The 230,686-nt window shown below is 69.0% G+C and carries 193 protein-coding genes, 1 tRNA gene, 1 pseudogene and 1 riboswitch (2 of these 196 only partly in view); of the genes and pseudogenes, 105 read left to right on the top strand and 90 right to left on the bottom strand.

The genetic code is table 11. The features are described from left to right. The 3 genes from J7I44_RS11760 to J7I44_RS11750 all read left to right on the top strand — a co-directional run. Nucleotides 1–283, top strand: the 3' end of a protein-coding gene (locus J7I44_RS11760) for an efflux RND transporter permease subunit (protein WP_209620824.1). Its footprint begins 2,906 nt before the window's first position; the window shows 283 of its 3,189 coding nt (coding positions 2,907–3,189); the start codon falls outside the window, past its left edge; it ends in the stop codon at nt 281–283. Between the two features lie 208 nt (nt 284–491). Next, nucleotides 492–1,892 (top strand): efflux transporter outer membrane subunit, encoded by a 1,401-nt coding sequence (locus tag J7I44_RS11755; RefSeq protein ID WP_209620820.1) that lies wholly within the window; start codon nt 492–494, stop codon nt 1,890–1,892. Between the two features lie 218 nt (nt 1,893–2,110). Further along, the gene (locus J7I44_RS11750; RefSeq protein WP_209620816.1) at nt 2,111–3,082 is read left to right on the top strand and encodes a TolB-like translocation protein; all 972 of its coding nucleotides are present in this window, start codon (nt 2,111–2,113) and stop codon (nt 3,080–3,082) included. A 93-nt stretch (nt 3,083–3,175) separates the two neighbouring features. On the opposite strand, the gene J7I44_RS11745 is transcribed toward J7I44_RS11750, so the two are convergent. From J7I44_RS11745 to J7I44_RS11715, 7 genes are all read right to left on the bottom strand, one after another. Further along, complete coding sequence (locus J7I44_RS11745) at nt 3,176–4,315, bottom strand: AI-2E family transporter (RefSeq protein WP_209620811.1); 1,140 nt, start codon at nt 4,313–4,315, stop codon at nt 3,176–3,178. After that, nucleotides 4,312–4,608 (bottom strand): hypothetical protein, encoded by a 297-nt coding sequence (locus J7I44_RS11740; protein WP_209620809.1) that lies wholly within the window; start codon nt 4,606–4,608, stop codon nt 4,312–4,314. Before J7I44_RS11740 ends, J7I44_RS11745 begins: the two co-directional genes overlap by 4 nt. Further along, nucleotides 4,605–5,057: a hypothetical protein gene (locus J7I44_RS11735; RefSeq protein WP_209620806.1), complete on the bottom strand. Its 453-nt coding sequence runs from the start codon at nt 5,055–5,057 to the stop codon at nt 4,605–4,607. Before J7I44_RS11735 ends, J7I44_RS11740 begins: the two co-directional genes overlap by 4 nt. A 24-nt stretch (nt 5,058–5,081) precedes the next feature. After that, a complete protein-coding gene (locus tag J7I44_RS11730) occupies nt 5,082–5,462 on the bottom strand; it encodes an ElaB/YgaM/YqjD family protein (RefSeq protein ID WP_245188135.1) in 381 nt (126 codons plus the stop codon). Nucleotides 5,463–5,565: 103 nt separating this feature from the next. Next, entirely contained in the window at nt 5,566–5,721 is a 156-nt protein-coding gene (locus J7I44_RS11725; RefSeq protein ID WP_091335435.1) for a DUF1328 domain-containing protein, read from the bottom strand. Between the two features lie 126 nt (nt 5,722–5,847). Next, a complete protein-coding gene (locus tag J7I44_RS11720) occupies nt 5,848–6,468 on the bottom strand; it encodes a YbhB/YbcL family Raf kinase inhibitor-like protein (protein ID WP_209620799.1) in 621 nt (206 codons plus the stop codon). Nucleotides 6,469–6,668: 200 nt separating this feature from the next. After that, nucleotides 6,669–7,757: a PQQ-dependent sugar dehydrogenase gene (locus tag J7I44_RS11715; protein WP_209620795.1), complete on the bottom strand. Its 1,089-nt coding sequence runs from the start codon at nt 7,755–7,757 to the stop codon at nt 6,669–6,671. Nucleotides 7,758–7,882: 125 nt separating this feature from the next. On the opposite strand from J7I44_RS11715, the gene J7I44_RS11710 reads away from it, so the two are divergent. Further along, on the top strand, nt 7,883–9,358 hold the full coding sequence (locus J7I44_RS11710) for an AAA family ATPase (RefSeq protein ID WP_209620794.1): 1,476 nt from the start codon (nt 7,883–7,885) through the stop codon (nt 9,356–9,358). A gap of 243 nt (nt 9,359–9,601) precedes the next feature. Beyond that, nucleotides 9,602–10,498, top strand: coding sequence for a manganese catalase family protein (locus J7I44_RS11705; protein WP_209620792.1), 897 nt, complete (start codon nt 9,602–9,604; stop codon nt 10,496–10,498). A gap of 166 nt (nt 10,499–10,664) precedes the next feature. Here J7I44_RS11705 and J7I44_RS11700 read toward each other — a convergent pair whose 3' ends face one another. Further along, on the bottom strand, nt 10,665–11,441 hold the full coding sequence (locus J7I44_RS11700; RefSeq protein ID WP_209620791.1) for a ZIP family metal transporter: 777 nt from the start codon (nt 11,439–11,441) through the stop codon (nt 10,665–10,667). 163 nt (nt 11,442–11,604) lie between these two features. Here J7I44_RS11700 and J7I44_RS11695 point away from each other — a divergent pair, with 163 nt between their 5' ends. Then, on the top strand, nt 11,605–12,027 hold the full coding sequence (locus J7I44_RS11695) for a VOC family protein (protein WP_209620789.1): 423 nt from the start codon (nt 11,605–11,607) through the stop codon (nt 12,025–12,027). Nucleotides 12,028–12,043: 16 nt separating this feature from the next. Here the strand turns inward: J7I44_RS11695 and J7I44_RS11690 are convergent, their stop codons facing one another. From J7I44_RS11690 to J7I44_RS11680, 3 genes are all read right to left on the bottom strand, one after another. Beyond that, entirely contained in the window at nt 12,044–13,057 is a 1,014-nt protein-coding gene (locus tag J7I44_RS11690; RefSeq protein WP_209620787.1) for a YheT family hydrolase, read from the bottom strand. After that, nucleotides 13,054–13,848 (bottom strand): lysophospholipid acyltransferase family protein, encoded by a 795-nt coding sequence (locus tag J7I44_RS11685; protein WP_209620785.1) that lies wholly within the window; start codon nt 13,846–13,848, stop codon nt 13,054–13,056. The genes J7I44_RS11690 and J7I44_RS11685 overlap by 4 nt, the downstream gene beginning before the upstream one ends. Nucleotides 13,849–14,095: 247 nt before the next feature. After that, nucleotides 14,096–14,572, bottom strand: coding sequence for an Lrp/AsnC family transcriptional regulator (locus tag J7I44_RS11680; RefSeq protein ID WP_209620783.1), 477 nt, complete (start codon nt 14,570–14,572; stop codon nt 14,096–14,098). A 147-nt stretch (nt 14,573–14,719) separates the two neighbouring features. On the opposite strand from J7I44_RS11680, the gene phhA reads away from it, so the two are divergent. After that, entirely contained in the window at nt 14,720–15,616 is an 897-nt protein-coding gene (gene phhA, locus J7I44_RS11675) for a phenylalanine 4-monooxygenase (protein WP_209620780.1), read from the top strand. 72 nt (nt 15,617–15,688) lie between these two features. On the opposite strand, the gene J7I44_RS11670 is transcribed toward phhA, so the two are convergent. The 12 genes and pseudogenes from J7I44_RS11670 to J7I44_RS11620 all read right to left on the bottom strand — a co-directional run bounded on the left by J7I44_RS11670 (nt 15,689) and on the right by J7I44_RS11620 (nt 23,721). Then, on the bottom strand, nt 15,689–16,333 hold the full coding sequence (locus J7I44_RS11670) for a GDSL-type esterase/lipase family protein (RefSeq protein WP_209620777.1): 645 nt from the start codon (nt 16,331–16,333) through the stop codon (nt 15,689–15,691). Between the two features lie 78 nt (nt 16,334–16,411). Next, nucleotides 16,412–17,098 (bottom strand): RES family NAD+ phosphorylase, encoded by a 687-nt coding sequence (locus J7I44_RS11665; protein ID WP_209620774.1) that lies wholly within the window; start codon nt 17,096–17,098, stop codon nt 16,412–16,414. A gap of 363 nt (nt 17,099–17,461) precedes the next feature. Further along, nucleotides 17,462–17,854, bottom strand: coding sequence for an MbcA/ParS/Xre antitoxin family protein (locus J7I44_RS11660; RefSeq protein ID WP_209620771.1), 393 nt, complete (start codon nt 17,852–17,854; stop codon nt 17,462–17,464). Between the two features lie 146 nt (nt 17,855–18,000). Next, on the bottom strand, nt 18,001–19,758 hold the full coding sequence (locus J7I44_RS11655) for a DUF885 domain-containing protein (RefSeq protein WP_209620769.1): 1,758 nt from the start codon (nt 19,756–19,758) through the stop codon (nt 18,001–18,003). A gap of 80 nt (nt 19,759–19,838) precedes the next feature. After that, the gene (locus tag J7I44_RS11650; protein WP_209620766.1) at nt 19,839–20,540 is read right to left on the bottom strand and encodes a helix-turn-helix transcriptional regulator; all 702 of its coding nucleotides are present in this window, start codon (nt 20,538–20,540) and stop codon (nt 19,839–19,841) included. Nucleotides 20,541–20,747: 207 nt separating this feature from the next. Next, nucleotides 20,748–21,374: a glutathione S-transferase family protein gene (locus J7I44_RS11645; RefSeq protein WP_209620763.1), complete on the bottom strand. Its 627-nt coding sequence runs from the start codon at nt 21,372–21,374 to the stop codon at nt 20,748–20,750. Beyond that, nucleotides 21,371–21,760, bottom strand: coding sequence for a VOC family protein (locus J7I44_RS11640; RefSeq protein ID WP_209620760.1), 390 nt, complete (start codon nt 21,758–21,760; stop codon nt 21,371–21,373). Before J7I44_RS11640 ends, J7I44_RS11645 begins: the two co-directional genes overlap by 4 nt. Nucleotides 21,761–21,772: 12 nt before the next feature. Further along, the gene (locus J7I44_RS11635) at nt 21,773–22,177 is read right to left on the bottom strand and encodes a GFA family protein (RefSeq protein ID WP_245188114.1); all 405 of its coding nucleotides are present in this window, start codon (nt 22,175–22,177) and stop codon (nt 21,773–21,775) included. After that, the gene (locus J7I44_RS11630; protein WP_209620946.1) at nt 22,174–22,467 is read right to left on the bottom strand and encodes a hypothetical protein; all 294 of its coding nucleotides are present in this window, start codon (nt 22,465–22,467) and stop codon (nt 22,174–22,176) included. Before J7I44_RS11630 ends, J7I44_RS11635 begins: the two co-directional genes overlap by 4 nt. A gap of 176 nt (nt 22,468–22,643) precedes the next feature. Next, nucleotides 22,644–22,940: pseudogene (locus J7I44_RS17035) on the bottom strand (NIPSNAP family protein); the annotation flags it as partial. Next, nucleotides 22,937–23,101 carry a hypothetical protein gene (locus tag J7I44_RS11625; protein ID WP_209620754.1) on the bottom strand — a complete coding sequence of 55 codons (165 nt, stop codon included), beginning with the start codon at nt 23,099–23,101 and terminating at the stop codon, nt 22,937–22,939. The pseudogene J7I44_RS17035 and the gene J7I44_RS11625, both read right to left, overlap by 4 nt. Before the next feature lie 11 nt (nt 23,102–23,112). Beyond that, on the bottom strand, nt 23,113–23,721 hold the full coding sequence (locus J7I44_RS11620) for a DJ-1/PfpI family protein (RefSeq protein ID WP_209620750.1): 609 nt from the start codon (nt 23,719–23,721) through the stop codon (nt 23,113–23,115). Between the two features lie 198 nt (nt 23,722–23,919). Here J7I44_RS11620 and J7I44_RS11615 point away from each other — a divergent pair, with 198 nt between their 5' ends. From J7I44_RS11615 to J7I44_RS11605, 3 genes are all read left to right on the top strand, one after another. Then, entirely contained in the window at nt 23,920–24,936 is a 1,017-nt protein-coding gene (locus J7I44_RS11615) for a class 1 fructose-bisphosphatase (RefSeq protein WP_209620747.1), read from the top strand. A 98-nt stretch (nt 24,937–25,034) separates the two neighbouring features. After that, a complete protein-coding gene (locus J7I44_RS11610; protein ID WP_209620744.1) occupies nt 25,035–25,931 on the top strand; it encodes a patatin-like phospholipase family protein in 897 nt (298 codons plus the stop codon). 173 nt (nt 25,932–26,104) lie between these two features. Next, nucleotides 26,105–28,141, top strand: a complete 2,037-nt coding sequence (locus J7I44_RS11605; RefSeq protein WP_209620741.1) for a S9 family peptidase — start codon at nt 26,105–26,107, stop codon at nt 28,139–28,141. A 34-nt stretch (nt 28,142–28,175) separates the two neighbouring features. On the opposite strand, the gene J7I44_RS11600 is transcribed toward J7I44_RS11605, so the two are convergent. Then, on the bottom strand, nt 28,176–28,352 hold the full coding sequence (locus J7I44_RS11600; protein WP_209620738.1) for a hypothetical protein: 177 nt from the start codon (nt 28,350–28,352) through the stop codon (nt 28,176–28,178). 428 nt (nt 28,353–28,780) lie between these two features. Between J7I44_RS11600 and J7I44_RS11595 the strand changes: the two genes are divergently transcribed. The 5 genes from J7I44_RS11595 (at nt 28,781) to J7I44_RS11575 (ending at nt 34,125) form a co-directional block, all read left to right on the top strand. Next, complete coding sequence (locus J7I44_RS11595; protein ID WP_209620735.1) at nt 28,781–29,167, top strand: GntR family transcriptional regulator; 387 nt, start codon at nt 28,781–28,783, stop codon at nt 29,165–29,167. Further along, entirely contained in the window at nt 29,167–29,940 is a 774-nt protein-coding gene (locus tag J7I44_RS11590) for a CPBP family intramembrane glutamic endopeptidase (RefSeq protein ID WP_209620732.1), read from the top strand. Before J7I44_RS11595 ends, J7I44_RS11590 begins: the two co-directional genes overlap by 1 nt. Continuing rightward, nucleotides 29,937–30,833: an ABC transporter ATP-binding protein gene (locus tag J7I44_RS11585; protein ID WP_209620729.1), complete on the top strand. Its 897-nt coding sequence runs from the start codon at nt 29,937–29,939 to the stop codon at nt 30,831–30,833. The genes J7I44_RS11590 and J7I44_RS11585 overlap by 4 nt, the downstream gene beginning before the upstream one ends. Further along, entirely contained in the window at nt 30,830–32,314 is a 1,485-nt protein-coding gene (locus J7I44_RS11580; RefSeq protein ID WP_209620727.1) for a hypothetical protein, read from the top strand. Before J7I44_RS11585 ends, J7I44_RS11580 begins: the two co-directional genes overlap by 4 nt. Before the next feature lie 122 nt (nt 32,315–32,436). Next, complete coding sequence (locus J7I44_RS11575) at nt 32,437–34,125, top strand: ABC1 kinase family protein (protein WP_209620724.1); 1,689 nt, start codon at nt 32,437–32,439, stop codon at nt 34,123–34,125. Between the two features lie 157 nt (nt 34,126–34,282). Here J7I44_RS11575 and J7I44_RS11570 read toward each other — a convergent pair whose 3' ends face one another. Next, a complete protein-coding gene (locus J7I44_RS11570) occupies nt 34,283–35,368 on the bottom strand; it encodes a PA0069 family radical SAM protein (RefSeq protein ID WP_209620721.1) in 1,086 nt (361 codons plus the stop codon). Between the two features lie 109 nt (nt 35,369–35,477). On the opposite strand from J7I44_RS11570, the gene acs reads away from it, so the two are divergent. The 3 genes from acs to J7I44_RS11555 all read left to right on the top strand — a co-directional run bounded on the left by acs (nt 35,478) and on the right by J7I44_RS11555 (nt 39,027). Further along, on the top strand, nt 35,478–37,418 hold the full coding sequence (gene acs / locus J7I44_RS11565) for an acetate--CoA ligase (protein ID WP_209620716.1): 1,941 nt from the start codon (nt 35,478–35,480) through the stop codon (nt 37,416–37,418). A gap of 189 nt (nt 37,419–37,607) precedes the next feature. Next, nucleotides 37,608–38,240: a 4'-phosphopantetheinyl transferase family protein gene (locus J7I44_RS11560; RefSeq protein ID WP_209620712.1), complete on the top strand. Its 633-nt coding sequence runs from the start codon at nt 37,608–37,610 to the stop codon at nt 38,238–38,240. A 43-nt stretch (nt 38,241–38,283) separates the two neighbouring features. Then, nucleotides 38,284–39,027, top strand: a complete 744-nt coding sequence (locus tag J7I44_RS11555) for a pyridoxine 5'-phosphate synthase (protein ID WP_209620708.1) — start codon at nt 38,284–38,286, stop codon at nt 39,025–39,027. Nucleotides 39,028–39,195: 168 nt separating this feature from the next. Here the strand turns inward: J7I44_RS11555 and J7I44_RS11550 are convergent, their stop codons facing one another. The 9 genes from J7I44_RS11550 to dnaA form a co-directional block, all read right to left on the bottom strand. Beyond that, a complete protein-coding gene (locus tag J7I44_RS11550; protein WP_209620705.1) occupies nt 39,196–39,603 on the bottom strand; it encodes an ExbD/TolR family protein in 408 nt (135 codons plus the stop codon). 4 nt (nt 39,604–39,607) lie between these two features. Continuing rightward, nucleotides 39,608–40,021: an ExbD/TolR family protein gene (locus J7I44_RS11545; protein ID WP_209620702.1), complete on the bottom strand. Its 414-nt coding sequence runs from the start codon at nt 40,019–40,021 to the stop codon at nt 39,608–39,610. Nucleotides 40,022–40,032: 11 nt separating this feature from the next. After that, nucleotides 40,033–40,791, bottom strand: coding sequence for a MotA/TolQ/ExbB proton channel family protein (locus J7I44_RS11540; protein ID WP_245188133.1), 759 nt, complete (start codon nt 40,789–40,791; stop codon nt 40,033–40,035). Between the two features lie 54 nt (nt 40,792–40,845). Beyond that, nucleotides 40,846–41,502 carry an energy transducer TonB gene (locus J7I44_RS11535; RefSeq protein WP_209620697.1) on the bottom strand — a complete coding sequence of 219 codons (657 nt, stop codon included), beginning with the start codon at nt 41,500–41,502 and terminating at the stop codon, nt 40,846–40,848. Between the two features lie 206 nt (nt 41,503–41,708). After that, complete coding sequence (locus tag J7I44_RS11530; RefSeq protein WP_209620694.1) at nt 41,709–43,010, bottom strand: tetratricopeptide repeat protein; 1,302 nt, start codon at nt 43,008–43,010, stop codon at nt 41,709–41,711. Between the two features lie 290 nt (nt 43,011–43,300). Then, a complete protein-coding gene (gene gyrB, locus J7I44_RS11525; protein ID WP_209620691.1) occupies nt 43,301–45,715 on the bottom strand; it encodes a DNA topoisomerase (ATP-hydrolyzing) subunit B in 2,415 nt (804 codons plus the stop codon). 65 nt (nt 45,716–45,780) lie between these two features. Continuing rightward, nucleotides 45,781–46,860: a DNA replication/repair protein RecF gene (gene recF, locus J7I44_RS11520; RefSeq protein WP_209620687.1), complete on the bottom strand. Its 1,080-nt coding sequence runs from the start codon at nt 46,858–46,860 to the stop codon at nt 45,781–45,783. A gap of 87 nt (nt 46,861–46,947) precedes the next feature. After that, entirely contained in the window at nt 46,948–48,048 is a 1,101-nt protein-coding gene (dnaN, locus tag J7I44_RS11515; protein WP_209620683.1) for a DNA polymerase III subunit beta, read from the bottom strand. Nucleotides 48,049–48,276: 228 nt separating this feature from the next. Next, nucleotides 48,277–49,608: a chromosomal replication initiator protein DnaA gene (gene dnaA, locus J7I44_RS11510; protein ID WP_209620680.1), complete on the bottom strand. Its 1,332-nt coding sequence runs from the start codon at nt 49,606–49,608 to the stop codon at nt 48,277–48,279. A gap of 181 nt (nt 49,609–49,789) precedes the next feature. Between dnaA and rpmH the strand changes: the two genes are divergently transcribed. From rpmH to J7I44_RS11485, 5 genes are all read left to right on the top strand, one after another. Next, nucleotides 49,790–49,924 carry a 50S ribosomal protein L34 gene (rpmH, locus tag J7I44_RS11505; protein ID WP_008211413.1) on the top strand — a complete coding sequence of 45 codons (135 nt, stop codon included), beginning with the start codon at nt 49,790–49,792 and terminating at the stop codon, nt 49,922–49,924. 14 nt (nt 49,925–49,938) lie between these two features. Then, nucleotides 49,939–50,319, top strand: coding sequence for a ribonuclease P protein component (rnpA, locus tag J7I44_RS11500; protein WP_209620677.1), 381 nt, complete (start codon nt 49,939–49,941; stop codon nt 50,317–50,319). A 61-nt stretch (nt 50,320–50,380) separates the two neighbouring features. Beyond that, nucleotides 50,381–52,072 (top strand): membrane protein insertase YidC, encoded by a 1,692-nt coding sequence (gene yidC / locus J7I44_RS11495; protein ID WP_209620674.1) that lies wholly within the window; start codon nt 50,381–50,383, stop codon nt 52,070–52,072. A 94-nt stretch (nt 52,073–52,166) separates the two neighbouring features. Continuing rightward, on the top strand, nt 52,167–53,507 hold the full coding sequence (mnmE, locus tag J7I44_RS11490; protein WP_209620671.1) for a tRNA uridine-5-carboxymethylaminomethyl(34) synthesis GTPase MnmE: 1,341 nt from the start codon (nt 52,167–52,169) through the stop codon (nt 53,505–53,507). Between the two features lie 150 nt (nt 53,508–53,657). Then, a complete protein-coding gene (locus tag J7I44_RS11485) occupies nt 53,658–54,194 on the top strand; it encodes a YciE/YciF ferroxidase family protein (RefSeq protein WP_209620668.1) in 537 nt (178 codons plus the stop codon). Nucleotides 54,195–54,419: 225 nt separating this feature from the next. Here J7I44_RS11485 and rbsK read toward each other — a convergent pair whose 3' ends face one another. Then, nucleotides 54,420–55,313, bottom strand: a complete 894-nt coding sequence (gene rbsK / locus J7I44_RS11480) for a ribokinase (RefSeq protein ID WP_209620665.1) — start codon at nt 55,311–55,313, stop codon at nt 54,420–54,422. Nucleotides 55,314–55,453: 140 nt separating this feature from the next. Here rbsK and J7I44_RS11475 point away from each other — a divergent pair, with 140 nt between their 5' ends. Beyond that, nucleotides 55,454–56,065 (top strand): cation efflux transmembrane domain-containing protein, encoded by a 612-nt coding sequence (locus J7I44_RS11475; RefSeq protein ID WP_209620662.1) that lies wholly within the window; start codon nt 55,454–55,456, stop codon nt 56,063–56,065. A gap of 233 nt (nt 56,066–56,298) precedes the next feature. On the opposite strand, the gene J7I44_RS11470 is transcribed toward J7I44_RS11475, so the two are convergent. From J7I44_RS11470 to lptM, 7 genes are all read right to left on the bottom strand, one after another. Then, nucleotides 56,299–56,913, bottom strand: coding sequence for a hypothetical protein (locus J7I44_RS11470; protein ID WP_209620659.1), 615 nt, complete (start codon nt 56,911–56,913; stop codon nt 56,299–56,301). A 36-nt stretch (nt 56,914–56,949) separates the two neighbouring features. Beyond that, nucleotides 56,950–58,287: an ATP-dependent protease ATPase subunit HslU gene (hslU, locus tag J7I44_RS11465; RefSeq protein ID WP_209620656.1), complete on the bottom strand. Its 1,338-nt coding sequence runs from the start codon at nt 58,285–58,287 to the stop codon at nt 56,950–56,952. A 70-nt stretch (nt 58,288–58,357) separates the two neighbouring features. After that, nucleotides 58,358–58,909, bottom strand: a complete 552-nt coding sequence (gene hslV / locus J7I44_RS11460) for an ATP-dependent protease subunit HslV (RefSeq protein WP_209620653.1) — start codon at nt 58,907–58,909, stop codon at nt 58,358–58,360. A 157-nt stretch (nt 58,910–59,066) separates the two neighbouring features. Next, the gene (xerC, locus tag J7I44_RS11455; protein WP_209620937.1) at nt 59,067–59,960 is read right to left on the bottom strand and encodes a tyrosine recombinase XerC; all 894 of its coding nucleotides are present in this window, start codon (nt 59,958–59,960) and stop codon (nt 59,067–59,069) included. Further along, nucleotides 59,957–60,643 carry a DUF484 family protein gene (locus tag J7I44_RS11450; RefSeq protein WP_209620650.1) on the bottom strand — a complete coding sequence of 229 codons (687 nt, stop codon included), beginning with the start codon at nt 60,641–60,643 and terminating at the stop codon, nt 59,957–59,959. The genes xerC and J7I44_RS11450 overlap by 4 nt, the downstream gene beginning before the upstream one ends. Before the next feature lie 204 nt (nt 60,644–60,847). Then, nucleotides 60,848–61,699: a diaminopimelate epimerase gene (dapF, locus tag J7I44_RS11445; protein WP_209620647.1), complete on the bottom strand. Its 852-nt coding sequence runs from the start codon at nt 61,697–61,699 to the stop codon at nt 60,848–60,850. 5 nt (nt 61,700–61,704) lie between these two features. Then, nucleotides 61,705–61,890 carry an LPS translocon maturation chaperone LptM gene (gene lptM, locus J7I44_RS11440; RefSeq protein WP_209620644.1) on the bottom strand — a complete coding sequence of 62 codons (186 nt, stop codon included), beginning with the start codon at nt 61,888–61,890 and terminating at the stop codon, nt 61,705–61,707. Between the two features lie 62 nt (nt 61,891–61,952). On the opposite strand from lptM, the gene J7I44_RS11435 reads away from it, so the two are divergent. Continuing rightward, nucleotides 61,953–62,636, top strand: a complete 684-nt coding sequence (locus J7I44_RS11435) for a hypothetical protein (RefSeq protein WP_209620641.1) — start codon at nt 61,953–61,955, stop codon at nt 62,634–62,636. A gap of 125 nt (nt 62,637–62,761) precedes the next feature. Here the strand turns inward: J7I44_RS11435 and J7I44_RS11430 are convergent, their stop codons facing one another. Next, the gene (locus J7I44_RS11430) at nt 62,762–63,244 is read right to left on the bottom strand and encodes a GNAT family N-acetyltransferase (RefSeq protein ID WP_209620638.1); all 483 of its coding nucleotides are present in this window, start codon (nt 63,242–63,244) and stop codon (nt 62,762–62,764) included. A gap of 206 nt (nt 63,245–63,450) precedes the next feature. Here J7I44_RS11430 and J7I44_RS11425 point away from each other — a divergent pair, with 206 nt between their 5' ends. Continuing rightward, nucleotides 63,451–64,935 (top strand): RimK family protein, encoded by a 1,485-nt coding sequence (locus tag J7I44_RS11425; RefSeq protein ID WP_209620634.1) that lies wholly within the window; start codon nt 63,451–63,453, stop codon nt 64,933–64,935. 91 nt (nt 64,936–65,026) lie between these two features. On the opposite strand, the gene J7I44_RS11420 is transcribed toward J7I44_RS11425, so the two are convergent. Both J7I44_RS11420 and J7I44_RS11415 read right to left on the bottom strand, forming a co-directional pair. Next, nucleotides 65,027–67,117 carry a putative bifunctional diguanylate cyclase/phosphodiesterase gene (locus J7I44_RS11420; protein ID WP_209620631.1) on the bottom strand — a complete coding sequence of 697 codons (2,091 nt, stop codon included), beginning with the start codon at nt 67,115–67,117 and terminating at the stop codon, nt 65,027–65,029. Nucleotides 67,118–67,227: 110 nt separating this feature from the next. After that, nucleotides 67,228–67,443, bottom strand: a complete 216-nt coding sequence (locus J7I44_RS11415) for a hypothetical protein (protein WP_209620628.1) — start codon at nt 67,441–67,443, stop codon at nt 67,228–67,230. Between the two features lie 117 nt (nt 67,444–67,560). Between J7I44_RS11415 and aroE the strand changes: the two genes are divergently transcribed. Together aroE and J7I44_RS11405 are read left to right on the top strand one after the other, a co-directional pair. Then, the gene (aroE, locus tag J7I44_RS11410; RefSeq protein ID WP_209620624.1) at nt 67,561–68,400 is read left to right on the top strand and encodes a shikimate dehydrogenase; all 840 of its coding nucleotides are present in this window, start codon (nt 67,561–67,563) and stop codon (nt 68,398–68,400) included. Between the two features lie 230 nt (nt 68,401–68,630). Then, nucleotides 68,631–69,131 (top strand): hypothetical protein, encoded by a 501-nt coding sequence (locus J7I44_RS11405; protein ID WP_209620620.1) that lies wholly within the window; start codon nt 68,631–68,633, stop codon nt 69,129–69,131. Here the strand turns inward: J7I44_RS11405 and J7I44_RS11400 are convergent. Then, nucleotides 69,116–69,646 carry a gamma carbonic anhydrase family protein gene (locus tag J7I44_RS11400; RefSeq protein ID WP_209620617.1) on the bottom strand — a complete coding sequence of 177 codons (531 nt, stop codon included), beginning with the start codon at nt 69,644–69,646 and terminating at the stop codon, nt 69,116–69,118. The genes J7I44_RS11405 and J7I44_RS11400 overlap by 16 nt on opposite strands. 96 nt (nt 69,647–69,742) lie before the next feature. Between J7I44_RS11400 and J7I44_RS11395 the strand changes: the two genes are divergently transcribed. The 6 genes from J7I44_RS11395 (at nt 69,743) to J7I44_RS11370 (ending at nt 76,489) form a co-directional block, all read left to right on the top strand. Next, on the top strand, nt 69,743–71,800 hold the full coding sequence (locus J7I44_RS11395; RefSeq protein ID WP_209620614.1) for a M3 family metallopeptidase: 2,058 nt from the start codon (nt 69,743–69,745) through the stop codon (nt 71,798–71,800). A gap of 84 nt (nt 71,801–71,884) precedes the next feature. Next, on the top strand, nt 71,885–73,246 hold the full coding sequence (locus tag J7I44_RS11390) for a cation:proton antiporter domain-containing protein (protein ID WP_209620613.1): 1,362 nt from the start codon (nt 71,885–71,887) through the stop codon (nt 73,244–73,246). 31 nt (nt 73,247–73,277) lie between these two features. Beyond that, nucleotides 73,278–74,048, top strand: a complete 771-nt coding sequence (xth, locus tag J7I44_RS11385; protein ID WP_209620612.1) for an exodeoxyribonuclease III — start codon at nt 73,278–73,280, stop codon at nt 74,046–74,048. A gap of 6 nt (nt 74,049–74,054) precedes the next feature. Continuing rightward, nucleotides 74,055–74,738: a YecA/YgfB family protein gene (locus tag J7I44_RS11380; RefSeq protein ID WP_209620611.1), complete on the top strand. Its 684-nt coding sequence runs from the start codon at nt 74,055–74,057 to the stop codon at nt 74,736–74,738. Nucleotides 74,739–74,743: 5 nt separating this feature from the next. After that, nucleotides 74,744–75,499 (top strand): DUF4336 domain-containing protein, encoded by a 756-nt coding sequence (locus J7I44_RS11375; protein WP_209620610.1) that lies wholly within the window; start codon nt 74,744–74,746, stop codon nt 75,497–75,499. A 156-nt stretch (nt 75,500–75,655) separates the two neighbouring features. Beyond that, complete coding sequence (locus J7I44_RS11370) at nt 75,656–76,489, top strand: pirin family protein (protein WP_209620609.1); 834 nt, start codon at nt 75,656–75,658, stop codon at nt 76,487–76,489. A 43-nt stretch (nt 76,490–76,532) separates the two neighbouring features. Here J7I44_RS11370 and J7I44_RS11365 read toward each other — a convergent pair whose 3' ends face one another. Then, nucleotides 76,533–77,099: a gluconokinase gene (locus J7I44_RS11365; protein ID WP_245188113.1), complete on the bottom strand. Its 567-nt coding sequence runs from the start codon at nt 77,097–77,099 to the stop codon at nt 76,533–76,535. 143 nt (nt 77,100–77,242) lie between these two features. On the opposite strand from J7I44_RS11365, the gene J7I44_RS11360 reads away from it, so the two are divergent. From J7I44_RS11360 to J7I44_RS11335, 6 genes are all read left to right on the top strand, one after another. Then, nucleotides 77,243–77,689 carry an SPFH domain-containing protein gene (locus tag J7I44_RS11360; protein WP_209620607.1) on the top strand — a complete coding sequence of 149 codons (447 nt, stop codon included), beginning with the start codon at nt 77,243–77,245 and terminating at the stop codon, nt 77,687–77,689. A gap of 64 nt (nt 77,690–77,753) precedes the next feature. Further along, nucleotides 77,754–78,413, top strand: a complete 660-nt coding sequence (rsmG, locus tag J7I44_RS11355; RefSeq protein WP_209620604.1) for a 16S rRNA (guanine(527)-N(7))-methyltransferase RsmG — start codon at nt 77,754–77,756, stop codon at nt 78,411–78,413. A gap of 33 nt (nt 78,414–78,446) precedes the next feature. Next, nucleotides 78,447–79,292: a ParA family protein gene (locus tag J7I44_RS11350; protein WP_209620602.1), complete on the top strand. Its 846-nt coding sequence runs from the start codon at nt 78,447–78,449 to the stop codon at nt 79,290–79,292. 2 nt (nt 79,293–79,294) lie between these two features. Further along, entirely contained in the window at nt 79,295–80,164 is an 870-nt protein-coding gene (locus J7I44_RS11345; RefSeq protein WP_209620600.1) for a ParB/RepB/Spo0J family partition protein, read from the top strand. Nucleotides 80,165–80,327: 163 nt separating this feature from the next. Beyond that, nucleotides 80,328–81,044 (top strand): glycosyltransferase family 2 protein, encoded by a 717-nt coding sequence (locus J7I44_RS11340; RefSeq protein ID WP_209620596.1) that lies wholly within the window; start codon nt 80,328–80,330, stop codon nt 81,042–81,044. Nucleotides 81,045–81,201: 157 nt separating this feature from the next. Beyond that, complete coding sequence (locus tag J7I44_RS11335; protein WP_209620593.1) at nt 81,202–81,570, top strand: DUF488 domain-containing protein; 369 nt, start codon at nt 81,202–81,204, stop codon at nt 81,568–81,570. Between the two features lie 9 nt (nt 81,571–81,579). Here the strand turns inward: J7I44_RS11335 and J7I44_RS11330 are convergent, their stop codons facing one another. Next, complete coding sequence (locus J7I44_RS11330; RefSeq protein ID WP_209620590.1) at nt 81,580–82,482, bottom strand: patatin-like phospholipase family protein; 903 nt, start codon at nt 82,480–82,482, stop codon at nt 81,580–81,582. 221 nt (nt 82,483–82,703) lie between these two features. On the opposite strand from J7I44_RS11330, the gene J7I44_RS11325 reads away from it, so the two are divergent. Further along, entirely contained in the window at nt 82,704–84,470 is a 1,767-nt protein-coding gene (locus J7I44_RS11325) for an SLC13 family permease (protein ID WP_209620586.1), read from the top strand. 341 nt (nt 84,471–84,811) lie between these two features. Here the strand turns inward: J7I44_RS11325 and J7I44_RS11320 are convergent, their stop codons facing one another. Next, nucleotides 84,812–85,798 carry a helix-turn-helix transcriptional regulator gene (locus J7I44_RS11320; protein WP_209620580.1) on the bottom strand — a complete coding sequence of 329 codons (987 nt, stop codon included), beginning with the start codon at nt 85,796–85,798 and terminating at the stop codon, nt 84,812–84,814. Between the two features lie 125 nt (nt 85,799–85,923). On the opposite strand from J7I44_RS11320, the gene J7I44_RS11315 reads away from it, so the two are divergent. Beyond that, nucleotides 85,924–86,838, top strand: coding sequence for a hypothetical protein (locus J7I44_RS11315; protein WP_209620576.1), 915 nt, complete (start codon nt 85,924–85,926; stop codon nt 86,836–86,838). Between the two features lie 85 nt (nt 86,839–86,923). After that, a complete protein-coding gene (locus tag J7I44_RS11310) occupies nt 86,924–87,730 on the top strand; it encodes a DUF481 domain-containing protein (RefSeq protein ID WP_209620573.1) in 807 nt (268 codons plus the stop codon). Nucleotides 87,731–88,062: 332 nt separating this feature from the next. Here the strand turns inward: J7I44_RS11310 and hemC are convergent, their stop codons facing one another. From hemC to J7I44_RS11290, 4 genes are all read right to left on the bottom strand, one after another. After that, entirely contained in the window at nt 88,063–88,977 is a 915-nt protein-coding gene (gene hemC / locus J7I44_RS11305) for a hydroxymethylbilane synthase (protein WP_209620570.1), read from the bottom strand. A gap of 372 nt (nt 88,978–89,349) precedes the next feature. Then, nucleotides 89,350–90,054, bottom strand: a complete 705-nt coding sequence (locus J7I44_RS11300; RefSeq protein ID WP_209620566.1) for a LytR/AlgR family response regulator transcription factor — start codon at nt 90,052–90,054, stop codon at nt 89,350–89,352. Beyond that, nucleotides 90,054–91,103, bottom strand: a complete 1,050-nt coding sequence (locus J7I44_RS11295; RefSeq protein ID WP_209620563.1) for a sensor histidine kinase — start codon at nt 91,101–91,103, stop codon at nt 90,054–90,056. Before J7I44_RS11295 ends, J7I44_RS11300 begins: the two co-directional genes overlap by 1 nt. Before the next feature lie 367 nt (nt 91,104–91,470). Further along, the gene (locus J7I44_RS11290; RefSeq protein WP_209620560.1) at nt 91,471–92,136 is read right to left on the bottom strand and encodes an alpha/beta hydrolase; all 666 of its coding nucleotides are present in this window, start codon (nt 92,134–92,136) and stop codon (nt 91,471–91,473) included. A 149-nt stretch (nt 92,137–92,285) separates the two neighbouring features. Here J7I44_RS11290 and J7I44_RS11285 point away from each other — a divergent pair, with 149 nt between their 5' ends. Next, entirely contained in the window at nt 92,286–94,706 is a 2,421-nt protein-coding gene (locus J7I44_RS11285) for a S9 family peptidase (RefSeq protein ID WP_209620558.1), read from the top strand. A gap of 96 nt (nt 94,707–94,802) precedes the next feature. Here the strand turns inward: J7I44_RS11285 and J7I44_RS11280 are convergent, their stop codons facing one another. Together J7I44_RS11280 and J7I44_RS11275 are read right to left on the bottom strand one after the other, a co-directional pair. Then, nucleotides 94,803–95,165 carry a hypothetical protein gene (locus J7I44_RS11280; RefSeq protein ID WP_209620556.1) on the bottom strand — a complete coding sequence of 121 codons (363 nt, stop codon included), beginning with the start codon at nt 95,163–95,165 and terminating at the stop codon, nt 94,803–94,805. 68 nt (nt 95,166–95,233) lie between these two features. After that, nucleotides 95,234–96,088 carry a helix-turn-helix transcriptional regulator gene (locus J7I44_RS11275; RefSeq protein ID WP_209620554.1) on the bottom strand — a complete coding sequence of 285 codons (855 nt, stop codon included), beginning with the start codon at nt 96,086–96,088 and terminating at the stop codon, nt 95,234–95,236. 262 nt (nt 96,089–96,350) lie between these two features. Here J7I44_RS11275 and J7I44_RS11270 point away from each other — a divergent pair, with 262 nt between their 5' ends. From J7I44_RS11270 to J7I44_RS11250, 5 genes are all read left to right on the top strand, one after another. Next, on the top strand, nt 96,351–96,599 hold the full coding sequence (locus J7I44_RS11270; protein ID WP_209620551.1) for a hypothetical protein: 249 nt from the start codon (nt 96,351–96,353) through the stop codon (nt 96,597–96,599). A gap of 74 nt (nt 96,600–96,673) precedes the next feature. Continuing rightward, entirely contained in the window at nt 96,674–97,132 is a 459-nt protein-coding gene (locus tag J7I44_RS11265; protein ID WP_209620548.1) for a MarR family winged helix-turn-helix transcriptional regulator, read from the top strand. 23 nt (nt 97,133–97,155) lie between these two features. Next, nucleotides 97,156–98,619: an efflux transporter outer membrane subunit gene (locus J7I44_RS11260; RefSeq protein ID WP_209620545.1), complete on the top strand. Its 1,464-nt coding sequence runs from the start codon at nt 97,156–97,158 to the stop codon at nt 98,617–98,619. Nucleotides 98,620–98,628: 9 nt separating this feature from the next. Next, nucleotides 98,629–99,822 (top strand): HlyD/EmrA/EmrK family protein, encoded by a 1,194-nt coding sequence (locus J7I44_RS11255; RefSeq protein WP_209620540.1) that lies wholly within the window; start codon nt 98,629–98,631, stop codon nt 99,820–99,822. 105 nt (nt 99,823–99,927) lie between these two features. After that, nucleotides 99,928–101,451 (top strand): DHA2 family efflux MFS transporter permease subunit, encoded by a 1,524-nt coding sequence (locus J7I44_RS11250; RefSeq protein ID WP_209620536.1) that lies wholly within the window; start codon nt 99,928–99,930, stop codon nt 101,449–101,451. 68 nt (nt 101,452–101,519) lie between these two features. Here the strand turns inward: J7I44_RS11250 and J7I44_RS11245 are convergent, their stop codons facing one another. The 3 genes from J7I44_RS11245 to J7I44_RS11235 all read right to left on the bottom strand — a co-directional run bounded on the left by J7I44_RS11245 (nt 101,520) and on the right by J7I44_RS11235 (nt 105,073). Then, nucleotides 101,520–102,047, bottom strand: a complete 528-nt coding sequence (locus tag J7I44_RS11245; RefSeq protein ID WP_209620533.1) for an acyloxyacyl hydrolase — start codon at nt 102,045–102,047, stop codon at nt 101,520–101,522. A 171-nt stretch (nt 102,048–102,218) separates the two neighbouring features. Then, nucleotides 102,219–103,700 carry a M16 family metallopeptidase gene (locus J7I44_RS11240; protein WP_209620530.1) on the bottom strand — a complete coding sequence of 494 codons (1,482 nt, stop codon included), beginning with the start codon at nt 103,698–103,700 and terminating at the stop codon, nt 102,219–102,221. Then, nucleotides 103,697–105,073, bottom strand: coding sequence for a M16 family metallopeptidase (locus J7I44_RS11235; protein WP_209620527.1), 1,377 nt, complete (start codon nt 105,071–105,073; stop codon nt 103,697–103,699). Before J7I44_RS11235 ends, J7I44_RS11240 begins: the two co-directional genes overlap by 4 nt. Before the next feature lie 141 nt (nt 105,074–105,214). Here J7I44_RS11235 and J7I44_RS11230 point away from each other — a divergent pair, with 141 nt between their 5' ends. Further along, nucleotides 105,215–105,817 carry a DUF2239 family protein gene (locus tag J7I44_RS11230; protein WP_209620524.1) on the top strand — a complete coding sequence of 201 codons (603 nt, stop codon included), beginning with the start codon at nt 105,215–105,217 and terminating at the stop codon, nt 105,815–105,817. Between the two features lie 35 nt (nt 105,818–105,852). Then, complete coding sequence (locus tag J7I44_RS11225) at nt 105,853–107,142, top strand: MFS transporter (RefSeq protein WP_209620520.1); 1,290 nt, start codon at nt 105,853–105,855, stop codon at nt 107,140–107,142. A gap of 3 nt (nt 107,143–107,145) precedes the next feature. Here the strand turns inward: J7I44_RS11225 and J7I44_RS11220 are convergent, their stop codons facing one another. Then, the gene (locus J7I44_RS11220; protein WP_209620516.1) at nt 107,146–110,328 is read right to left on the bottom strand and encodes an efflux RND transporter permease subunit; all 3,183 of its coding nucleotides are present in this window, start codon (nt 110,326–110,328) and stop codon (nt 107,146–107,148) included. Between the two features lie 414 nt (nt 110,329–110,742). After that, complete coding sequence (gene btuB / locus J7I44_RS11215; RefSeq protein WP_209620513.1) at nt 110,743–112,593, bottom strand: TonB-dependent vitamin B12 receptor; 1,851 nt, start codon at nt 112,591–112,593, stop codon at nt 110,743–110,745. A gap of 134 nt (nt 112,594–112,727) precedes the next feature. Further along, nucleotides 112,728–112,949, bottom strand: a riboswitch (cobalamin riboswitch). Between the two features lie 272 nt (nt 112,950–113,221). On the opposite strand from btuB, the gene J7I44_RS11210 reads away from it, so the two are divergent. The 4 genes from J7I44_RS11210 (at nt 113,222) to J7I44_RS11195 (ending at nt 123,619) form a co-directional block, all read left to right on the top strand. Continuing rightward, complete coding sequence (locus J7I44_RS11210) at nt 113,222–116,293, top strand: TonB-dependent receptor (RefSeq protein ID WP_209620510.1); 3,072 nt, start codon at nt 113,222–113,224, stop codon at nt 116,291–116,293. Nucleotides 116,294–116,548: 255 nt separating this feature from the next. Beyond that, a complete protein-coding gene (locus tag J7I44_RS11205) occupies nt 116,549–118,189 on the top strand; it encodes a tetratricopeptide repeat-containing sulfotransferase family protein (protein WP_209620508.1) in 1,641 nt (546 codons plus the stop codon). A 175-nt stretch (nt 118,190–118,364) separates the two neighbouring features. Continuing rightward, complete coding sequence (locus tag J7I44_RS11200) at nt 118,365–119,951, top strand: tetratricopeptide repeat-containing sulfotransferase family protein (protein ID WP_209620505.1); 1,587 nt, start codon at nt 118,365–118,367, stop codon at nt 119,949–119,951. 608 nt (nt 119,952–120,559) lie between these two features. After that, nucleotides 120,560–123,619 carry a TonB-dependent receptor gene (locus J7I44_RS11195; protein WP_209620502.1) on the top strand — a complete coding sequence of 1,020 codons (3,060 nt, stop codon included), beginning with the start codon at nt 120,560–120,562 and terminating at the stop codon, nt 123,617–123,619. A 352-nt stretch (nt 123,620–123,971) separates the two neighbouring features. On the opposite strand, the gene J7I44_RS11190 is transcribed toward J7I44_RS11195, so the two are convergent. Then, a complete protein-coding gene (locus J7I44_RS11190) occupies nt 123,972–125,573 on the bottom strand; it encodes a tetratricopeptide repeat-containing sulfotransferase family protein (RefSeq protein WP_209620498.1) in 1,602 nt (533 codons plus the stop codon). A gap of 48 nt (nt 125,574–125,621) precedes the next feature. Continuing rightward, nucleotides 125,622–126,374, bottom strand: a complete 753-nt coding sequence (locus tag J7I44_RS11185) for a GntR family transcriptional regulator (protein WP_209620495.1) — start codon at nt 126,372–126,374, stop codon at nt 125,622–125,624. Nucleotides 126,375–126,536: 162 nt separating this feature from the next. Here J7I44_RS11185 and zwf point away from each other — a divergent pair, with 162 nt between their 5' ends. From zwf to eda, 4 genes are all read left to right on the top strand, one after another. Next, nucleotides 126,537–128,003, top strand: a complete 1,467-nt coding sequence (gene zwf, locus J7I44_RS11180) for a glucose-6-phosphate dehydrogenase (protein ID WP_209620492.1) — start codon at nt 126,537–126,539, stop codon at nt 128,001–128,003. 69 nt (nt 128,004–128,072) lie between these two features. Next, nucleotides 128,073–128,786: a 6-phosphogluconolactonase gene (gene pgl / locus J7I44_RS11175; protein ID WP_209620489.1), complete on the top strand. Its 714-nt coding sequence runs from the start codon at nt 128,073–128,075 to the stop codon at nt 128,784–128,786. A 43-nt stretch (nt 128,787–128,829) separates the two neighbouring features. Then, nucleotides 128,830–130,647, top strand: a complete 1,818-nt coding sequence (edd, locus tag J7I44_RS11170; protein ID WP_209620486.1) for a phosphogluconate dehydratase — start codon at nt 128,830–128,832, stop codon at nt 130,645–130,647. Next, on the top strand, nt 130,647–131,291 hold the full coding sequence (gene eda / locus J7I44_RS11165; RefSeq protein WP_209620482.1) for a bifunctional 4-hydroxy-2-oxoglutarate aldolase/2-dehydro-3-deoxy-phosphogluconate aldolase: 645 nt from the start codon (nt 130,647–130,649) through the stop codon (nt 131,289–131,291). The genes edd and eda overlap by 1 nt, the downstream gene beginning before the upstream one ends. Nucleotides 131,292–131,407: 116 nt before the next feature. On the opposite strand, the gene J7I44_RS11160 is transcribed toward eda, so the two are convergent. Beyond that, nucleotides 131,408–131,716 carry a DUF1272 domain-containing protein gene (locus J7I44_RS11160; RefSeq protein ID WP_209620479.1) on the bottom strand — a complete coding sequence of 103 codons (309 nt, stop codon included), beginning with the start codon at nt 131,714–131,716 and terminating at the stop codon, nt 131,408–131,410. A gap of 101 nt (nt 131,717–131,817) precedes the next feature. On the opposite strand from J7I44_RS11160, the gene J7I44_RS11155 reads away from it, so the two are divergent. The 3 genes from J7I44_RS11155 to J7I44_RS11145 all read left to right on the top strand — a co-directional run bounded on the left by J7I44_RS11155 (nt 131,818) and on the right by J7I44_RS11145 (nt 134,866). Continuing rightward, on the top strand, nt 131,818–132,675 hold the full coding sequence (locus J7I44_RS11155; protein WP_209620476.1) for a hypothetical protein: 858 nt from the start codon (nt 131,818–131,820) through the stop codon (nt 132,673–132,675). A gap of 77 nt (nt 132,676–132,752) precedes the next feature. Further along, a complete protein-coding gene (locus J7I44_RS11150) occupies nt 132,753–134,348 on the top strand; it encodes a S10 family peptidase (RefSeq protein WP_209620473.1) in 1,596 nt (531 codons plus the stop codon). Nucleotides 134,349–134,494: 146 nt separating this feature from the next. Beyond that, a complete protein-coding gene (locus J7I44_RS11145; protein WP_209620470.1) occupies nt 134,495–134,866 on the top strand; it encodes a nuclear transport factor 2 family protein in 372 nt (123 codons plus the stop codon). 77 nt (nt 134,867–134,943) lie between these two features. Here J7I44_RS11145 and J7I44_RS11140 read toward each other — a convergent pair whose 3' ends face one another. Continuing rightward, the gene (locus tag J7I44_RS11140) at nt 134,944–139,707 is read right to left on the bottom strand and encodes a DEAD/DEAH box helicase (protein WP_209620467.1); all 4,764 of its coding nucleotides are present in this window, start codon (nt 139,705–139,707) and stop codon (nt 134,944–134,946) included. 117 nt (nt 139,708–139,824) lie between these two features. Between J7I44_RS11140 and J7I44_RS11135 the strand changes: the two genes are divergently transcribed. Beyond that, nucleotides 139,825–140,673, top strand: coding sequence for an alpha/beta hydrolase (locus tag J7I44_RS11135; RefSeq protein ID WP_209620462.1), 849 nt, complete (start codon nt 139,825–139,827; stop codon nt 140,671–140,673). Between the two features lie 18 nt (nt 140,674–140,691). Here the strand turns inward: J7I44_RS11135 and J7I44_RS11130 are convergent, their stop codons facing one another. From J7I44_RS11130 to J7I44_RS11090, 9 genes are all read right to left on the bottom strand, one after another. Beyond that, the gene (locus tag J7I44_RS11130; RefSeq protein ID WP_209620460.1) at nt 140,692–140,874 is read right to left on the bottom strand and encodes a hypothetical protein; all 183 of its coding nucleotides are present in this window, start codon (nt 140,872–140,874) and stop codon (nt 140,692–140,694) included. A gap of 4 nt (nt 140,875–140,878) precedes the next feature. Next, nucleotides 140,879–141,529, bottom strand: coding sequence for a DUF4142 domain-containing protein (locus J7I44_RS11125; protein ID WP_209620457.1), 651 nt, complete (start codon nt 141,527–141,529; stop codon nt 140,879–140,881). 51 nt (nt 141,530–141,580) lie between these two features. Continuing rightward, complete coding sequence (locus J7I44_RS11120; RefSeq protein ID WP_209620455.1) at nt 141,581–141,874, bottom strand: KGG domain-containing protein; 294 nt, start codon at nt 141,872–141,874, stop codon at nt 141,581–141,583. 386 nt (nt 141,875–142,260) lie between these two features. Beyond that, a complete protein-coding gene (locus tag J7I44_RS11115; RefSeq protein WP_209620452.1) occupies nt 142,261–142,977 on the bottom strand; it encodes a hypothetical protein in 717 nt (238 codons plus the stop codon). 1 nt (nt 142,978) lies between these two features. Continuing rightward, on the bottom strand, nt 142,979–144,319 hold the full coding sequence (locus J7I44_RS11110) for a sigma-54-dependent transcriptional regulator (protein WP_209620449.1): 1,341 nt from the start codon (nt 144,317–144,319) through the stop codon (nt 142,979–142,981). A 276-nt stretch (nt 144,320–144,595) separates the two neighbouring features. Beyond that, entirely contained in the window at nt 144,596–145,645 is a 1,050-nt protein-coding gene (locus tag J7I44_RS11105) for a BON domain-containing protein (RefSeq protein ID WP_209620447.1), read from the bottom strand. A gap of 61 nt (nt 145,646–145,706) precedes the next feature. Beyond that, a complete protein-coding gene (locus J7I44_RS11100; RefSeq protein WP_209620443.1) occupies nt 145,707–145,979 on the bottom strand; it encodes a hypothetical protein in 273 nt (90 codons plus the stop codon). 259 nt (nt 145,980–146,238) lie between these two features. Further along, on the bottom strand, nt 146,239–148,182 hold the full coding sequence (locus tag J7I44_RS11095) for a hybrid sensor histidine kinase/response regulator (protein ID WP_209620440.1): 1,944 nt from the start codon (nt 148,180–148,182) through the stop codon (nt 146,239–146,241). A 141-nt stretch (nt 148,183–148,323) separates the two neighbouring features. After that, nucleotides 148,324–148,749 carry a response regulator gene (locus tag J7I44_RS11090; protein WP_209620438.1) on the bottom strand — a complete coding sequence of 142 codons (426 nt, stop codon included), beginning with the start codon at nt 148,747–148,749 and terminating at the stop codon, nt 148,324–148,326. 358 nt (nt 148,750–149,107) lie between these two features. Between J7I44_RS11090 and J7I44_RS11085 the strand changes: the two genes are divergently transcribed. From J7I44_RS11085 to J7I44_RS11010, 16 genes are all read left to right on the top strand, one after another. Further along, nucleotides 149,108–149,824, top strand: a complete 717-nt coding sequence (locus J7I44_RS11085) for a gluconate 2-dehydrogenase subunit 3 family protein (RefSeq protein WP_209620435.1) — start codon at nt 149,108–149,110, stop codon at nt 149,822–149,824. An 11-nt stretch (nt 149,825–149,835) separates the two neighbouring features. Then, on the top strand, nt 149,836–151,584 hold the full coding sequence (locus J7I44_RS11080) for a GMC family oxidoreductase (protein ID WP_245188112.1): 1,749 nt from the start codon (nt 149,836–149,838) through the stop codon (nt 151,582–151,584). A gap of 149 nt (nt 151,585–151,733) precedes the next feature. Then, nucleotides 151,734–153,005, top strand: coding sequence for a c-type cytochrome (locus tag J7I44_RS11075; RefSeq protein WP_209620429.1), 1,272 nt, complete (start codon nt 151,734–151,736; stop codon nt 153,003–153,005). A 517-nt stretch (nt 153,006–153,522) separates the two neighbouring features. Further along, nucleotides 153,523–154,170: a cytochrome c3 family protein gene (locus J7I44_RS11070; RefSeq protein ID WP_209620424.1), complete on the top strand. Its 648-nt coding sequence runs from the start codon at nt 153,523–153,525 to the stop codon at nt 154,168–154,170. Between the two features lie 31 nt (nt 154,171–154,201). Further along, nucleotides 154,202–157,123, top strand: coding sequence for a TAT-variant-translocated molybdopterin oxidoreductase (locus J7I44_RS11065; protein WP_209620421.1), 2,922 nt, complete (start codon nt 154,202–154,204; stop codon nt 157,121–157,123). 664 nt (nt 157,124–157,787) lie between these two features. Further along, nucleotides 157,788–159,149 (top strand): NrfD/PsrC family molybdoenzyme membrane anchor subunit, encoded by a 1,362-nt coding sequence (gene nrfD, locus J7I44_RS11060; protein WP_209620418.1) that lies wholly within the window; start codon nt 157,788–157,790, stop codon nt 159,147–159,149. Beyond that, nucleotides 159,146–159,682 carry a DUF3341 domain-containing protein gene (locus J7I44_RS11055; protein ID WP_209620415.1) on the top strand — a complete coding sequence of 179 codons (537 nt, stop codon included), beginning with the start codon at nt 159,146–159,148 and terminating at the stop codon, nt 159,680–159,682. Before nrfD ends, J7I44_RS11055 begins: the two co-directional genes overlap by 4 nt. Before the next feature lie 104 nt (nt 159,683–159,786). Continuing rightward, a complete protein-coding gene (locus J7I44_RS11050) occupies nt 159,787–160,425 on the top strand; it encodes a c-type cytochrome (protein ID WP_209620413.1) in 639 nt (212 codons plus the stop codon). Beyond that, nucleotides 160,422–161,501: a hypothetical protein gene (locus tag J7I44_RS11045; RefSeq protein ID WP_209620411.1), complete on the top strand. Its 1,080-nt coding sequence runs from the start codon at nt 160,422–160,424 to the stop codon at nt 161,499–161,501. The genes J7I44_RS11050 and J7I44_RS11045 overlap by 4 nt, the downstream gene beginning before the upstream one ends. Beyond that, the gene (locus J7I44_RS11040) at nt 161,498–161,860 is read left to right on the top strand and encodes a hypothetical protein (RefSeq protein WP_209620409.1); all 363 of its coding nucleotides are present in this window, start codon (nt 161,498–161,500) and stop codon (nt 161,858–161,860) included. Before J7I44_RS11045 ends, J7I44_RS11040 begins: the two co-directional genes overlap by 4 nt. Before the next feature lie 86 nt (nt 161,861–161,946). Next, the gene (locus J7I44_RS11035) at nt 161,947–162,732 is read left to right on the top strand and encodes an SCO family protein (RefSeq protein WP_209620407.1); all 786 of its coding nucleotides are present in this window, start codon (nt 161,947–161,949) and stop codon (nt 162,730–162,732) included. Continuing rightward, nucleotides 162,729–163,661 carry a cytochrome c oxidase subunit II gene (coxB, locus tag J7I44_RS11030; protein ID WP_209620405.1) on the top strand — a complete coding sequence of 311 codons (933 nt, stop codon included), beginning with the start codon at nt 162,729–162,731 and terminating at the stop codon, nt 163,659–163,661. The genes J7I44_RS11035 and coxB overlap by 4 nt, the downstream gene beginning before the upstream one ends. Continuing rightward, entirely contained in the window at nt 163,648–165,246 is a 1,599-nt protein-coding gene (gene ctaD / locus J7I44_RS11025) for a cytochrome c oxidase subunit I (protein ID WP_209620402.1), read from the top strand. Before coxB ends, ctaD begins: the two co-directional genes overlap by 14 nt. Continuing rightward, entirely contained in the window at nt 165,243–165,890 is a 648-nt protein-coding gene (locus J7I44_RS11020) for a cytochrome c oxidase subunit 3 family protein (RefSeq protein WP_209620400.1), read from the top strand. Before ctaD ends, J7I44_RS11020 begins: the two co-directional genes overlap by 4 nt. After that, on the top strand, nt 165,887–166,213 hold the full coding sequence (locus J7I44_RS11015) for a cytochrome C oxidase subunit IV family protein (RefSeq protein WP_209620397.1): 327 nt from the start codon (nt 165,887–165,889) through the stop codon (nt 166,211–166,213). Before J7I44_RS11020 ends, J7I44_RS11015 begins: the two co-directional genes overlap by 4 nt. 117 nt (nt 166,214–166,330) lie before the next feature. Continuing rightward, nucleotides 166,331–167,293 carry a GGDEF domain-containing protein gene (locus J7I44_RS11010; protein WP_209620393.1) on the top strand — a complete coding sequence of 321 codons (963 nt, stop codon included), beginning with the start codon at nt 166,331–166,333 and terminating at the stop codon, nt 167,291–167,293. A gap of 74 nt (nt 167,294–167,367) precedes the next feature. Here J7I44_RS11010 and J7I44_RS11005 read toward each other — a convergent pair whose 3' ends face one another. Both J7I44_RS11005 and J7I44_RS11000 read right to left on the bottom strand, forming a co-directional pair. Beyond that, on the bottom strand, nt 167,368–167,931 hold the full coding sequence (locus J7I44_RS11005) for a cytochrome b (protein WP_209620389.1): 564 nt from the start codon (nt 167,929–167,931) through the stop codon (nt 167,368–167,370). Next, a complete protein-coding gene (locus J7I44_RS11000) occupies nt 167,928–168,986 on the bottom strand; it encodes a catalase family peroxidase (protein WP_209620386.1) in 1,059 nt (352 codons plus the stop codon). Before J7I44_RS11000 ends, J7I44_RS11005 begins: the two co-directional genes overlap by 4 nt. Before the next feature lie 130 nt (nt 168,987–169,116). Between J7I44_RS11000 and J7I44_RS10995 the strand changes: the two genes are divergently transcribed. The 10 genes from J7I44_RS10995 (at nt 169,117) to J7I44_RS10950 (ending at nt 185,137) form a co-directional block, all read left to right on the top strand. Then, a complete protein-coding gene (locus tag J7I44_RS10995) occupies nt 169,117–169,632 on the top strand; it encodes an RNA polymerase sigma factor (RefSeq protein WP_209620384.1) in 516 nt (171 codons plus the stop codon). After that, complete coding sequence (locus tag J7I44_RS10990) at nt 169,629–170,381, top strand: anti-sigma factor family protein (RefSeq protein WP_209620381.1); 753 nt, start codon at nt 169,629–169,631, stop codon at nt 170,379–170,381. Before J7I44_RS10995 ends, J7I44_RS10990 begins: the two co-directional genes overlap by 4 nt. A 285-nt stretch (nt 170,382–170,666) precedes the next feature. Beyond that, nucleotides 170,667–175,649 carry an alpha-2-macroglobulin family protein gene (locus tag J7I44_RS10985; protein ID WP_209620378.1) on the top strand — a complete coding sequence of 1,661 codons (4,983 nt, stop codon included), beginning with the start codon at nt 170,667–170,669 and terminating at the stop codon, nt 175,647–175,649. Nucleotides 175,650–175,868: 219 nt separating this feature from the next. Beyond that, complete coding sequence (gene pbpC, locus J7I44_RS10980) at nt 175,869–178,271, top strand: penicillin-binding protein 1C (protein ID WP_209620375.1); 2,403 nt, start codon at nt 175,869–175,871, stop codon at nt 178,269–178,271. Nucleotides 178,272–178,872: 601 nt separating this feature from the next. Beyond that, nucleotides 178,873–179,280: a GntR family transcriptional regulator gene (locus tag J7I44_RS10975; protein WP_209620371.1), complete on the top strand. Its 408-nt coding sequence runs from the start codon at nt 178,873–178,875 to the stop codon at nt 179,278–179,280. Between the two features lie 21 nt (nt 179,281–179,301). Further along, entirely contained in the window at nt 179,302–180,207 is a 906-nt protein-coding gene (locus J7I44_RS10970; RefSeq protein ID WP_209620368.1) for an ABC transporter ATP-binding protein, read from the top strand. An 11-nt stretch (nt 180,208–180,218) separates the two neighbouring features. Continuing rightward, complete coding sequence (locus tag J7I44_RS10965) at nt 180,219–182,060, top strand: hypothetical protein (protein WP_209620365.1); 1,842 nt, start codon at nt 180,219–180,221, stop codon at nt 182,058–182,060. 155 nt (nt 182,061–182,215) lie between these two features. Beyond that, nucleotides 182,216–184,306: a S9 family peptidase gene (locus J7I44_RS10960; protein WP_209620362.1), complete on the top strand. Its 2,091-nt coding sequence runs from the start codon at nt 182,216–182,218 to the stop codon at nt 184,304–184,306. A 153-nt stretch (nt 184,307–184,459) separates the two neighbouring features. Beyond that, nucleotides 184,460–184,708: a hypothetical protein gene (locus tag J7I44_RS10955; protein ID WP_209620359.1), complete on the top strand. Its 249-nt coding sequence runs from the start codon at nt 184,460–184,462 to the stop codon at nt 184,706–184,708. 183 nt (nt 184,709–184,891) lie between these two features. Next, nucleotides 184,892–185,137, top strand: a complete 246-nt coding sequence (locus J7I44_RS10950; protein ID WP_209620356.1) for a hypothetical protein — start codon at nt 184,892–184,894, stop codon at nt 185,135–185,137. Between the two features lie 45 nt (nt 185,138–185,182). Here the strand turns inward: J7I44_RS10950 and nagA are convergent, their stop codons facing one another. The 4 genes from nagA to J7I44_RS10930 form a co-directional block, all read right to left on the bottom strand. Next, nucleotides 185,183–186,337 carry an N-acetylglucosamine-6-phosphate deacetylase gene (gene nagA, locus J7I44_RS10945; protein WP_209620353.1) on the bottom strand — a complete coding sequence of 385 codons (1,155 nt, stop codon included), beginning with the start codon at nt 186,335–186,337 and terminating at the stop codon, nt 185,183–185,185. Beyond that, nucleotides 186,337–187,371, bottom strand: coding sequence for an SIS domain-containing protein (locus J7I44_RS10940; protein WP_209620351.1), 1,035 nt, complete (start codon nt 187,369–187,371; stop codon nt 186,337–186,339). The genes nagA and J7I44_RS10940 overlap by 1 nt, the downstream gene beginning before the upstream one ends. A 318-nt stretch (nt 187,372–187,689) precedes the next feature. Beyond that, a complete protein-coding gene (locus J7I44_RS10935; protein ID WP_209620348.1) occupies nt 187,690–188,721 on the bottom strand; it encodes a LacI family DNA-binding transcriptional regulator in 1,032 nt (343 codons plus the stop codon). 65 nt (nt 188,722–188,786) lie between these two features. Continuing rightward, nucleotides 188,787–190,034: a sugar MFS transporter gene (locus J7I44_RS10930; RefSeq protein ID WP_425599756.1), complete on the bottom strand. Its 1,248-nt coding sequence runs from the start codon at nt 190,032–190,034 to the stop codon at nt 188,787–188,789. Between the two features lie 459 nt (nt 190,035–190,493). Between J7I44_RS10930 and glk the strand changes: the two genes are divergently transcribed. The 11 genes from glk (at nt 190,494) to J7I44_RS10875 (ending at nt 213,360) form a co-directional block, all read left to right on the top strand. Next, on the top strand, nt 190,494–191,525 hold the full coding sequence (gene glk / locus J7I44_RS10925; RefSeq protein ID WP_209620343.1) for a glucokinase: 1,032 nt from the start codon (nt 190,494–190,496) through the stop codon (nt 191,523–191,525). Nucleotides 191,526–191,620: 95 nt separating this feature from the next. Beyond that, a complete protein-coding gene (locus J7I44_RS10920) occupies nt 191,621–194,338 on the top strand; it encodes a TonB-dependent receptor (protein ID WP_209620340.1) in 2,718 nt (905 codons plus the stop codon). 125 nt (nt 194,339–194,463) lie between these two features. Beyond that, nucleotides 194,464–196,782 (top strand): beta-N-acetylhexosaminidase, encoded by a 2,319-nt coding sequence (locus tag J7I44_RS10915; protein ID WP_209620337.1) that lies wholly within the window; start codon nt 194,464–194,466, stop codon nt 196,780–196,782. A gap of 58 nt (nt 196,783–196,840) precedes the next feature. After that, nucleotides 196,841–197,914: an acyltransferase family protein gene (locus J7I44_RS10910; RefSeq protein ID WP_209620334.1), complete on the top strand. Its 1,074-nt coding sequence runs from the start codon at nt 196,841–196,843 to the stop codon at nt 197,912–197,914. Between the two features lie 716 nt (nt 197,915–198,630). Beyond that, the gene (locus J7I44_RS10905; RefSeq protein ID WP_209620331.1) at nt 198,631–201,693 is read left to right on the top strand and encodes a TonB-dependent receptor; all 3,063 of its coding nucleotides are present in this window, start codon (nt 198,631–198,633) and stop codon (nt 201,691–201,693) included. A 363-nt stretch (nt 201,694–202,056) separates the two neighbouring features. After that, entirely contained in the window at nt 202,057–203,349 is a 1,293-nt protein-coding gene (locus J7I44_RS10900; protein WP_209620328.1) for a sterol desaturase family protein, read from the top strand. A gap of 229 nt (nt 203,350–203,578) precedes the next feature. After that, on the top strand, nt 203,579–205,132 hold the full coding sequence (locus tag J7I44_RS10895) for an amino acid permease (protein ID WP_209620325.1): 1,554 nt from the start codon (nt 203,579–203,581) through the stop codon (nt 205,130–205,132). A gap of 212 nt (nt 205,133–205,344) precedes the next feature. Next, nucleotides 205,345–207,243 carry a M61 family metallopeptidase gene (locus J7I44_RS10890; RefSeq protein WP_209620322.1) on the top strand — a complete coding sequence of 633 codons (1,899 nt, stop codon included), beginning with the start codon at nt 205,345–205,347 and terminating at the stop codon, nt 207,241–207,243. Nucleotides 207,244–207,395: 152 nt separating this feature from the next. Beyond that, entirely contained in the window at nt 207,396–209,294 is a 1,899-nt protein-coding gene (locus J7I44_RS10885) for a M61 family metallopeptidase (RefSeq protein WP_209620320.1), read from the top strand. A 285-nt stretch (nt 209,295–209,579) separates the two neighbouring features. Further along, nucleotides 209,580–209,656: transfer RNA gene (locus tag J7I44_RS10880), tRNA-Arg, on the top strand. 413 nt (nt 209,657–210,069) lie between these two features. Continuing rightward, nucleotides 210,070–213,360, top strand: coding sequence for a PAS domain S-box protein (locus J7I44_RS10875; protein ID WP_209620317.1), 3,291 nt, complete (start codon nt 210,070–210,072; stop codon nt 213,358–213,360). Nucleotides 213,361–213,417: 57 nt separating this feature from the next. Here J7I44_RS10875 and J7I44_RS10870 read toward each other — a convergent pair whose 3' ends face one another. From J7I44_RS10870 to ompR, 3 genes are all read right to left on the bottom strand, one after another. Then, entirely contained in the window at nt 213,418–215,616 is a 2,199-nt protein-coding gene (locus J7I44_RS10870; RefSeq protein ID WP_209620314.1) for an ATP-binding protein, read from the bottom strand. Between the two features lie 352 nt (nt 215,617–215,968). Next, nucleotides 215,969–217,258, bottom strand: a complete 1,290-nt coding sequence (locus tag J7I44_RS10865) for an ATP-binding protein (protein ID WP_209620311.1) — start codon at nt 217,256–217,258, stop codon at nt 215,969–215,971. After that, nucleotides 217,255–217,971 carry an osmolarity response regulator transcription factor OmpR gene (ompR, locus tag J7I44_RS10860; protein ID WP_209620308.1) on the bottom strand — a complete coding sequence of 239 codons (717 nt, stop codon included), beginning with the start codon at nt 217,969–217,971 and terminating at the stop codon, nt 217,255–217,257. The genes J7I44_RS10865 and ompR overlap by 4 nt, the downstream gene beginning before the upstream one ends. A 193-nt stretch (nt 217,972–218,164) precedes the next feature. Here ompR and J7I44_RS10855 point away from each other — a divergent pair, with 193 nt between their 5' ends. Both J7I44_RS10855 and J7I44_RS10850 read left to right on the top strand, forming a co-directional pair. Beyond that, nucleotides 218,165–218,839, top strand: coding sequence for a hypothetical protein (locus J7I44_RS10855; RefSeq protein WP_209620305.1), 675 nt, complete (start codon nt 218,165–218,167; stop codon nt 218,837–218,839). Nucleotides 218,840–218,857: 18 nt separating this feature from the next. After that, nucleotides 218,858–219,811: an alpha/beta hydrolase gene (locus J7I44_RS10850; RefSeq protein WP_209620302.1), complete on the top strand. Its 954-nt coding sequence runs from the start codon at nt 218,858–218,860 to the stop codon at nt 219,809–219,811. Here the strand turns inward: J7I44_RS10850 and J7I44_RS10845 are convergent. Next, nucleotides 219,808–220,356, bottom strand: a complete 549-nt coding sequence (locus J7I44_RS10845) for a DUF488 domain-containing protein (RefSeq protein ID WP_209620298.1) — start codon at nt 220,354–220,356, stop codon at nt 219,808–219,810. The genes J7I44_RS10850 and J7I44_RS10845 overlap by 4 nt on opposite strands. 147 nt (nt 220,357–220,503) lie before the next feature. Here J7I44_RS10845 and J7I44_RS10840 point away from each other — a divergent pair, with 147 nt between their 5' ends. Further along, nucleotides 220,504–220,950, top strand: coding sequence for a PA2169 family four-helix-bundle protein (locus J7I44_RS10840; RefSeq protein WP_209620294.1), 447 nt, complete (start codon nt 220,504–220,506; stop codon nt 220,948–220,950). A gap of 133 nt (nt 220,951–221,083) precedes the next feature. Here J7I44_RS10840 and J7I44_RS10835 read toward each other — a convergent pair whose 3' ends face one another. The 3 genes from J7I44_RS10835 to J7I44_RS10825 all read right to left on the bottom strand — a co-directional run bounded on the left by J7I44_RS10835 (nt 221,084) and on the right by J7I44_RS10825 (nt 223,770). After that, a complete protein-coding gene (locus J7I44_RS10835) occupies nt 221,084–221,677 on the bottom strand; it encodes a hypothetical protein (protein WP_209620291.1) in 594 nt (197 codons plus the stop codon). 100 nt (nt 221,678–221,777) lie between these two features. After that, on the bottom strand, nt 221,778–222,602 hold the full coding sequence (queF, locus tag J7I44_RS10830; RefSeq protein ID WP_209620288.1) for an NADPH-dependent 7-cyano-7-deazaguanine reductase QueF: 825 nt from the start codon (nt 222,600–222,602) through the stop codon (nt 221,778–221,780). Between the two features lie 175 nt (nt 222,603–222,777). Further along, complete coding sequence (locus J7I44_RS10825; protein ID WP_209620285.1) at nt 222,778–223,770, bottom strand: aldo/keto reductase; 993 nt, start codon at nt 223,768–223,770, stop codon at nt 222,778–222,780. A gap of 117 nt (nt 223,771–223,887) precedes the next feature. Here J7I44_RS10825 and J7I44_RS10820 point away from each other — a divergent pair, with 117 nt between their 5' ends. Beyond that, the gene (locus J7I44_RS10820; RefSeq protein ID WP_209620282.1) at nt 223,888–224,814 is read left to right on the top strand and encodes a LysR family transcriptional regulator; all 927 of its coding nucleotides are present in this window, start codon (nt 223,888–223,890) and stop codon (nt 224,812–224,814) included. 18 nt (nt 224,815–224,832) lie between these two features. On the opposite strand, the gene J7I44_RS10815 is transcribed toward J7I44_RS10820, so the two are convergent. Further along, entirely contained in the window at nt 224,833–225,576 is a 744-nt protein-coding gene (locus J7I44_RS10815) for a glutathione S-transferase family protein (protein ID WP_209620280.1), read from the bottom strand. A gap of 142 nt (nt 225,577–225,718) precedes the next feature. Here J7I44_RS10815 and J7I44_RS10810 point away from each other — a divergent pair, with 142 nt between their 5' ends. After that, the gene (locus tag J7I44_RS10810; RefSeq protein ID WP_209620278.1) at nt 225,719–228,043 is read left to right on the top strand and encodes a S9 family peptidase; all 2,325 of its coding nucleotides are present in this window, start codon (nt 225,719–225,721) and stop codon (nt 228,041–228,043) included. Between the two features lie 133 nt (nt 228,044–228,176). Here J7I44_RS10810 and J7I44_RS10805 read toward each other — a convergent pair whose 3' ends face one another. The 3 genes from J7I44_RS10805 to J7I44_RS10795 all read right to left on the bottom strand — a co-directional run. Next, nucleotides 228,177–229,793, bottom strand: a complete 1,617-nt coding sequence (locus J7I44_RS10805) for an NAD(P)/FAD-dependent oxidoreductase (protein WP_209620276.1) — start codon at nt 229,791–229,793, stop codon at nt 228,177–228,179. An 87-nt stretch (nt 229,794–229,880) separates the two neighbouring features. Further along, on the bottom strand, nt 229,881–230,678 hold the full coding sequence (locus J7I44_RS10800; RefSeq protein ID WP_209620275.1) for a glycosyltransferase family 2 protein: 798 nt from the start codon (nt 230,676–230,678) through the stop codon (nt 229,881–229,883). Then, nucleotides 230,675–230,686 carry the 3' portion of a beta-ketoacyl synthase chain length factor gene (locus J7I44_RS10795; RefSeq protein ID WP_209620274.1) on the bottom strand. The gene runs 786 nt beyond the window's last position, so only the last 12 of its 798 coding nucleotides appear in the window; its start codon lies off the right edge, out of view; it ends in the stop codon at nt 230,675–230,677. The genes J7I44_RS10800 and J7I44_RS10795 overlap by 4 nt, the downstream gene beginning before the upstream one ends.

Here is a 230,686-nt window from a genome sequence, read left to right as displayed (position 1 = left end):
GCAGGCGGTGCTGGAAGCGGCACGACTGCGACTGCGCCCGATCCTGATGACCAGCTTCGCTTTCATCATGGGCGTGGTGCCGCTGGTGACCTCGCACGGGGCCGGCGCGGAGATGCGCCACGCGATGGGCGTGGCGGTGTTCTCCGGCATGTTGGGCGTGACCTTCTTCGGCCTGCTGTTCACCCCCCTGTTCTACGTGATCGTGCGCGGCTGGAGCGAGCGTGCGGCGGCAAGGCGTGCCGCGCGCCATGCGGCGTTGCCGGTTGCTATCGAGGAGCATTGAGATGTCACAAGTTACGAAAAGTCTGCTCCCTCTCCCCCGGCTCTTATCGAGGATGGGGGAGAGGGCTGGGGTGAGGGGCCGCTCTAGCGGCGGCCTTACATCAGAGCCTGCTCTTATGAGCTTCCCCGCGAGCCCCGCGCCCTCACCCCAACCCTCTCCCCGGAGGGGAGAGGGAGCCAGGAGCGCGCTCCGCATCCTGGCTGTGGCGATGGCCGCTTTGCTGGCCGGTTGCATCAACGTCGGCCCGGACTACCGCCAGCCGTCCGAAAAGCCGGTGACACTGCAGGGCGTGGACACCACGCGCCAGTCGAACGCCGACTTCCAGGTCGACTGGTGGAAGCAGTTCAACGACCCGACCCTCGACACCCTGATCAGCCGCGCCGCAAAGAACGCCCCGGACCTGAAGATCGCCATCGCCCATCTGAGGGAAGCCCGCGCCCTGCTCGGCACCGCGCGCTCCGAGCAATGGCCGGACATCGAAACCGCCGCCAGCTACACGCGCCGCCGCGGCCAGACGCCCGGTGTCAGCGAGCAGCGCACCACCACGACCACCTACCAGGCCGGCTTTGACGCCAGCTGGGAGCTGGACCTGTTCGGCGGCGTGCGTCGCCAGGTCGAAGCCGCGCGTGCTGACAGCGAGGCCGCGGCCGCCTCACTGCAGGACGCCCAGGTCACGCTGTTCGCCGAAGTCGCGCGCAACTACTTCGACCTGCGTGGTACCCAGCTGCGCGTGGAAGTGGCGCAGCGCGACATCGCCAACCAGCGCGAGGCGCTGGAGCTGATCGAAAGCCGCGCCGCGCTCGGCACCGGTTCCGAGCAGGACGTGGCCAGCGCCCGCGCACGCCTGGCCGGCGTCGAGGCGACGCTGCCGGTGCTCACCTCGCGGGCGCAGGCGGACCGCTTCCGGCTGGCCGTGCTGCTGGGCGAGCGTCCCGGCGGCCTGGACATCGACCTCTCGAGCGCGCACTTCACGCCGATCGACACCACCCTGCCGATTGGCAACGCGGACGACGTGCTCAGGCGCCGCCCGGACATCCGCATGGCCGAACGCGAGTTGGCCGCCGCCAACGCCCGCATCGGCGTGGCCAAGGCGGACTGGTTTCCGCACATCCGGCTGGGCGGGTTCCTCGGCTTCCTGGCGGGCCGCAGCAACGACTTCGGCAGCCCATCGACGCGCGCCTGGTCGATCGCGCCCAGCCTCAGCTGGTCCGGCCTCAACGTGCAGCGCGTGCGTTCCGGCGTGAAGGCCAGCGAGGCGCGTGCGGACGCGGCGCTGGCCACCTACCAGCGCACCGTGTTGCGCGCACTGGAAGACGTGGACAACGCACTGGTCGGCTACAACCAGCAGCGCGTGCGCGTGCAACACCTGTTCGAGCAGGCCGACCAGAGCGCGCGTGCCGCGAAGCTGGCAAAGATCCGCTACGACGCCGGCGCCATCGACTACCTCGAACTGCTCGACGCCCAGCGCACCCAGCTTGCCGCCGAGGACCAGCTCGCCGAGGCGGAGGCCGGCATCAACCTCCAGGCCATTGCGTTGTACAAGGCGCTCGGCGGCGGCTGGCAGGCGTGCGCCGACGCGCGTTGCACGGCGCTGGCCGCCACGCCCTGACGCAGCCCCATGACGGCGCACGCCATCAGAGGGCGTGCCGACCGATGCGCCCTTCGAGACCGCCCGCAACTTCACCGCGCGCGCCGTCCGAAACAGGTCTTCAGGCACTGTTGCGCGCCCCGGCGCGCTCGGCACACTGCCGCTTCCTGGCGCCGCACCACGCGATGCGCGAGCTTCCGTGGCACCCCTGCGGCGCCTTCCCCCACAAGGAAGGCTCGATGAACCCGCATCGCTTCGCCTGCGCCATGGCGCTCGCCCTGGCCTGCACCACCGCCACCGCCGCCGAACTGCTCGCTCCCGGCGTGATTTCCACCGGCCTGCAGGAGACCTCGGCGACGTTCTCGCCCGACGGCGGCACGGTCTACTTCATGCGCTCGGACTTCGGCGAGAAGGACGACACCATTCTGGTCTCGCATCGCCAGCACGGGCACTGGTCGACGCCCGAGGTGACCAGCTTCTCCGGCCAGTGGCACGACTCCGAACCGAGCGTCTCGCCCGATGGCAAACGCCTGTACTTCGTGTCCAACCGCCCGCCGCGGCCGGGCGCTGCGCCAGTGATGGCGCAGATGGCCGGGCACCCGTTCCCTGGGAAGAATCTGTGGTACGTCGAGCGCCAGGCCGATGGTCGCTGGGGTGAACCGGTGCACGTCGACGGCGCGCTCAACGACGGTGCGATGATCTACAACCCCTCCGTCGCGGCCAATGGCGACGTGTATTTTTCCGCGCATCGCCCCGATTCCGGCCGCGCGTACCAGATCTACGTCGCGCGCCAGACCGCGCATGGCCTGGCCCCGCCCGAGCGCGTCGAGCTGGGCGACCCCGCGCACAACCGCATGGACCCGGCCATCGATCCGGACCAACGCTTCATCCTGTTCGCCGGCGACGAGGGCGACGCACTGGGTCGCGCCGACATCTACATCGCCTTCCGCCAGCCGGATGGGCGCTGGGGCAAGCCCGAGCACCTGGCCGGCGAGGTCAACAGCGACAGCCTGGAAAATGCGCCGTCGCTGGGCCGCCGCTTCGGCGAGCTGTACGTGTCGAGCAACCGCGGGGAGGAAGTGCACTTTCCCAAGGCCCGCGACGACGCGCATTCGCTGCAGCAACGGCTGGAAAGTCCGCTCAACGGCTCGCGCAACGTGTGGCGTTTCGACATCGGCGCGGTGCTGAAGGCGCACGGCATCGCCCGCTGACGCTCCTTCACCGTGGCAGCCCGCTTGCGATGCACCTGGTTCCTTGCAGAAGAGCATCGCCCGCAAGCGGGTCCCGCAGAGGGCCGTTCGGCGCTAGCGCTGCACCATGACCGCGAACCAGCCCCAGCCACGTACGCGCTCGGTGATCAGCTTGGCGCTGGTGAGCATCGGCACCGCCAGCAGCGCGCCGGGTATACCCCACAACCAGCCCCACACCAGCAGCCAGATCAGGATCGCGATCGGCGACAGCCGCATGCGGTGGCCCTGGATCATCGGCGTGATCAGGTTGCCTTCGATCGCGGTGATGCCGGCGAAGGTGAGTGCCGGCAGCAGGGCCGGCCCGATGTCGTGGGCGTGGATCATGCCGACCAGACCCAGCACGATGGTGGTGGTGATCGCGCCGACGTAGGGGATGAAGTTGGCGGTCATCGCCACCACGCCCCACAGCAAAGGGTCGGGCATGTCGTACAGCCACAGCATCAGCGTGGTCAGCGCACCGAGGGTGGCGTTGATCGCCAGCGCGGTGAGCAGGTAGCGCGAGACCTCGATCTGGATACTGCGCACGATTTCGACCGCGTGCCGTTTGTAGGCGAAGCCGGGCGATATCTCCACCAGCCTTCGCAGCAGTGAGTCGCCGTAGACCAGGAAGAAGAACACCAGCAGCACCACGGTAAGCACCGCCGCCAGCACCTTGGGTGCGGTGGAGACCACATCCCAGGCCGATATCGCCATGGTCGAGGAGGGTGCCGGGGCGGTGCGCAGCGGGCCGCCGACCAGCGTCTGGGTCGCCCGGTTGGCCGCTTCCAGCGGCTTGGTGACGCTGCGCAGTTTGGGCACGAAGCTGCGGATCGCCGCCGGGGCGCCGTGGAACCAGCCCAGTGCCGGCTGCGCCAGCGCGCCGACACCGGCACCCAGCCCGGTCAGCAGCGCGATCACCAGCACGCTGGCGGTCAGCCAGCGTGGCAGGCGATGGCGGGCGCCGGCGGCCACGATCGGGTTGAGCGCCAGTCCGATGAAGGCGGCCAGCACCAGCGGGATCAGCAGCACGCGGGCGACCGTGACGGTGTACAGCAGCGCCAGCACCAGCAGCGCATTGAGCACCACCCGCACCGCCAGCAGGTGCCGGCGCAGGCTGCGCGCGAAGCGCAGCTGCGGGGAGCCGGCGACCGGCGGCGGCACGGTCGCCGCCGCGTCGACCGCAGCCGGCGCGACCACCGGATCGGGGGCGTTCATGCGTCCTCGGTGGCGCTCTGCGCGGCGGTGTGCGCGGCGAGGAAGCTGGCGCCGATGGTCGTCGCCTCGCTCAGCAGCGCACCGAACAGGTGGTTCATGCCAGGCAGGTGCAACGGCTTGGCGTGGGAGTGCCCGAGCAGGAAGCCTCCCGCCGCCGCGGTGCCCAGGATGACGAACGGATGGCGTTCGCCCCGCGCCAGCAGCGCCGAGGCAGGAAGCGTGACCGCGTGGCGCGCCTCGCGCACCCGTCGTTGCGCGGCGCGTACCCGCGCGCGTTCGCCGAAGATGCTCATGCCGCGTCCTCCCCTTCCACCCGGCGGCGGGCCCTGGCCCGCGTGTCGCGCATCATCGCACCCCATTCGGTGCGCGTGGCGGGAAGACTCATCCAGTGCATGCACCGGCGGAAGAAAACGATCGCCGCGAGCATGAACACCAGTTGCAGCACGGCCAGCGCCACCAGCGCCCAGAGCCAGGACGCGAACCACTTGGCCAGCAGCAGGCCGACCAGCGCCAGCAGGGTAAGGCCCAGCCCGACGCCGGCGACGGTGGCGGCCAGCCCGGCCAGCAACATCCACGAGAGCGCGCTGCGCGCGAGGCCGACTTCGGCCGAGAGCAGTTCCAGCTGGGCGCCGAACAGTTCCTTGATCGCGCGGCCCAGGCCGGTCAGTTCCGCGAGCACGCCCGGGGACGGCGCCGCGTCAGCGGCGCCGTCCCCGGTGGTGACATGTTCGGCCTCTGGCATCCCTGGCACTCGTCAGTGAAGGTGTCAGCGGCGCAGGATGCGGCCGAGCAGCCAGCCGGCGCCGACGGCCATGGCGAGTGACTGCATCGGCTTCTCGCGCACGTACTCGCGCGCCTGCTCCATCCACAGTTCGGCCTTGTCCATCGTCTCGTCGCGCATCTGGCGACCGCGCTCGCTTAGGTCCGCCGCCTTGTCGCTGGCCCGGTGAGCGGCACCGGCGGTCTTGTCGGCGGCACGGTGCACGCCCGCCTCGACCTTGTCGGCGGTGTGGTTGACCGCCTGCTTGGTGCGCTCGACCGCATCGGAGGTAGCTTGCTTGACGCGCTCGGCGCCCTGGTCGATGCGGGTGTGCGTCTTCGAGATTCCCGCGTCTGCCAGCGCACCATCGCTGGCGTCGGCGGCCATCGAGGGATTCGGCACGGCCGGATTGTGACCGGGGTCGCGCGGGGTGGACGAGCTCTGGATCGGGTTCATGGCGTTCTCCCGGAGGGTGGTGATGGCCGCCGCTTTAGCTGGCGCGGCGGAAGAAGGCGATGATCGCCAGGATCAGGAAGATGACGAACAGGATTTTAGCGATGCCTGCGGCCGCGCCGGCGATGCCGCCGAAACCGAGGATCGCAGCGATGATCGCGATGACCAGAAAGACGATGGCGTAATGCAGCATGACGGCTTCCTCATGGGTTGAGAGACGATCCCCTTCCTGGGCCGGCCTGCAAGGCCCGATGGGTCTCATTCATCCACAGGGGTCGCCATCTGCACGTGAAGAGGCGCGTGCCAGTGCGTCCTCCGTTCACTTCGCGTCCGGGTTGATGGCGTAAGTGCCGGTCAGGGCGGCGCTGGCCAGCACGTGGCCTTTCATCGCCTGCTGCAGTTGCTCGCGGTTGAATCCAGGGGACAGCCCCAGGCTGGAAACGTCCAGCGCGTGCAGTTCGAAACGGTAGCGGTGCACGCGCGCGTCGTTCCAGGGCGGGCACGGGCCGTCGTAGCCGAGGTAGGTGCCAGCCATGTCGGGGTCGGCGGCGAACCATCCGCTGTAGTCGTTCTCGCCCTGGTGGCTGCCGGCCGGCCCGGTCGGCGCGCGCTTGCCGTGGGCTGTGACGCCGTCGCTGCACGAACCGTTGCCGAATTCGCCGCATTCGGCCGGAATGTCGGCGATCAGCCAGTGCACGAAGTCGGTGCGGGGCAGGTCGGCGCTGACCGTGCGGCCTTGCTTGTTGACGTCGTCGCCGCGGCTGGGCGCGTCGCCATCGACGCAGGTCAGCACGAACGAGCGCGTGCGCGGCGGGGCATCGCGCCAGGCCAGGTGCGGGTTGCGGTTGTCGGACAGCGCGATCGGATCGCCCGGCTTGCCGAAGGCGCACTCGCGCGGGATCGGCTGGCCGTCCTGGAAGTCGTTGCTGCGTAGTTGCATCGGGTGGTCCTCCTCAGGTTGCGGGAAGTCGGCTCCCTCTCCCCTCCGGGGAAAGGGTTGGAGTGAGGGGAGCCCTAGCGGCCAAGTCCCGCACAGGCGACTCCAACTGCCTGACACGAGGAGGCTTCCCCCGCGAGCCCCGGGCCCTCACCCCGCCCCTCTCCGGTCATCTATCAAACGGGGGGAGAGGGAGAAAAGCTTCAGCGCTTGTACGTCACGCGATACACCGCGCCGGCCGTGTCATCGCTCACCAGCAGGCTGCCATCGGGCAACGGCTGCACGTCCACCGGTCGGCCCCAGGCCTGCTCGTCCTGCTCGAAGCCGGTGATGAAGGGCTCGTAGGAGGCGACTTTGGCCCCGTCCAGCCGCACCACCATCACGCGGTAGCCGGACTTCGTCGTGCGGTTCCACGAGCCGTGTTCGGCGATGAAGAGCGCGCCCCGGTAGCGCGCCGGGAACTGCTTGCCGGTATAGAAGCGCAGCCCCAGCGAGGCGACGTGGGGCCCCAGCTTGAGCACCGGCGGCGCGTAGTCCTTGCACGGGTGGCCCTTGCCGAACTCCGGATCGGCGATGTCGCCCTGGTGGCAGTACGGGTAGCCGAAATGCTGGCCGACGTGGTCGAGCCGATTGAGCTCGTCGCTGGGCACGTCGTCGCCGAGCATGTCGCGGCCGTTGTCGGTGAACCACAGCTTGCCGGTCGAGGGCCGCCAGTCGAAGCCGACCGTGTTGCGGATGCCGTAGGCGACGTCGGTCAGGTCGGTGCCGTCGGGGTTCATGCGTGTCAGCTTGGCGTAAGCCTTGTCCTTGTCGCACAGGTTGCACGGCGCGCCGATCGGCACGTACAGCTTGCCGTCGGGGCCGAAGGCGATGAACTTCCAGCCGTGGTGCGTCTCGGTGGGGAACTTGCCGTAGACCAGCTCGGGTTTAGGCGGATCGTCCAGGTGGTTCTCGATGTCGCGCAGCACCAGGATGCGGCTGACCGCCGAGACGTACAGGTCGCCCTGGTGGAAGGCCACGCCAACCGGCAGCTGCAGCCCGCTGGCGACCACGCGCACCTTCTCCGCACGGCCGTCGTGGTCGGCGTCGGTCAGCGCGTAGACCTTGCCGGCATCCATCGAACCGACGAACACGGTGCCCCTGGCGCCCACCGCCAGTTCGCGCGCCTGCGGGACCTGGTCGGAGTAGACGGCGACATGGAAGCCCTTGGGCAGGACCAGCCGGTCGAGCGCGGGAGCCGCCCAGGCGGGTGCGACGGACAGGGCCAGCAGCAGCACGAGCAGCAGACGCATGACGGCTCTCCTTGGCAGCGGAAGAGCCAGCGTAACGCCGGTGCCGTGAAGCGGGAAAGGATGGGCTGGCCGGGTGGGTGCCGGCCGTCGCCCCTGCTACCGTAGCGGCCTCACAAGGGGGATGCATGAGCGAACTGGACGACCTGGCCACCCTGGTCCGCGCGGCCACGCCGTTGCTGGTGATCGAGACGGTGGACGAGCAACGCGTGATCGAGTGCTTTCGCCACGTCATCGCGCAGTCGTTGCGGCCGCTGTGGCGCTGGACGCTCACCGACGGACTGCGCCGGCTGGACTTCGCCCAGCCGGCCGGCCAGGAGATCGCGTCGGATGCCGATGCGACGCTGGCTGCGATCCGCGCCGCCGAGGAGCGTGGCGTCTACCTGCTGTTCGATTTCCATCCGCTGCTGGGCTATGCGATGAGCCTGCGCCAGTTGCGCGAGATCGTGCAGCGCCAGCGCAGCGCCGCGCATACCCTCGTGCTGGTCGGCGCCCGGATCGAACTGCCGCCGGCGCTGGAAGCGCTGGCCCTGCGCGTGCCGCTGGCACTGCCGGACATCAAGGAGCTGGCCGGGATCCTGCGTGGCGAAGCGGCGGCGTGGCAGCGCGAACAGGGCCGCCGGCTGGAGGTCGACAGCGATGCCGCACGCACGCTGGTACGCAACCTGGTCGGCCTGTCCGGACCGGACGCGCGACGGATCGTGCGCAAGCTGATCTACAACGACGGCGCGCTGGGCGCCGCCGACCTGCCCGACCTGATGCGCTCGAAGTTCGACCTGCTCAACCGCTCCGGCCTGCTGCACTACGAGTACGCCACCGCGAGCTTCGCTGACGTCGCCGGCGTGGCGCGGCTCAACGCCTGGATCGAGCGCCGCCGCGCGGTGTTCCTCGATCCGCAGCCGGCGCTCGATCCGCCCAGGGGCGTGCTGTTGTTGGGCGTGCAGGGCTGCGGCAAGAGCCTGGCAGCCAAGGCCACCGCCGGCGGCTTCGGCGTGCCGCTGGTGCGGCTGGATTTCGGCACGCTGTACGACAAGTACCAGGGCGAAACGGAGAAGAACCTGCGCGAGGCGCTGGCCAGCGTGGAACTGCTCGCGCCCTGCGTGCTGTGGATCGACGAGATCGAGAAAGGTCTGGCCAGCGGCGGCGGCGAGGACGGCGGCGTGTCGCGCCGCGTGCTCGGCTACCTGCTCACCTGGATGGCCGAGCGCAAGGCCAAGGTGTTCGTGGTCGCCACCGCCAACGCGGTCGACCAGTTGCCGGCGGAGTTGCTGCGCAAGGGCCGCTTCGACGAGATCTTCTTCGTCGACCTGCCCTCGCCCGCGGCACGCGCGGCGGTATTCGGGCTGCACCTGAAGCGGCGCAAGCTGGACCCGGCGGCGTTCGACCTGCCGGCCCTCGCCACCGCGAGCGAAGGCTTCTCCGGCGCCGAGATCGAGCAGGCCATCGTCAGTGCGCTGTACGACACCGCCGGCAGCGGCGTGCCGCCGGACCAGGCCGCACTGTGCCGCGCGCTGGAGCAGACGCGGCCGTTGTCGGTGCTGATGCGCGAGCAGGTGCAGACCTTGCGCGAGTGGGCGCGCACACGCTGCGTATCGGCCGACTGAGCGGCTGCGCCCACGCTCGCCTTCCCGCGCACTCAAGCCCTCACACCCCCCGCTCCTCGGCGGGGAGAAGCGCAAGGCCGCGCTGCAAATGTTGCAGCCGAGCGCAAATCTTGCGCCGTACCGATCCGGCAAACAGCCACAACCCGTGCCGCTGCCAAGGGCACGGTTCTTGCCGCTCTCGGAGACCCTCGCGGCCGGTGCTCCGTGCCGGTCGTCTCCCTCCGCAGACGACAAGGACCCCTCATGTTCGCTCACAACAAACGCCTGCAGTACACGGTGCGGGTTTCCGAATGCAATCCGGCACTCGCCAACCTCATGCTCGAACAATTCGGCGGCCCGCAGGGCGAGCTGGCCGCGGCGATGCGCTACTTCACCCAGGCGCTGGCCGAGGACGACCCCGGTCGCAAGGACATGCTGCTGGACATCGCCACCGAGGAACTGAGCCACCTGGAGGTCATCGGCACCATCGTGGGCATGCTCAACAAGGGTGGCAAGGGCAAGCTCGCCGAAGGCGCCGAGGAACAGGCGCAGATGTTCCGCGAGCTGCAGGGCGCCGGCAACGACTCGCACGTGACCCAGGTGCTCTACGGCGGCGGGCCGGCGCTGACCAACTCCGGCGGCCAGTTGTGGACGGCCGGGTACATCGATTCGATCGGTGAGCCCACCGCCGACCTGCGCTCGAACATCGCCGCCGAGGCGCGCGCCAAGATCATCTACGAGCGGCTGATCAACGTCACCGCCGATGCCGGCGTGCGCGAGGCGCTGGGTTTCCTGATGACCCGCGAGATCGCCCACCAGCAATCGTTCGAGAAGGCGCTCTACGCGATCGAGCCGAACTTCCCGCCGGGCAAGCTGCCGGGCAAGCCGGAGTTCGCCAACATGTACGTCAACACCTCGCAGGGGGAGGGCGACATGCGCGGGCCGTGGAACAGCGACGACAACTTCCAGTTCGTCAGCGACCGCGAAAAGATGCTGGCGATGGACGGCGGCAGCGGCCTGCCGGAGGTGGGCATGACCGACCAGCAGCGCTCGGTGCTGACGCAGATGGCCCAGCGCACGCGCTCCAATCCGTCGATCAACCCGGAGACCGGCGCCGACCTGGGCCGCAGTGGTGGCCAGCCGCAGGGCACCCGCCACTAACGCGCATCTCCGCAGGGCTTCCCCCATCCGCCCTTCGGGCACCTTCCCCCGCGCGCGGGGGAAGGCTCGTGGGTGAGCGTCCAGGCGCCTGCCTTGCCGCTTGACCGCTCTTGCATGAGCGTCGCGACCTGAACTGCAGGGCGGAGGGGCGCCCTGGCGCGGTGCTTCAACCGAACGCGGTATCGAGCAGCATCATCAGCACGAAGCCCACCATCAACCCGCCGGTGGCGAAATGCTCGTGTCCCTGCCGGTGCGATTCGGGAATGATCTCGTGGCTGACCACGAACAGCATCGCGCCGGCCGCGAAGCCCAGCCCCACCGGCAGCAGCATCGGGTAATCGATCACCACGCCGGCGCCGACCAGCGCGCCGACCGGCTCGATCAGGCCCGAGGCCATCCCTACCGACACCGCCCAGCGCCGCCCGTAGCCGGCGGCCATCAGCGCCATCGCCACCACCAGCCCCTCGGGCAGGTCCTGGATGGCGATGCCGGTGGCCAGCGCCACGCCGTGGGCCACGCCCGGCCCGAAGCCGACGCCGATCGCCAGGCCCTCGGGCAGGTTGTGCAGGCAGATGGCGAACACGAACAGCCAGGCACGCTTGAGCCGCAGTGACGGATGCCCCTCGGGTCCCTTGATGAAGTGCTCGTGCGGCAGCACGCGCTCGAGCAGCACCAGCGCGGCCGCCCCGATCAGGATCGCCACGCCGACCAGCGCGCCGGCCGTCCACGGCCCCTGCCCCTGCCGCTGGGCTTCGTGGATGCCCGGCAGCGCCAGCGAGAAGGCGCTGGCCGCCAGCATGACCCCCGCGCCGAAGCCGAACATGGTGTCCTGGGTCCGCTGGTCGATGTTCCTGGCGAACAGCGCCGGCACCGTGCCCAGTGCCGTGGCGAGGGCACCGGCGGCACCGCCCAGGGTGGCGGCGAGGATCGGCGTCATGCCCATGCGGGGCTCCTGCGCGTGGGCGGGTGCATCACGGGCATGCGGTCATCGGGCGGCGTGTCGGGTGGCCAGCATGACGCCGGACCGACCCTGGCGGCGTGAACGGTGGGCGTTGATCCTTCGCCCGGCGCCGCTCATGCTGATGTCCCCGCCCCGCGAGATAGACATGCGCACGCTGCCGCCCTTCCACCTCGCCTTCCCGGTCAGCTCGCTGGCGAACGCACGCGCCTTCTACGGCGGCCTGCTCGGCTGCCCGGAAGGGCGTTCCAGCGACGACTGGGTCGACTTCGACTTCCACGGCCACCAGATCGTCGCGCACCTGGCCCCGGACGAAGCGCGCGACGTGGCCGCGCACGACGTCGACGGCGACGCCGTGCCGGTGCGCCATTTCGGCCTGGTGCTGCCGATGGACGCCTGGCAGGCGTTGGCCGATCGCCTGCGCGCGGCCGACACCCGCTTCGTCGTCGAGCCGCACATCCGCTTCCGCGGCCAGCCGGGCGAACAGGCCACCATGTTCCTGCTCGATCCGTGCGGCAACGCGCTGGAGTTCAAGGCGTTCGCCGATCCCGCGCGGCTGTTCGCGCGCTAGCCTCGCGCCCGCTCTTCTACGGGGAGCGCGTCGTGATGGCGTTGAAGCGTGCGGCGATGTATTCGTCGGTGAAACTGACCATGTCGGCGCCGCGGATGAACCCGCAGTGGCCGCCATGGTCGGCGATGTCCAGTTCGATGTTCGACGGCAGCTCAAGCTGCTCGAACGCACCCACGGGGATGACCGGATCGTCGCGCGCGGTGAGGATGGTGGCCGGGATGTCCAGGCCGGCCAGCGCATCGCGCGCTACCGAATAGCCGTCCAGGTACGCCTCGAGCGATTCGAAGTCGGTGTGCCGCAGCACCAGCGACTCGGTCAGCCCGCGCAGGCTCTGCTTGAGCTCGGCGAGCTCGAAGTACTGCCGCTGCGGGAAGGCCTGTTGCTTGGCCTTCAGCGACTGCCGCCACTTGCGCATGAAGTACGCCTGGTAGAACCAGGGCGCGCTCTTCTCCAGCGAGAACAGGCCTTCGCCAGGGTCGATGATCGGGCACACGGCCAGCGCGTAGTCCAGCCCGATGCCCGCGTGCGGTGCACGCAACGCCGCGCGCAAGGCAAAGTTGCCGCCCAGCGAGAAACCGGCCAGCGCGGTGACCGGCCGTGGCCACCGGCGCACGATGTCGCGCAGCGAGTGCACCACCTCATCGATGCGGCAGGAGTGGAACAGCGCCTCGTTGAGGTGATGGCTAGCGCCGTGGTCGCGGAAGTTGAGCCGGAACACGTCCCAGCCGTCACGCAGCAGGCGGCTGCCAGTCTGCAGCACATAGGTGGAATCGACGCTGCCTTCCCAGCCGTGGAACAGCACCGCCAGCCCCCGCGAGGCGCCACCGGTGCGCTGCGCGGTGAACGCGCCGGTCAGGCGTACGCCCTCGCCGCCGTCGACCAGCACCGGTTCGGCGCCCTCGAGCACTTCGCGCGCGCTCGCGGGCAGCAGCAGCCGGCGCACGCCGCTGGAGGAGAGCATGGTCTGGAGATGGCCGCTGGTCAGCGGCCAGGGGGGACGGAAATCCTTTCCGCGCGGCAGCTCGCTCATGCGTGGGCATCTTCCAGTGCGACGCCTATGCGCTCGCGCGACAGCTCGGCCATGCGCCGGCGCGCATCGGGCATGGCCGGCACGGGGGCGAGAAAATGCACCTCGGCGTCCAGCGGCGCTTCGCCCAGCATGCGCAGCAGGTTGCCCATGAAGTTCTCCCCTTCGCGGAAGCCGGCATCGACCACCCGCTTGCCGTCGCGCGCGAAGCGCAGCGCCACCGGCTGCACCGGCACCTGCGCATCCAGCGCGGCCTGGAAGATGCGCGCGTGGAACACCTTCAGCACGCCGTTGTGGCCGGTGCCACCCTCGGGGAACACCGCTACCGAACGGCCGCCGCGCAGCCGCTCGACCATCGCCTGCATCACTGCCGCCAGCGAATGGTTGCTGCCGCGGCGGTGGAAGATCGTGCCGCCGGTCGCCGCCATCCAGCCAACCAGCGGCCAGCGCGCGATCTCGGCCTTGGCCACGAAGCAGGCGGCCCGCTGGCTGTGCAGCAGCTCGATGTCGATCCACGAGGTGTGGTTGGCGACGAACAGGACCGGATCGGGCAGCGGCTTGCCCACGCGCACCGAGCGCAGCCCGAAGATGCGCATCAGCATGGTCGACCACCAGCGGATCATGCGATGGGCGAACGGCTCGCGTCCGTCGACCATCACGCGGTGCCTGTTCCAGCTCAGGATCAGCGCGCACAACAGGATGCCCAGCAGCACGTGCAGCACCAGCAGCGGCACCCGCCACAGGTAGCGCACGGGACGCCAGGGATCGCGGGCGGGAGTCGGATCGGTATCCATGAGCCGGCTAGTTTAGCGTCAGTCGCCACTGGCCTGGCACACCCTGACGGTGTCCGCGCGCCGCCCGCAGCAGGGTGGGCTCGTCGCCGGCCCGGAACGGCGGAACAGGCGAGCTGATAAGGCCGCGCCAACGGGGACGTGCGCGAGATGGCTGCCGCCTGCGAACGGCCAGCGCGACGACGCCCTTGGGCTTCGGCCCGCTCTGCCGGTGGCGCGCGGTGGGCTGGCGCCCACCCTTACCCCGGGGTCAGCCTTCCAGATGGCCCAGCGGCAGGGAGGGCGAGCGCTTGACCGTGCGCAACACAAAGCTTGAATTGGCGTCGGCGACACCAGCGTCGTTGAGCAACCGGTCGAGCAGGAAGCGCGAGAAGTGGGGCAGATCCGCCACGTACACGTGCAGCAGGTAGTCCATGTCGCCGGTCAGCGCGTGACAGGCGACCACCTCTTCCCAGCCTTCGACCTTTTCCACGAAACGCTCGATCGCGCCGGCTTCGTGTCGCGCCAGTTGCACGCGCACGAACGCCTGCAGGCCCAGTCCGACCGCCTGGGGTTCGACCTGGGCGGCATAGCCGGTGATCACGCCGTCGGTCTCCAGCCGCTGCAGCCGGCGCAGGCAGGCCGAGGAGGACAGGCTTACGCGCTCGGCCAGTTCGGCGTTGGTGATGCGCCCTTCGCCCTGCAGCACGGCAAGCAGGCGCAGGTCGGTGCGATCGAGCTTGGGCATGGCCGGTTTCTCCGCGATTGTCGCTCTCTTCGCAAGGATATTGCGCGCTGTCACGGTCGATTCACAACAAACGCAACCTTCGTGCGGATCACGCAGCGTATTCTTGAGGGACGCAGGCGCATTGCGCCAGAAACTGCCGGAGTCGCCATGGAAACCGCCACGCCCCGCAAAGTCGAACACCAGCAGACCGATCGCGGCTACGTGCCGGTCTACGCCACCGGGGTGGTCGAGCAGCCCTGGTCGGGCTACAGCCGCACCGATCACGAGGTGTGGGACACGCTTTTCAAGCGCCAGTGCGAAATGCTGCCGGGGCGCGCCTGCCAGGAATTCCTCGACGGCGTGAAGAAGTTCGGCCTTGGCGCCGGCGGCATTCCGAAGTTTGCCGACATCAACACGGTGCTGGCCAAGGCCACCGGCTGGGAGCTGGTCGCCGTCGAAGGGCTGCTGCCGGACGAGGTGTTCTTCGACCACCTGGCCAACCGCCGCTTCCCGGTGAGCTGGTGGATCCGCAAGCCCGAGCAGCTGGATTACCTGTCCGAGCCGGACCTGTTCCATGACCTGTTCGGCCACGTGCCGCTGCTGCTCAACCCGGTGTTCGCCGACTATATGCAGGCCTACGGCCGCGGCGGCATGAAGGCGCACGCGATCGGCCCCGAGGCGCTGATGAACCTTACGCGCCTGTACTGGTACACGGTGGAGTTCGGCCTGATCGACACGCGCGACGGCATGCGCATCTACGGTGCCGGTATCGTCAGCTCCAAGGGCGAATCGATCTACAGCCTGGACGCGGACGCGCCCAACCGGATCGGTTTCGACCTCGCGCGCGTGATGAACACGCGCTACCGCATCGACACCTACCAGCAGACCTACTTCGTGATCGACAGCTTCGAGCAGTTGTTCGAGGCGACCACGCCGGACTTCACCCCGATCTACGCGCGCCTGCGTGACAAGACCCCGCACGCGGCCGCCGACGTGCTGGAGGAGACCGACCGCGTGTTCCACTACGGCAGCCACGAAGGTTTTGCCACCAACGCCGATACCTGACACCCTCGCGCGCCACCGCCATCCTTGCCCGCGGCGCAACGCCGGGCATCGCGGTCGCGCCCAAGGGCGCTCCTACAACAGGCCCCGCCTGGCCAGCCAGTCGCGCACGACGCCGGTCCACAACGCGTAACCGTCGGCGTTGAGGTGCAGTCCGTCGTCGTCGAACCAGCGCGGGTCGGCCTCGCCGTCGGCGCCGAGCATCGGCGCATGGATGTCCAGGTAGTCCACCGCGCGCGCCTGCGCGCAGGCGCGGATCAGCGCGTTGGCCTGGCGGATCTGCGGCAACTGCCGGCGCCGCGAGAGATTGGGCTTGATCGAGAGATAGGCGAACGGGGCCTCGACCGCCCAGCGCCTTGCCTGGGTGACGAACGCGGCGAAGGCGTCGCGCACCTGCGTGGGCGACTTGCCGTCGGCCAGGTCGTTGCCGCCGGCGTACATCACGATGGCGCGTGGCCGGTAAGGCCGGATCAGCTGCTCGGCGAAATACACGCTGTCGGCGATTTCCGAGCCACCGAAGCCACGGTTGATCGTGGGTACGTCCGGCAAGTCTGCTGCCAGCGTATGCCACAGGCGGATCGAGGAGCTGCCTACGAACAGCACCGCGTCGGCCGGCGCCGGATCGAGCCGGTCGATGGCGGCGAATGCAGCAATCTCGCTCTGCCATTCGACGAACTCGGCCGCTTCGCCGCCGGACGGAGAATTACGGGAATCGAACATGCCATTTCCGCGTGCGAACCACCTCCCGACCCTAAGCCGGCGGCGATCAACATCGCGTTGGCGGACTGGGCTTGCGCGCTAGGGGCGCTTGAGCTCGCTCACTTCAAGCACCTGCGCGATGCGCGTGCCGTCCCAGCGGTAGATGAAGTGCTGCGCCTGCACGCAGGGCGCCACCACGTCCGGGAAGAACGCCGCCACGCACTCGCCGCCCGCGTGCCGGGCGCTGTCATAGACGATACCGTCGGAGCCGGCCGCGCGTAATGTGCGCGCCAGCGCCACGCTGGCCGCGTAGTCGTCCGGATCGTGCACCGCCGGCCAGCCGCCGCGCAGGTCGTGCAGCTTGCAGTCGATGCTGGTGCGGTAGCAGCGCATCTCCACCTCGCACGCCGGCTCGTTGGTGGCGGCCAGGAAGCGCTCGCGGTGGTAGACGGTCTCCTCCACCGCCGTGGCCACGCTGTGCGCGGCATAGAACACGCCCCAGCTGCCGTCGGAAAAGCGGCTGCCCTCCGGATTGAGGTGGGTGAAGGCCGCCATTACCGGCGTGCTGCCCGGGCCGCTGATGCGCCGGTCGGCCGGCACCAGCTTCAGCGCGCCCGCTTCCTCGCGCAGGCGCGGGTTGGTCATCGCCTCGATCGCGAACAGCGCGTCCAGGTCGGCGGGGTCGGCGATGCGGTCGAACACGCCCACCGGCGGGAAGCGGCTGGGCACGATGCGGTACGCATGGCTCCAGCGGATGCGCTTGAGAGGCGCCAGGTCGGTAGACATCGTCGGCTCCGGATCGCTCCCGCCGGCGGCGGGTTGGAGAGGTTGTTCATGGGCTGCATCGGGCGCGTGGGCGGTCCCCTCCCAGGCTCCCCCCTGCCCGCTGGGGGAGGAGCCAAAGCATGGCAGCTTGAGGTCTCGCCGGGCGCGACCGAGGTCTCCGCATCGGTTCCCTTCCTGCGGGCCGGGTTCGCATCGCGTCTGGACCAATGCACCTGGCTTCCTGGAGGCTTCCGGGCACGGCAGGGTGGTGGGCTGAAGCCCACCCTACGGGGTAAACGGTGCACGGCAAGCCTCGCCACCGAGACGCGATACTTGCCAGGCCCTGCGCGCAGGCGGCGGTTGGGGGAAGGGTGTTCCCGGGCCTCAGCCGCGCTGGGCGTCCAGGTACTGGCGCACCACGTAAAGATCGCCCACGTTGCCCGAAAGCATCCGTTCGAGCGCCGAATGCCCGCCGAACAGCGCCGCCTGGTTCGGCTTGCGCAGCCAGGCGTCGGCCTGGGCCGGGTCGGGAAACAGGATCTGCAGCGATTTCCAGATGCCGAGCAGGTAGCTGATCCGTTCGATCACGTCGCGACCCGGGTTGCCGTCCTGGTCGCGCTTCCACTTGAAGAAGGTCGATTCGGCCGGTTCGCCGAGCAGGCGGCGCTGTTCGGCGATGCGCAGCTTCCACTGTTCGGCCAGGCGGAAGAAGGAACGCAGCGCGGGGCCGCCAAGCTCACCGGACGGAGCCTGTTCGGGGCGGGGATGGGCCAGCATGCGAAACTCTCCTTTTGGAGTTCGCGTTCAATTTACTCCCATTATGCAGTAGCCGCAAATCCTCAGCCCTCTGCGGGAGCGACACGTGTGGCGGGTTTCAGCCACCGCTCCGATACCGGGGAGAGCGGTGGCCGCCCACCCAACGGCTACTTGCAGTCGCAGCCGTAATCGGGCTCCGGGCCGCCCTCGGCGATGAACCGGTCGATCCGCTCTTCCAGCACCGGCAGCGGCACCGACCCCAGTTCCAGCACGGTGTCGTGGAAATGGCGCAAGTCGAACTTCGCACCCAGCGCGTGCTCAGCCTTGCCGCGCAACTGACGGATCTTCAGGTAACCCAGCTCGTAGGACAGCGCCTGCCCCGGCCAGCTGATGTAGCGATCCACCTCGTTGGCGATCTCGCGCGTGGACAGTGCGGTGTTCCGGGTCAGGTAGTCGATCGCCTGGCTCCGCGTCCAGCCCAGGTGATGGATGCCGGTGTCGACCACCAGCCGGCAGGCGCGCCACATCTGGTAGGTGAGGTAGCCGAAGCGCTGGTAGGGCGTCTTGTAGATGCCCATTTCGTTGCCCAGGTATTCCGAGTACAGGCCCCACCCCTCGCCGTAGGCGGAGATGTAGCCCTGCCGGCGGAACTCCGGCTGGCCCTTCTGCTCGGCAGCCAGTTCCAGCTGCAGCGCGTGGCCAGGGTAGGACTCGTGCAGGGTCAGCGCCGGCATGTTGAACAGCGGGCGCGAGGGCAGGTCGTAGGTGTTGACCAGGTAGGCATCCGCACCGCCGCGGCCGGAGGTGTAGTACGGCGCGATGTCGGCCGGCACCGGCACGATGGCGAAGCGCGCGCGCGGCAGGTGGCCGAAGAAGCGGCTCATCTGGCCGTCCACTTCCTTGGTCACCCAGGCGGTGCGCTGCAGCAGCTCCTCGGGCGTCCGGGCGTAGAACTGCGGATCGGTGCGCAGGAAATGCAGGAAGGCGGGGAAGTCGCCCTTGAAGCCGCTTTCCGTCATGGTCTGGAGCATCTGCGCGTGGATCTTCGCCACCTGCTCCAGGCCGATCTGGTGGATCGCATCGGGATCCAGGTCCAGCGTCGTGTATTCGCGGATCTGCTGGCGGTAGAACGCCTTGCCGTCCGGCAACGCCTCGGCCGCGAGCGTGGTGCGCGCCTGCGGCACGTAGGTCTGCCGGAAGAAGGTCAGCAGCGTGGCATAGGCCGGGACCACCTCATCGCGGATGCGCCGCAGCGCCTCGCCCTGCAGCGCCTGCGCCTGGTCGACCGGGATCGCGTCGGGCATCTGCTTGAACGGCGCGTAGAAGCTGCTCGCGGTGGGATCCTTCAGCTCCGCCACGGCGGCGATCGACGCGTCGCGGCCGTCCAGCACCGCGCGTGGCACCGAGAAGCCGCGCTTGAGGCCCAGCCGCATGTTGGCGATCTGCTGGTCGAAGTAGGCGGGAATCTGTGCCAGGCGGTCGAGGTAGCGACGGTAGTCGTCGGCGCTGCGCAAGTGGTCGGCGTCCAGCTCGTAGCCGATGTCGCTCCAGAAGGCCGAGTCGCTGTTGAACGGCATCTGCCAGGTCTTGAACCGCTGGTCGGCCAGGAGGTTGGCGATCTGCGCGTGGTAAATGGCGTAGTTGACCTGGTTGGCGGGCGAGAGCTGGCTTGCGTCGAGCGCATCGAGCTTCGCCAGCACCTGCTGCCATTGCTCCAGCCGCTGTTGCTGGCTGGCCGCGTCGACGTTGTCCAGCCGGCCGTTGTTCGGCTGCGGCTCGCCCGATGCGCTGATGTCGCCCTGCCCGGTGCGCCAGGCCCATTCGTGGGTGTAGATCGCCTGGAAGCGATCGTCGGCATCGTTGGCGTGCACGACCGGGGCGAGCAACAGGCCCGCGGCCAGCAGGCCGCCCAGCAGGTGGTTCATCGACAGGCTCCGTGTGTGGGGATGCGGGGATGATCGCAAAGAAGCGCGCCTGGTTGGCCCCCTGTAGGAGCGAACCTGACTTACACCCCGGCGTAGTAGCCGCGCATGGCATCGAGGTAGGCGTCGAGGTTGCGCCCCTCGCCCATGGCGAAACGCTCGCCGGTTTCATCGAACCGGTCGATCCGGTCGGGACGGAAGTTGCGGAACGCGCCGCGCAGCCGGCACCAGGTGCCGAGCGTCCACTTGCCGCCCCAGAACGCCAGGCACAGCGGCTCGACGTCGCGCGTGCTGGCCTGGCCGGCTTCGTCGCGGTAGACCAGCGTCAGCACCTGCTGCCCCTCGATCGCCGCGTGCAGGCGATCGATGCGCGCGGCGAAAGCCGTGCTGTATTCGTCACGCCACACCGGCGCGAAGATGCGCGTGCGCGCGGCCCGCTCGCGCAGTTCCGGCGGCAGCACCGCCTCGATCTTCATCAGCGCCGCCTGCGCGCCCTCGGCCAGGCGCTCGCCGGCGAAGGCGCGCACGAAGCGGGTGCCGACCACCAGCGATTCGAGCTCTTCGGCGGTGAACATCAGCGGCGGGATATCGGCGCCCTTGCGCAGCACGTAGCCCACGCCGGCCTCGCCTTCGATTGGCACGCCCGAGAGCTGCAGGTCGGCGACATCCCGGTAGACGGTGCGCAGCGACACGCCCAGCGTCTCGGCCAGCGAGCGCGCCTGCAGCGCGGTGCGCCGGCCGCGCAGGGCATGGATGATGAGGAAAAGGCGGTCGGCGCGGCGCATGCGCGCATGATCGCCGAGGCGTCGTGTGCCGGCCAGTGTGTCGCGCCTGAAGTGCTCTCCCCCGGCTCTACCGGAAGAGAGGATGGCGAGAGGGGAAGGCCTTTCGCTGCTGGCCTGACGGACCACCGAAGCAGAAACACTCCCTCTCCCCAACCCTCTCTCCCGGCGGGACCCGGAGAGAGGGAGCAAGCGCGGCGACGTACGGAGTCAGGCCTGGCTGGCGAGAAACGCGTCATCCCTGGCCTCGGCCCGCTGCATCGCCGGGCGCGCACGCACGCGGTCGATATATGCGCGCACCGCCGGCAACTCAGGCACCAGCTTGAACATCGTGGTCCAGTGCAATGCGGTACCCCACAGCACGTCGGCGGCACTGAAGCGCTCGCCGAGCAGCCAGGGCCCGGGCGTGAGCTGGGTGACGATCGCGTCCAGCACCTCCTGCCAGGTGCCGTAGGGCGAGGTGGCGTGCGGCGCCGGGTCGCGCTGCAGGGACCGATCGACCAGCGCCGGCTCGAAGCACGAACCGTAGAACACCATCCAGCGCAGGTACGGGCCGCGCAGCGGATCGCCGATGGCCGGCGCCAATCCCTTCTCCGGGTAGAGGTCGGCCAGGTACATCATCACCGCCGGCTGCTCGGTCACCATCGTACCGTCGTGGCGGATCGCCGGCACCTTGCCCAGCGGATTGAGCGCCAGATACGCAGGATCGCGCTGCGTGCCGGCCTTGAGGTCGAGCAGGTTCAGGTCGTAGTCCACCCCCAGCTCCTCGAACAGGGCCAGCGTGCCGCCCGAGCGCGATTGGGGCGCGTGGAAGAAGGTGACTTTCGGGACGTTCATGGCGTGTTCTCCGGTGGCAGATGGCAGACCGCTTCCAGGTTGTGCCCGTCCGGGCCGATCACGAAGGCGCCGTAGTAACCGTCGTGGTATTGGGGACGCAGTCCGGGGGCGCCGTTGTCGCGGCCACCGGCCGCCAGCGCGGCACGATGGAAGGCATCGACCTGCGCCCGGGTGGTGGCCGCGAAGGCGATGTGCAGCGGCGACGGCGCATGCCCGGTGCGGGTCAGCCAGAGTTCCTGCTCGCCCTTGCGACCCTGGCCGGCGGCCAGGCCCACGGCATCGGGAAAACCCTTGACCACCGCGATGCCTAGCGGCTGCAGTGCCTGTTCGTAGAATCGGCGCGCGTGTTCCAGGTCGGTCACGGGCAGGCCCAGGTGATCGAACATCGCAGTGTGCTCCTAGAGGTAGCTCGTGACGGCCGGCGGGCTCATCCAGTTGTCGTGGCGCCCGTCGAAATAGCGCACTGGCGCTTCCGCCAGTTCCTGCGGGCTGGCGTCGTCCAGGCAGGCCGGGTTGATGCTGACGAAGTCACCGCCCAGTTCTTCCAGGCGACCCGTCCCGAAGGGCTGCACGCCGCAGTGGCGACAGAAGCGGTAGTGAATGCTGTGGGTGCCGAACTGGTAGTCGGCGAGCGCCGCTTCGCCCTTCAGCAGACGGAAGGCGTCTGGTCGGACGATCGCGCCCCAGCGACGCGTCTTGCTGCACATGGAACAGTTGCAGCGGCCGGTGCCGGCCGAGAGATCGATGTCGGCGGCGAAACGAACCGCGCCGCAGTGGCAACTGCCGTGGTGAGTCCGGTTCATGCGTGCTCCCGCGTTGAGGTGGTAGGCGATGAGGTGGTAGGCGAGGTGATGGACGATGATGCGCCACGCAGCAGCGAACCCGGCGTGGGCGCCAGGCGCAGGGTTTCCGGCAAAGCATCCAGGCGTCGGGTCCAGGCGACGATGACCGGGTCCGCTGCGGCGGCCGCTTCGTACCAGGCCTGCGCGTGGGCGTCGGCGAAAGCGGCAAACCAGACGAACACACTCTCGCCCTCGCGTACCGGCAGCCGCGGAAAGGTATTGAGCGCCGGCTCGGTGACGAACTGCCCCATTCCCTCGCGCCCAGGCGCTCCAGCACCGGGCGTACCTGCTCGTTGAAGGTGCGGGCCAGCGCCTCCAGGCCGGCCGGCGACGCCGGGCAGATCGTGGCGGTGAGTCGGCCGGCTGGCCGGCGTTCGCCAGGCTTCGGGCGCGACATCCCTTCCAGCACGAAGGCCTGGGTAGGGCGCAGCAACAGGACGTCGTCCGAATCGAGCATGGTGGCGTTGGCCGCCTCGCGATGCGCGCGCCAGACCGGGCCATCGTAGAACGCCGCCAGCGCGGCAGCGCGCGTGGTCATGTCCGGGAAGCTGCGTAACCAGACGAAGCGGTCCGGGTCGTCGAGGTCGCGGAACTGCCCCGGCAGGCCCATGCCAAGCGCCTCCTGCGGTTCGACGAACTCGCGCTCGAACAGCTCCACCAGGCGGTCGCGCTGGCCGGGGCGCAGTGTGTACTGGCGCAGCTCGACGACCGCAGGCGAGCTCACGGCCGCCGTCCCAACATCGTCGCGACAAGCGCCCACAGGGCCATCCGCCGCCTCGGCGGTGCGGCGGGCGACGACGGCAGCGGATGCGGCCCTTCGACCAGGCGGTTGCGTCCGGCCAGGGGGCGGTAGGCGTCGGCGGCGCGTTCGAGGATCGGATGCATGGGGGTCCGCCTCAGGCAGCCGCCGCTTCACCGACGCACCACGGCGGCAGCTGGGCGTGCTTGAACAGGCGGTACCAGTGGTCGCGGTCGCCGGGTCCGTAGAGGTCCAGCGCCTGGATCACCTCGCGGGCGAATTCCACGCTGCCCAGGTGGCTGGCGGTGATCGTGCCGCCGTCGCTTACGGCGAGCACCGAGCCGTCGTAATGCGCGCCGCCCGCGTAACCCGGCACCTGCGCGTCGACGTGCCCGGCCCAGTTGCCGGTATGGCGGCAGCGGTCGAGCAGGCCGGCGCGCGCCAGGGCCAGCACGCCACTGTCGATGCCGGCGACCACCGCGCCGGCGCCGTGCAGCTGGCGCAGCGCAGCCACCGCCGAGGCGCCCTCGCCGCGCTGCCACAGATGCCCGCCGGGCACGATCGCAAGCGCGGCGCGCGCGAAGTCCAGCTCGGCCAGGCTCCGTTCCGGCTGCACCATCAGGCCGCCCATCGAGCGCACCGGCGCACGGGTGAAGCCGACCGTCGCGACGTGCCAGTCGCCCGGTCGGCGCACCTCGCACAGCGCCAGCGCCGCCTGCCAATCCGCAAAACCGTCGAACACCAGGAAATAGACCGTGTCGCGCATCGCGTTGCCTCCTCTGCAAGATGGGCAGGATGCGCCGGGGCTGCTGCCAACGTGATGTCAGCAGGGCCATGACCCCACGCTGCGCCCCCCTGGCCAGGCGGGCGCAGCTGTATGACCGCGCAATGCCTTTCGAGCGCTCACCGGCCGGGTACGGTCCTTGCCCGTAGAATGTCCGTTCCTTCCCGCCACGGACCCGACATGAAGCCTGTCTCGCTGATCCAGTTCCTGATCGAGGAACGCCGCGCCGGCCACATCAACGCCGAGCTCTCGCTGCTGATCGAAGTGGTCACGCGCGCCTGCAAGCGCATCGCCGTGGCGACCAGCAAGGGCGCGCTGGGCGGCGTGCTGGGCAATGCCGGCAGCGACAACGTGCAGGGCGAGGCGCAGAAGAAGCTGGACGTGATCTCCAACGAGATCCTGCTCGAAGCCAACGCCTGGGGCGGCCACCTGGCGGCCTGCGCCTCGGAGGAAATGGAAGACCCGCAGCCGATCCCGGACATGTACCCGAAGGGCAACCACCTGCTCTTGTTCGATCCGCTGGACGGCTCGTCCAACATCGACGTGAACATCTCCGTCGGCACCATCTTCTCGGTGCTGCGCTGCCCCGAGGACGTGGTCGAACCGAGGGTAGAGGACTTCCTGCAGCCGGGCACGCAGCAGCTGGCCGCCGGCTACGTGGTGTACGGGCCGGCCACGCTGCTGGTGCTGACCTTCGGCCACGGTACGCACGAGTTCACGCTCGACCGCGAGGTGGGCAGCTTCATGCTCAGCCGCCGCGACATCCGCATCCCGGAACAGACCGCCGAGTTCGCCATCAACATGTCCAACCAGCGCCACTGGGAGGCGCCGATGCAGCGTTACGTCGGCGAGCTGCTGGCCGGCAAGGATGGCCCGCGCGGCAAGGATTTCAACATGCGCTGGGTCGCCTCGATGGTGGCCGACGTGCATCGCATCATCACCCGCGGCGGCGTGTTCTTCTATCCGCTGGACGCCAAGATCAAGGCCAAGGGCGGCAAGCTGCGGCTGATGTACGAGGCCAACCCGATGGCCTTCATCGTGGAGCAGGCCGGCGGTGCCGCCACCACCGGCCGCGAGCGCATCCTTCAGATCCAGCCCGGCGGCCTGCACCAGCGCGTGCCGGTGTTCCTGGGCTCGAAGGGTGAGGTCGAGGTGGCCACCCGCTACCACCGCGAGGCCGACGTCGCCTACGCCTGAGGGTGGCGGGCAGGCGCCCGTGCGCCTGCCCGGCCCTGCCCCGGTTTCGCCATCGTCCTGCCGCACGCTGTCCGCTGATCCTTCCTTTCGTCCCGACGATGGCCCGACACCTGCGCCTCCTGCTGCTGCTCACCATCGCCCTGGCCGGCTGCGCGCCCGTGCGCCAGCCGCCGCCGGTCACCCCGCCGCCGCCGCGCAAGCTGGTGGTCGGCCTCGCGCTGGGTGGCGGCGCGGCCAAGGGGTTCGCGCACATCGGCGTGATCAAGATGCTGGAAGCCAGCGGCATCCACGTGGACGTCGTCGCCGGCACCAGCGCCGGCAGCGTGGTCGGCGCGCTGTATGCCAGCGGCATGGACGCCTTCGCGATGCAGCAGGCGGCCATCTCGCTGGACGAAGCCTCGATCCGCGACGTGCGACTGTTCAGCGGCGGCCTGGTGCAAGGGAAGAAGCTGCAGGACTACGTCGACGGCCTGGTCCGCCAGCGCCCGCTCGAACGCCTGAAGCTGCCCTTCGCGGCGGTCGCCACCGAACTGGAGACCGGCCAGCGCCGGGTGTTCCGCCACGGCGACACCGGCCAGGCGGTGCGCGCCTCGTGCAGCGTGCCCGGCGTGTTCGAGCCGGTGGCGATCGGCGGCCGCCACTACGTCGACGGCGGCGTGGTCAGCCCGGTGCCGGTCGATGCCGCGCGCGAGCTGGGCGCCGACTTCGTGATCGCGGTGGACATTTCCGCACGCAGCGACGGCACGCTGCCGCAGGACATGGTCGGCATCGTCGGCCGTTCGGTGGTGATCATGGGCCAGCATCTGGGCGCGCAGGAGCTGGCGCGCGCCGACGTGGTCATCCGGCCGACGGTGAACGACATCGGCGCGGCCGACTTCGCGCAGAAGGAGCGGGCAATCATGGAAGGCGAGAAGGCCGCGCTGGCGGCGATGCCGCTGATCCGCGCCCGGCTGGCCGCGGCGCGGCAAGCGCCAGCCGCCATCGCCCAGCACTGAGCGCAACCTGGCAGGAGCGCCCTTGGGCGCGAGCGCGATGATCGCCGTGCCAGGAAGCCGGCGACTGCGGTCGCGCCCAAGGGCGCTCCTGCAGGCGTGCGTGTGAACTGCCCCACTGGAGCGGGTGCCGGTGCACTGCTAGCGTGGAGCCTTTCCCCTCGTGAGAGCGGCCCATGCCCCCTTCCCTGCGCCTCCTGCCCCTGCTCACTCTGCCCCTACTCACCCTGGCCCTTGCCCCGCTGGCGTCCGCCGCGGCAGGCAAGGTCGACCCACGCATCGACCAGCTGCTCGACCAGCTCGGCAAGGTGCGCGCGATCCACGCCGTACAGCTCTCGCCGGACGGCCAGCGGCTGGCCTGGGTGGTGCAAAGCCACGGCAAGCCGGTGATCCGGATCGCCGACGCCGACGGCCGCGATGCCCGGCCGCTGGCGATGGGCGGCTCGCCGTGCAGGCAGGAGGAGATCGCCTGGGCGCCCGACTCGCGCCACCTGGCCTTCCTCTCCGACTGCGGCGGCAGGGCCGGCGACATGGACGTCTATACGGCCGACGTCACGCGCCACGACGCGACGCGCCGGCTGGCCGACCTGGACGGCTACGCGCATGACCTGGCCTGGTCGGCCGACGGCCGCACGCTGGGCTTCCTCTACGTCCAGGGCGCGACCCGCCGCGCCAGCGCGGTGGCGGCGGCCAAGCCCCAGGTGGGCGAGATCGGCGTGGAAGGGCTGGAGATCCAGCGCGTGGCGACCCTGCCCGCCGACGGCGGCACGCCGACGCTGGTGACGCCGGCGGACAAGTACGTCTACGAGTTCAGCTGGTCGCCGGACGCAAGGCAGCTGGCCTACGTCGCCGCACCGGCGCCGGGCGACAACAACTGGTGGATCGCCCGGCTGTACGCCCAGGACGCCCGCGCCGGGGCCACGCCGCGCGTGCTGGTCGACCCGAAGACGGACACCGGTTCGCTGCATGGCCTGCAGCTGGCGCTGCCGCGCTGGTCGCCGGACGGCAGGCGGCTGGTCTTCGTCGGTGGCCTGATGAGCGACCAGGGCGCGACCGGTGGCGACCTCTACGCGGTGCCGGCCGCGGGCGGGGCCACCGTGAACCTCACGCCCGGCATCCGCGTCACGCCGTCGTGGTTCGCCTGGACCTCGCCGCGCACGCTGCTGGTCAGCCAGGTCAGCAACGGCCAGAGCGAGCTGGCCGATTACGCGATCGACGCGCGCCACGCCACGCCGCAGCGCGTGCACTTCAACCTGCCGGCCAGCATCGGCGACGGCAGCGCCGCGATGGCGATGTCGCTGTCGGCCGACCACCAGCGCATCGCCTTCGTGCAGAGCTCCTACACCGCCGCGCCGGAGGTCCACGCCGGAGCGCTCGGCCACGCCGCGCCACCGGCGGTCACCGCGATCAACGCCGCGCTCGCGCCCAGCTGGGGCAAGGCCGAGTCGGTCGAATGGGAACACGACGGCCGCCACGTGCAGGGCTGGTTGCTTTACCCGGCCCAGTACGACCCGGCGAAGACGTATCCGATGATCGTCAGCGTGCACGGCGGCCCGGCCAGCGCCGTGATCCCGCGCTGGCCGGGCGTGGGCTACGGCAGCGTGCCGTTCTCGAACCTGGGCTACTTCGTCTTCATGCCCAACCCGCGCGGCAGCTTCGGCCAGGGCGAGGCCTATGTGCAGGCCAACCGCAAGGACTTCGGCTACGGCGACCTGTCGGACATCCTGGCCGGCATCGACGCGATCGAGAAGAAGCTGCCGGTCGACGACAAGCGACTGGGCCTGACCGGCTGGAGCTACGGCGGTTTCATGAGCATGTTCGTGCCCACACAGACCGACCGTTTCCACGCGGTGGTCGCCGGCGCGGGCATTTCGAACTGGCAGAGCTACTACGGCCAGAACCTGATCGACCAGTGGATGATCCCGTTCTTCGGCGCCTCCGTTTACGACGATCCGGCCGTCTACGCCCGGAGCTCGGCGATCAACTTCATCAAGCGGGTAAAGACGCCGACGCTGGTGGTGGTCGGCGATCGCGATGCCGAGTGCCCGGCGCCGCAATCGTTCGAGTACTGGCACGCGCTGCGCGCGCAGGGCGTGCCGACCTCGCTGGTGGTGTACCCGGACGAGGGCCACCACTTCGTCGACCCGGCGCACCAGCGCGACGTGCTGCAGCGCGCACTGGCGTGGTTCACGCACTACCTGCCGGCCCGCTGAGCCGGCAGCCGCCGGGCCGGCGACACCGGCCCGGCTATTTCGGCCGATCGCGCCGCTGGGTGTGCTTGACCGCGCCCAGGATGCCCAGCCCGAACACCACGATCACGCCCGCGCCGATCCATTGCAGCGGCACGTGCATCAGCCAGGCGACGTAGGCCAGGCCCGCGACCAGTACCAGGATGCCGAGCAGGTAGAGCGAAAACGAGGACATCGAGCGGCCTCCGCCGGGGATTGCCGCCAAGCAGAACGGCTGGGCGATCACTGGCACGTGAAGCGGCGAGGCCGGCCAATGGCCCGGACGCCCAGAGCGGCCGGCATCCCCCCCGCGCTCCCTCACAAGCAGAGGAGCCCAGCGAGCACTGGCATCAGGCGGCGAGCGTGCCCATCCATCCGGCCGCCTCGAGTGCCAGGGCCTCCTCGCACCCGCCTATCTCGAGATGACATTCCCGCGCAAGCGGGAATCGACTTCGACCTTGGCTGCAGAGCAGATGGATTCGCAGGATTCGCAGTGCCTCCCGCTGTCGCGAAGGATGACGCCCCGGAAGGCCGAGCAGCCCAGCGCGACGCGATAGGTCGCCAACGGCACGACGCCACAAGTCACGCTTGACGGCCGCCGTGTGTATTGATGTACTGATACACATGGATGCTTCGCTGTTCGTCATTCAACCCGCCTCGGCCGAGCCGATCTATCGGCAGATCGTCGAGCAACTGCGTCGGCTGATTGCCAGCGGCCAGCTGGCGGTGGGCGAGCTGCTGCCGTCGGTGCGCGATGTGGCCGGCTTCCACGCGGTGAACCCGATGACCGTGTCGCGCGCCTACAGCCTGGCCGAGAACGAGGGGCTGCTCGAACGGTTGCGCGGCAAGGGCATGGCGGTGGCTGCCGGCCAGCGCACCGCGCACAGCCAGGCTGCGCGGCTGGCCTTGCTGGAACCGCAGCTGCTGGCGCTGGCGCGCCATGCGCAGGAACTGGAACTGCCCGCCGATCCGGTGCTGCGCCGGCTCGGCAAACTGCTGGGGGAACGCTGATGGACACCGCGGCACTTGCCAGCCTCGTACTGATCGCCTGGTTGCTGCTGGGCGAACCGTTGCTCGGCCGCTGGTCGCATCGCCGCCTGCTGGCCGCGCTCGATGCCGGCCAACCCGGCGCGCGCCTGCGCTTCTACCGCAGCTGGACGTCGATGGCGTGGGTGCTTGCCGCGGTCACCGCGCTGGTGGTGCTGGCCCATGGCTGGTCAGCGGCCGAAGTAGGCCTGTGCTGGCCGCGGGCGATGGGCCGTGTCGGCCTGGGCTTCCTCGGCGGGATGGCCGGTGCATTGATCGCCGGCGCCGTCGTGGGCATCGGACTGTCCCGACGCAAGCGCAGGTCGGCCGTGGCCACCGCGCCGCGCGTGGTCGGCGGTGACAAGCTGCTGCGCATGCTCCCGCACGGTCGCGCCGAGCGCTGGGGCTTTGCGGCGCTGGCCGTGACCGCCGGGCTGACCGAGGAGTGGATCTGGCGCGGCTTCGCCGCCGCTGCCCTGCACGCAGCCTGGCCACAGCTGCCCATGCTGCCGAGCGTGGTCGTGCTCGCGCTGGCGTTCGGCTGGGCGCATGTCTACCAGGGCCTCGGCGGCATGTTCGCCACCGCCATCCTGGGCGGGCTGTTCGCCTGGCTGTACCTCTCCAGCGGCAGCCTGCTGCTGCCGATGCTGCTGCACGTGCTGGTCGACCTGCGCGCGCTGCTCGTGCCGGTGGGGACCGGTGCTTCCAATCCACAGACGGACGTCCAGACGTCCACGCGCTTTCGGGGGAATCCATGAACGCCCAGCTCCGCGACATCACCCAGGCCAACGACTCGCCATTGGCCGTCCACGGACTCGTCCACGGCTACGAGGGCACACGCGTGCTCGATGGCGTGGATCTCGCCCTGGCGCCGGGCAGCGTGCTCGGCCTGATCGGCCGCAACGGCGCGGGCAAATCCACCCTGATCCGCGCGATGCTTGGCCTGCTCGAACCGCAGGCGGGGCAAGCGCAGGTGTTCGGCGAGCCAGCGCTTGGGCTTTCCGATGCCACCAAGGGCCGGCTGGCCTACGTGCCGCAGCAGCCCGAGGCGCTGGCCTGGCTGAGCGCGACGCAGATGCTCGACTACGTCGGCCGCTTCTATCCGAACTGGGACAGCGGCTTCGTCAAGGGCACGCTGGCGCGTTGGGACATTCCGGCCAGCAAACTGCTGGCCAAGCTGTCGCCGGGCGAACGCCAGCGCGTGGATCTGATCCGCGCGCTCGCCTCGCGTCCGGATCTGCTGGTGCTGGACGAGCCGGCTGCCGCGCTGGATCCGGTCGCCCGCCGCGAACTGCTGCGCGAGGTGGCGCTGCGCGCGGGCGAAGCCGGCACCACGGTGCTGTTCTCCACCCATATCGTCTCCGACCTCGAACGCGTCGCCTCGGAAGTGGCCTTCCTGCATCAGGGCCGGCTGCTGATCCACTGCGGCGTGGACGAGACCAAGGAGCGCTACGCACGCCTGTGGTTGCCGGCACGCCTGGCCGCAGCCGCGCCGTCGGGCACGCTCAGCCGTCGTCACCACGGCGATGGAAGCCTGTGCCTGGTGGTGGAACGCGACGCGGGCGGGCTCTGGCCTGAAGCGGCCCAGCTCGGCGGCGCGCGGCTGGACGCGTTGGGGCTGGAGGACCTGTTCGTGGAGATCGCCGAATGAACGCTGCCATCCTGCAGGCTCCGTGGCGTGCGTCGCCGCGGTGGACGCGCTGGTATATGGGTCTGATCCTGACGGCAGCCACCGTCGCCGCGGTAGCGATCGGGTTCTTTGCCCACCGCGCGAGCTGGCCCCTGCTCGCCGGCAGCGCGCTCGCCTTCGGCGAATTCTTCGCCGGGATGTTCCTGCTCGCGCCTGGCGTTCTGCTGGCGGTCGATGGCCGCCAGTTGCGCATTCCCGTACTTCAGCGTGCCGCCGTGGCGGGCATGGCGCTGCCGGCGCTGGTCATGATCGGGGTGCCGACGGCCGCCCTCGGGGTGGCGGGCGGGCCGGTGGTGGATATCGCCTGCGTGTTGGCGATGGCGGTCTCCAGCGGATTGCTGATGGGGCTGATGCCACGCGTGCTGTGCGCCTTCATCGGCCTGCTACCGATGATGATCCGCACGATAGGTATGCAGCTGCACCTGCCCGAACCGGGCGAGCCCGGCTTCGTGGCGCTGGCGTTGGGTTCGGTGGTCGGCACGCTGGTGCTCAGCGCACTTTGCTGGTGGCGCCAGTTGCGCGATCCGGAGCCGTACCGGCAGGGCTGGTGGCAACCGATGGTGCTGCAGTTCCGGCGCGCCAACCGGGCCAGCGGCTGGGCCGGCCTGGCTGCCGGATTGCCCGACAGCGTGCAGCAGATCCGCCGGCAACCGGACTGGCTGCGGCCGATGGTGGACCTGCGTCCGGCCGGCCCGCGGCGACCGCGCTACAGCTTGCGCGTGGCGCTCGGCGGCATGTTCATGCCGATGACGGTCGCCGGCCGTGCACGCCAGCTGGCGGTGGCTGTGCTTCCCGGCACGCTGGTGATGGCCATGCTGCTGTTGCAGGCAGCCCGGCATCGCGGCGGCGGCATCAGCTGGGCGCTGGTGACCGACTGGGCGGGGATGTTCGCCTGGCTGGGGAGCTTCATCGGTCTGCTCGTCACGTTGCTGGCGGTCATGCAATTGCACCAGCACTGGCAGAAGCACAACGCCGAGTTGCCGCTGCTGGCGTTGCTGCCCGGGCTGGGCACGCCGCGCCAGGTCCGGCGTGAGCTGCTTGCGGCGAGTCTGCTGCCGGGCCTGGGTATCCAGTCCGGGGTACTGATCCTGCTGTTGGCGCTTGCCCTGCGCATTCATCTGGGCTGGATGGCCGAGGCCGCGGTGCTGCTCACGCAGGTGGCAAGCATGGGTGTGCTGGTCGCCTTCACCCTATCGGTGGTGGGCGGGCGTCCGCTGCGAGGCTGGGGTGCCGGTGTGTGTTGCACGGTGTGCATCGTGCTGGTGAGCCTGAGCCTGTCCTTGTCGCTGATGGATCGGACCGCTGCCGCCAGCCATGCGCCATGGGTCGCGGCGCTCGCCGGGGCGTGGGCCTTGTTCCTGCTGGTGCTCGGCTGGATTGGTCGGCGCGGCTGGCACGGGCTGGTGCAACGCCGGCATCCGTTCCTGGCCAACCCGGGCTGATGCGCCGGTGCGTCGCGCCTGCGCAGTGCGCGGGCGTCAGGCGCGCGTTCAACCTGCTCGACCGTTGACGCCCCGTTGCCGCGGCCCGCTCCACGCTCCATGGAGACCATGGAGCCGAAGGCGTGAACGAAACCACTGCCCGTCTGTCCCGCTACGCCCGCATCGGCGCGTTCCTGCTGCGCTATCGCAAGGCCGGCCTGTTCAGCGGGCTGGAGCTGGACATCCAGGAGGCGGCGCTGGCCGACGAGGAAGAGGCGGTCCGGCCGGGCCAGCCCAAACAGTTCGTCGACGACCTGGAGGCGCTGGGCCCCACCTTCATCAAGGTGGGCCAGGCGCTCTCCACCCGCCCGGACATGGTGCCGGCGCCGTACATCGCCGAGCTGGAACGGATGCAGGACGACGTGGTGCCGGTGCCGGTGGCCGAGATCCGCCAGACCATCGAGGCCGAACTGGGCGTACGCATCGGCACGCTGTTCGCCCGCTTCGACGACGAGCCGCTGGCCGCCGGCTCGGTGGCGCAAGTGCACGCGGCCACGTTGCATGACGGCCGCCAGGTCGTGCTCAAGGTGCAGCGGCCGAACATCGCGCAGACGCTGCGCGAGGACCTGGCGATCCTTGAAAAGCTGGCCGGCGCGGCCGACCGCATGACCGACGTCGGCCGCCGCTACGGCTTTGCCGGTCTGGTGAACGAGCTTCGCCACAGCCTGGCCAACGAGATCAACTTCGAGCTGGAGGCGGAGAACCTGCGCCGCTTCGCCGAGAACCTGCGCGGCTATGACGCGCTCTACGTGCCGCTGCCGCTGGCCGACTTCACCACCACCCGGGTGCTCACCATGCAGCGCGTGCGCGGCATCAAGGTGACCCACATCCCGGCCCTGCGGCGCATCGAGCATCCGCTGCACGAGCAGGCACGCGAGCTGCTGCACGCCTACCTGGACCAGGTGTTCATCCACGGCCTGGTGCATGCTGACCCGCATCCGGGCAACGTGCTACTGATGGAAGACCACCGGCTGGCGCTGTTCGACCTGGGCATGGTGGTGCGGCTGGTGCCGCGCACGCGCCACCAGTTGCTCAAGCTGATGCTCGGGGCGATCTCCGGCAACGGCGACCAGGTCGCCGACATCAGCGAAACGATGGGCATGGCGCTGGAGGATTTCCGCCGCAACCTCTACCGGCGGCAGGTCGAGCAGCTGGTCGCCAGCTATGTCGGCCTGCACAACTCCAGCCGGCAGTTTTCCGAAGGCCGGCTGGTGCTGGAGCTGGCTCGCGTGGGCGCTTCCTGCGGCCTGCGCCCGCCGGCGGAGCTGTCGATCCTGGGCAAGACCCTGCTCAACCTCGAGGCGGTGACCGCCGCGCTTGATCCCACCCTCGACACGCGCCGCGTGGTCGAGCAGCACCTGCAACAGGTGTTGCGCCGGCAGGCCCTGGGCACGCTCTCCCCGGCCAACATGGCCAGCGAATGGCTGGACCTGCAGGACCTGGCCCGGCACACGCCGCAGCACGTCGCGGCGATTCTGCGCACGCTCGCGCAGAACCGGCTGCGCGTACGCGTGGACGGGCTGGAAGAGTCGCACATGATGGAAAGCCTGCAGAAGATCGCCAACCGCATCAGCACGGGCGTGATCGTGGCGGCGCTGGTGATCGGCGGCGCGCTGACCTCGCGCATGCACAGCGGCCCGATGCTGTTCGGATTGCCGATCCTGGCGGTGCTGTTCATCGCCGTGGCGGCGGTGTTGGGGTTGAGCCTGGTGATCAGCGCGCTGCGTCGCGACGGCAAGGTGGAGCGGGCGGCCAACCGGCCGCCGGATTGAGTCGAGGCAAGGCTTGCCCCATCCGCCCTTCGGGCACCTTCCCCCGCAAGCGGGGGAAGGATCGTGGTGGTGCGGGATTGCGCCTGCGTAGCGGTAGCGAGCGAGCCTTTCCCCGTTGACGGGGGAAGGGGCGACCGGCAGATGGGGGACGGCTTGCCTAGAACAACACGCCCTGCGGCGACGCCGTCCGCGGCGGCACGAAGCAGGACGTGTCCAGCTCCAGCTCGCGCGCACGTCCGAACCCGTGCTTGCGGCACGCCACCTCGAAACGCCGCTTGAGCAGCTGCGCGAACACGCCCTGCCCGCGCATGCGCGTGCGGAAGTCGCTGTCGTAGTCGCGACCGCCGTTCATCTGCTGGATCAGGCTCATCACGTGTGCCGCACGTTGCGGCGCGTGCAGCGCCAGCCATTCGCGAAACAGCGTCTTCAACTCGTACGGCAGGCGCACCACGGTGTAGCCGGCGCAGCGCGCGCCGGCGGCGTGGGCGCGTTCGAGCACCGCTTCCAGGTCGCGGTCGTTGAGCGCGGGAATGATCGGCGCAACCAGCACACCGACCGGCACGCCGGCACCGGCCAGCGCCTCGATCGCCTGGATGCGCCGGTGCGGTGCGCTGGCGCGCGGCTCGAGCTTGGCCGCCAGGTGGTTGTCCAGCGAGTTGACCGAGATGAACACCTGCACCAGACGCTCGCGCGCCATGCCGGCGAGCAGGTCCAGGTCACGCTCGATCAGCGCGTTCTTGGTGACGATCGTGCAGGGATGGTGACACTCGGCCAGCAGCTCCAGCGCGGCGCGGGTCAGGCGCCAGCGCTTCTCGACCGGCTGGTAGGGGTCGGTGTTGCTGCCGATGTTGATCGGCGAGGGTACGTAGCCGCGCTTGCCCAGCTCCGCGCGCAGTACCTCGGCCAGGTTGCCCTTGGCGCGCAGGCGGGTCTCGAAGTCGAGCCCGGGCGAAAGGTTGAGATAGCTGTGTGAGGGCCGCGCGTAGCAGTAGATGCACCCGTGTTCACAACCTCGGTAAGGGTTGATCGCCTGTTCGAAGGCGATGTCCGGCGAGTCGTTGCGGCTGATCACGCTGCGCGCACGTTCCTCGGTCACTTCGGTGCGCGGGCGCGGCGCGTCGGCATCCAGCAGCAGGCTCTGCCAGCCGTCGTCCTCGGCGTGGTGGCGCAAGCTCTCGAAGCGGCCCTCCGGGTTGGAAGCGGCGCCCCGTCCCTTGATGGCATGCGATGGTGGCTCGGACATCGCGTCAATCTAGCGCGCCAGCGTCTCAGCCGCCGCGACCCCACACAGCTCAGCGCGCGCGACGCTACACTCGGACGTCCAAACCTTACCTCCACCGAGGAGATGCCCCATGTCCACGCTCCATCCGGTCCAGGCAGCCTTTGCCGAAAAGGCCCGCATCGGCAAAGCCGCCTACGAGCGGCTGTACGCCGAGTCGGTACGCGATCCGGAGGGCTTCTGGGCGAGGGTGGGCCAGCGGCTGGACTGGATCAACACACCGACACAGGTGAAGGACGTCTCGTTCGATCCAGCCGATCTGCACATCCGCTGGTACGGCGACGGCACGCTCAATGTGGCGGCCAATTGCCTGGATCGGCACCTGGCCGAGCGCGGCGACAAGACCGCGATCATCTTCGAAGGCGACGATCCCAGCGAGTCGCGCCGGCTGACCTATCGCGAGCTGCATGCAGAAGTGTGCAAGTTCGCCAACACCCTCAAGCATCTTGGCGTGGCCAAGGGCGATCGCGTGGCGATCTACCTGCCGATGATCCCGGAAGCGGCAGTGGCGATGCTCGCCTGCGCGCGTATCGGCGCGATCCACTCGGTGGTGTTCGGGGGTTTCTCGCCCGACTCGCTGGCCGGGCGCATCGCCGATTCGCAATGCAGGCTGGTGATCACGGCCGACGAGGGTGTACGCGGCGGCAAGAAAATCGCGCTCAAGGCGAACGTGGACGAGGCATTGGAGCGTCCCGGTACCAGCAGCGTCGAAACCGTGGTGGTGGTACGCCGCACCGGTGCCGGCGTGGCGATGCAGTCGCCCCGCGATCGCTACTGGCACGTGCTGATGGACGGCCAGAGTGCCAATTGCCCGGCCGAGCCGATGGAAGCCGAGCACCCGCTGTTCGTCCTCTACACCTCCGGTTCCACCGGCAAGCCCAAGGGCGTGCTGCATACCTCCGGCGGTTACCTGGTGTACGTCAGCTATACCCACGAATGCGTGTTCGACCTGCGCGAGGACGACGTCTACTGGTGCACCGCCGACGTGGGCTGGGTCACCGGGCACAGCTACGTGGTGTATGGGCCGCTCGCCAACGGGGCGACCACGGTGATGTTCGACGGCGTGCCGAGCTATCCCGATTGCAGCCGCTTCTGGGACGTCGTCGACAAGCACAAAGTCACGCTGTTTTACACCGCTCCCACTGCCATCCGCGCACTGATGCGCGAGGGCGAGGCGCCGGTGAAGAAGGCCTCGCGCGCGAGCTTGCGCCTGCTGGGCACGGTCGGCGAGCCGATCAACCCGGAGGCCTGGGAGTGGTACTGGCGCGTGGTCGGCGACGAGCGCTGCCCGGTGGTGGACACCTGGTGGCAGACCGAGACCGGCGGCATCCTGATCACGCCCCTGCCGGGTGCGATCGACGCCAAGCCGGGTTCGGCGACGCTGCCGTTCTTCGGCATCCGGCCGGCGATCGTGGACGCCATGGGCCAGGTCCTTGAAGGCGCGGCCGAGGGGAACCTGTTGATCACCGATTCGTGGCCGGGCCAGATGCGCACGGTGTACGGCGACCACCAGCGCTTCATCGACACCTACTTCAGCGCCTACCCCGGCAATTACTTCACCGGCGATGGCGCGCGCCGCGACGAGGACGGCTACTACTGGATCACCGGTCGCGTGGACGACGTGATCAACGTGTCCGGCCACCGCATCGGCACTGCGGAGGTCGAGAGCGCGCTGGTGGCGCATCCGGAGGTGGCCGAGGCCGCGGTAGTCGGCTGTCCGCACGACATCAAGGGCCAGGGCATCTATGCCTACGTCACCCTGATCGCCGGCGTGGAAGGCAGCGAGGAACTGCGCAAGGAGCTGGTGGCGTGGGTGCGCAAGGAGATCGGGCCGATCGCCACGCCCGATTACCTGCAATGGGCGCCGTCACTGCCCAAGACCCGCTCCGGCAAGATCATGCGGCGCATTCTGCGCAAGATCGGCGAGAACCAGCCTGGGCAACTGGGCGATATTTCCACGCTGGCTGATCCGAGCGTGGTGCAGAAACTCGTGGATGAGCGCCTGATCAAGTAATCGGCCGGGAGCGGGACCGTGGTCACCACGATTGTGCTGTCCTGCGGTCACGCACGGCGCGCTCCCGTCCCAGCTCGCCTTGATCGCCAGGACGACCTCGGGACGAATCGCGAGCACAGTTCCGGGGCGCGCGGAGCGCCGATGGCTTCGCGTGCGCCCGGTGGGTGCTACCGTCCGCGGATGCCGACCTTGCCAACCGACGTTCCTGCCATCGCGGCCCAGCTCGATGACGAGACGCTGCACGTCTGGCAGCTGGCCTACGATCCCGGCCGCGGCCGGGCCCCACTGATCGCTTTGCTCGCCGGCTACCTGGGTGTGTCTGCCGGCGCCGTGCAGCTGACCGAAGGCCCCCATGGGCGACCGCAGCTTGGGCCGGCACACGGCGACATCCTGGACCTCAACTGGTCGCACAGCGGAGGCTGCGCCCTCGTTGCCATCGGCCACGGCGTGGCACCCGGGATCGACGTGGAGCGCCGCCGCCCGCGCCCACGCGCGCTGGAACTGGCGCAGCGCTATTTTCATCCGGCCGAGACCGCGTGGCTGGCCGCGCAGCCGATCGATCGACGCGAAGAAGCCTTCCTTGCGCTGTGGACCGCCAAGGAGGCGGTGCTGAAGGCGCTGGGTCGTGGCCTGGCGTTTGGACTGCATCGCCTGGAAATCGGGCTCGAGACGGCCGTGCCGCAACTGCGGCAATTGGCCGGTGACGACGCCGCAACCTGGCAGCTGCACGCGCTCGACGCAGGTCCGGCACATGTGGCGGCGCTCGCATGGCGGGGCCCGCCGCGGAATATCCGGTACCGGATACTTGCCGACGCCGGTTGATCGGCGCACTGTTGCCGGTCCTTACCTCCGCTCACCGGCGCCCATGACCCTGCTCAGCGTCAATCTCAACAAGATCGCCGTGCTGCGCAATTCCCGCGGCGGCACCGAACCGGACATCCTGCGCGCCGCCCACACCTGCATCGAAGCGGGCTGTGGCGGCATCACCGTGCACCCGCGGCCCGACATGCGCCACGTGCGTCCCGACGACGTGCGCGCGCTGACCGCCATGTTGCGAGGCAAGGTGGAATACAACATCGAAGGCAACCCGTTCGCGCCCGCACGCGGAGCCTATCCCGGGCTGATCGAACTGGCCCGCGACGTGCGGCCCACGCAGGTGACGCTGGTGCCCGATAGCGATGGGCAGATCACGTCCGATCACGGCTTCGATCTGGCCACCGACAGCGAGCGGCTGCGTCCGTTGGTCGCCGAGCTGCGCCGGATCGGCTGCCGCGTCAGCCTGTTCGTGGATGCCGGGGCGACCGGCTTCGATCAGGCCGTGGCGATCGGTGCCGAACGGATCGAGATCTACACCGGACCGTATGCCGAAGCCTTCGCTGAAGGCGACGCGCGCGACGCGCTGGCGGCCTGCGCGGACACCGCACGGCGAGCCCAGCAGGCCGGCCTGGCGGTCAACGCCGGACACGATCTCAACCAGGCCAACCTGGGGGGCTTCAAGGCAGCCATTCCAGGCCTGGCCGAGGTGTCGATCGGCCACGCGCTGATCGGCGAGGCGCTGTACGACGGGCTGGCGCCGACGGTGCGGCGTTACGTGCAGATCCTGCGCTGAGCGCTCGCGCGATACAGGCGGGCTTCAGCCCACCAGCGCTTCGCGGGTCGGGCCTGTGGGCTCAAGCCCACCCTCGTTTTCCTGTTGGCGTGCATCGCGACCGGCCGGCCACAAAGCAAAACCCCCGCTTGCGCGGGGGTTTGCCGGTAGCGTCTGATCCGCCTGAGATCATTGCCCTTCGGTAAAGCCGATCTTGGTCAAACCGTAGCTTTTGGCGTCAGCCAGCACCCGGGCGACCGACTCGTAAGCCACAGCGTCATCCGCGTTGATCTGGATTTCCGGCTGATTGGTCTGCTGGGCGATGACTGCCATCTGTGCCTTCAGGCCCAACTCGTCGACCGGCGTATCGTTCCAGTACAGCGCGCCGGCGCGATCGATCTTGAGCCGAATGGGCTCAAGCGGGTTTTCCGGCTGGACGATGTTCGGGTTCGGCTGCGGCAGGTCGATCTTCACCTTGTGGGTGAGCATCGGCGCCGTGATCATGAAGATGATCAGCAGCACCAGCATCACGTCGACCAGCGGCGTGACGTTGATGTCGGCCATCGGGCCGCTAGTGTTTCCGGAACTGAAAGCCATCGTCTTACTCCTTGCCGGTCGTCATGAAACCGACATGGACCATGCCTGCCGCCTTCGCGTCGGTGAGGATCTTGCGGACGTACTTGTACTCCGTGTCCTTGTCCGCGCGAAGCTGGATTTCCGGCTGCGGCGTCTTGGACGCCGCCACCGCGAACTGTGCCTTCAATTCCGCCTCGGTCACCTCGGCGTCATTGAGGTACATCGATCCATCCTGCTTCAGGGCCACATCCATGGGCTCGACGTAACCGGTATCGGGCGCCTTGGGATTGGCGTTCGGCAACGGCACGATGACCCGGTGCGACATCAGCGGCGCGGTGATCATGAAGATGATCAGCAGCACCAGCATCACGTCGACCAGCGGCGTGACGTTGATCTCCGACATCGGGCCGCCGGAATTGCCTCCGGTACTCATTGCCATGGGTCAAGCCCTCACTTCTGGGTCGGCGCCACGCCTTCGACACGCGAACCGGTGGCGAAGAAGTCGTGCAGGTCGTGCGCGAACTCGTCGAACTGCGCGTAGGTCATGCGGTTCGAGCGGCTGAAGAAGTTGTAGGCAAGCACGGCCGGGATGGCGACGAACAGACCGAACGCGGTCATGATCAGGGCCTCGCCCACCGGACCGGCCACCGCTTCCATCGAAGCGTTGCCCGACGCGGAGATCTTGATCAGCGCGTGGTAGATGCCCCACACGGTACCGAGCAGACCGATGAACGGTGCGGCGGAGCCGGTGGTCGCCAGCAGGGTCATGCCACCTTCCAGACGCAGGCTCTCGCGGGCCACGGCCTGGCGCAGGGCGCGATCGATGAACTCCGAGCGGCTCAGCGATTCGGCCAGGCGACCACCGGCGGCCGTCGCCTGCTGGTGGTGGGCCACCGCCGAGGCGGCGTCCAGCGCGATCTTCGAGAAGGGCTCGCCCTTGGGCTGGGCTTCCAGCTCACGGATGGCTTCCTGGGTGGAAGCGGTGCTCCAGAAGTTCGCGATGACCTTCTCGGCGCGCGAGCGGACCATCGCATTGCGGATCGCGTTGGCGATGATGAAATACCAGGAGGCAAAGGACATCACCACCAGCGTGATGAACACGATCCAGCCGAGCGCATCGAAGTTGTGGATGAGGTCCCCGAAACCCATGTGCTTCATGGCTTCGGCATTGGAGGTGCTGCCCTGGGCGGGTGCAGTTTGTAGGAACATCATGACGCTACCTTTAGAGATGTCAGGCGTGAACTGGTGGACTGTAACCTTCGATTACAGCTGATTGAGATTCCAGGCAACGGGAACGCGGACGTAACCTTCGGTCTTCTGACCATTCTTGATGGCCGGATTGAAACGCCATTTACGGGCCGCTTCAATCGCCGCGCGATCCAGCTCGCGATAGCCACTGGAGGTTTCGACCTTGATGTCCTTCGGCGTACCGTCCGCGGCCACCAGGATCAACAGGGTCGTCGTGCCCTCATGGCGCTGGCGAATCGCCTGCGGCGGATAGCGGGGCTGGATGCGGCTGTTGTAGCTGATGTCCTGGCTGGCCGTGATGTCCGAAGGCGGCGCAGGCGGTGCCGGCGGCGCCGGCGGGGGCGCGGGAATCGGGTTGGTCGTCGCTTCTTCCACGGCCGGCGGCGGTGCCGGCGGCGGCGGGGTTGGCGGCGGCGTCACCTGCTGGATGATTTTCGGCGGCGGCTGCTTGGGCGGTTCCGGCGGCGGCGGCGGCGGCGGGGGCGGCGGCGGCGGCGGCTCGATGAAGTTCACCTGGACGATGCGCTCCTTCTTCGCCTGTTCCTGCTTCGGCGGCGCCGGCGGCGCGATCAGCAGCAGGAATGCAAACGAATGCAGCGCGATGGCAACAGCCAACGCCCAGGTGCGCCTCCAACTGAACGCGCGGCCGGATTCTTCGTTACTCGAGGCCATCTGTCACTTTCTGGAGCTAGTCAATCGGGAAAGGCGGGGTCGCAGCATCGAACGGCAAATCTCGACCCGATCGGGTGACATCTGCCACTGGACATTGCGCGGGAAAAGGGTTCTCAACGGTACAACAGGCCATGGCGTTTGTATAGCACCCGTGAGGCCGCCAAATGGACGTCCATCCGGCCTCACGGAGGCGTACGCCGCAGGCCTTACTTGCCGGCTCCTGCCTGCTTCAACCAGGCCTTCGCCTTGGCCGCGGTATCCGGGTCCTGCGCCGCCTGCTTCATGGCGGCGATCGCGCCCGGCTTGTTCTTGAGACCGCGCTCGGCATCGGCCAGCAGCATGTAGGCCGTGCCCTTGTGCTGCACGCCCTTGGCGATGGCCTGCTTGATCAGTGTCCGGGCGTCGCTGTACTTCTGCTGGCCCAGCAGCAGCTGGCCGGCGCGCAGCGCAGCCTCGCCATCCTTTGCCATCGGCATGGCCTTCTTGTAGGCGGCGATGGCCTTGCTTTCGTCGCCGGCAATATAGGCGGCGTCGCCAAGCAGTTTCTGGTTGTCATAGCTGGAAGCCACCACGCCCTTGGCCATGCCGTCCTCGAGCACCGCTTCGGCCTTCTTGGCGTTCGGCTTGGGGTCATCGCTGTTCTGGCCGGTGATCAGGTAGAGCTTGGCCAGGTTCACGTACTGCTTCTCGTCCTTCAGGCTGCCGCTGGCGCGGGCCTTCTCCATCAGGTCGATGGCTTCGGGATATTTCTGTGCCTGCATCAGGACCGCCACCGCATTGTTCATCGCGGTCGCGTCGTTGGGGTTGGAAGCCAACTGCTGCTGGGCGAGCTGTGCGGCCTGGTCGGCCTGACCGGACTCCGAGTAGGAGGCCATCAGGACCTGCGTCCACGAGGTTTCCGGCTTGTCGGTCATCGACATCGCCTTCTTCAGCGCGGTGATCGCCTCGGGATATTTCTCCAAGCGGTAATAGGCGTTGCCTTCCAGCGCGTAGGACTCGGGGGTCTCGCGCTTGCCTTCGGCGCGCCACTTCTCGACAGTGTCGATCGCCGGCTGGTACTGCTCGTCGGCCAGGTAGAACTGGGCCAGTTCGTACTCGAGCTGGAAGAAGGTGTCGTTCGGCAGCACGCCGATATCCAGCGCCTGCTTCAGCGAAGCGATGGCACCCTTCAGGTCGCCGTCGTTGTACTTGAGGTTGGCGATGCCCTGCAGCGCGAGCGACTGGGCGTACTTGCTGTCCGCGTCCTGGGCAAGCGGCTGCAGCAACTGCATCGCCTTGTCCTTGTCCCCCGCGTTGACCGCTTCGAGACCCTCGTTGAGCTTCTTCTGCTCCTTCTCGCTCTTGAGGTCGAGCTTGGGTTCCTTGCGGGTGGCATTCGGGTAGAGCGCCTGCTTGGTTTCCTTGGAACCCTGGTCGCCGTGGCGGTCACGGGCGATCGCCGGGCTGCCGATGAGCGCGAGCGCGAGCGCCGTGCCGCTCAACAGCTTGAGGAAGGGAACATGCTTCATGGCAGTCCTCATGTAAGGTTTTTCGCACAAGCAGTGCGGGGGATCGTTGAGCGTACCGCGAGCAGGCAGGCGATAACAAGTCGCACTGCCGCATGTAAGGCTTTTGCAAATCAAAGGCTTGCGGTCACGTTGCCATGTCGCATGAAAATTTTCCGGCAATTTGGTGTCATGACGGGGAACGCGCCGGGGCGGAACGAACGCGGCTTCCCGTGAATGTGGTGCCGTATTAATGTGTTATTACAGATCGACAAAGAAAAACGCTGCCGCGCGGTACGCGGCAACGTCGGCTTCTAGATATCCAGATTGGCGACCTTCAGTGCGTTCGCCTCGATGAAGTCGCGGCGCGGTTCGACCGCTTCGCCCATCAGCATCGAGAACATCTGGTCGGCGGCGATCGCATCCTCGATCCCCACCTGCAGCATGCGCCGGGTTTCCGGGTTGACCGTGGTTTCCCACAGCTGCTCCGGGTTCATTTCACCCAGACCCTTGAAGCGCTGGATGCTGCGACCCTTCTTGGCCTCGTCCAGCAGCCAGATGCGAGCTTCGGCGAACGAGACGATGCCGCGCGAGGCATTGCCCCGGCGTACCACCGCCTCCGGCTGGACCAGGCCGGCCAACTGCTGGCTGACAGTCAGGATCGGGCGGAACTCCGCGCTGCCAAAAAACGGCTGCGGCAGCAGCCATGTGTGCGAAAGGCCGTGCTGCTCGCGCACCACTTCGATCGCGGCCGGCTGCTGCTCGTTGGCCGGGCGCAGGGCCAGCCGGTAGCGTGGCTTGCCCAGGCCGCTGGCCGCCAGGCGTCCGAACAGCGCGTCCAGCCAGCCCTGCATCGCCGACTCGTCGGTCCAGAGCGCCGGGCCGATCGGCGGATGCTCGAGCATGGCCGTAAGCACGTTCGCGTCGAAACGATGGCCCAGCCGCTCGATCTGGTCCAGCGCGGTCTGGTAATCGCGCAGCAGCTTTTCGAGCCGTTCGCCGGTGATCCCCGGCGCATGCGGATCGGCCACCAGCTCGGCGCCGTCGACCGCGCTGGAGATCAGGTAGGCGTTGAGCGCCGCGTCATCCTTCAGGTAAAGCTCCTGCTTGCCCTGCTTGAGCTTGTACAGCGGCGGCAGGCCGATATACACGTGGCCGCGCTCGATGAGCTCGGGCATCTGGCGGTAGAAGAAGGTCAGCAGCAGCGTGCGGATGTGCGAGCCGTCCACGTCCGCATCGGTCATGATGATGATGTGGTGGTAGCGCAGCTTGTCCGGGTTGTACTCCTCCTTGCCGATGCCGGTGCCCAGCGCGGTAATCAGGGTGCCGACCTCCGCCGAGGACAGCATCTTGTCGAAGCGCGCCTTCTCGACGTTGAGGATCTTGCCCTTCAGCGGCAGCACGGCCTGGGTCTTGCGGTTGCGGCCCTGCTTGGCCGAGCCGCCGGCCGAATCACCCTCGACCAGGAACAGTTCGCACAACGCCGGGTCCTTCTCCTGGCAATCGGCGAGCTTGCCCGGCAGGCCGGCGATATCCAGCGCGCCCTTGCGGCGGGTCATCTCGCGCGCCTTGCGCGCAGCCTCGCGGGCGCGGGCGGCGTCGACCACCTTGGAGGCGATCGACTTGGCCTCGTTGGGGTGCTCCAGCAGGAACTCGCCCAGCTTCTCGTTGACCGCCTGCTCGACGGCCGTCTTGACCTCGGACGAAACCAGCTTGTCCTTGGTCTGCGAGGAGAACTTCGGATCGGGCACCTTCACCGACAGCACCGCGATGAGGCCTTCGCGCATGTCGTCGCCCGACAAGGCGACCTTGGCATTCTTGGCCAGGCCTTCCTTCTCGATGTAGTTCTGCAGCGAGCGGGTCAGCGCGGCGCGGAAACCGGTCAGGTGGGTGCCGCCGTCACGCTGCGGGATGTTGTTGGTGAAGCAGAACATCGTCTCCTGGTAGGAGTCGGTCCACTGCATCGCCAGTTCCACCGTGATGCCGTCCTGCTCGGCGGACAGGCTGATCACGTTCGGGTGCAGCGCGGTCTTTAGCTGCGCCAGGTGCTGCACGAAGGAACGGATGCCGCCCTCGTAGGCGTAGGTGTCGTGGCGACCCTCACCGCGCTCATCGACCAGGTCGATGGTGACGCCGGAGTTGAGGAAGGCCAGCTCGCGCAGGCGCTTGGCCAGCACGTCGTAATGGAATTCGATGTTGGAGAACGTTTCCGTGCTCGGCAGGAAGCGCACGGTGGTGCCGCGGCGCGTGGACTCGCCCACTTCCTTCAGCGGGTACAGCGGCTCGCCCAGTGAGTATTCCTGCTGGTATTCCTTGCCATCGCGGTAGATGGTCAGCCACAGGTGCGAGGACAGCGCGTTGACCACCGAGACGCCCACGCCGTGCAGGCCGCCGGACACCTTGTAGGAGTTCGCATCGAACTTGCCGCCGGCGTGCAGCACGGTCATCACCACCTCGGCAGTGGAGCGCCCCTCTTCCGGGTGAATGTCGACCGGGATACCGCGGCCGTTATCGCTGACGCTGACCGAACCGTCGTCGAGAATGGTGACCGTCACGTGGTCGCAGTAGCCGGCCAGGGCTTCGTCGATCGCGTTGTCGACGACCTCGAACACCATGTGGTGCAGGCCGGTGCCGTCATCCGTGTCGCCGATGTACATGCCCGGGCGCTTGCGCACCGCTTCCAGGCCTTTGAGTACCTTGATGTTGCTCGAATCGTAGGATGCGTTCATGCCCTGCCCGTTGCCGCGCTACCCCACTTTCCGACGGCGTCGGCGCGGGAAAAGCCATCCGGTCATTATAGCAGAGGGCGGATTTGCCCCTGTTCCACGTGGAACATGCGGTGCGGACGGGCCAGCAGCGGCTGGGGGCATTCGGTCCCCGTGACCAACACCTGGGCGCCCACCTGGGCGAGGCGCTCGACAACCGCAGCCTGGTGCGCCAGATCCAGCTCCGAGGCCAGGTCATCCAGGCAGACGACAGGCCACTCGCCCCGACAGGTTGCGTGAAGGCCAGCCTGGGCCAGCAGGCAGGAAAGGGCCGTCAGCTTCTCCTGACCACGTGAGAGATGCTCACGCTGGGGAGCGTGTTCGAATGCCAGCGACCAGTCCGCCCGGTGGGGGCCTGCCGTTGTATGACCACGCGCCAGATCCCTGCCCCGCTGGTCAGCGAGAACGCTCGCGAGGTCCGAATCCTCGTTCCATCCGCGCCGGTACCGCAGCGCCATCACTCCGAGCTCCGGCAGCAGCGAGCCAGCGCTTGTCGCGAGTTCTGGAACAAGGCGGTCGAGATAGTCCCGCCGGTAACTATCGATGGCGGTCGCCATGTCCCCCAGCTCCCTCTCCCATGGCGCATAAAGCGCATCGGGACCGGGTGCACCCGTCCGCAGCAGCGCATTGCGTTGCTTCAGCGCGCGCTGGTAGCGCCGCCAGGCTTCCAGGAAGCCGTGTTCCACGTGGAACACACCCCAATCGAGAAAGCGACGTCGTTCCTCGGCCGCACCGGCAATCAGCGCGTGGGATCCCGGTTCGAAACACACCACGGCACAGGCCCGGACAAGTAGGCCCAGTGGCACGTCTTCCCCATCCAGGCGCGCCTCCCACCGCTGACCTTCGCGTCCAAGCCCCAAGCGGCGCCCGATCCCTCCGGGTCCGCTGGCCTCGGCGAAGACCGCCAACGAAGCGCTGCCCCGCTGCAACAGCGCCTCGCGTGCACCGCTCCGGAACGAACGCCCATGCGACAGCAGATAGGCCGCCTCCAGCACACTGGTCTTGCCAGCGCCATTGGGGCCAACAAAGACGTGGATGCCCTCGGCCAGTTCGACCGAGACGTCCGTCAGGCAGCGCAGCCCCTGGATACGCAGGCGCTCGAACCTCATTCGCTCCTCTCCAACGAACAACGCCGGAGCGTCTCGCGACGACTCCGGCGTTTCAGGGCGACGTTACGTCGACCGACCCTCATGCGGTCACAGGCGCAACGGCATGATCACGTGGCGCGACTGGTCGTTGTCGTCCTCCTGCACGAGACAGCTGGACTGCGCATCGCGCAGGTTAAGCCGCGCTCGCTCGCCCTTCAGCGCAGCCAGCGCATCGAGCAGGTAGCCCACATTGAAACCCACGGCGAGATCCGAAACGACCGTGTCGGCCTCGACCTCCTCGACGGCTTCTTCCTGTTCCGGGTTGTGCGCCACGATGCGCAACTTGCCGGGCGACAGCTCCAGTTTCACGCCACGATACTTCTCGTTCGAAAGGATCGCCGCGCGCTGAAGCGCCCCGCGCAACACCTCGCGGTCCAGCGTCGCGCGCTTGTCGGCACCCAGCGGGATCACCGCTTCATAGTCCGGAAAACGGCCATCGATGAGCTTGGACGTGAACACCACACCGCCGCGGCGTACGCGCAAGTGGTTGCGACCAAATTCCAGTTCCACCTGGCCGTCACCGGTTTCGAACAGCCCAACCAGCTCGTTCACGCCCTTGCGCGGGATGATGATCTGGCGACGTGCGGCCACCTTGCTATCGAGCTGAGTCTCCTTGAGCGCCAGCCGGTGGCCATCGGTCGCGACACAGCGCAGGGTATGTTCCTGCAGATCAAGCAACATGCCGTTCAGGTAGTAACGCACGTCCTGGTTGGCCATCGCGAAAGCAGTGCGCTCCATCAGGTCGCGCAGCACCTCCTCGGGCAGGCTCACGCGCTCGACCAGCTCGATCTCGTCGATCGTCGGGAACTCGCTCGCCGGCAACGTGGCCAGCGTGAAACGGCTGCGTCCGGCATTCAACGCCACGCGGTCACCGTTGAGCTTGAGGTCGATCCGCACCCCGTCGGGCAACGCTCGAACGATGTCGAACAACTTGCGCGCCGGGATCGTGATTTCGCCGTCGCCGAGCTGATCCGCGGGGGTGGTGGCGACCATCTCCACTTCCAGATCGGTGCCGGTCAACGACACCCGGCCGTCGCCGACCTTCACCAGCAGATTGGCCAGAACCGGCAGCGTTTGTCGCCGTTCGACCACGCCCACGACCTGCTGCAGCGGCTTGAGCAAGGCTTCTCGTTGGATGCTGAATTGCATGTGTGGGCTTCCCCTAACTGCTGTTCTGTTTTTTTAAAAGAAGTACGGTAGTTGTTGTTGGCGCGGTGGATATCTCGTTTTCGCCAACTTCCCCTTGCAAATCAGAGGCTTAATCAGCTTCTTGCCTGTGTCCAATCGTACCGGCCGGCTGTGGGTCGATTGTGGATAAAGTCAGGCACGGAGTCATCCACCTATTATCCACAGCTTGGACCCCCCCTTTTCAAGCGGTTAGCCCGTCAGTACGCGGATCAGCTGCTCCCAGTCCTGCCGCATGCGCGCATCGGTCTCACACAGCTTCCTGATGGTGCGGCAGGCATGCAGCACGGTCGTGTGGTCGCGACCACCGAACGCCTCGCCGATCTCGGGCAGGCTGTGCTCGGTCAGTTCCTTGGACAACGCCATCGCCATCTGCCGCGGCCGCGCCAGCGAGCGCACGCGCCGCTTGGACAGCAGATCCTGCAGCCGCACGTTGAAGTACTCGGCAGTGATCTTCTGGATGTTGGGTACTGTCACCGCCTGCGCGTGGGTCGCCAGCAGGTCGCGCAGGGTCTCCTCGGCGAAATCGGTGGTGATCGGCTTGCCGTAGAAATTGGCCCGCGCCGCGAGCGTGTTGAGCGCCCCTTCCAGATCGCGCACGTTCGAGCGGATGCGCTTGGCCAGCAGCATCGCCACGTTCTCGCTCACCGCCACGCCCTTGTCCTGCGCCTTCGAAAGCAGGATCGCCGCGCGCGTCTCGAAGTCCGGCGGCTCGATCGCCACCGACAGTCCCCAGCCCAGGCGCGACTTCAGGCGCGGCTCGAGCTTGTCCACTTCCTTGGGGTAGCGGTCGCAGGTCAGGATGATCTGCTGCTTCGATTCGAACAGCGCGTTGAAGGTATGGAAGAACTCTTCCTGGGTGGTGTCCTTGCCGGCGAAGAACTGGATGTCGTCGATCAGCAGCGCGTCGACCGAACGGAAGCGCTGCTTGAACTGATCCATGTTCTTGGTGCGCAACGCCTCGATCATGGCGCCGACGAACTGCTCCGAACGCAGATACATCACTTTGCAACTGGCGTTGCGCTCGCGCATCAGGTTGCCGGCCGCATGCATCAGGTGGGTCTTGCCCAGGCCGGTGCCGCCATAGAGCAGCAACGGGTTGTAGGCGCGGCCGGGATTCATCGCCACCTGCATGGCCGCCGCCTTGCCCAACTGGTTGGACTTGCCCTCGACGAAGGTTTCGAAGGTGTAGTGCGGATCGAGGTTGTGCGGAAAGACCTGCGCGGGTGCTACCGGTTCCGCGGCGGCGGCCTTGGCCGTGGCAGCCGGCCGGGCCGGGCGGGGCGCGCTGGAACCGACTTCCAGCCGGACCGGGCAATCGCGCCCGGCCAGCTGCCCTAGAACCACCTCGATCCGCGGCAGGTACCGCTCACGCACCGTGTCCAGCGTGTACGGGTTGGGCGCGAACAGGTGCACGCCGGCGTCGTCCTCGCGCGCCTGCAGCGGCATGAGCCAGGTGTGCAGCTCTTCCGTGCTCAGCTCGCTTTCCAGACGCTCAAGGCAGCGCCGCCACAGATCACTCATGGATAGTTCTTGACCAACGATGGGGCGCCGAAGCGCAGGGTGGACCGGCAAGTCTAGCAGCCAACCCCCAGCATATCCCCAGCGATGTCCACAGGCCGCACCAGGGCAGGTTTGACAGCTCCTCCACGCTGGCTCCATAATTTCCAACCTTTTTGTCGACTTATCTTCTGGAGCTCAAGCCATGAAGCGGACTTTCCAGCCGAGCAAGCTCAAGCGCGCCCGCACCCACGGCTTCCGTGCCCGCATGGCGACCGCCGACGGCCGCAAGATCCTCAACGCCCGTCGTGCCAAGGGTCGCAAGCGCCTGATCCCGTAAGCGGCACAGCAGTCATGCCTGCCGCCGGCCTGCCGCGCGACGCGCGGGTCCGCCGCGCCGGCGACTTCGCCGCCCTGCGTCAAGCCAGCGGCCGCCTCGGCGGCCGCTGTTTTTCTGTGCGCTGGCGTCCGAACGGACTGGACCACGCCCGCCTGGGGCTGGCCGTGTCCAAACGCGTCTCCAAGCGCGCGGTCGACCGCAACCGGATCAAGCGCCTGGTGCGCGAATCGTTCCGCCGTGCCCGCCACGGATTGCCGCCGATCGACCTGGTCGTGATGGCGCGCGAAGCCGCCGCGGTCACGTCCGGCACCGCCCTGCTGGCCGAGCTCGACGCGCTCTGGCGCCGGCTGCCGCCGTTGAAGCCCACCGAAGGCACCGGCACAATCGCGTGTTGACCTCCCTTTTCTCCTGTCCCTCCGCGGCTCCTGCTCGCGGTGCCACCGGAATTGCCCCGCGATGAACCAGACGCGTACGTTTCTCCTGTTTGCCCTGCTGGCCGTGGCCTATCTGCTGTGGATGGCCTGGGAGAAGGACTACGCACCGGCGCCGGCGCACAACGCCCCGGTCGCGGCGGCCAGCGCGAACGCGCCGGCGGACAACACCGTGCCGGGCGCCAGCGGCGCCGCGACGCCAGCGATCGCCAGCGGCGGCCCGGCAAGCACGGCCGCCGGGCAACTGATCACCATCAGCAACGACGTGCTGCGCCTGACCGTGGACACCCGCGGCGGCAGCGTGGTGCGCGCCGACCTGCTGGCCTACCCGGCCGAGCCAATCACCCGCAAGCATCCGGAGCAACCGCCGGTGCGCCTGCTGGCCGACACGCCGGACAAGTATTTCGTCGCACAGAGCGGCCTGGTCAGCGCAAGCAGCCCTGCACCGGACCATCGCGCCTTGTTCCAGTCGGCGCAGACGCACTACGAGCTGGCCAACGGCCTGCCCGAGCTCAAGGTCGACCTGACCTGGCAGCAGGACGGCATCAAGGTCACCAAGAGCTACACGCTCAAGCGCGGCCAGTACGTGGTCGGGCTCGACCAGCGCATCGACAACACCGGCACCACGCCCTGGCAGGGCAGCGCCTACGAGCAGCTGCAGCGCGCACCGCGCCAGGAACACGGTGGCTGGCTGCAGAACATGACCGACCCGTCGGCCGCCAGCTTCTTCGGCGCCGGCTGGTATAGCCCTGAAGATCACTTCCAGTCGCTCAAGTTCGACAAGTTCCAGGAAGACGCGCTGCAGCAGTCGTTCGCCGGCGGCTGGGCTGCGATGCTGCAGCACTACTTCTTCGCCGCGTGGATCCCGCCGGCGCAGCAGAAAGCCAGCTACAGCACCGACGTGGTCAACCCCGACAGCGACCATCCGACCTACCTGATCCGCGCGGTCAGCCCGGCACTGACCGTGGCGCCGGGCCAGAGCCAGTCCACCGGCGCACGCCTGTACATCGGCCCGAAGCTGGTGGGCACGCTCGACTCGGTGGCGCCGGGCCTGGCGCTGGCGACCAACTACGGCGTGTTCACCGTGATCGCCCAGCCGATGCACGCGCTGCTGTCGTGGCTGGAGAAGGTCAGCGGCAACTGGGGCGTGGCAATCATCCTGCTGGTGCTGATCATCAAGGGCCTGACCTGGAAGCTCACCGCCGCGCAGTACCGCTCCAGCGCCAAGATGCGCAAGCTGCAGCCGCGCGTGACCGCGCTGAAGGAGCGCTACGGCGACGACAAGCAGAAGATGCAGATGGCGATGATGGAGCTGTACAAGAAGGAGAAGGTCAACCCGATGACCGGCTGCCTTCCGGTGCTGATCACCATCCCGATCTTCTACGGCCTGTACGAGGTGCTGCGCGAGAGCGTGGAGCTGCGCCAGGCGCCGTTCGTGGGCTGGATCCACGACCTGTCGGCACCCGATCCGTTCTTCGTGCTGCCGGCGGTGTACACGCTGGTGATGCTGGGCCAGCAGTACCTCATGCCGGCTACCGGGATGGATCCGACCCAGGCGAAGATGATGAAGTTCATGCCGCTGATCTTCGCGGTGCTGTTCGCCTTCTTCCCCGCCGGCCTGTGTCTGTACTACGTGGTCAACGGCCTGGTGAGCCTGGGCCAGCAGTGGTACATCACGCACAAGGTGGAACACGGCGAGGCGAAGGCGAAAGCCTGAGTCCGATTACGGCACAGGTGGGGCGTTACGCCCCATCCACTCCCACCCTCCCCGCGGCTTGCGGTGGGCTGAAGCCCACCCTACGGTTTCCCCCATGGCCGACACCGACACCATCGCCGCGATCGCCAGCGCGCCCGGGGCCGCCGGCATCGGCGTGGTGCGTGTATCGGGGGCGCGCGTGCCGGCCATCGCGCAGGCACTGCTCGGTCGTGCGCCGCAGCCGCGCCATGCGCACCTGGCCTCTTTCCTTGACGACGGCGGCGCGCTGATCGACCGCGGCCTGCTGCTGCACTTTCCCGCGCCGCACTCCTACACCGGCGAACACGTGCTCGAACTGCAGGGTCATGGCAGCACCGTGCTGCTGGACCTGCTGTTGAAGCGCGTGTGCGCGCTCGGCGCGCGGCTGGCGCGGCCGGGCGAGTTCACCGAGCGGGCCTTCCTCAACGGCAAGCTGGACCTCGCCCAGGCCGAGGCGGTGGCCGACCTCATCGCCGCGCGTTCGGAAGCCGGCGCACGCGCCGCGTTGCGTTCGCTCGACGGGGTGTTCTCGCAGCGCGTGCATGCATTGCTCGACGCGATGATCGCGTTGCGCGTACACGTGGAGGCCGCGATCGATTTTCCGGAAGAGGAAATCGACTTCCTGGCAGACCCGGCCATTGCGCATGAGCTCGACGCGCTGCGCACGCAGCTGGCCGCATTGCTGGCCGAAACCCGCCGCGGCGTGCGTCTCACCGACGGCCTCAAGGTCGCGATCGTGGGCCGACCCAATGCGGGCAAGTCCAGCCTGCTCAACGCGTTGGCGCAAAGCGAGCGCGCCATCGTGACCGCGATCGCCGGCACCACCCGCGACGTGCTCAGAGAAACGGTGAGCCTCGACGGTGCGGTGCTGGAGCTCGCCGACACCGCGGGGTTGCGGGAGACACACGACGAGGTCGAGCGCGAAGGCGTGCGTCGCGCCCGCGCGGAACTGGCGCGCGCCGACCTCGTGCTGCTGGTCACCGACGTGGCGCATGCCGATGTCGACCCCGACCTGCTCGACGAACTGCCGACGCACGTCGCGCGGCTGGTCATCGTCAACAAGATCGACCTGGAGACACAGCCGCCGCGCGCGGAAATGCACGCGGGCCTGCCTCACCTCTGGTTGTCGGCGCGCACTGGCGAAGGCCTCGACCTGCTGCGCGCGGAACTGAAGACCCGCGCCGGCCTGGGCAGCGGCGAAGGCGCCTTCAGTGCCCGCCGCCGCCACGTCGCCGCGCTCGAACGCGTGCAAACCCATCTCGACCACGCCGCCGCCGCCCTCGCCGCCACCCGCGCGGGAGAACTGGCCGCGGAAGACCTGCGCCACGCCCAGCATGCGCTGGGCGAAATCACCGGCAGCTACAGCAGCGACGACCTGCTCGGCGCGATCTTCGGCAGCTTCTGCATCGGCAAGTAGCGCGGTCGCCGGCATGAATCGCAGGCAGCCCGGGCCGTGGCCTTGCGCTGGCTTTCCCCTCCGTTGCACCCGCGCGTGACGGCCGCGTTCCTACGGTGGGCGGGCGCCGTACGAACCATCCGGCGCATGCCTTCATCCCCGGAGGAGCCCATGACCATCAAGACCATGCAGGACTTTTTCATTCACGAGCTTTCGGACATCTACAGCGCCGAAAAGCAACTGGCCAAAGCCTTGCCGCGCCTGTCGCGCGCCGCCGAAAGCCAGGACCTGTCCAAGGCGTTCGACCAGCACCTGCACGAGACGCGCGGCCAGATCGAGCGGATCGACGGGATCGTCGAGGACCTGGACATCCGGCTCAAGCGCATCAAGTGCCAGGGCATGGAGGGGCTGGTCGACGAGGCGCGCGAGATCATTGAAACCGTGCCCCGGGGCGCGCTGTGCGATGCCGCCCTGATCGCCGGCGCGCAGAAGGCCGAGCACTATGAGATCGCCTCCTACGGCACGCTCTGTGTGCTGGCCAGGCAGATCGGTCACGAGGATGCGGCCAAGCGGCTCGACCAGACCTTGCAGGAAGAAAAGGCGACCGACCAGAAACTGACCCAGCTGGCCGAGCAGGGCGGCGTCAACCAGCAGGCGTCACAGCAGGGCGGACAGAAGCACGCCCCGTCGTCGGAGGTGCGTCACTAGCAGGCCGATGCCTGTAGGGAACCGCCGAAAAACCACCAGGCGGGCGTCCCCGCGAAGGCGGGAATCCGTGTCGCCCTTGGTGCAACAGCACCCTGGATTCCCGCTTTCGCGGCAATGACGCCAGTTGAACCGGACGACGGTTCCTGCCAGTGCGCGACCACGCGCACCGGACAGGGCGTACGGGTCCGCACACCGGCTGCCCTCCCACAAAACGACGGGAGCCTTCTATCGGACCAGGAAGGCGTCCAGTTCCTGCCGATGCGGCATGCCCGGCTGCGCGCCCAGCCGGGTGACGGCCAGCGCTGCCGCTGCGCAGGCCTTGCGTACGGCCTGCGGCAACCCTTCGTGCAGGAACGCCGCCAGTGCGGCATTGAAGGTGTCGCCGGCACCGGTGCTGTCGACCACTGCGACATCGAAGCTGGGCTGGTGCGCCGGTTCATTCCCCTGTTCGCGATACCAGGCACCCTCGCCGCCGCGGGTCAGCACCACCGCGCCCGGCGCGCGGCGCATCAGCGCGCGGAAGTCCTCGGTCGGATCGGCCCCCAGCAGCACCGCAAGCTCATGCTGGTTGGGCGTGACGTAGCGGGCCAGCGCGAGCCATTCGGCCGGCAGCGGCCGGGCCGGCGCCGGGTTGAGGATGACCGGCACGCCCACGCGCTTGCCCAGGCGCAGGGTCGCTTCGATGGCTTCCAGTGGGATCTCCATCTGCACCAGCACGACGTCCGCGCGCGCGACGACCTCGCGCGCGGCCTCGATGTGTGTCGGCATGACGCCGGCATTGGCAGCCGGCACTACCACGATCTGGTTCTCGCCGCCGGCCACGGTGATCGAGGCGGTGCCGCTGGCCTGGTCGTCCAGCCGATGTACGTGGGCCAGATCCACGCCTTCCTCGCGCAGGCCGGCATGCAGCTGCTCACCGAAGGCGTCGCGACCGAGCGCACCGACCAGCGCCACTTCGGCGCCGAGCCGCGCCGCCGCCACCGCCTGGTTGGCGCCCTTGCCGCCGGGCACCGTGATGAAGCCGTCGCCCAGCAGCGTTTCGCCCGGTTGCGGGAAGCGTGGCGCCTGCGTGACCAGGTCCATGTTGATGCTGCCGACGACGACGATACGGCGGGCCATGCGGGATCCTTGGGAAACCAGGCCCGAAGCATAGCGGGCGTTGCGCCGGGAAAGGCGGCCCGCGCAGATCGCCGAACGCGCTGTCTAAGCACGATCAGGCGTTGACGGCCCGCCCGGTGCCGGCATGCAAGCATGCGCGCATGCCTTCACCCGACCCGGCCACCGACGGATCACGAACCGCCCTGCACCGTGCCGTGCGCCTGGTCGCCCTGCTCAATCTCGCCTACTTCGGCGTGGAGTTCGCGGTGGCGTTGTCGATCGGCTCGGTCTCGCTGTTCGCCGACAGCATCGACTTCCTCGAGGACGCCTCGGTCAACCTGCTGATCTTCCTGGCGCTCGGCTGGTCACCCGCAGCGCGGGCGCGTGTGGGCATGGCCCTGGCCGCGATCCTGCTGGTGCCGGCGCTGGCGCTGCTGTGGGCGCTGTGGCGCAAGTTCCAGCTGCCGGTGCCGCCGGCCCCGCTGCCGTTGTCGGTCACCGGCCTGGGCGCGCTGGGGGTGAACCTGGCCTGCGCGCTGGTGCTGGCGCGCTTCCGCCATCACGCCGGCAGCCTCACCCGGGCGGCGTTCCTGTCGGCGCGCAACGACGCGTTCGCCAATGTGGCCATCGTGCTGGCCGGCGGGGTGATCGCCTGGACCGGCTCGGTCTGGCCGGATGTGGTCGTCGGTCTGGGGATCGCCGCGATGAACGCCGACGCCGCGTGCGAAGTGTGGGAGGCGGCACGAGGCGAACACCGCCAGGCGAACGCATGAACACCCGTAGGGTGGGCTTCTGCCCACCCGCTGTCTTGCGGGAAAGCCCGGTGGGTTGAAGCCCACCCTACGCTCCGCGACGGATACTGCGGCGATCGCCGCGCGCGAAGCGTACGACGCCGCACGTGGCGAGCATCTCGAGGCAAGGCGTGAACGCTCGTAGGGTGGGCTTCAGCCCACCCGCTGTCTTGCGGGGAAGCCCGGTGGGCTGAAGCCCACCCTACGCCAGCGCGTCAGTGCGCGTGGCCGATGCCCGAATCGCCCTGCTCCAGCGGCGGCGGCGTGCCGGCCACGGCGAGCAGCGACTGCGCGTAGCCGTCTTCCATGCTGATCGTGGACACCTCGTCCCAGGCGAAGAACGAGGCCTCGCGCAGCCACTCGGCGTCGGGGCTGATCTCCTGCAGGGTGAAGCCGTCCTCTTCCACGCCGACCAGCCGGCCGATGTAGCAGACCTCGGCCTCGTCCTCGCTGTCCACGTGCACGCCGATCACCGGCGCCACGCGGCCGGCCGCCTGCACCACCTCGCGGATCGAATCGAGCGGGAACCCGCGCGGCGTGCGCGGCAGCAGCTGCTTGAGCTGGAGCGCCTTCTCCATGAACGTGTGGTGCTTGTCCGGCGCCTCCAGTTCGGAGACGTCGCGGTGGCGCATCACGTACATGCCGTCGTAGGTGATGCCGTCGCCGACCACCCACAACAGGAAGAACTCGCGGCCGACGCCGCCCACGTAGCCGCAGAAGCTGCCGTGCTCCAGCTCGGCGCGCCACAGCCGGATCAGGTGCTGGTTCTGCTGCGCCTCGCGCAGCTGTGCACGCTGGCCGGTGGTTTTGAGTTCGATGACCTTGCCCATGACAGGAATTTTACCAGACGGGTCTCTGCAGCTTGTTTAGAGGATGTAACGGCTCAGGTCCTGATCCTTCACGAGCGATCCCAGGCTCTTGTCCACCTGTTCGGCGTCGATCAGGTATTTTTCGCCGGACTTGTCCGCCGCCTCGAACGAAATTTTCTCCAGCAGGCGCTCCATCACGGTGTGCAGGCGGCGGGCGCCGATGTTCTCGGTGCGCTCGTTCACCTGGCAGGCGACCTCGGCCAGGCGGTCCACGCCTTCGTCGGTGAACTCGATCGCCACGCCCTCGGTCGCCAGCAGGGCGACGTACTGCTTGGTCAGTGCGTTGTGCGGCTCGCGCAGGATGCGCTTGAAGTCGTCGATCGACAGCGCCGACAGCTCCACGCGGATCGGCAGGCGGCCCTGCAGTTCGGGGATCAGGTCCGAGGGCTTGGACAGCGAGAACGCACCCGAGGCGATGAACAGCATGTGGTCGGTCTTGATCGGGCCGTACTTGGTCGACACGGTCGAGCCTTCCACCAGCGGCAGCAGGTCGCGCTGCACGCCCTCGCGCGAAACGCCGGCGCCGCCCCATTCGGAGCGCTGTGCCACCTTGTCGATCTCGTCGATGAAGACGATGCCGTTCTGCTCGGCGGCCTCGACCGCCTGCGCACGGATCTCCTCCTCGTTGACCAGCTTGCCGGCCTCTTCCTCGATCAGCAGCGGGCGGGCGGTCCGGATCGGCAGCTTGCGCGACTGCGTGCGCGCGCCGCCGATGTTCTGGAACATCTGGCGCAACTGCTGGCCCATTTCCTCCATGCCCGGCGGCGACATGATCTCCACGCCCACGTTCATGGCGAAATCCAGCTCGATCTCGCGGTCGTCCAGCGCACCTTCGCGCAACTGCTTGCGCAGCTTCTGGCGGGTGTCGCTGTCGGCGGAGGACACGGTGAGGTCGTGCGACCAGTCGCTGGCGGTCTGCCGGCGCGGCAGCAGCGCGTCGAGGATGCGGTCCTCGGCGCGGTCCTCCGCCTGCGAGCGCACGCGCTTGGTCGCCTGCTCGCGGGTGAGCTTGTAGGCCACGTCGGCCAGGTCGCGCACGATCGACTCGACGTCCTTGCCCACGTAGCCGACCTCGGTGAACTTGGTTGCCTCGACCTTCACGAACGGCGCGTTGGCCAGCGTCGCCAGGCGCCGCGCGATCTCGGTCTTGCCCACGCCGGTGGGGCCGATCATCAGGATGTTCTTGGGCGTGACCTCGTTGCGCATCTCCGGGTCCAGCTGCATGCGCCGCCAGCGGTTGCGCAGCGCGATGGCGACGGCGCGCTTGGCGTCGTTCTGGCCGATGATGAAGCGGTCGAGTTCGTTGACGATTTCGCGGGGGGTGAGTTCGGACATGGGAATGGGGAATCGTGAATAGGGAATGGTGAGGAGCGGCGTGATGGAGCGTGGGAGCTTTTACGATTCCCTATTCGCCATTGACGATTTCCAGCTCTTCGATGGTCGTGCTGTGATTGGTATAGATGCAGATGTCGCCGGCGATCTTCAGCGCCTTCTCGACGATCTGGCGAGCGTCCATGTCGGTGTTTTCCAGCAGCGACAGCGCCGCCGCCTGCGCGTAGGGGCCGCCCGAGCCGATCGCGATCAGGCCGTGCTCGGGCTCGAGCACGTCGCCGTTGCCGGAGATCAGCAGCGAGGCGTCCTTGTCGGCCACCGCCAGCATGGCTTCGAGCTTGCCGAAGCGCCGGTCGGTGCGCCATTCCTTGGCCATCTCGACGGCGGCGCGGACCAGGTTGTTGCCATGCTTGTCGAGCTTCTGCTCGAACAGCTCGAACAGGGTGAAAGCATCCGCGGTGGCGCCGGCGAAACCGGCCAGCACGTCGCCCTTGCCGAGGCGGCGGATCTTGCGCGCGTTCGACTTCATCACGGTGTTGCCCAGGGTGACCTGCCCGTCGCCGCCCAGCACGACGCGTCCGCCGCGGCGGACCGAGAGGATGGTGGTGGCGTGGAACGATTCCATGGGGGCTCCGCGAAAGGCTTGAGCCGGCATACATGGGGTCGCTGGGGTGGCCTTCAACGTGGGTACCCAGTTGGAGGGCGGGCCAGAATGAAATGTCCCGCGAGCCCCGGCCCCTCACCCCAACCCTCTCCCCGGAGGGGAGAGGGAGCAGGAGTCGTCAGCCTTTCCGGCGCGCGCGCGGGTGGGCGGCGTCGTAGACCTTGGCCAGGTGCTGGAAATCCAGGTGTGTATAGATCTGCGTGGTGGCGATGTCGGCGTGCCCGAGCAGCTCCTGCACGGCGCGCAGGTCGCCGGAGGATTCCAGCATGTGGCTGGCGAAGGTGTGGCGCAGCAGGTGCGGATGCACGCGCTTGGCAAAGCCCTGCGCCAGCGCCAGCTGTTTCAGGCGCGCCTGCACCGTGCGCGGGCTGATCGGCGCGCCCGCACGGCCGCGGAACACCGGCGCGGTCGGCGCCATGCCCTCGGCCCTGGCCAGTGCGCGCAGTGCGGTCACGGCGTGACTGCCGACCGGCACGATCCGCGTCTTGGCGCCCTTGCCGAGCACGCGCACTTCGCCTTCGTCCAGGCTCAGGTCGCCCCAGCGCAGCCCGCACAGTTCCGACAGGCGCAGGCCGGAGGAATAGAACAGCTCCAGCATCGCCCGGTCGCGCAGCGCCAGCGCGCCCTCGCCGGGGTGTTCCACCAGTGCGCCGGCTTCGTCCACGTCCAGCACCTGCGGCAGCTTGCGGTGGACCTTCGGACCGCGCACGCCGGCGGCGGGGTCGTGCGCCAGCAGGCCCTCGCGGCTGAGCTGGCGGAACAGGCTGCGGCAGGAGGAAAGCAGCCGCTGCAGGCTCTTGGGCGCCAGGCCCGCGCGGTGTTGCGTGGCCACGAACGCACGCATGCGGTGCGCGTCCAGGGCGGTGAAATCGCCGATGCCCTGGGTTTCCATCCAGCCCAGCAATTTCTCCAGGTCGCGTTGGTAGGCCGCGACCGTGTTCGCGGAGGCCTGGCGCTCGCCGGCGAGTCGGCCCAGCCAGGCCTCGACCTGCGCGCGCGGGTGGGTGCTCAGGCGAGCTCCTGCGAGCGGGTCAGCGCGGCGCCCACGGTGGCGGCGAGCATCTTCAGGAACAGCGTGCCCATGCCCGGCTGGAAATGGTTCGGATCGGCGCTGCCCAGCGCCAGCAGGCCCAGTTCGCCCAGCGGCATCACCGCCGCCGAATGCACCTCCGGCGCGTGGTCGCCGAACAGCCGGTACAGGCGTTCGGCCGACAGCCGCCCGACCAGCGGCTCGTGGTTGGCCTGGAAGCCGGCGAACTCGGTCAGCGCGGCACGGCCGCCCGGCTCGACCACCAGCCACTCGGCCTGCGGCAGGCCGTAGGCCTGCCCGAACAGCAGCAGCCGCACCTGCTCGATGCGGAAGTCGCTGGCCAGCCGGCTGATCACGCTGCGTGCCGCCAGCGCGGGGGTGGCCGCGCGCAGCATGGTCACATTGAGGTCGTGCACCCGCTGCATCAGGCGCTCGTTCTCCGCGGCGATCGCGATCAGCTCGGCCAGCCGGCGCTCCAGCTCGGCGTTCTTCTCGCGCAACTGCTGCAGCTGGTACATCGCCAGCGACGCGACCGGCCCCTCGCTGCGCGGCAGCGTCAGCTGCGCGGCGAGGTCCGGGTAATCGGCCAGGAAGTGCGGATGGCGCTTGAGGTACGCAGCCACCGCGGTGGCGCCGGGAATCTCGTCGAGCAGGGTGTCGGGCATGGAACGACCTAAAGGGAACGTCAGGCAGCGGATCGGCCAGGCCCGAGTGTGCGACGCGCGCGCCCGCGCATCAATGGTGGGTAGCGCCGGGAGGGCATGCCTTTGCGTTAATGGGGAAACGTTAGTGGAGGAATCGCAAAAAGCAGGCGCCTTACGAGGTCGCTGGAGCGCGCGCCGCTTTTGCTCCAAACGATTCCCGATTCCCTATTGACGATTCCCGAGCCCGGAGGGCTTCAGCCATTCGCCCTCGAAGGCGAAGGCGGCCGGACCGCTCATCCACAGCGTTTGGCCCGGACCGGGCCAGTCGATCTGCAGGCGTCCGCCGGGCAGGTCGACCTGCACGCTTTCGTCCACCTGGCCGCGCGCGCGCAGCACCGCCATGGCCGCGCAGGCGCCGGTGCCGCAGGCGCGGGTCCAGCCGCTGCCGCGCTCGTGCACGCGCAGGCGCAGGTGGCCGCGGTTCAAGATCTGCACGAACCCGGCATTGGCGCCTTCAGGAAACCGCGCATGCGCGGTGAGTTGCGGCCCGAGGCGCGCGAGGACGGGGTCGGCCAGGTCCGCCACCGCCACCACCGCGTGAGGATTGCCCATCGAGACCGCGCCGATCTGCACCGTCCCCTCGGCGAGGTCGAGGGGATACGACGCGGCCTGCGTGTCCGCGGCAAACGGAATGCGCGGCGGCTCGAACACCGGCTCGCCCATGTCGACGGTCACGCGGTGCGCGTCGAGCAGGCGCACGCGCACCGGCCCGGAGGGACTTTCGATGCGCACGGGCGTGTCCAGGGCCAACGCGCCGGCGCGATGCAGCCAGGCCGCCACGCAGCGCACACCGTTGCCGCACTGGCCCGACGCGGTGCCGTCGGCGTTCCAGATGCCGTAGTAGAAGGCGCAGGTCGGATCCCGCGGCGCTTCGACGCTGAGCAGCTGGTCGCAGCCGATCCCGGTGTGGCGGTCGGCCAGCGCGCGGATCTGTGCGGCCGGCAGCGCAAGCGGTGCCTGGCGTGCGTCGACCACGACGAAGTCGTTGCCGATGCCGTGCATCTTGGAAAAGCGCATCAGGGTCAGTCGGGCAGCGACGCGCTCGTGGCCGGTGCCGGCGCGGTCGTGGCCGGTGCCGGCGCGGTCGCGGCCGGCGCCACCGCGTTGCCCGACGATCCGGGCGGCAGCACCAGCGGGCCCTTGTTGCCGCAACCGGCGAGCAGGCCCGCGGCCAGCAGCAGGACGGTGCAGAGGATGGATCGGCGCATCGGGTTCCTCGACGAAGGCGGCGGCTATGATGCGCGCATCATAACGTCGCGGGTCGTCTTCGATGGATTGGGCCACGCTGTTGCAGCTGCCGAGTACCCTGCTGTGGATCCTCGCCGCGCTGGCGCTGCTGTTCGCGCTGGTGCAACTGGCGGCGCTCGGCCGCCGCCTGCGGGCGCGGCGTCCGTTCGCGGCGATCCTGCGCACGCTGTTCCTGCTGATCGGGCTGGGCCTGGCGCTGCTGCTCGCCGGCGCCGGCTGGACCCTGCGCGGCTACCGCCTGCTCGGCGAGGAAGCCCCAGTGGTGACCGTCGACGCGCGCATCCTCTCGCCGCAGCGCTGGGCGCTCACGCTGACCTGGCCCGACGGCCAGCGCCGCGACGTGGCGCTGGCCGGCGATGCCTGGCGCATCGAGGCACTGGTGCTGAAGTGGAAGCTGCCCGCCGTGCTCGCCGGCCTGCCGCCGCTGTATCGGCTGGACCGCCTGTCCGGCCGCTACGACGATCCGGCCGACGAGATGAGCGCGATGCGCACGGTGGTCGACTTCCGCGAGGCCGGCGACCACGACCTGGTCACGCTCGCCCGCGCCCATCCGGACTGGTTGCCGATGGTCGACACCGTCTACGGCAGCGGCGCCTACCTGCCGCTGGTCGACGGCGGCCACTACACGGTAAGCCTGATGCGCACCGGTGCGCTGGTGGCGCGGCCGGACGAGGAAACCGCGGACCGGATCGCGCATCCGCTCTGAGCGCCACGCTTCGGCTCCGGCCTGCGGCCTGCCCTCGGCCCGAACGGTCTGAAACCATTGGCCCGGATCGTTCGTTCCGGGCACAGGCGCGATGCGCGAAGGCGGGAGGATCGCCGCGACCAGCCTCAGCAAGCGGCGAGGCCCTTCTCGTACCGCCAGGCGTCGGCGCCATCCTCGTAATAGCCGGCGTAGCGGCCGATGCGCCGATAGCCGGCGCGCTCGTACAGCGCCATCGCGGCGGTGTTGTCCATCCGCACTTCCAGCCGCATGCCGCGGCAACCGCGCGCCCGTGCGGCATCTTCGGCGGCGGCCAGCAGCGTCCCGCCGAGCCCGCGGCCGCGCGCGGCCGGGGCAGTGGCGATCGAGTACAGCCGCGCCAGCGTGCTGCCGGCACGGAAGAACACCAGCGCGCTACCCAGCAGGCCTTCATCCGGCGTGTCGGCGACGAGCACGGCGGCGCGTGGGCTGGCGAGGTGGCGACGGTACTGCGCCCGGCTCATGCGATCGCCACTGAAGGCGCACCGTTCGAGCGCGACCAGGGCGTCGAGGTCCGCCGGCGCGGCACGGCGCACGGGAATCGTCGGGGCGTGGGCTGGCGCATGCGTCATCGGCGCAGTCTACGCAGACGCAGGTCGACGTGGAGCACCCATCCCGGCGGCCGTCGAACCCACCCGCGCTGCGACGCGCAGCTCGCTGAACGATACGCCGGTGGCGCCATTGCGCACGCTCGCGCCTATGCCAAACTTCCCCACTTGCGCCCTGCCGCCTCGTTCCGCCACGCGACGGCTTTCCCTTTTGCGTGTAGCGAGGTGCCATGACCCGCCTGGTGATCGTCGTCGAGAAAGCCTCCGACTGGAGCGCCTACTACCCCTCCGTGGACGTCATGAGCGCAATGGACTACCTGCGCGAACCGGTCGGCGGCGACGACGAACGCACCCACGTGATCAACCTGTGCCGCAGCTACAAGTACCTGGGCACGGGCTACTACGTCTCGTTGCTGGCCGAGGCGCGCGGGCACAAGGTGCTGCCCTCGGTGCGCACCATCAACGACCTGCGCCGCCGTTCGCTGTACGGCCTGGACATCGACGATCTCAACAGCAAGCTCACCCATTTCCTGCCGGCCGGCGGGCGCGACACCACCGACTTCGGCATCCTCGTGTACTTCGGCGAGACCGCCTACCCGGCGTTGCAGGACCTGGCCCGGCAGCTGTTCGAAATGTTCCCCTGCCCGCTGTTGCGCATCGAGTTCGAGCGCGAGCGCGTGTGGCAGGTCGCCTCGATCAAGCCGGTCGGCCTGCACACGCTGGACGATGCGCAGGAAGACGCCTTCGCCGCGGAGCTGGACCGCTTCTCGCGCAAGCTCTGGCGCAAGCCCCGCACGCGCAAGCTCTACCGCTACGACATCGCGATGCTGGTCGATCCGAACGAGGCGATGCCGCCGTCGAACAAGAAGGCGCTCAAGACGTTCATCGCGGCCGGCAAGGAGCTGGGCATCGAGGTCGACCCGATCGGCAAGATCGACTACCCGCGCCTGGCCGAGTACGACGGCCTGTTCATCCGCGAAACCACCGCCAGCGACAACCACACCTACCGCTTCGCGCACCGCGCCGAGAAGGAAGGCATGGTGGTGATCGACGATCCGACCTCGATCCTGCGCTGCACCAACAAGATCTTCCTCAACGACCTGATGGTCTCGCGCAAGCTCGCCGTGCCGCGTACCGAGATCCTCTACCGCGACAACGCCAAGGCGTGGAAGGAGACCGCCGCCAAGCTCGGCTTCCCGCTGGTGCTCAAGATCCCCGACGGCTCGTTCTCGCGCGGCGTGGTCAAGGTGGAGAACGCCGACGCGCTGGAGAAGGCGGCCGGCGAGCTGTTCTCGCACAGCGCGCTGCTGCTGGCGCAGGAGTTCGTCTATACCGACTTCGACTGGCGCATCGGCGTGCTCAACCGCGAGCCGCTGTACGCCTGCAAGTACTACATGTCGCGCGGGCACTGGCAGATCTACAACCACGGCGCCAAGGGCACCGCCAAGTCCGGCGGCTTCGAGACGGTGCCGGTGCGCGACGCGCCGGCCGAAGTGGTCAAGCTGGCGCTCAAGGCCACCCAGGCGGTGGGTGATGGCCTGTATGGCGTGGATCTGAAGCAGGTCGGCAGCAAGCCGGTGGTGATCGAGGTCAACGACAACCCGTCGATCGATGCCGGCGTGGAGGATGCCTACCTGGGCGTGGACCTCTACCGGCGCATCATGCAGGAGTTCCTGCGCCGCATGGAGCACAAGCGCCTGGGCATCGGTCGGTAATTGCTCGATCCCTGTAGGAGCGCCCTTGGGCGCGACCGCGGGGTCGACACTCGCCGCACGATCGGTATGGCGGTCGCGCCCGAGGGCGCGCCTACGGGATGCTGGAGGCCGGCGTACGCTCCGCCAGCAGCAGCGCCGGCACCTGCGAGGCCGGCAGCGGTGGCACGAACAGGAAGCCCTGCCCGGTCCCGCAACCGGCCTCGCGCAGCCACGCCGCCTGCGCCTCGGTCTCGATGCCCTCGGCCACGGTGCCCAGGCGCAGCTTGCGTGCCAGCGCGATGATCGCCTCGGTGATGTCGCGGTCGGCCGGGTTGCGCTCCGCGCCCTGCACGAAGCTCTGGTCGATCTTGATCGTCTGCGTGGGCAACTGGCGCAGCTGGCTGAGGCTGGAAAAGCCGGTGCCGAAATCGTCGATCGCCATGCGGAACCCCTGCGCCTCCAGCTGGCGCAACTGGCGCAGCGTGTGCTCGGCGTTCTTCATCGCCGCCGATTCGGTGATCTCGAACTCGATCAGGCTCGGGTGCAACCCGAACTCGCGCAACGTGCCGAGCAGGCCGGTGACGAACTGGCCGTCCTGGATCTCCTGCAGGGACACGTTGATCGCCACCGGCACCAGCGGAAGTCCGCGCGCGCGCCACAGCGCCAGCTGGCGCGCCACCTGGCGCAGCACCACGCGGCCGAGCTGGGCGATCAGGCCGCTGCTTTCGGCCAGCGGCACGAAATGCGTCGGCAGCAGCAGTCCGCGCTCGGCATGTGGCCAGCGCACCAGCGCTTCGAGCCCGACCACGCGCCGCGTGTCCAGCGCCACCTTCGGCTGGTAATGGACCACCAGCTCCTCGCGCTGCAGCGCCTCGCGCAGTTCGGCCGAGAGCAGCAGCCGGTCGCGCGCCTGCTCGCTCATGCGCGGCTGGTAGAAGCAGTAGCCGGCCTTGCCGTGCTCCTTGGCGCTGTACATCGCCAGGTCCGCGTGGCGCAGCAGGCTGGCGGCATCCGCGCCGTCGCGCGGGAACATTGCCACGCCGATGCTGGGCGTGGCGCTCACGCTGTGCCCGGCGACCGTTACCGGGTGGCTGACCAGGCTCAGGATCTTCTGGCAGATCGCGCTCAGGTTCTGCTCGCTGCGAAAGCGCTCCAGCACCACCACGAATTCGTCGCCGCCGAAGCGCGCGACGGTGTCGCGGCTGCGCACGCTGGCGCGCAGTGCGTCGGCCACCGAACGCAGGAACTCATCGCCCACCTCGTGGCCGAGCGTGTCGTTGATCGACTTGAAGCCGTCCAGGTCGACAAACAACACCGCCACTTCGAAGCGCTCTTCGCTGGCCAGCGGCAGCAGGCGGTCGAGCAGGTCGAGCACATTGGCGCGGTTGGGCAGCGCGGTCAGTTCGTCGTGATAGGCCAGCCAGGAGAGTGCATCACGTGCCTGACCCAGTTCGCGCGAGATCGCCTCGGTGTGCCGTTGCAGCTGCCGGTGCGCCAGGCTCACCCCCAGCGTCAGCAGCAGCAGCAAGCCCGAGACCAGGCTGACCGCCAGCCCCAGACCCAGCCCGTGCAGGCCGGCGCGGGCCTGCAGGCTCACCGCGCCGGGCGCGAACTGCATCGCGATCATGCCCAGGTAGTGGACCCCGGTGGCGGTGCCGCCCAGCATCAGCGCGGCCAGCACGCGCAGCCACCAGCGGCGACGCCGGTCGCTGCGCCAGATGACGCTGTGCAGGGCGATCGCGGCAATCGAGCCGGCCAGCGCAAGCAGCACGGAGGCGGCCGTCCAGGGTGCACGCCAGGCGATCGCCGGCTGCATGTCGAGCGCGGCCACGCCCAGGTAGTGCATCGCGGTCATGCCCAGGCCCAGCACGCCACCGGCAAGCACCGCGCCGGTGCGGGTCGGGTGCCGGGCGAGCAGCCACAGCGTGGCGCCGGTGGCCAGCACCACCGGCACGGCCGACAACGTGGTCTGCCGGCTGTCGTAACCGAGCGGGATCGGCACCTGCAGCGCCAGCATGCCGATGAAGTGCATGGCCCACACGCCCGAGCCCATCGCCAGCGCGCCGAACGCCGTCCACAGCACGGCGACCGGTCCGCGCGAGCGGGCGATGCGGCCAACCACGCTGAACGCGACATAGGCGTCCAGCGCGGCGAGCGCGAGCGAAAGCAACACCAGCCACGGGTTGTAACTGACCGCCATCATGCCCGTGTTGCCGGCCCCCAGCCGGACGCCAGCGCGTCGCGAAATCGATCGCGCGTTGTAGCACAACGGGCCGGTCCGGAGCGGGCGCGGCCCTGCCCCTGGCTGAATGTTCAGCCGACGGGCAGGGCCAGTCCCAGTCGCCGCAGGCGCAGGCCGGCGAGTACGCACAGCGGCGCGAGCAGCAACCAGAACAGCGGCGCCCAGCCCAGCGCCTCGGTATGCGCCGGCACCGGCGTCAGCGCGAGCACGAAGGCGCCGAGCAGCGCCCAGAGGCCGGCGCCGGCGGCCAGCTGGAAGGTAAACGCCTGGGAACGGGTGACGGGCATGGCGAAAGACTCCGAAGGACGGTGGAAGGCCATGCTCCGGGCCGCCCATCTCAGCAGCTGCGACGGACCGCGCGCGTGCCTAGAATGCGCGCACCAACCGCCCCCTACGGACCGCCCATGCCGCCCGGCATCGACCCTCCCGCACGCTATGCGGTGTTCGGCCACCCGATCAGCCACTCGCTGTCGCCGGCGATCCACCGGCTGTTCGGCGAGCAATGCGGCATCGCGCTCGAGTACACCGCGTTCGATGTGGCGCCCGACGCTTTCGCCGATGCGGTGCGCCGGTTCCTGGCGCGCGCCCACGGCGCCAACATCACCCTGCCGCACAAGGCCGCCGCCTTCGCGCTGGCCGACGAGCGCACGCCGGCCGCCAGCCGCGCCGGCAGTGCCAACGTGCTGACCCGCCTGGCGGACGGGCGCCTGGCCGCACACAACACCGACGGCGCCGGGCTGGTGCGCGACCTTGCCGGTCGCCAGCAGTGCGCGCTGCAGGGCCGCCGCGTGCTGCTGCTCGGCGCCGGCGGCGCGGCGCGGGGCGTGGCATGGGAGCTGCTGGACGCGGGCGTGGAGGAGTTGACCATCGTCAACCGCACCGCCGACGCCGCCGCCGCGCTCGCCGGCGCCCTGGGCGTGACGAGGGCACGTGCGCGTTACTGGCAGGACCTGGCCGATCTGGGCAGCTTCGACCTGATCGTGCACGCCACCTCGGCCGGCGTGCTCGGCCAGCCACTGGCGCTGCCGCCCGGCCTGGCCAACCCGCAGACGGTCGGTTACGACCTGTCCTATGGCCGCAGCGCCCAGAGCTTCCTGGCGTGGGCCAGGAGCGCCGGCGCCAGGTCCGCCTGCGACGGCTTGGGCATGCTGGTGGAGCAGGCTGCCGACGCTTTTGCCCTATGGCACGGCCGCCGGCCGGACACCGACCCGGTGTACGCGCAATTGCGCGCAACGCTGGCCTGATATTCCCGCGGACGGCAGCACGCCAAGGCCTCCTGCAGGGGCGTCCCGCGCGTGGCCGCCAGGCGGACCGCTGCCGGGCGCGCGAATGCCGCTCGCCTCGCGTGCACTCGCGCATGCGTGAACACGGCCGCCCCTGGCGCGTCGACCGGCCGCGCGAGTCATGCCACTGCAACGCGCCCTCGCTACCGTGCGCCCGCCGCGACCCTGCGCGGGCCACTGGCGACCCCTGCATGTCCGTTTCTCCCGCCCCCACTCGCCACCCCTGGCTGGCCGTCGGCGCCTTGCTCCTGCTCGTGGCCGTGCTGGGCCTGCTGCGGCGACCACCCGTCGCTCACGTCTCCGACGACGAGGCGGGCGGGCGCGCCATCCTGCTGGCACTGGCGCAGAGCGCCGAACGCGAGCACCGCCTGCTGGCCCCGGCCGGCAGCAACGCCTACGAGTTCTACCTCAGCGTGCTCGGCCTGGAGCCGGACGACGCGGCCACCCGCGAGGCGCTGCAGCGGCTGTTCCCCGCGGCCACGAAGGTCGTCGAGCAGACGATCGACCATGGCGAGCTGGACGAAGCCGAACGCGAACTGCGCCTGTTGCGCGACTTCGATGCGGACAACTACCTGCTGGCGCTGCTGGCCGGCAAGCTCGCCGCGCAGCGCCACCTGGAAGTGCGCCGGCACGAGGCACGCGCGGCGATCCTGCAGGCACGGGCGCGCCGGGCCGTTCAGCCGGCCAGGTAGGCGTCCTTCAGGCGGATGTAGTGTTCGGCCGAGTAATGCAGCTGCTCGACCTGGCTGTCGGTCAGCACGCGCACGCACCTGGCCGGATTGCCCAGCCACAGCTCGCGCTCGCCCACCACCTTGCCCGGCGGGATCACCGCGCCGGCGCCGACGAAGCCGTGCTTCTTCACCACCGCGCCATCGAGCACGGTCGCGTGCATGCCGATCAGGCAATAGTCCTCCAGCGTGCAGGCGTGCACCACCGCGGCGTGGCCGATCGTCACGCCCTCGCCGATCAGGCAGGGAAAGCCCGGCCCGTACGGCCCCTCGTGGCTGACGTGCACGATGGTGCCGTCCTGGATATTGGTGCGCGCACCGACCCGGATGAAGTGCACGTCGCCGCGCAGCACCACGCCGGGCCAGACCGACACGTCGTCGCCCAGCACCACGTCGCCGATCACGCTGGCAGCCGGATCGACATACACGCGCTGGCCGAGGGTGGGCGCGATGCCCTTGTACATGCGCAGATTGTTCATCCGCCCGATTGTAAGTGAGCACACACCGGCGGTGGCGGCGCGGCTTGAATTCGCCCAGCCCGGTCGCCACGCTGGAACGATCCCAAGGAGTTCTTCATGGACCAACACAACCCGCTGCTCGCCGACCAGCCGCTTCCCGCCTTCTCGAAAATCACGCCCGAGCACGTGGAACCCGCGATCGACGCCATCCTGGCCGACTACCGCGCCGGCATCGACGCGCTGACCGCGCCGGACGCGCCGAAGGATTTCGCCACGGTGATGCTCACCCAGGAGCGACTGGAACAGCGCCTGGCGCATGCCTGGGCGCCGGTCGGCCACCTGCACGCGGTGGCCGACAGCGAGGCGCTGCGCGCGGTGTACGGGCCGGCCGAGGAGAAACTCACCGAGCATGCCATCGAGCTGGGCCAGAACCGCGCGCTGTATGCGGCAGTGCAGGCGCTGGCCGACGCGCCGTCCTTCGCCACGCTGCCGCGGCCCGAGCGCGCGCTGGTCGAACACGCGCTGCGCGATTTCAGGCTCTCCGGCGTCGCGCTGGAGGAACCGGCGCGCGCGCGCTACCGCGAGATCGGCGTGACGCTCTCGCGCCTGTCCACCGAGTTCGCCAATGCCGTGCTGGACGCGACCGAGGCCTGGCATGAGCACGTCACCGACGAACGCGACCTCGAAGGCTTGCCCGAGTCCTCGCGCGCGGTGCTGCGTCGCTACGCCGCCGAGCAGGACCTGGAAGGCTTCCTGGTCACGCTCAAGCAGCCCAGCGTGCAGGCGGTGCTCACCCATGCCGACAATCGCAGCCTGCGCGAGCGCGTCTACTGGGCCTACCAGACCCGCGCCTCCGACCAGGGCCCGGACGCGGGCAAGTTCGACAACAGCGCGCGCATCGAGGACATCATGAAGCTGCGCCACGAGGCCGCGCGGCTGCTCGGCTTCGCCAACGCCGCGGAGGAATCGCTGGCCACCAAGATGGCCGCCTCGCCGACCGAGGTGCTGGAGTTCCTGCACGACCTGGCCGCCCGCGCCCGACCGGTGGCGCAGCAGGAGCTGGACGAACTGCGCGCCTGGGCGCAGGCCGAACTGGGCCTGGACAACCTCGAGCCGTGGGACGTCGCCTACGTCTCGGAGAAACTGCGCCAGCAGCGCTACGCGCTGGACGAGGAGCAACTGAAGCCGTACTTCCCGCTGCCGGCGGTGCTCGACGGCCTGTTCGCGCTCACCGGCAGGCTCTACGGCATCACGCTCAGCCCGCGCGAGGACGTCGACGTGTGGCATCCGGACGTGCGCTACTACGACGTGCGCGACGCCGACGGGCGCGTGTTCGCCGGCGCCTACGTCGATCTCTACGCGCGCAACGGCAAGCGCGGCGGCGCCTGGATGGACGTCTGCCGCGCGCGCTTCGACGATGCCGCCGGACACCAGCTGCCGATCGCCTTCCTCACCTGCAACTTCGCTCCGCCCACCGATGGCAAGCCGGCGCTGCTCAAGCACGACGATGTACTCACCCTCTTCCACGAATTCGGCCACGGCCTGCACCACCTGCTGACCGAGATCGCATTGCCCTCGATCGGCGGCATCGATGGCGTGGAATGGGACGCGGTGGAACTGCCCAGCCAGTTCATGGAGAACTTCGGCTGGAACCGCGAGGCACTGGATCTGTTCGCACGCCACTGGCAGACCGGCGAGGCGCTGCCCGAGGAGCTTTACCAGCGCATGCTCGCCGCGCGGCACTACCACGCCGGGCTGTTCCTGGTGCGCCAGCTCGAGTTCGCGCTGTTCGATTTCCTGATGCACCTGGAATACGACGCCGAGCGCGGCGCGCGCACGATGGAAGTGCTCGAGCAGGTGCGCCACCAGGTCGCGGTGCTGCACCCGCCGGCGTGGCAGCGGTTCCCGCATGCCTTCACGCACATCTTCTCCGGCGGCTACGCGGCCGGCTATTACAGCTACCTGTGGGCCGAGCTGCTCAGCGCCGATGCCTTCGGCGCCTTCGAGGAGCTGACCGAGCACGGCGGCAGCGTGATCGACCAGGCCACCGGCGAGCGCTTCCGCCGCGAGATCCTTGCCGTCGGCGCGAGCCGTCCCGCATTGGAAAGCTTCATTGCCTTCCGCGGCCGCAAGCCCGAGCCGGAGGCGCTGTTGCGCAGCCACGGGCTGACCTGACCGGCCGGCGCGGCCGGCGCTGTTCATCCGCTGTCGATGCCGCCCCGGCGAGGCTAGGGGCCGGTTCGGTCGACGGAAACCGAGATGGGTTTTCTGGGATGGATGGCGGCCAGCGGCGCCCTGCTGATGGTCATGTCGCTGGCGGCCGGCTGGATCCGGCCGTTGCCGCTGACGCAGTTTGCGTTGTACCTGGTGGTCGGCGTCGCGATCGGGCCGTGGGGCCTGTACCTGCTCGACGTCAACTTCCTGGCCGACGCGCGCTGGCTGGAACGGCTGACCGAGGTGGCACTGATCATCTCGCTGTTCGTCGGCGGCCTGAAGCTGCGCATGCCCTGGCGCGCGCGGCCGTGGCGGGTGGCGCGGCGGCTGGCGTTCCCGGCGATGGCGCTGTCGATCGCCGGCACCGCGCTGGCGGCGCACCTGCTGCTGGATCTGGACTGGCCGCTCGCGCTGCTGCTGGCCGCCATGCTGGCGCCGACCGACCCGGTGCTGGCCAGCACCATCGCGGTGGACAACGCGGCCGACCACGACGGCCTGCGCGTGGCGCTCTCCGGCGAGGCCGGGATGAACGACGGCAGTGCGATGCCATTCCTGCTGCTGGCGCTTGCCTGGCTGCATGGCGGGCTCTCATGGGGCGCCGTCGGCGAGTGGGCGCTGCTCAATCTCGTGTGGGGAATCGGCGCCGGGCTCGCGCTCGGCTTCGGGCTGGGCTGGCTGGTCGGCCGCCTCGGCACGCAGTTGATGCGGATCGGGCGCGACCCCGGACCGGGTGCACTGCTCATCACCGGCCTGGTCGCGGTGACCTACGCGGTGGCCGAAGGCATCGGCGCGCTCGGCTATCTGGCCGCGTTCGCCGCGGGCGTGGGCATGCGCGCGGTCGAGGTCGGCGTGATGCGCGAGCACCCGCATCCGCGCCTGCCGCACGAGCGCGACATCACCCGCACGCCGCCGGCCGAGTTCGTGGTGCGCCCGGTGCTGGACGGCGGCGTCGACCGCGACCAGCCGGTGGAGATCGTCGGTCACCTGGTGACCGAGGCGCTGACCTTCGGCAACGTCATGGAGCACCTGCTCGGCCCGCTGCTGGTGCTGCTGCTGGGCATCGCGCTGGCGCGCCACTGGGAGCCGCAGGCGCTGCTGCTGGCCGGCGTGCTGTTCCTCCTCGTGCGGCCGCTCGCCACCTGGATCACCACCATCGGCATGCAGCTGCACTGGCGCCGCCGCCTGCTGCTGGGCTGGCTCGGCATCCGCGGCATCGGCGGGCTGAACTACCTGGCCTATGCGCTGCTGCACGGGCTGGACGGCAAGCCGGCGCGGCTGGTCGCCGGCGTGGTGGTCACCACCATCACCCTGAGCGTGGTGGTGCACGGCTTCAGCGCGCAGCCGCTGCTGAGCTGGCGGCGCCGACGCATGGCACGCCAGCAGCGCAAGGCGGCCGCGCGCCGATAGCCGCGCCCGGCGCATCCCCTACAATGGGCCGATGAAGATCGCCTCCTGGAACGTGAACTCGCTGAAGGTGCGGCTGCCGCAACTGACCCAGTGGATGGCCGAGGCGCAACCGGACATCGTGGCGCTGCAGGAAACCAAGCTGGAGGACGCGAAGTTCCCGGTCGACGAGCTGGCCGCGGCCGGCTACCGCGCGGTGTTCTCCGGCCAGAAGACCTACAACGGCGTGGCGATCCTGACGCGCGGACAGGCGCCCACCGACGTGGTCACCGACATCCCCGGGCTGGACGATCCGCAGCGGCGCATCCTTGCCGCCACCGTCGGCGACCTGCGCGTGGTCGACCTGTACGTGGTCAACGGCAAGGCCGTGGGCGATCCGAAATACGACTACAAGCTGGACTGGCTGGCCAAGGTGCGCGAATTTCTGGCGCGCGAGCACGAGCGCCATCCCAACCTGGTGGTGCTGGGGGACTTCAACATCGCGCCGGACGATCGCGACGTGCACGACCCGGTCGCCTGGCGCGACTCGGTGCTGTGTTCGGTGCCCGAGCGCGCGGCGCTCAACGCGATCACCGGGCTGGGCCTGCACGACAGCTTCCGCCTGTTCGAACAGGACGCCGGCCACCACAGCTGGTGGGATTACCGGCAGGCCGCCTTCCGCCGCAACCTGGGTTTGCGCATCGACCTGATCCTGCTTGGCGAGGCGCTCAAGGGCGCCGCGCGGGCGGCCGCGATCGACCGTGTGCCGCGCCAGTGGGAACGGCCGTCCGATCACACCCCGGTGACGCTCGATCTGGATATCTGAGGAACGATGAACAGTACTCCGCCTGAAGAATGGCCCAGCTCCCTCACCGACGAGGAACTGGACGAGCTTGACCGTTATCTGCGCGGCCACGCGGACGAGGGGCGCCTGCTGCTCGATGGCGTGCACGGCATGCTCTCGGCGATCGCCGTCGGCCCGCTCGAGGTGCTGCCCGACGAGTGGCTGCCCGAGGTGCTGCACGATCCCTTCGTCGACGAGGCCGAAGGCAACCGCGTGCTGGAATTGCTGGCCAAGTTGAATGACTCGATCCGCGTCGAGCTGGACGTCGAGGCGTACGAGCCGATCCTGGGCGAAGTCGATACCGACACCGGCCCGGCGCTATCGGCGGCCGGCTGGTGCGAAGGCTTCAGCCGCGGCATCGATCTACGTGCCGCGTTGTGGGAGAAGCGCCTGGCCGAGGACCCGCAGCTGATGGAGATGCTCGGTCCGGTGATGGCGCTGGCGGTGGACGAGGGCATCCTCTCGGCCGAGGCCGAGTTCGAGAAACTCACCGACGAGGAATACGACGAGTGCCTGGCGCAGGTCGCGCCGGTGCTGGGCGCGGTCGACCACTACTGGCAGGAGCACCCGGCCACCGAAGCGGAGCTGGCCGCGCTCGCCCGCACGCCCCCGCCGCCGGGCGAGGAAGCGCCGCCGCCGCCGCGCCAGCGCAGCGGCCACTGGGTGCACTGACCGGCGTGAGCGGTCCGGCGCTCTACGCACCGATCAACACGCTCAAGCCGGTTGCGCCAGACCTCTGGATCGCCGATGGCCCGATCGTGCGCATGGCCGCGCCGCTGGGCATGAGCGCGCCGTTCCCGACCCGCATGACGGTGGTGCGCCTGCCCGATGGCGGGCTGTGGTGCCACTCGCCGATCGCGCCGGATGCGTCCCTGTTCGAGGCTGTCGACGCGCTCGGCCCGGTGCGTCACCTGGTCTCGCCGAACAAGATCCATTACACGCACATCGCCGCCTGGAAGCGGCGTTACCCGCAGGCCGTCGCCTGGGCTTCGCCGGGCGTGCGCGAGCGTGCCGCAAGCCAGCGCATCGAGGTGCACTTCGACGCCGACCTGGAGGACACCGCGCCGGCGGCCTGGGCCGGCACGCTCGACCAGCTGCGATTCAAGGGCAGCCGCGCCATCGAGGAAGTGGTGTTCCTGCACCGCCCGAGCGCCACGCTGATCCTGGCCGACCTGATCGAGAACTTCGACGCCGACCGCCTCGATACACCGATGCGCTGGCTCGCGCGCGTCGGCGGCGTGCTCGCGCCCGAAGGCAAAATGCCGCTGGACATGCGCCTGACCTACCTGGGCCACAAGGCCGAGGCGCGTGCCTGCCTCGAACGCATGCTCGCCTGGCATCCGCAGCGGATCCTGCTGGCGCATGGCCGGTGCTTCCTGGACCACGGCGAAGCCGAGCTGCGTCGCGCCTTCGCCTGGCTGGGCCCCTTGTAGGAGCACCCCCGGGCGCGACCGCCCTGCACCCGGTCGCCCGGAGTGCGCTCCCGCAGAAAGGCTCTCGGCGAACGATCCGTTCACGCCGCCACGCTTGGCGCCATCCGCCACCGGCCCCATGCTGATGGACATCCATTCGCGCCGGAGGCCTGTTCCATGAGCCAACGCACCATCACCCGCCGCGTGCGCGGCATCGACACCAACGACGGCGCCGGCGTGAAGCTCAAGCGCATCATCGGCCAGCCCAACCTGGACATGCTCGATCCGTTCCTGCTGCTGGACGAATTCCGCTCCGACCAGGCCGGCGACTACCTCGCCGGCTTCCCCGAACACCCGCACCGCGGCTTCGAGACAGTCACCTACATGCTCGCCGGGCACATGCGCCATGGCGACAACCACGGCAACCAGGGCGACCTGGGTCCTGGCAGCGTGCAGTGGATGACCGCCGGGCGCGGCATCCTGCATTCGGAGATGCCGCAGCAGGAAAACGGCCTGATGTGGGGCTTCCAGCTCTGGGTGAACCTGCCGGCCGCGGACAAGATGACCGCGCCGCGCTACCAGGACATCGCGCCGGAGCGCATCCCGCAGGTGGAACCGTCGCCCGGCGTGCGGGCGCGGGTGATCGCCGGGCGGCTGGGCGAGGCGATCGGGCCGGTGCAGGGCGTCGCCACCGAGCCGCTGTACCTGGACATCACGCTGGCCGCCGGCGCGCGCTTCGAACTGGACCTGCCGGCGGAACACCACGCCTTCGCCTACGTGTTCGAAGGCGAGGCGGCCGAGGTCGGCGGCGAACCGCTGCCGCGCGGCGAGCTGGCGGTGCTGTCCGGAGGCGACCGCCTGACCCTGGGCGCCGGCGCGAGCGCCGCGCGGCTGCTGGTGGTGGCCGGCCGGCCGCTCAACGAGACCGTCGCGCGCTACGGCCCGTTCGTGATGAACACGCCCGCGCAGATCCACGAGGCGATCGCCGATTTCCGCGCCGGACGGTTCTGAGCCACCGCCTTGCGTGCAGCCGGGCCGGTTGGGCGGAAGCCCACTAGGCGCGCGGCTCGCGCGCCAGGCCCTGCTGCGCGAGGCCGTCGAGCGCCCGTGCCACGGTCGCCTCGATGCTGCCATTGGCATCGACCTGCAGCGCCGGCTCGTCGCGGTCCGGCTCCTCCAGCGTCGCCAGCTGGCTGCCCAGCAACCGCGGCGGCATGAAGTGCTCGCGCCCGCGCATGCGCCGGGCCAGCTCGTCGTGGTCAACCTCCAGATAGACGAAGCGCACGCCCGGGCCAGCCTCCCGCAGGCGCTCGCGGTACGCCCGCCTGAGCGCCGAACAGGCGACCACGGCGCTGCGTCCGGCCGCCAGCTCCTGCTGCATCCAGGCGGCGATCGCGTCCAGCCAGGGCGCGCGGTCGGCGTCCTCCAGCGGCACGCCCGCGCTCATCTTCGCGATATTGGCGGGCGGGTGCAGGTCGTCGCCGTCGAGGAACGCGTAGCCCAGCGCCTCGGCGAGCCGCCGCGCGATGGTGCTCTTGCCGGAGCCGGACACCCCCATCACCACCAGCATCACCGGGTTGCTCATCGGCACCGGGCGGCGGGAAGCGGGCGAAGTGTGCATGCGGTCACGTCGTGGCACTCAAGGGAGGAAGCGGGCGGCCGATGTGCTTGGCAAGGGAGTTAAAAAGCCATTAATCCTGCCTGGCACGGGCCGCCCTAGCATCGGACCCCTGCCACGTCGTCTGCAACCCACCGGCCTCCGCCATGATCGCGCTCCTGGTCTCCATCGCCCTCGTCTGCCTGGTTCCGGCTGTGCTGCGCCGCGTGCCGCCCGGCCACGTGCAGGTCGTCCACCGCCGCGGCCGGTCGCGCCTGCTCGAGCCGGGCCTGCACCTGCTGTGGCCGGGGCTGGACCGCGCCGGGCACCGGATCGACCTGACCGGCCAGATCCTGCAGTTCCAGGACGCGCTGGGCGACGCGCGCGGCGTCCGCGGCCGGGTCTACTGGCAGGTGCTGGAGCCGGAGCGGGTCGATCCGGTGATCGAGCAGGCGGCACAGCTGATCCGCACCAGCGCGCTGGAGGCCCTGCACGGCGAACCGGCGCCCGAACCCGACCAGCGCGCGCTGGGCAGCCGGCTCAAGCGCGTGTTGAACGGCATGCTGCGCGAGCGCGGCCTGATGGTCACCCGGGTCGAGCTGGAGCTGGCCTGAGGGCGCTGGCTTCGCCGCGCCGGCGCGCGGATACTGGGCGGTCCTGCCAGCCCCCGGACCGCCCATGAGCTCCCGTCCCGTCCTGCATCACCAGCTCGAACAGGGCCTGGCCGCGATGGGCCTGGCGCTGCCACCCGGCGCGGTCGAGCGCCTGCTCGACTACCAGTCCCTGCTCGAGCGCTGGAACGGCACCTACAACCTCACCGCCGTGCGCGACCCCGCCGAGATGGTCACCCGCCACCTGCTCGACTCGCTGGCGATCCTGCCCTACGTCGAAGGCGACCGCCTGGCCGACCTCGGCACCGGCCCGGGCCTGCCCGGCATCCCGCTGGCGATCGCCGCGCCCGGGCGCGAGGTGCTGCTGGTCGATTCCAACGGCAAGAAGGTGCGCTTCCTGCGCGAGGCGATCCGCGCGCTGAAGCTCGAAGGCGTGCGCGCGGTGCAGTCGCGGGTGGAGGAGGTCGAGGGCCGGTTCGACTGCGTCACCGCCCGCGCCTTCGCCAGCCTGGCCGACATGCTGGCCTGGGGCGGCCACCTGCTCGCCCCGGCCGGCCGCTGGCTGGCCATGAAGGGCAAGCCGCCGGCCGAGGAGATCGCCGCCCTGCCGTCCGGTTTCGTGGTCCAAGCCGTCCACGCGCTGGATGTGCCCGGGCTGGGCGCCGAGCGCAGCCTGGTCGTCATTGGCCGCGGGGCGGGTGAATCCGGTGCTGCCGCGCCCTGCTAATCTAGCTGTCCTTTGTTGCACGACCGGATGACCATGGCCCGCATCATCGCTGTCGCCAACCAGAAAGGCGGCGTCGGCAAGACCACCACGGCGGTCAACCTCGCGGCGGCGCTCGCGGCCGCCAAGCGCAAGGTGCTGCTGGTCGACCTGGACCCGCAGGGCAACGCCACCATGGCCTCGGGCGTGGACAAGCGCGAGGCCAAGCCCAACGGCTGCGAGGTGCTGCTGGACGAAGCGCCGATCGAGCGCGCCATCGTCGCCACCGAGGCGCATTACGACCTGCTGCCCGGCAACGGCGACCTGACCGCCGCCGAGCTCAAGCTGATGGACGCGATCGCGCGCGAGAGCCGGCTCAAGGAACAGCTGGCCAAGATCTCGGACAAATACCAGACCATCCTGATCGACTGCCCGCCCTCGCTGCACCTGCTCACGCTCAACGCGCTGGCCGCCGCCGACGGCGTGCTGGTCCCGGTGCAGTGCGAATACTTCGCGCTGGAAGGGCTCTCCAGCCTGCTCGACACGGTCAAGGCGGTGCGCCAGCGGCTGAACCCCAAGCTGGAGATCGAGGGCCTGCTGCGCACCATGTACGACGTGCGCAACAACCTGGGCAACGAAGTCTCCGCGCAGCTGACCCAGCATTTCGGCGACAAGGTGCTGCGCTCGATCATCCCGCGCAACGTGCGCCTGGCCGAGGCACCCAGCCACGGCCAGCCGATCCATCTGTACGACCGCAGCTCGCGCGGCGCGATCGCCTACATCGGCCTGGCCGGCGAGATCATCCGTCGCGAACGCGGCGCGCAGGCGGCCGTGGCCGCACTCAACGACATGCACGACACCGGCGCGACGCTCGACGCGGCCGCCGACATCCACCAGGAGTAACCATGGCCGCCGCGAAGAAACGGGGACTCGGCCGCGGGCTGGACGCGCTGCTCGGCGGCGACGGCGCCGGCACCGCATCGCCGCTGGAGCAGGAAGGCGAACTGCGCACCCTGCCGATCCAGCAGATCCAGCCGGGCAAGTACCAGCCGCGCCGGCACTGGAACGAAGAGGCGCTGGACGAACTGGCCGCCTCGATCAAGGCGCAGGGGCTGATCCAGCCGGTGGTGGTGCGCGCCATCGGCAGCAACCGCTACGAGCTGATCGCCGGCGAACGCCGCTGGCGCGCGGCCCAGCGCGCGCAGATGAGCGAGATCCCGGCGCTGGTCAAGACCGTCGACGAGGCCGCCGTGCCGGCGATGGCGCTGATCGAGAACATCCAGCGTCAGGACCTCACGCCGCTGGAAGAAGCCGACGCGCTCAAGCGCCTGATCGACGACTTCGACCTGACCCACCAGCAGGCCGCCGACGCGGTCGGCCGCTCGCGTGCGGCGGTGTCGAACCTGCTGCGCCTGATCGACCTGCCCGCGCCGATCAAGAAACTGCTCGACGAGGGCAAGCTGGAGATGGGCCACGCCCGCTGCCTGCTCACCCTGGACGAAGGCATCGCCTTGCCGCTGGCGCGCCAGGCCTCGACCCTGGGCTGGAGCGTGCGCGAACTGGAGGACGCCGCGCGCCGTGCGCAGGCCGCGCCCAAGGGCAAGGCCAGGGCCGGCGGCTCGCGCGACCCCAACGTCGACGCGCTGGAGCGCGAGCTGGGCGAGCGCTTCGGTGCGCGGGTGGAACTGGCGCAAGGCCGCGGTGGGCGCGGCAAGCTGGTGATCCACTACCACAGCAACGACGAGCTGGACGGCATCCTCGGCAAGCTGCGCTAACGCAGCGCATTGTAGGAGCGCACCCTGTGCGCGACCCGGATGCATGGCGGTCGCGCACAGGGTGCGCTCCTACAGCAGGCTGCCAGGCGCTCGTTCCGTAACCTGCGCCATCGGCCCGCATCGGCGATAATCGCCGCCCGTATCGTTCCTCCGGACTGGCCCCATGCCCGAGCTTTCCGTCGTCGTGCCCGTGTTCAACGAGCGCGACAACATCCCGCCGCTGCTCGCCGAAATCGCCACTGCCCTGCGCGGCAAGGCCGACTTCGAGATCGTCTACGTGGACGACGATTCCACCGACGACAGCCGCGCCGTGCTGGCCGCGCAGAAGGCCCAGTACCCGGAGCTGCGCGTGCTGCACCACGTCACCCGCAGCGGCCAGAGCACCGCGGTATCCAACGGCGTGCGCGCCGCGCGCGGCAGCTGGATCGCCACCCTGGACGGCGACGGCCAGAACGATCCGGCCGACATCCCGCGCCTGCTCGACGCACGCCGCAACGCGCCGCCCGAAGTGAAGCTGTTCGCCGGCTGGCGCACCACGCGCCGCGACAGCTTCAACAAGCGCATTTCCTCCAAGGTCGCCAACGCGGTGCGCTCGCGCATGCTCAAGGACGCCACGCCCGACACCGGCTGCGGCCTGAAGCTGTTCGAGCGCGAGACCTTCCTGCGCCTGCCCTACTTCGACCACATGCACCGCTACCTGCCGGCGCTGGTGCGCCGCGCCGGCTTCGAGAGCCGCAGCGTGCCGGTCGGCCATCGCCCGCGCACCGCCGGCACCTCCAAGTACGGCATGCTCGACCGCCTGTGGGTCGGCCTGGCCGACCTGCGCGGCGTGGCCTGGCTGATGCGCCGCGCCAAGGTCACCCGGGTCGAGGAACTCTGAGCCTCACTGCCGGGGGTGGGAGCCCGCGAGGCTCTTTCTCGAAAGCCGGACAGAGGAGCATCGCCCGCAGGCGGGCTCCCACAAGGGCGTGTCGCTTCGCGTACCGCTCACCCGGCGGGGGTAAGCTTGGCGCAGGTTTCCTTCCAAGGGGGACGCCATGAGCCTGACTGTCAAACGCGTCTATGACCCGCCCTCGCCCGGCGATGGCTACCGGGTGCTGGTCGATCGCCTGTGGCCGCGTGGGCTGAAAAAAGACAACGCCGCGCTCGACCTGTGGATGAAGGACGTCGGTCCCTCGCGCGAACTGCGCCAGTGGTTCGGCCACGAGCCCAATCGCTGGGAAGGGTTTCGCCATCGCTACGCGGGCGAGCTCGATAACGTTCCGGAAACCTGGCAGACGCTGGCCGAAAAGGCCCGCCACCACCATGTGACCCTGCTGTTCGGCGCGCGCGACGAGGAGCACAACAACGCGGTGGCGCTGAAGGCCTACCTGGAAAACTACCTCAGCGCGCACGGCCCGCACTGACGGCGGCGACTAGCCCCTGCGAGCGGCCTCGAACCGCTCCAGCGCCTCGCGCGTGCGCGTGCGGCCCAGTTCGATCAGTTCAGTGGCGCGGTAGAACTCGTAGGTTGCTGCGGCGTCACGCGGGATCTCGATCAGCAGGTCCGGCTCGTAGGCGGCCAGCCGCAGCCGCGAAAGGTTGGATTGCATCAGGTCCATCGCCTGGTTGAGCAGGGACAGCGCGCCCGGCTCCGTCGCGCGCGCGGGCTTGTCCTCGCCGCGCGCGAGCAGGCGGTCGAGCCAGCTGGGCTCGACATCGGGATCGGCCCTGGCATCCCGCTCGGGGGCTGCGAGGACGCCCGAGGGGCCGTCCAGGCTGATCGCGAACACGATTTCGGCGCGCTCGCGGATCAGCGGGGTCACCGGCACCGGGTTGAGCAGGGCGCCGTCGACCAGACGGCGGCCCTCGATGGTGTGCGGGCGGAAGATGGTGGGGATGGCAATCGAGGCGCGGATGGCGTCGAAAAGCTGGCCGTGGGTCAACCACACCTCACGCTCGCGGTCGATGTCGGTGGCCACCGCGGTATAGGCCAGCGGCAGGTCTTCGATGCGCGCGTCGCCGATCAGCTCGCGCAGGGTCTCGATGATCTTCTCGCCCTTGATCAGGCCGCCGCGGAACGTCCAGTCGACCAGCCGCAGCACGTCGAAGCGCGCCAGCTTGCAAACCCAGTCGCGATAGACGTCGAGCTTGCCCATGGCGTAGATGCCGCCGATCAGCGCGCCCATGGAGGAACCGGCGATGGCGCCGATCACATAGCCCTGGCGCTCGATCTCCTCGATGACGCCGATGTGGGCCAGTCCTTTCGCGCCGCCGGCGCCCAATGCGAGGGCGACGGTCGTGGGGCGCGGCTCATCCGCGGGTGCGGGCTGGCTCATGCGATAGCCTGTGAAGGGCGAGTCCTCACGATACGTTAGCGTGGGGCTGTGGTGAAGTCTGCGTCCGGGCGTCCAGCGGCCACGACCGTTATGATGTTCCGTCGGCGTCCGCGCCATTGACCAGGCAGCCCAAAAGGAACCATGCCAGCCGATACCCGCCCGAACGCCCCGCGCCGCCCGCCCGACCCGGGCAGCCTCTCACCCCGCTGGGAGGCGCGCGCATGAGCTGGCAGGCCTGGGCCACGGTGGCGATCATCGTCGGCGCGATGGCGCTGTTCGCCAGCGAGAAGGTGCGCATCGACCTGGTCGCGCTGCTGGCGCTGGCAGCGCTGGTGGTGCTGCACATCGTCACGCCCGAGGAGGCACTGTCCGGCTTCAGCAACGAGGCGACGGTGACGGTGGCGGCGATGTTCGCGCTGAGCCTGGGCATCGAGCGTTCCGGCGCGCTGGAGCCGCTGACGCGCCTGCTGATGCGCATCCGCAAGCCGTGGCTGCTGACCCTGGCGATGATGCTGGCGATCGCGCCGCTGGGCGCGTTCGTGAAGAACATCGCGCTGGTCGCCACCTTCCTGCCGCTGGCGCTGCGCGTGTGCCAGCGCACCGGCACCTCGCCGGCGCGCGTGCTGATGCCGATGGCCTATGCCGCGCAGATGGGCGGCGTGTGCACGCTGATCGGCACCTCCTCCAACCTGCTCACCGACAGCCTGGCGCAGAAGCACGGCCTGCCGCCGTTCGGCGTGTTCGAGTTCACCAAGCTTGGCGCGCTGCTCGCGGTGGCCGGCATGGCCTACCTGATGCTCATCGGCCGCAAGTTGCTGCCCAAGCACATTGACGCCGCGCTGCCGGAAGGCGGCGAGGTCGGCAAGTACGTGACCGAGCTGATCGTGGGCGAGGATTCGCCCCTGCTTGGCACGCGCATTGCCGACGCCCAGCTGGGCGACAAGTACGGCGTCTACCCGCTGGAACTGCTGCGCGGCGAGCGCCGCATGTGGTCGCCACGCGAGCAGCAGCTGGCCGCCGGCGACGTCCTGCTGGTGCGCGGCGACTGGGAGAAGATCGAGGAGTTCCAGCGTCGCGCGCGGCTGCGCAACGCGCCAGAGCAGCACTACGAACGCGACGGCGACCGCCCGCGGGTGCTGGCCGAGCTGATGGTCGCCCCGGGCAGTCCCGCCGAGGGCCGGCGCATGGCCGAGCTGGGACTGGACTGGCGCTACCGCGCCACCGTGCTGGCCGTGCACCGCCGCGGCCAAGTGCTGCGCGACAAGCTGAGCAACACCGACCTGGCGGTCGGCGACGTGCTGCTGGCGCTGGTCGACGAAGGCGGCATGCCCAAGCTGCGCACGGACGATGCGTTCATCGTGCTGTCCGAGCGCGACGACGCGCGCGGCAGCATGCGCAAGGCGTGGATCGCCGCCGCCATCATGGTCTCGGTGGTGGTCGCCTCGGGCATGCACTGGCTGCCGATCCCGATCGCCGCCTTGTGCGGCGCCACCGCGATGGCGCTGACCGGCTGCTTCGGTCGCAAGGACATCTACGAGGGGATGGACTGGAAGATCATCATCCTGCTCGGCGCGATCCTGCCGCTGGGCCTGGCGATCGAGAAGACCGGCCTGTCCACCGTGGTGGTGCAGGGCGCGATGGGGCTGGTCGGCAGCCACGGCCCGCTGGCCGCGCTGCTGATGGTCTACCTGCTGACCGCCCTGCTCACCGAGCTGATGGGGCACAACCCGTCGGTGGTGCTGATGGTGAGCATCGCGGTGACGGTGGCGCATGCAGCGCATGCCGACCCGCGTCCGTTCGTGGTGGCGGTGGCCTTTGCCGCGGCCACCTCGTTTGCCACGCCGGTGGGCTATCCGACCAACACCATGGTGTATTACGCCGGCGGCTACCGCTTTACCGACTTCATGAAAGTCGGCATCCCACTGATCGCGTTGTTCTGCACACTCTCGATGTGGCTGATCCCGCAATTCTGGCCGTTTCATCCTTGAGGGCGACTATCCGCCCTGCTCCCTTCCCCTCCGGGGAGAAAGCTGGGGTGAGGGGTCGCTCTAGCGCGGGACTTTCAAAACGGTGCGAACGCACCGGACACCTCCCCCGCGAGCCCCGGCCCCTCACCCAAACCCTCTCCCCGGAGGGGAGAGGGCTTCAGGTCACGGGGCGTCCTTGAGGGCGGCTATCTGCTCTGCCCCCTCTCCCCTCCGGGGAGAGGGCTGGGGTGAGGGGTCGCTCTAGCGAGGGACTTTCCAAACGGTACGAACGCAGTGGACATCTTCCCGCGAGCCCCGGCCCCTCACCCAAACCCTCTCCCCGGAGGGGAGAGGGCTTCAGGTCACGGACGTGCCGCCTGCCCGTAGGCCCCCAGCGCCATGTGCAACAGGCTCTTCATCTCCTCGCGCAGTGGCAGCGGCGCCACCACTTCGGCATCGGGGCCGTACTTGAGCACGTCCATCAGCAGCTCGCGCGATTTGGAGTAGGGCACTTTCAGCTCGTAGCGGCCGTCCGGCAGCCACTCGCCCTTCTGCTGCGAGTGCCAGTGTTCGTCGGCGACCCAGCGGGCCGCATGCGCGGAAAAGCGGATCGTGGCCCACGCCTTGGGCTTGCCGGCGAAGATGCCGTAGCTGGAGGCGAGCAGTTCGTTCAGATCGGTTTCCGGCACGTCGATCGCCGGCTCGTCCAGTGCGTGCGCGTCGCGGATGCGGTCCACGGCGAAGCTGCGCAGCGCCTCGCGGTCGTGGTCCCACACGTCCAGGTACCAGTTGTCGCGGTAGTGGGTCAGCCGCTGCGGCGACACCGTGCGCTTGCTGTCCGAGTCGGTGGTGCGCGCGCGGTAGGAAAACCGCAGGCGGCTGCGTTCGAGCACCGCACCGGCGGTGACGCGGAACACCTGCTGGTCGAGCTTGCGCTCGCCCCAGGGGATCACGCGGATGCGCTCGATCGGCAGCGCCTTGTCCTTCTCCTGCCCGGTCAGCAGGCGCTCGATGCGCGCCTTGAACGGCGCCAGCGCACCGGCCAGGACGCCGGGGCCGGAGCGGCCGATCAGTTCGTTGAGTGCCAGCAGCGCGGCCAGCTCGTCGGAAGTCAGCCACAAACCCGGCAGCTCGAAGCGCTCGCCCTCGCCCACCTCGTAGCGGAACGCGGCCTGGTCGGTGCCGGCGCTCTCGATCGGTGCGCCCAGACCGTCGCGCAGGAAGGCGATGTCGCGATAGAGCGTGGCCCGCGAGCATTCCAGCTCGTCCATCAGCCGCGCCAGCGGTACCGGGTAATGCGCCGATTTGAGAACCCGGTGCAGGGTCAGAATGCGTTCGTAGCGATCCATGGCATACCGCTGGGGTGGGAGCTTTGTGTAGCATGGGTACGGCCCGCGGCGGCCGCAAGTCCGTCGCACGGCCCGGCACGAGAGCCGGGTCGCGGTTTTCCCCCAGCCGCCGAGCCTTCGATGTGATGCACCCATCCAGCGACATGCAGGCCTGTATCTCCGGCGCGATGCGCGAGCATCCGCTGCCGCCGGCCTATCCGTCCTCGCTGCTGCGCACGCTGGCGCTGTCCGGCTACGGACTGTGGATGCTGCTGGGCCTGGCACTGGCGCTGGGTATTTACCGTGGCGGTCGCAGCGAGGCCCTGCTGCCGCTGGCGCTGGGCGCGGCGTTCGTCAGCGCCGGGCTGGTGGTCGCCTGTCTGCACCTGCGCGGGTTGTCCGAATGGCACGGCTGGTTCCCGGCACGCCGCAGCCGGCCCACGCGCGAGGCGCTGCTGGCGCTGGCGGCCTACCTGCCGATGCTGGCGGTCGCCGGCCTGGTTCGTGGCGACAACGGCTTCTGGGCCACCCGCGCGGCCGGTGCGGCCCTGGCACTGTGCAGCGCGGCCAGCCTGGTGTACACGGTGCACAACTATCGACGCCGGTTGTCGGCCGGCGTATCCCGCTGTTCGGCGCAGCTGCCGCTGAGCCGGTTGGTGGCATCCCTGTACACGGGCGGGCTGTGGCTGTGGTTGTGCCTGGCCGCGCAGGACGGCGCCGCGCACGCAGCGGGCACGCGTCCGTGGATCATGGTGTTGCTGGTGCTCGCGCTGCTGCTGGGCCTGATCGAGGGCCTGCGCTGGCAGGCCCTCAGTCCGCCGGAAGGGCGCCCGTCGACGCAGCGCATGCGCGGGCGCACGGCGCGCTTCGTCGCGGCCCTGTTCACCTACGCGGTGCCGAGCCTGGCCTTGCTGGTGGTGGACCTGTCGGACGCGGGCGTGGGGCTGGTGGCGCTGGCGGCAACCAGCTGCCTGCTGGGTCGCACCATCGAGCAACGTGCCTACGAGGCGGCGCTGGCGCGGCTGTGCCGCGCGGATCACGCACCCACCCGGGGCCTGTAACCGGCGTGCGTGTTCACTGCTAGTTCAATCCGCCGCATTAAGGTGGCGGCCTCTCCGTTTTGACCCCCATTCACTGGATCGCCCGATGAAGAAGACCTTGATCGTTGCCGCGTGCCTGTTCGCCTTCGCCGGCGTGGCGCAGGCGCAGGACGCCGATACCGCTACCGACAACGGCGGCTGGACCGGCTCGGGCGAGTTCGGCTTCGCCTCGGCGCGCGGCAACTCGCGCACCGAGAACGTCAACGCCAAGCTCGGCCTGAACCAGGAAAACGAGTACTGGAAGAACAACTTCTTCCTCAACGGCATGCGCTCGAAGGGCGAAGTCAGCGTGGTGGACGCCCAGACCGGACAGACCGTGGACCGCTTCAGCACCACCGCCAACCGCTATGACGCCGGCGCCTCGGTCGGCTACAAGCTCGACCCGCGCAGCTACATCGTCGGTGCGGGCCGTTACGAGCACGACGACTTCGGCGCCAACCTCTGGCAGGGCATCGTTTCGCTGGGCTATGGCTACATCGCGCTGAAGAACGAGCGCACGGAGCTCTCCTTCGAAATCGGTCCCGGTTACAAGCGCTACCGTCCGGCCAACACCACCATGGTGGTCGACGGCGAAACCGTCGAGGTACGCCAGCCGACCGAGAGCGAGGTGGTCGGTCGCGGCCTGGTCAACTTCAAGTACCGCCTGACCGACAACACCGCCTTCGAGGACACGCTGCTGGTCGAAGCGGGCTCCAAGAACAAGTACTACCAGAATGACGCGGGCCTGTCGGTCAGCATGACCAAGAAGCTGGCGCTGAAGCTCGGCTTCCAGGTGCGCTACAACTCCGACACGCAGCCGGGCACGCAGAGCACCGACACGCTGACCACGACCAACCTGGTCTATAACTTCTGAGAGCCGGGAATGGTCAATCGGGAAAGGTGAATCGGGAATGGTGAATCGGTAGAGCCTGCGCTTTCCCTCTCCGGATGGGACAGGGACGAGGATGGCGACGCGCTCACGTCGTTGGTGTGTGCGCACGGCTCCGGGCTTTCGTTCCCGCGGGTTCCGGTCCTTTCTCCAACGTGGCGAAGGACCAACACAGGTGCGGCCGTGTATCCCGCCGCGCGGCCCGGCGGTGCGCCTGCTGGCCGGGAAGCCAGCCCGCGCAGATGCAGCCGTAGGGTGGGCTTCAGCCCACCATCGATGCGACCGCAGTGGGCTGAAGCCCGCGCTGCGAAAACCCGCTAGCCGAGCAGCTCGGCCGCGCCCTGTGACAGCAAGGCGTCGGCCACGGCGCGGCCGAGCACTTCCGGCTGTTCCACCGGACCGCCGGCTTCGGCACGCACCAGCCGTCCGCTGGCGGCGTCGCCGACCAGCCCGCGCAGGTGCAGGTTGCGCTCGCCCAGCACGCACCAGGCCGCTACCGGCACGGTGCAGCTGCCGCCGAGCGCGTGGTTCATCGCACGCTCGGCGTTGACCGTCACACGCGTGTCGGCGTCGTCCAGCGCCGCCAGCAGTGCCAGCACGGCCGGCTGGTCGGCGCGCGCCTCGATCGCGATGGCGGCCTGACCCGGCGCCGGCAGCCAGTCCGGCGCGGCCAGCCGCTGGCGGATGCGCGCGGCCAGGCCCAGCCGCTCCAGGCCCGCGCAGGCGAGCACGATCGCGTCGTAGTCGCCGGCGTCGAGCTTGGCCAGGCGCGTGTTGACGTTGCCGCGCAGGTCCAGCAGTTGGAGGTCCGGGCGCGCCGCACGCAATTGCGCCTGCCGGCGCAGCGACGACGTGCCGACGCGGGCGCCTTGCGGCAGCGCATCGAGCGTGGCGTGCTCATTGCTGACGAACGCATCGGCCGCGTCCGCGCGCGGCAGCATCGCCGGCAGCACGAAGCCGGGCTCCAGTTCGGCCGGCACGTCCTTGAGCGAGTGCACCGCCAGGTCCGCGCGGCCTTCCAGCATGGCCACCTCCAGCTCCTTCAGGAACAGGCCCTTGCCGCCGATGGTGGCGAGCGGGCGGTCGGCGATCTCGTCGCCGCGGGTGGTCATCGGCACCAGCTCGACGGCCAGGCCTGGATGCACGGCGCGCAGGCGCGCGGCGACGTGCTCGGCCTGCCACAGCGCGAGCGCGCTCTTGCGGGTGGCGATGCGCAGGGTGGAAGGCTGCATGGGGACTCCGGGATAAAGCGAGCGCCTATTGTCGCCGCATTCGCCGGATCGCGCGTGCGGCGCGGCGCCTCAGGGCTGCGGCGTGCGTTGCCGCGGCCTCTTCATGGAGTGCAGAAAGGCCTCCCCTCTCTTCCCGGCTGCTTCGCCAGGAGGGCGCCTGTCTTGCGAGCATGCAGACGTCCCCGCGAGCTCGCTCCTGCTCCCTCTCCCCACCGGGGAGAGGGTGGGGGTGAGGGGCCGGGGCTCGCGGGGAACACGGCAAAGGCCGCGCCGCCACGGCCCTTTGCATCGATGCCGGAAAGCCATGGGAGCGCGCTGCACGAGCGCCCGCACGGCGAGCTCTCCTCAGGAACGCGTCGACGGCCAATCCCCCTAGCCCGCGCGCAGCAGCTTGCGCACCGCCGGCAGGTTGCGCCGGCTCACCTCGGGACTGAACTCGGTGCCGGCCAGCCGCGCCAGCACGCGGCCGTCGGCCAGGGTCTTCAGGCCCAGCAGGCGCGGCGCCGGCACCAGGCAATTGCGGTGCAGGCGCACCAGCTGGGTGGGATAGGCCTCCTCCAGCTGGCGCAGCGATTCCTCGATCAACAGCTCGCCACCGGCGTGGCGCACGACCACGTACTTCTCTTCGGCAAGCAGGCACACCACCTCGGTCAGCGCGATGCGGACCTGCTCGCCGCGCAACCGGCCACGCAGGTAGCCGACCGGTTCGGGCGGCGCGGCGGCCAGGCGCTGGCGCGCGCGCTGCAGGGCCTCGCGCAGTCGCTCCAGCCGTACCGGCTTGAGCAGGTAGTCGACCGCGCCCAGCTCGAACGCGGTCAGCGCGTGGTTCTCGTAGGCGGTGCAGAACACCACCTGCGGACGCGCCTGCCCGGCCAGCCGCGCGGCGAGCGCCGCGCCGTCCAGCCCAGGCATGTTGATGTCCAGCAGCAGCAGGTCCGGCTGCGTCTCGCCGCTCGCCGCCAATGCCGCTTCGCCGTCCGCCACGGCGCCGACGACCACCACGCCGTCGCATTCGCCCAGCAGCGCGGCCAGGCGCGCGCGCGCCAGCGGTTCGTCGTCGACGATCAGCACGCGCATCAGTTCGGCTCCGCGGGCGGAGGTTGGAGTGGCAGGCGCAGGCGCACCATGAAGCGATCCTCGTGCGGCCCCGCTTCGACCGCCGCGCGCGCGCCGTAGCGATAGGCCACCCGCTGGCGCACGTTGGTGAGCCCGTGGCCGTGGCCCGGCGTGCTCGGCGCGGCGGGCAGCGGGTTGCTGACCTCGATCAGCAAGGCTTGGCCCTCCCGTGCGCCGCGCAGGAGGATTTCGCCGCCCTCGCGGCGCGGCTGGATGCCATGGCGCACGGCGTTCTCCACCAGCGGCTGCAGCAGCAGGCGTGGCAGTGGGTAGTCCATCGGCAGGCTGTCGAGTTCTCGGCGTATGCGCAGGCGTTCGCCCAGGCGCAACTGTTCGATGGCGAGGTAGCGTTCGACCAGGGCCAGTTCCTCGCCCAGCGTGCCATCGCGGCTGCCCGACTGGCCCAGCGCCGCGCGGAACAGCTCGCACAGGTCTTCGATGGTGCGCTCGGCGGCGGCCGGGTCGACCCGCACCAGCGCAGCCACGGTGTTCATGCTGTTGAACAGGAAGTGCGGACGGATGCGCGCCTGCAGTGCATCGACCTGCGCGTGCGCCACCGCGGCCAGGCGCGCCTGCCACTGCGCCAGCACGTAGAAGTAGCGCAGCATCGCCGCGCCCAGCAGCGCTGCGATCAGCAGGTTGTCGCGCACGAACGCCGACGGCGCGATGTGCACCAGGTCCAGTTGCAGGGCGACGTCCATCCAGCGGGCCACCGCGCTGGCCAGCGCCACCACCAGTTCGATCAGCAGCCACACGCCGGCATAGGGCATCCAGCCCCCGAGCCGCTGCAGCCAGGGCCGCGCGTAGCAAAGCGCCAGCGCGATCAGCATCGACAGCCAGGTCACGAACAGCATGCCAATGCTGTAGCCGCGCCAGCCGCGCGTGTTGTCTGGCGCCAGCCACATCAGCGTGACGGTGAGCGCGCCCACCGCGAACAGCGCGGCAACCGCCGGCAGGCGGCAGAAGTCCGGCAAGGGATTGGGCGCGCGGGCCGGGCGGGGATCGCTCATGCGCGCCAGTATGCCGTAGGCATTCGGGCCCGGGCTCCGGTCCTTCCCCCGCGTTCGCGGGGGAAGGTGCCAGAAGGGCGGATGGGGGAGGTCTTGCGAAAGGCCACCGGGGCATCGCGCCCAAAAGCGCCCCCATCCGCCTGTCGACACCTTCCCCCGTGTTCGCGGGGGAAGGCTCGGCATGGAGACGCGGCAGAAGCCGGTAAGTGCCGACCTCGATCCTTCCCTCGTTTACGGGGGAAGGTGCCCGGAGGGCGGATGGGGGGAGGTCTTGCGAAAGGCCACCCGGGCATCGCCCCCGAGAGTGCCCCCATCCGCCTGTCGGCAGCTGCCCCCGCGTTCGCGAAGGTAAGGTCCGGCAGGGCGATCAGGCGAGGCGTGCGCCAAGCCACCGGCGCAGGTCGTCGATCTCCTCGGCGCAGACCGAGTGCGGCATCGGGTAGGTGTGCCAGTCGACGGTGTAACCCAGGCCTTCTAGCAACACCCGCGAGTCGAGCCCGCGCTGCAGCACCACGATGGGGTCGGCGCTGCCATGGCCCCAGAAGATCGGCACCTGCGCGTTGGCGGCGCTGCGCTCGGGTGCCAGCGTGGCGCTGATCGGCAGATACGTCGACAGCGCCACGATGCCGGCTAGCGGCTGCGCATGGCGCAGGCCGGCGGACAGCGCGATGGCGCCGCCCTGCGAAAACCCGGCCAGCACGATCCGCTCGCTGGGCACGCCGCGCTCGTGCTCGCGCGCGATCAGCGCCTCCACCGCCTCGATCGCGCGGCGGATGCCCGCCTCGTCCTGCGGCGCGCGTGCGTCGAAGCCGTGGATGTCGTACCAGGCGCGCATCGGCACGCCGCCGTTGATGCTCACCGGCTGCACCGGCGCATGCGGGAACACGAAGCGCAGCGCCGGCCAGGACGCATCCACCAGCTCCGGCACGATCGGCGCGAAATCGTTGCCGTCGGCGCCCAGCCCGTGCAGCCAGATGATGCTGTGGCGGGGAGCGGCGCCGGTTTCGCGTTCGACGGTCGGAAGCAGGTTCATGCGAACTCCAGCGGCAAGGACGAAACGGTCAGTCTCGCCCATGCCTGCGGCCATCGCCAGCCCGCCGCACCGTCGCCGGGACTTGTGGCGCTTGCGACCCGGGCAGGCTTGGCTATGCTCGGGTGCTTTGCCATACGCGGAGCGCTTGCATGCGTCGACTTCTCCTGGCGGGTCTGGCCGCCTTCACCGCGCTGCCGGCGCTGGCGGCAGCACCCGCCGCCCCGCTGGATCTGGAAACCATCATGGCCAACCCCGACTGGATCGGGCAGGCGGTGGAGTCGCCGTACTGGAGCGCCGACGGGCAGTCGATCTACTACCAGCTCAAGCGTGACGGAAGCCCGGTGCGCGACCTGTACCGTGTCGATCCGGCCACCGGCCGCAGCGAGAAGCTCGACCCTGCCGCGGTGGCCGGTGCGGACGGCCCGTCGGTGTACGACCGCACGCATCGCTACGCAGCGTTCGTGCGCCACGGCGACGTGTTCCTGCGCACGCTGGCCGACGGCCGCACCGTGCAGGTGACCCAAACGGTCGAGGACGAATCGGCGCCGCAGTTCTCCGCCGACAGCCGCGCGCTGCAGTACCGCGCCGGCGACGACTGGTACAGCTACGACCTCAGCCGCGGCGTGAGCGCGCCGGTGGCGGTGCTGAAGTTCGCCGACGACCCGGACCAGAAGAAGACCGACGCACTGGAAGACGAGCAGCTCGAACTGTTCTCCACGCTGCGCCAGCTCAAGGCCGATAAGGACGCCGAAAAGGCCAACGCCCGGGCGCTGGCAACCGCGGACCCGGGCCGCGCGCCGCAGCCGTTCTGGCTGGGCGACAAGATCGTGGCGGTCGACACCGAGCTCTCGCCCGACGGGCGCTGGCTGCTGGTGGTCACGCGGCCGAAGAGCTACGAGCCGGGGCGCCTGCCCAAGCTCACCCACTACGTGACCGACTCGGGCTACGCCGAAGACGAGGACACCCGCGTCTACGTCGGCCACAACGCGCCCGCGGCGCAGTCGCTTTTGCTTCTGGACCTGCGCGAGCACCGCCACTACACGTTGTCGACCGACAGCCTGCCCGGCATCAAGGACGACCCGCTCGCGGCGATCCGCACGCAGACCGTCGCGGCGTTGAAGAAGGCCGGCAAGGACGACGAGGCCGAGGCGCTGAAGGCACCCGACGTGCGCCCGGTGCGCATCGTCTCCAGCGCCGAGGACGGCGGTGGCGGCGGCATCGCGTGGAGCGCGGATGGCAGCAACCTCGCCATCCAGCTGCGCGCGATCGACAACAAGGACCGCTGGATCGCCAGCGTCGACTTCACCCGCCACGCCCTGGTCAGCCAGCAGCGCCTGCACGACGAGGCCTGGATCAACTGGAACTTCAACGATTTCGGCTGGCTCAGGGACAACCGCACGCTGTGGTACCTGTCCGAGGAAACCGGCTGGTCGCAGCTCTACGTCAAGCCGCTGGACGGCAAGGCCAAGGCGCTGACCTCCGGCAAGTTCGAGGTAAGCCACCCGCAGCTGTCCGGGGATGGCCAGTGGTTCTACCTGCGCACCAACCGGGTCGCGCCCTACAGCTACGACGTCTACCGGGTGCCGAGCGCGGGCGGCGAGCTGGCCCGCGTCACGCAGTACCAGGGCATGGACGGCTTCGCGCTGTCGCCGGACGGCAGCCGCCTGGCCGTGCTGCATTCGGCGCCGTACATGTTCGATCAGCTGGCGGTGCAGCCGGCCGCCGGCGGCACGCCGCGCGAATTGACGAACACGATGAAGAGCGCCTTCACCGCGCACGACTGGATCGCGCCGAAGATCGTCCAGGTGCCCTCCAGCCATGGCGTCGGCACCATCTACGCGAAGTTCTACGGACCGGCGGACGAGAATGCCGCATCCAGGCCCGCGGTGATCTTCGTGCACGGCGCCGGCTACACGCAGAACGTCACCCTGTCCTCGCCCTACTACTTCCGCGAGCAGATGTTCCACAACATGCTCGTGCAGAAGGGCTACGTGGTGCTGGACATGGACTACCGCGCCTCGGAGGGCTACGGACGGGCCTGGCGCGACGCGATCTACCGCCAGATGGGCCATCCGGAACTGGAGGACCTGCTCGACGGCAAGGCGTGGCTGGTGAAGCACCACCATGTGGATCCGAAGCGCGTGGGCATCTACGGCGGCAGCTATGGCGGCTTCATGACCGAGATGGCGCTGCTGCGCGCGCCGGGCGAGTTCGCCGCCGGGGCGGCCTTGCGCCCGGTCAGCGACTGGCGGCTGTACAACCACGAGTACACCGCCAACATCCTCAACACGCCCGAACTCGACCCGCATGCCTACGCGATCAGCTCGCCGATCAATTTCGCCGACCAGCTGGCCGACCCGCTGCTGATCGAGCACGGCCTGATCGACGACAACGTGCTGGCGGCCGATTCGATCCGCCTGTACCAGCGCTTCATCGAGCTGCACAAGAAGAACTTCTGGATGTCGCTCTACCCGATGGAGCGGCACGGCTTCGTGCACGCGGACTCGTGGTACGACGAATACCGGCGCATCGACGAGCTGTTCGACACCTACGTCAAGCAGCAGCACTGACGCCCTTGCAGGAGCCCCTTGTGGGCGATGCCTTTGGCCGGCACCAAAGCAGAGCATCGCCCACCCGTGGGCTCCTTGCAGGATCGACGCGGGCGGCTACGGCCAGACCGCGATCAACAGCAGCAGGAAGCCGATCGCGGCGATCAGGGCGTGCACCACCACCAGCCACTTGGGCAGCGGCAGCTGCTTCCAGTGGTAACCCAGGTTCATCACGATGCCGCCGGCGGCCGCCAGCAGGAACAGCAGCAGGCCGAGCTGCGCCATGCCGGGCAGGCCGACAGTGAAGTAGTCGTAGACCAGCAACGTGACGGCAGCGCCGGCGATGAATCCGTGCCCCATCGCCAGCCAGGTCGGTGGGTGCGGCTTGCCGGCGAAGCGGATGCCGGCCATCAGCAGGCCACCCAGGGCGGTGAGCGCCAGCAGCACGGCCGCAGTACGCATGCTCAACATCGGTTCCATGATCACGCTCCTGTGCGGGGGATCGCGCTGAATCGTCGATCCGCGTGCGTGACGCCGGTGTCAGCCGTTCAGGCCGGCAGCGCCGCTGCGTCGACCTGCTCGACCATGCGCGTGAAGCAGGCGTCCGAGGCCGCGTCGGCCGGCACGAAGCAGAACACCGTGGCGCCGTCGGCCTGGCCGTCGCGGATCGGCAGGCGCGTCGAATGCACGCAGAAGTGGCCCAGCCGCGCGTCGTAGAGCGGCAGTTCCAGTGCCGATAGCGGCGCGGTTTCCTGTTGCTCCCACAGACCGGCGAACTCCGCGCTGGTCTGCACCAGGGCCTCCACCAGTGCGTCGAAGCGCGGGTCGTCCGGATGCGCGGCGTGGCTCATGCGGAAGATCGCCACCAGATTCGCCGCGCTGCGCATGAAGTGCGGCTGGTAAAGCACCCGCCGCGGCGGATGCATGAAAGCGTTCCACACGTGGTTGCGCGCGAACGGCCCGCGCACTGCCTCGAAGTCGAACAGGAAGTCGGCATAGCGGTTGTAGGCGAGCAAGTCGAACAGCGGATCGAGCACGAACGCCGGACCCTGGTAGCGCTCGAGCATGCCCAGGATGGGCGCCGGCACCCGGATCCGCGCGGGCGCCGGTTCCGGCCGCGCCAGGCCGGCCAGCGCGAACAGGTAGGCCTCGTCGCTGGGCGACAGCGCCAGCGCACGCGCGATGCGCGCCAATGCGGCGGCCGACACATTGATCTGCCGGCCCTGCTCCAGCCACGTGTACCAGGTGAGCCCGACGTCGGCCAGCGCGGCCACTTCTTCGCGGCGCAGGCCGGGCGTCAGCCGGCGCTGCCCGCGCGGCAGACCGACCGCCTCCGGCGCCAGCGCCGCGCGGCGCGCGCGCAGGAAGGCCTTCAACTCGATGCGTTGCATGCGCGTGCTCATCGTGAGCCCCGGGAGAGGAAACGGGTGGTAGTGGGGGTACCAGCAGTATCGACTGCCTGCCCATGGTAACCGTCGCCGGCTAACGTTGCGTGCCGGCGCACGAGCCTCGTGCGCGGCCCGTCGCGGACTCCCCCACCCGCCGACCGCACCGGACGCTGTCACGTCGCCGCCTGTTGCCGCGTCCTGCGCATGAGGGTCAGCCCTTCGGTTCAAGCGCTCGACCAAGACCGTCCCGACAATGCCCCACCCAGAGGAGACCGGCATGTCGCTCATCACTCCGCCACCCGCCGCGCCCGACACCGACGCGCTCGTCGATTTCGTGGTGCATGCCCAACTCATGCTCGACCCGGCCACGCCCGAACCGGTGCGCTGCCAAGCCGAGCCCCGACTGCTCTCCCTGCTGCCGACGCTGCAGGCGCTGGGCGTGTTCGAGCTGTTCACCATCCGCGATCCGGCGCTGGCCACGCTGGTACGCGACGAGCTGACGGCACGCCAGGCACGCGCAGCCTGACCCTTGCCCGAACAAAAGCCGCCGCCACGATATTTGCCTTGACAAATATACTTCGGGCAATAGAATGCGCGGCCATGGTTAATGAATCACTCGTCCATCCCGCCCCCGAAGAAAGCCTCGGCGTCCTGCTCGGCCTGGTGCGTTCGGAGATCGTGCGCGCCATGGAGGCCGAACTGGCGGCGCTGGGCGTGGAGCTGCGCTTCACCCAGTTCCTGATCCTCAAGCGGCTGGCCCGGCTGGGTCCGATGACGGCCTCGGAACTGGCCCGCGCGGTCGAGCTCGATGGGGGCGCCATGACCCGGCAGCTCGACCAGCTCGAAGGCAAGGGCTACCTGCGCCGCTGCCCGCACGAGCAGGACCGGCGCGCCCTGCGCATCGAGCTGACGAACGAAGGCAACGCGCTCTGGCAGCAGCTGACCGACTGCAACGAGCGCGTGCTCGAGGCGGCCCAGCGCTCGCTCAGCGAAACGGAACGCAAGCACCTGCACGACTACCTGACGCGCGTGTTGCACGCACTGCGCGACAAAGACTGACTCTCACCCGGAATCCCCACACCATGCGTCTGCATCTCCTTGCGGCGGCCACCGCACTGACCCTCGTTCTGGCCGGTTGCGCCAGCAGCGGCGGCCTGCACCCGGACGGCAAGCTGCTCGACCCGTCCGCGCTGCAGGCCCAGCGCAGCCTGGGCGACGCCACGCTCTCGCCGGCCGCCTGGCCGGACCAGGCGTGGTGGAGCGGGCTGGGCGACCCGCAGCTGGATGCCCTGATCAGCGAGGCGCTGGCTGGCAACCCGGGCCTCGCCGCGGCCGACGCGCGCGCCCGCGCCGCGCAGGCCGCCGCCGGCATCGCCGATGCCGCGCGCAAGCCCCAACTGGGCCTGGGTGCGAGCGTGGCCGGCGCCAGGCCGCCGTCGGGCCTGCTCGGCGACGACGCGCGTTTCTCGGTCGCCAAGTACGGCTACCTGAGTTTCAACTGGGGCCTGGATCTGTGGGGCGGCCAGCGCGCCGCGTGGGAGGCCGCGCTGGGCCAGGCCCGCGCGACAGAAGTCGAGGCGCGCGCGGCGCGCATCGAACTGTCCGGCAACGTCGCCCGCGCCTACGCGCAGCTGGGCTATGCGTTTGCCCAGCACGACCTGGCGCAGGCCGAACTCGAGCGCGCCTCCAAGGCGCGCGAACTGACCGCGCAGCGCGTCCACGCCGGCCTGGACAGCCAGTTGCAGCTCAAGCAGGGCGACGCCGAAGTGGCCACCGCCGAGCAGCAGCGTGCGGTCGCCCAGCGCGCGATCGACGCCGCCCGCTCGGCGCTGTCGGTGCTGCTCGGCAAGGGCCCGGACCGCGGCCTGGACATCGCCCGCCCGCAGCCGCTGACGCCCGCCGCGCTGGCGGTGCCGGTCGACCTGCCCGTGGAGTTGATCGGCCATCGCGCCGATCTGGTCGCCGCGCGATGGCGCGTGGAAGCGGCCGGGCACGACATCGCCGCGGCCAGGACCGGGTTCCTGCCCAACGTGAAGCTCGGCGCCATGGCGGGCCTGCTGGCCATGGGCGGCAACCCGCTGCTGCGCGCCTCCTCGCTGTTCTACCAGGTCGGCCCCTCGCTCAGCCTGCCGATCTTCGACGGCGGCCGGCTGCGCGCCAACCTGGCCGGGAAGGACGCCCAGTACGACCTGGCCGTGGCGCAGTACAACCAGACCCTGGTCGGTGCGCTCAACGAGGTCGCCGACGACTACGCCGCACAGCAGTCGCTCAGCGACCAGGTCGCTGCGCAGCAGCGCGCGCTGGATGCCGCCAACGATGCCTGGCGCCTGGCCGAACAGCGTTACCGCGCCGGCGTCGGCAGCTACCTCGAAGCGCTCAGCGTGCGCCAGCAGCTGCTGCTGGCCGAACAGCGCATGGCGGCGCTCAAGGCGCAGCAGGTCGACCTTTCGGTGCAGCTGATCCAGGCCCTCGGTGGCGGCTATCGCCCGGACCCGGCCGCTGGCCAGACCACCGCTTCCACCCCTTCCACCCCCGCTCATTCCTAAGGCTTCTCCATGTCCAGCCAGCCTGCTTCCCAACCCAACGGCGCCGCTCCCGCGCCGGCCGCGAAGAACAAGCGCGGTTTCCTGCTGCGCGCGCTCGGCGTGGTGGTGCTGCTCGCCCTGATCGGCTGGGGCCTGTGGTACTACTTCGACGGCCGCTGGTACGAAGGCACCGACGATGCCTACGTCAGTGGCAACATCGTGCAGATCACCCCGCAGATCCCCGGCACCGTGGTGTCGATCGGCGCGGACGACGGCGACCGCGTCAAGGCCGGCCAGACACTGATCAAGCTCGATCCGAGCAACGCGCAGGTCGCGCTCGCCGAAGCGAAGGCCAACCTCGCCAGCACCGTGCGCAAGGTGCGCGGCCTGTACAGCACCGTCAGCGGTGCGCAGGCGGACGTGGCCGCGCGCAAGGTGGCGGTGGCCAAGGCCCAGGCCGACTACAACCGCCGCCGCGACCTGGCCAAGTCCGGCGCGATCTCGGCCGAGGAGCTGGCGCACGCCCGCGACGAGCTGACCGCCGCGCAGAGCGCGCTGACCGCCGCCACGCAGCAGTACCAGACCAGCAAGGTGCTGGTGGACGACACCGTGGTCGCCTCGCATCCGGACGTCCAGACGGCCGCGGCCAGGCTGCGCGCTGCCTATCTCGATGCCATGCGCACGACGATTGTTGCTCCGGTCGATGGTTACGTGGCGAAGCGTTCGGTGCAGCTGGGCCAGCGCGTCGCGCCGGGCACGCCGCTGATGGCGGTGGTGCCGCTGAACGGGGTCTGGATCGACGCCAACTTCAAGGAAACCCAGCTCACCGACATGCGCATCGGCCAGCCGGTGGAGATCCACGCCGACGTCTACGGCGGCGACGTGACCTACAAGGGTATGGTGCAGAGCCTGGGCGTGGGCACCGGCAGCGCGTTCTCGCTGCTGCCGGCGCAGAACGCCACCGGCAACTGGATCAAGATCGTGCAGCGCGTGCCGGTGCGGGTGGTGTTCGCCGATCCGGGCCAGTTGGACAAGCACCCGCTGCGCATCGGCCTGTCCACCGACGTGACGGTGAACCTGCACAACCAGCAGGGCCCCATGCTGTCCCAGCAGCCCCCGTCCAAGCCGGCCTTCAGCACGGACGTCTACGAGCAGCAGCTGCACCGGGCCGACGACCTGATCGCGACCATCATCCACGCGAACATGGCCGGCAGCGGCAAGTAATCCTTTCCCCGGTAGGAGCCCGCTTGCGGGCGATGCCTTGGCCCCGGTGCGGATCGAAAAGCATCGCGCGCAAGCGGGCTCCTACATCAAAGCGAATCTTCCGCGATGACGACCCAATACCGTCCACCCAGCATGGCGCTCACCACGGTGGGCATCTCGCTGGCTACCTTCATGCAGGTGCTGGACACCACCATCGCCAACGTGTCGTTGCCGACCATCGCCGGCAACCTCGGCGTGAGCGTGAACCAGAGCACCTGGGTGATCACCTCGTTCGCCGTGAGCATGGCGATCTCGCTGCCGTTGACCGGCTTCCTCACCCGCCGTTTCGGCGAGATCAAGCTGTTCATCTGGTGCACGCTGCTGTTCGCGCTCACCTCGTTCCTCTGCGGCGTGTCGCAGAACATGGAGATGCTGATCCTGTTCCGCGCCATCCAGGGCGCGGTGGCCGGTCCGATGTACCCGATCACGCAGAGCCTGCTGATCTCGATCTATCCACCGGCCAAGCGCGGCATGGCACTGGCGCTGCTGGCGATGGTCACCGTGGTGGCGCCGATCGCCGGTCCGATCCTGGGTGGCTGGATCACCGACAACTATTCGTGGCCGTGGATCTTCTTCATCAACGTGCCGATCGGCATCTTCGCCAGCGTGGTGGTGGGCAACCAGATGCGCGGGCGGACCGACAAGACCGAGCGGCCGAAGATCGACTACGTCGGCCTGGTCACGCTGATCATTGGCGTCGGCGCACTGCAGGTGGTGCTGGACAAGGGCAACGACGAGGACTGGTTCAACTCCACCTTCATCATCGTCACCAGCATCGTCTCGGCGATCAGCATCGCGATCTTCCTGATCTGGGAATTGACGGACAAGGATCCGATCGTCGACCTGAAGCTGTTCCGCCACCGCAACTTCACCTACGGCACCATCGCACTGATCCTGGCCTACGCCGCGTTCTTCGCGATGAGCCTGCTGATGCCGCTGTGGCTGCAGCGCAACCTCGGCTACACCGCGACCTGGGCCGGCTATGCCACCGCGCCGATCGGCGTGCTGCCGGTGCTGCTGACCTTCTTCGTGGGCAAGTTCGCGCCCAAGTTCGACCTGCGCATGGTCGCCTCGATCGCCTTCGTGGTGCTGGGCGTGACCTGCTTCATGCGCTCGGACTTCTACATCGGCGTGGACTTCTACCACGTGGCGCTGGTGCAGCTGATCCAGGGCCTGGGCGTGGCGCTGTTCTTCATGCCGATCCTGACCATCCTGCTGTCGGACCTGCAGCAGAACGAGATCGCGTCGGGCTCGGGCTTGGCGACCTTCCTGCGCACGCTGGGCGGCAGTTTCTCCGCCTCGATCACCACGCTGTTCTGGGAGCGCCGCGCGGTGGCCCATCACGAACACCTGGTCGACCACATCACCGCCTACGACCCCGGCACGCGTGCGGCGATGGAATCGATGGGCGATCCGCAGACCGCTGCCGCCCTGATCAACCAGATGGCAACCCAGCAGGGCTACCAGATCTCCTTCAACGAGATCTTCCATGTGCTGGGCTGGGTCTTCATCAGCCTGGTGCTGGTGATCTGGCTGACCCGGCCGCCGTTCCTGGCCAAGGCGGGGCCCGCGGCCAGCGGCGGGCACTGACGAAAAAGGCGCCCGCGGGCGCCTTTTTCATTCCGCGGGCGGGCTGAAGCCCAACCACGCCGGTGCGTTCAAAGATCGAACCCGACCCCCACCAGCGCCATCGTCTCGCCGCGATTGGGCCCGTTGAGGCCGCCATTGGATACATGGCGCAACTGGAAACTCAGGTACCTGCCCTGCCAGCCCAGCGTGCTGACGAACTGGTAGTGGCTCGACAGCGCCTGGGTGGTGTGATTGATGCCGGCCAGCTGGAAACTGAAGAACAGCGGGCGATACCAGGCGTTCGGTGCGCCGTAGTGGAAGCGGGCGCCGGCGGCCAGCAATGCCACTGACGGGCGGGTGCCGAACTCGGCCGTGCGATAGCGGCGCACGTCGCGACCGTCGATCCAGCCGGCGGAGACGTCCGGCGACCAGTCCAGCCGGCTGTTGCCGACTGCGTGCGCCGCGAACGTGGCTTCCACGAACGCCGCATGGGCGCCATGGTCGTCCATGTAGCTGCGCCCGCCCTGCACTTCCAGGTGGGCGGCGGCGGCCGGCAGGGCGGCGGTCCCCAGGAACAGTGCCAGTGCACCGCGCAGACGCGAAGAAGCAGGGAACATGGGGGACCTTTCTTGGGTGGGAAGGTTTGTGTACCCGATAGTTTATTTTATCGCGTGGCGACCGGGTGAAGTACGCCGTGCATGCTGGCGAACACTGTGTCGCGCGCACGACAAAAAGAACCCGGCCGTGGAGGCCGGGTTCGCGCAGACAGCAACCGGTGTGCCGGATGCCTAGTCGCTGTGCGACCGGGTCGCCCTGGTACCCAGCGCAGGCCGGTCCAGGTCCAGCGCCGCGGCCTCCAGTTGCACCGCCTGCGGGTGGGCCTTGTGGACCGCTTCAGCGAACTGCGCTCCGTCGCCCACCACCACCACGTGGGCGGACGCCGGGTCCAGGTGCGCTGCGGCATAAGCTTGCACCTGGGTCGGTGTCACCGCCTGCACGCGGTCGACATAGCGGCCGATCTCGGCCAGGTCGACGCCGTACGTGGCCAGTTCCTCCAGCTGCCCGGCCAGGCCGGCGGTGGTCTCCAGGCTGCGGCCATAGCTGCCGATCAGGGTCGCCTTGCGCGCGGCCAGTTCGTCGGCGGCTACCAGCGCCTGGCCGAGCCGGCCGAACTGGCCGAGCATCAGGTCGACCACCTTCGGCGCGGATGGGTTCTTGGTCTGCGCCGAGGCGATCCACAACCCGCTGCCGTGCCGTCCGTCCAGGCTGCTGAAGGCGCCGTAGGAAAGCCCGCGCTTGATGCGGATTTCCTCATTGAGCCGGGCCGAGTAGGAGCCGCCCAGCACCGCATTGGCCACCGTGCCGACGTAATAATCGGCGTCGTCGCGCGGCGGCGCGACGTGGGCGGCCACCACGCCGGCCTGCCCGGCGCCGGGCTGGTCGATCACCAGCACCGGCGGCAGCGTGCGCTTGCCCATGCCGGCCGGCACGGCCGCGAGCGACGTGGCCGGACGCGACCAGTCGCCGAAGCCCTGCTGGGCCAGCTTGTGCGCCTGCGCCGGGGTGACATCCCCGGTGAGGATCAGCACCGCATCGTCGGGCCGGTAGATCGCCGCGTGCATGGCCTGCACGTCCGCGCGCGTGATCGCCTTGAGCGAGCCGGGCGTGCCCATCGAAACGTGGCCGTAGGCGCCGTCGCCGAACACCGCGCGGCCGGCGGCCAGCGCCGCCAGGCGGGTCGGCTGGCTGAGGATCAGGTGCAGATCGTCCAGCGCCTGGCTGCGCGCGCGCTCCAGTTCGGTCGCCGCGAAGTCGGGCTGGCGCGCGACCTGCGCCAGCAGCGCCAGCGCCGCCGGCAGCCGGGGCGTGGTCACGGTGATGGCGACGCTGCTGTGGTCCCAGCCGGCGCCGGCATCCAGTGAACCGCCCAGCGCCTCGGCCGCGGCGGCGATCTGCGGCGCGCTGCGTCCGGCCGCGCCGCGCGTCAGCAGCGTGGCGGTGAGCTGGGCCAGGCCAGCCTTGCCGCCCGGATCCAGCGCGCTGCCCCGGCGCAGCAGCAGTTCGGCGGTAACCAGTGGCAGGCCGTCGCGGTGGATGCTGATCACTTCCAGCCCATTGGACAGGACCTGGCTGGACGGCGTAGGCAGCGACAGCGTGGGCGCCGGGCCCGGCGCCGGCGGCGTGGTCGGAAAGTCCACCGCCGCAGCGGCCGTGGTGCACAGCAGGACGGCCGTAAAGACGGCCAGACGCGTACGGGTCAAGCGGATCATCGGGCACCTCCCTGGTGCTTGCCGGCAGCCTTGGCCTGCGGCAGGTAATCGATGGTGACGCTGTGTGCGCCGGTCACGTACTGCTTGAGCACGCGCTGCACATCGGTGGCAGTGACCTTCTGCAACGCCGCCAGATCCGTGTTGATGCGTGCCGGGTCGCCCTCGATCAACGCGGCCTGGCCGAGCCCGAAGGCTTTGCCTTGCGCGGTTTGGCGTCCCTTGATTTCGGCGGTGAGCAGCTGCGTCTTGACCTTGTCCAGCTCAGCCGCGGCGATCGGCTGCGTGGCCAGCTTTTCGATTTCCGCGCGCAGCAGCTTTTCCGCGTCGGCCGGCGAGTGGCCGCTGGCGAGGATGGCGTAGACCACGAACAACCCCGGCCCCACCCGCGCATCGACCTCGGCACCGGCCTGCTGCGCCACCTGGGTGCGATACACCAGTGACTGGTAGAGACGCGAGGACTCGCCTTGCGAGAGCAGCGCCGCAGCCACCTGCAGCGGGATGGTGTCGGCATGGCGTGCCGGCGGGGCCAGCCAGCTGATCGCCAGTGCCGGCAGCGGCGCGGTGGCGCTGGTTTCGGTATAGCGCTTGTCCTGCGTGCGCGCCGGCTCCTGCACGGTCACCTGTGGGATCGGTGTGGCCGGCTTGGGAATCCAGCCGAAGTAGCGGTCGACCCAGGCATCGAGTTGCTGGGGGTCGAAGTCGCCGACCACGATGAGCGTGGCGTTGTCCGGGCGGTAGAACGTGCGGTGGAAGTCGATCACGTTCTGCAGCGAGGCCGCTTCCAGGTCCTCGATGCTGCCAATGGTCGGGCGCTTGTAGGGATGCACGGTGAACGAGTGCGGGTCGATCGCGTTGAACAGCTTGCCGTAGGGATTGGCCAGCACGCTCTGGCGGTATTCCTCTTCCACCACCGCGCGCTCGGATGTGAAGTTCTCCTCGTCCACGTTGAGGTTGGACAGCCGCTCCGCTTCGGCCCACAGCAGCGTCTGCAGGTAATTGGCGGGAATCACCTCGAAGTAGTTGGTGACGTCGTCGCCGGTGGAGGCATTGTTGGCACCGCCAACGTCCTCGGTGAGCCGGTCCATCTGCTCGGCATGCATGTGCGCGGTGCTCTTGAACATCAGGTGTTCGAACAGGTGCGCGAAGCCGGAGCGGCCCTGCGGATCGTCCTTGGAGCCGACGTGGTACCAGACCTGCACCGCCACGGTGGGGCTGGCGTGGTCCTCGATGCTGAGCACTTCCAGCCCGTTGGCCAGCGTGCGCTGGTGGTACGGGATCGGCGGCACCGACAGCTCGGCCGCCGCCAGTGGCGTGCCCGCCATCGCGGCGAGCAGGGAAATGGAGGCCAGCCAGCTGGCCCGGCGCTTGCGCATGATCGATCCCTCCGTTGGAAAGCCCGCACCTTAGCAAGCGGGCGAGGCTGCGGATGCAGGACGGATGCGACGGCCCGGTGGCCGCTTGACGTGATATTTAATCCGGGTAAAACTTCGCGCCCTTCCTGAGGGCTCTCATCCATGTCACCCCACGCGCGTACGACCTGTACCGCCTTCGAGGGTCACCGCCTGCTGGCCAGCGGCCCGTACGCGGAGGTCGCGCTGGCGGTCAAGCGCGCCGCCGATGCCGGCGCGTCCGATCCCCTGCTGGTGTTCGACGACCGCAACGGCCGCGCGGTCGAATTCGACCTGCGCGGCAGCGAAGCGGACGTGCTGGCGCGGCTGCAGCCGGCGCCGGCGCCGCCGCGCGGGCCGGGCCGCCCGCGTCTGGGCGTCACCGCCCGCGAGGTCACCTTGCTGCCCCGCCACTGGGATTGGCTGGCCTCCCAGCCGGGCGGCGCCTCGGCGGTGCTGCGGCGGCTGGTGGAGCAGACCATCCGCGAGGGCGACGGTCGCCAGCGGGCGCGCGAGTCGGCCGAATCGGTCGATCGCTTCATGCTCGCCATGACCGGCAACCTGCCTGGTCACGAGGAAGCCAGCCGCGCGTTCTGGCGTGGCGAACGCGACCACTTCACCCAGCTCACGCAGCCCTGGCCGCGCGACGTACGCGACCACCTGCGGCGCCTGGCCGCCATCGCCTGGGACGAAGCCGATACGGCCAGTCCGGGCACATCCGGCCACTGAGACACCGGCGCCACGCCACCCGCCAAGGAGCCCCCATGGACGATCACCCGACGGAAAGCCGCCGGTCCCCGCTGTTGGCCAATCGCGACTTTCGCCTGCTGCTCGGCGGCAGCGCGGTGTCGGCGCTGGGCGACCAGTTCACCTTGGTCGCGCTGCCATGGCTGGTCCTGCGCCTGACCGGCAGCCCGGCGGCGCTCGGTCTGGTCCTGGCCGCGATGGCGCTGCCGCGGGCGATCTTCATGTTGCTCGGCGGCGCCATGGTCGATCGGCTCTCCGCCCGGCGCATCCTGCTCCTGGCGCGCAGCGTCAACGCGTTGCTGGTGGCACTGCTGGCCGCCCTCGTGCTGACCGGCGCGGTCGGCATGTCGACGATCTACGCGATCGCGCTGGGCATCGGCGTGGCGACGGCGTTCGCCTACCCCGCCGGCTCGGCCTTGCTGCCGCAGCTGGTGGCGCCGGCGCAGCTGGCCTCGGCCAACGCCTTGCTCATGGGGATGCGGCAGTTGAGCCTGTTCGTCGGCCCCGCGCTGGCCGGCGTGGTGATCGGCGTGCATGCCGGCCATGGCGCCGCCGAGGCACGCGGCCTCGGCCTCGCGTTTGTCATCGACGCGGCGAGCTTCCTCGCCTCGCTCGCCTCGCTGTGGTTGATCCGTACGGCCATCGAGCGCGCGCCGAAGCCGGCCGGCAAGGGCGTGCTGGCCGACATCGCCGTTGGCGTACGCCACGTCTGGGGCGACTTGCCGCTGCGCGCCTTCATGCTTTACGCGGCGGTGGTCACCGTCTTCGTCGGCGGGCCGATCCAGGTGGGCCTGCCGGTGCTGGCCAATAGCCGGATGGACCTCGGCGCCGCATCGCTGGGCATCCTGATGACCGCCAACGGCGGTGGCATGCTGGTGGGCGGCTTCCTGGCACGGACGGTGGCGCGAGCGGTGGGCGGTCGCCTGGGCATGCTGGTGCTGGGGATGGACACGCTGGCTGGCCTCGCGCTTGCCGCGCTCGCGCGGGTGCACGACACCGTGCATGGCGCGGTGCTGCTGGCCGGAGTAGGTGTGCTGGCGGGCGTCGCGCAGATCGCGATCGTGAGCTGGATCCAGCAGCGCGTGCCGCCGGCCCTGATGGGCCGCACCATGAGCCTGCTGATGTTCACCTTCATGGGCATCGGGCCGGTGTCCGCCGCGCTGGCAGGCAGCCTGCTCAAGCTGGTCTCGCTTGGTGCGCTCTTCGCGGGGGCCGGTCTTGCGCTCAGCGTGATCGCGCTCGGTTGCATGACCAGTCCGGCGCTGCGCGGGATCGGCTCGGCGCGCCCGGAGGGCGCACCGGCCTGAAGCTCAGCTGGCGGCCTGCTGCCGGCCCAGCGCCTTGAGCCGCTTCTTCTCCTCGCGGCGCTGGCGTCGGGCGGCCTTGCGAATCTTGCGGTCGTAACCCCAAAGGTAGATCGCCGGCGTGCTCAGCAGCGTCAGCAGCTGCGAGACCAGCAGGCCGCCGACGATCGCGATGCCCAGCGGCTGGCGCATTTCCGAGCCGATGCCGAAGCCGATCGCCAGCGGCAGCGCCGCGCCCATCGCCACCAGCGTGGTCATGGTGATCGGGCGGAAGCGCACCAGCGCGGCCTCACGGATCGCGTCCGGCGGCGACAGGCTGCGCTCGCGCTGGGCGACCAGCGCGAAGTCGACCATCAGGATCGCGTTCTTCTTGACGATGCCGATTAGCATCAGGATCGCGATGATCGCCATCAGCGACAGCTGCGTCTGCGTCACCAGCATGGCCAGGAATGCGCCCATGCCCGCGGCCGGCAGCGTGGAAAGGATGGTCAGCGGATGGCCCAGGCTCTCGTAGAGGATGCCCAGTACGATGTACATCGCCAGGATCGAGGCCAGCAACAGGATCAGGCCGTTGGACTTGGCCTGCTGCAGGCGTTGGTTGGCGCCAGTGAAGTCGACACGGATGCCGTCGGGCAGGTGCACCGCAAAAGCCGCCTGCTCGACCAGCTTGACGCCCCGCTGCTGGTCCACGCCCTTGTCCAGGTTGTAGGTGACCGTCGCGGCTTCGAGCTGGTTGTGGTGGCGGATGCGCATCGGCGCGATGTTGGGCTCGATGCGTGCCAGCGCCGAGAGCGGGATCATCTCGCCGCGGCTGTTGCGCACGTGGATGTTGAGCAGTGCCTGCGGGCTGACCGACTCGGCCTTGGCCGAGGTCAGCACCACGCGATACTGGTTGATGTCCGAATAGATCACCGATACCGGGTTTTGTCCGAACGAGTTGTACAGCGCCGAATCGATGTCGCCCATGCTTACGTGCAGGCGGCCGGCGGTTTCGCGGTCGACCTTGAGCATCTGCTGCTTGCCGGCCTGGTCGAAGTCACTGCCGACGTCGCGGAACTCCTTGGTGTCGCGCAGGCGGCGGACCATCTTCAGCGTCCACGGCTGCAGGTCGCCGCCGTTGTCGCTGACCAGCTGGAACTCGTACTGGCCGCCCTTGTCGCCGCTGCCGCCGCCGCCCAGGAACTGCGCGATGCTGATCTCGACCTCGACGCCGGCAAGCTTGTCCAGCCGCTTGGACAGGCGCTCGACCACCTCCTTGGCGCCGACCTGGCGGTCGCCCGGGGCGTCGCCGCGCGGCTTGAGGTCCATGAACATCTGCGCCGAGTTGCCGACCGCGCCGTTACCGCCGCCGTTGCCGCCGAGCATGGTGAGCATGTCCGCGACCGCCGGGTCTTCCTTGATGAGCCTGGCCACCTGCTGCACCCGTTCGGTCAGCAGCTCCGGCGACACGTTGGCGTCGGCGGTGATCTGCGCCTGCAGCTGGCCGGTGTCCTCGTCGGGCATGAAGGTTCCGCCGGCGGTCTTGCCCACCGCGATGCCCAGCACGACGGTCAGCACCAGCAGGATCAGCGGCTGCCAGCGCATCAGACGGCGATGGTGCATCGCCCAGTCCAGCGAACGTTCGTAAAGCCGGAGCAGCGCGCGGTCGAAGTTCTCCACGGCGCGTTCGATGCGACCGGGCGGGCGCGGGTTGGCCGGCTCGGCAGTGAGTAGGCGCCCGCACAGCGCGGGCGTGAGCGTCAGCGAGACGATCGCCGAGATCACCACCGCCGCGGTCAGCGTCACGGAGAACTCGCGCAGCAGCATCACCAGCATGTTGTTGCCGAACAGCAGCGGCGCGAACACCGCCACCAGCGAGAGCGTGATCGACACCACCGTGAAGCCGATCTCGCGCACGCCGGTCAGCGCCGCCTGCAGCGGCGGCATGCCGTGTTCCATGTGGCGCACGATGTTCTCGATCACCACGATCGCATCGTCCACCACGAAGCCGATGCACAGCACCAGCGCCACCAGCGACAGCGTGTTGAGCGTGTAGCCCAGCGCCCACATCGCCACGAACGCGCCGGCCAGCGACAGCGGCACGCTCAGCGTGGCGATCAGCGTGGGCCTGAGCCGGCGCAGGAACACCAGCATCACCAGCACCACCATCACGATCGAGATCATCAGCGCGACCTCGACCTCGTGCAGCGCCGACTTGGTGGTCTGGGTCAGGTCGAACACGGCGTGCATCTGGATGCTGGCCGGCAACGAGGCGCGCAGTTGCGGCAGCTTGGCGCGAATCGCCTCCACCGTGGCCACCGCGTTCGCTTCGGGACGCTTGGCGATCTGCAGCCCGACCGTGCGCGCGCTGCCGCTGGCGTCGGCGAACCAGGCCGCCTGGTACCTGTCTTCCTGGCCGCCGTAGACGCGGGCGACGTCTGACAGGCGCACCGGTACGCCATGCTTCATGGCGATCAGCAGATGGGCGAACTCGTCCGGTGTCTGCAGGCCGTCGCTGGCGGTGACGGTCATCTGCGTGCGGCCGTCGCTCAACGTGCCCTGCGGCGAAGTGACGTTGGCCGCGCGCAACGCGTTGGCCACGTCGTTGGCGGTCAGGCCCTTGGCGGCCAGCGCGTCGGTATCCAGCTCGATGCGCACCGCGTGCGGCGTGCCGCCGAATACCTGCACCTGCGCCACGCCCTGGATCTGCGAGACCGCCGGCTTGAGCAGGGTGTCGGCAAGATCGAACAGCTGGTCCTGCGGCATCCCCGAGGAGGTCAGGGTGATGAACAGGATCGGGATCTGCGCGGTGTCGAACTTGAAGTATTGCGGCGGCCCGGGCATGCCCGAGGGCAGGTCGGGCGCCGCGGCGTTGATCGCCGCCTGCACGTCGCGCGCGGCGCTGTCGGCGGTGCGGTCGAAGGTGAAGCGCACCATCACCGAGGCCTGGCCTTCGGTGGCGTTGCCGTACATCTCGTCCACGCCGGGAATGCGCCCCAGGTGGCGTTCGAGCGGCGCCAGGATGGTGCTGGCCATGGTCTGCGCGCTCGCGCCCGGCTGGTTGGCGATCACGTAGACGCCGGGAAAGTCGAGCGACGGCAACGCGGCCACGCCCAGCAGCAGGTAGGCCCACAGGCCGGCGAGGGTCAGGCCCAAGGCCAGCAGCGAGGTGCCGATCGGGCGGCGAATCAGGGGGGCGAAGATGTTCACGGGGTGTCCGTACCGCGGGGAAGACGCGTCACTGACGCCGCGCCGGGATGGCTAGCGTAGCGCGAGGCCGCCGTGTGGTTCGTGGGCCAGAGGATGGGCAAGGTCATGTCGCACGTTATGCCTTCGTGGCCGGCGAGGGAGGATGTGCCTGAAGTCCAGCCCCTGCCGAAAGGCAGGGCCTGGTGTGTTCCGTCACGGCATGCTCCATCCGCCCGCCGGCACCTGCCTCCGCAGGTGCCTGATCCGCGTCGAATCCCGGCAAGCGAACACGGACCCAACCGCTTCGAGCGTCACTCCCGCTTTCGCGGGAATGACGCCTGGTTGAGGCGGCCCGAGGCTTGTGAGGCCCGATGTTCCGCGTCGCCGACGGGGCAAAGTGCCCCAAGCGTGGGTTGGGCAACCTTGGGGGAACGCTCAACCCCCGGGCGTGTACCGCAGCGTCAGGTACCAGCTCCGCCCCGGCTGGTTGAAGTAGTACACCGTCTCGTAACGCCGGTCGAACGCGTTCGCCAGCCGCGCCTCCAGTTGCCAGCCGCGCGCGAAGGCGACGCTGGCGCGCAGGTCGGTGGTGGTATAGCCGCCCAGCCGGTGCAGGTTGGCCAGATCGTCATAGCGGTCGCCGGCAGCCAATACGGTGGCGCCCACGCCGAACGCGCCGAAACGGCGGTCGAGCTCCACCCGCGCGGTGCGTTCCGGGCGGCGCGGCAGCAGGTGGCCATCGTTGGCGCCGCCGTCGCGATTTTCCGGACGCTGCAACGTCAGGTAGCCCTCCACCCGCCAGCCCGCCAGCTCGGTGCCCGCCTGGGCCTCCAGCCCACGGATGCGCGCGCGGCTGACGTTGCGCGGGAAGTAGTTGGCGTCCAGCGAGATCAGCTGATCGATGGTGGTCTGGTAGGCGTTCAGTGCCCAATGCCAGGCGGCCTGCTGCTGCGCCAGCCCCAGTTCGGCGCTGCGCGAAGCCTCCGGCTGCAGGTCGGGGTTGCCGCTGCCGTAGGGGTAGTACAGGTCGTTGAAGGTCGGCGCGTGGAACGCACTGCCCCAGCTGGCCGACAATTTCAGCCCGTGGTCGAAGGCATAGCCCCACGCCGCTGCCCCGGTGGTGTGGCCGCCGAACTGCTGGTTGTCGTCCCGGCGCACGGACAGCTGGATTTCGTGGCGACCGAAACTGCCCTGGTACTGCGCGTAGCCGCCGGTGTCGCTGCGGCTGTCGTCCAGATAACCGGTGTCGCTGGAGAGGTGCTCGCGCTGCCAGTCGATGCCGAGCGTCAGCAACTGGTTGTCCGCCAGGCTCAGGTCGTTCTGCCAGGAGGCCTGGCTGCGGCGCGAATCGCCGTAGCGCACGAACACGCCGTCGTTGTCGGTACGTTGCTCATCCAGGCTCTGCCCGGCAGCCAGCGTGACTTTCCAGGCCGCCAGCGGAGCGAAGCCCAGCTGCGCGCCGGCGACCTGCTGGCGGTTGTGATGCTGGTTGCCGTAGGGCGCGCCGTCGAACTCCACGCGGCTGTCGCTGCGCAGCCATGTCGCGCTCAGCTCGGTGCCGTTGCCCCAGCGGTAACCGGCGTTGGCCAGTGCGTTGCGGTTGCGGTAGGCGTCGGCATCCGGCTCGTCGGTGAAGCAGCCGGCGAAGACGGTGCCCGCGCCGACGCGGCAGGCATTGATGCCGCGGGTGTACTGGCCGCCGATGCTCAGGTTGTACCAGGCGTGCGTGTCGCCCCCGGCCAGGCCGAACTGCCCGTCCGCGTAGCCGCGACTGCCGGTGCCCAGGCGCATGGACGGCGCCAGGCTGCCGTTGCGCGGTCCGTGCCGGGTGAAGATCTGGATCACACCGCCGATGGCATCGGCGCCATAAAGGCTCGAGCGTGGTCCGCGCACCACTTCAATGCGTTCGATCTGGTCCAGCGGCAGCTGGTCGAAGGCGGGGATGCCGGCGCTCACGGTGCCGACGCGCACGCCGTCGATCAGCAGCAGCGTGTGCGAGGAATTGGTGCCGCGCAGGAACAGCGAGCTTTGCTGGCCCAGCCCGCCGGCCTGGGCGAAGGTCACGCCGGGCAGGCCCTGGAGCAGGTCGATCAGCGAGACCGGCTGCAGCCGGTCGATGTCTTCGCGAGTGATCACGCTGACCGACGACAGCGCGTCGTCCACGGTGATCGCCGTGCGCGTGGCGGTGACGATCACCGGCGACAGCGCGGCCGGGTCCGTGGCGTCGGCCGCCAGTGCGGCGAACGAGCTGCCGCACAACGCGGCGGCGAGCAGGGTCTTCTTCATGGTGTGGTGTGTGTCCTTGGCCGCGCGCCCACGCACGGCCTCAAGCGTGGATGAGCTGGTCGGCCGGCGGCAGGGGGAGGAACGACGGGCAGGCACAGGGCCACGCACGAGGTCCGGCCCGCCCACCGCAGGTCCACCAGGCAACGCTTCGGGCCGGTCTCCGGGCTCGCGGGCGCAGGCCAGAGGCCTGCCGGGCGGCGCCTTCCCATGCTTCAAGCACAGTGGCGTGGGCCGTCCGTTCGACTCGCTTACCGTTGCGGGGGCAGCGCCGGCCTTGTTGTGGATTGCACAACGCACCGGCTTCCCGTTTCATCCCGTGGCATGACCCAAGGGACACCCAAAACGGGCGGAATGTTAACGCGGAAAGCCAAGGCTCCCCAACCGCAATGGTCATTGCCGAAAAGTGCTAACAAAAGGTTGACATTCCGTTAGTAGCGACGCTACGTTCGGCAAGCGAATCGTCGCGGTACTGTGATTTGCAGGTAAACGAAGAAGCGCTGGGGCGTGTCCGATCAGTGGTATGTCGGGACAGGAAGCGTTTGTCGTTGGTGTCGGTACGCTGGCCTCGAAAGCTCGCGCCCGGCTTTTTACAAGACTCGTCTATGGGTCGATCTGGGGAGATTTTTGAATGAACAAGGGTTACATGCTGCGTGGGGCTCAGCCCCGTCGCACTGCCCTGACGCTGGCTTTGGCCATGGGTCTGGGCTTCACTGGTGTGGCCTTCGGCCAGGCCACAACCGGCAGCATCTTCGGCACGGCTCCGGCCGCTGCCGGCGAGACTGTCATGGTGCAGAGCACGAACGGCACCACCCGCGAAGTCGCGGTTGACGCGGACGGCCGCTTCGTCGTCAACGGCCTCCCGGTCGGCCGCTACACGGTCACCCTGCGCAAGGACGGTGAGGTCCTCGCGACCCAGGACAACGTCGGCATCGCCGTGGGCGGTGGTACGTCCGTCTCCTTCAGCACTGCCAATGCAGAAAACGCGCAGAACCTGGGCGCGGTCCAGGTGGTCGCCAGCGCGCTGCCCGCCATCGACGTCACCAGCGTCAACTCCAGCACCATCATCACTGCCGCCGACCTGCAGAAGCTGCCGGTGGGCCGTAGCGCCGAATCGATCGCGCTGCTTGCTCCTGGCGCGGTCAAGGGCAGTGGCTTCTTTGGCAATGCCGTGTCGTTCGGTGGCGCTGGCGTTACCGAGAACGCGTACTACGTCAACGGCTACAACACCGGTGAGCCTTACCGCAACACGGGCGGCTTCTCCCTGCCGTACGGTTCGATCGACCAGCAGCAGACCTTCACCGGCGGCTACGACGCCAAGTACGGTCGCTCCGATGGCGGCGTGATCAACCAGATCGGTAAGCGTGGCACCAACGAATGGCACTTCGGTGGCCAGATCGCCTGGGCGCCGCGTTTCCTTGCCGAAGGTGGCAAGAACGTCTATTACCCGACCTTCGGCGAGCTTCCGGCGGGCTATGCGGTTGAGAACCCCGAGCTGGAAGGCACGCTGTACCGCTACAAGCAGAAGAACAAGAGCTGGGAAACGATCTACTCCGCTTACGTCGGCGGTCCGCTGATCAAGGACAAGCTGTACTTGTTCGTGTCGGCCGAGACCAACAAGACGAAGGGACGCAATATCCAGTCCATCGGTGGTAACGACGTTTACTACAGCAACCACGAGACGCACTTCTACGGCAAGTTGGACTGGAACATCGACGAGAACAACGTCTTCGAGCTGACCGGTCTGAAGAGCGAGGAGAGCACGGGCAGCGGTGCGGCGTACGATTTCGACTACGACACGCTGACCTCCGGGCCCTTCTCCTACGTCAACGACGTGAACAAGGACGAGGCCCAGTTCCTGATCGGCAAGTACACCAGCTACATCGGTGACAACGCCACGCTGAGCGTCACCTACGGTAAGGGCGACTTCAAGAACCCGGTCGTCTACGGAAACAAGAGCGAACTTCCGGCGATTTCGGGCTCGGCCAACCAGAACCCGGCGTACGGTGGCCCGTTCGTCACCAACGACCAGAGCGGCTTCTACGTGTATTCGCCGGATGCGGCCAATCACACCGACGGCCTGCGCGTCGACTTCGATTACCGCCTGGGTGACCACGACCTGTCCGTCGGTATCGACAACATGCAGTACACGGCCAAGAACCAGGGCCAGACCATGTCCGGCCCGGGCTACGCCTGGATCTACTCGCATGCGGCCAATCCCTCCAGGAACATCAGCACGACGCTGAACGTCGGCGCCCCGGGTGGTGAGGGTTACTACGTCGCCAGGTACATCTTCAGCGTCCAGACCAGCATGACGATGGACCAGAAGGCGTACTACCTGCAGGACGTGTGGAACGTCACCGACAACCTGCAGCTGAACATCGGCGTCCGTAACGACCACTTCACCAACTACAACGACCTCGGCATTGCCTTCGTCGACGAAAAGAACCAGTGGGAGCCGCGTCTGGGCGCCAGCTGGGACGTCAACGGCGACTCGAGCTTCAAGGTCTACGGCAACGCCGGCCGCTACTACCTCGCGCTGCCGAACAACGTCGCCGAGCGCGCGGCCAACCGCTCGACCTTCACCCGCCAGTACTACACCTATGGCGGTATGGATTCGAACGGTATCCCGCTGAACCTCACGCCGGTTCCCTCGGCTGACGGCAATCCGGCCGGCCCGGGCCCCGTGTCCTCGAACTTCGAGACCGGCGATCCCAAGGACGCCCGTCAGGTTTCGGCACTCGACCTGAAGGCTCAGTACCAGGATGAATACATCCTGGGCTTCGACAAGACGCTGGGTGCGGACTGGGTCTACGGCGCGAAGGTGACCTACCGCGAACTGAAGACCGCGATCGACGACGAGTGCGATCCGTTCGGCAGCCTCGTGCCCAAGCTCGAGTCGATGGGCCTGAACCCGGACGACTATTACGGTGCGCTGGTCAACCCGTACTGCCGTCTGTTCAACCCGGGTGGCACCAACACGTTCGCGCTCAAGAGCGACGTCGATGGCACCTACACCAATGTGACCATGACGGGCGCCGATTGGGGCTACGACTACAAGGCCAAGCGCACCTACAAGGGCGTGAACCTGTACCTCGAGCATCCGTTCGATGGCAAGTGGCAGGGTCGCATCGACTACACCTGGTCGAAGAACGAAGGCAACACGGAAGGCCAGGTGCGTTCGGACTTTGGCCAGGGCGACGTCTCCAAGACCGAGAACTGGGATTCGTGGCAGCTGATGCAGTACGGCAACGGCTACCTGTCGAACGACCGTCGCCATCAGATCCGCATCCGCGGTGCGTACCAGTTCACGCCTGAGTGGCTGGTGTCGGGCGTCCTGCTGGCGCAGTCGGGTACGCCGAAGGAGTGCCTTGGCTTCTACGGCCCGAACGAAGAGGATCCGACCGGTTACGGTTCGGACTACCACTTCTGCTTCGGCCAGCCGTCCAGGCTCGGCGACACGGGCTTCACGCCGTGGACCAAGAAGCTGAACCTCAGTGTGCGCTACACCCCCTCGTTCGCAGACGGCAAGCTCGCTCTGCAGCTGGAGGTGTACAACGTGCTGAACGAGCAGAAGCCGTTGCAGCTTGACCCGCGCTCGGAGAGCCGCTCGTCCGTCTTCACGGTGTCCAACACCTACGGTCAGGGCCTCTACTTCGATCCGCCGCGGTACATGCGTCTGTCGGTGTCTTACGACTTCTGATCAGGCCAGTAAGCGAATCCGCAGTTAGATTCGCCAAGGCGCCACCTGAAAAGGTGGCGCCTTTTTTTTCCTTTCGCGTTCGGCAACGCGATGCGGTCGGCACCGACAGAAGCTTTCGACGGCAGGCCCTGCCGCGGGTGATATTCGCCCAAAGACCCATCCTTTTTTGGACGGGCAATACTGCCCGGAGCCGCCAGCCCGGCCGGCGCGCGCTCAACGGAACGGCTCCGGAGCCGGACGCAGGCGCCTTCGATAATGGACAATCCCGCTTCGATGAACACACCCAATCTTTCGATGGCACAGGATCGGCGACGCCGTCGTGCCCAGCAGTACATGGACGCGCAGCAATGGGCTGCCGCGCAGGCGACGCTGGAGTCACTCGTACAGTTGGCACCGCATGATGCGTGGGCGCGCATGGGGCTGGCCAACGTCATGTTCAGGCAGGGGCAGCTGCGTGCCCCGACCGAGCAGCTGATGCATGTCGCCAAGACACCACCGGATGATGTCGGCACGATGATCGAGCTCGTGCGTGGCTTGTTCACCGGCGGAGCGACGCTGGCCGCCCGCGCCTGCCTTTCACGCTTCACTGCGATTGGCGAACAACCCGCCCAGGTGCTCGCGGAGCAATCGAGGCTCTGGTGGATGCTTGGCGAAATCGACCCGGCGAGGAGCCTGATCGAGCGCGCCATCGCCGAGGGCGCGGACGAGCCGGACGCCCATCTTCAGCACGCCATGATGCTGCAGTACAGCGGCGAGCTGGTTGCCGCCAGGGAGGTGCTGGAGGCTTGCCTGCGCCGATGGCCGCTGTTCGGAGGCGCTGCCATGGCGCTGGCGAATGTGCAGAAGCAGACGCCCGAAACGCAACATCTCGATTTCCTGCACGCGCAGTTGGCTCGCATCCCCGTCGGTAGCCGTCATCGTGGCGACAATCTTGTCAGGGCGGAATTCGAGGCTGCGCTCTTCAAGGAGCTGGACGATCTGGGACGTTACGACGAGGCGTGGCCCGCCCTGGCGCGCAGCAATGGGTTGATGCAGGCGCTCAATCCCTACGATGCCGCCGCGGAAGAGGCGCTTACCCAGGCGCTCATCAGCGCACCCGCCGCTGTTGCGCCGGCCGCGAGCGCCGTGGGGCACGCAGAGGGCCCAATGCCGGTTTTTATCGTCGGCCTACCGCGATCGGGCACGACGTTGCTGGAACGCATGCTCTCAAATCATTCTCGCGTGGCTTCAGCGGGCGAGATCAATGATTTCCAACGTCAGTTTCTCTGGGCCGCCGATGTCGCGCCGGGAGGTGCACGGGCGCTTGCAAAGGCGGTCGAGCGCGTGGGCAGGATCGATTTCGCGGACCTGGGCGCGCGCTACCTCAAGCAGACCCAATGGCGAGCGGAGGGACGCCCGTATTACGCCGACAAGTTGCCGTCCAACATACAGATGGTGCCCTTCATCCGGCGCGCGCTTCCGCATGCGCGCATCCTGCACATCGTGCGTGAGCCGATGGATGTTTGCTTCTCCAATCTCAAGGCCATGTTCGGCAGCGTCTCGGCCTATAGCTACGATATCGACGCCATGGCCCACTACTACGCCCAGTATGCGCGCCAGGCAGACCGGTGGCGGACGGCCTTGCCCGAAGCCATGCTGGATGTTTCGTATGCCGCGCTGGTGCAGCAGCCGGAGGTTATCCTTCGCCAGGTTCTTGACTATTGCGGCCTCGAACTCGAACCGGGCTGCTTGTCTCCGGAACGGAACGCGACGCCTGTTGCAACGCCCAGCAGCGTGCAGGTGCGCGAACCGGTCCACACTCGCGCGGTTGGCCAATGGCGCAACTACGCCACCCAGCTTTCCGGTCTGCAGAGTGCGCTTGACCGCCATTTGCACGCCATGCGGTTTCGCAAGTAACCATCAGCCGAAACGAGCCCATGCGGCGCGCCTCCCATGGCATGCACGCGCTTCGTGCATGCCACGACGTCGAAAGAGCGCATACCGCGTATCGCAGCCGGCGGCACGCCGCCATGCTGGGATAAGGCGGCAGACACATTTGTCGAACCCCATGGCGTTGAGTAGCCTTCTCCTCATGACAGAAAACAGCACGGCGGCAATCACGGAACTCAGGCGCCAGGCCCAATTCCACATGGACGCCGAGCAATGGGACGCGGCAAGAGCGGCATTGGAATCCTTGCTGCAGCGCACCCCGGGCGACGTGCCCACACGTATCCAGATGGCCAGCGTTCTGCTTCGGCAGGGCCGGTTGCAGGCGGCAAGCCGACAACTGCTGGATGCCGTGCCCTTGCTGCCCAACCATGTTCCCCTCATCGCGCAATTGACGGTTCGCCTGCTGATGCTTGGCGAAGTGGAGGCGGCGCGCGCCTGCCTGGATCACCTGGCCCGCGCCCCCCATCCGCCGGCGTCGGTTCTCGCCGAGCAGGCGCACCTGCACTGGATGATCGGGGACGTATCGAGCGCAACCTCCCTGATGGGAAGAGCGGTCGCCGCAGGGGTGGACCGGGCTGACGACCGGTATCTCCATGCCATGCTGTTGCGTTGCTCGGGAAAGTTGGTCGACGCGGAGGGGATTCTGGCCAGTTGCCTCCAGCGCTGGCCCGACCTGGGCGACGCCGCCGTCATGCTGGTGAACCTGCGCAAGCAGACGTCCGCAGCCAATCACCTGGATCTGTTGCGTGGTTGCCTCGACCGGCTTCCAGCGCCCGATGGGGCGCGCGCGAGTTACGTTCGCGCGCAATTCGAATCAGCCGTATTCAAGGTGCTTGACGATCTGGGGTCTCACGACGAGGCGTGGGCTGCGCTGGAGCGCAGCAATGCGCTCATGCACAAACTCAATCCCTACAATGAGTCGGGCGAAGTGGCGGCGATCGATGCGCTCATCAAGGCTTCGCGCGAACTGACGAATCGCCCAGCGGCGCTGCGGCCACCGGCCGGTCCCACACCCATTTTCATCGTAGGGATGCCGCGATCGGGAACGACGCTGCTCAACCAGATGCTCGCGGCCCATTCGCAGGTGACCTCCGCGGGTGAGATCAACGATTTCCCGAGCCAGCTCCGGTGGATGACCGATGCTCCTCCGGCAGGCGTGCAGGGTCTCCTGCGGATGATCGAAGGAGCGGTCGATATCGACTTTGCGGAACTTGGTGCGCGCTATATCCGCCAGACAGCCTGGCGCGCGCGCGGCCGCCAGTTCTACATCGACAAGCTGCCCATCAACGTGCGCATGGTGCCGTTCATCCGCCGCGCGTTGCCGCACGCGCCCATCCTGCACATGGTGCGTGACCCCATGGATGTGTGTTTCTCCAACCTCAAGGTCATGTTTGGCAATGCGTCGGCCTATTGCTACGAGCAGCAAGCGCTGGCGCATTACTACAAACAGTACTCGCGGCTTACCGATCATTGGCGCGCTGCATTGCCGGGCGTCATGCTCGATGTGTCCTACGCCGCACTCGTCACTGAACCTCGAAAGACGCTTGACCGGGTGCTGGTCCATTGTGGTCTGGATCCGGAGGAAGGATGCCTTCATCCGGAGCGCAATACGGACCCGGTAGCCACGCAGAGCAGCGCGCAGGTACGCGAGCCCATTCACTCCCGTTCCATGGGAGAGTGGCAGCACTACGCAAAATATCTGGGGCCTTTGCAGCGGGCGCTTGCTTAAGTACGCAGGCAACGGCGGCATCGACAATGGCTTTGGCGTCGGGGGTTGAAAGCGTGCCAGTGGGGGCGATGGCGGTTGCGCATGCGGGGTCGACGGATAGACCGCGGACGCAGCCGGAGCCGGGCGCCAAGAACGGAAAGAAAGTCCCGCGTTGCGCAGCCAATCGATTTTCAGCGCGGCCAATCTCACGCCACCGTTGGCCGCCCTTGTACACGGAGAAAAAACCGCTGCCGCATGCGGTCAGATCTTCGTTCGTTAAAAATGACAGGCGATCACGTCCGGCCAGAACGGTTGGGCTACGCATCGCTTAACTCATTTATAAAATGCGATTGCCCTTCCGAATCAAAAAATCCCCTAGCAACGGGGACTTACTTCACGATCTCTCCACAAATATAACCATCTCATGAACAGTGAGATGATTAAAAAAAAGTTGACACTCCATCTCGGGCAGAGCTAGCTTCAGGCCGCAGCCGAATGTTGGCTGCGGCCTAAAACCCGCTGGGGTGCCGACACCTGTCGCAGCGATGTCGGTTTGGAGCATGGGTTTGGCCTTTCTTCTGCCAGGACTTTCATGGCCCGGCTGACTGCCGCTTTGGGGAGATTGCTAAATGAACAAGCTTCATAAACTGCATGGGGCATTGCCACGCCCGACCGCGTTGACCGTGGCCCTGGCCCTGGGATTGGGTCTGACCGGCCTCGCGCACGGCCAGTCCACTACCGGCACCATCTTCGGTACCGCTCCGGTCGCCGCCGGCGAGACCGTCGTCGTCCAAGGCGCCGGAGGCGCTACCCGTGAAGTAGCGGTGGATGCGAGCGGGCGCTATTCGGTCACCGTGCCGGTGGGTCGCTACACGGTCACCCTGCGCAAGGATGGCCAGGTACTCGCTACGCAGGAAAACGTGGGCGTTTCGCCAGGCGCCGGCACCCAGGTGCCGTTTGCGGCCGCGACCGCGGACAATGCGCAGAACCTCGGCACCGTGCAGGTGGTCGCCAGCGCGTTGCCCGCCATCGACGTCACCAGCGTCAACTCCAGCACGATCATCACCGCAGCCGACCTGCAGAAGCTGCCGGTGACCCGTAGCGCCGAGGCCATCGCGCTGCTCGCTCCGGGAACCGTGAAGGGCAGCAGCTACTTTGCCAACGCCGTGGCCTTCGGTGGTTCGAGCGTCTCCGAAAACGCTTACTACGTGAACGGCTACAACACCGGCGAGCCATACCGCAACATCGGCGGCTTCCAGCTCCCCTATGGCGCGATCGACCAGCAGGAAACCCTCACCGGCGGCTACGACGCCAAGTACGGTCGTTCCGACGGCGGCGTGATCAACCAGATCGGCAAGCGAGGCACCAACGAATGGCACTTTGGTGGCCAGGTCGTGTGGGAACCGAAGTACCTGCAGGCCAGCCCGCGCAACCGTTACTACGCCAGTGGCGCGCTGCCGCCGCCGACGGGCGCCCTCGAGTACCAGTGGGCGGATCCGGACCTGGTGGGTGCGCTGCATCAGTACCGCAGTGACAACAAACAATGGGAAACGGTCTATTCGGCCTACTTGGGCGGTCCGCTGATCAAGGACAAGCTGTTCATGTTCCTGGCCGCCGAAACCACCAAGACCGGTTACACCACGGTCGGTACCGACACCACCGAGCGCGTCTCCTACAACCGCGACAAGAACACCAAGTTCTACGGCAAGCTGGACTGGAACATTACCGACAACAATGTTCTTGAGCTGACCGCGCTGAAGAACAACCAGACCACCGGCACCGGCTCGACCTACTACTTCGACTACGCCACGCTAAGCCCGGGTGCGTTCGCCGCGCCCAACGACATCACCAAGGACAATGCCGACTTCTACATCGGCCACTTCACCAGCTACATCACCGACAATGCGACGCTGAGCATCGTCTACGGCAAGGCCGACTTCAAGAATCCGAACATCTACGGCAACCGCAGCGAACTGCCGTTCATCTCCAACCCGCAGTACCAGGACCCGACCAAGGTTCCCGCGGGTACCCCGGCGACCGGCATCAGCAACAGCCAGACCAACAGCAGTTGGCTTTCCAGTGACGCCACCAACGGTACCCATGGTCTGCGCGTCGACTTCGATTACCGCCTGGGTGACCACGACCTGGCCGTCGGTATCGACAACATGCATTACGAGGCCACGAACCAGGGCCAGTCGCAGATCAACCCGTTCAATCCGGCGATCGACTACTTCTGGTCCTACCGCTCCAATGGCACGGTGCGCCAGTACAAGATCGGCTGGCAGACCAGCATGTCGATGGATCAGAAGGCGTGGTACATCCAGGATACCTGGCAGGTCTCGCCCAACGTCCTGCTGAAGGTCGGTCTGCGCAACGACCACTTCACCAATTACAACGATCGCGGCGATGCCTTCGTCGACATGAAGAACCAGTGGGAGCCGCGCATCGGCGTCAGCTGGGACGTCAACGGCGACTCCTCGTTCAAGGTCTACGGCAACGTGGGCCGCTACTATCTCGCGCTGCCGGACAACGCCGCCGAACGTGCGGCCAACATATCGACGTACACCTGGCAGACCTACGACTACACCAGTGTGGATGCCAACGGCATTCCGCAGGGCCTGACCCCCGTCGGCGGCCTGGTCTCCCCCGATGGCGAGTTCGGCCTGCCGAAGGATCCGGAGCAGGTCACTGCGCGCAACCTCAAGCCCGAGTACCTGGACGAGTTCATCGTCGGCTTTGACAAGCAGCTCAACGACAACTGGAACTACGGCGCGAAGGCCATGTGGCGTGATCTGAAGACCGCCATCGACGACGAGTGCAGCCCGTACCGCATTGCCGGAAAGATGGGCATCGCGCCGGGCGGCGAGTACACCTACGACAACTATCTCGCCATCGTGAACAGCGGCTACTACAACTCGCTGCTCGGTCCTGCGTACTGCCGCCTGATCAACCCGGGCCAGACCAACACCATGTTGATCCGGGCGGACGAAGGCAGCGGCCTGCCCGACCAGCTGGTGTCGATGACCCAGGAGGACTGGGGCTTCACCCAGGGTGTCAAGCGCAAGACCGGTTCGTTGAACCTGTACCTGGAGCATCCGTTCGACGGCAAGTGGCAGGCTCGCGTCGACTACACCTACTCGCGTGGCTTCGGCAACACCGAAGGCCAGGTGCGTTCGGACTTCGGTCAGGGCGACGTGTCCAAGACCGAGGACTGGGATGCCTGGCAGTTGATGGATGGCCAGAACGGCGAGCTGTTCAACGTGCGCAAGCATCAGCTCCGCATCCGTGGCGCCTACTCGTTCACGCCGGAATGGCTGGTCTCCGGAACCGCCCTGATCCAGTCGGGCGTGGCCGAGTCGTGCCTGGGCTACTACGGCCCGACCGCCGACCAGGACCCGACAGCCTACGGTCCGGATTACCACTGGTGCGGTGGCCGCAAGTCGCCGCCGGGTGAAACGCACACGCCGTGGACCAAGCAGATCAACGTCGGCATGCAGTACATGCCCGCCTTCGCCGATCACAAGCTTGCCTTCAAACTGGACGTCTTCAACCTGCTCAACGAGCAGCGCGCGACGCAGACCTACCCGACCCGGGATACGGATCCGGGCTTCATCGACAACCAGTTCCACACGCCGGTGACGTTCGAGCCGCCCCGCTACGTGCGCCTGTCGGTGAGCTACGACTATTGATAGATAGCGGTTGATCCAACCCCAGAGCCACCGGTCGCAAGACCGGTGGCATTTTTTTTTCACCCCGAGCCGCGTTGCCGTGCCATTGGCAGCGATGTGCTTGCGCTTCGTCCAAGGCCCGGGCGGCTTCGGTGCCTGGCCAGCGCAGGTGAAGAGGGGTGCCTTTGCGGACGGATGTCCGCCGTACATGCCTGGCGCAACTCAAGGCAGGCGCGGCATCCGCAGCCATGCCGGCTCTATCAGTGGCGTGCCTCTCGCTGCGTCGGAGAACGACCAAACGTAGACGGCCGGTGGTAGGCAACCGCAAGGGCACACGCTCGGCGCGCCAGGGCCGGCGAGCCGGAGCCTACGGTCAGCGCGGCCCGGCAAGCGCCTCGCGCAGCGGCTCCAGCTGGCTTTCATAGTGACGCCAGGCGCCCAGCCCCCGCGTATGGATGGACTCGCGGACCTGAGGTGTGCTTCGCGTGGCCACTGGCGCGGCGTTGCTTTCCGGACGCAGGCAGGCTTCTTCGACCTCAAGCCCGCAATGGGCGAGCACGCGTGGAATGGTCGCGGCCGAATCAAGCACCAGTTGGTCGTAATGGACATCCAGCATGGCGCCGGGCAAGGCCTTGTGCCAATGGCTGACCAGCCGGGCGTATTGCCCGTAGTAGTGCGCCATCGCGCCAAGCTCATACGTGTGCGGCGAAATGTTGCCGAACATGGCCTTGAAGTTGGAGAAGCAGGTGTCCATCGGATCGCGGACCATGTGCAGGATCGGCGCATGCGGCAACGCGCGGCGGATGAACGCTATCAACTGGATGTTGCCGGGCAGCTTGTCGACATAATACGGTCGGCCTTCCGCTCGCCACTGCGTCTGCCGCAGGTAGCGCAGCCCCAACTGGTGGAAGTCGATCTGGCGGACTCGGCCGGTGACGCGGAGCAACCCGTCGGCCTGGTCCGGAATGACATCGGCCATCCAGTGCAATTGCCGCCAGAAGTCGCCGATCTCGCCTGCCGACGCCACCCTGGAATGGCTCGACAGGATGCGGTCGAGCAGCGTGGTGCCTGAACGCGGCATGCCGACGATGAAGATAGGGATGGGCCCCTCGAAAGCCGGGGCTTGAGCGGCTGCCGTGTCCGGTTCCACCGGCAGGTCGACGAGTGCGTCCGTCAAGGCTTCCTGCACCGAAGGACGATAGGGATTCAGGTGGGACATCAGCGTGTTGCAGCGCGACAGCGCCAGCCACGCCTCGTCGTAACGGCCCAGATCGTCCAGCGTCTTGAAGAGGGCATATTCGAACTCGGCCCGCGCGAACGCCTGGTCCGGGTCCGCGGGCTGTTCCGGCAGGCGCTCGAGTTGCTCGCGCAGCCGGGGCAGGTGATTGGCCTCGGGAGTCTGCTTGCGCATATCGACCAGGGCGGGCGCCGCATCGCCGAAATCAGGCCAGCGCTCCAGCGCTTGTTCCAGGATGTCGCAGGCCTCGGCCATGCGCCCGTTGAATTGCAGCAACATGCCATACAGACGCGCCGCTTCGGGTGTTTCCACGCCTGCGCTTACTGCTTTTTCGGCCAGCTGGAGTGCCTCCCGGAACTCGCCGATCATGAACCGCATCTTCGCTTGCGCCAACACGACGTGGGCGGGCGGATCGGGGGCCTGCGTCAGCAGATCCAGGCAGGCGCGGGCCGCCACGATCTCTCCCCGGCCGACCAGTCGCTGGATCAGGGCGACGATCAAGGGTGCATCTTTCGGCAGGCGATTCAGCGCTCGTAGCAGGGGCAAGGTCGAGGCCTGCAGATGACCTTGCTGATAGAGCAGGTCCGCCAGCTGGAGACTGCATGCCAGATCATTCGGGGCGTGCCCGAGGATCGTCTCCAGCGTCGCCTGCGCGGCAGGCCACTGCTCCTGCTCCAGGTAGGTTCGGACGCGCTCGCGCAACGTGTCGAGCGATACGGAATGGCCAGTGGTCGTCATGGCTCGATCGTACCCTTTGGAGCGGCTGCGCGTACCGCCCAGATGCCGCTAGTCCGTATGCAGCTCGGCCACGAAGTCGTAGATGTCGCCGCGATACCACGAGCTTGTGAATTCCACCACGCGCCCGTCGTCGAGGAAGCTGCGCCGCTCGATGCTCAGCCCGGCACTGCCGGTGGCCACGTGCAGCAGGCGGGCGTGCTGGGCGCTCAGCGACACCGCGCGCAGGCGCTGCAGTGCGCGGCGCGGGCGGGCGTTGCGTTGTTCCAGCGCCTCGTAGAGCGAATCGCGCACGGCCATCGGATCGGGCAGCACACTGGCGGGCACCACGCTGCGCTCGATCGCCAGCGGCTCGTCGCCGGCGTAGCGCACGCGGTGCAGGCGTACCACGGCCGCGCCGGGCGAGAGGTTCATCGCCATCGCCTCTTCCGGCGTCACCTCGCCGATGCCGCGCTCGAAGAATTCCGAGCGGGGGTTCAGGCCGCGCGCGCGCAGGTCCTCGGTGAAGCTGGTCAGCCGCGACATCGGCTTGACGATGCGTTCGGCGACGAACGTGCCGGCGCCGTGGCGCTGGGTCAGCAGGCCTTCCTCGACCAGGCCCGCGATGGCCTTGCGCACGGTCACGCGCGAAAGGCCCAGCGCGTGCGACAGGTCGCGCTCACTGGGCAGTGCCTGGCCCGGTTCGATGTCGCGGTGTTCGACCACGGTGCGGATCGCCCGGCGCAGCCGCAGGTAAGCCAGCGGCTGGCGCGTATCGGGGCTTTCGCAGAGGCGGCGGTATTCGGCGGCGAGCGCGGTCTCCATGGCGGAACCATACCAATCTCACACCATTTGCGGCAAGCCGCCATGAAAACGTATGCATGACCTGCACGCCTGGCTGCGTAATCTGGTATTTCACTGGTACCATCCTCGGCGCCCAGGCGGGATGGCCCATTCCGTCTGCCCAACACGCAATCGAGGTGAACCGTGACGGTTTCTCCCCCGCACGTCGACCCGTTCGACCTGGTGATTTTCGGCGGCACCGGCGACCTGGCCCTGCGCAAACTGCTGCCGGCGCTGTTCCACCGTTTCGTCGACGGCCAGGTGCCCGCGGCCAGCCGGATCATCGGCGTGGCGCGCGAAGGCCTGGACGATGCCGGCTACCGCGGCCTGGTACGCGACGTGCTCGCCGATGGCGGCGGCGCGAGCGAGCAGATCGACGCGTTCCTGCCACAGCTTTATTACCTGCCGCTGGATGCACGCAAGGACGAGGGCTGGGACACGTTCGCTGCGCTGGTGAACGAGCAGCCCGAGCACATCCGCGTGTTCTACCTCTCCACCTCGCCGGAGCTGTTCGTCGACATCTGCAACCGGCTCGGCGCCAACGGCCTCAACGGGCCGAACTCGCGCGTGGTGCTGGAGAAGCCGATCGGCCGCGACCTGGCCAGCGCGATGGGCATCATCGAGGCGGTCGGGCGCGTGTTCTCCGAGGCGCAGACCTTCCGCATCGACCACTACCTGGGCAAGGAAACGGTGCAGAACCTGCTGGCGCTGCGCTTCGGCAACGCCCTGTTCGAGCCTTTGTGGAACGCCGGCCACATCGACCACGTGCAGATCACCGTGGCCGAGACGCTCGGCTTGGGCCGCCGCGCCGGCTACTACGACCGCGCCGGCGCGCTGCGCGACATGGTGCAGAACCACATGCTGCAACTGCTGTGCATGGTGGCGATGGAGCCGCCGGCCTCGCTCTCGCCCGATGCCGTGCGCGACGAGAAGCTCAAGGTGCTGCATGCGCTCAAACCGATCGACATGCGCAACAGCGCACAGCTGACCGTGCGCGGCCAGTACAAGGCCGGCGCCATCGACGGCGAGCGCGTACCCGGTTACCTGGAGGAACTGGACGACGGCCAGTCCAGCACCGAAACCTTCGTCGCGCTGAAGGCGGAAATCGCCAACTGGCGCTGGGCCGGCGTGCCGTTCTACCTGCGCACCGGCAAGCGGCTGTCCGCGCGGTTGTCGGAGATCGTGGTCGCGTTCAAGTCGGTGCCGCACTCGATCTTCGATGCCACCGCCGGCCCGCTGGCGCAGAACCGGCTGGTGCTGCGGCTGCAGCCGGACGAGGGCGTCAAGCTGTGGCTGACCATCAAGCACCCGGGCCCGGGCGGCCTGCGCCTGCGCCACGTGCCGCTGGACATGAGCTTTGCGGAGGCCTTCGGCGTGCAGCAGCCCGATGCCTACGAGCGCCTGTTGCTGGACGTGGTGCGCGGCAATCCCACGCTGTTCATGCGCCGCGACGAAGTCGAGGCCGCCTGGCGCTGGATCGACCCGATCCTGGCCGCCTGGGGAGGCGCCGGCGAGCTGCCGCGGCCCTATGCGGCCGGCAGCTGGGGGCCGAGCGCGGCGGTCGCGCTGATCGAGCGCGACGGTCGTACCTGGAACGAGGACAGCGAGTAGCGCGGTGCTTCACCGGATGCCCGCAACCGGCTGCCGACACTGTCGGACCCCTTCCACGCCCGTGCGCCCATGACGACCTCGATCAACGTCACCACCCACAGCTTCGCCGACGGCCACGCGCTCGCCCTGGCCCTGGCCGAGCGCGTCGCCGACCGCCTGCGCGCGGGCCTGCTCGAGCGCGACTTCGCCCTGCTGGCCGTCTCCGGTGGACGCACGCCGCTGCGCTTCTTCGAGCTGCTGTCGCAGGCGACGCTGGACTGGTCGCGGGTGCAGGTCACCCTGGTCGACGAGCGCTGGGTGGACGAAAGCCATCCGCGCTCCAACGCGCGCCTGGTGCGTGGGCACCTGCTGCAGAACCAGGCGGCCGCGGCGTCGTTCGTGCCGTTGTACACGGGCGCGGCCACACCGGAGGAAGGCCAGGCCGAAGCCGGCCGGCGCATCCACGCGCTGCCGCTGCCGTTCGACGCGGTGGTGCTCGGCATGGGTCCGGATGGCCACACGGCCTCGTTCTTCCCCGGGGGCGACCAGCTTGCCGCCGCGCTCGATCCGAACCAGCCCAGCGGCGTGTTGCCGATGCGCGCGCCCGGCGCCGGCGAACCGCGCATCACCCTGACCCTGCCCACCCTGCTCCAGACCCGCCACCTGTTCCTGCACATCGAAGGCGAGGACAAGCGCGACGTGCTGGCGCAGGCGCGGCTCGGCCTGGGCGAGGCCGCGCACTATCCGGTCCGCGTCGTGCTGGCGCGCTCGCCCGTGCCGGCCGACGTGTACTGGTGTCCCTGACCCTTGACTGCCGGAGCGAATCGACCGGCATGGAGTACCTGCAATGAGTTCGCAGCATCCTGTCGTCGCCGAAGTCACCGCGCGCCTCATCGAGCGCAGCCGCGACAGTCGCGCGGCCTACCTCGCGCGCATCGACGCGGCGGCCGGGGGTGACGGCCCGCACCGTGCGCAGTTGTCCTGCGGCAACCTCGCGCATGGCTTCGCCGGCTGCACCGGCACCGACAAGGCCGCGCTGCGCGAAGGGCGGGGCCCGAACCTCGGCATCGTCACCGCCTACAACGACATGCTCTCGGCGCACCGGCCCTACGAGCGCTACCCGGCGCTGATCCGCGAGCTGGCCCACCAGTTCGGCGCCACCGCGCAGGTGGCCGGCGGCGTGCCGGCGATGTGCGACGGCGTCACCCAGGGCCGTGCCGGCATGGAGCTGTCGCTGTTCTCGCGCGACGTGATCGCGATGGCCACCGCGGTGGCGTTGTCGCACGACATGTTCGACGGCGCGCTGTACCTGGGCATCTGCGACAAGATCGTGCCCGGCCTGCTGATCGGCGCGCTCAGCTTCGGCCACCTGCCGGGCGCGTTCGTGCCATCGGGACCGATGCCCAGCGGCATCCCCAACGAGCAGAAATCCAAGGTGCGCCAGGCCTATGCCGAGGGCAAGGCCACGCGCGAGGAGCTGCTGGAAGCCGAAGCGGCGTCCTACCACAGCCCCGGCACCTGCACCTTCTACGGCACCGCCAACTCCAACCAGATGCTGATGGAGATCATGGGCCTGCAGTTGCCGGGCTCGAGCTTCGTCGCCCCCGACACGCCGCTGCGCGATGCGCTCACCCGCGCCGCGGTGCAGGCGGTGGCCACGCACGCGGCGCCGGCCACGCGCCTGCCGCTGGGCCACATCGTCGACGAGCGGGCGATCGTCAACGGCGTGGTCGGCCTGCACGCCACCGGCGGCTCGACCAACCACCTGATGCACCTGGTGGCGATGGCGCGCGCGGCCGGCGTCATGCTGAGTTGGGACGACTTCGACGCGCTTTCTTCGGTGGTGCCGTTGCTGGCGCGCGTGTACCCCAACGGCTACGCTGACGTGAACCAGTTCCACGAGGCCGGCGGCATGGCCTTCCTGATCGACCAGCTGCTCGACGCCGGGCTGCTCAACCCCGACGTGAAGACGCTGGCCGGCAAGGGCCTGGCCGCCTACACCGTCGTGCCGGAGCTCGACGCGGCCGGCCAGTTGGCGTGGAAGCCGGTCGGCAAGCAGAGCGGCAACCGCGGCGTGCTGCGCAGTGCGGGCGAGCCGTTCCGCCCCGACGGCGGCCTGCGCCTGCTCGACGGCAACCTGGGACGGGCGGTGATCAAGGTCTCGGCCGTCCCCGACGATCGCCTGCTGATCGAAGCCCCGGCCGTGGTGTTCGACGACCAGGACGCGGTGCGCGCCGCCTTCGAACGCGGCGAACTCAATCGGGATTTCGTCGCGGTGGTGCGCTTCCAGGGCCCGCAGGCGATCGGCATGCCGGAACTGCACAAGCTCACGCCCACGCTGGCCGTGCTGCAGGATCGCGGCCACCGCATCGCGCTGGTCACCGACGGGCGCATGTCCGGCGCCTCCGGGCGCGTGCCGGCGGCGATCCACGTCACGCCGGAGGCCGCCGCCGGTGGGCCACTGGCGCGCGTGCGCGAGGGCGACATGATCCGGCTGGACTGTGCGAATGGACGTCTGGACGTCCTCGTCGATGCGAGCGAGTTCGCCACCCGCGCGCCCGACGCGGGCAGCCAGGCGGCGCACCAGGCCGGAACCGGCCGCGAACTCTTCGCCCTGTTCCGCGACCACGCCATGAACGCCGACCTCGGCGCCGGAGTGCTCTGATGAACCATGCCGACAGGCAGCAGGAAATCGAACGCACGATGCGCCGGGCGCCGGTGATCCCGGTGGTGGTGATCGAGGATGCGCGCGCCGCCGTGCCGATGGCGCGCGCGCTGGTCGCCGGTGGCGTGCCGGCGATCGAGGTGACCCTGCGCACTGCGGCGGCACTGGAGGCGGTCCGTGCGATCGCCGCGGAAGTCGAGGGCGCGGTGGTCGGCGTGGGCACGGTGCTGAGCGAAGCGGACCTGCGCGCGGCGTACGAGGCCGGTGCGCGCTTCGCCGTCTCGCCCGGCGCGACCTCGCGGTTGCTCGATGCCGCCTCGGACATCCCGCTGCCGCTGCTGCCCGGCGCGGCCACCGCCAGCGAGGCGATGGCGCTGCTGGAGCGCGGCTACCGGTACCTGAAGTTCTTCCCCGCCGTGCCCGCTGGCGGCGCCAAGCTGCTGGCGGCCTGGGCTGGACCGCTGCCGCAGCTGCGCTTCTGTCCAACCGGCGGCATCAGCGCCGCCACCGCCGGCGACTTCCTCGCCCTGCCCAACGTGCTGTGCGTGGGTGGGTCCTGGCTCACCCCCGCCGACAAGCTCGCGGCTGGTGACTGGGCCGGCATCGAAGCGCTGGCGCGCGCCGCGGCACGTCTGGGAGCCTGAAGGCCTACCGGCCATGCGTAGGGTGGGCTTCAGCCCACCACCCTCTGAGGCCAATCCGTGGACGGTGGGCTGAAGCCCACCCTACCCAGGTCACGCGACGTCGGCGCGCCATCGGCTCACCGCGCCTGTGCCGGCACTGAGGCGACACGCGCCACGAGGTCCCGGTGCGCCTGCGCATCCACCGGCTTGTACGTCACCCTGGTGGTCGCCGGACAACGCCCGAGAAAGTTGCCGTTTTTCCAATCGTGCGCCGGCCGCACCGGCCGCGGCACGAAGCCGCCGCCGCAGTTCGGGCATACGCCCTGCAGCAAGCCTTCGACGCAGTCGTGGCAGAAGGTGCATTCGAACGAGCAGATGCGTGCCTCGGCAGACGCCGGCGGCAACGGCTTGTTGCAGTGTTCGCAGGTCGGTCGCAGTTCGAGCATGGAAGCCTCCCGTTCAAAGGTGCACATCATGCGCCCGGCGCGCCGCGTCTGCCCCGGTGAACGCACGTCCCTTATCCTTCGGCTTTTCCCGGATCCCCACCATGCCCTTCCTGTTGGCCGCCGCGCTGTGCAGCGTGCTGGTTTCGGTACTGCTCAAGCTCGCCCGCCGGCTGGAGGTCGACGTGGGGCAGGCGATCGCGTGGAACTACGTGGTCGCTGCGGCGGCAAGCATGCTGGTGTTCGCGCCCGCGCCGTCGGCGCTGCATGCCGCGACCGCCGCGTGGCCCGCATTGGTCGGCCTGGGTCTGCTGCTGCCGACCATCTTCCTGGCGCTCGCCGGCTCGGTGCGCCACGCCGGCATCGTGCGTTCGGACGTGGCACAGCGGCTGTCGCTGCTGATCTCGCTGCTCGCGGCGTTTGTCCTGTTCGGCGAACCCCTGAGCGCCGCCAAGGGCTGGGGCATGGCCGCCGGCCTGGCGGCGCTGACGGGGCTGATGTGGCGACCGAGCAAGGGCGCGATCTCCGGCGGCGCGGCCGGGTGGATCTACCCGCTGCTGGTGTTCCTGGGGTTCGGCGTGATCGATGTGCTGTTCAAGCGCGTGGCGTCCGCCGGCGTGCCCCTTGGGGCGGCGCTGCTGGCGATGTTCGTGCTGGCGCTGCTGGTCTCGCTCGTCCTGCAGGGCTGGCGGCTGGCGCGCGGGACGGCACGCCTCGGCGCCCGCAGCCTGGCCGCGGGCCTGCTGCTGGGCCTGCTCAACTTCGGCAACATCCTGTGCTACCTGCGCGCGCACCAGGCCTTGCCGGGGCGGCCGGCGCTGGTGTTTTCGGGGATGAGCCTGGGCGTGGTGGCGCTGGGCGCGCTGGCGGGCATGGTGGTCTTTCGCGAGCGGCTTTCCCGCATCAACCTCGCGGGCCTGGCCCTGGCCGTGCTGGCGATCGTCCTGCTGGCGCGGGGCTGAGGGTGACTTCCGGGGTATGAAGCGGCTGCCGGGCGCGCCTATGCTGGCCGCTTCCGTGTGCCCCGTGAGGTCGTCCCATGCGCAAGCTCACCCTCGTCGCGGCGCTCAGCGCGCTGCTGCTCGCCCCCGGTGCCTTCGCCACCGACAAGGACAAGGCCGCTGACCACGCCAGGCCCGACGCGGCGCTGGCCAAGCCGCACAGCGCCGAGACCACCGGGTCGGTGACGGTCGAGGGCAAGCGCATCGACTACAAGGCGGTCGCCGGCACGCTGGTGCTGCACGAGCACGGCGACCGGAGCGACGATCCGACCGTCAGCATGTTCTACGCCGCCTACTTCAAGCAGGGCGTGGATCCGACCCGGCGCCCGATCACCTTCATCTACAACGGCGGCCCCGGCTCGGCCACCGTCTGGCTGCACATGGGCGCGTTCGGTCCGAAGCGCGTGGTCACCAGCGACGACAGCCACACACCCGCGGCGCCCTATGGCCTGGTCAACAACGACTACAGCCTGCTGGACGCCTCCGACCTTGTGTTCATCGACGCGCCCGGCGCCGGCTTCTCGCGGCTGATCGCCGACGAGAAGGACAAGGCCAAGCGCGACGAGCAGATGGACAAGCGCAAGAAGGCCGTCTACGGCGTCGACGGCGACGGCCAGGCCTTCGCCCAGTTCATCACCCAGTTCCTGTCGAAGTACGGCCGCTGGAACTCGCCCAAGTACCTGTTCGGCGAGAGCTACGGCACCACCCGCTCGGCGGTGCTGGCGAACATCCTGGAGAATGACGATAGCGTCGACCTGAACGGCGTGATCCTGCTTTCGCAGATCCTCTCCTTCGACACCAGCATCGACGGGCCGGAGTTCAATCCGGGCGTGGACCTGCCCTATGCACTAGCGTTGCCGACCTTCGCCGCCACCGCGTACTACCACCACAAGCTGCCGCAGCCGCCGGCGCAGCTGGAACCGTTCCTGCGCGAGGTCGAGCAGTACGCGCTGGGCGACTACGCCAGCGCGCTGATGCAGGGCGCGAACCTGGACCCGGCGCGCAAGCGTGCCGTGGCCGAGAAGCTCCACCAGTACACCGGCCTGCCGGTCGACTACCTGGTCAAGGCGGACCTGCGCGTCACCGGCGGCATGTTCGAGCACGAGCTGCAGTTCGACGGCGGGCTCACCACCGGCCGCCTGGACAGCCGCTTTGCCGGCCCCGCGCTCGACCCGCTGGCAAAGGATTCCGAGTACGACCCGCAGTCCTCGGCGATCAGCTCGGCCTACGTCTCGGCCTTCAACGACTACGTGCGCCGTCAGCTGAAGTTCGGCGACGGCCTGCAGTACCGGCTGTTCGCCGACATCGACCACTGGGACTTTGCGCACAAGGCGCCGGGCGTGCACGGCGAGGCACTGCAGCAGTCGACCAACGTGATGCCGGACCTGGCGGTCGCGATGAAGACCAACCCGGACCTGAAGGTGTTCCTCAACGGCGGTTACTACGACCTGGCCACACCCTACTTCGCGGCCGAGTACGAAATGAGCCACCTGCCGATCCCGGATTCGCTGCGCAAGAACATCTCCTATGCGTGGTATCCGTCCGGACACATGGTCTATGCGCACGAGGACTCGCTGAAGAAGCTGCACGACAACGTGGCGCAATTCATCGAGCAAACCGACAACGTCAAGTAAGCGGACGTCCGCATCTCTTGTAGGACCCCACTCGTGGGCGATGCTCGTGCGCACCCTTGCGGCGAATGCATCGCACGCGAGAGGGCACCTGCAAGGACGCCCGCGGGTCGCGCTATGCTCGGCCCATCCACGCCGACGAAGCTCCCATGCGCGCACTCATCGACCGCTACATCGACGCCTACAACCGCCTGGACGTGGACGGCATGCTGGCCACGTTGCACCCGCAGGTGACCTTCGAGAACGTCACCGCGGGCGTCACCACGGTGCGTACACAGGGCATCGAGGAATTCCGCCGGCTGGCGCAGAGCACACTGCCGCTGTTCGCACGGCGCCGGCAGACGGTAACGAGTTACGCCGAGAGCAACGGTGTCGCGCAGGCAGGCATCGCGTTCGAGGGCGTGTTTGCGCTGGACCTGCCCAATGGCGCACGCGCCGGGCAGGCGATCGCGCTCAACGGACGCAGCGAGTTCCGCGTGCATGACGGGCTGCTGATCCACATCGCCGACGTCAGCGACTGAAGGCAGGCGAGCGGTGGGCTGAAGCCCACCCTACACGTTCGCAGTGATCCCAGGGTGGGCTCCAGCCCGCCACACCGTCACACCGCCAGGCCGATCCCGTGCGCCTCGCTGCCCGGCCGCCGCAGCAACGCGTTGCGCCAGCGCTGCTGGGTGGCGCCGTCGGCTTCGAGCAGGAACTGCGGTTTGTTGGCCACCAGTGCGGCTACGGGCACGCCGTCCTCGTACAGCACGCGGGTGCCGGCCAGCGCGGGCAGCTTGTCGCCGGCGAGCACCGTGCCGACCAGGTTGAGCGGATCGCTGCCGCTGACGCAGACCAGCTGCTGCGTGGCCTCGCGCTGGCGCACGCCGCGCAGCGCGCCGATCGCCTCCGGCAGCGCGAACTGCTCGCCGACCAGGCCCTCGACGAAACGCCCGCCACGGATTTCGCCGCGCGCTTCCAGGCGATGGTAGACGCGCAGCAGCTCGCGCCAGGAGGGCAGCCACGGAGCCTCGCGCTCGAGCAATTTCCAGAAGACCACGCCGTAGCGGCGAAGCAGGACACGTGCAACGTGTTCTGCTTCATCGGAATCAAGCTGGCGCGAAGCGCCTCCTTTGCCTCCTCTCCCCACCGGGGAGAGGATTGAGGTGAGGGGCCGGCCTTGCGGTGAGTTCTCAACGGCGCTCCCCGCGAGCCCCGACCCCTCATCCGACCCCTTCGGGGCCACCTTCTCCCCGGCGGGGAGAAGGACCGTGCGTGCCAGCGACCAGCGCCCGGCATCCTCGATCTCGCTCAACGCATGCCGCCGTGCGCGACGGTGCGGGCGCGAGTCTCGCTTGGCGGCGGGCAGCAGAAGCGCACGCAGGCCGGCAAAGCTGTCGGCGGTGACGCGGCCGGCGGCGACCAGTTCGCCGAGCGCATTCTCCAGCTCGGTACGCAGCAAGCGGGTGGCATCGAGCAGTTCATCGAAGAACAGTGCGCCGTGGCTGGCCAGGGCATCGGCCACGGCCTGCGCGCGCGAGGAAAGCAAGGACTCCTGCGGCTGCTCACCCGAGGCGATGGACGTCCAGATGGCCATTTGCCGGCGTGGCAGCAGCACGATGGGCGTGGCCCGCACCGGGCCGGCGCTGCCGCCGCCGGCGCGCAGGCGGTTCCAGCCGAAGCGGCCCGCGCGGCACAGTTCGTCCAGCCAGCGGCTGGTGTAGTCGCCCACGCGCGAGGGCAGCAGTTCGGTTTCCCAGGCGCCGGCGGCCGCCTCGAAGCCTTCGAGCTGGTGCAACGTGGCGATCAGGCCGTCGGGACCTTCCAGTCGCGTGTCCGGCGTCAGGTGCTGCCAATCGGCCAGGAAGCGGATCAGGTCCCGCCGGCTGACCGGTTCGATCTCGCGGCGCAGCCGACCGATGGTGTAGCGATGGATGCGCGCGAGCAGGTGGCGTTCGCACCACTCGATGCCAGCCGCGTCGGGGGTGAAGCGGCCCTGCATGACGTAGCCCTCGGACTGCAGGCGCAGCAGGGCGGGTTCGACGTCCGCCGCATCGACCGCGAGCGACGCGGCCAGTGCGGCGGGCGTGGTGGGACCCAGGCCGCCGAGGCGGCGGCGGACCAGTTCGATCAGCGCCTCGTCGCGGGTCCAGGCCTGCGCGGCGTAGTCGGGTGGGGTGCTGATGGGCGGGTGCAGCGTGGCGTCCGCATGGATCGTCTGCCACAGCGGCAATACCTCGGCCGTGACCCACACGCGCCTGGTCCTTCTCCCCCGCATTTGATGAGAGCCGGGGGAGAAGGTGGCCCCGCAGGGGTCGGATGAGGGGGCGGGGCTCGCGGGGAAGTCGCTTGCAGTTCGTTCCTGGGAGGCTCCCCGCAAGCTCGACCCCTCACCCCAACCCTCTCCCAGGGGGGGAGAGAGAGCCTGGTTTCCGGCCAGGTTGAGACACGTGGCGCGGTGATGCCTGGCGAGCGCCTCCAGACGCTCCTGCCAGCCGGTGTTGGCGTGCACCTCATCAGCGGTGACAAACCCCAGCAACGTCAGCGCCTCGTGCATCTCGTCACCGCTGCGCACCTGCGGCCAGGCCTCCTCGCGCACCGCGGCGATCGCCTCCGGATCGAGCCGGCCGAGGTCGTCGGCGTCCTCGGCGTTCCAGCGCCGGCTCTGCACCGCCTGGGTGCGGCGTTCTTCCAGTGGCGCGTCGTCGAGGTAGGCGTAGGGCGCGGCGGAGAGTACTTCGGAGGCGAGCGGACTGGGGCCGGTGAGGTCGCGCGCGACCACCGTGATCGCGCCCGTCTCGAAGCCGCGCAGGATGCGCAACAGGCCGTCGACGTCCATCGCCTCGCGCAGGCAATCGTGCAGCGTCTGGTTGACCAGCGGATGGTCGGGGATCTGCCGCTCGCCGACGATGTTCTCCAGGCAGGCGACCTGGTCGGGGAACACGGTGGCGAGCAGGTCCTCGCTCTTCATGCGCTGGATCTGCGGCGGCGTCTTCTTGCCCCCGGTATAGCGCGGCAGCGCCAGCGCGGTAACCGCGTTCCAGCGCCAGCGCGCGGGGAACAGCGGCGCGTCCAGCAACGCCTGCACCAGCACGTGCTCGGCAGAGTTCGAATGCAGGTAGCGCGCGACCTCTTCCAGCGGAAAGCTGTGGCTGGTCGAGAGCGACAGCACGATCGCGTCCTCGGTCGCCGCCGCCTGCAGCTCGAAGTTGAACTGGCGGCAGAAGCGCTTGCGCAGGGCCAGGCCCCAGGCACGGTTGATGCGGCTGCCGAAGGGCGTGTGAATCACCAGCTGGGTGCCGCCGGATTCGTCGAAGAAGCGCTCGAAGACGATCGTGTGCTGGGTCGGCAGAACGCCGAGCGCGACCTTGGCACGGTGCAGGTAATCGGCCAGCTGTTGCGCCGCCGCCTCGCTCATCGACAGCACCTCGCGCAGCCACGCCACCGCCGCGGTCACGCCGCCGGCATCGAGCTGGGCGCCGATCTCCTCGCGCAGGCGCGCCACGCCAACGGACAGCTCATCGCTGCGCCCGGGCGCCTCGCCCAGCCAGAACGGCAGGCTCGGCGGCGCGCCGTGGGCGTCCTCGACGCGCACGCGATCGCGCTCCACGCGCAGGATGCGGTAGCTGGTGTTGCCCAGCTGGAACACGTCGCCGGCGAGGCTTTCGATCGCGAAATCCTCGTTGAGCGAGCCGATGACGGTGTTTTGGGGCTCCAGCACGACGCGGTAGTCGGCGGTGTCCGGGATGGTGCCGCCGGAGGTCACCGCGGTCAGCCGCGCGTTGCGGCGCGCGCGCAACTGGCGATGCACGGCGTCGCGATGGATATAGGCCGCGCGCGCGCCGCGGCGGGTGCTGAAGCCCTCGGCGAGCATGCGCACGATGGCGTCGAACTGCTCGCGCGGCAGCTCGCGGTAGGGATGCGCGCCGCGCACCAGCGCGTAGAGCGCGTCCTCTTGCCACTCCTGCGATGCGACCTCGGCGACGATCTGCTGCGCCAGCACGTCCAGCGGCTGCACCGGTTGCACCAGCGCATCGAGTTCGCCCCGTCGCACGCAGTCGAGCAAGGCGGCGCACTCGAACAGGTCGTCGCGGCTGGTCGGGAACAGGCGCGCCTTGGGCGTGCCGTTGACCGCGTGGCCGGAGCGGCCGGCGCGCTGCAGGAAGGCGGCGATCGAACGTGGCGAGGCAAGCTGGCAGACCAGGTCGACATCGCCGATGTCGATGCCCAGCTCCAGCGAGGCGGTCGCGACGAGCAGCTTCAGTTCGCCGCGCTTGAGGCGCTGCTCCGCGTCGAGCCGCAGCTCCTTGGCCAGGCTGCCGTGGTGCGCGGCGACCGCCCGCTTGCCCAGCCGCTCGGCCAGGTGGCGCGCGGCGCGCTCGGCCATGCGGCGGGTGTTGACGAAGACCAGCGTGGTGCGGTGGTCGCGGGCGAGCTGGGCGAGGCGGTCGTAGACCGTTTCCCAGGCGTCGTTGGACATCACCGCTTCGAGCGGGACCGGCGGCACTTCGATGGCGAGGTCGCGGGGGCGGGCGTGGCCGACATCAACAATCGCGCAGCTCGCCAGTTCCTTCTCCCCTCCGGGGAGAAGGTGGCCCGAAGGGCCGGATGAGGGGCCGGGGCTCGCGGGGAAGGTTGCAGGAGCGAGCTCTTGGCTGGGCTGAGGCAAGCCCCGCCCCTCACCCCAGCCCTCTCCCCGAAGGGGAGAGGGAGCCTGGTCCCGGGCTCCAACCAGAAACCGCGCCACCTCTTCGATCGGCTTCTGCGTCGCCGACAAGCCGATCCGCTGCAGCGGCCGCTGGCACAGCGACTCCAGCCGCTCGAGCGACAGCGCCAGGTGCGTGCCGCGCTTGGAATTGGCCAGTGCGTGGATCTCGTCCACGATCACCGCGCGCGTGCTTTTCAGCATCTCGCGCCCGGACGCCGAGCCCAGCAGCACGTACAGCGACTCGGGCGTGGTCACCAGGATGTGCGGGCTCACCTTGCGCATCAGCGCGCGCTCGGCCTGCGGCGTGTCGCCGGTGCGCACGGCGGTGCGGATCGCCACGTCCGGCAGGCCTTCGGCGGCGAGTTCGGCGCGGATGCCTTCCAGCGGCGCTTCGAGGTTGATGTGGATGTCGTTGGACAGCGCCTTCAGCGGCGAGACGTAGACCACCCGTGTCTCGTCCGGCAAGGCGCCGCCATGGGCCAGTCCCTCGCGCACCAGCGCGTCGATGGCGGCGAGGAAGGCGGTCAGCGTCTTGCCCGAGCCCGTCGGCGCGGCGACCAGGGTGTGGCGGCCGGCGTGGATGTTCGGCCACGCCCCCGCCTGCGCCGCGGTGGGCGCCGGGAAGCTGCGCTGGAACCAGCGCGCGACGGCGGGATGGAAGTGTTCGAGCGGCATGGCGGCCAGGGCGGATGCGTGTCCGGATGATATGGGGTGCCTGTCTCACACTTCGAGCCTGTTCAGGATGCGGCCGTCGGGCTAGCTTAAGGAACCGATGGAGAGCGAGGCAGGCGCGTGGATGCACGGCAGTCAGACAGGGAGGCGCTCGACTGGCTGACGCTGGCCGATGGCCGGCGGCTGTGCATGCATGACTGGCCGCGGCAGGATGCCCGCGCCGGGGTGCTGATCGTGCACGGGCTGGGCGAACACGCCGGCCGCTACGGCCCGCTGGCCGCCTGGTTCAACGCACGCGGCTACGCGGTGCGCAGCTATGACCAGTGCGGGCACGGGCGCACGCCGGGCCGGCGTGGCGCGCTGCCGAGGCCGCTGGCGCTGATCGACGACCTGGCCGAGGTGTACGACCGCTTCGCCGCCCCCCTGCCTGCACCGCCGCTGCTGCTGGGCCACAGCATGGGCGGCCTGGTCGCCTTGCGCGCGGTACTCGACAGGCGCGTGGCGCCGCCCGCGCTGGTGCTTTCCTCGCCGGCACTGCGGGCCTGGACGCCGGCCTGGGAGCAGGCGCTGGCCACGCGGCTTGCGCGCGTGCTGCCGAACCTACCCCTGCGCAGCGGCCTGCCGTTCGAGGCGTTGTCGCACGCATCGCCCGTGGTCGACGCCTACCGGCGCGATCCACTGCGTTCGGGCTGGATCACGCCGCGGCTGGCCCGCTTCATCTTCGAGAGCGGCCGGCACTGCATCGCCCTGGCCGCCACGCTGCCCGTCCCCACGCTGCTGCTGGTGGCGGGCGCCGACCGCCTGGTCGATGCGCGCGGCAGCCATGCGTTCGCCGCGGCGGCCAAGACCAGCAGGCACCTTACGACGCACGTGTACGAAGATCTCTTCCACGAGCTCTTCAACGAGGCCGAACCCGGCCGCAGCCGGGTCCTCGCCCAGCTGCAGTCGTGGCTGGCGCAGGTCCCGTAGGGCGGGCTGATGCCCACCCTACGGTTCTGCCGGTTGCTCGCGCGCGTTGCCCGGCGCGCAGGGCGCATGCCCGCAGCCGCAGGGACCTTCGGCCGGCTCGTCGACCGTCTGGCGGCAGTGCTCGGAGCAGTAGGTGTCGCCCACAGGCACACTGCAGCGACAGGCCGGGTGGGCGCAGCGCTGGTGGGCGGTGGCGTTCATGGCCTCAGTGCGTGCTGCTGCCCGAGGCGGGCATGCCCATCGAGCCGCTGTCGTCCATCGGCGTGGCGCCGTGGTGGTCCATCGTGTCGTGGTGCATGCCGCTGCCGCCCGGGAGCTGCTCGGCCATCTGCAGGTGTGTCTTCAGCGCCGGCAGCGTGGTGCTGGCGAACTGCTTGAGGTCCGGATCGCTGCCGCTGGCGCTTTCCATGCCAAACAGCTTGATCGCCTTGCGGTGGTCCTTGACCATCGCCTGCGCATAGGCCTTGTCGAACGCCGAGCCGCTGAGCGACTTCAGGTGGTCGGCCTCCTGCTTCTGCATCGGCATCGGCTCGGTGGGCAGGGACACCTGCTTGCGCTGGGCGATGCTCGTCAGCTGGTCGCCGGCCTTGGTGTGGTCATCGATGATGCGCTGGGCCAGCTGCTTGACCTGCGCGTTGCTGGACTTGTCCAGCGCGATGCGCCCGGCCTGGATCTCGGCCATGTTGGCCGCGGCGGCCTTGCGCATGAACATCGCGTCGTGGCTGCCGTCGCTCTGCATGCTGTGGGTCATGCGGTCGCCGCTGTCCTGGCCGGTGCTGCTCTGCGCGAACGCGCTGCAGCACAGGCCGGCCAGCAGCACGGTGCCGAGCACCAGGCTGATGGGTCGTACGGTCATGTGCTTTTCCTCGTCGATGGTTTGCCGCCCCTGGTTTTGCGTGGCGCGTGATCAGTCCCCTTCTTCGTTTTTCTCGCCCGACCGGGCTGACTTGGTGTCGCCACGGCGACCGTGGCTGGCTTCGCCGCCCTTGCGGCCGATCGCCGCCATGTGCTCGCGGTTGGCGCTCACCGCTTCGCCGCCCTTCTGGCCGGCACGGCGCGCTTCCTCGGACGTGAACTGGTGGGCATGGCCGCTGGCGTGCGCCGCGCGACCGCCTTCGCTGGCGATCTCGCGCTGGCGCTCCTCGTCCATGCTGGCGAAGCCGCGCTTGCTGGTGCTGCTGCCTGGGTTCTTGCTGGACATGTGGGTGCTCTCTCATGCGTTCGGGGGGGACGTCGAGCAGTGGGGGCCCGACGGCGCGCCGCGTTGCGCGACGGCTGCCGTGTGGTGGCAACATCCATGCCAGTCTGGAAGTGCGGCGAACGCCGCCGTTTCGCGGCCAACGTCGTCGACAGGCCGGATGCTGTCGCGCCTGCTCGCAAGCGGTCGCGGCAAAACTACAAAGCCGCTTGGAAAAGTTGCCGGTGCGGGCAGCTACGGGCGGTGACGGGCGTGTGGAGCAGGGGTAGACGTTTGCGTCCGGATCGATGCGTTTCTTGTAGAAACGCGCGTGCCGGCGATGCTCCTGCTCGGGTGCGTCAGGGCAAGACCATCGCCCGCACGCGGGCTCGGACAGGATCAGGTGAGCGTCAGTTGAGCTCGGATCGGCGCAGCGGCCGCGGGTCGGTGAGCAGGCCGCGGGCCAGTTCGGCGCAGCGCAGGCAACCGCTGCCGATCTGGTTGAGCACGGTGAGCACCTTGGCATGGTCCTCGCGCTCGAGCATCAACGCGGCCAGGTCGGTGCGCATCAGGATCACGTTGAGTGCATTGTTGATCGCGTCGACGACCAGCACCGGATCGGTGCCTTGCTCCTGCTCGGTCGACTCGCGCCGCTCGCGCTGCAACAGCACCGCCAGCCAGGCGCCGACGTGGCCCAGCGCGGCGCGCTCCTCCGCATCGAGCATGCGCGGGCGATACAGCGCCAGGCCCAGGGCGGCAGCCGGACGGCGCGCACGCCGGCACGGCAGGCCGATCGCCCGCAGGCGGGCGTTGCCGCCGCGCTCGCGCGCATCGCTGCGCTCGACCGTCAGCGCGGAGCGCAGCGACTGCGCCGCCACCTGGCCGGCCAGCGCGCGCGCGTCGCGACGCGAGGTCGGTGGCGGCGGCAGTTGCCAGCAATAGCGACCCTGTCCGCTCTGGCGGTGCGGTGCCACCAGCAGGCAAACCTCGGCGTGCCATTGCAGGCTGACGTGCTGCAGCAGGCGCGTGATCGCCTCCTCCGCGGAGGAGGCATCGAGCGCTTGCAACGTGGTCGGCAGCGGCAGGGGGATGGGGGTGATAGCTGAGCTGGCCGGTCGTGCGTTCATGTCATTCGCGGTCTTCGTGCTGGTAACGCGACAGCTTGTTGTAGATGGTCTTGAGGCTGACCCCCAGCGCCTCGGCCGTCCGCGTCTTGTCGTTGTCGAAATGCGCAAGCGTGCGCAGGAGCATCTGCTTTTCCATTTCTTCGATGGTCATGCCGATGCGAAAGGGCATGCTGCCGTGGTCGTGCGCCTGGTGCAGGGGGTGTTGTGGGGGTTGGGCGATGCGCATGTCCAGCTCTTCGCCGGACATCACCCAGGCGCGCTGCACGGCGTGTTTGAGCTCGCGCGCGTTGCCCGGCCAGTCGTGCGTGAGCAGCCGCCGCATCGCGTCCGGAGCGAAGCGGCGCGAGGTGCCGTAGCGCTCGTTGAGACGGTCGAGAAAGCGCTGGGCGAGCAGCGGGATGTCGCTCGGATGCTCGCGCAGCGGCGGCATCGACAGCGGGAAATCCATCAGGCGGTAGTAGAGGTCCGCGCGCAGCACGCCGTCGCGCACCGCCTGCAGCGGATCGCGGTTGGTCGCGGCGATCACGCGCACGTCCACCGGCTTGCTGGCGCTGGCGCCGACGCGGGTGACGTCGCGCTCCTCCAGCACGCGCAGCAGATGCGTCTGCAACTGCAGCGGCATCTCGGTGCATTCGTCCAGGAACAGCGTGCCGCCCTGCGCCTGCTCGAAGAAACCGGCATGGTCCTTGACCGCGCCGGTGAAACTGCCGCGCTCGTGACCGAACAGCTGACTGGTGAGCAGGTCCGGCGCGATCGCGCCGCAGTTGACCGCGACGAAGCGGCCGTTGCGTTCGCTGTACTGGTGCAGCGCGCGCGCCGCCAGCTCCTTGCCGGTCCCGCTTTCGCCGTGGATCAGCACTGTCACGTCCAGCGGTGCGACGCGGCGGATCTTGTCGAACAACCGCTGCATCACCGCGCTGGTGCCGATCAACTCGCCGCAGCGCTCGCTGTCTGCGCGCGACGCGGCGCGCAGCTTGGCCGCGGCGATCGCCTGGTCGAGCAGGCAGTTGAGCTGTGCGCCTTCAATGGGCTTGATCAGGTAATCCAGTACCGGCAGTTGCAGCGCACGCACGGCGGTCTCCACCGAAGGATGTCCAGTGACCACGACCACCTGCCCGGTCTGTTGCGGGTCCAGGCGGCCAATCAGTTCCAGTCCGTTGCCATCGGGCAACGACAGGTCGAGCAACAAAAGATCGAAGCGTTGTTCGGCGGTCAGCTTGAGCGCGTGCGCCAGGCTTCCGGCACCTGTGACGGTGCAGTCTTTCGGTTCGGCAAAGGCGGTTACCACGTCTAGGAATTGAAGGTCGTCGTCAACGAGCAGGATGGAAGCAGTCGTCGGCACAATTTCACCGGGGAGGGGTCCGTGACCCCAGGCTGTCTCGTGGAGGAATCGGGACGTCCGTGCGCCCGTGTATCCACGGCGGCAGCTACAACCGTGCAGCGCTTGGCAGGTCGGCGTGGACGAAACCGACGATGCCGCATGCGAAGTGCAAGTAGCGTCGAAGAGATGTTCCTAGTTGTAAGGGTTGCCCGACAGGCGTGTGGCGCATGCCGTACATGCGAGGGCAGTGGTCCGTGGCGCCTGCCTGGGTGCCATCCAGACGGGCGCCATGCATCGTCAATGCCGGCTGCGTCCGCCGATGTCGTCGCCGCCCTGGCCGGCAGCGCTGCCCGGGGAGCCGGTGGCAGGCGTGGCATTCGACGTGGCGGCACCCGCCTTGCTGCCGCTCGCCGGCGCCGACTGCGTCCCGGTGTCGCTATCGCCGCGACGCACGCGCAGCTGGTTCTGGATGTCCTTTACGCCACCGAGGTCGTCCACGATGTCCTCCGCGGCATGCTTCATCCAGCGCGCGCTCACGCTGCCTTCGAGCATGACCGTGCCCTGAACCACCTTGACCTCGATATCGCTGGCGTCCAGGTCCGCGTCGGTCAGCCGTTCGCAGGCCAGCTCGCGCAGGCGTTCGTCGCTGCGCTCGTAGCCGCGCGGCTGGGTGCCGCGGAACTGGCCACGCTGGTCGCCCTCGTCGAACCAGTAGCGCTTGCCCTGCTGGCGGAAGCCGGCGCCGCCGTAGGTATCGGTATGGGCGTACTGGCTGCCAATGTCGCGGCGGCCGGGCGAAGGGCGCGAGTCACCGGCGCCGTAGCGCGGGCCTTCATAGTCGTGTTCCTGGGTCCAGCTGGCGTGCATGCGATCGCCGCGCGCGTCGTCCTGCCGGCTGCCCTGGCCATACGCGCGCGCGGTGTCGTAGCCGCTATTGCTCTGGGCGTGGCGGGGCTCCCCGCGCCAGGTGTCGTAGGAGCGACCGTAGCCATGGGCGCGGTGGCGGTTGTCCGGGTTCTGGTAGCCCTCGACGAAGTGCCGTTCGGCATCCGTATCCAGGCCATAGCGCGCGTCGCCGCGTTGGCCGCGCGGACGCGACCACAGCTGCTCATCATCGCTGTAGCCGCCGCCGTAGCGGGCGGGTTGTTCACTCCAGTCGGGCCGCTGGCCGCGTTCGACATCGCGGCGCGGGTGTGCGGCCTGCCAGGGATGCTCCTGCTCCGGTCCATAGGTGCGTACCTGCCGGCCGGCCTCGTACGGATCGCGCAGGTCGTGCTCGCGGATGCGATCTGCGCGGGTGCGGTAGCGTGACCGTTCGTCGTCGTAGCGATCGTCGTCTTGGCTCATGGGGCCTCCTGTGGAAAGGGTCGGACGCGAAAAATTTGCAGCTTCCGTGTCAATTTTTTCGTCAGTTCAGCCAGCGGCAGAGGGGCGTGCCCGGTTCGCCGATGCGCGGTATCGGGATGCCGGGCTCGTGCGGGTCGATCGCGGGCATGTCCGGTTCGCGTGGTCGGGGCGCGCGCACCGGGTCGCCAGGGTCGTAAGGCTGCGGCGGCGCGGGATCGGGTGGCAGCGACTCGGGGTCGCCGACCGGCTTGGATGGCACCATGCTGCCGGGCGGCGGCATGCGCGGCACGCGGATCGGATTGACCAGCGGCGGGCAGGGCAGGAACAGATGCATGGGGATGCCTCGTGAAGGAGGGACATCTCCTGCCATTCAAGCCATGTGCCAATCCCGCGCGTCAGCGCCGGCGAGCCCGGCCGTGCGCATAGCGCTGGCAGGTTTTACCGGTCCCGGCAGTTTTTACAGACGCGCGCCTGCCTGTCTTCCCCATCAACAACCGCCTGTTCGGGCCCTTGCAGGAGCGCACCCTGTGCGCGACATGGCAGCCGCGCACAGGGTGCGCGCTCTACAGGCGAACCCGCGGGTAGGGGTTCCCTCAAGGGGAGCTTGCCTGCTTCAGCGGGCCGGGCAGCAGAGCGCGCATGCGCTGGACCAGGGCGTCGAACTCGAAGGGCTTGGTCAGCAGGTCGGTGTTGGCATCCAGCGTCCAGTCTTCCGGCATCGTCTCGGCGTAGCCGGTGACGAAAAGCACCTTCATGTCGGGTCGGCGCCGCCGACCGATCTCGACCATGTGCATGCCGGTCAGGCCGGGCAACCCGATGTCGGAGACGACCAGGTCGATGCGCTCGGTCGACTCGATGATGGCCAGGCCGGCATGGCCATCGCGCGCCTCCAGCACGCGATAGCGCAGGTCACGCAGCTTGCCGGCGATGAGGTCGCGCACCACGTCCTCGTCTTCCACCAGCAGGATGGTCTCGCCGGCGGCGGGCTCCCAGCGCGTGCCGGCGCCGCGGTCGTCCAGCGCGCGCACGCTGCGGCGCTCGCCGCTGGGCAGGTAGATCGACACGGTCGTGCCATGGCCGGGCTCGCTTTCCAGCTCGATGGCGCCGCGCGACTGGGTCACGAAGCCGTGGATCATCGACAGTCCCAGCCCGGTGCCCCGGCCCTTGGGCTTGGTGGTGAAGAACGGATCGAAGGCGCGCGCCCGCACCTCGGGCGTCATGCCCACGCCGTTATCGCTCACCTGCAACAGCAGGGTGGGCGCATCGCGCAGGCTGTGCGGCCGGCGCAGCGGCCCTTCGCCCGGCGGCACCGAGCCGGTGCGGATGGTCAGCTGGCCACCCTCGGGCATGGCGTCGCGCGCGTTGATGGCCAGGTTGAGGATCGCGCTTTCGAGCAGGTTCGGATCGCACAATACCGGCATCAGTGCGGGCGCCAGGTCGAGCTTGAGCTCGATCCGTTCGCCCAGCGTGGCCGGCAGCAGTTCGGCGATCTGCGCGACCAGGTCGTTCAGGACCACGCTCTTGGGCGCCAGCGGCTGACGCCGCGCGAAGGCGAGCAGGCGATGGGTCAGCGTGGCAGCGCGCTTGGCCGAATCCAGCGCGTTGCCGAGAAAGCGCTCGACATCCTGGCGACCGGCGGCCAGGCGCATCTCGACCACTTCCAGCGAGCCGATGATGCCCTGCAGGAGATTGTTGAAGTCATGTGCCATGCCACCGGTGAGCTGGCCCAGCGCCTCGATCTTCTGCGACTGGAACAGCTGCGCGCGGGTGTCCTCCAGATGCTGCTCGGCCTCCACCCGCGCGGTGATGTCGCGGGTGATCTTGGCGAAGCCGAGCAATTGGCCATCGTTGTCGCGGATCGCGTCGATCGCGATCTCGGCCATGAAGCGCGAGCCATCCTTGCGCACCTGCCAGTCGACCACGTCGTAGCGGCCGTTCTCGCTGGCCACGGTCATGGCCGTCTGGGCGACCAGTGGATTGACGAAGAACTGCGTCAGCGAATGGCCGATGATCTCCGCGGCGGTGTAGCCCTTGATGCGTTCCGCGCCGGTGTTCCAGTCGGTGACGATGCCGCTGGCGTCGAGCATGCAGATGGCGCAGTCGGTCACGCCGTCGACGAACAGCCGGAAACGCCGTTCCACCTCGCGCAGCCGTTGTTCGGTCATGCGACGTTCGGTGATGTCGCGGGTGACCATGGCGAAACCGAGCAGGTGGCCGTGTTCGTCGCGCACCGCGTCGCACACCACATGCGCCCAGAAGCGGCTGCCATCGCGGCGCAGCCGCTCGGCCTCTTCCTGGAAGCGGCCGTGCGCCGCGACCATGTGCAGGATCAGCTCCGGCCTGCCGCCAGCGCGTTCTTCCTCGGTATGGAGCAGGGCAAACGCGCGGCCGACGATGTCGGCGCCGCGGTAGCCATGGATCTGCTCGGCACCGGCATTCCAGCTGCGAATGCGGCCCTGTGGATCGACCATGAAGATGGCGTAGTCCAGGATGGACTGCACCAGCAGCTGGTAGGAATTGGGACCGCTCGTCTCCACGCCACCGTCCTTGCACAGCAAGCACCGCGTCACGGCCGTCCATGACGGTGTCATCGGCATTCGTTCTCCGGACAAATAGATTGCGGTCGCAGTACGAGCGCGTTCCGGTTGGCCGGCCTCAACCGAACCTACCTCAAGTGATCAATGAGATAAACCGGGATACGGCGGCCGGCCCTCATCGGCGACGGCGCAGGCGCGCGCATTCTTGGCGCGTGCATCGTTGATGGCTGCCAGCAGCGCCTTGCGGTCGTACGGCTTGGGCAGGAAGGTGGCGGTCGGGCCCAGCCGTTCGCTGGAAGCCTCCGGATCGCCGGAAATCACCACGACAGCAGCGTTCGATCCACGCCGACGCAGCTCCTCGGTCATGCTGATGCCGTCCTGGCCGCCGCCGATGTTCACGTCGGTCACGATCACGTCGATCCCGGGTTGTTCGTCCATCAGGCGGATGCCGCTGCTGGCGTCGCGCGCGGAGAGCACCTGGTAGCCGGCGGCATCGAGCAGCAGCGCCATGACCTCGCGCGTGTCCGAGTCGTCTTCCACCAGCAATACAAGGTTGTCCTTCGCCATGACGCCTCCCACACACGCACGCGCGGCCCGAACCGTGAATCCTGACCATACAGAAGTGAGGGAAGCGTGCAGGCCAAAGCATTGCTGCGTCAAGCATTAAGCATGCGAACTTCGCTGCCGGGTTCAGAAATGTTCACCACCCGTGCAACGCTCTCGCGGCCGAGCCCGCTTGTGGGCCATTAAGCGGCCGTGGATCGCGGATCAACGGGCTCTTCGATAGCAAGGGAATATCGCAGCCCTTTGAACGAAAACGTAAAATATTGCGACGAATACGACCTGGCCTTCACCCCGGTGACGCCGGCTCTTCACCACCACCTGCCTAGGCTCTCTTTTTCCAGTGAAGGAGAGGAGCGGCAACGTGAACCACGATCCGGCACGCCGGGACTTCCTCAGGCTCGTCGGCGTGACGGTGCCGGCCGGCATGGTGCTGTGCGCCTGCGGCGGTAGCGGTACCGATGCGCATGGGGGCACCGCCAACGCCTTCTTCGCACCCGGGGAGATGGATTTCATCCAGGCCGCCACCGCGCGGCTGATTCCCACCGACGCGCTCGGCCCGGGAGGCGACAAGGCCGGCATTCCCACCTTCCTCGACCTGCAGCTCGCCGGCCCCTATGGCCGCGCCGAACGCTGGTACATGCAGGGCCCGTGGCCCACCGGCATCGACGGCCAGGGCTACCAGCTGCGCTTCACCCCCGCCCAGCTCTATCGCCAGGCCATCGCCGGCATCGACAAGCATTGCCGCGGGAAGTACCAGCAGCCCTTCGTCGGGCTCACCGGCGAGCAGCAGGATGAGGTCCTGCGCGCACTCGAGGGCGGCAAGGTCGACTTGGGCGACGTGCCTTCCAAGACCTTCTTCAACCTGCTCTGGCAGAACACCCAGGAAGGCTTCCTCGCCGACCCCGCCTACGGCGGCAACCGCGACTTCGCCGGCTGGAAGCTGGTGGGCTTCCCCGGTCCCCGCTACAACTACGTGCGCGAGATCGGCGAATACGGCAAGCCCTACCAGCAGCCGTACGTCAGCCTGATCGGCCGCGCGCCTGGCACAGCGCTTGCGCATGCCGGGGAGGCTTCCTGATGGCGCGGCGGATGCCGCCCGTGGACGTGGTGCTGGTCGGCTTCGGCTGGACCGCCTCGATCATCGCGCAGGAGCTGACCGATGCCGGCGTGCAGGTGCTGGCACTGGAGCGCGGCGCCTGGCGCGACACCGTCCCGGACTTCGCCACCGACCACATCCAGGACGAGCTGCGCTACGCGGTGCGCAAGCAGATCTTCGAATCGCCCGAGCGCGAGACGCTGACCTTCCGCAACAACGCCAGCCAGACCGCGCTGCCGATGCGCCACCTGGGGTCGTTCATGCCGGCAGCGGGCGTGGGCGGCGCGGGCGTGCACTGGAACGGGCAGTGCTGGCGCTTCCTGCCGCAGGATTTCGTGATCCGCTCGCATACCGAGCAACGCTACGGCAAGGGCTTCATCCCCGCCGACATGAACCTGCAGGACTGGGGCGTCACCTACGAGGAGCTGGAGCCGCACTACGACCGCTTCGAATACCTCTGCGGCATCTCCGGCCAGGCCGGCAACGTCAACGGCCAGTTGGTCGCCGGCGGCAACCCGTTCGAGGGTCCGCGCAAGCGCGGCTACCCGCTGCCGCCGCTGGAGCGCAGCGCGTCCACCGTGCTGTTCGACAAGGCCGCGCGCGAGGTCGGCTTCAACCCGTTCCCGTGTCCGGCCGCGAACGCCTCGCGGCCGTACCGCAACCCGCTGGGCGTGCAGATGGGGCAGTGCACCTACTGCGGCTATTGCGAGTGGTTCGGCTGCGGCAACTATTCCAAGGCCAGCCCGCAGACGACCATCCTTCCGGTGCTGCTGCGCAAGGACAACTTCCACTTCCGCACGCACTGCAACGTCACCCGCGTCAACACCGATTCGACCGGCAAGCGCGCCACCGGCGTCACCTATGTCGACGTCGAGGGCAACCAGATCGAGCAGCCGGCGCAGATGGTGGTGCTGTGCGCATTCGCCCAGCACAACGTTCACCTGCTGCTGCTGTCGAAGATCGGCCAGCCGTACGACCCGGTGTCGAACACCGGCGTGGTCGGGCGCAACTACGCCTACCAGATCACCTCCTCGGTCGACGTCTTCCAGAAGGAGCGGCTGAACCCGTTCATGGGCGCCGGCGCGCTCGGCCAGGCGATCGACGAGTTCAACGGCGACAACTTCGACCATGGCCCGCACGGCTTCGTCGGCGGGGGCTACATCGCGCTGTGGAACACCGGCGGGCGGCCGATCCTGCAGCACTACCTGCCGCAGGATGCGCCCAAGTGGGGCGCCGGCTGGAAGAAGGCGATGCACGAGAACTACCTCACCGCCTGCTCGATCGCCACGCACGGCAGCGTGATGAGCTATCGCACCAGCTACCTCGACCTGGACCCGACCTGGCGCGACGTCTACGGCAACCCGCTGCTGCGCCTGACCTTCGACTTCCAGCCCAACGAGCTGAAGATGTCCGGCTTCCTCACCGACAAGGCCGCGCAGATCGGCCGCGCGATCCCCGGCGCCAGCATCCATGAGAAGAAGCGCCAGGGCCCCTACTCGATCGTGCCCTACCAGACCACGCACAACACCGGCGGCGCGGTGATGGGCGACGACCCGAAGACCTCGGTGGTCAACCGCTACCTGCAGAGCTGGGACGTACCCAACCTGTGGGTGATGGGCGCGAGCGTGTTCCCGCAGAACGCCGGCTACAACCCGACCGGCACGGTCGGCGCGCTGACCTACTGGTCGGCCGAGGCGATGAAGCGGTACCTGAAGAACCCCGGCCCGCTGGTGACGACATGAGCGCGCGGTTTGCCCGTTCTGCGCAAGGCTTCCCCCATCCGCCCTCCGCGCACCTTCCCCCGCGGGACGGGGGAAGGATTCGAGATGTGGCCCACCGAGCCTTCCCCCGTTCCACGGGGGAAGGTGCCGACAGGCGGATGGGGGCGGCCTTGCGCAAAGCCCTGGCCCTCGCATCCCTGCTCCTGCTCGCCCTGCTCTGCACCGCCTGCAGCCACGACCGCGACCCCGCCGCGCCCTCGGCCGTCAAGCTCGGCGAACGCATGAGCCCGGGCCCGTGGGGACAAATCTCGCGTGGCCGCTACCTGGTGCGCGCGGGCGACTGCGAGGCCTGCCACACCGCGCCCAACGGCGCGCCGTTTGCCGGCGACCGCGCCATCCCCACGCCGTTCGGCACGATCTACTCAAGCAACATCACGCCGGACCCGGAAACCGGCATCGGCAACTGGACCGATGAGGACTTCTACCGCGCCATGCACGAGGGCATCGACCGCGAGGGCGACCATCTCTACCCCGCCTTCCCCTACCCCTGGTACACCAAGCTCAGCCGCGACGACGTGCTGTCGATCAAGGCCTACCTCGACACGCTCACGCCCGTGCGCCAGGTACACCGCCACAACGAGCTGCCCTGGCCGCTCGACCAGCGCGGCCTGATGGCGATGTGGGACGGCATGTACTTCCAGGACGGTACCTACCAGCCGGATCCGAAGCGCTCGGCGCAGTGGAACCGCGGCGCCTACCTGGTCAAGGGCCTGGGCCACTGCAGCGCCTGCCACGGCGACAAGAACTTCGCCGGCGCCACCGACATGGACGATCCGCCCACCGGCGGCTACGCCGAAAACGCCTACGCGCCAAGCCTGGCCGGCGGCGTCCGCGACGGCCTGGGCAGCTGGACCGAACAGGACATCGTGCAATACCTGGGCACCGGCCGTAACAGCCGCACCTCCGCCGCCGGCCCGATGGCCGAGGTCGTCGAGCAGTCCACCCAGTACCTGAGCAAGCCGGACCTGGAAGCCATCGCGGTCTACCTCAAGAGCCTGCCGGCGCCGAAGGACGCGTCGGTGGCCACGGTCGACAAGGACACCCTCGACCGCGGCGCCGCGCTCTACGTGGACAACTGCGAGGCCTGCCACCTCAAGCAGGGCCAGGGCGAGATCGGCGCGTTCCCGCCGCTGCGGCAGAGTTCCGCCGTGCAGGCGAACAGCGCCGACACGCTGATCGGCGTGATCCTGGACGGCGCGCGCATTCCCCAAACCACCGCCGAACCGACGGGACTGGCGATGCAGGGGTTTGCCGATCACCTGAGCGATGCGCAGATCGCCGACCTGAACACGTACATCCGCAACGCCTGGGGCAACCACGCGGAGGCGGTGGAGGCCGACCACGTGGCCGACCTGCGCGAAACGCTGCGCAAGTCGCCATGACGCTTCGCGCCGGGGAGAGGGCCGGGGTGAGGGGCCGGTGCGCGCGGCAAGGTCGATCGCTCTGCTCCCTCTCCCCTCCGGGGAGAGGGTTGGGGTGAGGGGCCGGGGTGCGCGCGGCAAGGTCGATCGCTCTGCTCCCTCTCCCCTCCGGGGAGAGGGCTGGGGTGAGGGGCCGGGGCTCGCGGGGAAGGTCGATCGCTCTGCTCCCTCTCCCCTCCGGGGAGAGGGCTGGGGTGAGGGGCCGGGGTTCGCGGGGATGGTCGATCGCTCTGCTCCCTCTCCCCTCCGGGGAGAGGGCCGGGGTGAGGGGTCGGGGCTCGCGCGGAGGCTTCCTTCTGGGGTTCCCCGCAAGAGCGACCCCTCACCTCAATCCTCTCCCCCATCTTTTGGAAAACCTGGGGGAGAGGAAGCGAACGAGGCGCTTCGCGCCGCGCCAACTAAATAAAACCGGGCTTCACGCCATCCCTGCGATGGTTGCCGTCGAACGCTCGCCTGAAAGGACCCACACGAGAGGGCGATGACCCAGATCTTCCATCCGCGCTTCGGCCTGTTCGTCAAGCTCGCCCTGCTGGCCGTGCTGGTGCTCGCGAGCGCCGCGGTGCTGGCCTGGCGCGGCCTGACCAACGAACCGCACCGCATCGGCGAGGCCGTGGAACAACCCGTCCCGTTCAGCCACAAGCACCACGTCGGCGACGACGGCATCGACTGCCGCTACTGCCACGACACGGTGGAAACGTCCGCCTTCGCCGGCATGCCGCCGATCTCCACCTGCATGACCTGCCACTCGCAGCTGTACACCGACCAGGCCGTGCTGAAGCCCGTGGTCGAAAGCTGGGAGCGCGGCGTGGCGCTGCACTGGCAGCGCGTCCACCAGCTGCCCGACTTCGTCTACTTCAACCACTCCATCCACGTGGCCAAGGGCGTCGGCTGCGAAAGCTGCCATGGCCGCGTCGACCGCATGCCGCTGACCATGCGCACCAAGTCGCTGTCGATGGAATGGTGCCTGGACTGCCATCGCGCGCCACAGAAGTACCTGCGCCCGCGCGAGCAGGAATTCGCCATGGGATGGCAGGCCGACGACCAGCAGAAACTCGGCCTGGCGCTGATCAAGCGCTACCACATCGACACCCGCCGGCTCACGGATTGCTCGGTATGCCACCGCTGAGCGCCAGCGCCACCATCGGGAGAGCGACGGCATGAGCGGCCCGCTGGACGCCCTGCGCACCCGCCTGGCCGACGCCCGCGGCCCGCACTACTGGCGCGCGCTGGAGGAGCTGGTCGAGCAACCGGCCTGGTGCGCCCGCCTGAGCGAAGCCTTCCCGCAGCTCTCCCAGCTCGAACCGCAACTGGGCCGCCGCGGCTTCCTCAAACTGCTCGGCGCCTCGCTCGCGCTGGCCGGGCTGGGCGCCTGCAGCCGCCCGCCGCAGGAAGAGATCGTGCCGTGGGTACGCCGTCCCGACCAGTTGCCGCCGGCACTGCCGCGCTTCTATGCCAGCACGCTGGCCTGTGCGGGCGACGTGGCGGGCGTGCTGGTGGAAACCCACCAGGGCCGGCCGACCAAGATCGAAGGCAATCCCGCGCACCCGACGAGCCTGGGGGCCACCACGCCCGCGATGCAGGCCGCGGTGCTGGAGCTGTGGGATCCCGACCGCTCGCAGGCGCCGGTGCACAAGGGCGTAGCGTCGAGCTGGGATGCGTTCGGCGACGAGGTGCGCACGCTCGCCACGCGCTTCGCCGCCGACGGCCGCGGCCTGCACGTGCTCAGCGGCCGGCTCGACTCGCCCACGCTGGCGGTCCAGCGCGAGGCGTGGCTCAAGCGCTTCCCCGGCGCGCGCTGGCACGCGTACGAGGCGGTCGACGAGGACAACGCGCTGGCCGGCGCCCGGCTGGCCTTCGGCGAGCCGCTGCGCGCGCGTTACCGCTTCGACCGCGCGCAGGTGGTGCTCGCGCTCGAGGCCGACTTCCTCGGGGCCATGCTCGGTGCGCTGCGGCACGGCCGCGACTTCATCGGCGGGCGTGATCCGCAGGCCGGGGCGTTCAGCCGCCTGTACGTGATGGAAGCCTCGCCCACGCTCACCGGCGCCAAGGCGGACCACCGCTGGGCGCTGGGTTCGGCGCACATCGGCATGGCGGCGCTGGAACTGGGCGAACTGCTCGGCGTCCCCGGCGTGCACGCGACCCAGTCCAGCGGCCTGTCGACCCGCCGCCTGCGTGCACTGGCGCAGGACCTGGACGCGCAGCACGGCAGCTCGCTGGTGCTCGCCGGACGCACGCAGCCGGCATGGGTGCACGCGCTCGCGCACCTGCTCAACGAAGCGCTGGGCAACGTCGGACACACGGTCGAGTACTACGCGCCGCCCGAGCCGTGGACGTCCTCGGCGCAGGGCCTGCGCGAACTCACCGCGGCGATGGCCGACGGCCAGGTCGACACGCTGCTGATCCTCGACGGCAATCCCGTCTACGCCACGCCAGCCGACGCGCAGTTCGCCGCGCACCTGGCGAAGGTGCCCCGCCGCATTCACCTGGGGCTGTACCGCGACGAGACCGCACGCGCCTGCCAGTGGCACCTGCCGCGCACGCATGCGCTGGAAGCCTGGTCCGACCTGCGCGCGGCCGACGGCACCGCCAGCGCGGTGCAACCGGTGATCGCGCCGCTGTACGACTGCCGCAGCGAACACGAACTGCTGGCGCTGTTCCTGGGCGACCTGCAAAGCCCGCGGGCGCGCGTGCAGGGCACCTGGCAGGTCGACGAGGCGGCCTGGCGCGCGATCCTGCAGAACGGCGTGATCCCGCACAGTGCACCGCCGGCGCAACCGCCGCGCGTGGACCGCGGCTTTCTCGAACAGGTGACCATGCCGGAAGACGCGCCTGGCCTGGAACTGCTGTTCGCCCCCGACCCGACCGTGTGGGACGGCCGCTATGCCAACAACGGCTGGCTGCAGGAGTGCCCCAAGCCGCTGACCACGCTGACCTGGAGCAACGTGGCGCTGGTCAGCCCCGAGCTGGCACTCGCCCACGAGCTGAAGAACGGTGACGCCCTGGAATTGCGCATCGACGGCCGCCACACCCAGGCGCCGGTGTGGGTGATGCCGGGGCAGGCCGCGCGCAGCGTCACCGTCTACCTCGGCTACGGTCGTCGGCATGCAGGGCGCGTGGGCGGGCAGCTGGGCTTCGACGCCTACGCGCTGCGCAGCACGGACGCGCCCTGGCGCAGCGACGGCTTGCGCATCAACCGCACCGGCGCGCAGCTTGCACTGGCCACCACCCAGCGCCACCACGCCATGGAGGGGCGCGAGCCGGTGCGCACCAGCACCCTGGAGGCCTTCCGCGCCGATCCCGCGTTTGCGCAGGAGCACGCACAGCCGCCGCCGAGCCTCTATCCCGACCGCCTGCACGGCGAATACGCCTGGGGCATGAGCGTGGATCTGAACGCCTGCATCGGCTGCGGCGCGTGCACCGTCGCCTGCCAGGCGGAGAACAACATCCCCGTGGTGGGCGCCGAGGAAGTCGAGCGCGGCCGCGAGATGCACTGGATCCGCATCGACCGCTACTACGAGGGTGATGCCCGCGCCCCGCGCATCCACCACCAGCCGGTGCCGTGCATGCACTGCGAGCACGCGCCGTGCGAGGTGGTCTGCCCGGTCGGCGCCACCGTGCACGATGCCGAGGGGCTCAACGTGCAGGTCTACAACCGCTGCGTGGGCACGCGCTTCTGCTCCAACAACTGCCCGTACAAGGTGCGCCGCTTCAACTTCCTGCAGTACAGCGACCTGCATACCGAGACGTTGAAGGCGCAGCGCAACCCGGACGTTTCCGTGCGCAACCGCGGCGTCATGGAGAAGTGCACCTACTGCATCCAGCGCATCCAGACCGCGCACATTGCCGCCGACCGCGAAGGCCGGCGCATCGCCGACGGCGAGGTGCTGACCGCCTGCCAGGCGGTGTGCCCAACCCAGGCGATCGTGTTCGGCGACCAGCAGGACCCGGCCAGCGCGGTCAGCCGGCAGAAGGCCTCGCCGCGCCATTACACCTTGCTGGAGGAACTCAACACCCGTCCCCGCACCACGTATCTCGCCGCCATCCGCAACCCGCACCCCGCGCTGGAGGACGACGCATGAGCGGGTTCCCTCATGCTTGCCATGATCAGGCTCCCTCTCCCCTCCGGGGAGAGGGTTGGGGTGAGGGGCCGGGGCTCGCCCCGAACTTCCATCTACCGCGTGGCCTTTCGCCAGGCGCCCGGCTGCGGCCAAGCGTCCCCGCAAGCCTTGACCCCTCACCCCAGCCCTCTCCCCGGAGGGGAGAGGGGGCCGTATCGGCGGATGGGAGGGCGAGGCCATCGCATGCCCTCGCCCTATCCACCGCGCCCCTGTCTCGCACTTGCCGCAGACCCGCTCCCTCTCCCCGCAGGGGAGAGGGAGCCGTATTGGCGGATCGGTGGTCGGGGCCATCGCATGTTCTCGCCCTATCCACCGCGCTGCTGTCCCGCACCCGCCGCAGACCCGCTCCCTCTCCCCTGCGGGGAGAGGGTTGGGGTGAGGGGCCGGGGCTCGCCCGGAATTTCCATCCTCCGCGTGGCTTTTTGCCAGGCACCCGGCTACGGCCAGGCCTCACCGCAGGCCATGACCCCTCACCCCAGCCCGCTCCCCGCAGGGGAGAGGGAGCCGTATTGGCGGATGGGGGGGCGAGACCATCGCATGCTCTCGCGCTATCCATCGCGCCCCTGTCCCGCACCTGCCGCAAACCCGCCCCCTCTCCCCGCACAGGAGAGGAAGCGGGAGTGGCATGCATGGGCACCGCGACATGAACGCCCGGCTGCTGGCCCTACGCGAAACCGACGCCTCGATTACCGACAAGGTGAGCGCCATCGTGCTCGAGCGACCCACCGGTCGCCTGTGGATGGTCGCCTTCGCGCTCTCCTTCGTGCTCACCGCCTGGCTGGGCGCCGGCATCGTGTGGCTGCTGGCCAAGGGCGTGGGCATCTGGGGCCTGGACATCCCGGTGGCGTGGGCCTTCGCCATCGCGGACTACGTCTGGTGGATCGCCATCGGCATGGCCGGCACCTTCATTTCCGGCGGCCTGTACCTGGCGCGGCAGGGCTGGCGCAACGCGCTCAACCGCTACGCCGAGGCGATGACCGTGTTCGCCGTCTCGGTCTCGGGCATTTTCCCGATCCTGCACCTGGGCCGGCCGTGGTTCTTCTACTGGCTGGCGCCCTATCCGGATCGCATGGGCGTGTGGCCGCAGTGGCGCAGCTCGCTGTTCTGGGACTTCTCGGCCATCGTCGCCTACCTGATCGTCTCGGTGCTGTACTTCTACGTCGGCCTGATCCCCGACCTGGCCACCCTGCGCGACCGCGCCGCCACCCGTGGCAAGCAGGTGTTCTACGGCCTGCTCGCCGCCGGCTGGCGCGGCGAGGCGCGGCACTGGCAGCGCTTCGAGACGCTCAACCTGCTGCTTGCGGCGATGGCCGTGCCGCTGGTGTTCTCGGTGCACTCGATGGTGGCGCTGGATTTCTCCGAGGGCCTGCTGCCGGGCTGGCACTCGACCATCTTCCCGCCGTTCTTCGTCGCCGGCGCGCTGTTCTCCGGCTTTGGCATGGTGCTGGTGCTGGGCATCCCGTTGCGGCGCTTCTTCGGGCTGGGCGACTTCATCACCGAGCGGCACATCGCCAACCTGGCCAAGCTGATGCTCGCCGCCGGCCTGTTCGTCGACTACAGCTACGCCTCGGAACTGTTCAACGCCTTCTACAGCGGCGACCGCTACGAGATCGCACACGCCATGCAGGAGCTGACCGGCGCCTACGCCTGGGTGTACTGGACGATCATCGGCTGCAACGTGGTGGCGATCCAGGCGATCTGGTTCGAGCGCGTGCGCAGGAGCCACGCGGCGCTGTTCGTGATCGCGCTGCTGGTACTGGTCGGCATGTGGTTCGAGCGCTTCGAGCTGATCATCAGCAGCCTGTACCACGATTTCCTGCCCTCGAGCTGGGGCATGTTCTATCCGACGGTCTGGGACATCGCCTTCCTGGCCGGGTCGATCGGGCTGTTCTTCCTGCTGTTCCTGCTGTTCGTGCGGCTGCTGCCGCTGCTGCCGATGTTCGAGCTGCGCAAATTGCGCGCACGGCTCGAAAGGGAGGGCGCATGAACCGGTTGCACGAGCAGGGCTGGCTGGCCCGCTTCGAGGATGCGGGGGCGCTGCTGATGGCGGTGCGCGAGCTGCGCGGGCGCGGCTACACGCAACTGGAAGCCTATACGCCCTATCCGGTCGAGGGCCTGGCCCAGGCGCTGGGGCCGATGCGCAACCGCATCCCGCTGCTGGTGTTGCTGGGCGGCCTGGCCGGCGGCTTCGGCACGCTGTTGCTGGAGTGGTACGCCTCGGTGATCGACTATCCGATCAACGTCGGCGGTCGGCCAAACGCGAGCTGGCCGGCGTTCATCCCGGCGGCGCTGGAGATGACGATCCTGTTCGCCGCCGTGTTCGGCATCGTCGGCATGTTCTTCGCCAACGGCCTGCCCCGGCTGCACCATCCGCTGTTCGACGTGCCGTGCTTCGAGGCGGCCAGCCGCGACGGCTTCTTCGTCTGGCTGCGCGCCGACGATCCCTGCTTCGACCCGGCGCTGGCCCACGACGACCTCGCGCGGCTGGCGCCACTGGCGATCGACCGGGTGGGGCCATGAAGCGCCCGGCCTTCCTCTGTAGGAGCGCACCCTGTGCGCGACCGGGGACCGCGCCGGAGCGATGGCGGTCGCGCACAGGGTTAGCACCTGCAAGGTACGTGTTCATGCTGGCGGCGCTGTTCGCGCTCACCGGCTGCGAGCAGGCCATGCACGACATGTACTCCCAGCCCAAGTACAAGCCGCTCGAGCCCAGCCCGCTGTTCGCCGACGGCAACAGCGCGCGCACGCCGCCACCGGGCAGCGTGCCGATGGCGCAGGGCGCGGCAGCCGACACGGCCAGCGGCCGCCGCGGACACATGACGTTGCCACCCGATCCCGGCCCGGCGTTGCCGCTGGATGCGCAGGGTCGAAGCCTGGCCCAGGCCGACGTCGGCGAGCGCCGCTATGCCAATCCGCTGCCGGTGACCATGGCGCTGCTGCAGCGTGGGCGGCAGCGCTTCGACATCTACTGCGCGCCCTGCCACGGCCGCGCTGGCAACGGCGACGGCATGATCGCCCGGCGCGGCTTCCCGGCACCGCCGAGCTACCACACCGACCGCCTGCGCAACGCGCCGGACAGCCATTTCTACCAGGTGATCAGCGACGGCTACGGCGTGATGTACCCGTACGCCGACCGCATCAGCCCACACGACCGCTGGGCCATCGTGGCCTACATCCGTGCGCTGCAGCTCTCCCAGCACGCCCCGCGCGACCGGCTGACGCCGCAGGACCTGGCGCGCCTGCCGACGGAGGTGCGCCGATGAGCCGGCGCTGGCCCCGGGTGTCGCGCGGCGAAGGCATCGCCGCGGTGATCGGCGTGCTCGCGCTGGCCGGCTGCCTGCTGCTCGGGCTGCACGCGCCGCGCACGGTGCTGTTGTCCTACCTGTTCGCCTGGCTGTTCTGGCTGGCGCCGGCGCTGGGCAGCGTGGGCCTGTTGCTGGTCCACGCGCTGACCGGCGGCGACTGGGGCTTCGCCCTGCGTCCGGCGCTGCTGGCCGCCAGCCGGCGGCTGCCGCTGATGGCGCTGCTGCTGCTGCCGGTGCTGATCGGCGCGGCGGTGCTGTTCCCCTGGGCGGACCCGCAGGCGGCCGATCCCAACCTCGCGCACCAGCGCTGGTGGCTCAACCTGCCGTTCTTCCTCGTGCGCGCGGTGGTCGTGTTCGCGCTGTGGCTGTGGCTCGCGCACGGCATCCGCCGGCGGCTGGCCACGCCCGCCGCCGGGCGCTTCGCGGCGGGCGGCCTGATCCTCTACACCCTGACCGTGTCGGTGGCGGCGATCGACTGGGTCGCCTCGCTGGTGCCGCGTTGGCACTCCACGACCCTCGGCATCCTGGTCGGCACGGCGCAAATGCTGGCCGCCGCGGGCCTGGCCGTGTGGATCAGCGTCACGCGACCCGACAGTGGATCGGTCCTCTGGACGTCCAGACGGCTGAACGACCTGGGCAGCATTCTGATGGTGCTGGTGCTCGCCTGGGGCTACCTCGCCTTCATGGACTACCTGACCGTATGGATCGCCGACCTGCCATCGGAGACGGTGTGGTACCTGCCGCGGGTGAAGAGCGCCTGGCGCTGGCTGGGCGCGTTCCTGGTGCTGTTCCACCTGGCGCTGCCGTTCGCCGTGCTGCTCTCGCGCCAGGCCAAGCAGCGCGTCGCCTGGCTGGCCGGCGTGGCGCTGTGGCTGTTCGTCGCGCAGATCGGCTATGTCGCCTGGCTGGTGCTGCCGGGGCTGCGCGCGCACGCCCTGGCCTGGAGCGATCCGCTGGCGTGGATCGGCCTCGGCGGGCTGTGGTGGCTGGGCTACGGCGCGCGGCGGCGCGCCGCGCTGGAGCTCGGACCATGAGCCGGCAGCCCGATTCGCACGCGTCCTATACGATCGCGGCCGGCGTGCTGCACTGGGCCGCGGCCATCCTGGCGCTCAGCCTGCTGGCGATCGTGCTGCTGGTGTACGTCTGGGCGCGGCCGGTACTGACCGCGGGCGAGCAACCGCCCCGGCCGATCCCGCCGCAACCGCGGCTGCAGCCCGACCCGGCGACCGACATCGCCGCGGAGCGCGCGCTGCAGCGTTCGCGTCTGGACGCTTACCAATGGATCGACCCGGCGCATACGGTGGCGCGGATTCCGATCACGCGAGCGATGGCGCTGGTCGCCGCGGGGCAGGGCGCGCCGGCGTCCGCGGCGTCCGCGGAGCAGCCGCGATGACCGCCTTTCCGTGTAGGAGCGCACCCTGTGCGCGACCGCCATGCCCGACCATGCCGCGCGGTCGCGCACAGGGTGCGCTCCTACAAATGGCCTGGCTGTTCTTCGCGTGGATGTCGGTGGCAGGCGCGCGCGCCTGGGCCACGCACGCACCGCCACCGCCCCCCGACCTCACCCAGCGCGCCGGCTTCGACCAGCGCCTCGGCGCACGCGTCCCGCGCGACGTGCGCTTCCTGGACGCCAACGGCCGGCCCATCGACCTGCGCACCCTGGCCGATGGCAAGCCGCTGCTGCTCGCGCTGGGCTACTACCGCTGCCCCAACCTCTGCGACGTGGTGCTCAACGGCATGGCGCACACCCTGGAAGGACTCGACCTGATGCCTGGCCGCGACTTCGAAGTGGCCTTCGTCAGCATCGACCCGGCCGAGACGCCGGCGGACGCACGCCACACACAGGCCATGCTGGCGCGCATGGACCCGAAGGCGCACGTGCCGCGATGGCATTTCCTCAGCGGCGATGCGGCCTCGATCGGCGCGCTGGCCAGCGCCGTGGGCTTCCGCTACTTCTACGATGAGAACCTGCACCAGTACGCGCACGCCGCCGGCCTGGTGGCGATCACCCCCGACGGCAAGGTGGCGCAATACTTCTTCGGCGTGTCCTGGCCGCCGGCCTCGTTGCGGTTGGCGCTGGTGCATGCCTCGCAGGGCGAGCTCGGCAACGTGATCGACCGCCTGGTGCTGCTGTGCTGCGGCTACGACCCCACCACCGGCCGCTACAGCCTGGCGATCGGGCGCACCATGCAAGTGCTGGGCGTGGCCTTCGTGCTGGTTCTCGGCGGCTGGCTGGCCTGGCTCAAGGCGAGGGCGCGCGCATGATGCTGCCGCAGGCCTCCTCCTTCGCGCCCAACGTCGACCACCTGTTCGACACGCTGCTCGCACTGTGCGCGCTGGTGGTCATCGGCGTGTTCACGGTGATGATCGTGTTCTGCGTGAAATACCGCCACGGCACCGATGCCGAGCGCACGCCGGCGCACTCGCACCTGGGCGTGGAGCTGGCGTGGACGCTGATCCCGTTCTTCCTGTTCATGGGCATCTTCGGGTGGAGCGTGCACCTGTGGATCAAGCTGCGCACGCCGCCGAAGGACGCGCAGCCGGTCTACGTGGTGGCCAAGCAGTGGATGTGGAAGGTGCAGCACCCGGGCGGCCAGCGCGAGATCGACCAGCTGCACGTGCCGGCGGGCCAGCCGATCCGCCTGGTGATGACCTCGCAGGACGTGATCCACAGCTTCTACGTGCCGGCCTTCCGCGTGAAGCAGGACGTGCTGCCGGACCGCTACACGCAACTTTGGTTCACCGCCACGCAGGCGGGTACCTACGACCTGTTCTGCGCCGAGTTCTGCGGCACCGACCACGCGCGCATGCGTGGCCGCGTGGTGGTGATGCCGCCAGCCGACTACGCGCGCTGGCTGCACGCGCACCAGGGCACCGGCCTGGCCGCGCAGGGCGCGGACCTGTTCCGCCAGCTCGGCTGCAGCGGCTGCCACGATCCGCAATCGGGCGTGCACGCGCCGAATCTCTACGACCTCTATGGCCGGACCGTGCCGCTGGCCGACGGCTCGCAGGTGCTGGCCGACGAGCGCTACCTGCACGACTCGATCCTGCTGCCGAAGAAACAGGTCGCGGCCGGCTACGCGCCGATCATGCCCAGCTTCGAGGGCCGCATCGGGGAGGAGGACGTGCTGGCCCTGGTGGCGTACCTGAAGACCCGAACCCACGCGGCGGAGGACACCGATGAGCACCGTTGAGCTGCCGCTCCCGCGCAGCTACCTGGAAGAGGGCTTCGGCCTGCGCTCGTGGCTGCTGACGCACGACCACAAGCGCATCGGCGTGCTGTACGGCCTGGGCATCACCTTCTTCTTCTTCCTCGGCGGCCTGGCGGCGGCGCTGATCCGCTGGGAGCTGGTCACGCCCGCCGGCGACCTGCTCAGCGCCGAGACCTACAACAAGGCCTTCACCTTCCACGGCGTGGTGATGGTGTGGTTCTTCCTGATCCCCTCGATCCCTTCCACGCTGGGCAATTTCCTGTTGCCGCTGATGATCGGCGCGCGCGACGTGGCGTTCCCGCGGTTGAACCTGTTCAGCTGGTACCTGTACATGGTCGGCGGCATCTTCACCCTGGCCTGCCTGCTGCTGGGCGGCGTCGATACCGGCTGGACCTTCTACACGCCGTTCTCGACGATGTTCTCCAACTCGCACGTGCTGATGGCGGTGGTCGGCGTGTTCATCGTCGGCTTCTCGTCGATTTTCACCGGGCTGAACTTCATCGTCACCATCCACACCCTGCGCGCGCCGGGCATGACCTGGATGCGCCTGCCGCTGTTCGTGTGGGCGATGTACGCGGTGGCGCTGGTGATGGTCCTGGCCACGCCGGTGCTGGCGATGACGCTGTCGCTGATCGGGCTGGAGCGGCTGTTCGGCGTGGGCATCTTCGACCCGGCGCTGGGCGGCGATCCGGTGCTGTTCCAGCACTTCTTCTGGTTCTACTCGCACCCGGCGGTGTACATCATGATCCTGCCGGCGATGGGGCTGGTCAGCGAGCTGATTACCCACGGCGCGCGCCGGCGCATCTTCGGCTACAAGTTCATGGTCTACGCGATCATCGGCATCGCGGTGGTCGGCTTCCTGGTCTGGGGCCACCACATGTTCGTGGCGGGGCAGTCGATGTACGCGAGCATCGTGTTCTCGATCCTGTCCTTCATCATCGCGGTGCCTTCGGCGATCAAGGTCTTCAACTGGACCGCCACGCTGTACAAGGGCGACATCAGCTTCGACGCGCCGATGCTCTACGCGCTGGGTTTCGTCGGGCTGTTCATGCTCGGCGGCCTCACCGGCCTGTTCCTGGCCGCCACCGCGCTGGACGTGAACCTCACCGACACCTACTTCGTGGTGGCGCACTTCCACTACATCATGGTCGGCGGCGCGGTGATGGCCTACCTGGGCGGGATCCACTACTGGTGGCCGAAGATCACCGGGCGGATGTACTCCGAAGCGTGGGCGCGCTTCGCCGCGATCCTGATGTTCTTCGGCTTCAACCTGACCTTCTTCCCGCAGTACATCCTGGGCGTCGAGGGCATGCCGCGGCGCTATCACGAGTACCTGCCGCAGTTCCAGGTGTGGAACGTGCTGTCCTCCGCCGGCGCGACGATCCTGGGCGTGGCCTACCTGCTGCCGCTGCTTTACCTGGCCTGGTCGCTGCGCCACGGCGCGCGCGCCGGCCCCAACCCGTGGGACGCGACCGGGCTGGAATGGCAGACCGCCTCGCCGCCGCCGCCGCACAACTTCGACGTCACTCCGACCGTCACCGAAGGCCCCTACGCCTACCGCCGATGAACGCCCGAACCCACCCCGTGCCCGAGCAGTTCGACGACCCCGTGCAGCAGCGCGAGGCCGCGACGCTGGGCATGTGGGCGTTCCTGGCCACCGAGATCCTGTTCTTCGGCGTGCTGTTCGCCGGCTACACGTTGTGCCGCGTGCGCTTTCCGGAGGCGTTCGCCGAAGCCAGCCGGCACACCGACATGCTGCTGGGCACGATCGAGACCGCCGTGCTGCTGACCAGCAGCTGCGCGGTGGCGCTGTCGGTGCGCGAGGTGCAGCTCGGCGGTCGACGGCTGGCCACCGCGCTGCTGGGGGTCACCGCGCTGCTGGGCATCAGCTTCCTGGTGATGCACGGCTTCGAGTACTACGCCGAGTACCAGGAGGGCCTGATCCCATCGATTCATTACACCCAGCAGGGCGTATACGCGCACGGCATGGCGATCTTCTATTGCCTGTACTACTTCATCACCGGCTTCCACAGCATCCACGTCACCATCGGCGTGGTGCTGATGGGAGTGATGGGCTGGCGCACCTGGCATGGCGCCTTCGACCAGGACTACCACACGCCGCTGGAGCTGACCGCGCTGTACTGGCACCTGGTCGACATCGTGTGGATCTTCGTCTACCCGGTGATCTACCTGGTCGGGAGGGCCGGATGAACGCGCGCCCGCAACGCACCCACAAGAGCGGCCCGCGGCCGCCGTCGCTGGGCAGCAACCTGTGGACGCTGCTCGCCCTGCTGGTGCTGCTGGGGCTGAGCGCCGGCAGCGCGCTGCTCAGGCTCGGGCCGTTCAACACGGTGGCCAACCTGGGCATCGCGGTGATCAAGGCGCTGCTGGTACTGACCATCTTCATGCGCCTGAAGACCGACAACGCGCTGCTGCGCATCGTCGCCAGCGTGGGCTTTGCCTGGCTGGCGGTGATGATCGCGCTGGGGCTGGCCGACGTGCTGACCCGCACGCCGCTGCTGCCGCCCTGGTGAGGAGGTGGCATGGATTCTGCTTCGCCACGGGCAGGGGCGATTCATTGGCACGCTGGCACCATCGTGGCAGGTATCGTGACGCCCGCCTCCGTGACTGACCCGGTCTTCGTCCCGCCCATGAGCCCGCCCCAGGAAACGCTGAACCTGCCGCCGCTGCCCGCATTCAGCGGCTTCCGCGAGGCGGCCCAGGCGTGCCTGTCGATGCTGCGCGAGCGCACCGGCGTGGGCGCCTGGTACTTCACCCGCGTCCACGGCGAGGACTGGCTGGTGCTGGCTGCGGCCGACGAGTTCTTCGGCGTGCGCAACGGCGACGCCCTGCGCTGGGCCGACTCGATCTGCTCGCGCATGGTGCGGGGCGGGCCGTGCGTGGTGGCCGATGTCAGCGCCCATGCGCCATATGCCGCCGCGCCGATCGTCCAGCGCGGCATCGGCGCGTACCTGGGCGTGCCGGTGCAGCTCGACCACGGCTCGGTCGGCACGCTGTGCGGGATCGACCCGCAGCCGGTGCCGGTGGATCTCGAACGCTGGCTGCCGATCGTGCAGCTGTGCGCGCAGATGCTCGCCACGCTGTGGTGCCACGACGTCGACCTCAAGGAAACCCGCCGCCGCGCCGAACGCGCCGAGCTGGAGGCGATGACCGACCCGATGACCGGCATCTTCAACCGCCGGGGCTGGCGCGAGCTGCTCGCACTGGAAGAGCAGCACTGCCGCGACGAACACACCACCGCCGGCGTGGTGGTAGTGGACCTGGACCGCCTCAAGCAGACCAACGACAGCCAGGGCCATGCCGCCGGCGACGCGCTCATCCAGCGCGCCGCGCGGGAACTGTCGCGCACGGTCCGCGCCGCCGACGTGGTCGCGCGGCTGGGTGGTGACGAGTTCGTGGTGCTGATCCTCGACGTCGGCCCCACCGAACTGGCGCGCCAGGCCGCCCGCATCGAACAGGCCCTGCGCGCCGCCGGCGTCGCCGCCACACTCGGCTACAGCTGGCGTGGCCCCGACCGCGACCTGGGCGAGGCCTACCGTGAGGCGGATCTGCTGATGCTCGACGCCAAGCGCGGACGTTCGCGCGCTTCGTAGGGTGGGCTTCAGCCCACCGCTCCGGATGGCGCGTTGGTGGGCTGAAGCCCACCCTACGGGTTCCTCTCGAAGCGTCAGCCGTCCGTCACCACCGGCTCCCGGCGACGACGGCTTGGCAGCATCGACGCCAAAACGCCATCGCGGCGGACCAGCCCGTGGTACAGCCCCGCGCTCATGTGCGCCACGAAGGTAAGGAACAGCAGCCAGGCCAGGTAGCGGTGCGCCTCGCGCAGCCAGGCGAACAGCAGCGCGTTCTCCGGCAGGATCGCCGGCAGCCGCATCGTGTCGCCCAGTATGACCGGGTAGCCGCCGGCCGACAGCATCCCCCAGCCGAGCAGCGGCAGCGCCAGCATCAGCGCGTAGAGCAGCCAGTGCGAGGCCGTGGCGGCGAGTCGTTGCCAGAGCGGCAGGTCGGCCGGCAGCGATGGCGGGCGGTGGCGCAGCCGCAGCGCCAGGCGCGCGATCGCCAGCAGCAGGATCGCGATGCCCAGCGGTTTGTGGATCGCCAGCAACCCGCTGTGCCGTTCGGATACGGTGGCGACCATGCCGGCGCCGATGAACAGCATCGCCACGATCATCCCGGCCATGGCCCAGTGCAGCAGTCGCGCGAGCGGATGGAAGGTGGTCGGGGTGTTCATCGGGTGGCCTCCGGGACGGGGCGCGCGGCGCCGGGCAGGTGCGCTTCCTCGGCGGTGCGACGCAGGTAGGAGTCGGCGTAGGCAGCCGAGCGGGCGGCCAGCAGCGGATCGGCCGAGGGCGCGATGCCCTCCGGCAGCACGGTCGGGTCGTAGTTGATGTCCCGGCAGGGGCCGCTGTCCTGCGGCTGCATGCGGTCGATCACCAGCGTGCCGGCGTCCACCGTGCGGCGGTCGGATGGCCAGGGGCGTGCGGCGTCGTCGACTGGATCGCCGGGGGCGGCGAAGGTGATGCGCAGGTTCCAGCGCTGCGGCCCCACGGCCAGGCGCTGCTGCAGATCCCGGGCGAGATAGTCCGGATCGCCGGCCGGGCCGGGGCCGGCATCGGCGGCCTGCGGCACCATCGCCCAGCGCACGGCGCGTTGCTGTCCTTGAGCATCCACCAGGTAAAACGCGTTGATGCTGTCGTAGCGCTCGGTGGCATAGCTCGCCGACGGCCTGGCCTGCTTCACCCAGGCGCGGAATGCGGCGGTTTCCGGATGCGCGGCGAAGAAGGCGGCGAGCCTTGCCGGATCCGGCTTGCCGGTGGCCGGATCGGGTCGCGCCGCCCGCGCCTGTTCGTAGAACGCCTGCGGCGTGGAGACCGGAAACACCGGCATCGCGTTCATGCCGGTGCGCCATTGCCCGCCATCCGGCAGGTTGAAGCGTAGCGCCATGCTGCGGATCGGCACGCTGCCGTCGGCCGCGTAAGGGTTGCCACCGGGCAGGGCGAACCGCCCGACCACCGGCGTGCGGCCGCGCGCGAACACCGCCGCGGTCGAATACGCGCCGGCCGCGCCGTTGCCTTCGAACCACCCGGCCACGCACACGCCCTTGGCATGGTTGCGGCGGTAGCCCGGATGCAGGCCGGCGTTGTCCTCGAAGGTATCGACCAGGCGTTGCGGGGTCAGCCGGTGCGGTGCCAGCCAGCCGCCGACGTAGCCGAAGGCAGCTACGGTGACGCAGGCGAGGCCGCCGATCAGCGCCCATCGCGCCGCATGTCCGAAACGAATCGTCATGGAGTGCTCCCGGCCTGCGGCCGTGTGGTGATGGCACGGAGGACGCGCGACCGGACGGTTTATTCCCGCGCGATGGAATAATCGCTACGCCGCCGCGTCTATCGACCAAGCCCCACGCCGGAGTCCGGCCATGCCCGACCACCCGCTCGACGATGCCCTGCGCGAATGGCTGCCGCGATTGCGGCGCTTCGCACTGTGGCTGACGCGCGAGACGTCCAGCGCCGACGACCTGGTGCAGGCCACGCTCGAGCGCGCGCTGTCGCGCTGGTCCAGCCGCCGCGAGGACGCCTCGCTGCGCAGTTGGCTGTTCGCGATCCTGTACCGGCAGTTCCTCGACGGCCGCCGTCGCGCACAGCGCCATGCCTGGTTGCTCGGCCGGCTGCGCGCGGAAGAGGAGCCACAGGCGCCCTCGGCCGAGCGCGAGGCCATGGCGCACTCCATGCTGCAGGCGTTTGGACGGCTGAGCGCGGAGCAGCGCAGCCTGCTGTTGTGGGTCACCGTGGAAGGCCTCAGCTACCAGGAAGTCGCGCAGATCCTCGACGTGCCGATCGGCACCGTGATGTCCCGCCTGTCGCGTGCACGCGCCGCGCTGCGCCGCCTCGGCGACGGCGAAACCACCATTGTCCCCCTGCGGGTGCTCAAATGAACGAACCCAGCGAACACGACATCCACGCCTACGTCGACGGCCGCCTGGAGGGCGAACGCCGCGCCGCGGTGGAGCTCTACCTCGCCCGGCATCCGGAGCGCGCCGCGCAAGTGCAGGCCTGGCAGCACGATGCCCAGCAACTGCGCGCCGCGCTGGTCGGGGCGCAGTCGCTGCCGCCCAACCCGGCACTGGATCCGTCTGCGATCCGCATGCGCCGACAGCGCCGCCGGGCGTCGCGCCTGGCGATGGCCGCGGCGCTGGTGTTGTGCGTGGGCCTTGGCGGCCTGGGCGGCTGGCAGATGCGCGGCTGGCAGGTCGCGCGCGCGATGCCGCCGATGGGCGACGCGCTGGCGGCCTATCGCCTGCTCGCGCTCGATCCCGGCGCCCGCCCGGACCTGGTGCCGCAACACCGTGGGGACCTGCAGGCCTGGCTCGACCACCACTTCGCCCGCGGCGTGCCGTTGCCGGACCTGGACGCGGCCGGCTTCCGGCCGGTCGGCGGCCGGCTGTTCGCCACCGAGCAGGGAACGGCGGCGATGGTGCTCTACCAGGACGCCGCCGGCCATGCGATCAGCTTCTACGTGCGCCCGCCCGGCCCACGGCGCTACCTGCTGCCGCACGGCCAGCGCGTCGACGATGGCCTGCTGGCGCAGTACGGCTCAGGCAATGGCTATAACTACGCGATGGTCAGCCGCGCCGCGGGCAGCGACGCGCAGGTTGCCGCGCGCGCGCTGCAGCCGCTGATCTGAGCGGGGGCATGAGGCCGTAGGGGGAGCTTCAGCCCACCGCCTCAATCCGGCAGCGTGGGCCCAACCCCCCCTGCGGCGTGGCGGCGAGTGCCCCAGGTTTGCCGTACCCACGCCTTCCGCCGCCGCGGCACGCACGCGATCGCCACGGCGTGCATCGGCCTGATCCGCCCTCTCGCTGCGGACAAGGACGACACGAACGGTCCGTTTCCTGTCCTCCGGCAGCCCCCGGCGCGCCACAAAACCCGGCGATAATGCGCGCCGCACCTCAAGGAAAGGGGAATCGTCATGTGGCACGTGTCGGTGGCGCGCAGGTCGCGCCAGGTCGGGTTTTGTCTGGGTTTGCTGGGGCTGGCGATGCTGGCCGGCTGCAACCGTTCCTCGCAGGACAGGCCCGCGCTGCAGGGCGTGCCCGCCGCGGGCGCCAGTGCGCACGCACCGGCGGGCAAGGCCGCCTTCGCCCTGGCCTCGGCCGGCGCCGACCTGCGCGATACGCGCACCGCGCTGGTGCTGCGCTTCAACGTCCCGCTGGCGGCGGCGCAGCCGTTCGACCGCGAGCTGGCGGTCACCGGCAGCAACGGCGAGCCGATCAGCGGCAGCTGGAACCTGGATGACGACGGCAAGACGCTGCGCTTCCCCTTCGTGCAGCCCAACACCCACTACGCCGTGGTGCTGCGTGCCGGCCTGCTCGCCGCCGATGGCCGCACGCTCGGACGCGAGCTCAAGCGCGAGATCTATTCCGGCAGCGTGCCGCCCGCGGTCGGCTTCGCCTCGCACGGCAGCGTGCTGCCGGCGCGCGGCAGCCGCGGCCTGCCGCTGGTCTCGGTCAACGTGCACGACGCCGACGTGGAGTTCTTCCGCGTGCACGACGACGCGTTGTCCGACCTCTACTGCGCCTACCCGGCCAACAAGCACCGCGACACCTACGAACTCGACCACGAGATCAACCGCTGGGACACCTGTGAGCACGGTGACCGCGTCAAGCGGCCGATCACCGACATGGCCGATTCGGTCTACGCCACTCACTACACCCTGGGTGGCGACGCCAACGAACGGACCGTGACCTACCTGCCCATCCAGCGCGTGCGCGAACTGCAGCGGCCGGGCGTGTACATGGCGGTGGTCAAGCAGGGTGGCACCTTCAAGGGCAGCTACGACAGCGCGATCTTCTTCGTCAGCGACCTGGGACTGCACCTGCGCATGTACCGCGACAACGCACTGCTGCACGTGGCCTCGCTGCGTGACGGCTCCCCGGTGGCGGGCGTGGCGGTGGAGATCGACGGACCGGACGGTTCGGCCAGGCTCAAGGCGACCACCGATGGCGACGGCAATGCCTTGATCGCCTACAAGCTCGATCCGTCCGACGTGCTGATCGCGCGCCACGGCGACGATGTCTCGGTGCTGCCGTTCAACCGCCCCGCGCTGGACATCTCCAACTTCGACGTGACCGGCCGCAAGCAGGCGCCGTTCGAGGTCTACGCCTGGTCCGGCCGCGACCTCTACCGGCCGGGTGAAACGCTGCGCGTGTCGGCGCTGCTGCGCGACGACGACGGCAAGCCGATGAAGGCGCAGTCGCTGTTCGTGCGCCTGAAGCAGCCCGACGGCCGCACCCTCGCCGACCAGCAGCTGGCGCCGTCGGACCTCAACTACTACGCGCTGTCCCAGGCGATCCCGGCCGACGCGCCGACCGGCCTGTGGCAGCTCGAGTTCCGCCTGGACCCGGCGGCGAAGGAGGCGGTCGAAGCCTTTCCGTTCCACGTCGAGGAGTTCCTGCCCGAGCGCCTCAAGCTCAGCCTGGACAGCCCGCAGGCGCGTCTGGTCCCTGACGAGCCGCTCAAGCTCGAAGTCGCCTCCAGTTACCTCTACGGCGCGCCCGCCGACGGCAACCGCGTGACCGCCAAGCTGCTGGTGGCGCCCGAAGTGCACCCGCTGGACAGCCTCAAGGACACCTTCTTCGGCGATCCCACGCTCGACCTGCCCAGGAGCGCCAACGACGTACTCGACGCGAAACTCGACGCGCAGGGCAAGCTCGCCCAGCCGATCGCGCTGCCGGATGACGTCAAGCCGGTCGCACCACTCGCCGTCACGCTATCGGGCAGCGTCTACGAAACCGGTGGTCGCGCCGTCACCCGCCTGCTCAAGCGCGTGTACTGGCCGGCGCCGCAGCTGGTCGGCGTGCGTCCGCTGTTCGATCCGAAGCAGGGCGCCGAGAGCGAAGGCCAGGCCGGCTTCGAGATCCTGCGTGCCGACGTCGACGGCAAGCTGGTCGCCGGCCATCACCTGAAGGTGCGGCTGCAGCGCGAGCTGCGCGACTTCTACTGGCTGTACGAGCACGGCGACGGCTGGAAGTCCGATGCGCACCAGCAGCTGCAGCTGATCGAAGAGAAGGACGTCGACCTGGCCGCGGGACAGCGCGTGCACGTCGACTTCCCGGTGGAGTGGGGCGGCTACCGGCTGGAGGTGTACGACCCGGAAACCCGGCTGACGACCGTGTTCCCGTTCTTCGCCGGCTGGAGCTGGGAGGACGAGAACCTCGGCAAGGAGGCGCGCCCGGACAAGGTCAAGCTGCAACTGGACAAGGCGCGCTACCGCGCCGGCGACACCATGAAGGTGACGGTGACGCCGCCGCATGACGGCCCCGGCCTGCTGCTGGTCGAGTCCGACCACCTGCTCTACGTGTGCGACATCGACGCCAGGGCCGGCAGCACCTTCGAGATTCCGGTCACCAAAGAGTGGGAGCGCCACGACGTCTACGTCTCCGCCCTGGTGTTCCGTGGCGGCGAGGCGCAGGAGCACACCACGCCGGCCCGCGCACTCGGCGTCGAGCATGTCGCGATGGAGCGCAACGACCGGCGCATCCCGCTCACGCTGAGCGCGCCGGCGCTGATGCGCCCGGGCAACCCGCTCGAGGTGACCGTGCAGGCCAAGGGCCTGGCCAACACGCGCGCCTACGTCACGCTGGCGGCGGTGGACCAGGGCGTCATCAACATCACCCACTACCCGGTGCCCGACGTCTGGGCCTGGATGTTCGCCAAGCGCGCGCTGAGCGTGGATGCCTACGACCTCTACAGCCGCATCATCGAGGCGATGGACGGCGCCGAGGCCAGGCTGCGCTACGGCGGCGACATGAGCGGCCCGGCGCTGCCGCATGCGGCACGCCTCAATCCCAAGGTGCAGATCGTCGACCTGTTCGCCGCACCGGTCGCCTTCGACGCGCAGGGCAAAGCCACGCTGCGCGTGCAGGTGCCTGACTTCAACGGCAGCCTGCGCCTGGCCGCGCTGGCCTGGAGCGCCGACCGCTTCGGCAACGCCGACGGCGCAGTCACCGTGCGTGCGCCGCTGGTGGTCGAGCCGAGCACGCCGCGCGTGATGGCCGCCGGCGACAAGGCGCGCATCAGCCTGGATCTGAAGAACCTCTCCGGGCATGACGGCACGGCGAAGGTGGTGGTCAAGGCCACCGGCCCGATCAGCATCGCCAATGCCAGCCGCGAGGTGGCCCTCAAGGACGGCGCCGGCACCACCCTCACGATGCCGGTCACGGCGAGCGCAGGTGCGGCCGTGGCCAAGCTCGACATCCATGCCACGCTGGGCGACTTCACGGTCGACCGCCACTTCGAGTTCGCCGTACGCCCGGCCTGGCCCGAGCAGCAGACGACCGTGCCGCTGGCGATCGAGGCCGGCAAACCGGCGCAGCTGGATGCCGGTGCCGCCGCCGGGCTGCTCGCGCCTACCGTGCGCGCCCAGCTCACCCTGAGCACGCTGCCGCCGCTGCCCTACGGCTCGGCGCTGCGCGACCTGCTGCGCTACCCCTACGGCTGCATCGAGCAGACCACCAGCAAGGGCTACGCCGCGCTGGTGCTCGACCCGGCCACCGCGACGGCGCTGGGGCTGTCCACCAGCGAGGCGGCCCGTCGCGCCGCGGTCGACAGCGCACTGGCGCGCATCGCCTCGTTCCAGGCAAGCAACGGCCACTTCAGCTTCTGGGGTACCAGCCCGATCGAGACCTTCATGACGCCCTACGTGGTCGACTTCATGCTCGACGCGCGCGAGGAAGGCTTCGCCGTGCCGCAGGAGGTACTGCAGAAATCCCTGCAGCGGTTGAGCGACGACCTGCTCGGCGGCGGCCACGCGTATTACAGCTACGAGCACCACGATCATCTGCGTATCGCCGACGAGGCCTACTCCGGCTTCGTGCTGGCCCGCGTCAACCGCGCGCCGCTGGGCACGCTGCGCGCGATCTTCGACCACGACCGCGACAAGCTGGTCGGCCCGCTGCCGCTGGTGCACCTGGGTGTCGCGCTCAAGCTGATGGGCGACACCGACCGCGCGCAGAAGGCCGTCGACGAAGCCTTCGCCTGGGACAAGGAGCGTCCCTGGTACGTCGGCGACTACGGCTCGGACCTGCGCGACCTGGCGCTGATGGTCGCGCTCACCCATCGCTACGGCCTGGCCAAACCGGCCTACGACGGCAAGCTGATCGACTGGGCGCGCAACGCCACCGCGCGCGACCACGCCAACAAGCAGGAAGTGCCCTATTACCACTGGTCGTGGTCCTACCTCTCCACCCAGGAGCAGGTGGCGATCGCGCGCGTGGCGCGCGCCTTCGACGCCGGCAGCGGCGCGCCGCTGGCGGTCACCCTCGCCATCGGCGGCAAGCGCGAGGCCGCACCCGCCGACAAGCGCCTGTGGACGCGCGAACTCACGCTGGCCGAGCTGAAGGAAGGCATCAGCGTGCAGCCGGCCGGGACGGGCACTGTGTTTGCCACGCTGGACGTCGCTGGCATCCCGCAACAACCGCCCGCCGCCGACGATCGCCAGGTCGATGTGCGCCGCAGCTACTTCACCACCGACGGCCAGCCGTGGACCGGCGACACGCTGAAGGAGGGCGACACACTGATCGCCGAGCTCACCCTGGAGGCGCGCACCGACATGCCTGACGCGCTGGTCACCGACCTGCTGCCCGGCGGGCTGGAAGTGGAGAACCTCAACCTCGGCGGCGCGCAGCAGTGGGAGGGCGTCGTCGTCGATGGCATCGACATGCAGCAGCACACCGGCGCCGCCGACCTGGTGCACGAGGAGTACCGCGACGACCGCTACGCCGCCGCCCTGCACCTGCGCCGGGGTAACGCTGCCCACGTGTTCTACCTGGTCCGCGCGGTCACGCCCGGCACGTACACCGTCCCGCCGCCGCTGGCGGAGGACATGTATCGCCCGGCGCTACGCGGCATCGGTAAATCGGTGCCTGCAAGGATCACGGTAGTCGAACCATAGAACTCACCGCGAAATGTGCGCACCGCATCGAACCGAGCCCCTCTCCCCCGGCTCCGCCGGAGGAGAGGGGGAGGCGTTCGCCTCGGCGTCACTCACTCCGATACCGGGCACCACCCGGCACCCCGCGTCGCAACATCTGGCGCGAATGGGTTTGGTATCCGCAAGAAAAACCGTTCGCCCTGAGCGTAGGCCGCAGGCCGAAGTCGAAGGGCAGTCGCCATGACCGACATAACCCCGAAACCCCGCCCATCCACGTTCAAACGCTGGCTGCGCACCACGGCAGCCATCCTCGTCGCGCTCTCGCTAGCCGCGCTCATCCTCGACCGCCTGTTCCCCCTCCCGCTACCTGTCCCTGACACCGGCAGCACCGTCGTACTCGCCCGCGACGGCACGCCACTTCGCGCCTTCGCCGACCGCGATGGCGTATGGCGCTATCCCACCACCACGACCAGGGTTTCACCGCTCTACCGCCAGGCGCTGCTGGCCTACGAAGACCGCTGGTTCTACCGCCACCCCGGCGTGAATCCCTACGCATTGCTGCGCGGCGCGGTGCAGGGCGCGCTGCATGGTCACGTGATCTCCGGCGGATCCACGCTGACCATGCAGGTCGCGCGCATCATCGAGCCGATCCCGCACACGTTCGGCGGCAAGTTCCGCCAGATCTTCCGCGCGCTGCAACTGGAAGCGCACCTGGACAAGACGCAGATCCTCGACCTCTACCTCAACCACGCCCCCTTCGGCGGCACCATCGAGGGGGTCGAAGCCGCCTCATGGGCGTACCTGGGCAAGAGCGCCAGCCGCCTGTCGCGCGCCGAGGCGGCCCTGCTCGCGGTGTTGCCGCAGGCGCCCAGCCGTCTGCGACCCGACCGTCATCCGGAGGCGGCCCGCGCCGCACGCGACAAGGTGCTGCACCGGCTGCGCGACGAAGGCGTCTGGACGCCCAGGCAAGTGGACGACGCGGCGATCGAACCAGTCGTCGCTCGCTCCCTGCGCGCACCGCTCGCCGCCGCCTTGCTGGCCGAACGCCTGCATCAGCAGCATCCGCGCGCCCGGCGCATCGTCACCACCATCGACGCCAACCTGCAACGCGCCGCCGAGGACCACGTCGCCAGCTACCTCGCCCGCCTGCCGCCCCGCAGTTCGGTCGCGGTGCTCGCGGTGGAGAACAGCACGCTCGAGGCAAGCGTCTATATCGGCACCGGCGAGTTCGCCGACCCCGAACGCGCCGGCCACGTGGACATGGTGCGCGCGCCGCGCTCGCCGGGCTCCACGCTCAAGCCCTTCCTCTACGGCCTGGCGCTGGACGACGGACTGGTCACCTCCGAAAGCCTGCTGGTCGACGCGCCGCAGGACTTCGGCGGCTACCACCCGGGCAACTTCGACGAGGCCTTCAGCGGCCCGGTGAGCGTGAGCGAAGCGTTGCAACGCTCGCTCAACGTGCCGGCGGTCGACATGCTCGACCGCGTCGGCCCGAACCGCTTCGTCGCGCGTCTGGCCAGCGGTGGCGTCGACCTGCAGCTGCCCGACGGCGCGCGACCCAATCTGTCGATCATCCTGGGCGGCACCGCGACGAAACTGGAAGACCTGGTCGGCGGCTACAGCACCTTCGCCAACGGCGGCATCGCCGGCGCACCGCGCTACACGCCGGACCAGCCCGCCCGCCCGCGGCGCCTGCTCTCGCCAGGCGCCGCCTGGATCATCCGCGACATCCTCGCCAGCAACCCGGCCGACGTCGAAGGCGCGCCGCTGGAAGGCACCATCAACCGGCACGTCGCCGTCGCCTGGAAGACCGGCACCAGCTACGGCTACCGCGACGCCTGGGCGATCGGCGTCACCGACCGCTGGACCGTCGGCGTCTGGATTGGCCGCCCGGATGGCACGCCCTCGCCGGGCCAGTACGGCGCCGTCACCGCGCTGCCGCTGTTGTTCCAGCTCACCGACATGCTGCCCGCGCGCGGCGGCGTGCACGCGCCGCGTCCGGCCAGCGTCCGTGCGGTCGACATCTGCTGGCCGCTCGGCCAATCGGCCGCAGCCACCGACACCAGCCTCTGCCGCCAACGCCGCACCGCCTGGAGCCTCGACGGTGCGCTTCCACCCACCTTCGCCGAACGCGACCCGGGCGCCTGGATGAGCGGTCGCGTCGAACTGCGCGTAGACGAAAAAAACCGCCGCCTGAGTGCCGGCTGCCACGCCCCACACGAACATCGCCTCACCCTCGCCCGCTGGCCGGCGCTCGCCACACCCTGGCTCGACGCCGCCGACCGCGCCGCCTCCGCCCTGCCCGCGCTGGCGCCCGGCTGCGCGCCGGACTCGCTCGCCATCGCCGTGCCGATCCGCATCAGCGGCCTGCGCGAAGGCAGCCTGCTGCGCCAGGCGCCCAACGGCAATGGACCATTGCGTGTCACGGTGCACGCACTCGGTGCCCCGGGCACCGTCCAATGGCTGCTCGACGGCCGCCTGCAGGGCAGCACGTCGGCCGGCGGGACCATCGCTCTGACATTGACGCGACCCGGTCACCACGCCCTCACCGCGCTGTCGCAGGATGGCGCCTGGGCGAGCGTTGGCTTCGCCGTGGCGGGTTTGCCTGACGTCGTGAGCAGGCCCGTGCCTCCAGTCCGCTGAGCGGCGGCAGGCGATCGGAAGCCCGCGGCAGGCGAGCCCAGTCGCGGGGAGGCCACGCAAGAACGACAAGCAACACAGCGCTCCTGCAGACAGCCCCGCGAGCCCCGGCCCCTCACCCCAGCCCTCTCCCCGGAGGGGAGAGGGAGCAAAGTGCGGAGCTCGCGCACACAAGCGCGCAAATCCTCTTGCCTCAGCTCCCGAGCGCCCGCGGTAAAGCGGCGGCAGCTCCTCTAAGAGCAGGCGACTGACCAAGCAAAGCGCAAAGGCACCTAGCTTTTTAGTCACCCCGTGCTTAGCAGGCCATTTCTTTGGTTACTTTCTTTGGGCCAGCAAAGAAAGTGACCCGAGCGCCGGCAGGCGATCGGAAGCCCGCGGCAGGCGAGCCCAGTCGCGGGAAGACCACGCAAGAAGGACAAGCAACAGCGCTCCTGCCGGCATCCCCGCGAACCCCGGCCCCTCACCCCAACCCTCTCCCCGGAGGGGAGAGGGAGCAGAGCGCGGAGCTCACATAAGCGCGCAGCACGGCTCCGGTGAGGGAGTCACTTGACGCCCGGCAATCCCGACTGTACTACTACGCACAGTACAGACAGGACGAGCAACCATGCCCCGTACCCAGGCTTTGATGATCCAGATCGCCACCGGCGATCCCCGTCCGATCAGCAAGCAGATCGTCGACGGCGTGCGCATGAAGATCGCCACCGCCGAACTCGCTCCCGGGGACCAGCTGCCCAGCGTCCGCGGCCTGGCCCAGCAGCTGACGATCAACCCCAACACAGTGGCCAAGGCCTACGCCGAGCTCACCGCCGAAGGCTGGCTGGAGTCGCGCCAGGGCCTGGGGCTGTTCGTCGCCACGCCGCGCCAGCGGCTTTCCAACAGCGAGCGCGACCGGCGCATGGACGATGCCATCCAGGTCTTCGTGCACGAAGTGGCCGCGCTCGATTACCCGCCCGAGCGTGCGCTGGCGCGGCTGGATCGCGCGCTCCAGGTGTTGTCCCGCAAAAGCGCCTGACCTGCCCGGGAACCGTCAATCATGACCGACCACGTCATCGAAACCCGCGCGCTGACCAAGCGCTACGGCGCCAAGCTGGCGCTCGACGCGCTGGATCTGTCCATCGCCGCCGGCCGTATCCACGCCATCGTCGGTGCCAACGGTGCCGGCAAGTCCACGCTGTTCCGCATTCTGCTCGGCTTCCTGCCGCCGACCAGCGGCAGCGCGCGCATCCTCGGCCGGGACAGCCAGCAGCTCACGCCCGCAGACCGCGGCCGTATCGGCTTCGTCAACGAGGAACACACGCTGCCCGGCTGGATGCGCGTCTCGGCGGTGGCCGCCATGCAGCGCCGCCAGTATCCGCGCTGGAACCCGCGCGCGTACGAGGAGGTGATCGGGCACTACCACGTGCTGCCGGAACAGAAGGTCGGCCAGCTCTCGCGCGGCGAGCGCGCCGGCTTCAACCTTGCGCTGACCCTGGCCCAGGGACCGGAACTGCTGGTGCTGGACGAGCCCACGCTGGGCCTGGACGTGGTGGCCAAGCGCGCGTTCCTCGAATCGCTGATGTATTCGAGCGCGGCCGAGTCGTGCACGGTGATCTACTGCTCGCACCAGATGGAAGAGATCGAGCGCGTCGCCGAGAACCTGATCATCCTGGAGCGCGGCCGGTTGGCGCACATGTCCGCGCCGGAGGAGTTCTGCGCGCGCGTGACTCACTGGGTCGCCGACATCCCGTTTGCTGGCCCGCCACCGGCGAGCGTGCCCGGGCTGTTGCAGGTGCAGCGCATCGATGGCCTGCACCACTACCTGGTGCTCGACCAGCACGATGACTTTGCACAATTCCTGCGTGGCGCGGGCGCGCGCACGGTGCAGAGCATGCCGGTGAGCCTGGACCGCGCGGTCAACGGCTTCCTGGCCAAGAACCACGCCATGCCGGCGGCAGCATGAGGAGCGGCGACATGCGTGACTTGTTCAAGGCCGAACTGCTGCGCTTCCGCGGATGGGCGCTCGGTGCCCTTGCGGTGCACCTGCTGGTGCTCGCCTTCCTCGCCCGCGTGGTGGATCTGGCGCAGCAGCCGGTGCTGGTTTACCGCGTGTTCGGCGGCGTTGACGTGCTGGCCGGGCTGCTGCTGGGCCTTTACCAGATGGGCAGCTATCGCCGCCCCAATACCTGGCTCAACCTGCTGCATCGACCGCTGGCGCCCGCGCGCATCGCCGCTGCGCTGCTGGGCGCGGGCCTGGCCTGGCTCGCGGTGGCGGTGGCCTTGCCGGTACTGCTGATCGGCGCCTATCAGGCCGGCCTCACCGCGCGCGTAGTCGACCTGCGCCACTGGCTGCTGCCGCTGGCGGCGTGGCTGCTGGCCGCGTGCGGCTACGTCGCCGGCGCCTGTTGCATGCTCGGCCCGGCGCGCCGCGCGATAGCCGCACTGGTGCTGCTGGTGGCGCTGGCGACCAACCAGGCCAGCGGAGTGTGGGCGTTGCTGGTGCAGACGCTGGCGCTAGCCTGGCTGGCCGCGATGCTGCTGGCATCGTTCAAGCCCGATCTGTCGGCGGCGCCGCGCTCGCCGTTGGCCACGGTGCTGCTGGCGGTGCCGCTGCAGGCGGGCGTGTACCTGTTGATCCTGTTGCTGGAGTTCGGTGGCCAGATGGTGTGGATCATGCAGGGCAGCCATCCCAACAACACCGAAACCCCGCCGCCCGGTGGCCAGAACGAAACCGAGCGCATGACGCCGCAACAACGCATGCTGGCGGGTCTGGCGGTCAGCCGCGCGCCGCAGGCGCCGACCTGGCGCGAGCAGGTGGCATTGTCGGAGGTGGTTTCGATCGAGCCGGCGCTGTCCGGTCTACCCGTGCGCGGCGCGCTGACCAATGCCGCGCCCGTCGACTTCGACGACACGGCGCAAAACGTGCGCTGGACCTTCAGCCACGACCGCATGCGCCTGGTCGGTTACCGCATCGCCGGCGGCCGTGGCGTCGGCACGCTGGGCGTGGGCACGACCAACGGAGCGTTCCCGGCGCCGGCCGTCGCCATCGCCGCCCTGCCCGGTCAGCCAAAGGACGACCGCGGCCTGATCGCCGGCAACAGGCTGTACCACTACATCAGCGAAAGCCGTCAGATCCTGCCGCGCATCCAGCTGCCGCCGGGCGAGTGGCTGCTCGGCACCACACCGGTGGGCGAGAACCTGGCGGTACAGAGCGATCGGGCGCTGTACTTCTACGACGGCCGCGACATCGTCGCCAGCGAAGCGCCGCTGCGGCCGCGCGAGCGCATGCCGCTCCCGGGCGCGGTGGGCGACCTGCGCGACCTGGACCTGATCGAGCTGGTCGACGGATACCTGGTGTCGGCCTCGTTCACCACCTACGCCTGGGTCATGGACGGCACGGCGCCCTACCAGACGCTGACCTGGGTGCACGACGACGGTCGCGTGGAGGAAGTGGCGCGACGCGCCATCGCGTTCGACTACCCGGCCTGGTTCCGGTACCAGGCATGGTGGCCCTCGCCGGCGCTGTACGCGCTGCGACATGCCGTGACCGGCCTGTTCGCCAGGCCCGATCCGTTGCAGGCGACCACGCCGGCGCCGCTGCCGCGCGGGATCCGGTGGCTGGCGGGCGGCTTGATGCTGGCCTCACTGCTGGCCGCGCTGTGGCTGGTGCGCCGGCGCGAGCTGTCGCTGCCGGCAAAGGCGGCCTGGGTGATCGTTTGTGGCGTCATCGGCCTGCCGGCGCTGGCGAGCCTGTGGCTGTTGTACCCGGCCTGCGAGGCGGGGCGGCTGACGATGCACGCCCAGCCAGCCATCTAGACGGCTGACCGATACCTGCCCGAAGGCCGAGCTTGCTCCTTTCTGAAGCGGGTAGGCCGGGAGCGGGCACCCGCAGGGAACCAAGCGCCCGCCACCGCAATCCTCCCCTGCGCTGCAGGGGACGCCACTCCCGACGACAGCACGGAAAACGCGCCATGTACCCGTTCGCACGCCCCCTGCTCGCCCTGTGTGCCCTCCTGCTGGCCAGGCCTGCGCTGGCCCACGCGCCAGTCGACGCGTTCCAGGCGGACGTCGCCCACGAACGCGCGCGGCCACCGGCGCCGACGTTCCCGCGTGCCGCTTTCCTGCTGCGTCCGGCCGTGGTTGCAGCGGCGCTTTCCCCCGACGGCAACCAGGTCGCCTACCTGCGCGAGCAGGCCGGCCGGCGCAGTCTCTGGCTGCTCCCCGCTGAGGGTGGACAGGCGCGCCGCGTGCTCGGCGGTACCGACGCCCGGCGCATCGCCTGGTCGCACGACGGGCGTTGGCTCGTGCTGGAGTCCGGGCGCCAGCTGTTCGCGGTGGCGGCGGCGGGCCAGGGCGGCTCGCATCTGATGGTCACGCTGGGCGGCCGCCAGCAGCGCGAGCTGATCGACATCGACCCATTGCAGCCGGCCGCCGTGCTGCTGCGCGAGCGCGCGCCGGCTACGCCGGAGGCACCGGAGCGCTGGCGCGTCTTGCGCGTCGACATGCAGGGGCGGCGCACGCTGTTGCACGAGGACGCGCACCGGCTGGTCGAGGTGGCCTTCGACCGCAGCGGACGGCTGGCCTTCCTCAAGCGTGTCGAGGACACGGCGCTGGCGGTCCATCGGGTCGACGTGCACGGTCGCTTGCATCCGGTGCTGCGCTGCGCGCAACTGCATCGCTGTTCGCTGTTGCCGGTGACCGACGCGCAGGGCCGCTTGCTGCTGCTCAGCGACGTGGACGCCGACCTCGAAGGCCTGCGCCGCCTGCAGTCCGACGGCACGCTCGACACCCTCGCCACCGATCCGCGCGGAGAAGCCGACCTCGACGCGCTGGCGCTCGATCCGGTCGACGGCACGCCGCGCATCGCCAGCTACCGCGGCACGGTGGCCGCGAACCAGGGGCTGGATCCGGCGACACGCGGCCTGCTGGCGGACCTGAAGGCGCGCCTGCCCGGTCGCAACCTGGACATCGCCGTGGGCGAGGCGCACTGGCTGGTCAGCGCGCAGGCCAGCACCCTGCAGGGCGCGCGCTGGCACCTGGTGGATCCGCGCACCGGCGCCGCGCGGGAGATCCTGGATTTCCCGCCGCTGGGCGATCGCGACGGCCGTCCTGCGCAGTGGCTCCCGGAAGCGGCGATGGCGCGCAAGCTGCCGTTCGACTGGCGCGCTTCGGACGGCATGCGCCTGCACGGCTTCGTCTGGCTGCCACCTGGAGCCGACCCCGCCCACCTGCCGCTGGTGGTGCTGGCGCATGGCGGGCCGTGGAGCGCCGCCCGTCCGGACGAGTTCGGCAACGGCTACAGCCAGGCGCTGGCCAACCGCGGCTACGTCGTGTTCGAGCCCAACTTCCGCGCCTCCAATGGACTGGGCCGGCATTACCTGATGTCCGCCCACGGGGATTTCGGCCATGGCCGCGTGCAGCAGGACATCGTCGAAGGTACCCGCGCACTGCTCGCCCGGGGTATCGGGGACGCCGAACGCGTCGGCATCGCCGGGGCTTCCTTCGGGGGCTATGCCACGCTGCTTGGCGTGACCTTCCAGCCGGACCTCTTCAAGGTCGGCGTTGCGGTGGTGCCGCCCCCGGACTTCGGTTGGGACATCCGCTGGATCGGACGCACCACCGAAGCGCTGTCGCTCTCACGCTACATCCCGTTCGACGAATGGCTGGCGATGCTGTCGCTCGATCCGCGCGACGCTGCCACGATGGCGCGCCTGCACGAGCAGTCGCCGCTGGCCCACGCCAGTCACATGGACCGCCCGCTGCTGATCTTCGCCGGCGGCGAAGACCGCCGCGTGGCGCTGCGCGGCGTGCTCGGCTATGCCGCCCGCCTGAAGGCGCTGGGCAAGGACTTCAGCCTGTTCGTCGACCCCCTGGCCGGCCACCGGAACGACAAGCCGGTCGCCCATGAGGCCTATCTCTACCTCCTGGAGTGGATGCTCCATCGCCACCTTGGCGGCGCCGCGCCGGCGGCTCCCGACGCGACCGTCCGCGCCTACCTCGCGCGCAGCCTGCGTGTGGCCGGCAGTGACCTGCGCGCGGCCGGCCTGACGCACTCGCCCTAGGCCGAGCCGCCGACTGCAACGCGCGGCACCTTCGGCCCGCGTCGGGGGGACTGCGGCACCGTTCTCCGTTTGGGCGCTTGGCCGTTGTTGATGAAGCTCGGCGCGTGTTACCCCGGACGGCGCAGGGGAAACTTGCCTAAAAGGAGTTCGAGCATGCTTCGCAGGATTGTCACCTTCGCGTTGCCCACCCTGGCCGCCGCGGCCGTCTTCACCTTCTTCCCCGCCAAGCCGGTGCAGGCCTATCCGGCGGTCTGCGACAGCACCTACTGGACCTGCATGTACAGCGCCAAATCGATCGACGGACTGAAGCAATGCGTGCTGGACTTCCAGGCCTGCAGCGGCGTTGTGTACCCGCCGCCCCCGCCGCCGCGCGCTCGCGGCATGGCCCTGCGCCAGCCCTGACAGGCCGGATGCGGCATCGGTTCCAGCCATCGACCCGAATGCCCGGAGCGATGGCTGGAACCACCTGGCGGCGGGGCCCGGACTGAGGCGGGGTTCCGCGTTTGCCGGGCTGGCGGTTGCCGCAGGTCGGGGCGCGTGCAACTCCGGGCATGCAGGGGGACACTGGCTGAAAGGAGTTCAAGCATGCTTCGCAAGATCGTGACGATCGCTTTGCCGGTGGCGGCTGCGGCAGCCGCTTTCACCTTCTTTCCCGCCCGGACCGCGCAGGCCTACCCGGCCTCGTGCGATTCCGCCTGGGAAGCCTGCATGGCGCAAGCGGCCTCGCTGAGGGACCGGGTGATCTGCAATCGGGCATTCGAACAGTGCAGCGGGGGAGCGATCCCGCCCAATGCAATCGACCCGTTGCTCGGCGCCATCAGGAAGCACTGACGAGTCGCCTTCCCGGTCGGCGCCTGCCGGCCGGGAAGTTGCGCCTCACACCGCCTGGCGCTCTCCACCGATCCAGGTTTCGCGTACATGCAGGGTGTCGTCCAGCACGGCGAAGTCGGCGCGCTGGCCGGGCGCGATGCGGCCGTGGGTCTGGTCCAGTCCGAGCCATTCGGCCGGATAGGCGCTGGCCATGCGCGAGGCTTCGGCCAGCGGCAGGCCGAGCAGGTTGACGGTGTTGCGCACGGCGCTGGCCATGTCCAGCGCGCTGCCGGCAAGCACGCCGGCGTCGTTCATGCAGACGCCCTCGCGCGCCACGATGGTCTGGCCGTTGAGCACGTAGTCCGGGCGTGCGCTGCCGACCGGCGGCATCGCGTCGGTGACCAGCACGCACTTGCCCGGCGGCTTGGCGTTGATCGCGATGCGCAGCGAGGCCGGATGCACGTGGTGGCCGTCCACGATCAACCCGCACCAGCTCGCCGGATCGTCCAGCGCGGCGCCGACCACGCCCGGCTCGCGGCTGGTGAGCGGCGTCATTGCGTTGTAGAGGTGGGTGAAGCCGCACACGCCGGCGTCGAGCGCGGCGCGCGCGGTGGCGTAGTCGGCCGCCGTGTGGCCGGCGACCACGCGCACGCCCGCCGCAGCCAGCCGCGCAATCACCGACGGTTCCACCTGCTCGGGCGCCAGCGTCAGCATCACGACGCCGCGCCGTTGTGCGGTGAGCGCGAGCAGGTCGTCCGCGACGGGCGTGCGGAACAGCGAGGCGTCATGGATGCCCTTGCGCGCGGGCGCCAGGAAGGGTCCCTCCAGGTGGATGCCCAGGATGCCCGGAACGCTCTGCGCGATCGCCGCATCCACCGCGTCCAGCGCCGCGCGCATCGTGTCCGCGGTGTCGGTGATCAGCGTCGGCAGCAGGCCGGTGGTACCGAAGCGCCGGTGCGCCTGCGCGATGCCGCGCAGCGTGTCCACCGTAGGCGCGTCGTTGAACAGCAGTCCGCCGCCGCCGTTGACCTGCACGTCGATGAAGCCGGGCAGCAGCAGCGCGCCGGCCAGGTCGTGCCGCTGCGCCTGTGCCACGCGCGGGTCGTCGGCCGCGGCCAGCGCGAGCACGTGGCCGTCGTGCACCAGCACCGCGACGTCCTCGCGCAGGCCCTCGTCGGTCAGCACGCGACCGTGGACCAGGGCGAGCAGGGACTGAAGCATCACAGCGTCTCGGTGACTTTGCGCAGGTGCGGCGGAACATCCGGATCGTAGCCGCGCGCCAGTGAAAGCGCGCTGGCTGCGCGGTAGAAGCTCTGCACGGCGAGCAGCGGGGTGGTGATCGCCGGCACCCCGGCGGGCAGCGGCAGGGCGTCCGGCCCGCGGGCGCCCGGTGCCGCGACCCACACCCGCGCGCCGCGCGCGCGGAACTCGCTGGCGACGGCCAGCGTGCTCTCCAGCGAGCCATCTTCCTGCGCGAATACCAGCACCGGGAAGCCCTCGCCGACCAGCGCCATCGGACCGTGCTTCACCTCCGCCGCGCTGAACGCCTCGGCGTGCAGGCCGCAGGTTTCCTTGAACTTGAGCGCTGCTTCCAGCGCCGCGCCGAAGCCGTAGCCGCGACCGACCACGAACAGGTTGCGCACCCCGAGCAGGCCCTCGCCGAGCGCGGACCAGTCGGCATTCCAGCTGGCACGCAGGTCGTCGGGCAGGCGATCGAGCGCGGCATGCAGCGCTTGGTCGCCGCTCCAGCAGGCGGTCAGCTGCAGGACGGCCGAGAGCGCGGCCAGGTAGCTCTTGGTCGCCGCCACGCTGCGCTCGGGGCCGGCATGCAGCGGCAAGACCGCATCGGCCTGGTGCGCGAGCGGGGAGTCGGCGTCGTTGACCAGTGCCACCACCTGCGCGCCGGCCTTGCTGGCGGCCTGCGCGCTGAGCAGCAGGTCCGGGCTCCTGCCCGACTGGGAGATGGCCAGGAACAGGGCGCCTTCCAGCTGCAGCGGCGCGTCGTAGATCGAGCTAACCGCCGGTGAAGCGGAGGCGGTGACCACGCCCAGGCGGGTCTCGAACACGTACTTGGCATAGGCGGCGGCGTGGTCGGAGCTGCCGCGCGCGCAGGTGACGATGCAACGCGGCGGATGGGCGCGCAGCCGTTCGCCCAGCTCGGCCAGCAGCCCGGCATTGGCGTCGAGCTGGTGCGCGATCACGTCGGCAGTCGACTGCGCCTCCTGGTACATCAGGGTGTCATGCGGTGATTTCATGGGTGTTCCGGGGACGGGCGGGCGTGTCTTTCCTCCCCCGCCGGGAGAGGGTGCCCGCAGGGCGGGTGAGAGTTCGGGCGGAGCGGGGTGCGTGGCGACGCCGCACCCTCTCCCCAACCCCTCTACCGGTGGGAGAGGGGCTCAGGCGTTGAGGTTCGAGGAGGTCCTTCGACGTCGCTGCGCTACGCTCAGGGCGAACGGTCTTTTTGCTACGAGCACGGGCGGGAGAGGGGCGAACGGCACACGCTCCACCGTTCGCCCTGAGCGTAGGTCCGCAGGGCCGAAGTCGAAGGGCAGGTTGGCTGCCCGAAGCGGGAATCAGCTCTTCCGCGGCGGCGCCGTCGAACCGCGCACGACCAGCTCCGGCACAAAGCCTTCGTTGGCCGTCTCGGGTGCCGATCCGCCCTGCTGCAGCTCGGCCATCAGGCGCAAGGCGGCATGCCGGCCGATCTCGGCAGTCGACTGCCGCGCCGTGGTCAACGCCGGCCAGGCCTGCTTGGAAAACGGGTTGTCCTCGAAGCCGGCGATCGAAAGATCCCATGGCACGTCCAGCCCGGCCGAGCGGGCCGCGGCCAGCACGCCGGCGGCGATCTCGTCGTTGCTGCCAAAGATCGCCGTCGGCGGCTCCTTCAGCGCGAGCAGCTTGCGCGCGCCGCGGAAGCCATCGTCGAACGCGTAGCGTCCGGGCAGGATCAGCTTCTTGTTGAGCGGCAGTCCATAGTCCTTCAGCGCGTCGGCATAGCCCTGGTAGCGTTCGGGGCTGGAGCGGTGATGCGGCTCGCCCCACAGGAAGCCGATCCGCGTATGCCCGAGCTGGATCAGATGCTCGGTAATCGCATAGGCCGCGTCGCGGTCGTCCACCCACACGCACGGGGAGCCATCGCACGGGTCCTCGCGGGCGGCCAGGATGCGCACGAACGGAATGTCGTGCGCCTTCAGCGTGGCGATCAGTTGCGGTTGCTCGGACATCGGCGGCGCCAGCACCAGCCCGGCCAGGCGCGATCGGCGCACCAGCGCGCACAATTCTTCCGCCAGGTGCGGCGAGGACGAATCGCAGGGATGGATCTGCAGGCCGAAGCCGCGTTCGCGACAGGCCGACAGCACGCCGTTCTGCATGCTGATCACGTAGTGCGCGTTCGGGTTGTCGTAGACCAGCCCAATCGCGTACGAGTGCGCCGCCCGCAGACTGCGCGCGGACAGATTCGGTCGGTAGCCCAACGCCTCGATCGCCCGCTCGACCTTCTCGCGCGTGTCCTCGCGCACCGATGCTTCGCGGTTGATCACCCGCGATACGGTCTTCAGCGACACGCCGGCGCGCTTGGCGACGTCCTTGATGGTGGCGTGACGCAACGACGGGTTCTCCTGCGGATCGGCGCGCCATCCTAGCCCACCGGCGTGCCGGCGTGGCGGTCCCTTCACCGCGAACGCGAGCCATCGCCGTCACGCAGGCCCACGCGGTAGCCGCGCAGACCGTAGAACAGGATGTACAGGTAGCAGGGCACCATCAGCGCCGCGAACACCAGTTGGAAGTCGTAGTGCGTCTTCAGGTGCGCGAACAGCTGCGGCACCACCGCGCCGCCGGCGATGCCCATGATCAGCAGCGCGGAGCCGGCCTCGGTATGGCGGCCCAGCCGGTTGATCGCCAGCGGGAAGATCGCCGGCCACATCATCGCGTTGGCGAAACCGAGCGCCGCCACGAAGCCGACCGAGACGTAGCCGCGCGTGAGATAGGCGCACACGCTGAACAGCACGCCGAGCACCGCCGAGACGGCGAGGTAACGCTGCTGCGAGATGACGCGCGGGATCAGCACCAACCCCGCCACGTAGCCGAGCAACATGCCGCCCAGGGTGAAGGCGGTGAAGAACTTGGTCTGGTCCAGCGGCAGGTCGAAGCCGGCGCCATAGGTGCCGATCGCGTCGCCCGCCATCACCTCCACGCCCACGTACAGGAACAGGCACAGCGCGCCCAGCCACAGGTGCGCAAAGCCGAGGATGCTGGTGTCGGCCTCGCCCGCCTGCTCGCTGTTGGCCTTGGCCGGGCGGATCTCCGGCAGTGACGAGCGCACGATCCAGACCGCCAGCAGCGCCAGCAGCACGGCCATGCCCAGGTATGGCGCGTGGATCTTCGCGGCAAACGCATCCAGCAACGCTTCGCGTGCCTGCGGCGTGGCCGCCGCATGAACCTGGGCGTCGATGTCGCCGATGCCGCTGAGCACCAGCGAGCCGATCACGATCGGCGCCAGGATGCCGGCGACCTTGTTGCAGATGCCCATCACCGCGATGCGCTGTGCCGCGCTCTCGATCGGGCCGAGGATGCTGATGTACGGGTTGGAGGCGGTCTGCAGCAGCGACAGGCCCGCGCCGATCACGAACAGCCCGACCAGTGCGCCGGCGAACATGCGCATGGTGGCGAACTGGCCGAACGCCATGGCGCCGATCGCCATCACGAACAGGCCCAGCGCCATGCCCTTTTTCATGCCGGTACGCCGCAGCACCATCGACGCGGGCAGCGAGAACACGAAATAGGAGATGTAGAAGGCGAACGGCACCAGGAAGGCGTAGACGTCCTCCACCTGGAAGGCCAGTTTGACGAAGGCGATCAGCGGCCCGTTGAGCCAGGTGACGAAGCCGAAGATGAAGAACAGCAGCCCGATCACCAGCATCGGCCCCAGGGCGGAAGACGGCCTGGGTTGATCGGTCGCGAGCGTGGTGGACGACATGGACGGCTCCTGTCAGGCAAACGCATGCGATGCGAGCGCCGCCAACGGGCGCTCCCCCCGGCCGGCTTTATGGCCTTGCGGAACAACGTTGTCAATTTATGTCTTTCAAACCGCCCTCGCGCGGCCAGCGGGTGGCGCGGAACCATAGCCTTATCGTGTGCGCCGTGCGGCAGTGCGACATGGTGCAGAACACCAGCGGGCGATCTCGGAAATCCCGCGCCAAAGCCGATCTAGCGGCATGTTTTCACGGGATGTTGATGACCATTCAATGGCGCATGTTGCGGCGCGTGAATCGCCTTGCGGAAAATGCGGCCAAGACGCGTTGACAACGTTGTCATCGCTGTCCAGACTCCGCCCCCGCCGACGTCAAGCGACGCCGGGCCGAGTGCAAAGGGAGGAGTCGTGGCCGAGGTTGCCAACTCGAGGAGCCCGCAGCGCCTGCCGCAGGAAACCCTGCTGCTGGCCGCCGACGTCGGCGGCACGCATGCGCGCGTGGGCCTGCTCAGTCGCCAGCCCCAGGGCGCCAGCCCGGTCACCGTGCTGCGCTACCAGCGCTACGCTTGTGCCGAGTGGCCCAGCCTCACCGCGGTGTTGCAGCACTTCGTCACCTACCTGGACGCCCCCGCGCCGATCGGCCAGTGCGTCGTGGCCAGCGCCGGCTACGTGCTCGAGGACGCCATCGTCAACGACAACCTTGCCTGGCCGGTGTCGATCAGCGACATCCGCGACACCCTGGCGCTCGACCACCTGGCGGTGATCAACGATTTCGAGGCGGTCGCCTGGGCAACCCAGTTCCTGACCGATGCCGACACGCTGCCGGTGATCGAGACCAGCGCACCGGCGCAGCGCGGCCCGGTGCTGGTGATGGGCCCTGGCACCGGGCTGGGTTCGGCGGTGCTGCTGCCCGGCCAGCCGCACGCGACGGTGCTGGCCACCGAGGCGGGGCAGATCGCGCTGGCGCCCGGCAACGAACGCGAGATCGAGATCCTGCGCCTGTTGGCGCGCGAGCGCTCGCACGTCGCCTTCGAACACGCGCTGTCGGGCCCCGGCCTGCGCAACCTCTACCGCGCGATCAGCACGCTGCGCGGCACGCCGGCCGTGCTTTCCGAGCCGAGTGCGATCACCCACGCGGCGCTGATGCAAAGCGACGCGGCGGCGGTCGAGGCCATGGAGGTGTTTTGCGCGCTGCTGGGCAGCTTCGTGGGCGACCTGGTGCTGCTCTACGGCGCCCGCGGCGGGGTGTTCCTCGCCGGCGGCATCCTGCCGCAGATCCGCCAGTTGCTGCTGGCCAGCCGCTTCCGCGAGCGCTTCTTCAACAAGGGCGTGATGCGCCCGTTCCTGCAGCAGGTTCCCGTACGACTGATGGAGCACGGCCAGCACGGCGTGATCGGCGCGGCCGGCCTGGCCCTCGCCGGGCACGTCGTGCCCGGGTGAGCTTCGATGACCGCATAACAAACGGGCGCAAGCCCTTGCAACCAACCAGCATCACCGCGACGCGCGTGCTGCTGATCCGACTGGAGGGGAGCACCATGTCACACCGCAAGACGCTGTTAGCCGCAAGCATCGTCGCCAGCCTCTGCCTGGCCGGCGCACTGCACGCCCAGGACGCCGACCAGGCCACCACTGGCGCCGACGCCACCACGCAAACCTCGAAGGCCCAGTCCGAAAAGGACAGGATCAAACAGCTGTCCACCGTCACCGTCACCGGTATCCGCGGGTCGGTGGAGAAGGCGCTGGATATCAAGCGCGACTCCAACTCGACCATGGAGGTGGTCACCGCCGAGGACGTCGGCAAGCTGCCGGCGCACAACGTGGCCGACACCCTGCAGCGCCTGCCGGGCGTGAACATCAGCTCCTCCAGCGCTGACGAGGGCGGCTTCGACGAAGCCGACCGCGTCAGCCTGCGCGGCACCAGCCCGAGCCTGACCCAGACCCTGATCAACGGCCACGGCGTTGGTTCGGCCGACTGGTTCGTGCTCAGCCAGGGCAACAACGTCGGTCGCAGCGTGAGCTACACGCTGCTGCCGTCCGAGCTGGTCAGCCGGGTGGAAGTGCACAAGTCTTCCGAAGCGCGCTTCCAGGACGGCGGCACCACCGGCAACGTCAACATCATCACGCGCAAGCCGCTGGACTTCGAAAAGCAGGTTTCCGGTGCCTTGAGCCTCGGCGGCGTCTACGCCGACGGCCCGGGCAAGACCGATCCGCAATTCTCCGGACTGTTCAACTACAAGAACGACCAGAACAATTTCGGCGTGATGGTGCAGGCGTTCAAGCAGAAGCGCCATCTGCGCCGCGAGGCGCAGGAGGTCCCTGGCGGCTTTGCCGTGATCGATCCGACCTCGCCGCTGGCGCAGAGCAACCCCGACCTGGCCGGCGTGTCCGTGCCCGGCCTGCTCGGCTCGACCCTGTTCGAGCAGGTGCGCGACCGCAAGGGCGGCCTGGTCGAGGTGCAGTTCCGTCCCAGCGACGACCTGACCGTGAGCGCGAGCGGCTTCTACTCGAAGATGGAAGCGAACAACTACAACCGCAACTTCATGTTGTGGGGCGGCAACTTCGCTACCAGCCAGGCGCCCGAGCCCGGCTACACCGTCCGGGACGGCGTGCTCACCAACGCCACCTACGCGGGCGTGCCCGGCACCAACTATGTCGTGTACGACATGATCTACCGCGAGGCGTCGTCCAAGACCCAGTACTACACGCTGGACGCGGAGTGGAACATTTCCGACAACCTGTCGGCCAAGTTCCAGGCCGGCACGACCAAGGGCGTGGGCGAGACGCCGCGGCAGTTCATCGCCGAGGTAACCGCGGCCAACGGCGGCGGCGCGAGCTGGACCACGCACGGCAACAGTGCGCCGGTGGACTGGAGCGTGGGTGGCGACATCAGCCCCGCGGGCGTCACCAGCTTCGGCACCTGGGGCAACCAGGAGGTCCGCGCGGTCGACAAGGAGAACTGGTTCACCGCCGACTTCAGCCAGTACTTCAACGCCGGCGTGGTGCAGTCGTTCGATTACGGCGTGCGCTACGCCAAGCATGACCGCGAAGCGCAGTCGCCCGAGGGCGCCTCGCCGGGCGACATCTGGCCGGCGCTGCAGAATGGGGCGACCGCCAACTACCCAGGCAATTTCGCCGAAGGCATCGGCGGCTCCTTCCCGCGCGACCTGTGGTATTTCACCCCGGACGCGCTCAAGCAGGCGATCATCGCCAACTCGACCTGGCTGTCGAACAACGACGGCCCGACCGGTCGTCACAATTACGGTGCCGAGTGGAGCGTGGACGAGAAGAACCTCGCGGCCTACTTTCAGCTGAACTTCGAGGGCGAGAACTGGAGCGGTAATGCCGGCCTGCGCTATGTCCACATCAAGCAGGGCATCGACACCTACTTCGCCGACACGGTCACGCCCGATGTGAGCAGCCTGTTCGGCGCCTGGGACCGCCGCCACTACGACAACAGCTACAGCCGCGTGCTGCCCAGCGCCAACCTGAAGTTCAACATGGCGGAGAACGTGGTGTTCCGCTTCGCCGCCTCGCAGACGCAGACCCTGCCCGATTACTCCGCGCTGGGCGCGTCGTCCTATGGTTCGGACCTCAACCGGACCGGCGGTGGCGGCAATCCGAAGCTCAAGCCGGTGATCTCGACCAACCTGGATGCCGGCCTGGAGTGGTACTTCATGCCGCGCGGGCTGCTGTCGGCCACCGCGTATTCGATGAACATGAAGGATTACGTCGCCTACGGCGTGCAGACGCAGATGCTGTTCAGCGAGCTGACCCATCAGCTGGAGGCCTACCAGGTGTCCATGCCGATCAATGCCGACGCCAAGGTCACGGGCGTGGAACTGGCGTACGACCAGCCGATCGGCGAGTACTTCGGCATCAACACCAACTACACCTACGCCGACGGCAGTTCGGACTACACCTGGGCCGATGGCAGCAACCATCTGCTGGGCACTTCGAAGAACACCTACAACGTGGGTGCGTACTTCGAAAACGACACGTTCGGCGCCCGGGTCAGTTACACCCGCCGCTCGTCGTTCCTGATCGGCCTCTCCGGCACCCACCCCTACTACCAGGACAGCTTCGGCACGCTGTCGGCCTCGCTCAGCTACAAGGCGACCGACTGGCTGAGCTTCAGCCTGGATGTGCTGAACCTCAACAACCCGACGATCAAGTACTACCAAAGCGCGGCGATCCCGACCTCGTTCTACGAGAACGGCCGCCAGTATTACCTGAGCGCGCACCTGAACTTCTGATCCCCCGCTTCACGCAGGCCACGGACGGCCTGTACTCCCCGCCGGGCCCGGTTTGCACATTTCGGGCCCTTTTTTTTGCGCAGGCCGCGGCGATGGCATGCTGGGGCCATCCACGGAGCTTGCCGATGTTGCGACGATCTTTTCCCTTCCGTTGCGCGTGCCTTCTGTTTGCGATCAGCCTGCTGCCTCCGGGCGCGGCGTTTGCCGAAGCCGCCAGGCTTCCCTCCCTGATTCCCTTGCCCGCGCAGCTGCAATGGCAGCCGGGCCGCTTCACGGTGGATGCCCGTACACCGTTGGTGCTTGGCAGCGACGATGCTGGCACGCGGCAGAGCGCGCAGTACCTCATCGAACTGCTGGCGCGCACGCGCGGCCTGCATTTGTCCGTTGCTGCCCGTGGGCAGGGCGGTCCGGCGATCGTGCTGCGGCGTGACCCGCGTGCCGCGGTGACGCAGGCGGAGGGCTATGCGCTTACGGTCTCTTCCGCGGGCATTGAAGTCGCCGCGCGCGACGACGCGGGACTGTTCCATGGCGTGGTCACCCTCTACCAGCTGCTGACGCCCGATGCCGGGCAGGGCGCGGTGCAGGTGCCTGCACTCGCCATCAAGGACTGGCCGCGCTTCGCCTGGCGCGGGCTGATGCTCGATTCGGCGCGCCACTTCCAGAGCGTGGCCGAGGTCGAGCGCCTGATCGACCAGATGGCCCAGCACAAGCTCGACGTGCTGCACTGGCATCTCACCGACGACCAGGGCTGGCGCATCCAGATCAAGCGTTATCCCGAGCTGACCCGGATCGGCGCATGGCGCACGCCGCCACACGCCGGACAGGATGGCGAGCCAAAGCGCTATGGCGGCTTCTATACCCAGGACGAGATCCGCCGGGTAGTGGCCTACGCCGCCGCGCGCCACGTCACGATCGTGCCGGAGCTGGACATGCCCGGCCACGCGCAGGCGGCGGTGGCGTCGTATCCGCGGATCGGCGTCACCGGCAGGCGCCCGGCCGTGTCGGTGGACTCCGGCGTCAACCCGTGGCTGTACAACGTCGACGAGGACACCTTCACCTTCATCGACAACGTGCTCGACGAGGTGCTGGCGCTGTTCCCGTCGACGTACATCCATGTCGGCGGCGACGAGGCGATCAAGGACCAGTGGCAGGCCTCGCCCGCGGTGCAGGCGAAGATGCGCGAGCTGGGCATCACCAGCGAGGACGCGCTGCAGGGCTGGTTCATCGGGCGCATCGGCCGGTATCTGCAAAAGCACGGCCGCAAGCTGATCGGCTGGGACGAGATCCTCGAAGGCGACAACCTGCCGGCGGGCGCCACGGTGATGTCCTGGCGCGGCACCGATGGCGCGATCAAGGCCGCATTGCTCGGCCACGACGTGGTGATGTCGCCCTCGCCGGATCTCTACCTCGACCACGTGCAGAGCGACCTGCCCGGCGAATACGCCAGCCGCTACGGCGTGGAGTCGCTCCATGACGTTTACGGGCTGCAGGTCGTGCCCGGCGTGCTCGATGCGGCGCAGGCGAGGCACGTGCTGGGCGTGCAGGCCAACGCCTGGACCGAGCACATGCCGACCACGGCGCACGTGGAGCACCAGGTCTTCCCGCGGCTCGATGCGCTCAGCGAGGTGGCGTGGTCGCCTGCCGGCAGCGGCGACTGGCCGGGCTTCCTGGCGCGCCTGCCCGCGCAGCTGGCACGCTACCGGGTGCAGCACATCAACGTGGCCGACAGCGCGTTCGCGGTGGCCATCGACACCGACCGCAACGTGGCGCTGGCGACCGGCAAGGCGACCGTCAGGCTCTCCAACCAGGCCGACTTCGGCGCGATCCACTACACCCTGGACGGCAGCACGCCGACGCGGGCCTCGCCGCGCTACCAGGGGCCGCTCAACGTCACCCTGCCGACGAGCGTGCGCGCCACCAGCTTCGCCGATGGCATCGCATTGGCCGAACCACGCGAGCGAAAGCTGGACCGCGCCAGCCTGCTCTCGCTGCCCGGCACCGCGCTGGCGAACTGCCCGGGCAGCGATTTCCGCCTGCTGCTGCAGCCGGCGCCCGACGCGACGAGCACCCAGCCGGTCTATGCGGTCAACCTGTTCGACAGTTGCCAGCAATTTCCGCCGACGCTGATGGAAGGTATCGGGGCGATCCGCGTCGAGGCGGTGCGGCTGCCGCGCAACTTTGCGCTGGCGCACGAGCAGAAGCTGGTCGTGTCGCGTCCCCACGCGACGCCATTCGGCGAGCTCGTGGTCCACGCCGACCGCTGTGACGGCCCGGTCCTGGCCAGCATGCCGTTGCCTGATCCCGCGCGCAGCCAGCGCCGGTTCGAGCTCGACGCCGTGCTGCCCGTGCAGGTCGGCGAACACGGCCTGTGCCTGATCTACACCGCGCCGATCGATGGGCCGCTGTATGCGCTCGGTCGCGTGTCGCTGGAAGCAAAGCCCTGAGCGGCCACGACCGCGGGATGACTGGCAGGCCACGTCCACGCCGCCCCGGGACAGCGGCATGAGCGCGCCGGACGGTCGCCTGGCTTCGCTCGACGCCCTGCGCGGCTGCACCGTGGCGGCGATGCTGCTGGTCAACGATCCGGGCGACTGGGATCACGTCTACGGGCCGCTGGAGCATGCCACCTGGCACGGCTGCACGCCGACCGACCTGGTGTTTCCTTTCTTTCTGTTCGTGATGGGCGTGTCCGTGGCACTGGCGATCCTGCCGCGGCTGGAGCAGGGCGTGGCGCCCGATCGGCTGCGCGACGTGGCGCTGTGGCGAGCCTTGCGCATCCTCGCGCTGGGCCTGGCGATCAACGCGCTGGCGGCGTGGTGGCTGCCGGGGCGCGAGATGCGCTGGCCGGGTGTACTGCAACGGATCGGCGTGTGTTTCGCGGTGGTCGCCGCGTTCGCCATCTACACGCCGCGCCGCGTGTGGTGGCTTGTCATCGCGGCGCTGCTGGCCGGCTACACCGCGTTGTTGCTGTGCAGTGGCACGCTCGACCCTTGGAACAACATCGTCGACCGGATCGATGGCGCGGTGTTCGGCCGCTACGTGTGGGACCACAACCCCGCCACCGGCCAGGTGCACGATCCGGAAGGCCTGCCCGCCACCCTGCCGGCGATCGCCACCAGCCTGTTCGGCCTGTGCGCGGGCGTGTGGCTGCGTGCGCGGCAGACCGGGCGACTGTTCACTGCCGGCGTGGTGGTGCTGGTGCTCGGCGCGCTGGGGGCGCAGTGGATGCCATTGAACAAGAACCTGTGGACGCCCTCGTTCGCCCTGTGGAGCGCAGGCTGGGCGATCCTGGCGCTGCTGGCCTGCCACTGGCTGGTCGACCGACAAGGCTGGCCCGCGTTGGGCCGCCGGTTCGGCATGAACGCGATCGCCGCCTACGCGGGCTCCGAACTGATGCAGATCGCGCTGCCCGCGCTGGGCTGGCAGGAAGGGCTGTACCGTCACCTGTTTGCCGGCTGGATCACGCCGCTGGCGGGGCCATACGTGGCCTCGCTGGCCTGGGCGATCGCGTTCGTGACGCTTTGGTGGCTGATCGTCTGGGCGATGGACAGGCATCGCCTCTATCTGAAGTTGTGAGCCATCGCGCGGGCGGGCTTGAGCCGACCGTCGGCATCGGAGCGGTGGGCTCAAGCCCACCCTACCGTCGCCCGCATGAGTGGCCGTCCGCTCGTCCCGCGTCCGCCGTCGCCGACGATTGAACCGGATCTGGCGGTGACCCGCGCCCCTGGCACGCCGCGAGAACGAAATCAGCGCGACAACCAACGTGGCGGCAACATCCCCACTTTCCGCCGCGCAGGCACATGGAGGCGTGGCGGCCGAAGCGGGCTCACCGAAGACGTCGCCGAACGCCGGATGCGGCGCTCCCGCGACACGCCGGGATGGCAACACCGATCGTCGGCAAAAACTGTGGCTGCCGTTCGTGCCTGGGCGGGGCGCCGTCCCTGCCAAGCGTGATCCCCGGAGTTTCGTTCGCGCAGATCGTATGCATCCGGATGCCGGCATCGATGCCATTTCACCGACGACCTGCGCCGGATCTAGCGCAACGCAACAAAAACGCCCATACAACAAATATTGAATTTTTGCTGTGGGCATCTTAAGGTTCAGTCAAACGAGCCCCGCTTCCCCACAAAGCCTGTCTCGCCAGCACCGATCCCCCTATGCGGTTGCTGGCTTCTCTCAGGCACTCCTTGTGAAACCGTTTCTGGACGCGGATGGACGATCGTGCTCGTTGCCACGAGGCATAACGATGGCCTCAGTCCTTCTATTCCAAAACAGGTTTTGGGGAGTTTTGCATGAGCTTGCAAGTTGCCAATCGCCCGGCCATCCGCCGGACGGCCCTCGCCGTCGCCCTGAGCGTGGGCTTCGCTGGCGTTGCCTTTGCACAGGCGACCACCGGCAGCATCTTCGGTGATGCACCGGCCGCCCAGGGCGAAACCGTCCTGATCCAGAGCAGCACCGGCTTCACGCGCGAAGTCGCGGTCGACGCTTCCGGTCACTTCGTCGCCAACCAGCTGCCGCTGGGCGACTACACCGTCACCCTGCGCCAGAACGGCCAGGACGTCGATTCCCGCAAGAACGTCACCCTGCGCGTGGGTGCCGGTACGCAGGTCTCGTTCGCAGCGGCGGGCGCGGCTGACGCCCAGAACCTGTCCGCCATCACCGTCAGCGCCAACGCGCTGCCGACGATCGACGTGACCGGCGTGGACTCGCGCACCGTCATCACCGCCGAACAGCTGGCCAAGTTGCCGCTGGCCCGCAGCGCCGAGGCGATCGCCCTGCTGGCTCCGGGCGTGGTGGAAGGCAGCGCCCTGTTCACTGGCACCGCCGGTGGCAACGTGGTGTCCTTCGGCGGTTCGTCGGTGACCGAGAACGCCTACTACATCAACGGCTTCAACACGACCGATCCGCTCAGCGGCCTCGGTGGCCTGACCCTGCCGTACGGCGCCATCGACCAGCAGGAAATCCTCAGCGGCGGTTACGGTGCGGCCTACGGTCGTTCCGACGGCGGCGTGATCAGCCAGGTCGGCAAGCGCGGCACCAACGAGTGGCACTTCGGTGGCCAGATCCAGTGGACGCCCAAGTCGCTCAAGTCCGATCCGAAGAACTACTACTACGTGACGGGCGCTTCGGCCGGCAAGATGCGTCAGTACCGCAACGAGAGCAAGTCCTGGGTCACCACCGTTTCCGGTTATGCCGGCGGTCCGCTGATCAAGGACAAGCTGTTCTTCTTCGGCGCCGCCGAGGCCGAGCGTCGTGAGGGCACTAGCGTCGGTTCGAACGCTGCGCCGCAGACCACCCAGTACCGCTACGACAACCCGAAGTGGTACGGCAAGCTCGACTGGAACATCAACGACAGCAACATCCTGGAGCTGACCGGCGCGTCGAGCAAGGAGTCCTATGCGGGCACCCTGTACGACTTCGACTACGCCACGCTCAGCACCGGCGCGTTCAACAGCTACGACACGTCGCACAAGTACGGCTCGGACCTGTACTCGGCCAAGTTCACCAGCTACATCACCGATGACCTGACGGTCAGCGCGCTGTACGGCGAAATGAAGGGCACGTTCTACGAGACCGTGCCGGGCTACGACGCAAACAACGCCTACGTGTTCGGCGGCGACAAGCAGAACCCGGCCATCACCGGCGGCAACCCGATCACCGGTCCGCAGACGGCCAGCTACATCACCGACCCGGCGCACAGCTCGAAGAACACCAACCTGCGCATCGACGTCAGCTACCACATCGGTGACCACACCATCACCGCCGGTATCGACAACCAGAAGATCACCGACGAGAACGACCGGACGATCTCCTCCGGTCAGGGCTACTCGTGGTCCTACGACGCGGGCGATCCGAGCAAGTACATCGTCGGCGGTCCGGACGCCAATGGCCCGACCTGGCAGACGCAGCCGTGGGTGGTCAACCCCGGTGCGGTGGCCAACGGCCAGAGCGGCTACTTCGTCTCGCGTTACCGTCAGGCCAACGGCGCCACGGTGACCACCGAGCAGCGCGCGCAGTACATCGAGGACAGCTGGCAGGTGAACGACCGCTGGCTGGTCAAGATCGGCCTGCGTAACGACCAGTTCACCAACAACAATGGTGACGGCGTGCCGTACCTGCGCCTGACCTCGCCGCAGTGGGCACCGCGCGTGGGCTTCTCGTGGGACGTCAATGGCGACTCCACCTTCAAGGTGTACGGCAATGCCGGTCGCTACTACCTCGCCATGCCCGCGAGCGTCGCGCTGCGTGCGGCCGGTTCCTCGCTGCTGGTGGACGAGTACTTCACCTACACCGGCATCGATGCGAACGGCGTCCCCACCGGCCTGACCCCGATCCCGACCAGCACCGGCGGCCCGATCTCGTCCAACGGCGAATACGGCCAGCCGCGCGACCCGCTGACCGCGACCTCGCGCAACCTGAAGTCCGAGTACCAGGATGAGTACATCCTCGGCTTCGACAAGCAGTTCAACGAGTCCTGGACCTACGGCGCCAAGGCCACGTTCCGCAACCTGCGCAACGCCATCGACGACATCGGCGATTCCTTCGCGATCCGCACGAAGATGGAAGCGATGGGCATCGACATGGACGACGTCGGCACGATCCAGGGCAGCTACCTGGTCAACCCGGGCCGCACCAACGTCCTGATGATCCCGAACGCGGCGGGCAATGGTTACTACACCGTCCCGATGACCATGGACGACTTCGGCTTCAACACCACGCTCAAGCGCAAGTACTACGGCCTGAACCTGTACCTGGAGCATCCGTTCGACGGCAAGTGGTACGGCAAGATCGACTACCTGTGGTCGCACAGCTTCGGCAACAGCGAAGGCCAGGTGCGTTCGGACATCGGCCAGACCGACGTCTCGGCCACGGTGGACTGGGATTACGCCGAGCTGATGGACTACGCCAATGGCGCCCTGTCCAACGATCGCCGTCACCAGCTCAAGGCGTACGGCGCCTACCAGCTGACCCCGGAGTGGATGCTCTCGGGTAACCTGGTGGTCATGTCCGGCATGCCGAAGACCTGCCTGGGCTACTACGGTGCCGAAGAGTCGAACCCGGGCCTGGGTTACGGCGGTGGTTACTACCACTTCTGCAAGGGCCAGCCGTACTCCCCGGGCGACGAGCGTCAGCCGTGGACCTACCGCTTCGACCTGAGCGCGGAATACCGTCCGGAGTGGGCTGGCAAGAAGCTTGCGTTCAACGTGATGGTCTACAACGTGTTCAACAAGCAGACCACGACGCAGACCTACCCGCTGAGCGGCTTCACCGCCAATCCGAACCCGAGCTACAACCGTCCGTACAGCTCGCAGACCCCGCGTTACGTCCGCTTCGGCGTGTCGTACGACTTCTAAGGTCGCAAGCAACACCCGGGCTGTTCGCAGCCCGGGGTATCACCCCGGGGCCGCAGGTTTACCTGCGGCCCTTTTTTTTGGTTCACCGCGCTCACCGGCGGATGGGATGGTCACGACGGCCGCCCGGGTCACGAGAGCTCTCGGCAGTGGCGACCATCGCTCGCGTAGGGTGGCTGTGGTCCACTGCAACCGCGGCGAGGGAACGGGTGGTAAAGCCGCACCAGGATCTCGGCATCGCAGCCACGGCCGCGGCGTGTTGCCCGCAAGGGTCGTTGTCGGTCGTGGCCACCTGCGACCGGCCGGCGGCAAGCGGTAGGATGCGGTCCTGGACCGTCATCGAAAGCGGTATCGGCCGCCAATGCCATGCACGTGCAGGAACTGATCATCACCTGGGCCACACCGGTGTTCTTCGCCCTGATCGGCCTGGAGCTGCTGGTGGCGCGCTGGCGCGGCCGGCCGACCTACCGCACGAACGACGCGATCAGCAGCATCGGGCTGGGCGTGATCTCGCAGGTCGCCGGCGTATTCGGCAAGTTGCTGTCGATCGGCATCTACGCTTGGGTCGCCGTGCACCTGGCGCCGCTGACGCTTCCGGCCGACAGCATCGTCGTATGGGTGCTCGCGCTGCTCGCCTACGATTTCCTTTATTACTGGCTGCACCGTGCGGGGCACGAGGTGAACATCCTCTGGGCCGCGCATGTGGTGCACCACCAGAGCGAGCACTACAACCTCTCCACCGCACTGCGCCAGACCGGCAGCGGTGTACTGCTGGGCTGGCTGTTCTACCTGCCGATGGCGCTGGCCGGCATTCCGACCGAAGTGTTCGTGGTGGTCGCGCTGATCGACTTGCTCTACCAGTTCTGGGTGCATACCGAGCAGATCGGCCGACTGGGCTGGTTCGACCGCGTGTTCTGCTCGCCCTCCAACCATCGCGCGCATCATGCGGTGAACGACCGCTACCTCGATCGCAACTACGGCGGCATCCTGATCGTCTGGGACCGGCTGTTCGGCACGTTCGTGGAGGAGGACGACAGCGACCCGCCGGTCTACGGCACGCGCGCCCCGCTGCGCAGCTGGAACCCGTTGTGGGCGAATGTCGAGGTCTACTGGGCGGCGGCGAAAGACGCCTGGCACGCACGGCGCTGGCGCGACAAGCTGCAGGTCTGGCTCAGGCCGCCTGGCTGGCGCCCGGCGGACGTGGCGGCGCGCTTCCCCAGGCCCGCCTTTGACATCTCTCGCGAGCGCTTCGACCCGGCCATGTCCCGCGCGCTCACCTTCTACTGCCTGCTGCAGTTCGCGCTGCTGCTGGGTATGGCCACGCAGTTCCTCGCCCTCAGTGCCACGGCCAGCCTGTCGACGCTGCTGGCTTACGCGGCCTACCTGGTCGTCAGCCTCACCGTGCTCGGTGCGCTGATGGAAGGGCGGCGCGCGGCGCGCTGGTTCGAGGCGCTCCGCGTGCTCGCCACGGCGCTGGTGCCATGGGCGAGCGGCCGCTGGTTCGGCGTGGTCGAGCTCGACCCCCGGGTCGTTGTTGCGATGCTGGTGGTCTTCGGCATCTGCGCGCTGGCGTTGCCCTGGGTCGCGCCGGCGCGCCGGTCTGCCTCGGTGCCGGAGGTGAGCGCGAAAGACCATACGGCTGGCACCATGGGGCACTGACCCCGGACTTGCAGGCAACCCGGATAACCCCCGTTCGGGGCGCCGGAAGCCGACCTTTTCCGGAATTCCTGGCAGGTCGCCGTGGCCCCGCTGCCGCGTTGGAAGGGGCGCCGCCGATGCCGTCGATGCGCGTGCGGAACGGCCCGACGGACGCCACCACCCAACCACGGGTTGCAGCCACTTGCAAGCTCCACGTTATGATCGGCGCTTGTTTTCAAGGGGATACCCGATGGGATTTCTTTCCAGGCTGGTACGCCGCAAGTCGGTTCAACAACTGCAGTCCGAGGCTGGCGGATCGAAGGATTTCCGCCGCACCATGGGTGTATGGCAGCTCACCGCCATTGGCGTGGGCGCCATCGTCGGCGTCGGCGTCTTCGTGCTGGCGCCCAATGAAGCGGCGCTCAATGCCGGCCCCGCGATCATCCTGAGCTTCCTGGTCGCCGGCATCGGCAGCGCATGCGCCGCGCTGGCCTACGCCGAGTTCGCCGGCATGATCCCGGTCACCGGCAGCGCCTACACCTACGGCTATGCCGTGCTGGGTGAGTTGCCAGCATGGATCATCGGCTGGGACCTGCTGGTCGAATACGCGCTGATCGTCGGCGTGGTGGCGGCCGGTACATCCAACTACCTGCAATCGCTGATCATCCAGGTCACCGGTTTGCACCTGCCGGTCTGGCTGCAGGGCGCCTACGACCCGGCACAGCCGGACAGCGGCAAGGTGGTCAACCTCATCGCGGTGATCGTGGCGCTGGGCATTTCCTGGATCCAGATCATGCGCACCGAGATCGGCGCGCGCTTCAACACCGTCGTGGTGACCATGAAGGTGATCGGCGTATTGGTGGTCATCGTGGTGGGCGCGTTCTTCGTGCATGCGTCCAACTGGACCCCTTTCATCCCCGACCTCATCCACGATCCGCTCGCGACCGGCGGCACCCGCTACGGCTGGGACGGCGTGCTGGCCGCGGCGAGCATCGTGTTCTTCGCCGTGTTCGGCTACGACACGCTGACCACTGCGGCGGAGGAGTCGAAGAACCCGCAGCGCGACCTGCCGCTGGCAGTGATCGCCTCGCTGGGCATCTCGATGGTGATGTACCTGGCGATCTCGCTGATCCTCACCGGCATGGTGCCCTACAACGGCTGCGTGGATGCCACGCAGGCAGCCGGCCAGTGCACCACCGGGATGATCCTCGCCAGCCAGGCGCCGGTCAGCGCCGTGTTCGAGGCGCGGGGCCTGCACTGGGTCAGCGGCATCATCGACCTGGCCGCGGTGTGCGGCATCGCCTCGGTGGTGTTCGCCTTCATGCTCGGTGCCGCGCGCATCTGGTTCGCGCTCGCCCGCGACGGCCTGCTGCCGCGCTGGTTCGCCAAGGTGCATCCGAAATATGGCACGCCGTACCGCCCGACCCTGCTGCTGGGCATCTTCACCGCGCTGGCCGCCGGCCTGCTGCCGATCCGCGAGCTGGCCGAACTGGTGAACATCGGTACGCTGTCGGCGTTCATCGTGATCTGCGCCTCGGTGCTGATCCTTCGCATTACCCAGCCCAACCTGGAACGTCGCTTCCGTACCCCGGCGCTGTGGCTGCTCGCTCCGCTGGGCATCGTGTTCTCGCTGTTCCTGATCATCGGCTGGCCCTGGGTCACCGACGGCCGCTTCCACATGATCGGCGGCCTGGACATGGTCACCATCTGGCGCTTCCTGATCTGGATGGGCATCGGCCTGGTGATCTACTTCGCCTATGGCATGCGCCACAGCCAGCTGGGGCGCGAGAAGGCCAACGGCTGACGCCGCGCCAACGCCGATGCTGCCGAAGGCCTCCGCGCACGCGGGGGCCTTCGCGTATGTGCCGCATTTAGGGGCGAGAAGCCGGCGTCCGCCGTGACCTCTGGCAGGGGGAGGGGCGTGACCTTCGTCCTACCATCGGATGGCTGTCACGTTGGTTATCGGGACGCCATCCGCGCCCCTGGCGTGGCCGTTGTCCGTCAGGGGAAGTGTCCGTGAAGAATGTTCGTTCGAAGCTGTTGGTGGTCGCGCTGGGCGCGGCATTGTCGTCCGGTGCGCTGGCGGAGAAGGCGCCGCCGGTGGACCAGCCCTATCCGGGCATGCTGACGCTGAAGGTGGACCTCTCCGACGCGCCGAAGAAGATTTTCCGCGTGCACGAGACCATCCCGGCCAAGCCCGGCGCGTTCACGCTGTACTACCCGCAATGGATTCCGGGCGAGCACTCGCCCTCCGGCCCGATCGACAATCTCGCCGGCCTGATCATCACCGCCAACGGCAAGCGCGTGCCGTGGCGCCGCGACCTGCGCGACATGTACACGCTGCACATGACCGTGCCCGAGGGCGCCAGCGCGCTGCAGCTCCAGTTCCAGTTCCTTTCGCCCGGCGAGGGCGGCATGTTCGGCGCCAGCGCCTCCTCAACGCCCAACCTGGTGGATGTGGAGTTCAACCAGGTCGCCTTCTACCCGGCCGGCTACTACACGCGGCAGATCCAGATCCAGCCAACCGTGACGCTCCCCGCCGGCTGGCAGTTCGCCACCGCGATGGAAGTGCAGGCGCGCAACGGTGCCAGCACCACGTTCAAGCCGATCAGCTTCAATAATTTCGTCGATTCGCCGCTGATCGCCGGCGAACATTTCAATCGTGTGGACCTGAACCCCAAGGGCGACGTGCCGGTGCATCTGAACGTGGTGGCCGACGAAGCCGATCAGGTGAAGCTCTCCGCCGACCAGCTCAAGCAGCACCGCAACCTGGTCGACCAGGCCGACAAACTGTTCGGCGCGCACCACTACGAGCACTACGACTTCCTGCTCACGCTGTCCGACCATACCGGCCACTTCGGTCTGGAACACCACCAGTCCAGCGACGACCGCCTGCCGGCCGACATGTTGACCGACGACAGCTCCTACGCGCTGATGGCCAGCCTGATGCCGCACGAGTACGTGCACTCCTGGTGCGGCAAGTTCCGCCGCCCGGCCAAGCTGTGGGCGCCGGACTTCAACACGGTGGAGGAAGACGACCTGCTGTGGGTCTACGAAGGCCTGACCGACTACTGGGCCGGTGTGCTCACCACCCGTTCGGGCATGTGGACGGCCGAGCAGTACCGCGACGCGATGGCCAACATCGCCGCGGCCATGTCGGCGCGTACCGGCCGTGCCTGGCGCTCGCTGCAGGACACCGCCGACGCCGCGCCGCTGACCTATTACGGCGGCGGTGGCTGGGGCAACTATCGCCGCGGTACCGATTTCTACCCAGAAGGCCAGCTGCTGTGGCTGGACGTGGACACGCAGATCCGCCAGCTCTCCCACGGCAAGCACTCGCTGGACGACTTCGCCCGTGACTTCTTCGGCATGGACGACGGCAGCTACGTGACCAAGACCTACACCTTCGAGGACGTGGTCGACACGCTCAACCAGGTGCAGCCGTACGACTGGAAGACCTTCCTGCGCACGCGCCTCGATTACACCGGCGACGAGCTCCCTGAACACGGCATCGAGCGCGGCGGCTGGAAGCTGGTCTACACCGACACCCCCAACGCCGAGACCAAAGCCAGCGAAGCGATGCGCCACAACGTCAACCTGGCCTGGTCGCTGGGCCTGTCCGCCTCCAAGAGCGGCAACATCTACGACGTGCAGTGGGACGGCCCGGCGTTCAAGGCCGGCCTGGTGCCGGGCCTGGACATCGTCGCGGTCAACGGCAAGGACTACTCGCCCGACGCGCTGAAGGACGCCGTCAAGGCCGCGCAGACCAGCAAGGCGCCGGTCGAGCTGCTGGTCAAGAACGTGGACGTCTATACCACCATCAAGGTGGACTACCACGGTGGCCTGAAATACCCGCACCTGGTCCGTGCCGACGGCAAGGATCTGCTGACCGTGATCACCGCTCCTCGCAAGTAAACCAGCCAGATAACCATCCCACCCTCACCGTTCGTCCCGAGCGCAGGCCCGCAGGGCCGAAGTCGAAGGACCGGCGCGCGGCACATGTCTCTGGCTGCGCTACGCCCAGGACGAACGGTGAGTTCGAGCACCACCACCGGAGAGCTCCTTCCGTGAAAAACAAGCCCCTCACTTCCGCCCTGCTGGCCGCCACCTTCGCGCTGGTAGCCGTGCCCGCCTTCGCCGACGTGCCGCCGCCGCGCGACGTGCCCTTCAACGGCACGATCAAGATCAACGTCGACGCGACCGACATCGCCCACCGCGTATTCCGGGTGCACGAGACCATCCCGGCCCAGCCCGGCCCGCTGACGCTGCTCTATCCGCAGTGGATCCCCGGTCACCACTCGCCGACCGGGCCGATCGACAAGTTCGCCGGTCTGGTGGTCAAGGCCAACGGCAAGGTGCTGCCGTGGGTACGCGATCCGCTCAACGTCTATGCCTTCCACGTCGACGTGCCGCAGGGCGCGACCGAAGTCGAAGCCTCGTTCCAGTTCCTCTCGCCGCAGGACAGGAGCCAGGGGCGCATCGTGATGACGCCCGAGATGCTCAACCTGCAGTGGGATGCGATGAGCCTGTACCCGGCCGGCTACAACACCGACCGCATCATGTCGCAGGCCACCGCCACCTATCCGGACGGCTGGAAGGCCGCCACCGCGCTCGAGGTGGCCTCCACCGACGGCAACACCGTCACCTACAAGCCGATCGACTACACCAACCTGGTCGACTCGCCGGTATTCGCCGGCAAGTACTTCAAGCGCGTGGACCTGGATCCGGGCGCCAAGGTGCCGGTGTTCATGAACCTGGTGGCGGATGATCCGAAGTACCTGGAGATCAAGCCCGAGCAGCTCAAGCCGCACCGCGAGCTGATCCAGCAGATGTACAAGCTTTACGGCGCGCACCACTACGACCACTACGACTTCCTGGTCTCGCTCACCGAAAAGATGAGCGGCATCGGCCTGGAGCACCACCGCTCCAGCGAGGACGGCCTGCCGGCCGACTACTTCACCGAGTGGGACAAGAACGTCTACGCACGTGACCTGTTCTCGCACGAGTACAACCACTCCTGGGACGGCAAATACCGCCGCGGCGCCGACCTGACCACGCCCAACTACAACGTGCCGATGAGCGACACGCTGCTGTGGGTGTACGAGGGCCAGACCCAGTTCTGGGGCAATGTCATTGCCGCGCGCGCGGGCCTGTGGAACAAGGACGAGACGCTGGACATGTTCGCCCTGGTCGCCGCCACCTACGACAAGGGCCGTCCGGGCCTGGCCAGCTGGCGCAACGTGCAGGACACCACCAACGACCCGACCATCGCCCAGCGCAGCCCGCTGCCGTACCGCAACTACCAGTCCAGCGAGGACTACTACTCCGCCGGTGCCATGATCTGGCTGGACGTCGACGGCAAGCTGCGCGAGCTCACCCGCGGCAAGAAGAAGATCGACGATTTCGCGCGCGCCTTCTTCGGCATGAACAACGGCGACTGGAGCGTCAACACCTACACCTTCGAGGACGTGGTCAAGACGCTCAACGACATCGCGCCATTCGACTGGTCCAGCTACCTGCGCAAGCGCCTTGACGACCACGGCCCGCTGATCGGCGGCATCGCCTCGCACGGCTGGAAGCTGGTCTACACCGACAAGCCGTCCAAGGCCGTCAAGGCGATGGAGTCCCGTCGCCACGCGGCCGACCTGACCTACTCGCTGGGCCTGTCGATCGGCAAGGACGGCGGCATCGGCGACGTGCTGTGGGACAGCCCCGCCTTCAAGGCCGGCCTCGCCCCCGCCATGACCATCGTCGCGGTCAACGGCAAGGAATACTCGGCCGACGCGGTCAAGGATGCGGTCACGGCCGCGGCGAAGAACAAGAGCCAGCCGGTCGAACTGCTGGTGAAAAACTTCGACGAGTACAAGACCGTCCGCATCGACTACCACGACGGCCTGAAGTACCCGCACCTGGTCCGCGACAACAGCAAGCCGGACACCCTGTCCGACCTCATCAAGCCGCTGTAACGCCTGCCAGCTCCCTCTCCCCTCCGGGGAGAGGGTTGGGGTGAGGGGCCAAGGCTTGCCCCAGGCCTCACCCATGCCAGAAACCAAAAGCCCCTCTCCCTCCGGGAGAGGGGTGGGGGTGAGGGTCCGGCCAGCGCGCACATGTCGCGCCTCGCCCGAACCCAACCCACCCTTCGGGCTCCTCTCCCGACGGAAGAGGCCCCCCATGAACCTCCCCACCCAACTCCGCTATACTGCCCGTCCGCCGAGGATCCACCTGATCCCGCGCGGCCTCGCAAACACCACGCGCCCGTAGCTCAGCCGGATAGAGTAGTGGCTTCCGAAGCCATTGGTCGGGGGTTCGAATCCCTCCGGGCGCGCCATTTTCCCTGCGTCGACACACCTTTGCGCCAGCGAAATCGATTCGTATCGCCAGCGGCCACGACGGCGGCGCCTCGATAGCGAAGCCCGACGCCTGATCGCACCCGCTGCGCGTCGTCCGCTTGTCCTCGATTACTTCGGCCCATCCTGGTAAAGGCGGAGGCCGCCGTTGGTAGCCACGTCACCGGCAAGAGCGCCCTGGCCGGTTTGGCGGGGGCTGGACCGGTAGCCGCAGAGGACACGTTGCCGGCGAATCTCGCGCACCTGTGTTTTTCACGCCTCCGCGCGTGAACGGCGCACGCACGTTCGGCGTCCCATGCTGGTGGTGCGCCCGCGGCCATCTGTGTCGCGCCGGACCGGAACTTGGGGTGCCGACGTGCCGATGCCACCGGGCGGGCAGACAGGAGGCCTGCGCGTGCCCGAGCCACATTCTTGTGCAACCCTTGCAGCCGAGCTGGCAGGTGCCGGTGAGACCGGTGCGCTGATCGCTGCGCGCGACTGGTCGCAGTCGCCGCTGGGGCCACTGGAGAGCTGGCCGTCGAGTCTGCGGGTGGCGCTGGGCATCGTGTTGCGCGCGCCCTCGCCGATGGCGTTGTCCTGGGGCGAGCAGGGAATTCTGCTCTATAACGACGGTTACGCGGCGCTGGCCGGCAGCCGGCACCCGGCGGCGCTCGGCGCGAGTACGTTCGATGTCTGGCCCGAGGCTGCCGAGCTCAACGCTCGTGTGCAGGCCACTGTGCTGGCGGGTGGGACGTTGAGCTACCGCGACATGGAGATGACGCTTGCGCGCGGTGGGCCCCCGCGGCAGGCGCTTTTCCACGTCGATTACTCGCCGGTGTACGACGAAATGGGGCGCCCGGCAGGCGTGCTCTGCGTGGCACTGGAAACTACCGGACGAGTGGTCTCCGAACGCCACAACGCCATTCTGCTGAGGCTGGAGGAGGCCCTGCGCGGGCTGGCCGAACCGCGCGCGATCATGGACGCGACGGTTGACGTGCTGGGCCGCCAGCTGGGCGCCTCACGAGCCGGCTACAGCGAGGTGCAGGACGACGATCGGACGATCGTCTGCGAGTCCTGTTACGCCGACGGCGTCGCGCCGCTTCTGGGCACGTTCCATCTGGAGGATTTCGGCGCCGCCAGTGTGGCGCGGCAGCGTGGTGGCGCCACCGAGATCGTCGATGACATTGCCAGCGATTCGGCCCAGCAGCAGGCCACCTGGGCCGCGATCGACGCGCGCGCCTTCATCTCGGTGCCGCTGGTGCGTGACGGGCGATTGCAGGCGTCGCTGTACGTCAATGCGCGGCAGCCGCGACACTGGTCGTCAGCGGAGATCGCGCTGGTCGAGGCCACCGCCGTGCGTTCCTGGAATGCCGTGCAGCGGGCGATCGCCGAGCGTGCCCTGCGCGAAAGCGACGCACGCTTCCGCGTGGTCGCCGAGCTCAGTCCCGACGCGATCCTGATCACCCGCAACCATGTCTTTGCCTGGGCCAACGCGGCGGCCGCCCGGTTGCATGGCATGGACAGTCCGCAGCAGCTGATCGGCCGCTCGCCGCTGGACTTCTGCGAACCGGAGGCCCGCCCGGTGGTGCTCCAGAACATGGACCGCATCCTGTCCGGCCAGCGGCTCGAACGAGCCACGCTGGTGCTGGTGCGCGCCGACGGCACCCGGGTGCCGGTCGAGGGCAGTGCCAGCCTGGTCACCTGGGAGGGGCAACCTGCCACCGAGGTGCTGTTGCGCGACGTCACCGAACGCAAGGCCGCCGAAGACGCGCTGCGTGCCAGTGCGCAGCGGCTGCGTCTGGCGATGGATGCCGGCCGGTTGGCCGAAGTCACCCTGCGAGTGAAACCGCTGGCGATCGTCAGCCACTCGCCGGCATTCGCGCAGTTGATGGGCCACCCGCCCTCCACGCAGCTGACCGCGGACGATTTTCGCGAGCAGTGTCATCCCGACGATTTCGATCGGCTGATCGCCGAGCGCGAGGCTTTCCTGGTCAGCGGCGAGGAGTATTACCAGTCCGAACAGCGCATCGTGCTGCCTGATGGGCGGATCCGCTGGCTGTACGGCCGCGGTCGGCTCAGCCGGGATGCCGACGGCCGTCCGAGCGAGCTGACCGCCGTCTTCCTGGACGACTCCGAGCGCAAGCGCGCGGAGCTGGCCTTGCGCGATCTCAACGACACGCTCGAGTACCAGGTCGCTGAACGCACGAACGAGCTACGCGTCAACCAGGCACGCATGCGAGGGGCGTTCGAGACCAGCTATGTGCTGCAGGGGCTGGTGTCGCCCGAGGGGATCGTGATGGATGCCAACCGCACCGCGTTGTTGGCGATCGGTTGTCGGCGCGAGCAGGTGCTTGGGCGGCCGCTGTGGGAGACCGCGTGGTTCACCGGCACGCCCGGCATGCCCGAGGTGGTGCGCGAATGGGTCGCGCTTGCGGCGCAAGGGCATCGGCTCCGTCGTGAGGCGCGACTGAATCTGGCCGACGGCTGGCGCTGGTTCGATTTCTCCATGCGGCCGCTGGTCGATGCCAACGGCGTCGTCACCGGGATCATGCCTGAGGCGGTGGAGACGACCGAGCGCCGGCAAGCCGAGGAAGCGCTGCGGCAAAGCCAGAAGCTCGAGGCGATGGGCCAGCTTACCGGCGGCGTCGCCCACGACTTCAACAACCTGCTCACGCCCATCCTGGGTGGGCTGGACATGCTGCAGCAGCGCGGCCTCGGTGGCCCGCGAGAACAGCGCCTCATCGACGGCGCGCTGAAGTCCGCCGAGCGCGCCCGCATGCTGGTGCAGCGTCTGCTCGCCTTCGCCCGCCGCCAGCCACTCAAGGCCTGTGCGGTCGACATCGGCAAGCTGCTGCATGGCATGGCCGACCTGATCGCCAGCACGCTGGGACCGCAGATCCATGTCGCCGTACAAGTGGACGAACCGCTGCCGGCTGCGCGCGCCGATCCCAACCAGCTGGAAATGGCGTTGTTGAACCTCGCCGTCAACGCACGCGATGCGATGCCCGAAGGCGGCACGTTGCGGCTTGCCGCCAGCGTCGTGGAGATCGGTCCGGGCCATCGCTCCCGCCTGCCGCTGGCTACCTACGTCTGCCTGTCGGTGGCCGACACCGGCACCGGCATGGACGAGGCCACGATGACCCGCGCGATCGAGCCGTTCTTCTCCACCAAGGGGCTCGGCAAGGGCACTGGCCTGGGCCTGTCGATGGCACATGGCCTGGCCTCCCAGTTGGGTGGCGCGCTGCTGCTGCAAAGCACGCCCGGGCTGGGCACCAAGGTCCAGATGTTGTTGCCGATCAGCAGTGAACCGCCGGGCGTGTCGCAGGCCATGCCTGAGACCGCGGAGCCCGTGTCGACCAGCGACACGGCGCTGCTGGTCGACGACGAGGACCTGGTACGGGCCAGCACTGCAGCGATGCTGGCCGAACTCGGCTACACCGTGGTCCAGGCCGGTTCCGCCGAGGAAGCCCTGCGTAGCGTCCACGCCGGCCTGCGTCCCGACCTGCTGGTCACCGATCACCTGATGCCCGGCACCAGCGGGACCGAGCTGGCACATGAGTTGCGGGCGCTGTTGCCCGCTCTGCCGGTGCTGGTGATCTCCGGCTATACCGACGTGGCCGATGTGGCGCCCGAGCTGGCGCGGCTGACCAAGCCGTTCCGCAAGGCGGACCTGGCGGCCAGCCTGGAGGCGTTGCTGTTGCGCTGAAATCCAGGGCCGCGGGCCGCGACATCGCGCGTAGGGCGCCCCGCGTGAGTGCCCGCCTTAGCCCGACTGGACCGTGGCGGTGGCATGCAGCCGGCCGGGCCCGGCATCGGCCAGCCGCTCGCGCAACATCCTGGCGGTGGCCTGCAGTTCGGCTTGCAGCGCGCCCAGTGCCGGTGCGATGCCGCGATCCTGGCGCATCGCCTCGCGCAGCTGTGTACACAGGCGGGCGCCGTCGCTGCGCCCCATGACCAGGAACGCGTTCTGGATGCGATGCAGACGCGTGGCGACAGCGCCGCGGTCGTGTGCACGCAACGCGGCGAGCAGTTCGTCGTTGTCGTTCTGCAGTTCGCTCTGCCAGCTCTGCAGGTAAGTGCGGCGCTGCTCGGGGGTAGCGATACGGCAGATCAGGGCGAGTGAGCTCTCGGCGGCGCGCGGGGCGGGGTAGGCTGCGGTGGATGGGACGGGCGCGACGCTCGCCGGTGCGCCGGCCGGTGCGCTGCTGCCGGCCTGACGCAGCAAGCCGAGCAGGCGTTCGATCGAGACGGGTTTGGTGAGGTAGGCGTTGGCGCCGGTGGCGAGGGCCTGCTCGATCGCTTCCGGGTCGGAGTCGGCGCTCAGCACCGCGATGGTCATGGTGTCGTGCGGATGGCGCTGGCGATGGCGGGCAAGCACGTCCAGGCCGGAGAGGTCGGGCATGTGCATGTCCAGCAGCACCAGTTGCGGGCGGTGCGGACCGTCCATCGCCTGCAGGCCTTCCTCGCCGCTGCCGGCGAAGATCACCCGGTGGCCGGCGCGGCGCAGCAGGTGGCCGAGGGTATCGCGGCTGGAACGGTTGTCGTCGACCACCAGGCAGGTGAGCGCCGGAACACGGGCGCGATGGGCGTCCAGTGCGGTGACGGTGTCCAGCGGTTCGGTGATGGCCTGCTCGGGTGCGGCGCGCTCCAGTGGCATGGCGGCGGTGAAGATGCTGCCGCCGCCGGGATTGTCGCCGACTGCCACGCGGCCACCCATCTGCTGGCAGATGCTGCGCACGATGTGCAGCCCCAGGCCGGTGCCGTCGTGGCGGCGCACCAGGCCGTCGCTGGTCTGGTAGAACGGCTCGAAGATGCGCGTCTTCATCTCGTCCGGCACGCCGTTGCCGGTATCGGTGACGGTGCACAGCAGGCGCGGCTGGATCAGGCCGTTGTCCGCCAGGCGAAGTTCGATCGCGACGTCGCCGCCGGCCGGCGTGAACTTCACCGCGTTGGTGCCCAGGTTGATCAGCACCTGCGCGATGCGGCCCGGATCGCCCAGCATGGCGTCGTCCAGGCCGCGGCCCTGCACGGTGCGCAGGCGCACGCCACGTTGGTGCGCGAGCGGGCCGACCACGTCGCGCACCTGGCCGAGCACGTTGGCGACCAGGAACGGCTCGCGCGCGAAGTGCAGACGGCCGGCGTCGATCGCCGCCACGTCGAGCACGTCGTTGACCCGCTGCAACAGCGCGCTGGCGTTGGCGCGCAGGGCGTGCATCAGCTGGCGGTCGGACGCCTCCAGCGTGGCGGTATCGATCAGCGAGGCGGCATGCACCACGGTGTTGAGCGGCGTGCGCAACTCGTGGCTCATGGTGGCGATGAAGCGGCTCTGCGCGTCACGCGAACGCAGCGCCGACTGCGAGATGGCCGAGATGGTGCCGAGCAGGCGATAGACCGTCAGCGGCAGGCCGATCAGCAGCACCAGCGCGAACGGGATGAAGGCCGGGCGGTCGATCCAATAGTGCGGCGGCGCGGCGATGCCCAGTACCAGCACCGAGCCGGCCATGAAGCCGAAGAACATGCGCCGGCCGAAACGCGTGCCGACCATGATGGTCGCCAGCGGCAGCAGCGTGATCATCGAGATGCACAGGTTCCAGGCCAGGCTGAGCAGCACGCCGATGCCCAGCACGTTCATCGCCGCGCCGATGCCGTCGACCAGCTCGGTGGTGCGCAGCACGCGCATCCGCACCGCGCCCATCCAGGCCAGGCTGAGCGCGAAGAACAGCCCGGCCCACGGGCGCAGTAGCAGGGCCTCGCCGGCCAGCACGGTTTTCGAGTGGGACGGGCCGGCCAGGTATTGCCAATACAGGCACCACAGGAGGGTCAGGGCCAGCAGCAAGGCCCGGCGTACCGAGACGTGATATTCGCCATAACTGGCGACCAGCCGCGCCAGGCGGCCATCGCGCAAACGCTGGGCGATAACGCGCAGCGAGCTGGGAGGCGCTTCCGCGGTCCCGGGATTCATAGGTGGTTCCCCCTGCTTGGCGGGCGTCGGCGCGCCGATGCCGCTGGCCGCATTGTACGCGTTGCGGGCAATGGCGGACCCCGGAATGTTTCCTAGGGCCCGGGGTTTGCGGCGAGTATCGCCATGATGGCAAAGGCTTCCCTTGCCGCTGATTGGCGTCGAACCGGATCGAAACGGGCCGCCCGATGCAGCGGGCGTCATTCCCGCGAAAGCGGGAACCCATGTCGGCTTCGGCCTGCCAATGCGTGATGGATTTCCGCTTTCGCGGGAATGGCGTCCGGGAGAGGCGGGGCGCTGCTCCGAGGTGCCGAAGCCATGCCCCGGCGCGACCAGTCAGAGGGCGCAGGGCGCATCAGCGCGCTGGCGCGGGCAGGCGCACGATGGCCTCGAAGCCGCCGCCGGGGCGATTGGCCAGTGCCAGTTCGCCGCCGTGCAAACGGGCCGCGCGGGCGGCGATGGAAAGGCCCAGGCCGCTGCCGCCGCCGCCACGGGCCGCATCGCCGCGCACGAACGGCTGGCCGAGTCGCGCAAGCAGGTCGGGCGGTGCGCCTGCGCCGTGGTCGGCCACGCGCAGGTGCAGGCTTTTTCGCTCGCGGACAAGCGTCACCGAAAACGGCGGCGCGCCGTAGCGCTCGGCGTTGTCCATCAGGTTGCCCAGCGCACGGCGCAACAGGGTGGCGCGCACCGGGGCGACGAGTTCGGCCGGGCCTTCCAGTTGCCAGTCGTCCGGGTGCAGCCGCAGGGCAAGCAATTGGCCGGCGAGCGTGGCGAGGTCGGTCGGTTGCACGGCTTCGTCGCGGCCTTCACGCACGAAGGCCAGGCACTGTTCGAGGGCGCGGTCGAGTTCCTCCAGGTCGGCGACCATGGCAGCGCGGCGGTCCGGGTCGCCGGCGTCGCCCAGTTCCAACGCCAGGCGCAGGCGCGCCAGCGGCGTGCGCAGGTCGTGCGAGATCCCGGCGAGCATCAGTTCGCGCTCGCGCGCGGCGGCACGCAGGCGCTCGCCGGCATCGCCGATGGCATCGGCCAGGCGGCGCACCTCGCGCGGGCTGCCGTCGAGGCTGGCATCGGTGGGGGCGCCCGCAAGCAGGGCCGGCGCCTGCGTGGCGAGGCGTTCGAGCGGACGGGTCAGCAGGCGGGCAGCCAGGCCGGCGGCAGCAAGCGCGATCAGGCCGGCGAGCACGCTCAGCAGCAGTGCGGAATCGAGCAGGCGAGGGCGGTAGCTGGGCGTGCGCAAGACGATCCAGCGTGAGGGGTCGTGCGCGCTGCGCACCCACAGCTGCGAATCGGGCGTCTGCGTGGCGACCACGCGCGAGGGATCGCCCAGCCCGGTCCCGACCGTGCGTGCCACGGCGGTCAGCGCCGGTGCGATGCGGCGCACGCTCGGCGCGGGCGGCTGGGCGTCTCTCACGTGCACGCCGAGCAGGCGCAGCGAGCCGAGTACCTGGCGTGCGGCCGGATCCTGCCGGCGCGAGGCCAGTTCGTCGGTGGCCAGCGTAGTGGCCAGTGCCAGGCGTCCATAGCTGTCGCTGACAACCTGCCGCCCGAACCGACGCTGCAAGGCGCCCGACAGCGCCAGCGCCAGCAGCAGCGCCGCGGCCACCAGTACCAGCACGAGGGCGAAGGTCGACGGCGCCCGCCTCATGCACGGCCGCCGTCGGGCACGAACACGTAGCCCTCGCCCCACACCGTCTGCAGCCAGCGCGGCTGGCGCGGATCGTCCTCCAGGCAGCGGCGCAGGCGCGAGACCATCACGTCGATGCTGCGATCGAACGCCTCGTGGCCGCGCCCGCGCGCCAGCGCGATCAGGCGCTCGCGGCTCAAGGTCCGGAACGGGTGGGCCACCAGCGCGGCGAGCACGGCGAACTCGCCGCTGGTGAGCTTCACCGGCGTCGGGCCGTCGAGCAGCTGGCGCGTGGCCGGATCAAACACGAAGCGCCCGAACGACACCGCCGCCTGCTCGGCCTGCGGCGCGCCGATCGCCTCGCGCGGGCGCCGGCGCAATACGGCGCGGATGCGCGCGACCAGCTCGCGCGGGTTGCATGGCTTGGGCAGGTAATCGTCCGCGCCCAGCTCCAGGCCGACGATGCGGTCGACGTCATCGCCCTTGGCGGTGAGCATGATCACCGGCGTATCCACGCCTTCGGCGCGAAGGACGCGGCACAGCTCCAGTCCGTCGGCGTCGGGCAGCATCAGGTCCAGCACGATCAGGTCGACGTGGTGCGCCGCCAGCGCCCGACGCATGCCGGCGGCGTTGGCGGCGCCGGACGCGCGCAGGCCCTGCTGCTCGAGGTAGCGCTCCAGCAGGTCGCGCAGGCGCAGATCGTCGTCGACAACCAGGATGTGGGCCGGGTCCATGGGCGCGGACTATCGCGTGGCGCTGCCCGGGCGGCAAGCGGGCGGCGGATGGATGTGTAAATGGATGTTTCCGGAGCGGGCAGGGGCAACACCCGTTCACATCGGCGCGCATGCGGGACACACCTGCGGCGCGTGGTGGGTGGAGGATCGCCCCACGTCCAGCCCGGACGCTTCGAACGAAAAGGAATCCGCCATGCGCCTGTCGATCGTGTCGCTCGGTCTGGCCTGCCTGCTTGTCGCCCCGCCATCCCCGGCCAGCGTGCATCACCGAGCGGCGGCCCGCCGCACGGGCAGCGGCGCCGCCCGCGTGCACGGCACCCTGGCCCACGGCCCGGAAGCCCGGCAGGCCTGGCATGTTGGCGGCAGCGCGCGTGATGGTGAGGGCAACCTCGGCCACACGCGCGCCAGCGGCGTGGCCGGACCCGGCGGCCGTATCGCGGGCGGCCACCGCACCACGAAAAGCAGCGACGGTACGATCACCCGCCAGGGCGGTGTCGTGGCCGAGGGGGCCGACGGGGGAACGGTGCGGGGCGGGCGCAGCGTGCAGCGAAGCCCGGATGGCGCGGTGCAGGCCGGCTACACGGTGAACGGGCAGGGCGCGGCCGGTGGCAGCTTCAGCCAGAGCGCCAGCCGTACGCGCAGCGCGGACGGCGAGCGCATGGCGAGCCGGCAGACCCTGGCCAGCGGCGCGCGGGGAAGCTTCCAGGGCAGCACCACCGGTGCCGACGGCACGCTCGACCACGCCAGCACGATCACCGGCGCCAACGGCAACAGCTACCAAGGCCAGACCAGCCTTACGCGCGGCGAAGGCCTCAGTCACACCGGCACCTGCACCAACGCGCAGGGCCAGACCTTCGATTGCAAGTGACCTGAGGGAGCGAACGCGATGAAACCGACGAAAGCGACGTTGCGCACGGGCCTGCTGGTGGTGTTGCTGGCCTCCCTCTGCCTGCCCGCAACGGCCGGCAGCCTGCGCGAGCGCCTGTCCCAGCGCCGCGCCGCGGCCGGCCTGGATGCCGTGGATACCACTCCCGCGACCATCCCGCCCGGCGTGCGCGTGCTGCGCGACGTGCCCTATGGCGGCGACCCGGCGCAGCGGATGGACGTCTATCTGCCGGCGCAGGGCACCACCCGCGCGCCGGTGATCTTCATGGTGCACGGCGGTGGCTGGGCGCGCGGCGACAAGGCGATGCGCAGCGTGGTCGAGAACAAGGTCGCCCGCTGGGTGCCGCGCGGTTTCGTGCTGATCTCGGCCAACTACCGCATGCTGCCGGGCACGCGTCCGATCGAACAGGCGCGCGACGTGGCGCGCGCGATGGCGATGGCGCAAGGACGCGCCGCCGGCTGGGGCGCCGACCGCGACCGTTTCATCCTGATGGGCCACTCGGCCGGTGCGCACCTGGTCGGATTGCTGGCGGCCGAGCCGGCGCTGGCCTACGACCGCGGCGCGTTGCCGTGGCTCGGTACCGTGTCGCTCGACAGCGCCGCGCTGAACGTGGTGGCGATCATGCAGGGCCCGCACCTGCCGCTGTACGCCGCCGCGTTCGGCGACGACCCGGCGTACTGGCGAGCGGCCTCGCCGCTGCAGCAGCTGAAGGCCCGCGGTGTGCCGTTCCTGGCGGTGTGTTCGACGCGGCGGCAGGCGTCCTGCCCGCAGGCGCGTCAGTTCGCGACGAAGGCCAATGGCCTGCACATGCGCACGCAGGTACTGGGCGAGGACCTTACCCATCGGCAGATCAACGAGCAGTTGGGCGCGCCGGGCGACTACACCGCGCAGGTGGAGACCTTCCTCGCCACGCTCGATCCGGTGGTGGCGCGGCGGCTCAACGGGCGGCGCTAGGGCTCGGGCGGATAGACCAGGTGATCGCCGGCGCGCCTGGCCGCCGGCGTCATCTTCGCCGCGTCGGCCCGGCCGTGGCCGTCGATGTGACACGCGGTGCGGCCGGCATCGAGCAGGTAATCGATGATGATGCGGCGGTGGCAGCGCCACCACAGCACCTCGGCACACATCAGCGTGCAGCGCTTCTGCGAGGACAGCTCGAGCAGCTGCGCGAAACCGGCGTGGAAGTCCTCGCCCATGGCGTAGTCGGCATAGCGGCGGAAGCTCGCGTTCTGCCAGAAGCCGTTGGGCGAGGTCCCGGCCGGCAGGCTGCGGCCGCGCCGGCCGCCGAGCGGGGTCAGGTGCAGGTAGTCGATGCCCAGCGGCCGCAGCGATTCGGCCAGTTCGGGCCCGTCGAACTGCGGGAATCGCCGTGAGCCGGGCAGGCGCCGCACGTCGACGACGCAGTCGATCGCGTTCGCCTGCAGCAATGCGACGAACGCCTCCAGCGAATGCGTGGAATGGCCGATGCCGAAGACCGGCGGGAGCGATTCAGGCGTCTGCATGGGCCAAGCATGCACCCGCGCGTGTGGCTGTCGCGCGACGGTGCCGCGCTTCACGGGGCCATCGCCGCGAATACTTACGATGATCCTGCGGCGTCCCCGTCGTTGATCGACCGCCGCCCCCCCCACTCGATGACGGGAGTTGTTCCCATGCAGAACCACGACATCCGCGTACTCAATGACCTGATCGAAACCACCATCGACAGCGCCGAAGGTTATGCCGAGGCGGCGCGCGAAACCCCGAGCCCGCGTTTCAGCGTCACTTTCCGCGAACGGGCCAGCGAACGCCGCCTGGTGGCGACGCGCCTGCAGCAGAAGGTCGAGGAGCTGGGCGGGACGCCCGAGGACGACGGCAGCGTGCTTGCGTCCGCGCACCGCATGTTCACCAACCTGCGCAAAAGCCTGCACGACGAGACCGCGGTGATCGACGAGGTCGAACGCGGCGAGGATCACATCAAGCACAAGTTCGAGGATGCGCTGGAGGACGGTGACGTCAGTCCGCCCATCCGAGCGCTGATCGCCGACACGTTCCGCTCGGTCCGCTCGGGCCACGATCAGATGAGCGGTCTGAAGCGGGCCGCGCACAACACGCACTGAGGGTTGGCTTCGCGCTTCGCTGAGCCGGCCTGGGTGAGGGTCGCTCTTACGGCGAGGCTTGAGCGGGCTGGCGATCTGCTTCCTCTCCCCACCGGGGAGAGGGAGCGAATGCAAGGAGCCGTATCTGTCGGCCTCAGGCGGCTTTGACCTCGAACGTCTCGCTTGTCACCGGCTTGCCGTCGATGGCGATCTCCACCTTGTACTTGCCGGCCGGCCAGTCGTTTGGGTTGCGCAGCTTGAAGGTGGTGGTCGCCGGCCCATCGGTGGCGATCGTCTGGCTGATCGTCGTCACATCCTGGCCCTTGCCTTCCAGATAGCTGAAGTGCGCGCTCAGGGTGGCGCCGGTCGTCGTGCCGGTGGTTGCGACGCTGGCGTAGATGGTGTTCTGCGAGGCGTCGAAGGAAGTCATCGGCTTGGCGATCTTGTAGCCGGCGGTGACGGCCTCGCCCATCTGCACCTGGTCAACCTTGAACACATCGGTGGTCGCCGGCGTGACGGCAGCGCTGGTGCCGGACGCCGCCGCCGCGGCAGCCGTGCCCGTGGTGGCCGGGAGCGGTGCCGAGGCGGCGGGCGCCGGCGCGGTATGCGCCACGGCCGGCGCAGGAACGGTGCTGGCGGCCGGCGGCGTGGTCGCCGTTTCGTTCTCGTGCTTGCCGCAGGCGGCAAGCAACAGCAGGCCGGCCACGGCCATGCCGTGCAGGGCGAGCGAGCGGGTCTGGATCTTCATGGCGGGTATCCCGTGGTCTTCGTCGGCCGCAGGGGCGGCCTTTCGAAAAAGGCTAGCGCTGCCGATCTGAAGCGCCGATTACCGGGCGCGCGCCTGTGTGCTACTGGCGCGCGCCCCGCAGGTTGGCTGGCTCTGCTGCCGGGTCGGTACTGCGGAACGGGTTGATGTCCAGCCCGCCGCGTCGGGTGTAGCGCGCGTAGACGGCCAGCCGTTCGGGCGCGCAACGCGCCATCAGGTCGACGAAGATGCGCTCCACGCACTGCTCGTGGAATTCGTTGTGCGTGCGGAAGGAGACCAGGTAACGCAGCAACCCGGCGTGGTCGATCGGCGCGCCGCGGTAGGCGATTTGCACGCTGCCCCAATCCGGCTGCCCGGTGACCGGGCAGTTCGAACGCAGCAGGTGCGAGAGCAGGGTCTCTTCCACCGGCGTGGCGTTGTGGTTGGCGCTCAGGTAGCCAGCGTTCGGCGGGCCGTAGTCGTCGATGTCGAGCGGCAGGTCGTCCAGGAGTGCGCCGGAGAGGTCGGTGATCGCGTGGCCGCCTGCGGTCGGCGCGCTCAGCGTGACCGAGACAGGTGCGCCGGCGGCGGCGGAAAGATCACGCACCAGCGTGTCGTGCAGGGCGGGAGTGCCGATCTTTTCCTGCGAAAAGCCGTTCAAATACAGCTTGAAGGATTTGGACTCGATGATGTGGGGCGAGGCGGCCGGCACGCGGAATTCGGCCAATGCCACTTGCGGTTTGCCGCGGGCGTCGAGCCAGGACAGTTCATAGGCATTCCAGATGTCCACGCCGCCGAAGGGCAGCGGCTCGATCACCCCGATCTCGATGCGCTTCTGTTCGCGCGGGATCGGGAACAACAGGGACGGGTCGTAGCGGTCGGCGTAGACGGTGGTTTTGCCGAGGGGGGAGTGTTCGGGGGTGCTCATGGCGGCAAGTGTAGCTTTTAGCTCCTTCTCCCCTCCGGGGAGAGGGCTGGGGTGAGGGGGCGATCTTGCGGGGAAGGCTGCCTCTTTACTACCCGATCCTTGGGGAAGCTTCCCCGCGAGCCCCAGCCCCTCACCCAAACCCTCTCCCCGGAGGGGAGAGGGCTTCAAAACATCGTCAGGCGTTGACCATCTGCATCGACGGGCCGGCATAGCGGTCGCCGGCGGCGGCGTGAGGCGGAAACACCGCATCGATCGCCGCACGCTCGGTGGTGGAGAGCTTCACGTCCAGCGCGCCCAGGTTCTCGTCCAGCCGCGAGCGATGGCGGGTGCCGGGGATGGCCAACACGTCCTCGCCCTGCGCCAGGACCCAGGCCAGCGCCAGTTGCGCCGGCGAGCAGCCCTTGTCCGCGGCCAGCTTCCTGACCTCGTCCACCAGCGCCAGGTTGCGGGCGAAGTTCTCGCCCTGGAAACGCGGGTTGTGGCGGCGGAAGTCGTCGGCCTCGAAGTCGTCCGGCGAGCGGATCGCACCGGTGAGGAAGCCGCGCCCCAGCGGCGAGTAGGCGACCAGGCTGACACCGAGCCGGCGGCAGGCGGCCAGCATGCCGTTCTGCTCCGGGTCGCGCGTCCACAGCGAGAACTCGCTCTGCAGCGCGGCGATCGGGTGCACCGTGCAGGCGCGCGTCAGGGTCTGGCCGGAGGCCTCGGACAGGCCCAGGTAGCGCACCTTGCCCGCTTTCACCAGGTCGGCCATCGCGCCGACGGTCTCCTCGATCGGCACGCTGGGATCGACACGGTGCTGGTAGTAGAGGTCGATCGTCTCGGTGCCAAGGCGTTTCAAGCTGCCCTCGCAGGACGCGCGCACGTAGTCCGGGCGGCCATTGACGCCGCGCGCGGAAGGGTTCGCCGGATCGCGCACGATGCCGAACTTGGTGGCGATGAAGGCCTGCTCGCGGCGACCCTTGATCGCGCGGCCGACCAGCACCTCGTTGGTGTGCGGGCCGTACATGTCGGCGGTGTCCAGCAGCGTGAGGCCGCGGTCGAGTGCGTGCACGATGGTGGCGATCGACTCGGCGTCGTCGTGCGCGCCGTAGAAGTCGCTCATGCCCATGCAGCCGAGGCCGAGGGCGGAAACCTGGGGGCCGTTGCGGCCGAGCGTGCGCATTTCCATGGGACTACTCCTGGTGGGATGGCGAAGCTACGCCGTGGAAGGTGTGCGCATCGTGCGTTCGGGCAGTGCTCCGATAAATACCCAATAATCGGCAACACCTTTCCATCTGGAACAACAATGGATCGCCTGCATGCCATGCGGCTTTACGCCCGCATCGTGGAGCTGGGCAGTTTCACCGCCGCCGCCGATGACCTGGGCCTGCCGCGCGCCACCGTCACCCATACCATCAAGGCGCTGGAAGCGCGGCTGGGCGCGCAGCTGCTGCAGCGGACCACCCGCCGCGTGCGGGTCACCAGCGAGGGCAAGACCTACTACCAGCACTGCGTGCGCCTGCTGGCCGATGTGGACGAGGTGGAGACGAACTTCCGCGAGGCGATGCTCGTGCCGCGCGGGCGGCTGCGCGTGGATATGTCGGCGGCGCTGGCGCGGCTGCTGGTGATCCCCGCCTTGCCGGAGTTCCTGGCGCGCTTTCCGCAGATCGAACTGGACGTGGGCACCGGCGACCGCTACGTCGACCTGGTACGCGAGGGCGTGGACTGCGCGCTGCGCGTGGGCGATCCGGGCGACACCGGCATGGTCGGCCGGCGCATCGCGACGCTGCCACAGATCACCGTGGCGAGCGCGGATTACGTGCGCCGGCACGGCAAGCCGGAGACGCTGGCCGATCTGCAGGAGGGGCACTATGCCGTGCACTGGGCCTCGCCGACCACGCGCCGGCCCGAGCCGCTGGAGTTCGTGGTGGGGCGGCGTCGGCGCCAGATCCAGTTGCCCGGGCGGATCACCGTGAACGGCGCCGATGCCTATCTCGCGTGCTGCCGTGCGGGCCTGGGGATCGCGCAGTTCTCGCATTACCGCGTCGCCGCCGAGCTGGCCGACGGGCGCATGTGCGAGTTGTTGCCGGATGTCCGGCCGCCGGCACTGCCGATGACGGTGCTCTATCCACCGCAGCGGCAGATGCCGGCGCGCCTGCGGGTGTTCATCGACTGGCTGGTGGAGCGTGCGGCGCTGCGGTTCGGGCGCGCGGCCCAGAACGCTGCCGCCTGAAGGACAGAAGCCGGCAGTTCACATGCGTGGCAGGCCGTGCCGTGGCGCGAAGGTGCCGAACGTCTCCGCCGTCAACGGCGCACCCGCCGCTGCGAGCGCGGCGCGCTGCTCCGCGAGCGGCTGGCGCAGCATGGCGTCCTCCAGCCGGGCCAGCTTGCGGAACGGCTCCAGCGCCAGCACGCGTTCGACGAACGCCGCACATTTCGGCCAACGCGCCGCATCGACCGTGAAGCGCACGAACGCCGCCGTCCTGAACATGCAGGCGATCGCGATGTCGGCGATCGATACCGCGCCGAACAGGAAACCCTCGGCCGGCAACTGCGTCTCCAGATAATCCAGCGCGCGCGGGACGTGCCGCTCCAGCGTTTCCTGCACCACCGCCTCGTCGGTGGCCTCGCCGAACACGTAGCGGCGGATCGCCTTCTGGTAGAACAGCCGCCAGATCAGCGCATCGGCCAGCGCGGTATCGGCGTATTCCTCCAGCCAGCGCGCGCGTGCGCGATCGGCCGGGTCGGCCGGGTAAAGCGATGGTTGCGGACGGGTGTCCTCCAGGTACTGGCAGATCACCGACGAGTCGTTGAACACGCGCCCGTCCTCGATCAACACCGGGATGCGCCGCAAGGGGCTCATGCGCTCGAACGCCTCGTTGCCCACGAACGGCGCGATCGGGTCGATGGCGTAGCCCAGCCCTTTCAGCTCCATGCACACCAGCACCTTGCGCACGTAGGGCGAGACGTAGTTGCCGATCACGGTCAGGGCCATGGCGCACGCTCCGGAAAGGGAAGCGCGAGCGTGCCGGGGGCATCCGCGCGCCGTCAACGCCCCCCACTAATGGCATGGGTCCCATGACTTTAGGCAGGGTAGGATCGATCCGGTTCGCAAGTCCTGAAGAAGGGGAAACACGATGGCATCGATGATCGGCAGCTCGCGCCTGGCAGGCGCGCTGGCACTGGCCCTGGTGGCCACCGGCGCAATGGCGCAGGGTCACACGCTGACCAAGGACGACTATGCACGCGCGGAGCGCTTTCTGGGCAACAACACCGCACCGCTGGTCGACCACGCGATCGGACGCGTGACCTGGCTGGACGATGGCCACTTCTGGTACGTCGACCACGATGCCAAGGGTGACCACTACCGCGTGATGGACGTGGCCACCGGCAAGACCTCCGACGCCTTCGACCAGCCGCGCCTCGCCGCTGCGCTGGGCAAGGCGCTGGCCAGGCCGGTGAAGGCCGACAAGCTCGGTATCCGCGAGTACGTGGTGGCCGCCGACGGCCGTCTGGACGTCCAGCTCAACGGCAAGCACTACCTGTGCGACCTCAAGCCCGCGCAGGGCGAGTGTGTGGTCAAGAAGGCCGGCAAGGAACCGGGCGTGCTCTCGCCCGACAAGAAGACCGAAGCCTTCATCCGCGACTGGAACCTGTGGCTGCGCGACGTCGCCAGCGGCAAGGAGACCCAGCTCACCACCGATGGCGTGGAGAACTTCGGCTACGCCACCGACAACGCCGGCTGGAAGCACACCGACAACGCGATCCTGGTGTGGTCGCCCGATTCGAGGCAGATCGCCACGTTCCAGCAGGACGAGCGCAAGACCGGCGAGATGTACCTGCTCAAGACGCAGGTCGGCCATTCCGAACTGCTCAAGTGGAAGGGGCCGCTCGCCGGCGACAAGGACGTGACGATGATCGAGCGCGTCGTGATCGACGTGCCGTCGAAGAAGGTCGTGCGCCTGAAGATGCCTGCGGACCAGCACCGCTCGACCCTGTGCGACGACATCAGCTGCGGCCCCGAGGGCGGCTGGGACGACGTCAAGTGGGCGCCGGACGGCAAGTCGCTGGCCTTCGTCTCCACCTCGCGCTACCACAAGGACGAATGGTTCCGCATCGCCGATCCGAAGACCGGCGCGGTGCGCACGGTGTTCGAGGAGCACGTGCCGACCTACTACGAGAGCGGCAACGGCCAGGTCAACTGGTTCTACCTGCCCGAAAGCCACGAGGCGATCTGGTTCTCCGAGCGCAACGACTGGGGCAACCTGTACCTCTACGACCTTCAGACCGGCAAGCTCAAGCACGCCATCACCACGGGCGAGGGCAACGTCACCGAGGTGCTCAAGGTCGATCCGAAGACCCGCACCGCGTGGTTCCGGGGTGTCGGCCGCACGCCGGGTGTGAACCCGTACTACCAGCAGTTCTTCAAGGTCAGCCTGGACGGCGGCAAGCCGGTGCTGCTGACGCCGGAAGCGGCCAACCACGAGATCACGCTCTCGCCCGACGGCCATGCCTTCGTCGACACGTATTCGACGCCGACCACGCCGCCGGTGACCGTCCTGCGCGACAGCGGCGACGGTCACACGCTCGCCACCGTCGCCAAGGCTGACATCAGCCGCCTGCGTGCGGCCGGCTGGGTGGCGCCGACCCCGATCACGGTGAAGGGCCGCGATGGCAAAACCGATCTGTACGGCATGCTGTTCAAGCCGACCCACTTCGATCCGCACAAGAAGTATCCGGTCATCGACTACATCTACCCCGGTCCGCAGACCGGTTCGGTGCGCGGGCGCAACTTCCTGTCCGCGCGCGGTGACAACCAGGCGCTGGCGGAGCTGGGCTTCATCGTGGTGGCGCTCGACGGCATGGGCACGCCGTGGCGTTCCAAATCCTTCCACGACACCTGGTACGGCAACATGGGCGACAACACGTTGCCCGACCAGGTCGCCGGCCTGAAGGAACTGGGCAAGCGCTACGCGTGGATCGACCTCGGCCGCGTCGGCATCTGGGGCCACTCCGGCGGCGGCAACGCCAGCGCGGACGCGATGTTCCGTTATCCCGATTTCTTCAAGGTCGGTTGGGCCGAGAGCGGCAACCACGACAACCGCAACTACGAGGACGACTGGGCCGAGAAGTACCAGGGCCCGCTGGTGGTGAACAAGGACGGCACCACCAACTACGACGACCAGGCCAACCAGAACCACGCCGACAAGCTCAAGGGCAAGCTGATGCTGGTGCACGGCACGCTGGACGACAACGTGCCGCCGTCCCAGACGTTGCTGGTCGCCGATGCGCTGATCAAGGCGAACAAGGACTTCGACCTGTTGATGATCCCCAACGTGCACCACGGCTACGGCAAGGAAAAAGGCTCCTACGCCATGCGCCGCCGCTGGGACTACTTCGTGACCCACCTCGCCGGTAACACGCCGCCGAAGGAATACGCGATCACGCTGCCGAAGGACTGAGGCACCGATCCACGGGCGCGGCCGCAGTTCCGGCCCCGCCCGTGGATCGCGCGTATGCTGCAGGAGCACACCTGTGCGCGACCGCCATCCATGCCGGTCGCGCACAGGTGCGCTCCTGCATCGTTTTCGGGTTTCAGACGACCGGGGCCGCGGCTCGCACGGGCGCCACGTCGAACAGCGCCGGCGCCGGTCCGGTGCAGGCGGGCAGGTCGTCCACCGCCATGCCGTCGCGCGCGGCCATCGCGGCGATCGCACCGGCCACTTCGCGCAGCAGCGCAAGGTTGGCGTTCAGCCGCGACCGGATGCCGGCATCGTCCAGCCGGTCGCGCAGGCCGCGGTTGATCTCCACCAGCCAGGGCGCCCGGCACTGGTCGAGCAGCCCGGGTGGGTTGCCCCGGGAAGAGCACGCGTGCCAGCGCCCGAAGAACGCCTGCATCTGTTCGTTCAATTGCTGTGCGGCAGTCAGTTGCGGGGCCAGCTCGGCAAAAAGCGTCGCGTCGCCGAGCCGTTTCTGGAAGAACAACTGGCACAGCACGCCCCAGTAATAGCTGTAGTCCCAGGCGACCTTGGCGGGCATCACCGCAGGATCGCCGAACAGCGGGTACTGGCCGCGATAGAGGGCGAGGGTGCTTTCGTAGAAAGAGAAGTAGAGCCGTTGATAGAGCCGCGCGTAAGGCGCCAGTGGCTTGTCGGCGCGATCCTGTGCGACCAGCATGCAGATGTAGGTGTTGGCGATCGCGATGAAGTCGCCGCCAGGCGAGTAGAAGGGATCGAGGAACAGGCCGGCCTCGCCGGTCAGCGCCCAGCGGTCGGCGCTGAACACCTGGGCGCAACCGTAGGAACAGCCGCGCAGGAAGCGGAAATCCATCAGGCTATCGGCGCAACGCTCGATGGCCCGCGAGAGCGCCGGCTGATGGCGCGCGAGCCAGGCCCGGGCGCGGGCGAAATCCTGGAATGACTCCAGCGGATGGATGGCCTCGTCGGCCACGATGCCGATCGAGTGGGCGCCGCTGGACAGCGGGATCATCCACACCCAATAACCCTCGCCGCACAGGTGGTTGGTCGAGCGCCAGCGCTCGGGCGGTTCGCAGCGCTCGTGCCAGGCGGCGTTGTCGCGACACCAGTCGTCCAGCACCAGGCGCTCGTCCAGCCGGAACCAGGCGGCATTGACGTGGTGGCCGTTGTCCCGGGTCAGGTCGAGGCGATGGCGCAGCAGGCCCGCACGGCCGGAAGCATCGAGCAGCCAGCGGCACGCGAGGGCGTGCTCGCCGGCCTGGTCGCTGTAGCGGACACCGTGGCGTTCGCCGCCGTGGCCGAGCTCGAAACCGCGCACGCGCGCGCCATCGCGAAAATCGATGCCGCGCCGGCGGGCTTCCTCGCCCAGGAAGTTCTCGAACAGGCCGCGGTCGATCTGATAGCTGGGCGTGGGCAGTACGTGGCTCACGCCCAGCTCCGTGCACTGGTCCAGACGGTCCTGGCCCTCGCTGAAGAACATGCGCAGCCCGAACTTGCGCAACTGCGCCTGCTGCAGGTGCGCGTGCAGGCCCAGCACCTGTTCGAAGTAGTGCGCGGCGATCTCCACGGTCGACTCGCCCACCTTGTGCGCGGCCAGCGGCAGCGGGTGCCGCTGGCGTTCGAGCACCACAATGTCCATGTCGGGGAACTCGCCGCGCAGTTGCAGGGCCAGGCACAACCCCGCCAGGCCTCCGCCGAGGATCACCGCATCATGCGTTGTGTGGTCGTCCGCCATGCCGCTCCCCCGGCTGATCGGTCGATGGTGCACCGGATGCGGCCCGCATGCATCCCGCCTGGCCGCTGGATCGCCCGGGCAAGCCGTTCAGCGCGTCGCCCGCGCCGGCTCGCCCGCCTCGATCGCGAGCAATCCATCGTCGTCGATGACGATGGGAGGCGTGTCGTGCGAGCGGCGATAGCTGTCCACGATGCGCCCATAGTGGACGACGCGGCCGAACGTGTAGGTGGTGATTCGTACCACGTCGCGGACCGGGCTGAAATGGCTCAGGCGGAAGCTGCCGTGGTAGCGCGAGGCGATCGGCACCGACACCACGCCGAGCCTTTTCTCGCGACAGGCCGCGATGAGGATCGCCGCTTCGAACACGAAATTTTCCGCCGGCAGATCGACCAGCTCCAGCGCCGCGCGCGGATACCAGCGCTGGCCGCTCTGCGTGTCGGCGACCGGCAGGCCGCAGCCCCAGGAGATGCCCCAGTCGGCGACCGCGTTGGCGCGGCGACGACCCTTGGGTTGCTGCTCGCGCTCGAGCAGGCGCGCACCGATCACGATGTGCTCCGGATACCGTTGCGCCGCCGCGACGATGCGCGGGACGTCGCTGGCCAGGTGCTGGCCGTCGCCGTCCATCGTGACCACGGCATCGAACCCCTGTTTGAGCGCCTCGCGGAAGCCGTGCCGCAGCGCTTCGCCCTTGCCGCGCCGCTGCGCGTGGCGCAACAGGGTGACCGGCAATGCGCCGACGATCTGCGGGGTGCGGTCGTCCGAGCCATCGTCCACCACGATCACCGGCACATTGAGCGCCAGGGCCGATTCGACCACCTGCTGGATCGCCGCCTCCTCGTTGAGGCAGGGGATCAGCACGCACCAGCGCGGCGGGTTGGGTTTCACGCGCATTC

The organism is Frateuria flava, assembly GCF_017837635.1.
In the GTDB taxonomy this organism is placed as follows: domain Bacteria; phylum Pseudomonadota; class Gammaproteobacteria; order Xanthomonadales; family Rhodanobacteraceae; genus Frateuria_A; species Frateuria_A flava.
The sequence above is the reverse complement of the archived record's forward strand: the minus strand, read 5'-3'. Positions and strand labels throughout refer to the sequence as shown.

Bases quoted from the DNA above. Each gene is read 5' to 3' on its own strand.
- J7I44_RS11535 (WP_209620697.1), bottom strand. From the start codon at position 41,502: ATGGCCTCGAGTAACGAAGAATCCGGCCGCGCGTTCAGTTGGAGGCGC.
- J7I44_RS11145 (WP_209620470.1), top strand. From the start codon at position 134,495: ATGCGCGCACTCATCGACCGCTACATCGACGCCTACAACCGCCTGGAC.
- ctaD (WP_209620402.1), top strand. From the start codon at position 163,648: ATGAGCACCGTTGAGCTGCCGCTCCCGCGCAGCTACCTGGAAGAGGGC.
- J7I44_RS10900 (WP_209620328.1), top strand. From the start codon at position 202,057: ATGCACGTGCAGGAACTGATCATCACCTGGGCCACACCGGTGTTCTTC.
- J7I44_RS11160 (WP_209620479.1), bottom strand. From the start codon at position 131,716: ATGCTCGAACTGCGACCGACCTGCGAACACTGCAACAAGCCGTTGCCG.
- J7I44_RS10930 (WP_425599756.1), bottom strand. From the start codon at position 190,034: ATGCTGGTGATCGGGCTGCTGTTCTTCATCTTCGGCTTCGTCACCTGG.
- J7I44_RS10895 (WP_209620325.1), top strand. From the start codon at position 203,579: ATGGGATTTCTTTCCAGGCTGGTACGCCGCAAGTCGGTTCAACAACTG.
- J7I44_RS11050 (WP_209620413.1), top strand. From the start codon at position 159,787: ATGCTGGCGGCGCTGTTCGCGCTCACCGGCTGCGAGCAGGCCATGCAC.
- J7I44_RS11010 (WP_209620393.1), top strand. From the start codon at position 166,331: ATGAGCCCGCCCCAGGAAACGCTGAACCTGCCGCCGCTGCCCGCATTC.
- J7I44_RS10905 (WP_209620331.1), top strand. From the start codon at position 198,631: ATGAGCTTGCAAGTTGCCAATCGCCCGGCCATCCGCCGGACGGCCCTC.
- J7I44_RS11225 (WP_209620520.1), top strand. From the start codon at position 105,853: ATGGACGATCACCCGACGGAAAGCCGCCGGTCCCCGCTGTTGGCCAAT.
- J7I44_RS11090 (WP_209620438.1), bottom strand. From the start codon at position 148,749: ATGGCGAAGGACAACCTTGTATTGCTGGTGGAAGACGACTCGGACACG.
- J7I44_RS10840 (WP_209620294.1), top strand. From the start codon at position 220,504: ATGCAGAACCACGACATCCGCGTACTCAATGACCTGATCGAAACCACC.
- J7I44_RS11045 (WP_209620411.1), top strand. From the start codon at position 160,422: ATGAGCCGGCGCTGGCCCCGGGTGTCGCGCGGCGAAGGCATCGCCGCG.
- J7I44_RS11645 (WP_209620763.1), bottom strand. From the start codon at position 21,374: ATGAACGTCCCGAAAGTCACCTTCTTCCACGCGCCCCAATCGCGCTCG.
- J7I44_RS11665 (WP_209620774.1), bottom strand. From the start codon at position 17,098: ATGTCTACCGACCTGGCGCCTCTCAAGCGCATCCGCTGGAGCCATGCG.
- J7I44_RS11210 (WP_209620510.1), top strand. From the start codon at position 113,222: ATGAACAAGGGTTACATGCTGCGTGGGGCTCAGCCCCGTCGCACTGCC.
- J7I44_RS11615 (WP_209620747.1), top strand. From the start codon at position 23,920: ATGAAGCCTGTCTCGCTGATCCAGTTCCTGATCGAGGAACGCCGCGCC.
- J7I44_RS11730 (WP_245188135.1), bottom strand. From the start codon at position 5,462: ATGGCCGCCGACGCCAGCGATGGTGCGCTGGCAGACGCGGGAATCTCG.
- J7I44_RS11065 (WP_209620421.1), top strand. From the start codon at position 154,202: ATGAGCGGCCCGCTGGACGCCCTGCGCACCCGCCTGGCCGACGCCCGC.
- eda (WP_209620482.1), top strand. From the start codon at position 130,647: ATGAACCATGCCGACAGGCAGCAGGAAATCGAACGCACGATGCGCCGG.
- J7I44_RS11080 (WP_245188112.1), top strand. From the start codon at position 149,836: ATGCCGCCCGTGGACGTGGTGCTGGTCGGCTTCGGCTGGACCGCCTCG.
- J7I44_RS11190 (WP_209620498.1), bottom strand. From the start codon at position 125,573: ATGACGACCACTGGCCATTCCGTATCGCTCGACACGTTGCGCGAGCGC.
- rpmH (WP_008211413.1), top strand. From the start codon at position 49,790: ATGAAGCGGACTTTCCAGCCGAGCAAGCTCAAGCGCGCCCGCACCCAC.
- yidC (WP_209620674.1), top strand. From the start codon at position 50,381: ATGAACCAGACGCGTACGTTTCTCCTGTTTGCCCTGCTGGCCGTGGCC.
- nagA (WP_209620353.1), bottom strand. From the start codon at position 186,337: ATGCTTCAGTCCCTGCTCGCCCTGGTCCACGGTCGCGTGCTGACCGAC.
- J7I44_RS11705 (WP_209620792.1), top strand. From the start codon at position 9,602: ATGTTCGCTCACAACAAACGCCTGCAGTACACGGTGCGGGTTTCCGAA.
- pgl (WP_209620489.1), top strand. From the start codon at position 128,073: ATGACGACCTCGATCAACGTCACCACCCACAGCTTCGCCGACGGCCAC.
- J7I44_RS11265 (WP_209620548.1), top strand. From the start codon at position 96,674: ATGGTTAATGAATCACTCGTCCATCCCGCCCCCGAAGAAAGCCTCGGC.
- J7I44_RS11295 (WP_209620563.1), bottom strand. From the start codon at position 91,103: ATGAGCGATCCCCGCCCGGCCCGCGCGCCCAATCCCTTGCCGGACTTC.
- queF (WP_209620288.1), bottom strand. From the start codon at position 222,602: ATGAGCACCCCCGAACACTCCCCCCTCGGCAAAACCACCGTCTACGCC.
- J7I44_RS11120 (WP_209620455.1), bottom strand. From the start codon at position 141,874: ATGTCCAGCAAGAACCCAGGCAGCAGCACCAGCAAGCGCGGCTTCGCC.
- J7I44_RS11600 (WP_209620738.1), bottom strand. From the start codon at position 28,352: ATGTCCTCGTTTTCGCTCTACCTGCTCGGCATCCTGGTACTGGTCGCG.
- J7I44_RS10950 (WP_209620356.1), top strand. From the start codon at position 184,892: ATGCTTCGCAAGATCGTGACGATCGCTTTGCCGGTGGCGGCTGCGGCA.
- J7I44_RS11275 (WP_209620554.1), bottom strand. From the start codon at position 96,088: ATGAGCACGCGCATGCAACGCATCGAGTTGAAGGCCTTCCTGCGCGCG.
- J7I44_RS11230 (WP_209620524.1), top strand. From the start codon at position 105,215: ATGTCACCCCACGCGCGTACGACCTGTACCGCCTTCGAGGGTCACCGC.
- J7I44_RS11300 (WP_209620566.1), bottom strand. From the start codon at position 90,054: ATGCGCGTGCTGATCGTCGACGACGAACCGCTGGCGCGCGCGCGCCTG.
- J7I44_RS11475 (WP_209620662.1), top strand. From the start codon at position 55,454: ATGCCTTCACCCGACCCGGCCACCGACGGATCACGAACCGCCCTGCAC.
- J7I44_RS10870 (WP_209620314.1), bottom strand. From the start codon at position 215,616: ATGAATCCCGGGACCGCGGAAGCGCCTCCCAGCTCGCTGCGCGTTATC.
- J7I44_RS11340 (WP_209620596.1), top strand. From the start codon at position 80,328: ATGCCCGAGCTTTCCGTCGTCGTGCCCGTGTTCAACGAGCGCGACAAC.
- J7I44_RS11710 (WP_209620794.1), top strand. From the start codon at position 7,883: ATGAGCGAACTGGACGACCTGGCCACCCTGGTCCGCGCGGCCACGCCG.
- J7I44_RS11370 (WP_209620609.1), top strand. From the start codon at position 75,656: ATGAGCCAACGCACCATCACCCGCCGCGTGCGCGGCATCGACACCAAC.
- J7I44_RS11715 (WP_209620795.1), bottom strand. From the start codon at position 7,757: ATGCGTCTGCTGCTCGTGCTGCTGCTGGCCCTGTCCGTCGCACCCGCC.
- ompR (WP_209620308.1), bottom strand. From the start codon at position 217,971: ATGGACCCGGCCCACATCCTGGTTGTCGACGACGATCTGCGCCTGCGC.
- J7I44_RS10985 (WP_209620378.1), top strand. From the start codon at position 170,667: ATGTGGCACGTGTCGGTGGCGCGCAGGTCGCGCCAGGTCGGGTTTTGT.
- J7I44_RS11655 (WP_209620769.1), bottom strand. From the start codon at position 19,758: ATGAACCACCTGCTGGGCGGCCTGCTGGCCGCGGGCCTGTTGCTCGCC.
- J7I44_RS11395 (WP_209620614.1), top strand. From the start codon at position 69,743: ATGGACCAACACAACCCGCTGCTCGCCGACCAGCCGCTTCCCGCCTTC.
- J7I44_RS11595 (WP_209620735.1), top strand. From the start codon at position 28,781: ATGGATGCTTCGCTGTTCGTCATTCAACCCGCCTCGGCCGAGCCGATC.
- dapF (WP_209620647.1), bottom strand. From the start codon at position 61,699: ATGCGCTTTTCCAAGATGCACGGCATCGGCAACGACTTCGTCGTGGTC.
- coxB (WP_209620405.1), top strand. From the start codon at position 162,729: ATGATGCTGCCGCAGGCCTCCTCCTTCGCGCCCAACGTCGACCACCTG.
- J7I44_RS11020 (WP_209620400.1), top strand. From the start codon at position 165,243: ATGAACGCCCGAACCCACCCCGTGCCCGAGCAGTTCGACGACCCCGTG.
- J7I44_RS11740 (WP_209620809.1), bottom strand. From the start codon at position 4,608: ATGAGCATCTTCGGCGAACGCGCGCGGGTACGCGCCGCGCAACGACGG.
- J7I44_RS11530 (WP_209620694.1), bottom strand. From the start codon at position 43,010: ATGAAGCATGTTCCCTTCCTCAAGCTGTTGAGCGGCACGGCGCTCGCG.
- J7I44_RS11735 (WP_209620806.1), bottom strand. From the start codon at position 5,057: ATGCCAGAGGCCGAACATGTCACCACCGGGGACGGCGCCGCTGACGCG.
- pbpC (WP_209620375.1), top strand. From the start codon at position 175,869: ATGACCGACATAACCCCGAAACCCCGCCCATCCACGTTCAAACGCTGG.
- J7I44_RS11695 (WP_209620789.1), top strand. From the start codon at position 11,605: ATGCGCACGCTGCCGCCCTTCCACCTCGCCTTCCCGGTCAGCTCGCTG.
- J7I44_RS11580 (WP_209620727.1), top strand. From the start codon at position 30,830: ATGAACGCTGCCATCCTGCAGGCTCCGTGGCGTGCGTCGCCGCGGTGG.
- J7I44_RS10975 (WP_209620371.1), top strand. From the start codon at position 178,873: ATGCCCCGTACCCAGGCTTTGATGATCCAGATCGCCACCGGCGATCCC.
- J7I44_RS11670 (WP_209620777.1), bottom strand. From the start codon at position 16,333: ATGTTCGATTCCCGTAATTCTCCGTCCGGCGGCGAAGCGGCCGAGTTC.
- J7I44_RS11435 (WP_209620641.1), top strand. From the start codon at position 61,953: ATGGATTGGGCCACGCTGTTGCAGCTGCCGAGTACCCTGCTGTGGATC.
- J7I44_RS11390 (WP_209620613.1), top strand. From the start codon at position 71,885: ATGGGTTTTCTGGGATGGATGGCGGCCAGCGGCGCCCTGCTGATGGTC.
- J7I44_RS11040 (WP_209620409.1), top strand. From the start codon at position 161,498: ATGAGCCGGCAGCCCGATTCGCACGCGTCCTATACGATCGCGGCCGGC.
- J7I44_RS11605 (WP_209620741.1), top strand. From the start codon at position 26,105: ATGCCCCCTTCCCTGCGCCTCCTGCCCCTGCTCACTCTGCCCCTACTC.
- J7I44_RS11200 (WP_209620505.1), top strand. From the start codon at position 118,365: ATGACAGAAAACAGCACGGCGGCAATCACGGAACTCAGGCGCCAGGCC.
- J7I44_RS10915 (WP_209620337.1), top strand. From the start codon at position 194,464: ATGTTGCGACGATCTTTTCCCTTCCGTTGCGCGTGCCTTCTGTTTGCG.
- J7I44_RS11545 (WP_209620702.1), bottom strand. From the start codon at position 40,021: ATGGCAATGAGTACCGGAGGCAATTCCGGCGGCCCGATGTCGGAGATC.
- J7I44_RS11590 (WP_209620732.1), top strand. From the start codon at position 29,167: ATGGACACCGCGGCACTTGCCAGCCTCGTACTGATCGCCTGGTTGCTG.
- J7I44_RS11405 (WP_209620620.1), top strand. From the start codon at position 68,631: ATGTCCGTTTCTCCCGCCCCCACTCGCCACCCCTGGCTGGCCGTCGGC.
- J7I44_RS10850 (WP_209620302.1), top strand. From the start codon at position 218,858: ATGAAACCGACGAAAGCGACGTTGCGCACGGGCCTGCTGGTGGTGTTG.
- J7I44_RS10820 (WP_209620282.1), top strand. From the start codon at position 223,888: ATGGATCGCCTGCATGCCATGCGGCTTTACGCCCGCATCGTGGAGCTG.
- J7I44_RS11485 (WP_209620668.1), top strand. From the start codon at position 53,658: ATGACCATCAAGACCATGCAGGACTTTTTCATTCACGAGCTTTCGGAC.
- J7I44_RS11250 (WP_209620536.1), top strand. From the start codon at position 99,928: ATGACGACCCAATACCGTCCACCCAGCATGGCGCTCACCACGGTGGGC.
- J7I44_RS11365 (WP_245188113.1), bottom strand. From the start codon at position 77,099: ATGCACACTTCGCCCGCTTCCCGCCGCCCGGTGCCGATGAGCAACCCG.
- xth (WP_209620612.1), top strand. From the start codon at position 73,278: ATGAAGATCGCCTCCTGGAACGTGAACTCGCTGAAGGTGCGGCTGCCG.
- J7I44_RS10960 (WP_209620362.1), top strand. From the start codon at position 182,216: ATGTACCCGTTCGCACGCCCCCTGCTCGCCCTGTGTGCCCTCCTGCTG.
- J7I44_RS11685 (WP_209620785.1), bottom strand. From the start codon at position 13,848: ATGGATACCGATCCGACTCCCGCCCGCGATCCCTGGCGTCCCGTGCGC.
- phhA (WP_209620780.1), top strand. From the start codon at position 14,720: ATGGAAACCGCCACGCCCCGCAAAGTCGAACACCAGCAGACCGATCGC.
- J7I44_RS11620 (WP_209620750.1), bottom strand. From the start codon at position 23,721: ATGCGCGACACGGTCTATTTCCTGGTGTTCGACGGTTTTGCGGATTGG.
- J7I44_RS10910 (WP_209620334.1), top strand. From the start codon at position 196,841: ATGAGCGCGCCGGACGGTCGCCTGGCTTCGCTCGACGCCCTGCGCGGC.
- J7I44_RS11755 (WP_209620820.1), top strand. From the start codon at position 492: ATGGCCGCTTTGCTGGCCGGTTGCATCAACGTCGGCCCGGACTACCGC.
- J7I44_RS11055 (WP_209620415.1), top strand. From the start codon at position 159,146: ATGAACCGGTTGCACGAGCAGGGCTGGCTGGCCCGCTTCGAGGATGCG.
- J7I44_RS11585 (WP_209620729.1), top strand. From the start codon at position 29,937: ATGAACGCCCAGCTCCGCGACATCACCCAGGCCAACGACTCGCCATTG.
- dnaN (WP_209620683.1), bottom strand. From the start codon at position 48,048: ATGCAATTCAGCATCCAACGAGAAGCCTTGCTCAAGCCGCTGCAGCAG.
- rbsK (WP_209620665.1), bottom strand. From the start codon at position 55,313: ATGGCCCGCCGTATCGTCGTCGTCGGCAGCATCAACATGGACCTGGTC.
- J7I44_RS11700 (WP_209620791.1), bottom strand. From the start codon at position 11,441: ATGGGCATGACGCCGATCCTCGCCGCCACCCTGGGCGGTGCCGCCGGT.
- edd (WP_209620486.1), top strand. From the start codon at position 128,830: ATGAGTTCGCAGCATCCTGTCGTCGCCGAAGTCACCGCGCGCCTCATC.
- J7I44_RS10810 (WP_209620278.1), top strand. From the start codon at position 225,719: ATGGCATCGATGATCGGCAGCTCGCGCCTGGCAGGCGCGCTGGCACTG.
- J7I44_RS11255 (WP_209620540.1), top strand. From the start codon at position 98,629: ATGTCCAGCCAGCCTGCTTCCCAACCCAACGGCGCCGCTCCCGCGCCG.
- J7I44_RS11155 (WP_209620476.1), top strand. From the start codon at position 131,818: ATGCCCTTCCTGTTGGCCGCCGCGCTGTGCAGCGTGCTGGTTTCGGTA.
- J7I44_RS11630 (WP_209620946.1), bottom strand. From the start codon at position 22,467: ATGGGGCAGTTCGTCACCGAGCCGGCGCTCAATACCTTTCCGCGGCTG.
- J7I44_RS11330 (WP_209620590.1), bottom strand. From the start codon at position 82,482: ATGAGCCAGCCCGCACCCGCGGATGAGCCGCGCCCCACGACCGTCGCC.
- J7I44_RS11470 (WP_209620659.1), bottom strand. From the start codon at position 56,913: ATGGGCAAGGTCATCGAACTCAAAACCACCGGCCAGCGTGCACAGCTG.
- J7I44_RS11625 (WP_209620754.1), bottom strand. From the start codon at position 23,101: ATGCATCCGATCCTCGAACGCGCCGCCGACGCCTACCGCCCCCTGGCC.
- J7I44_RS11315 (WP_209620576.1), top strand. From the start codon at position 85,924: ATGCACCCATCCAGCGACATGCAGGCCTGTATCTCCGGCGCGATGCGC.
- J7I44_RS11245 (WP_209620533.1), bottom strand. From the start codon at position 102,047: ATGTTCCCTGCTTCTTCGCGTCTGCGCGGTGCACTGGCACTGTTCCTG.
- J7I44_RS11555 (WP_209620708.1), top strand. From the start codon at position 38,284: ATGACCCTGCTCAGCGTCAATCTCAACAAGATCGCCGTGCTGCGCAAT.
- J7I44_RS11720 (WP_209620799.1), bottom strand. From the start codon at position 6,468: ATGCAACTACGCAGCAACGACTTCCAGGACGGCCAGCCGATCCCGCGC.
- J7I44_RS11450 (WP_209620650.1), bottom strand. From the start codon at position 60,643: ATGCCCGACACCCTGCTCGACGAGATTCCCGGCGCCACCGCGGTGGCT.
- J7I44_RS11660 (WP_209620771.1), bottom strand. From the start codon at position 17,854: ATGCTGGCCCATCCCCGCCCCGAACAGGCTCCGTCCGGTGAGCTTGGC.
- J7I44_RS11260 (WP_209620545.1), top strand. From the start codon at position 97,156: ATGCGTCTGCATCTCCTTGCGGCGGCCACCGCACTGACCCTCGTTCTG.
- J7I44_RS11325 (WP_209620586.1), top strand. From the start codon at position 82,704: ATGAGCTGGCAGGCCTGGGCCACGGTGGCGATCATCGTCGGCGCGATG.
- J7I44_RS11335 (WP_209620593.1), top strand. From the start codon at position 81,202: ATGAGCCTGACTGTCAAACGCGTCTATGACCCGCCCTCGCCCGGCGAT.
- J7I44_RS11690 (WP_209620787.1), bottom strand. From the start codon at position 13,057: ATGAGCGAGCTGCCGCGCGGAAAGGATTTCCGTCCCCCCTGGCCGCTG.
- J7I44_RS11140 (WP_209620467.1), bottom strand. From the start codon at position 139,707: ATGCCGCTCGAACACTTCCATCCCGCCGTCGCGCGCTGGTTCCAGCGC.
- mnmE (WP_209620671.1), top strand. From the start codon at position 52,167: ATGGCCGACACCGACACCATCGCCGCGATCGCCAGCGCGCCCGGGGCC.
- J7I44_RS10970 (WP_209620368.1), top strand. From the start codon at position 179,302: ATGACCGACCACGTCATCGAAACCCGCGCGCTGACCAAGCGCTACGGC.
- J7I44_RS11650 (WP_209620766.1), bottom strand. From the start codon at position 20,540: ATGCGCCGCGCCGACCGCCTTTTCCTCATCATCCATGCCCTGCGCGGC.
- hslU (WP_209620656.1), bottom strand. From the start codon at position 58,287: ATGTCCGAACTCACCCCCCGCGAAATCGTCAACGAACTCGACCGCTTC.
- nrfD (WP_209620418.1), top strand. From the start codon at position 157,788: ATGCATGGGCACCGCGACATGAACGCCCGGCTGCTGGCCCTACGCGAA.
- J7I44_RS11290 (WP_209620560.1), bottom strand. From the start codon at position 92,136: ATGAACCTGCTTCCGACCGTCGAACGCGAAACCGGCGCCGCTCCCCGC.
- dnaA (WP_209620680.1), bottom strand. From the start codon at position 49,608: ATGAGTGATCTGTGGCGGCGCTGCCTTGAGCGTCTGGAAAGCGAGCTG.
- J7I44_RS11550 (WP_209620705.1), bottom strand. From the start codon at position 39,603: ATGGCTTTCAGTTCCGGAAACACTAGCGGCCCGATGGCCGACATCAAC.
- J7I44_RS11310 (WP_209620573.1), top strand. From the start codon at position 86,924: ATGAAGAAGACCTTGATCGTTGCCGCGTGCCTGTTCGCCTTCGCCGGC.
- J7I44_RS10835 (WP_209620291.1), bottom strand. From the start codon at position 221,677: ATGAAGATCCAGACCCGCTCGCTCGCCCTGCACGGCATGGCCGTGGCC.
- J7I44_RS10855 (WP_209620305.1), top strand. From the start codon at position 218,165: ATGCGCCTGTCGATCGTGTCGCTCGGTCTGGCCTGCCTGCTTGTCGCC.
- recF (WP_209620687.1), bottom strand. From the start codon at position 46,860: ATGAGGTTCGAGCGCCTGCGTATCCAGGGGCTGCGCTGCCTGACGGAC.
- J7I44_RS11270 (WP_209620551.1), top strand. From the start codon at position 96,351: ATGTCGCTCATCACTCCGCCACCCGCCGCGCCCGACACCGACGCGCTC.
- rsmG (WP_209620604.1), top strand. From the start codon at position 77,754: ATGAGCTCCCGTCCCGTCCTGCATCACCAGCTCGAACAGGGCCTGGCC.
- J7I44_RS11430 (WP_209620638.1), bottom strand. From the start codon at position 63,244: ATGACGCATGCGCCAGCCCACGCCCCGACGATTCCCGTGCGCCGTGCC.
- J7I44_RS10865 (WP_209620311.1), bottom strand. From the start codon at position 217,258: ATGAGGCGGGCGCCGTCGACCTTCGCCCTCGTGCTGGTACTGGTGGCC.
- aroE (WP_209620624.1), top strand. From the start codon at position 67,561: ATGCCGCCCGGCATCGACCCTCCCGCACGCTATGCGGTGTTCGGCCAC.
- J7I44_RS10995 (WP_209620384.1), top strand. From the start codon at position 169,117: ATGCCCGACCACCCGCTCGACGATGCCCTGCGCGAATGGCTGCCGCGA.
- J7I44_RS11000 (WP_209620386.1), bottom strand. From the start codon at position 168,986: ATGACGATTCGTTTCGGACATGCGGCGCGATGGGCGCTGATCGGCGGC.
- J7I44_RS11205 (WP_209620508.1), top strand. From the start codon at position 116,549: ATGGACAATCCCGCTTCGATGAACACACCCAATCTTTCGATGGCACAG.
- J7I44_RS11635 (WP_245188114.1), bottom strand. From the start codon at position 22,177: ATGAACCGGACTCACCACGGCAGTTGCCACTGCGGCGCGGTTCGTTTC.
- J7I44_RS11195 (WP_209620502.1), top strand. From the start codon at position 120,560: ATGAACAAGCTTCATAAACTGCATGGGGCATTGCCACGCCCGACCGCG.
- J7I44_RS11680 (WP_209620783.1), bottom strand. From the start codon at position 14,572: ATGCCCAAGCTCGATCGCACCGACCTGCGCCTGCTTGCCGTGCTGCAG.
- J7I44_RS11540 (WP_245188133.1), bottom strand. From the start codon at position 40,791: ATGTTCCTACAAACTGCACCCGCCCAGGGCAGCACCTCCAATGCCGAA.
- J7I44_RS10940 (WP_209620351.1), bottom strand. From the start codon at position 187,371: ATGAAATCACCGCATGACACCCTGATGTACCAGGAGGCGCAGTCGACT.
- J7I44_RS11105 (WP_209620447.1), bottom strand. From the start codon at position 145,645: ATGAGCCAAGACGACGATCGCTACGACGACGAACGGTCACGCTACCGC.
- J7I44_RS11570 (WP_209620721.1), bottom strand. From the start codon at position 35,368: ATGTCCGAGCCACCATCGCATGCCATCAAGGGACGGGGCGCCGCTTCC.
- J7I44_RS11345 (WP_209620600.1), top strand. From the start codon at position 79,295: ATGGCCGCCGCGAAGAAACGGGGACTCGGCCGCGGGCTGGACGCGCTG.
- J7I44_RS11725 (WP_091335435.1), bottom strand. From the start codon at position 5,721: ATGCTGCATTACGCCATCGTCTTTCTGGTCATCGCGATCATCGCTGCG.
- J7I44_RS11150 (WP_209620473.1), top strand. From the start codon at position 132,753: ATGCGCAAGCTCACCCTCGTCGCGGCGCTCAGCGCGCTGCTGCTCGCC.
- J7I44_RS11425 (WP_209620634.1), top strand. From the start codon at position 63,451: ATGACCCGCCTGGTGATCGTCGTCGAGAAAGCCTCCGACTGGAGCGCC.
- J7I44_RS11070 (WP_209620424.1), top strand. From the start codon at position 153,523: ATGACCCAGATCTTCCATCCGCGCTTCGGCCTGTTCGTCAAGCTCGCC.
- J7I44_RS11415 (WP_209620628.1), bottom strand. From the start codon at position 67,443: ATGCCCGTCACCCGTTCCCAGGCGTTTACCTTCCAGCTGGCCGCCGGC.
- J7I44_RS10825 (WP_209620285.1), bottom strand. From the start codon at position 223,770: ATGGAAATGCGCACGCTCGGCCGCAACGGCCCCCAGGTTTCCGCCCTC.
- J7I44_RS11280 (WP_209620556.1), bottom strand. From the start codon at position 95,165: ATGGAACCGATGTTGAGCATGCGTACTGCGGCCGTGCTGCTGGCGCTC.
- J7I44_RS11610 (WP_209620744.1), top strand. From the start codon at position 25,035: ATGGCCCGACACCTGCGCCTCCTGCTGCTGCTCACCATCGCCCTGGCC.
- J7I44_RS11285 (WP_209620558.1), top strand. From the start codon at position 92,286: ATGCGTCGACTTCTCCTGGCGGGTCTGGCCGCCTTCACCGCGCTGCCG.
- J7I44_RS11320 (WP_209620580.1), bottom strand. From the start codon at position 85,798: ATGGATCGCTACGAACGCATTCTGACCCTGCACCGGGTTCTCAAATCG.
- J7I44_RS11360 (WP_209620607.1), top strand. From the start codon at position 77,243: ATGATCGCGCTCCTGGTCTCCATCGCCCTCGTCTGCCTGGTTCCGGCT.
- J7I44_RS11380 (WP_209620611.1), top strand. From the start codon at position 74,055: ATGAACAGTACTCCGCCTGAAGAATGGCCCAGCTCCCTCACCGACGAG.
- J7I44_RS11400 (WP_209620617.1), bottom strand. From the start codon at position 69,646: ATGAACAATCTGCGCATGTACAAGGGCATCGCGCCCACCCTCGGCCAG.
- J7I44_RS10955 (WP_209620359.1), top strand. From the start codon at position 184,460: ATGCTTCGCAGGATTGTCACCTTCGCGTTGCCCACCCTGGCCGCCGCG.
- hslV (WP_209620653.1), bottom strand. From the start codon at position 58,909: ATGGAATCGTTCCACGCCACCACCATCCTCTCGGTCCGCCGCGGCGGA.
- acs (WP_209620716.1), top strand. From the start codon at position 35,478: ATGTCCACGCTCCATCCGGTCCAGGCAGCCTTTGCCGAAAAGGCCCGC.
- J7I44_RS11005 (WP_209620389.1), bottom strand. From the start codon at position 167,931: ATGAACACCCCGACCACCTTCCATCCGCTCGCGCGACTGCTGCACTGG.
- hemC (WP_209620570.1), bottom strand. From the start codon at position 88,977: ATGCAGCCTTCCACCCTGCGCATCGCCACCCGCAAGAGCGCGCTCGCG.
- J7I44_RS11115 (WP_209620452.1), bottom strand. From the start codon at position 142,977: ATGAACGCACGACCGGCCAGCTCAGCTATCACCCCCATCCCCCTGCCG.
- J7I44_RS10965 (WP_209620365.1), top strand. From the start codon at position 180,219: ATGCGTGACTTGTTCAAGGCCGAACTGCTGCGCTTCCGCGGATGGGCG.
- J7I44_RS11100 (WP_209620443.1), bottom strand. From the start codon at position 145,979: ATGCATCTGTTCCTGCCCTGCCCGCCGCTGGTCAATCCGATCCGCGTG.
- J7I44_RS11185 (WP_209620495.1), bottom strand. From the start codon at position 126,374: ATGGAGACCGCGCTCGCCGCCGAATACCGCCGCCTCTGCGAAAGCCCC.
- J7I44_RS11240 (WP_209620530.1), bottom strand. From the start codon at position 103,700: ATGATCCGCTTGACCCGTACGCGTCTGGCCGTCTTTACGGCCGTCCTG.
- J7I44_RS11640 (WP_209620760.1), bottom strand. From the start codon at position 21,760: ATGTTCGATCACCTGGGCCTGCCCGTGACCGACCTGGAACACGCGCGC.
- J7I44_RS11125 (WP_209620457.1), bottom strand. From the start codon at position 141,529: ATGACCGTACGACCCATCAGCCTGGTGCTCGGCACCGTGCTGCTGGCC.
- gyrB (WP_209620691.1), bottom strand. From the start codon at position 45,715: ATGAACGCATCCTACGATTCGAGCAACATCAAGGTACTCAAAGGCCTG.
- J7I44_RS11420 (WP_209620631.1), bottom strand. From the start codon at position 67,117: ATGATGGCGGTCAGTTACAACCCGTGGCTGGTGTTGCTTTCGCTCGCG.
- J7I44_RS11235 (WP_209620527.1), bottom strand. From the start codon at position 105,073: ATGCGCAAGCGCCGGGCCAGCTGGCTGGCCTCCATTTCCCTGCTCGCC.
- J7I44_RS10805 (WP_209620276.1), bottom strand. From the start codon at position 229,793: ATGGCGGACGACCACACAACGCATGATGCGGTGATCCTCGGCGGAGGC.
- J7I44_RS11015 (WP_209620397.1), top strand. From the start codon at position 165,887: ATGAACGCGCGCCCGCAACGCACCCACAAGAGCGGCCCGCGGCCGCCG.
- J7I44_RS11130 (WP_209620460.1), bottom strand. From the start codon at position 140,874: ATGAACGCCACCGCCCACCAGCGCTGCGCCCACCCGGCCTGTCGCTGC.
- rnpA (WP_209620677.1), top strand. From the start codon at position 49,939: ATGCCTGCCGCCGGCCTGCCGCGCGACGCGCGGGTCCGCCGCGCCGGC.
- J7I44_RS10845 (WP_209620298.1), bottom strand. From the start codon at position 220,356: ATGCAGACGCCTGAATCGCTCCCGCCGGTCTTCGGCATCGGCCATTCC.
- btuB (WP_209620513.1), bottom strand. From the start codon at position 112,593: ATGAAGAAGACCCTGCTCGCCGCCGCGTTGTGCGGCAGCTCGTTCGCC.
- J7I44_RS11035 (WP_209620407.1), top strand. From the start codon at position 161,947: ATGGCCTGGCTGTTCTTCGCGTGGATGTCGGTGGCAGGCGCGCGCGCC.
- J7I44_RS10815 (WP_209620280.1), bottom strand. From the start codon at position 225,576: ATGGCCCTGACCGTGATCGGCAACTACGTCTCGCCCTACGTGCGCAAG.
- J7I44_RS10990 (WP_209620381.1), top strand. From the start codon at position 169,629: ATGAACGAACCCAGCGAACACGACATCCACGCCTACGTCGACGGCCGC.
- J7I44_RS10920 (WP_209620340.1), top strand. From the start codon at position 191,621: ATGTCACACCGCAAGACGCTGTTAGCCGCAAGCATCGTCGCCAGCCTC.
- J7I44_RS11350 (WP_209620602.1), top strand. From the start codon at position 78,447: ATGGCCCGCATCATCGCTGTCGCCAACCAGAAAGGCGGCGTCGGCAAG.
- J7I44_RS11745 (WP_209620811.1), bottom strand. From the start codon at position 4,315: ATGAACGCCCCCGATCCGGTGGTCGCGCCGGCTGCGGTCGACGCGGCG.
- J7I44_RS11750 (WP_209620816.1), top strand. From the start codon at position 2,111: ATGAACCCGCATCGCTTCGCCTGCGCCATGGCGCTCGCCCTGGCCTGC.
- lptM (WP_209620644.1), bottom strand. From the start codon at position 61,890: ATGCGCCGATCCATCCTCTGCACCGTCCTGCTGCTGGCCGCGGGCCTG.